This is a genomic window from Desulfitobacterium hafniense DCB-2 (assembly GCF_000021925.1).
Lineage (GTDB): Bacteria > Bacillota > Desulfitobacteriia > Desulfitobacteriales > Desulfitobacteriaceae > Desulfitobacterium > Desulfitobacterium hafniense.
The window spans coordinates 791,544-1,022,229 of the sequence record NC_011830.1 but is presented as its reverse complement, the minus strand read 5'-3'; the positions used below and the strand labels follow the sequence as shown (position 1 = coordinate 1,022,229).

Here is a 230,686-nt window from a genome sequence, read left to right as displayed (position 1 = left end):
TCAGCGAAAACAGCTTCCCACATGTTTGCCACGCCAAACATGCCCAGCCCAATAAAACCAAGTTTGATAACCAATGCGAAGCCAATGTTCTGCCAGATCACCTTTTTGGTAAACTGTGCAATATCCATTGCACTGACCAATTTACCTGGCCGGTCTTCCATCAGAACCACATCCGCCGCTTCGATAGCCGCATCAGAGCCCAAACCACCCATCGCTACTCCAATATCGGCCCGGCTTAAGACCGGCGCGTCATTAATCCCATCCCCAACAAAGACAACTTTCCCTTTCCCCTTAAGCTTCTGTTGGTAATGCTCAAGCCAGGTGACCTTATCTTCCGGAAGCAAATCGCCATGATATTCCCGGATTCCTAACTGTTCAGCCACAGCTTCGGCAACGCTGCGCTGATCCCCGGTGAGCATAACTGTGGTAATCCCCCTCTGATTTAACTGAGCCACCACTTCTTTAGCCCCTTCTTTGGACCGGTCGGAAATCATCAGAACTCCTGCATATTCGCCATCCACCCCAATATAGACTTGAGTCCCCACTTCACTCATTTCCAGCTCAGGAACGGCTATGGAATTCTCAAGCAGGAGGTCCTTTTTACCCACTAATACCACTTTACCTTTGAATTCTGAGCGAATTCCCTTGCCGCTGATTTCTTCATAATGAGTGAGCGAAACAGAATCAATCTCTTTACCCCATTTATCCCGAATAGATTTGGCAATGGGATGGCTGGAATGAACTTCAGCTGCAGCAGCAATTTCCAGCAGCTGCGCTTCCGTGTAATGCCCGCTTGTTTCTATTTTATTAACTTCAAATACCCCTTGGGTTAAAGTTCCCGTCTTATCGAAGATTACTGTTTTTACTGAGGTCAAAGCTTCTAAATAATTGGCCCCTTTAACCAGAATGCCATGACGGGAAGCCCCGCCGATTCCTCCAAAATAACCGAGAGGTACAGAAATCACCAAAGCACAAGGGCAGGAGATGACGAGAATCGTCATGGCCCGATAGAGCCATTCCCGAAAATCCCCTCCCATAAAGAGAGGCGGAATCAAGGCAATCCCTAATGCTATGATCACCACGGCCGGCGTGTAGTACCGGGCAAAAGTCGTGATGAACTTTTCTGTTTTGGCCTTCCGGGCGCTGGCGTTCTCCACCAGATCAAGGATCTTCTGAACTGAAGAATCGGCAAACTCCCGGGTCACACGAACGGTGAGCACCCCCGAGGTATTGATGATTCCTGCCAGAACCGAATCCCCGACTTTGACTGACCGCGGGACGGATTCACCCGTCAAAGCCGATGTATCCACATAAGAAGACCCATGGACAATTTCCCCATCCAACGGAACCTTCTCCCCGGGACGAATCAGAATCAGCTGCCCTATATGAACATCATCCGGATCCACCCTTTTCGTCTCTAATCCATTGACCAGATTGGCATAATCCGGACGAATATTAAGCACCGCTTGGATGGAACGCCTTGAGCGGTTGACTGCCCGATCTTCAAAGTATTCTCCCACAGCGTAGAAGAGCATAACCCCTACCGCCTCCGGAAGTTCATGAATGGCAATGGCCCCCAGGGTGGCGATACTCATCAGAAAATTTTCATCGAAAACCGAACCGCGCATAATATTTCGGAACGCTTTGGCCAAGACTTCATACCCGACCAAACCATAAGCCAATAGAAAAACAAGGTATTCAAGGACCTCCAGGGAGGTATTATGCCAACGCGAGCCAAAAATCAGCCCAATTACCAGAAAAATACCCGCTATGAAAATTTTTAACAGCTTTTGCTTCGTTTCCTTTGCTTCCTCTTCCGCATCGTGAATACTGTTCTTTACGGCCTTTTTCTCCACGGGCATAAGTTTTACCCCTGGTTCTATTCTCTCGATAATCTCCTGGGCTTTGCTCATCATCCCAGGGGGCAGTAAAACTGTTTTCATGGCATAGTTGATTGTTGTTTCCCCTATACCTGCTGTTGCACTGAGCGCCTGCTCCATTTTAGCCGAGCAGTTAGGACAAAACTCCCCTTCAATCCGATATTGAACCTTTTCCGGAGCGTTCACAGCTCCCTTCTCTTTCACTGCCACAAGCTTAACTCCGGGTTCGATTTTCTCAATGATGGCTTGAGCCCGGCCCATCGTCCCAGGGGGTAAGAAAACCGTTTTCATGGCATAATTGATGCTCGTCTCCCCGATTCCCTCCGTTGCACTTAATGCCCTTTCCATTTTAGCTGAACAATTGGCACAAAACTCGCCTTCAATGCAATATTTCACCCGCTCTTGTGATTGACTACGACTGCTGTCAGGCATTCTCTTTCCCTCCAAACCTTGCTTAATGCTTCTTCATATAATGATTTCTCTTAATTGTTCATTTACACATATGAATATCTGTTCATATATAGAATATCAAATCCACTCTCTTACTTCAAGATAGTATCTTAAATTAATTTTATTTACCTACCCTGCACTGAAGCTTTTCCAGCTACAAAATCAACGGCGGCGGATGCCATGCCCTCCAGCCTGGCCACATCCCTTTCGATTTTAGCAGCGCAATTGCCGCAGCAAAGCCCTTCCAGAATAAACTCTTTTTTGATTGCCGCTTCCATAGTTCATTCCTCTTTCATAATTCAATTAATTGAACAGTTGCTCTATCGTTCAACCATCAAGGCAAACTAACCCCAACCCAGTTACCATAGATATAATGCTCAGCAATGCAACTCTCCGCCCATTTACTTTTCGCAAATATGAAGAAGCCCCTGATCAAAGATGGTCTTAACGTGATCATCCGCAAGGGAGTAGTAAACAACCTTCCCGGATTTACGGTAGTTGACCAGCTTTGACTGTTTCAGCACTCTAAGTTGATGTGAGATTGAGGATTTGGTCATGCCCAAAAGCACGGCAATATCGCAAACACACATCTCGGCACGGAATAAAGCGCAGAGAATTTTCACCCGTGTCGAATCGCCAAACACCTTGAATAAATCCGCAAGATCGATCAGGTTATCTTCATCAGGCATATGCTCCCTGACATCTGCAACCACATCCTCGTGGATTGTATTACAATCACATCTGTCAAAATCAGCGGTATAGGCGCACATAAAACATTCACCTCCAGATTGAACGATTGAGCCATTGTTCAATCAAAAGTATAAACTTAATGTATTGACATGTCAATCATATCTTACTGCAAGCAGCAATTTGCTCAAATGTTGCAGCGCTGCATCATTTGCACTAACCCTAAAACTCGAGAACAGCAAATTTTATGCAGATTTTACCTTTCCACGATTTTCCTTTAACATAACGGCCCTATACTTATAGGTGTACTACAATAAGTTTGGGAGGTAAGTTATGTTTAAGAATTTCAAAATGTCCAAGCGCTTCCTGGCATCATCGCTCTGTCTGGTCATGGCCTTATCTCTGGCCACAGGTGCCGTACTCGATAGCAGGCCGGCATCAGTAGTGGCAGCACAGCCTGCCGCAACAGCCAAAGCCGAAGTAACAGAAAAGACCCCCAAGTATATCTTTATGTTCATCGGGGATGGCATGGCAGCCGTACAAGTGAACTCAGCTCAAATTTACGGCGGAACCAATAAACATAATCAAATGGCTTTAGACAAAATGAACTTCCAGGATTTTGAGGCCGTTGGTTATCAAACCACTCAGGACGCCACATCCTTTGCACCGGACTCTGCATCCACAGCAACTTCCCTTTCCTCAGGATTTAAGACCTGGAGCGGAACCATTGGCCTAAAACCGGTGGGAAGTAAATCCGGAAACAAACCGGAAAATGTGGAAGGTACGATTCCCAAAACCATTGCCGAAAGACTTAAGGCCGAAAAAGGAATGAAGATCGGCATCATATCCACCGTAACCATCAACCATGCCACACCGGCAGCTTACTATGCCCATGTCGCTTCCCGAAACGACTATTATGACATCGCTCTGCAAATGGCAAACTCCGGCTTCGATTTCTTTGGCGGCGGAACCATCAGCCAGCCTACAGGAAAAGACAAAGATCAAAAAGATGCTTATGACGTTATGAAAGAAAAGGGCTACAAAATAGCTAAGACAAAAGAAGATATCCTGGCCCTTAACAGCCAATCAGGAAAAGCCTATGCAGTGACTCCGGTTACTCAGGACAGCGGCGCTATGCCCTATGCCATAGATAATAAAGATGGCGATTTAACTCTGGCTGATTTCGTAAAAAAAGGCATCGATGTTCTTGACAACGACAAAGGATTCTTCATGATGGCCGAATCAGGCAAGATTGACTGGGCAGGTCATGCTAATGATGCCAAAGCCAATATTGGTGATGTGATCGCCTTTGAAGAAGCTATCCAAGTCGCCATCGACTTTGCTGCCAAGCACCCTGAAGAGACCCTGATCATCGTTACCGGCGATCATGAAACAGGCGGCATGACCATCGGACAGGCAACAACCGGTTATGATACAGCTTTTCATATTTTAGAAAGCCAAAAGATATCTTATGTAGCCTTTGACGCTTTAATCAATAAGATGAAAGCAGACAATCCGTCCCTAAAATTTGACGACGTTATGCCCGTTATCACGGAAAGCTTCGGTCTTGTTAACAAAACCAAAAATGATATAAGCCGCCCCGGTGAGCCCAGCTATATGACCTTAGAATTATCTGATCGGGAAGTAGCTAAGCTAAAAAAGGCCTTTATGGAAACCATGAAAGACAAACCTACCGACAGCGAAGAAAATGATCTATTATACGGCGGTTATAATCCACTTTCCGTAACCTTAACTCATATTCTTAATAACAAAGCAGGTATCGGCTGGACCTCCTATTCCCACACAGGCGTACCGGTTCCAGTCTATGCAACAGGTGCCAGTGCCGAGCTGTTTAATGGTGCCTATGAAAATACCGCTGTGTACGACAAATTAGTCAAGGCTACAAATCTTAACTAGTCGTAACTTCAATAGATATCTAAATAAAGGAGTGTCGCAAAGCTACTTTTTAACATAGTCTGCGATGCTCCTTTTTCATTCCCGGATCGTCAATCCATTGCCAATTTGGGCGCAAAGGAAAGGAGCGCGACTTAAAGAAGATGCTTCAGAATATTAACAGAAAAGAATTGGTTTTTACTATTGTCATTTTAATAGCGATAGCGATTCTCACCTTATTGCCTACGGGATTTCAGAAACAAGAATACCACTTTACCGAAGGGGTTCGAGCCAAAGTCATTTCTGTCAATAATATAGGGGTACATAGTTCCGGGATTTATAACATAGGTGATCAAAGCGCCTTAATTGAAATAGAAACCGGCTCCCACAAAGGCGAACAGGTTCAGGCCAATAATATGCTCACCGGCAGCCTCTCCGTGGACAAAATATTTCAAGCAGGAGACAAGGCCTGGGTTCTGCTTGGATTTGATGAAGATAACAAGATCAACTTTGCCAATATGATCGATCACTACCGTATCGATAAGGAGATCCTTTTAATCGGAACCTTTGCCCTGGTTATCATCATATTTTCCGGATTTACCGGAGTTCGCACCTTGCTTTCCTTTACTTTTACACTATTATGTATCTGGAAGATTTTGATACCGGCAATGCTTTACGGCTATAATCCACTCATAGTTGCCCTCCTTGTGGGAAATGTACTTACTGTTGTTACCCTGCTCTCGGTAGCAGGATTCACCAGAAAAGCCTATGCCTCTATTATCAGTGCTGTTACTTGTTCCATTGCAACCTGCCTTCTGGCCATTCTCTTTGGCAGTCTATTTAATATCCACGGCGCGGTAATGGAAGGAGCCGAATCACTGCTGTATGCCGGATTCATGGATCTTGATTTAACTTTAGTTTTTCAAGGAGGAATTTATCTTGCCTGTTCAGGTGCCGTACTCGATTTAGCAATCGACATTTCATCGGCTCTGGAAGAGATTATCCATAATAATCCCCATGTAACCAAGACGGCCCTTATGAAATCAGGACTTAACATCGGAAAATCCGTAGTCGGCGGCCAAACTACTACTCTGCTGCTGGCCTATATGGGAAGCTACATCACAGTGATGATGGTCTTTATGGCTCAAGGCACACCACTTATGAACATCCTTAATTCAAAGCCCATTGCAGCAGAAATATTGCACACCTTTGTCGGCTGTATCGGACTGGTCCTGGTATCCCCATTAACATCACTTATCTGCGGCCTTATCTACGATTGGGATAATAACACCGCCCAAAATCAGGGATGAGACAAGACCCCACGGGGAAGAGAGTTCAAATTGTGCACCAGTGCATGATTTGAACCACCATTCATTTCTTAAAAGCGGCTTTGCTCACTTCGCAATCGAAAAGAAGGCCACCAATACATCCACAAAGATGTATCAGTGGCCTTTTCCATGCTTCTTCCACGATAAAATCAGAAGTATTTATACCTGAACCAACCCATTACAGCTTACAGTTTAAACAACATGTCTGCATAGCTGGGCAAAGGCCAGTATTCCTCATCCACCAGCTCCTCCAATTGATCCACAGCTGCCCGGAGAGTATTCATAGCGGTGAATACTTCATCCCGATAAAACACGCCTTGCTCAAAAACGTCACCCATAGCCAGAGCTTCATTAGTCTTCCCTTCCAGTGCTTGCAGACTTTCATCCACTGCCACCATCACTGAAGAGACTTGGTTCAAAAGTCTTTCCTGGACAGAGACAAGAGCCCCGGAAACCGCTTTCACCGCCGCAATCCCAGTCGCCAGGTTTTGAATCATTTTCAAACCCGCGGGCATAATTTGCCGCTTAACCATATAAAGCATTGTTTGTGCTTCAATATTAATGATTTTATTGTATTGCTCAAGGAGAATTTCATACCGGGAATGGAGTTCCGTTCCGCTGAGAACACCATGCTTTTCAAAGAGTGCCACCGCTTTTTCCGTGACCCAGGCTGGAATAGCATCCACAGTGGAACGGATATTGGGCAATCCCCGGCGCTCCGCCTCCTCCACCCATTCACCCGAATAGTTATTGCCATCGAAAACGATACGGGAATGCTTCACTGCGATCTCTTTAAGCAGCTTCCTCAAATCGGCATTGAAATCTTCCGCTTGCTCCAGCCGGTCCGCCATTTGACAAAGAGCTTCCGCCACAATGGAGTTCAGAACAATATTAGGCCCAGCGATGGAGAGCGACGAAGGAACCATCCGGAATTCGAATTTATTGCCGGTAAAGGCGAAAGGAGACGTCCGGTTCCGGTCGGTGGAATCCTTCCTCAAAACAGGTAAAGTGGGGACCCCAATATTCATGCGGCTTTCTGCTATAGAATGAGTCAGGCCGCCATTTTGCAATTGAGCTAAAATATCGCTTAGCTGGTCCCCTAAGAAGACAGAGATAATAGCCGGCGGCGCTTCATTGGCACCCAGGCGATGGTCATTGCCCGGATTGGCAGCAGAAGCCCGCAGCAAATCCGCGTGCTCATCCACGGCCTTCAGCACAGCGCAAAGGAAGGTGAGGAATTGAGCGTTTTCATGGGGTGTGCGTCCCGGATCCAAGAGATTCTTCCCGGAATTGGTTCCCAAGGCCCAGTTATTATGCTTACCGGAGCCATTGACACCGGCGAAGGGCTTTTCATGAAGAAGACACACTAAGCCATGGCGGTTGGCCACCTTCTTTAAGATATCCATGATCAATTGATTGTGATCCGTCGCCACATTGGTCACGCTGAAAATAGGCGCGATTTCATACTGTCCGGGAGCCACTTCCTTATGCTGAGTCTTGGCAGCGATGCCCAGCTTCCAGGCTTCCACATTCACATCATGCATGAACGCCGATACCCGCTCATTGATACTGCCAAAGTATTGATCCTCCATCTCCTGACCCTTGGGAGACTTCGCCCCAAAGAGGGTGCGGCCTGTAAGAACCAGGTCCATTCTTTTTTCGTAATAGGCTTTGTCGATCAGGAAGTACTCCTGCTCAGGTCCTACCGTGCTGGAGATACGGGTGGTTTCCTCATCTCCAAAAAGTCTGAGAATCCGCACCGCTTGCTTGGACAGCGCCTCCATGGAACGGAGCAAGGGGGTTTTATTGTCTAAAGCTTCACCTGTATAAGCACAGAAAGCGGTGGGAATGCACAGCACGATATTGGTCCCTTCTTCTCTTAAGAAGGCCGGTGATGTACAATCCCAGGCTGTATAACCACGGGCTTCAAAGGTAGAACGAATTCCGCCATTGGGGAAGGAAGAGGCATCCGGCTCGCCTTTAATGAGTTCCTTTCCGGAAAACTCCATAATCACCCGTCCATCGTTGGTCGGAGCAATAAAAGAGTCATGTTTTTCAGCAGTTAAACCTGTCAAGGGCTGGAACCAGTGGGTGTAGTGGGTCGCCCCCTTTTCAATAGCCCAATCCTTCATAGCACTGGCCACCACTTCAGCAACGCTGGGCTCCAGTGGCAGTCCATTGTCAATGGTGTTTTTTAAAGATTTGTAAATGTTTTTAGGAAGTCTTTCCCGCATCACGTTGTCGTTAAACACATTCATTCCGAAGATCTTCATTGCCCTTTTCCCCTTTCAAATACAGCAAATAAAAAAAGCGCCCTAAGAAATGTACCCTTGTACATTCCTTATGAGCGCCTTTGCTCTTCATTTATAAAATTTCTGCATTAAAAGTAACATAAAACGAGCGGTTATTTCAACAGGTTTTTGTGATGTATACAATATTTATGCCATCCATTCCGTACTGAAAGGGAGTCATCCTTCTATTCAATGACCTTATAGATAATTTCCTCAAGCTTCAGCCGGGGCCGCATACCGGGGCTTTGATCCGGAAAGCCCACCGGCATCAGCACAGTCACAATGAGATGTTCCGGCAAATCCAGAATCTTGCTGATCTCTCTGGCCTTCATTAATTGTACCCAGCAAGTGCCTAAGCCAAGGGATACGGCACGCAGGGCAATATGCTCGGTGGCAATGGCCACATTCAGCATGGCATGGGGCTTATACCCCTGCAACGTCTCAGCGTCCATTGGCTTATCCGCATTAGGATAGTTGGCAACCTCATCTTCCCCAAACACTCCCGCATCCACTAATTCCTGAAGCCTCCTGCGGGTATTGGTGGCATAGGTTGAAAGATCGGCACAGCATACCAAAAGCACCGGGGCTTCACTCAAAAACTTCTTATGAAAAGCAGCTCCTTGAATCTTCTCCTTAACCTCCTGATTCTTAACCACGATAAAACGCCAAGGCTGCTGATTGGTTCCTGAAGGTGCTAAACGGGCGGCCTCCAGCAATTCCCTCAGCATCTCCTCAGGCACAGGGTCCGGCTTGAATTTACGGATACTGTGCCTCTCCAGCATGGCAGTTTTTACATCCATTGTCTTACCCCTTCCGGGCTTAAGCCCTTATCTTCTTATTCTATAGTCCAATCCTCCGGATTATAGCCCTCCTTGCCCTTATACCGGTCAAAAAGATAATTGCGGAAACGGACATATTCATTAAAATCACACTGAATGCCCTCTTTACCCAGTTCCTCCACCATCTTCTCCAGATCAGGCGGACAGCCCCATAAGGTAATAGCTTGGTTGATATTGGGGTTATTTTTGTTCAAATGACAAGCACATTTGCCAAAAAGAATAGTGGTATTAAATCCCGCCGAGGCCAATTGCTGTTTGCCACTGACCAATTCGATGCGATTGAAAGGCTCTCCCTTAAAGGCTGAGGCAAGGAGAATCAGCATGGGATTAAATTGCACGGAACACCCTGTACATAGGCTGCTGTCATACTTCCGTATCGCCAAGCCGGTTATGCCCCGCTTTTCAAAACCGGCCGGACCGGTATTATCCTCACTCCACTCGAAATCATAGTCGATACGCCCCCGGTACCCTTCAATACTCTCACCTTTAACCTCATAGTCCGACAGCTCCAGGCTATAGCCATGCTTCTCAGCATAAAAGGCCAGATGCGGTACCTCTTGGGCTCCATAACCAAGCACAGCCGCCCCCACCAGATCGCAGGCCAAGGGATCCCTGGAGGCCAGCAAGAGCCCTTTGGGATACGCCTTTCCAGTAGGTCCCGGTCCTTTTTCAAGGGTGTAAAGACCGTCAATAATAGTCAAAGCCACAGGAAGCTTCTCAATGATGCGGGGAAAGGTCAGATTCAGTTCCTCCTGATCCAGACCGTGACAGAATTGCTTAGAACGGCGGCTCAGGCACCCCTTTAGGTTTTTGATTCCCAGAGACACCTTGGCTTGATTATGGGTTTTCAAAACGGGGATATTGATAATTTTGTCCACCGCCAAAGCTTCTTGAGCGATATCCAGTTTAAAACCATCTCCATAATCGGTGGTGATAAAAGGCTCCGCATTAAAATCAACCAATCTGACCCCATACCTATCCCGGAGTTTACCATATCCCAAGGCCTCATAGATGGCGTCTCCCTGAGGCTTTGGCCCCGGAAGAGAGCCCTCACCGATGATTAGATTTTCAAATCCTCTTTCCACAAGGATCTGAACCAGAGCTTGCATTACAGTGCTGGTGGTCACGACCCCATAAGGAGGAAATGGATAGTCAAAATCCCAACTGACAATATTGGGTTTCAGCAAAATTTTGTCATCGACCTGCAGCCCGGCCAATCCGTCGCACAGATCGAGAGCCTGGCCAAGGGATTCATACACCTCAGATACTTTGACCAAGGAAACCGAAGCTTTACTCATGGGACGCCCCTCCGTAAGTATAGAATCCCTTACCGCTTTTCTTGCCCCATTCCCCTTGAGTCATCTTCCCTTTAGCCACCCGTTCCGGCAGATATGACCGGGCAAAGGCTTCCGCCTTGCCCAGCATAACCTGGCTAATATCCGTACAGGCCACTTGGTAACCGGCCAGAGCACAGCTTAAAGCAATCTGGTGTCCCATATTTCCGGCCCCGACCACACCTATCTTTTTAATATCTTCCAGCCTCACAATCCAACCTCCTCACCTGAGCCTTCCGGATGACTAACTCATTTCTTTATCCCGGTCTTCAATTCCATATTTCCGCAGTTTATCATAAAAAGCCCGCCGTGAAATCCCTAAAGCCTTCATGGCCTGGGTGCGGTTATTGTTGTAATTGCCCAAAGCTGAAACAATCAGTTCCTTTTCCAGACGAGAAGTGATTTCCTTCATGTTATAAGGATTTTCCATCGGCACCCGCTCCCTATCACTAATAAGTTCCTGGTTCAGCCCAGCCCCCTTTGTGACGTTTCTAAAAATGGATACCGCACCGACAATGCGCTCATCATGATAAAGCGGAAAGGTATTGCTTACCACTTCAATGTTCAAGGATTCCACATATTCCCTGCCTTGGCTGGGCATCCCTGTCTTTAAACAATTGATAGTAGACGAATTGGGTTCGATCCTATCGAGCCTTCGGCCCAAAACCTTTGTCGCAGGGACTCCCAGCCTTCTGGCATAGACCTCATTGACATACACAATCGTGGTATCCGTATCAATAACGAGAACCACATCATGAATATTGTCCAAGATTTTAAATAGGAGTTCACGATTCCATTGCGGAATAACGGGTGTCGTGATGGCATGAATAACTCTACTCATTTTATCCTCCCCATTTTCTGTCTCTTGTGTATACATTATAGAGGGATAGAAAAAAGAAGTAAAGAATTTAACTAAATATCATGAATATTCTGAATAAAAAGAAAGAGCCCGAAAGCTCTTCCCTGACTCCATAGAGGAATCTCATCTATTTACTCATTTCCAGCATTCTATCCAGTGCCACAATGGCCTCTTTGGCGATCTCGGGCTTCACGGTGATCTGATTCACCACATTACCCTGCGCCAGGTTCTCCAGAGCCCAAAGCAGGTGAGGTTGACTGATGCGGCTCATCATCACACAGAGACAAGTATTCTCATTAAGACTGACTATCTTTTTATCCGGGTTCTCCTTGGCCAGTCGGCTGACAAGATTAATCTCCGTTCCCACGGCCCAGATGCTTCCTTCCGGAGCGCCTGTGATTTGGCGGATAATAAAGTCTGTGGAACCGTCCAAATCCGCCTTTTCCACCACAACATGGCTGCATTCCGGGTGCACAATCACCGTAACACCGGGATATTTTACCCGGACATAATCCACATGGGCCGGCGTGAATCTCTGATGAACTCCGCAATAGCCATCCCAAAGGATAATCTTCGGTGCAGCCTCCGGCAGCTCCATCTCCCATTCCTCCCGCTGCCATAAGAACATGTCCTTCTCCTCCAGACCCAGATGCATCGCTGAATTGCGCCCAAGATGCTCATCAGGCAGGAAAAGAATGCGCTTGCCCTGGCTGAACAGAGTTTTAAGAATTTTCATGGCATTGGAGGAGGTGCAGGTCAGGCCTCCATGGCGTCCGCAAAAAGCTTTAACCTCTGCCGAGGAATTGACGTAGGTCACAGGAACGAACTCTTCATCATACTGAGCGACGAGCTGTTCCCAGCACCGCTCAACATCTTCGATATCTGCCATATCAGCCATCGGACACCCTGCTCCCAGATCAGGCAAAATCACCTTCTGCTCCGGAACTGTCAGGATATCAGCCGTCTCCGCCATAAAGTGGACACCGCAGAAAACGATGTATTCCGCTTCGGCCTGAGCCGCCAATTGAGAGAGTCTCAAGGAGTCCCCCCGGTAATCGGCATAACGGACAACCTCGTCCCGTTGATAATGATGGCCCAATATGAGCAGCCGGGAACCCAGATCTTCTTTCACCTTCCGTATCCGCCGATCCATCTCTTCTTCGCTAAGGCTAAGATACTCTGCTGGCAGAGGCTGTTGCATGGTGTACATTTCTTGCTCCTCCATAAAAACACGTTTTTTCGCGATAAATTTATTTCAGTTTAACCAAACAGCCATTATTCTGTCAACTTAATTCACCTTCATCTTTTTTACCGAGGATATTCCTTCTTTTAAATATGACTTTAAAGGTAGTCCCCTGATCTCCCGTGTCAAACGTCAGTTCAGCATTGTGACGATGAGCTATGCCCATGGAGATCGCAATTCCCAATCCTGTTCCGCTCTCTTTGGTTGTAAAAAACGGTGTCCCAATCTTATCCCGGATCTCCTCAGGAATACCGCACCCTTGATCTTTGACAGCCAAAACCACATTATTTCTATCCTCGTAAGTCTGTATAATGACACACCCACCCTGTGGAGTGACCTCCAGAGCATTGCGGACAAAGTTCAAGAGCAGTTGGCGTATTTCATTTTCATTAAGCCATAGGCTGGGTAACGGATTTAAGTTTAATATGAGATCTTTATTGCCGTTATTGGCATCAGCCTGAATCATCGGGAAGATTCTATAGATAATCTGATTGATATCCTGTTCCTGAGTGCTGCCCATATTGTCTTTCGCCAAAGATAAAAACTCGGAGATAATAGTATTGGCACGATCAATTTCCGAAATCATTAGGTCGTTGTACTCTTTTTCATCAGGATCCGTAACCTTAATGCCGCGCAACTGCAGGAAGCCCTTAACGGTAGTGAGGGGATTTCTTATCTCATGGCTGATTCCGGCGGCCATTTGGCCAACCAGGTTAAGCCTTTCCAGTCGCGCCATTTCATGCTGCTGTTGCCTTTGTTCTGTTATATCCCTGAAGAAGACCGTAATCCCTTCTTCAAAAGGATAAATACTGGTATGGAAAATTCTCTCCGAGGTCATCATTCCATCCGCTTCGAAATAGGCAGGTTCAGCAGTAAGGAAAACTTCCGCAATATATTGATACGTTACTGTATTAGAGAAACTAGGAAAAATTTCGAGTATATTTTTCATTTTCAATTCTTCATCAGATTTATCAAAATACTTCTTCGCTACATCATTGTAGAAAAGGAGTCGCCACTCTCTATCTATAGAAAATAAGCCATCGGAGATCCCCTCCATGATTTGGGTAAATCGCCGCTGTGAAGCCTCAAGCTCTTCATTAATAGCACTCAGCTCTTGAGTATACCCCTTAATCTTGTCTAAAACTGGCTCGAGTTCTGGCAGCCCATGGGAGTTCCACGACAGATTGGTTTCAGGATGAACGATGGATTCCGAGAATTCTTCCAACTGATGTTGGATCTCCTTCATAAACTTTTGAATGAGGATGATAATAATCCCTATGGATAAAAACAATAAACTAAAAGAGATGCTATACCCCGTAAAAGGACCAAGTTCAAATTCGGATTTTGTGGCATAAGCCCACACATACCCCTTTAAGCCTTTTTCCAGTTGTACCGGAACGCTTACCAAGGTTATATGATCGTAATTGAGAACCTTTATTTCTGAGGCACCATGAAGGTCAACCAGGATCGTCTCTACAGACTCTATTTGCTTTCCCTCAGAAACCATCCAGCCAAACTCCAAATCATAAAAAGCTACGGAGTAGGGGCGTTTCTCCTGCAACAAAGGTTTTACCACTTTGTCAAGTTTCACCATTTGCTGAGTTCTGGGCAGAATATTTACATCATCTTGGCAGGAAGGAATCAAATGCAGGTTTGAATCAATAGTCTGCTTTACATCAAGAGCAATAGTCAATAAGTCATATTCCAGTTTCACAGACTCTTTTTCCCAAAAGGTCTTTCCAAAAAACAACATCAATACCATGGTTATCATAAATATGCTAATTGTTATGCTGAATAAGGTCGATTGAATAATTGACTTTTTTAGAAAAACTTTCTTCATCTTTCCCTCCCACTCTTAAGAAAGCCGGGTTATAAAACCCAGCTTCTTAAGTGGAACTACATTATTTCTGTAATGATTTCGGTGTCTTGGGCTGATAGGCGTACCAACCACAAGCAAATACTGAAGAAGCACTAGCAAGTACCATTAGTGATGTCGCGAGAGCTGTGAAGATAGTTTTTTTCACCTTATCCACCTCCTCGGCGATTGAATACAGGCAGCAAAGTAAGGGATTGATAAAGTACCCCAAGACACATGCTGACAATTAACAATGGTTCCGATGATACTTTGTAAATTATTAAAGCTACGATTATCAAAACAATAGACAGCATTTTTAAGTTATTTCTTAGTCTTTTAGAATGTATGGGTTTACTATCACTATCAACCGGTGCAAGAATAATAACTATCAAAAAGGAACTAGCTAAACTTATCCAAAGTAAATAATCGTAGTTCAATTGGTATTTTATTAAGGTTTGAGCCAAAAACCCAAGAAGGGTATATACAATCGCCCCAAAAATCAAACACTTTGTAGGCGTGTTAAAATGAGCACCTCCAGAAACCTTACGTAACGCAACCCCAAACAGTGCCGCGATAAGTGCAGGTTTCAAGGCATTGGCAATAAATGCAAAAAGAATTAATAAAAGAGTCCCTATTACGGCGAGTAGTGATGTCTCAATAGAGTAAGCAATAATCTCTTTCTTATCTTCGTTATAGTCTAAATCCTTAGTGATTATGTTTGTTAGGTTATTGCTCATTTTATTAAGGCTAATCATGTACTACCCTCTTTCGCCGAATCAAAAATGCAGTAATAAATAGCAAAATAACCTGTGGTTCAGTAAACAATATTCTGCCAATGGAATCATCAAACATAGCTTCAACGGGAATATTTAAGACAACTATGAACAGATTAATAGATATGAATTCAAACACAATCAAAAACATGTAGCTCACTAAAGAAGCAAATAATGAAACACTTACATCCTTCTTACTCCTCAAGGTTAAGAAAAGAAACACTAAGACCACAAGAACAATTGTATGAGTCCCAAAAGGTAAGTTACATAGCCTCAAGAAGTAAGCTGTTAAAGCTAAAAGAGTGCCCATTGGTATAAGTTCTTTCCACCTGAACGGAATCCCCGCTATAGCATAGGCTAAAGTAACGATCCCAATTTCTTCAGGAATCCCCTGAAATAGCAATACAATTAAAGGAATGTCTATGATAACTCACCTACTTCTATTCTGACAAATACTTCGACTATTTCCATGATAAAGAACTTTTATTTTCATAAATTTTCTACATAACTCTTTGAAACTCCTTCTTCGTTCACATAATTAAAAAAATTTTAGCCAAATTTATACTCAATCCTCGCGAATGCTTCAAATTTCAAATCATTTCTCTATAAACCTTGCGACTAAAGTCCCAATGAGAAGGGACCAAATGGGGGCACTGATATTCAACAGGGTGATATTGGACAAGGCGATAACAAAAGTCAGCGCAGCACTTAGTTTCATTTTCGGGTTTGAAAATCCGGTGGATAAGCTATTCCCAAACACCCCCAGCAGAGCAAAGCCCACCAGCAGAGAAGTGAAAGATTTGGGCAATACTTGAATCAACGGCACCAGCTTCCAGGCGAAGAGGCCGAAGAAGAGGATAATAACTCCCGAGACCACCGCCCCCATGTAGCGCTTTTCCTTGGGGCCTGCTTCAGGATCAGCACAGATAGCCGACATCATACCTGCCACATTAGCTGATTGTCCGCCAAAAAAGCTGGTAAGGACTGAGAAAATGCCGCTCAAGGAAATAATCTTATTAATAGGGGGGCGATAGTCGTTTTGTTCTAAAGCTCCTAAGCCTACGGCAGCATCATTACTGAGAATAAGCAAGGCCAAAGGGATCGATACGGATAGAAAGCTTAGTGGATTAAAGGTGGGCATCTGAAGAGCAGGCATAACCGGCGAAGAACCCAAGACCGCACCTTCCAAGGGCTGAGTCAGGAATAAAAGCACAGTCCCCATCGCAATACCTGCGACCATAGGCGGAATCTTGGTTTTCCATTTGCTGAAAATCAAAAAGACAGCAAGAGCCACTCCCCCGATTAGGGGAAGCTCCGTCATCGAGTTAACAAAGTTCACCATATACCGGGTAATCATGCCGGCCAGCATGACCGCTATAATCTCCTTCGGTACATACTCAAGAAGCTTGGAAAAGATTCCAAACACGCCAACTGCTAACATTAAAAGAGCCGAGATGATATAGGCGCCGATCATCTCCGAATAAGAAAAATGGGCGGTGACCGTGGCTAGAAAAGCCACTCCGGTAATGGAGTGGGCACCTACTATGGGCATTTTATAATACCAGGGGATAAGAATACTGTAAATCCCCCCGACCACATAACAGGAAAACATCCAGAGTATGGTCTGGGACGTTGTAAAGTTACCATTAGCGGCCGCTTCAAGTATGATGGCCGGTGGACCGGTTACAGCAAGCAATGCCGATACGATGCCCGCCGCGAAGTTCCGAAGGTTTAAATCCCTTAAACCGGCTTTATTAGTTCTGCTCATGCTTGTCCCCATCATAACTGCCTCTCTTTGATACCTTCTGCTTATATATTTCACAGCTATTAAACCTGATAGAACCTATTATAGCCCCATATTAAGCCAATGCTCAAGAATAATCCTTCAGGTTTCCCATAATTGCCTATACCAGAGTACAGAAAATGGCCGAACCCTAGTCCGGCCATCCCCAAAACAGCTTTTAGCCTATTCGGCAAGTTTAATCCTAATTGCTTCATGCTCATTAAGCTTCATAGGATGGGTATAGTATCCAACCTTTTTCACCTTGGCGATGTCTTCTTCACTGACATCTTTAAAAGTAAGGGTAATAGTGATTTTCCCTGTTTCCCGGTCATAACTGTCATCATAAAAAGCCGTAAAGCTCAAATTATCACCATTCTCATCCAACAGCCTCAGATCCGGATTACTGATCCCGACTGCCCCCTCTTGGCGGAAAGTAGCCACCGCTTTTTCAGAGGTCAGCTCCAGATCCTCCATCACATAGCCGCCCAATTCGCTCTCCGGCATAAAAATCGGATAACTCCCGATTTCCGCACTCATCAGTTGGGGGGCCGGCAGTCCATCGTCTTCATCCCCCGTAACGATCGGAATAAGGGTCAGTTCCTTCATATCCGTTTTGCCCCCGATAAACTCAAAGTTGTTGGTGACTTTTATGAAGAAATTGCCTCCATAGGTAGCCGTAGGAATGACCGTCAGATACCGGCCCTGCTCATCCCGAAGAGCAAACTGAGAAAAGGTATTTTCTGCTCTTTCACTAAGCACAATTTGGTTGCCAAAGGGAGAGATAGACACCTTTTCAACAGTAATATCATGCTTATATTCCCCATTCCAGCCTGTGCTCACCTTAGCCCTCAGCTTGGGAGTAACCGTTAAGCTTTCCACGGCAACACTGCTCTTGTCCACACTTAAAGGAATATGCCAACGCCCTTCCTTGCCAAAGATCTCATCGGCGTAAATCTCCAGGTTCACCGTATCCTCTAACGTCCCCACCACAGCAAAACGCTGCATACCTATTAAGGTATAAGGATCTTCCAGATAAGCATCGATCTCATTTTGGGCAGGAGGTTCAATATAACGCCCATCCTCCTTAAACCAGAAATGGGGGGCGGTCCAATTGATACGCCACTGCTCTATAGTCTCCTCATCGCCCAAGAGCCGGATAGGCTTTTCACTCTTAACTGTATAGAACACGTTAATATAGTTATCATCCACCGCCAGATTATCCACAGTGACCTTAATCCCCTGATCACTGACAGAGACCCCCATTTGGCTGTTATACTGCTCATAAACCGCTTGCTTGGAGATATATTTGAAATCCCGCGGAGCATTAAAATAGCCGATAACACCGCTGGTCATCTCACCGACAAAAGGAGAAGCAGCCACCGACATCGAAGCAAATACGATAAAGCCTGCCGCAACCAGAAGAATTTTCTTAGGTATCCTTCTCATTCTCTGGGTCTTCTCCGGCAAATTAGCCATAATCGAATCCATCCTTTCCGCAAATCCTGGGGGAACATTAATCGGCTCACCCTTGGCCTGATTTTTTAGGAACTGGTCAAAGTTGCGATGTTCCATTTATTCCATACCCCCTTCATTGACTAACAGCACTTTTAATTTTTGTCTTGCCCTGGCCAACCGTGACTTTACAGTGCCTGTGGGCAAACCTAAAGTTTTACCGATATCCCTGATGCTCATATCCTCATAGTAAAAAAGTACGGTTATCGTGCGAAACTCATCTTCAAGTTTCTCCACGGCAGCCCACAACTCCCCTGATTCCCGCATCACGCTTTCAGCGCTCTCTTCAGGAACCTCCAGTTCTTCCAAATACATGACTTTCTTACGCCTATTGGCTAAGGAATAGGCTTCATTAACGACAATCTTCATAATCCAGGGCTTGAAACTGGCAAAGGAGCGAAGCTCGCTCAAATTCCGATAAGCCTTCAGAATCGCTTCACCGGTTACATCCTCGGCATCTGTATCATTGTGAACGATACTCTTCGCTAATCGAAACATATTTAATTGGTAATCATGTATGTAGGTGCAAAATCTCTCCTTATCCTCATGGGTTGTCGCCCTGCTGCGGTTGAAGATGGTGTTCGTAAACATATGGGGTACCCCCTCGGTTTCCACCCGTTCCAAATCTTTGTCACCTCGGTATGGTTTATTTGTCCAGACACCTGATAGATGATTATGTGCAGGAAAAGGTTCCCGTCTTAAAAAAACTTTTTTAAAAATGGCGATCATCAAAACTTTATGGGCTGTATTGTGTATTAATAAGTGAGATAAAACATAGAAGGATGATCCGAGCTTTGGATGCTTCAGATACAACCCTCCTGAAAGTTTATAGAAAAAATAAAAACCAAGGGTTGGAGCTTCTCTACGATCGGTATAAGAAATATATCTACACGATTGCCTACCATTATACCGGAAACAAGGAAGATGCTCTCGATTTAACCCAAGAGGTTTTTCTGTCCATCTTTAGGTCCTTGGATCGTTTCGATGACAGCTTTTCTATGCTCCCCTGGATTAAACGGATTACGGTCAATAAGTGCCTCAATTATCTCCGAGATAAAAAGGACATCCTATCCTTAAATCAAACCAATGAAAGCGGTCAGGAAATCCAGGAACTGCTTCCTTCCAGCAATCAGACCGAGGAAGCAACTTTATATCTGGATACAAAAGAGACCCTGACCAAAGCCATTCACGCCCTTCCTGCCGAGGAACGTATGGCTCTCATCTTAAGGCATATGAAGGGTATGAAATATGAAGAAATCGCTAAGATTATGGGAGTTCCTCTAGGAACAGTCAAGACCTATTTACATAGAGGGCGCAAAAGCCTTAAGACATCTTTAAGCAAAGACGGATTATGGGAGAGATAAATGATGACTTGTAGATTGGATAAACTACTCCTTCAGGATCTGCTGGACGGTACCATAGATCCCCTGGAAAAGCTCTTGGTGGATGAACACCTTAAGAACTGCCCGGAATGCCGGAAAGAGCTCAACGAGCTGAAACTTCTTTTCTGGGATCTTAACGATAAATCTATCTACGAAATCGAGCTTCCCCATGAACTGGATCAGCAACTGGATCAGCTTAAAGACCTCCTCCTTGAGCAAGTCTCCGAGCCTTCTCCTCAGAGCACTTTCACGACCCTAATGGAGATTCAGCGTAAAAATATAAAGTCAGCAAGCAAATTCCTCGACTACGTACCCGGTGTCAAAACCGGCAACCACCTGGCTAAAGAAGGTTTAAAAGCTACTCCCTCAGTCCTTAAATTAGTGTCAAAAGGTCTGCTCAAGAGCACCAAATTACTCAAAGCTAAATAACAGACTTTGGAGGTGATTTATTGTTCTTATCCATACTTGGCTTCCTGTTGCAAATCCTTGGTTATCTTCTCTTGGCTGTCCTTCTTCTATGTCTGATCCTAATCATCGTGCCTTACCACTATCGTGTAGCCGGAGAGAAATATGAACAGAGCCTATTAGAAGGCTCTATTATCTGGCTCTTCGGAGGAATAAAGATTGATTTTAGCCGTACTTTTCCCGGAAGGTTTAGAGTCCATCTTACTGTTTTGGGATGGTTCAGGCATTCCTTTGCGCCCCCAACACCTCCCGGCAAGCCAAAGCAAGGAAGCCTCCCTCCTCCCGGGAAGTCAGAGGAACACAAACATAGCAAAGAAAAGAAGAAATCTTCCTTTAAGGAATTTTTAAAGCCGGACATCCTTAAGGAGGCGCTAACAACCCTGGTCAAGCTGCTTAAACATTTTCAGCCTCATACTCTATCTGTTTCAGCCAAAATAGGCTTCAGTGATCCGATGATGACCGGCTTGCTTTACGGGCTGCTCAGTCAGTTTCATTTCCTGATTCATCGACATGGTGTTCATGTGCAGCCGGTGTTCGATGAAGAGTGTCTTGAAGGGCAATTTTTAATTGGCGGCAGAGTATGGATTCCCGCTCTTCTCCTGATGATGGCAGGGTTCCTGCTCTCTAAACCAGTTAGAAGTATCTATATCCCCAAAATCTTCAAAAAACCAAGGAAATCTAAAGGAGGTCCTCAATATGTCAATTAACACCAAAGAAAACATCGATGCGATTTTTGAAAAATTGGAAAGCTTTCTCAAGTCCAAAACGGTGATCGGCGAACCGATTAAAATCGGCGAGACCACGATTATTCCTTTTATCGACATCACTTTCGGCCTGGGCACAGGCGGCGGCGGTGGCAAAGATGAGAAAGGCAACGACGGCACCGGCAGCGGCGCCGGCGCAGGGGCTAAAATCAGTGCCACAGCTGTCCTCGTCATCAAAGGCGATCAAGTCGAGCTCCTTCCCATCAAGAAAGCCGGCGGCTTAGAAAAACTTCTGGATATGGTTCCGGAAATTGTCGATAAGGTAAAAGAACAAAAGGAAGATGATGATTAAGCTTTAACCACTTGAAAACAATTTAAAGCAACATTCTGTCAAACCAAACGCGGCCCGATGGCCGCGTTTTTTCATTTACGACCAACATATAGCCCATTAAATCCTCCATAAGCATCTAACGTTATGGAGCTTAACCTACTTAGGCGATTCCGGGGTCCACTTCACTTAAGAGTCCACTTTACCCTCTTTACTTAAGAGATTCACTTTACACAGAAGAAAGAATATTATATACTATATATAAATTAACTCGGTAAAATATTTTATACAGTAATCTTATTTATCAAGTTAAACAATCTCAGATTTTATTCTATCTGATGAAAAATAAGGGGGCTATGATGAATAAAGATACTACTTTAAGCCGGCGGGAGCGAAAAAAAGAGGAGACAAAGCAGAGCATCCTCAGGACAGCCATTCATTTTTTTCAAACTCAAGGTTATGATGCTACGACAATGGAGCAAATTGCTGAAGCCGTGGATCTTTCAAAAGTGACACTCTATAATTATTTCCCTTCTAAAGAACTTATTGTGGCTGAGTTCTTCCAAAGCATGAGCCACCAGTTTGTGGATCAGGTTTTGGACATGCTGGCTAAACTATCAACTACCCGCTCCAAAATTTATGAGTATTTTCGCGGCCAGTTTGAATGGAACCGCCAATACCGCGAACTCCTTCAGGTCTACTTTGTTCATCAGTTTCAATCCATGTTACAACCCGAAGCTTATCAGAACAGCGGTATGGATCAGGTCCTTGCCCAAATCATTGGCTACGGCCAGGAAGCTGGTGAGATCCGTCGGGATCTCCCGACAGAATACCTGGCCAAGCATCTTGAGATTATGTATGTCATGGAATTTATGGTCTGGATTTTAGAGGGTGATTCCTGGAATCCTGATCAGCATCTTGGAGCAATGGTTGATCTATTCATGAATGGCGCTGAAAATAAACGCTGAAAATAAAGCGAAATGAGGTAACAGCTAATGAAAGTACTATTGATCCAGCCTCCCAGCAGCACAGCCTTTATGGATAAAGTGTATATGTATGAGCCTCTCGGATTGGAATACCTTGGGGCAGGTTTGCAAGAAGATGGTCATGAGGTACTTCTCCTCGACGCCCGTCTGGAGCCGGATTTTGAAAAGGCCTTTCACTCCTTTCAACCGGACATCGTGGGCATAACAGGATATACCAACCATTTAAACATTGTTAAAGCCATTGCCGCCCGCTTTAAGGAGATCAATCTGGATGTGTTTATCATCGTAGGCGGTCATCACGCTACTGTAAAACCTGCAGACTATAACGACCAGGCTATCGACTTAATCGTGATAGGAGAAGGGGTCTTTACCCTGCGCCAGATTCTGAAGCACAAAGAATCTCGGCTTCCCTTCGAGGATATACCGGGCTTGGCCATACCGGGAGCAGTCATGAAATTTACAGCGGAGCGCCCCTATACGCCTCTGGATGATCTGCCCTTCCCCGACCGTTCCTTAACCGCCCGTTACCGCAGTCATTATTTCAGTGACTGGATGAAGCCCATCGCCTCGATCCGGACTTCTTTGGGATGTTTTGGACGGTGCAATTTTTGCGCCCTCTGGTCAATCACCAACGGAAAATATCTACAACGAAGTCCGGAACGAATCGTTGCCGAGCTGCAAGGGATTCAAGAAGAAATCGTGTTTTTCTGCGATGACGAATCCATGTGTGACACACGCAGAATGGATCAACTAGCCGACCTAATCCAGGAAGCAGGCATACGCAAGAAGTATTTCCTCTATGGGCGGGTAGATACCATTGTGAAACATCCTGAACTATTTGCCAAGTGGAAAAACATCGGCTTAATCCAAGTCTTCGTCGGCTTTGAGAGCTTTTCCGATGAGCGCTTGCAAGGCCTTAATAAAAACATCACAGTGGCCCAACAGGAAGAAGCGGTAAAGATTCTTAATGACCTTAACATCGATATCTATGCTTCTTTTGTCATCGATCCTTCCTTTACCCGCCCAGAATTCGCTCAGCTGATTGCTTATACACGCAAACTCAATATTGCTTATGCCGCCCTCTCCGTCCTTACCCCTTTACCGGGAACAGCACTTTACGAGCAGAACAAGGACCGGCTTCTCACTCATGATCCCAAATTCTTTGACTTTATGCATACGGTATTGCCCACTGCTCTGCCACTTCAACAGTTTTACAGTGAATATGCCCGCACCCTTATGAAGGCTACTCCGATTCCCCGTTATTTCAGGTTCATTGCCAAGTTTGACCGCCAAAGAAGATTGTCTACCATGAAGGAACTCTATGGAGTCGTAGGCGATGTGCGAAAAGGGTATCAATGGCATCAAGCAAAAGAATCTTAAGCGGTCATATAAGCGCCTCACTTCTTGTCGAACAATACCATATAATAACCCATAGAGCCATGGAAGTGAGGTGACCGACATGACGATCTCCCGGGAAAAACTTCATGACTTAATTGACCAAATACCCGATGATCGCTTATCTTATCTAGACGATGTGCTTGATTGGATTTTAAGAAGCGAATTACATGCTGTCCAGAGGGTAAAAACAGATATGAGCACCCCGGCCCAAGAAAGAAAAACCGCTGCCACATTAGACGATATCTTCAGGGATCAGGATGTGTAATATTGGTACCGATACTAATTCAAAGCGTCCTCTCTTCGCCATAACGGCGGGGTGAGGACGCTTACGCTCTATCTCCCCAAAGCGGAATGAAATGTTTCTTACAACACCCCAAGGAGTCTCATACCGGTCAGGAAAACGACCAGGACCAGGGTAGCCAGGATAACATAAGGCCCATTCCAGCCGATACCCACTTGCAGAGGGGATTCGCCAACGATGCTGGATACTGCTATGACGTTGGCCGCTGAAGGTGAGATGGAGGTTCCCATAGCCCAGCTGATAGCAAGCACAAGAGCAAGGTAAGTGGGAGAAACCCCATAAGCCGCTGCTTTTATTGTTCCGCCAAAGATGGTCACTGTAGCAATGGGGTGCACTCCTAAAGCTGCCAAGCAGAGTGTGGACCCAATAATCACAAGCGTCAAAAGCAGCCCATTATGTCCCACCAGATAGGATAAAATCTGCGGGACATAGTCTCCTAAATGGGAATAGTTGATACTATTGGCCAATAATCCCGCGCCGACAAACAGAATCATCTCATTTTTAATGGAGGGGAGCCGGTTATGAAAATAATCTCCTTTAAACTCCCGGAAAAATACAGGAAGACGTTTGATCAGGATCAGCCATATCATCGGATAGATCAAAGCCAGAACCGAGACTACGATTATAGCTGAAATTCCGCTAACCCAGGAAATAACCCCTATTCCTATAATTAAGACGATGGAAAAAGCGCCTAATTCAATAAGTTTTCTCAGGTCAAAGTCTCCCCCTAAGGGCACGTCCTCTACAGGGCAGGACCTTTCTTGTTTTTTCTTTTGCTTTTCTTCAAAAACCGTCATCACGAAACCGACCGCACCGACAATAATTCCGCAGGAAATTGCTAAAGGGAAAAAAGCCAACCAGGTGGACCCTGTTAATTGAACCACTAAGGCAACCGCCGCAGTGGTCGGAGCCCAAATAATACATGTACTGAAACCTCGGCTGATTGCCGAGCTTAAAAGTTTATGATCGGAACTGCGGCTGCTGTTGCGGCAGACCTGATAAACCAGAGGAACAACCGCCAGACTGACTAATACTCCTATAAAAGCCGATAAAAAACTGACCAGTAAATAGTAACGGCTATTGGAATTTACATGACGTTCAAAAAGACTCTGAAGGGCTGGGGTATATCCTCCATGTTGAATGGGAATTCCCATAAGGGGCACCATAATGAACATCACAACGAGAAAAAGATTATCCTGCAGAGCTTGCCGCCAGACACTCAAAGGAGCATCAAAATAAAGCAGTAAAGCAATACTAACAGCAAAGGACAGGTAGCCGATGATCTTCGAGGAACCCGTAACCGCTGTGAAGCCAAGAAGAATGACAATAATCATCAGAACTATAATGAGATCTTCCAAAGCCTGAGATCGCATAAGCAAATTCCCCAAATAAGTCACTGCCAGACCAAAGGTCAGAAGGCTGCGAATGCGAGTAAGTGCTTTGCCGGTAATATTCTTGAGTTCCATCTTTATTTCTCTCCAAGTTTCTATACTGTTTTTGCTAAGAGCAGTTTTCCTATACTTAATATAGACATGTTCAAAAAAGACTTCAACCAATTAATGTATACATTTGATATCCCTATGCACCTTCTTATTTTTCATCCGGATATCATATATAATATTAAGTGTTCACCTGAGTGCCGTATAATCTGAGCTTCTCTGTCAATAAGAATTTACTTGACTAATTTCTACTGACAACTCATAATGTATATAAAGTTGTCTGCAAACAGTTTCTTGCCTTCGGCAGGCTGTATAGCTTAATAATAAGCCTACCATACCAAAAAATATAAGATAAAAACGAATAAGAGGAGTTGTTGCTATGGAAAATACTGACCTTAAAAACTTTGAAGAAAGTATGCTGGACGGACTCAGTGAACTCACCATTAAGAAAGGTCCCATTAACCCGGAACTTTACCACAAGTATGAAGTCAAGCGCGGACTTCGTGATTTAGATGGTAGAGGTGTGTTGGTGGGCTTAACCGAGATCGGTGAAGTTCATTCCTATATTATCGATGAAGGGGAAATGGTCCCCGTACCTGGCCGGCTTATTTATCGCGGCTATGATATTACCGATCTTGCCCGGGGCTTTATGGAAGATAACCGCTTTGGATTTGAGGAGACAGCTTATCTTCTTCTCTTTGGCAGGTTGCCGAACAGGCAGGAGCTCATTGATTTTCACAATCTGCTCGACATCTATCAAAAACTCCCTGATAATTTTGCCCGGGATATGATTCTCAACGTACCCAGTAAAGACATTATGAACGGGATGGCCCGCAGTGTCTTAGGCTTCTATTGCTATGACACCAATCCTGATGATACTTCCATAAGAAATGTACTTAAGCAATGCATCCGCCTGATTGCCGCCTTCCCTGCCCTTGCTGTTTATTGTTATCAAGCCTATACCCATTATCATGGGAACAAAAGCTTGGTTATTCACAGCCCTCAACCTGAATTGAGCCTGGCTGAAAATATTCTTTATATGCTGCGCCCTAACCATAAATATACAGAGCTGGAAGCCAGGCTTCTGGATCTGGCCTTGGTTCTTCATGCGGAACATGGCGGAGGAAATAACTCCTCTTTTGTTACCCATGTGGTCACCTCCACCGGAACGGATACTTATTCAGCCGTAGCAGCGGCCTTAGGCTCTTTACGTGGTCCAAAACATGGCGGCGCCAACCATAAAGTCATTCAGATGTTCCAGGATATCAAAGAAAAAATCTCCGATTGGCAGGATGAAGACGAACTCAGCGCTTACCTTGACAAAATTCTTCTTAAGGATGCCTTTGATCGCTCCGGACTGATCTATGGAATCGGCCATGCCGTCTACTCCATCTCCGATCCAAGAGCCGTTGTCCTGAAACACTACGCCTCAAAGCTTGCCGCTGAAAAGGGCCTGGATAACGAATTTAATCTTTATGCTAAAGTGGAAGAACTGGCACCCAAGGTCATCGCTAAACACACGAAGATTTATAAAGGAGTCAGTGCCAATGTCGACTTCTATTCAGGGTTCGTCTATCAGATGCTCAATCTGCCTTTAGAAATGTTCACTCCTATTTTTGCTCTCTCCCGCATCGCCGGTTGGAGTGCTCACCGGATCGAAGAAATCGTCAATGGCGGCAAAATCATTCGCCCCGCCTATAAGAGCGTGGTGCCCCGTCAAAAATACGTTCCTCTTAATAAAAGATAACACCATCAAGTCTTAAAGAAAACCCGGCTTCGCCCGAAGACACTGTCTTCGCACTTGTTTGCCTTGAACCCATGCTTGATGAGGCGAAGTCGCTGGTTGCCCTTATACTTTTTGATAGTGTAATAAAAGCCTTTCGGCCTTTAGGATAGAATTATATGGGCTTCTCTCAATTTAAAGGGAGCTGTTACATTGCGAACTATTTTGTTCACAGTGCAACAGCTCCCTTTTTGCCTCATCTTCACTTTGGTTCTTTCACTTTAGCTTGACAACGATAAAACTTGTTGTCTTCGCCTTCGCACTCTTGCTTCACTGAACTTAATGAAAATGCACTGCAGGAAGGTGAGATCGACAAAGAAACAGCCATGGCTGAGGCTGCTTCTTTGCTTAACTATTTAGGAGGAATTGTACCTATCTTATTTGCCCTCTTGGGCAAGTAAGCTGGTTAAATTCAGAGCAACCTGCTCTGGATCGACCTTCCTTTTTGCCACACCGCTCTCCATGGCCGCTTTGGCTACAGCTGCGGCTACAGCAGGTGCCACCCGCTTGTCGAAGGCTTTCGGAATGATATACTCTGCACTGAGCTCCTCAGGGCTGACAATGGAAGCAATTGCTTCCGCAGCGGCAATTTTCATTGGCCCATTGATTTCTCTCGCTTCAACATCAAAGGTCCCACGGAAAATTCCGGGGAAAGAGAGAATATTGTTAATTTGGTTGGGGTAGTCGGAACGGCCTGTTCCTATTACAGCTGCCCCCGCCTCTTTTGCTTCTTCAGGCATGATTTCAGGAACCGGATTAGCCTGAGCAAAGACAATCGCATCTTTGGCCATGGTGCGAATCATTTCCTGAGTCACCGTATTGCCTACAGAGATGCCGATAAATACGTCGGCGCCTTTCAAAGCTTCCCCAAGGCTGCCTTTAACCATGGCGGGATTGGTCCTTAAAGCGATTTCCTCTTTATACTTATTCATCCCTTCGGCACGACCCTTATAAATCGTCCCCTTGGTATCACACATGATGACATTTTGAAGACCGCAATCCATCAGCAGCTTAACAATAGCCATGCCGGCTGCACCGGCTCCGCTGGTTACGATCTTGACATCTTTCAGCTCCTTGTTGACTATTTTCAAGGCATTAAACATCGCGGCCAGGGTCACAACAGCTGTACCATGCTGATCATCATGGAATACCGGGCCATCATAGACTGCTTTCAGCTTTTCCTCAATCTCAAAGCACTCAGGAGCTTTAATATCCTCCAGATTGATCCCTCCAAAGGTAGGCTCCAGTAATTTGACCACTTCAACAATCTTGTCAATATTCTTTGTATCTAAGCAAATGGGGAAAGAGTCTACCCCAGCAAAATTTTTGAACAAAAGGGATTTCCCTTCCATAACAGGCATGGCTGCACGTGCACCTATATCGCCAAGACCAAGGACTGCTGTCCCATTGGACACGACTGCCACACAATTAGCCCGGTTCGTGTAGGTATTCACCAATTCAGGATCTTGGGCAATCTCCATACAAGGTTCAGCTACCCCCGGTGAATAGGCTAAACTCAAATCATTATAATCACGGCAGGGAACTTTAAGCGCAATCTTGATTTTACCGCGATGATCAGCATGAAGTTTTAGGGCATTCTCCCTTAAAGACATTTCAACCACTTCCTTTATCCATTAATCCTAAAAATTATTCCTGTATGCTTATCCCCAGCTTGGCATCAATCTCAGCCTGATTTGCAAGAATGTCGAGAGCATTGCTATACACAGGAGTATCCACCAGCTTATCCTTATAAACGATTGCTGCTTTCCCCTTAGCAATAGCTTCTTCCTCGAAAACTTTCTTAATCTCTCCGGCCCATTGTACATCCTCCGGATCAGGAGCATAAAGACGGTTAGCAGCCTCCACAAGGCTGGGGTGAACAATCATCCGGCCTTTATACCCCAACTGGCGTCCTTCGGCTATGTTATGCACATAGCCTTCTTTATCGGTGTAATTAAGAAATGGTGCATCAAGGGCTATAACACCGGCAGCACGAGCCGCAACGGCCACATAACCCCGGGCAAACTGCTGCTCTTTGGCTTCAGGGGTCAGTTTAACCTGCATATCGCGGGTATAATCTACAGCTCCAAAAATGGCTGCCGCAACACGAGGGCTGGCGGCACAAGACTCATAGGCGTTGATGACCCCTATGGCTGTCTCAATAAGCAGGCAGATCTTGATGCTGCCTACGGCCAAACCATTCTTCCGTTCCAATTCTTCAAGCCTCCACGCCAGACGTTGTACATCGCCGGCACCGGCAACCTTGGTCAGATTGATTCCTGTCAGGCCTTCACATACTGCGGCTTCCAGGTCATCATCAGTCATATTCGTTTCCCAGGCATTCACCCGAACCCATACCTCGGCTCCTTGAGAGCCTGCATGCTTAATATTCACGCGCACCATTCGGCGTGCTCTAGATTTTTCCAACGGTGGCACCAAGTCCTCCAGATCCAAAATAAGTGCATCTGCTCCATAGGTTAAGGCCTCATCCAGAGCCTCCTTATCATTTCCCGCGACAAACAGCACTGATCTCATAATAGCCATTTTCTTTCCCCCTTCTAAATCAGAGCTTTCATACTCCTATTGTGCCTTCATTGTAGATACCCTGTTCCCTTAAGTAAAATACCTATTCTGAATACAGTATATTTAGGAGCTGAATAAGCTCTGATTTTTCCCATGTTCATATTACATGTTCATATTACTCCTCTGCGCAATTTCTTCATTTTGCTTATTCGTTTGCTGATTCACTCTCTTTATTCTCTCTTTGAATACGCAATATTCTAAATGGCTATTTTACTCCCTCAGGAAAACTCTTTATTCTAAGGATGAATCACAAGTTTTTTGTAAAGACATCTGGACTAAGGCTTAAGGAGGTTGCCTTATGAATGAATCCTTTCGTAAATATATGAAAGTAGGCCTCGTTCATTTTATGGCTTATCCCAGCACCAGCAAAGGGGAAGGGCCTATCCTGGAAACCCTGAGAAGAATTGCCATGGATGAGTACTTTGAAGTAGTCGAAATGACCTGGATCAAAGACCCCGCCGTTCGAAAAAAAGCCAGGCAGATTATTGAGACCTCCCACATGGAGTTCTCGTATGCGGGAATGCCCCGGCTCCTGCCCACCAAGCAGAACATCAACTCCCTCAACGAGGAAGAAAGATTGCAAGCCCTGGCCAACGTAAAGGAAGGTATTGATGAAGCCTATGAAATGGGCGCCAAGGATTTCGCCTTCCTCAGCGGAAAATATGAAGAACCCCGGAAGGAGGAGGCCTATCAGGCACTGATCCGTTCTACCAAAGAAATATGTGCCTACGCCAAATCCAAGGGGGATATGAAGATTGCTATTGAAGTATTTGACTATGATGTTGACAAATGCTCTTTGATTGGGCCTGTGGCACTCACCCAACGATATGCTAAGGAAATTCGCCGGGAATACGACAACTTCGGCTTAATGGTGGACTTAAGCCACCTGCCCCAACTCCGGGAAACACCGGCTGAATCCCTGATCCCTGTAAAAGACTATATTATCCATGCTCACATGGGCAATACACTTGTCAAAGACAAACTCTCACCCGTCTACGGCGATGAACACCCGCGATTTGGCTTCCCCGGGAGCGAAAATGATGTGGCTGAACTTGTGGAATACCTCCGCGTCCTTCTGGACATTGGCTTTCTTAACAAAGAAAATCGGCCCATTGTCAGCCTGGAGGTCAAACCCTATGAGGACGAGGACCCCGAATTGGTGATCGCTAATGCCAAGAGAGTACTAAATCTAGCTTGGGATCAGGTATAAGTTCTCAATACAATCGTTCCTTAGCTTAAGCCTAAAAAGTAGAGTTTATGTTCAACTGACGAACTTAAACTCTACTTCTCTTTTGTTTTATCACAAAACAATTTATGCAAGAAATACCTCTGCCCTATCTCTCCCAAAAAACAGCACCAAAGTACAATAAGCAGGATGGTCACTAGAGATGAAACCCCCGACGTAAGTGGAGAAAAGAATTCTGCAGCCATCTTGTGACAAGCAACCGTATACACCTGGAATGAAAAAATATATATCCCCCATTCCGCTCCGATTGGCATTTTCTTCTGATTCTGATAGCACCATCGGATAAAGGTAAAGCCAACAATCCAAACCCCAAATCCCCAGAAGAAGCAAGTCAGAAGCTTCAAGGGTTGTGCACTATCCAATAAACCCATAAAGAACAGGCTCTGAGCCAGATCAAGAATTGTACAGATAGTCACTCCTACAGCACCAAGTATAAAAACAAAAAAAATATTGATCTCAGTAAAGGTGAGCGACCGCTGAGCAATTCTGATAACAACGAGTACACTGATCAAGTGAAACCACAGGAGCCCAACTATGAATAACAAAATGTTTATTCCTAATAGCAGCCATATCCACTTCAAATTAAGAACAATCGCCCTTGTCAAGCAGGCATTGCCAATAAGCTGAACACTCATATATAACATGGGTACCAGGAACCAAGTCCGTCTACTCTCTTTATTCACGTCTTTATTTATCTCTTCTCTTATTTCTTCTCTTTTTGCCCTCTTGGAAAGCACTGAAAGTAGACATTAGCATATACATAACCCTTTCAGGAGTGCCGGAATTTTACTAAGTCTGGAAGATATCAGAAATTTGCCTTATACTTAAAAGGTATCCAATCTCAAGAATCTACTCTTCAGACTCTTCACACTTCTATTTCCCATTTTAATTATCCAATCTGAAGATGTGAAATACTCGTTGCGAATACGATATATTCAGACAACGAATAAATACAAAGGTGGATGGATAAATGGAAATACGGCATTTAGAATATTTCATCGAGGTTGCACGTCACAAAAGTTTCAGCGTCGCAGCTGAGGTAACCCATACCTCCCAGCCCTCAATCAGTAAAGCCATCAAGGATCTGGAGACAGAGCTGGGAAAAGCACTGTTCTATCGCAGTACCAAATATGTAAAACTGACCGACGCCGGGGAACTCGTTCTTGAGCAAGCACAACAAATTGTGGCAGCCTTTAGAAATATCAACACTCAGTTAGAAGGCTTGGCCCAACTGCAAACAGGAAAGATCCACATCGGACTCCCTCCTATTACTGCCGTCACCACCTTCTCCCATATGCTCGGTGCTTTTAAAAGCGAGTATCCTAGGATTCAAGTTCAGCTTTTCGAATATGGCCCTAAAAAGATTGAAGCCTCTCTTGAAGATGGTTTGCTGGACTTCGGCATTTTTACACCGGAAGATCCGGAACTCTTTGAATGGATTTGGTTCGAGCAAGACCCCCTTAGCGTCATTATGCACCCTAATCATCCTTTGGCTCTGAGGGAATGTATCGATTACAAAGACTTTGCCGGAGAACAACTGATTCTATACAACAGCGACTATAAGCTCCATGATATTATTATTGCTGGATGCAAAAAGGCCGGTATTAATCCAGAAATCGCCTTTGCAACCTCCCAGCGTGAATTAATGACCCAGATGGTGGCCGCTAAGCTTGGTCTGGCCCTTTTGCCTACGAAGATCTGCCAGGTTCTTAACTCTGAAACCATCATTTACCGACCCTTTTCAGACTCGAACTTATGCCTGCAACTGGCTTTGGTTTGGAAGAAAGGACGCTATCTTCCCCATGCCGCTCATGAATTATTGACCTTTTTAAAAGAAAAGCACTTTCTTTAATGTATTGGTGATTCACCCATTCACCCTACCTTTTCTTAATCACAATAAAAGTACGGGAGCAAGGTACAATAAACCTTTGTCCCGTACTTTTATTGTAATTAGCTGATAAAGATAAGGAACCAACGCTTTATTTTAAAGGAAAGGCTGATTGACCATAATCAGTCTTACAGGCCGATGGACATTTTTCTCTTTGCGAATTCTCCTGAATAGGAGTTCCAACGAAAAATTTACCGCTGACCGCACCACGAACTGTGTTCGCAAATGTATACACCCAAAGAAGCGCAAGGAGAACCGTCAGAAACGCTGTATAACCTGAAGCAAGTGGAGTAATGAATACCACAGCAATTTTTTGACTGCATATAGTGTAGGCTGCCAAGGGGAAGATATAGGCCCACCAGCCCATACTAAAGGGAATCCCGCCGCCTTTACGGAGCTGATATACACTGATAATTGCAATAATGCCTACGATCCAAATACCGAACCCCCATATGACCGCAGCAATAAGGTTGGCCAGATCCGTGGAAGCTAAAAGTCCCAGCTCTTGAGCATTCTTTGAAGCATCAATAATCGCGCTGACCGCCAGCCCTACTGCACTGAGAAAAATTCCGAAAGAGGGTATGGTCTCTGCAGGGGGAAGTGGATGATTGGCCAAACGGACGAAGACAATAGCGCTCATAAAGATAAAAAGAAAAAAGCCGATCCCGAATAAGGCTGTATTGATAAGGAGAACGGATACACTCCAGGAAGGATGAAGTTTCATGGTAAGCTCCAGCACAGGATTGCCAATCAGGGAAACGGCCATATTGGCTATAGGAGCCATAATCCAAGAAAAATTAACCATCTCCGGCTTGGGTGTCTCTTCCGCCCGCATCATTCTAAAGGTGGTGTAAAAGGTAAAGAAAGTAACCCCGATAATAGCAATGATCCAAAAGGTGAACATCAAGGAATAGGTCAGGGTCTCACTAAGATACTTGCTCCAGATGAGATAGATATTGGTTCCCAAAATTGCCGTACCTACAGGCATGGTCACAAAAAAGTTTCCTGCCAAAGGATGATTCAGATCACGGTAAGCGTAAGGGAAATACTTAAACCAACGGAGCACCCAGGGTACAAGCACACAAAAATAGAGCAGACCTACTAAAGCAGCTAATATTATACTGAAAAGATGTCCCAACGGAAATGAATCCTGCCATAGAAAAAGTATATTGGCCAGACCTCCTGTACCCATGATTACTGCAAACCAGGCAGGAGCTAAATATTTAATCGGATGACGTTCAAGCACTTAAGCGCTCCCCCTTTTCGAAACAGCGTTTCACTAAAATAGTCATGCATTTATTAGACCATAAAACCACTCTTAGTACAAGACTCAAGATACCTAAATAAGGTCTGCTAAGCTAAAGAGAAAGTCCAGGCAGATTTAATTCCGCCTGAACTCTCAGGGGTAGCAGCTTTTAGCATTATCCTTCCACTACATTATCCATGTTCACCTTGAAAAACTCGCCCTTCTTCATCTCAATATGCCCTGATGCGTAGGGTTCCCCTTCCATGGTAAGGTAGATTTCCGAAGCCCCATAATAATTGCCTAATGTATTGACAATACTTTGCAGGATCATTCCTTCATATCCTGCGCCTGCATTCATTTCGGTGACAAAATTCTTAGTAAAGTCCACATAGACCCGGCCATCCTGATTAAGATAAAGGCTCTTGATTTTGACATTCTCGCCAATGAGTTTGCCATGATTGGCCGCCTGCTTTTTAAACTCATCTTCAAAGATCTGTTTGGTAATATCGTTGGTCTTAAAGGATAAAGGAATATTTGTAGTATGAATTTTTCCGTCATCGATATTGGGATAATAGATCTTGACTTGTTGTACCAAAGGTGTGTTCTTTTCTAATTTGCTTAAGGTGGAAGTCACTTCATAGCCGTCGGAGCCTTTATACACCGTTTTCACCAGCCCTACACCGGGAGCATAGTAGTCCATAATTGTATTATCCTTACCCTCTGTCGTCACTTCTATCACTTTGTAGGCTCCGGCAGGAGTTGAAAGGTCCATATCCACATTAGTGATGGTGCGCTTACGGTTATCTGCCAAGGTCCATGATGTACCTTTAGTTAAGGGCTCTTTCAGAAGAACTTCCCCATTGCTGTTAAGTTTGGAGCTCTGGGTCAGATCCTCCCGGTAATAGGTTTCTCCTTGGGCTAAAAGCTGTATCATCTGACCGGCGTTGAGCCCCAGCACGCGAACTGTCTCTGTCCCTCCGTTGTTCGTCCTCAACTGCACCTTGTCTCCTTTGAAGTAATCCACATAGGTGGTAAAGGAGGCATATTCATTGCCCTGTCCTTCATACACGTATTTGGTGTTCTCCTGATAAGCAAGGCAATTCGCGAGCATATCCTCTTGTGCCGGCTGTTCACTGTTATTTGGCGGTTCATTAGGGGGATTGTTCTGATTGGTACCACACCCTCCTAAGAAGATCAGCGATAAGAGAACAGAAAATACTCCCATCATTAAGGTGCGCTTTTTCATGATTGCAACCTCCTTGTTTATGCCCATTATTGTATCATCTTAACATGGGACTCATCTCATTCTAATACTCCTCTTATTATAACCATGCAGTTGAGCTTTGACTATCTTTACTCTATTTTCATATCTAGTGGATTCTTACATCGGTTCCTCCATATATCAATAGACTTAAATCAGCGTGCAAATCTGATACATAGAATCAAAACGGCATAACTGCGATGATAATATAAAATAAAAAGGGCATTGGAAAGTCCAAAGCCTTTTCAATGCCCTGCCCATCTTCATATAATTTTGCTGATTTCCTTTATCTACCCATTATCTATCCATCTGGTTTATTTTTTGAGAGTGGACATCACCGTATGAGTGGTTCCATTGATGACAGAAACTGTTCCGCTCCCCTGGTTGGTGACATAGATTCGATTGGACTTAGAATCCACCCGAATCTCCGCAGGTGAAGCTCCTACAAGCACCGTAGCGATTACAGTATTCGTGCTTCCATCGATTACTGTGACTGTGTTGCTTCCATGATTAGAGACGTAAACCCGACCGGTAAGAGGGTTGATGCCCATTCCCTGAGGATTGATACCTACAGGAATGGTCATGATAGGTGCCCGGGTCGATTTATCCAGGACGTCCACGGAATTTCTTTCCGGATGGATAGCATAGAGCTGATTTTCCGTGGCTTTTTTTCCCTGTTCATGAATTTGCCCTGAAGATATAGGATCAACCGGGCGTACGGGATAAATTGCGGTCATTGTTCCTGAGACGTTTTTTCCCCAGACTTTTAATTTCACATCTTGCGAAGTGATCATGAAGCGAAATTCCAGAGCATCAAACTGGGCATAGTGTTGGGTGTCCTTGACCACACCGGAAGCTAAAGTAATGGAATCAACCACATACTCTACTTTATTACTTCCCTGCAGATAATAGCCCCAGATTTGAATCACTGCCGGTAGGTGGCCGGTATTGCGATACCTTACAGAAAGTGTTGCGGTCTGTTTTTGCCCCGCCACAGTCGGATTCTCAATGACTCCTGTCGTCAATATCGCCATAGTCTATCCCCCTAACCATTCAGGGAAAAGCTCTCTTGCTCTCTGCTGAACGATACGAATACATTCATTATCAGGATGAAGGCTCATATTTTCTCCATGCCACCGATAGGCTATGAGCGGCTCTCGGATATAGCCGGCGGGGAAATGACGAAGAAAACGGAACCACAATTCATAGTCATGGGCCTGAGGCAACCCTTCATCAAAATATCCTACCCGTTCAAGAGCAGTGCGCCTCATCATAACAGATGAACCATTGATAAAGCATCCCCTGAGCAAATTAACTACCAGTTCTTGACGTGCGGGATAAAACTCTGAGTCTGCTGCATACTTTTTCAGCCCATTTTCATCAATAACAATAAAACTTGTATAGCAAAAACCCACCTGCGGATTAGCTTCCATCAATTGAACCTGTTTCTCCAGCTTCCCCTTTAAAAACATGTCATCAGCGCTCAGCCAGCAGATATATTCACCTGTAGCCCGCTGGAGTCCATGGTTAAGGGCATTGGGTGTCCCGCCATTGGACTTATAAATATAATTAATTCGACTTTGATAAGGCTGAAGACGTTGGGCTGTATCATCTGTGGATCCATCATCAATAACAATGATTTCTAAACTAGGATACTTTTGTCGAAGGACACTTTCCACAGCCCAGGTCACATAGCGAGCGTGATTATAGGTGGGGATAACCACACTCACTTTGGGCATGGACATTTAGCGTCCCTCCCCATAGATTTTCTTCATCCATTCTACCGTAATGGGAATGCCTTCTTCCAACAGCATCTTCGGATTGTGGCCCAAATCTCTTACAGCTTTCTGAATATCCGGCCGCTTACTCACTGTATTGTGCTTGTCTTCAGGAAGATATCTGATCAATCCCGGATCTCCCTGAGTATATTTGAGCACCAGATCACTGAGTTCTCTGACGCTGCGATACTCTGTCCCCCCGATATTATAGACTTCACCAGGTTTAAAGTTATTACCCACATTGGCAATGGTCGGAATAAGATTATCCACATACATAAATACACGATGATACCCTTCATAGACATCATAGGGTATTCCTTTAAGAGCACGATAGACGAAGAGGCAGACTACACTGCGGTAGGGGTGGTAATATTCCCCTGGCCCATAAGCATTAAAAAGCCGCAGCCGAACGATCGGAGTTTCGTATCTCTTTTCAAAATTAATGATTTGCACTTCATTTGCCCATTTTGTTAAAGCGTAGTCATTATGCTGAATGATAGTTTTTTGCTGAGGGAGATCTTCTGTTAATAGAGGCTCCTGAGCTTCACCATAGATTTCAGAAGAACTGGTAAAGATGAGTTTAAAGCCCTTTTTCAATTGCCATTCCAATATATTACGTGTTCCAATCACGTTGGTTTCCCAAAGGGTATCATAATAATGCTCACCATTAATGCGACCAAACTCTGCAGCTAAATGATAGACATAATCGTAATCCTGTTCAAATACCCGTTCTAATTGCCGGTATTTGGCAATATCTGCTCTGAAATATTTTTCCTCAGCATCATGCTGTAGGTCCACTTCCCATACTTCATGTCCCCGTTTCCTAAGTTCCTCTACCAAACGGGTACCCAGAGTTCCTTTACTCCCTGTAACCAAAACCTTTGCCATTCTCACTGCTCCTCTTTTCACTTATTTCAAGGCCTTTTCCCGCTCCAGGACAATCCAACCCTGGAGGTCTGCCTCGTCAAACTTTTCCACGGTTTTAAAGCCGGCGGCTTCCAGTTCTTCGGGCGTGAACAGAGGATCCACTACCCATACGGTATTCCCCGCCTCTTCCAAGGCCCGGACCAGATCCACTCCACGGCTATGCTTAAGATCTTTAACTCCTGCTTTATAGCTTAAGCCTTTAATTAGGACATTTTGATGGGTGCCTACCTGCTGCAGAATTCTGTCCCGATATTCCTGGTCCGCTATTGCCGCTCCCTCAAGCAAAGGCGAAGGGCAGACTTTCCGAAGAAAGCGCATATCTTTAGGCAGACATTCCCCGCCGATACCCCAATCAGTCCCGAGGAGTTCTACATTGCTTTTGCTATTGACTGCTTTTCTCAATTCTGCAAAGTCCATTCCCTGATCTTTACAATACTGATAGAGCTCCTGGGCAAAGGCTACATCCACATAGCGCTTAACATTTTCGACCACTTTAGATAGTTCGGCAATCCGAACATCCTCTACTTCCACAAGCTGCGGTACCAAAGGTTCATAGAACTGTCTCCCCTTATCCCGGCAGGCCTGGGTGAAAGCACCCATGACTCTTGGTGTATCGCAGACTGTCTCATCGACCCCAAACATGACCCGATGAGGCACATGAATTAAATAAACATCCTGTCCGCAGCGATAACCTTTCCCTTCCAGATACTTGCGGACAAGTTCCATGGTCCCTGGCGGTAAAGTGGATTCAATGGAAATTAACGCTCCAGGACAAATGATCATTTCTCCTAAAGCAGCGAAGAGATTTTCGCCTTGGTCACCAGTGGACGGTGCCAACAACCAGATATCGATGCCCGTCAATGCCCGATAATCTGTGGTCACTCGATAACCCTGACTGCGTAAATCATTGACCCGGCCGGCATCAATATCCACTCCAACTACGGAATTCGGGTATTTCTTATTGATATACGAAAAGAGATTAAAACCTATATTACCTAATCCTACGACAGCAATTTTCATATTTAGTCATCCTTCCCCTAAAGGTCATATTACATGTTATGGAATTACGTCTCTTCTTGACACTGTTTTTGCCACCTCGTCAACTCTTATGACATACACTAAAGGGTGAAGGAGGATTGAACTATGAAATTGGTTATTCCTGTATTGAGTTTGGAAACCGGGGGAACCCGTTTTATCTATCAAATTGCCAACGAAATGGCAGCTAAAGGGCATCACGTGGAAATAGTTCTGCCGGAACACGCTGTAGTGGCCTGGCCTCTTCGAACCCAGATCACCCGGGTCAGGGAGCTGACACCAGCCACTATCCCTGCCGGCGATTTTATTCTGCCTAATTTCTGGCCAACGGTCTTCCCCGCCTGGGGGGCCCAAAAGGGCCGGGTAGTTCGCCTTAGCCTCGGCTTTGAACCCCTATGGGTCAAGGAAAAGGAAAACGCCTTAGCCACCTACCATATTGATGCTCCCATCCTTTCTATATCCCAGTGGCATCGGCAGATTATTCGCCAGGAAACCGGCCGGGACAGCACCATCATACCAGGCGGTGTCGATCTTAGTCTTTTCCACCCCCATCCCAAAAAATCCCTTATGGCCAACACGGGACCTACCATTGCCTATATCCTTCGTTCCAAAGAGCACGGCTACACTTGGAAAGGGAGCGATGATTTTTGGGAAGCCATCCGGATCACTGCCCAAAGCTTTCCCCACTTTACCCTCCAGATAGTAGCACCGGAAGGGGCGGCTTATCCATCCCCTGTCCCCTACCAGCCAATCGTGGCGACGACAGATGCGGAGTTGGCACTTTTCTATGCTCAGGCGGATATTTTTGTTTCCACCTCCTATTTTGAAGCTTTTGCCATGCCCCCACTGGAAGCCATGGCTTGTGGTACTGCCGTGGTTACCACAGACAATGGTGGAAATCGTGACTATGCAAAAAATGGGGAGAACTGCCTTGTCGTTCCCCCCAGCGATATTCAGCAGCTCTCCCAGTCCTTGCTTCATCTCCTGACTCAAGCACAGGAGCGTCAGCGTCTGGCCCAAGCCGGACAGCATACTGCCCAGGCCTGGACTTGGCGACACTCTGCGGATCGCCTGGAGCAATTTCTCTTTCAGCTTAGCCGTAATTAATGAGGGGACTTAACGGAGCTCTTTCCATGCCAATAAGGCATCCATGGGCTTAGCATCCTTCCCGTAAGACTCTACAAAGGCCAGGTTGCTCTGGTCATGAAACTGATTGAAAACTATAACCTGATAGCCCCTCTGGGTAAAATCTTCTATTTCCCAACCGGAGCGATGCTCTTGAAAGCTTTCCCCACCTAAACCGTAGTGATCCTCCGCTTTTTGTTTAAAGAAGCCCCGAGGGGTAAAGACAATGACTCTTTTCACGGCAATTCTTTCCGCCTGCGCCAGAACTTCATACCCTACACCCTTCTCCATGTGTTCAATCACATCGATCATGGAGACACAATCAACGGATTTGGCTAGAAAGATTTCCCCAATGCGCTGGGCCTCATATTTTATGGGTAAAAAGGAGGTAGCCAACCTGGCTTTCTCAAGATAGGGTCCATGTGCGTCTACACCAATCTTAATGGGGCAAGGAAAATCCTTCAGAGTTGCACCTACTCCGCAGCCAATATCTAATACGGATTGAGCATCTTTCATGAGCTCCTTTATCATTCCTAAAAAATTTTTGTGGTGAACAATTTTTACTGACATTCCAAAACATCCTTCCCTTGCTTTTTTCCGTTACCTTGTTGTCAACAATGCTCGCTGGTTGCAATAAACTGCAACGATGGCTGGTCTACTTGTCTATAGAGCTTACTTTATATGGTATTCACTTAGAATCAATCTGCCCCAAATTTCTCCCTTCGTCTTTATCACTTAAAATAAGGAGGACCTAAGATGAAAATAATTTTACCGGTAATGAGCCTTGAGATGGGCGGAGGAGCTCGTTTCCTGTATCATCTGGCTAATGCCCTCACGGATAAAGGACATGATGTTGAAGTTATCATGCCCAGTAAAGGGGCCCAGGTCTGGCCCCTGCGTGCGAAATTAACCCGTGTGCCTGAATTAAGTCCGGCCAATATTCCCTATGGCGATTTTATCCTACCCAACTTTTATACCACCGTTGGAGCGGCATGGGCTTCTCAAAAAGGAAAGGTTGTTCGCCTAAGTCTTGGTTATGAACCTCTCTGGGTTCCTGACACAGAATCAGCCAAACAAAGCTATCTCATTGATGCGCCGATCTTAAGTATCTCCCAATGGCATCGTCAGCTGATCCTCCAAGAAACCGGCAGGAACAGCACCGTCATTTCCTGTGGTGTGGATCACCATCTTTTCCGCCCTTGTCCCAAGCGCTCTTCCCAGACAGGTCGTAAAAATATTTTTTATATCCTGCGCAATCCTGCTTTAGGGTATATCTGGAAAGGAGGAGAGGATTTTTTCAATGCCCTCTCACTTTTGAAGGGTCTTGATTTTGAGGTTACTGTAACCCTTACTGAAGCGACGCAGCTTACAGGTTCATTCCCCTGCCGTACTGTCTATGCTGCCAGCGACCAAGAAATGGCCGCTCTCTACGGCGAAGCCGATCTTTTTGTCTACAATTCTTATTTTGAAGCCTTCGGTTTACCTCCCCTTGAAGCCATGGCCTGCGGGACAGCAGTCATCACCACAGACTGTGGGGGAAGCCGGGATTATGCTCATAATGGCGAAAACTGCCTGGTTGTTCCCCCCAGTGACATTAATCAGCTTCAACAAGCACTTCATCTGCTTCTAACCCAAGATGGAGAACGTCAACGTTTGGCTTCTGCGGGGTTTGCCTTTGCCCAAGCTTGGACCTGGCAACGGACTGCTGATCAGGTGGAGGCCTTTTTGTTGAGTCTTTAGGCTGATAGTTTTGACCCTAAGGGGCTGCCCCACAGGCCGGCCCCTTTTTTATGGGATAGGTTAGTTTAAGATACGAAAAAGGAGCATCGCCGGCTACTTTAAGTAGCCCAGCGATGCCCCCCTGGAGCTTAATAGTGACCCATTCTTCCCTATCCCTTCAAGCCTAATACTCCCTCTAAATATTTTTTATTATGAAGAATTTGGGGGTTGTCCGGACGATAATCTCTGGCGATTTCGTTGTGCTTGTAGGCAAGCTCGTGCATGCCCAGCCGATCATAGCAAACACAAAGCTGCAGATGAGGTAAATAGGTCCAACAGGCTTCACTCTTAGGTCCCCAACTGTTCGTCGGCTTTTCAAGTTCTGACGCAAGTTTATACCAGAAAATTGCCTGCTGGTATTTCCCTGCATTCAAGTGATTAAAACCAATTCGGCAGCAGAATTCTGCTCTGGGGGTATCATAATCAAAAGATTTATAGAGGTAGGCTTGGGCATTGGCCGAATCTCCCAGTAGTTTATAGATATCGGCTAGTTTTCCGCAAGCGGATATATTATCTTCTACCCATCCCTTCTCCGTATTAAGGAATTTTTCATAATACTCGACAGCCTTTTCATATTGCTTATGGTCATAAAGTTCGTTGGCAAAATAATAAAGATCTCTTGGCGAAAATTCTTCACCTTGTTCCAAACGCTTTTCATAAATGCGCAAATTGCGCTCAGAATCATGTTCCTCAGATTTATGAGCTATAGCAATATCACTATTCATAATGTTGCCACTGACCTCTAGATACTCATGAACTGCCCCTTTCCAGCGAAAATTCTTGCCTCGCCGAACTAACCGGTTCCTTCTCAGCGTGAATGTTGGATTTTCTGATGAGTCAAAAGCCAGCAGGTAATGCATATTTACCACATCAATGGAAGGGTTCAAATTTTTTTTTAAATTATGAAATTTAAGACGGTCCGACTCTAAGATAACATCATCTGCATCCAACCAGAGAAGATATTCTTTTGTCCCAAGGCTAAAGGCATAATTCCGGGCTGCCGCGAAATCATCGATCCAAGCAAAGTCGAAAATTTTATCCGTGTACCTGGCCACAATTTCCTTAGTGCGGTCTGTAGAACCTGTGTCCACAATAATGATTTCGTCGGCAATATCGCATACAGAATCTAAACAGCGCGCAATTGTCTTTTCCTCATTACGCACGATCATGCACAAGCTGATAGAAATAGGGTTTTCAAGCATATTTCTCCTCCCCTAACGATACAATCCTCTTTTAGATAAAAAGGGAATCCGCTTATTGGATTCCCTTTTCTACCACTGTCAGCGTCTTAGTCAAGTTTAAGCAGGCTCAATTGAGCTCCGGCTGCTGATGCGAAAAAGCATAACTATCTGATTTTATTCTATGCCAAGGCCCGCGCTGACATATCCCGCAACCGTTCCTCCTGCTACAAGTCCGCCTCCAGTAGCGCTGACCACGAGGAGCAGTCGCGTTTGCCCGGTGACCGGGATGCTCAGACCCGTCGCAATTCCATTAAAGGTATCCCCAACGGCGATCGGACCGGTAATTGTAATGTCGACCACAGCTCCTGGCACGGGGCTGAAAACATCATCCGGAGACGGTGAGCTGTACAGCTGAACGGTGTAGGTCAAAGGGGCAAGCAACGCCAGCGCAGCTGTTGCACTGAGATATGCGGCCAGTGACGTGATCACGCCGTCCCGTGGCATGGAAAATGCATAATTGGTCTGGCCGCTGAGATCAATAGTGGCACCCAGAACCGTCAACGCTTGGGCGGAGGACCCGAATCCGATCAATCCAGGCAGACCTACGAGTCCACCCGCAAGAGTGGTGACTGCCAGGGGATCTCCTGATGAGAACGGAATAACGGCTCCGCCGCCAGTAGCCCCGGTTGCTCCGGTCTCACCTGTGGCTCCGGTTGCTCCTGTAGCTCCCGTTGCACCGGTGGCTCCTGTGTCTCCCGTGGCTCCCGTTGCTCCGGTGGCTCCTGTGTCTCCTGTGTCTCCTGTGGCTCCCGTTGCACCGGTGGCTCCTGTGTCTCCTGTAGCTCCCGTTGCACCGGTGGCTCCTGTGTCTCCTGTAGCTCCCGTTGCACCGGTGGCTCCTGTGTCTCCTGTGGCTCCCGTTGCACCGGTGGCTCCTGTGTCTCCCGTGGCTCCCGTTGCACCGGTGGCTCCTGTGTCTCCTGTAGCTCCCGTTGCACCGGTGGCTCCTGTGTCTCCCGTTACACCGGTGGCTCCTGTATCTCCTGTGGCTCCCGTTGCACCGGTGGCTCCTGTATCTCCCGTGGCTCCCGTTGCTCCGGTTGCACCGGTGGCTCCCGTGGCTCCCGTTGCTCCTGTATCTCCCGTGGCTCCCGTTGCGCCGGTGGCCCCTGTGTCTCCCGTGGCTCCCGTTGCTCCGGTTGCACCGGTGGCTCCCGTGGCTCCCGTTGCTCCCGTTGCACCGGTGGCCCCCGTGGCTCCCGTTGCTCCCGTTGCACCGGTGGCTCCTGTGGCTCCTGTGTCTCCTGTGGCTCCCGTTGCACCGGTGGCTCCTGTGGCTCCTGTGTCTCCTGTGGCTCCCGTTGCACCGGTGGCTCCTGTGGCTCCTGTGTCTCCTGTGGCTCCCGTTGCACCGGTGGCTCCTGTGGCTCCTGTGTCTCCTGTGGCTCCCGTTGCACCGGTGGCTCCTGTGGCTCCTGTGTCTCCTGTGGCTCCCGTTGCACCGGTGGCTCCGGTTGGTCCTATTACCGGTTCCAGTGAATCCAACTCAGCCGGGAGTACCCGATGAGCATCCACCAAATTTCCTTCAGCATCCTTACCCCAAACTGATATGACTACCGTTTCGGAGCTTGTGGAGAATACAAATTCGAAGGCATCTAAATCAGCAAAATACTCCCTAAGCACAACCTCACCGGGAATAATGCTAAGCTCTTCTAAAACATATACCTCTTTGAAGAGGCCATTGAGATAATAGCCTATTATTTCAACCATCTCTACTGAATCACCATCATTGGTAATTCTAATGGCTACCGATACTGAGGGGCGCACCCCATTAACCGGAAAATTGTCTATCAAACCGGTGGTTAACTCTGCCATCCCAACATCTCCTTACTTTTTTCAAATATCCAATTCATCTAGTTCTTGAGCGACGACTCTATGCGCCGTCTGCAAATTTCCCTCCGCATCTTTCCCCCATAGGGTCGCATTGACACCCTGGGAACTGACAATGAATTGGAACTCAATTCCGTCAAAGTCTGCGAAATAGTTCCTTAACACAACTTCTGCCGGTCCAATGTTGAACAACTCTTCCACATACAATATTTTCGTGTTACCACTCAGGTAATAACCTCTCAGCAGCACCGATTCTAAAGTATCAACATTGTTCGTGACCAAAACAGAAAGGGAGGAACTTGGCCGAACTCCGAAAACAGGAGTATTATCGATCAAACCCGTCGTTAAAAAAGCCATGTTACACCTCCTTAATTTAACTTCACTCTATCTTATGGCTCTTGTCCTTTATGGGTTACCTTTTTTGGAAAAAAATGTTTATAATTTTAATTCTGGTATGCTGAGCATAACGAAGTAATCCTCAATACCTTTGAGAAAAAGGAACTCCTGCTCTTTTTAGAACTTAAACTTCTCCAATTGCTCTTTGGCTTTTTCTAAATCGCCTAGGGTTCCGATATCAAACCAAAGATCCTGGCTCTCATAGCTGCTGACCTTCGCTCCATTTTGGATAAGGCACTGAACCAAATTGGGCATGTCATATTTTTCATTGTCCGGGATATAAGAAAGGATATCTTTATTGATCACATAGATTCCCATGCTAGCCCAGTAATTAAGAGTTGGCTTCTCCGCATAAGCAATAACCTGGCCATCTTGAATTTCCAGAACACCAAAAGAAGAGTGAGTGGTCTTTTTCTGGACAGCAACGGTCATATCTGCCTGTACTGCCCTATGGTGCTCATAGAGGGCACGAAAATCCAAAGTGGTTAACTCATCTCCATTGACGACTACAAAATTATCCTGCAAACCCTCGACTCCTTTTAACGGGCCTGCTGTTCCTAAAGGCTCAGACTCTACTGAGTAACGAATAGTCAGCCCGAATTCACTGCCGTCCTGAAAATAGGTCTTTAATAGATCTGAAAGATAACCTAAGCACATAATTACTTCATCTGTTCCAGCTTTTTTAAGCTGCTCAATTAAGATAGCTGCTATGGGCTTATCCCCTATAGGAAAAAGGGGTTTGGGTAAAATCCGGCTATAAGGATCCAGCCGGGATCCTCTTCCGCCAGCTAATATTATGGTTTGCATCGCATCCCCTTCTTCGTTGCTAGATTTGGTATTTTCCTATCTGAAAACGATCCAGATTTTTTTCGATCCAGGCCATGGTTTTTAGAATTCCTTCTGTCAAGGAAACCTGGGGTTCCCAATCCATAATTTCTTTAGCTAAGCGGCTATCAGCTAAGAGTCGGTTGACTTCACTTTTGCTCGGACGAACCCTCTCCTGGTCAATGACCAGCTTAGCAGAGCTTTGGGTTGTTTCAAGGATAATTTGGGCAAGCTCACCGATCGAGATTTCCTGACCAGAGCCCACATTAATAACTTTACCCACTGTCTTCGGCGAAAGAGCAGCCGCCATAAATCCTGCCACGGTATCGGATACAAAGGTAAAATCCCGTTTGGCTTCAAGATTACCAAGCTTAATCTCTGAACTTGCCAGAGCCTGAGTAATTAACGTGGGGATAATTGCCCGAGCTGATTGTCTCGGCCCGTAACAGTTAAAAGGACGAATCGTGGCCACAGGAAGATTATAGGAAGCGTAAAAGCTTTCCGCTAATTTATCCGCCCCGATCTTGCTGGCAGAATAGGGAGACTGCCCTTGGAGAGGATGATTCTCATCAATGGGTACATATTGAGCGGAACCATACACTTCACTGGTAGAGGTACTTACAACCCGGCTTACCTCATGATCACGCCCTGCTATAAGAATATTAAAGGTACCAAAAATATTAGTCTCAACCACTTCACGTGGGTTTTTATAGGAGTAAGGAATACCCACTAAAGCCGCTAAGTGAAAAACCACATCATTTCCTTTGACAGCCCGATCGATCACATCAGCATCACGCAAATCCCCAGCAATGATTTCAATTTGATTAAGGAGTGAAGGCTCCAGATCTTCCAGATTTCCTCGCCCATCACGGGAATTATAACGTATAAATACACGAACATCGGCTCCTGCTTTGACTAAAGCCTCAGTTAAATGGCTGCCGATAAAGCCACCTGCACCTGTAACTAAAACTTTTTTACCTTTCCACATTAGGCCATTCTCCCTTCTACCGTATCTCTACATCTTATGTCTATTCACGAATATCTGACACTTTTTGCATGCTCAGCTATTGGCAAGAAGGACATTTCTAAGTAAGAAAAAGAGCAACACCCGAAATCTTCAGATGTCACTCTTTTTGTTACTTAAGCTTCACTATTTTCCTGTTTCCCGCCTCAATATTCCTTTGCACTTCCGGAGCAAGGGGCTCTTGAGTCCGAATCATCGCTGTAAGGAGCCCCGCCCGCTCGGGGTACCCGATTAGAACATAGCCTTTCAGATAATTTCCTTTCCATATCAGTGATTGATAGGTAGATGCCTTTGCCAAAGGCTTCGACCAGCTCTCCTGACCTTCTGTTACTTTCCAAGGAAGAGCATTTTCAATGTCCTTCTTATGCGCGAGGGGGGTAATGACTCCCCCTGAGATAATCCTTAAACCGAAGAAATCCACTGAATTCATCCCCATAGAACCCTTATAGATGGTTTTTCTACCGGCCATATTCAAAGCAGCGACTCTCCCCTGTTCCGTGGCATTAGGCCAAACGGCATTGATACGTGGACATTCCCGAAGAAAGTCCCAGGTTTCTGCCACATCCCCTGCTGCGTACACATGGGGGAGATTGGTTTCCAAATACTCGTTGACCAGGATACCATGGTTTATTTTAAGACCTGAGTTAAGAAATGGCTCAACATTAGGCTGAACTCCCTTGCCTATGATTACTAAATTCGTATCAATTATCCTGCCACATTTAAGTTCAACCGCTTCTACATGCTCTTTTCCTTTAATGGCAGCTACATCCGAATTGAGGCTGATATGGATACCATGATCTTTAAGATGTTCCTCCAACCTTTCAGCTGCCGATGAATTGAGCATTTGGGATAGGATATATCCTGAGGAAACTATCACATGGACTTCCATCCCTTGCTTTCGTAAGGCGTAGGCTGATTTTAAACTCACTAATCCGCCTCCGATAATAACAGCCTTTCGTCCTTTTTTAATGAACTTTTGGATAGCTTTGGCATTTTCCAGATGACGCAGGGTAAATACTTCAGGCAAGGCGGCTCCGGCAATATCCAGGCTGACTGCTGAAGCTCCGGTGGCTATCAGACATCGATCATAGTCGAAGACTTCACCGGAAGCCGTACTAACCCTTTGCCCCTCCGGATCAAGTCCTGTTACCCTGACCCTATAATGGGTATTAAGATTCAATCGCGCCAGTTCCTCGGTCGTACGCAGAAAGAGCTGTTCTTCTCTGATATCTCCGGCTAAGTAATAAGTGGTCAGACACCGGGAGTAGGGAGGATAGTGATCTGCCGTTAGGACTGTTATTTTCCCCTGAGAATCAACCTTTCGCAGCCCTTCTGCAGCAAAAAGCCCAGCGGCACTGTTACCGATGATGATATAGTTCATAAGTTTTTCCTCCCCAAGGCTTATTGATCCAAGCCCAATGCCTGCCGTTTCTTCCGAATATCCTCAATAAGCCCCAGAGCAGCTTTTTGAGGTTCTGTTTCTACATAGAATTTCCCACCGATAACTTCTGTAAGACCTACAGTGAGGAGTTCTGTCACCTGCTTGCTGCCCAGGACAGGAGGTATAACGCCCAAATGAGTAGTTATTCCCATGGCCACAGCCCAAGTCCCGATGCTGAGAGCCTTTTCATGCTGGGGTTCAGGGGCGCTGGCTGCCACAGGCAAAGCGGCCGAGTCCACACCGAGATAATTAGCTAGTGCTGTGACTAAATCACCGATGCGGGAATTATCCACACAACTCCCCATGTGCAACACCGGGGGAAGTGGAGCACCAAGACCAGCAGCCTCTCCAATGGCCCTGAGAACAGCTTTGAGGGTATTTCCGGCATATCTTTCGGTCCCCTCGGAGTTCATCATCCCTGCTTTAGCCAAAGCATGGGCGGAGCAGCCGGTCGCCACGACAAGGACATTGTTCTTCAAAAGTTCTTTGACCATCTCCACATGAAAGATATCCTGAGTCACCTTGACATTATTACAGCCTACTGTAGCCACGACACCAACGATATTGCCGTTAACAATATTATCCGCTAATGGCTTTAAAGGTTGAACGGGGTCCAGCTTGCCCAAAGCGCCTGCAATGGCTTCCACGCTAAAGCCGGCAATTATCTTTGCCCGATAATCAGGTATATGAACCTTGTTGGGATCCCGGCGGGCATACGCCCCAATGGCCTTCCTAACGATCTCCTGAGCTGCTTCATCGGCTTTTTCCAGAGCAAAAGGAACATGAGTGGCTCCAGGAATCTTCACAATCGGCATAGTGGTGATCAATTCCGTATGATAACAAGAGGAGATTTGGCTCAAGGAGGGCATAATGCATTGGACATCGACGACCATGGCATCCACTGCCCCGGTGACAATAGCCAATTCTTGAGCAAGGTAATTCGTAGCCAAAGGAACTCCTTGACGCATGAGAACTTCATTGCCTGTGCAGCAGATTCCAGCCACCTGGACTCCTTTGGCTCCCACTGCCTCTGCTTCAGGAGAAAGAGTCTTCGCCCACTGGACAATTTTTTCGGAAAGAAGGGGAACATGGCCATGAACGATCAGGTTTACATAATCCTCTTTAAGTACTCCTAAATTGGCTTCGGTCACCACAGGAGCCGGTGTTCCGAATAAAATATCCTGCATATCTGTTGCCAGCTTTAGGCCGGCGTAGCCATCCACCAATCCCTGCTTAGCCGTCGCTAAAAGAAGGTTTACCGGATCTGCATCCATTCCCATAGTGGTCTGATGCATGGCCTCCCGAATTTCCCGATCCGGATTCCGGGGTATGATCCCTAAAGACTCCCATACCTCGAGACGTTGTTTTGGTGCATGGGCACTCACCCATTTCATAGGACGATTATGATGGTTTCCCATATCTCCATAGGCTACACGAACCACTTCCAAAGCTAACGCATCAGGTTCTTTACCTTCACTATCTATTCCTAATCCTGACGCGACCGCCTTCAACTTTCCGGCATCTGCTATAGGATAATCGATTTTGCCTTGGGCCGCCAGCTCTAGAGCTTCTACGGCATCATAAGCATGATCCACATGGGCTGCAGCCCCGGCAGCCACCTGGCGAAGCAAGTTCCGAGCCACGATCACATCAGCTGTAGCGCCGCAAATTCCTTTATCCGGGCCTTGCCCAAAGGGATCGATCCGGCAAGGTCCTTGAATACAGTGACGGCAGCAGACTCCTAAACTTCCAAATCCGCACTGAGGTTGTTGTTTATCATAGCGATCCCAAACGGTTTCAATTCCATCCTTATGGGCCTTTTTTATGAGATCCTGGGCCGCCGGATCAATGCTGCGTACATTAAGCATGGTTACCAACCTCCTTAAGATGGTTCATCCAAGACTTCCGTATTTCCCTTGCGTATCCATCCACTTCCACAAATTGCAGGGCCTTCGTCGGACATGCCGAAACACAAGCCGGTTCATAGGCTAACTCCCGACAACGATCGCATTTTACAACCTGATGGTCAGGCCCTTCCGTAATAACCCCGAAGGGACAGACCATAACACACATCCAACAACCGACACATTTTTCCGGCTTAACCTGTACTAAACCGGTCGTAGAATCAATCCTCATGGCCCCAGCCATACATCCATAAACACAAGGTGTGTCTGAACATTGCCGGCATTGCAGGGGCATAATCACTTCCCCATCCGTCTCCACAAAGACTCTTTTTAGTGGGCGTTCAGACTCAAAGATTGCTGCAAACAATTGCTTGGATTGGGAATGAGCCACAGCACAGGCCAATTCACAGCTTTTACATCCCAGACAATGCTCTGTGCGTACCAGTAATTGTTTCACGTTATCCCTCCTTACCTAAAAATACACAAGCTAATTCTGACAACTCTATACTATTACAATATTCAGATAATTACCGTCAGCTTGGCGACATTAAATCGAAACATATGAATATTTTATTTATACCGCTTGCGGCAGATTAGGGAAGCAAATGCAAATACAAAAGGTACTGAAACAGTACCTTTTAATCTAAGCCCCTTCATTATGAATATTCATGACTGATCTTCTCCCATAGTCGCTCAGGCAGTAATAGCACCACATATCCCCGGTGCAAAGCCACGATCCCCTGCTGCTCCCAATGGCGTAAGATTTCATTGATCGTCTGGCGTGTACTTCCGCTAAGAGATGCCAGTTCCTCATGGGTAAGGTAAATAGCATTATCATTCTTACCCTGCATGGTACGCCGAAAAACACGCGCCAGACGGGAGGAGGTCTCACGAAAAGCTAAATCAACAATCAAATCATTGGTTAGGCGAAGAATTTTACCCAGAAGGCGGACCAAATGCCGGGCCAGTTCCGGACATTCATCCATCATAGCTTTAAAGTCAGCCATACTGACATATAGAACTTCTGTTTTTTCGATGGCTGTTGCCAACGCTAAGGAATGTTCGCTATAGACCTCCCCTGCCGAAAGAATCGCAATAGCAAATTCCTTACCATCTTCTGATGTATAAGCAATTTTTACCTTGCCAGAAAGAACAAAGAAAATTACATCCGAACAGGAAGAGGGGAAAACTAATCTTTGCCTCTTTGCGAAGCTCATCCTACTGAAATTTCTTTTCCAGGTCTGGAGAAAAGCAGGAGGTAATCCGTGAAAAAAAGCAAATCGATCAAGATCTGGTATTGTTTTAGGGTTGGACATTGGCTCCACATCCCTTCTACAGGTGTACCAAAGACATGATTTCATACAAGATTTCTAGGAAATTTTAAAAAGTCCTTTAAAATAAAACACCCAAGCTCTACTTTTCATAGAGCTTGGGTAGTAAATCCTATTAGCTTAATAACTTAATGATCTGTCTCTTGTACCCCATAAAAGCATCAGATATCCGGAATTCTTCTCCCCGGGGCCGCAGGGTATCGATAATAATCTCATGGGCGAGCCTTCCTGGGGGCCCGGTCATAATGTACACCCGGTCGGAAAGCAGGATGGCTTCATCGATATCATGGGTAATGAATAAAGCAGACATGTCGATTCGGCCCATGAGATCCAAATACCAGCGATGCATGGAGCTCTTAGTAATGGCATCCAGGGCGGAAAAAGGTTCGTCAAAGAGAGCTACATCGCGAGAGAACATATAGGTTCTGAGCAAGGCCGCTCTTTGCCGCATTCCTCCGGAAAGCTGGGCGGGGTACTTCTTCTCGGCCCCTTCCAACCCGAACTCCTTGAAATGGCTGAAGGCCTCTTCACGGGCTTGGCTCTTCTTTACTCCCCGAATGAAAAGAGGGAGGGCCACATTATCCAACACAGTCAAATGAGGCTGCATCAAGTCCTTTTGCTGCATATAGCTTACTTTACCGGCCTGACCCGTAATATCCTGAGCGTTGAGAAGCACTCGTCCTGAATCAGGGGTAAGGACACCGGCGATAACATTAAAAAGAGTGCTTTTGCCGATGCCGCTTACTCCCAGGAGGCTTACCAGCTCCTTTTCACCGAGCCTGATATTGATGTCTTTAATCGTTAATTCTCCCGCAAAACCCTTTGAGATATTTTGCGTCTCAAGCTTTATCTTATCCATCTTACTGCGGTAGGTAGGCATTGGTAAAACCTTGTCCTGGTTCAATCCTTTTGGAGATCAATTGATTATCTGCCATCCAAGCATAAAAATTATCCCAACGGGCCTGATCGATGAATCCCCACCGCTCTGCTTCAGCCTTATATTCCCTGGCCAAATACTTTTGGCTGGCTTTTATAAGCTCCTGATCCAATTCCGGGGCATGTTTGACCAGAATTTCAGCGGCTTCTTCGGGATGTGCTATAGCGTATTCATACCCTTTGGCTACAGCAGCTAAAAATGATTTGGCTGTGTCCTGGTTTTTTTCCAAATACAGAGGACTGGCAGCTATGACCGGGGTATAAAAGTCTAAGACAGGGTCAATATCTTTGAACGCAAAATAATTGGTATCCAGGCCTTTCACCTCTGTTGCCACGCCATCCCATCCATAATACACCCAAATAGCGTCCACATCGGTTTTCAAAGCCGAGATCACATCTGTTACTGTATTAGGAATCATTCTGATAGCCTCATATTTACCGCCGTCTTTCTCGATGACTTGTTTAATAATGGCTTTTTCCACAGGAGAATCCCAAGTGGCATAGACCTTGTTCTCCATATCCTTCGGTCTGGTAATGTTATCTTCCTTCAAGGAGATAATTCCCGAAGTATTATGCTGCAAAATAGTCCCTACGGCTACCATATCCAGGGGACTGTCTGAGGTAAGAGCAGCTGCAAGTTCCTCCTGGAAGGTTACACAAAATTCAGCTTTTCCGGCAGCTACCAATGGTAGTGCTCCCCCTTCAGGTGGCTGTACAATATCCACCTCTAAACCTGATTCTTGGAAATAGCCTAATTCTTTAGCCACATAGACGCCGGTGTGATTAGTATTCGGTGTCCAGTCCAGGACAAAGGTGACTTTCTTATTTTCTTGTGCACCTTGCTGTTCATTCCCAGTGTTGATCGTATTGTTCTGAACACCACACCCCGCTAATCCTAAAACCACAAAGACGCTCATAAGAATTGCTATGCATCGCTTTTTCATATCTCAACATTCTCCTTAAACACTATTCGGCCCTCAGCCTTCATTTTGCTGTTCCCCGGTCTGTGCCCAGGGCATAGCTTTTCGTTCCAAAAGCTCCACACATTTCATAAGCACTAAGCTCAATATGATGATCAAAAAAATCACCGCGAACATTTTATCAAAAGAATAGGATTTTCTGACCCGGGTCATATACACGCCAAGACCACTGTTTCCTCCCAGCCATTCAGCAATAACTGCGCCGACAATAGAATAGGACACCGAGATACGTAAACCTGAGAAAAAGCCGGGCAGAGCATTAGGCAGCTTAATATACCGGTAGATCTGCCACTTTTTAGCCCCCATAGCTCGCATGAGATTCATAGCGTCTTGATCCGACGATTTAAATCCACCTAAAAGAGCAATGGTCATAGGGAAAAAACAGGTCAGAACAACAAGCGTAATCTTCGGCGCCATATCATAGCCCAGCCATAACACCAACAAAGGGGCTATGGCTACCGTGGGAATAGTCTGAGTAATTACCAGGATAGGATGGAAGGCTTTATAAAGAGCATCGAAACGATCCATCAAAAGCGCAATCCAAAAAGCCAAAAGAATACTAAGAGCTAATCCTATGAAAGCCTCCGTCAAGGTGATCTGGGCGTGCTTCATAAGCTCAGGAAAAGAACCTGCTAAAGCCCGAATCACATCCCCAGGGGATGGTAGCATGAATTTTGGCACCATTTCAAGAAGAGTCACCAGATACCAGAAGATAAGCAAGATCAGAAGTACAGCCGTTGGGTAAAGCTTATTGGTGATGCTTTGTAACCTTTTCATCAATGGTCCAAATCCCGCCTTCCGGCTTATAGCTAATTTTTACATAGGACATGACACTGGGTGCCCCTTCTTCAATGCAGATTAGCTGGCAGTGTTTAACCATTTCCATAAGTTGATCGTATTCCCCTTCAACAGTCGTTTCAAAAGGACCTACGTAGACATTAAGACCTGAGGATTTTAAATATTCAATGACCTTGTCCACCACACGGATCACTTCTTGTCCTTCCACAGCCGGTAATACTTGAATAGCTACACTTGCATTAATCATTTCTTTTTCTCCTTCTTTCCTCTTCATTTTACACTTGAGGAGGGTAATGCATAATAAAAAACCTTCTGCAATCAGAAGGTTTTCCCAAACAATTCAGGACATGGAGCCAGAAGCTCATGTATCCTAAGTCCCTCCGCTAGCATTACCTAGATCAGGTCAATGGGTCGGAAACACTCGTTTCCCTCTCAGCCGTTTTCCAGCTCCCCAATACTATTCTCTTTTTTGCATCATAGCACCTTAATCTTAAGGTGTCAAGAAGGTCAAGCTTGCAATGAGTTATTACCAACGTCGTGTACTGCCTCCGCCACCGCCGGAACCCCCACCGCCTCCGAATCCTCCTCCGCCTCCGCCACCGCGGCCACCTCTCATGAGCATGCCGATAATCATGCCGAAGATAAAGCCGTTAAAATAACGGTGGTCAATATAAAATAGGAAAACGATACCGAAAAAGGCTAGAATTTTAACCCCAAGAGGCAGGGAAGCAAAAGTATCGGTTCCATCTCCATAATCAGACGAAGTAGACAAAGCCTTAGGAGAGTCAATATTCATCACAACTTGATACTCTTTAGCAACTTCCTGAACAAAGGCTCGATAACCATTTAAGATGCCTTGGTTATAATCTCCTTCTTGAAAATAGGGAATCATGTATTCATCTTGAATTTGGCCGGTTTTAGCATCGGGAAGAGCCCCTTCCAAGCCATAACCCACCTCTATCCTGGCCTCCCCCTCCGTAGGGGATACTAAGATCAGTAACCCGTTGTTTAGCTTTTTATCACCGATCCCCCATTCTCTCAAGATGGATAGAGCATATTCTTCCGGCCCATATCCTTTCAGATCGTTGACTGTAACCACTACGATCTGTGCCTTGGTCCTTTTCTCCAATTCCGCCGAGTTTTGGACAATAATTCTCTCAGTGTTTGAGTCGAGAACATTGGCTTCATCCAGCACAAAAAAATCACGGGTGGGCTGCGGGATCGAAGGGGTAGTCGCCTGCAAAGGAAAAGCTAAAGTAAGGAAGAACAGTACCAATCCGGCAAGCAGGAGTTTCCTCTTCATGGGCTTCATTCCCTTCATTCTAACCTATTTGATATTGTCGTCTGAATAGGTTGTTACTTGGAAAAGTCCACGGTAGGAGCCTCATATGCGCTCGCATCAGCCTTAAAATACTCTCTCTCGTCAAAACCAAGAATCCCCGCATAAAGATTAGTGGGAAAATGTTTTATCTTCGTATTATAGGATTGAACCTCATTATTATAGTCCATGCGTGCTGTGGCAATGCGGTTTTCCGTTCCTGCCAATTCATCCTGCAACGCCCGGAAATTAGCGTCAGCCTTTAACTGAGGATAACTTTCAGAGATAGCCAGCAATCGGCTCAAGGCACTGCTTAGCGCTGCGTCCGCCTCAGCAGCTTCTCCCACACTACCTGCCCCGATCAGTCGGGATCTGGCGTCAGCTACATCCGTAAACACTTCACTTTCATGTTCAGCATATCCTTTGACGGTATTGACCAGATTCGGAATGAGATCCGCTCGGCGCTGAAGCTGGTTCTCGACCTGACTCCAGCTGCTGTCCACAGTCTCCGAAAGAGTCACTAAGTTATTATAACCAGACCCCAGGATCATAGCCAGAATGATAATTATCCCTACGGGAATCAGCCACTTTTTCATAACGCTTCCTCCATTCATATTTCTTTCCTTACTATCTATTGTTATACCATTTCTTAAGTTGATTCAGCTTTTCAGATCAAATCTAACCTATAATAGTCCTGGCTGAAAAATACAGAAGCACAATCACACCCAAGATGATACGGTACCAGCCAAAGATCTTAAAGTCATTCTTTTTGATATATCCCATTAGAAACTTAATGGAGATTACGGATACTATAAAGGCCACTACCATTCCTATTAATAGAATCATCAACTCCGGACCTGTAAAGTTGAAACCAAACTTCAAAAGCTTAAGTGCACTGGCCCCAAACATAACGGGGATAGCGAGAAAAAACGTAAATTCAGCCGCTACGGTTCGGGATACTCCCAGCAAAAGTCCTCCTACAATAGTAGCACCAGAACGGGAAGTTCCGGGGAATATGGCGGCAATCAATTGAAATATTCCGATCATGAACGCCGTGGTGTAAGTAATTTGTGATAAGTGATTGACCCGAGGCCTTTTCCCCTTATTGTAATTCTCAATAACAATAAAGAGAATTCCAAATATAATCAGCATAACGGCAACGGTTTGATAGTTATAAAAAAGAGCGTTAAACACGTCGTCCCACAATAGACCGATAACACCGGCCGGAATACAGGACACAATGATTTTGAACCACATTTCTATGGTTTCCTGCTTGACGGAAACCCCTCTATCGAATGTAAAGGGATTGAGTTTCTTCCAATACAAAAGCACAACAGCCAAAATAGCTCCCAGCTGAATGACCACGAAAAACATTTCCATAAAAGCCGCGGACATGTTCAGCTTAATAAACTCATCCACCAATATCATATGTCCCGTGCTACTGATGGGCAGCCATTCTGTAATCCCTTCTACAATACCTAGTAAAATCGCTTTAAAAATCTCTACTAATGCCATAATTCCTCCTGATTACATTTTCTATAGATTTAATTACATCACGCCCATTATACCAATTCGGTTTATGAATGGATAGCCGCATTCCCCCTTCATTCTTCGACACATGACGCTATCCATATAGTATTATACCTGATTATGTCTAGCCTAACCTTAGGGATTATATAAGTATTTATTAACTTTTTCTTAATTCCTCATCAAACCTATTAAAAAGATTACCTCCCAGAATAGAGTTATATCTATCCTGGGAGGTAATCAGCCGATTGCCCAAAGAAACTTTTTAAGATTATTCGAGACCAATCATGACTGAACTTGCTTTGATAACGGCAATTGCGTCATCACCTACTTTTAATCCCAAGGATTCTGCTGAACCAGAAGTTATACTCGCTGTAATTGACTGACCATTAATATCCAGAACCACTTCCGTTGACACGGGGCCCTTTTTAACCTCCGTAATTTTGCCTTTTAATTGATTTCTAGCCGATAATTTCATTAGATAATTCCTCCTTGTTTACTATTTAAATTAGTATGCACACTCTCAATCATTTCAAACAAAATTCCGACTCCATCCACAGATAGTTATGCGCTCTAGTTCACATCTTCCTCTACCTTCTCCAGCCTTTCATCAAGTAGATAAGGGTTTGCCAGGTACTTCTTGACTAATTTAAAGGAATTGGAGTAGTAGAGTCCGTCACAAATCCGCTCGTCCAAAACATAGCCGATCTCACAGCATTTTTTGACCACTACCTGATCCTCTTCAACTACGGGTAATTTTTTGCTCTTCCCTAAGGCGACAAAAATCCCTGTCGTACCAAAATCGTAGAGATGATGGTAGATAAAATCCAGATTGATGGATTTGAGATAGGTAAAGAAAAGAGATGTGTGAAAAGGACTGGCTTCAATAATCTTTTTCGGCAGTAAATTATGCCGATCCATCCACTTTAGCGTCCCTACTAAAAGCTTCACTTGACTATTAGGTAAGGCCATAATACGTTGAGCAATAGTATCCACCTCATTGGCAGCTCCTGCCGCACAACCTTCCTCTATGGTCTGATCGACGATTTTGACAATCTCTTCGATGCTTTCCAGACCTGAAAAGAGGAATTTAACTGTTGTCTCTTCACCGTCATCCTTTAAGAGGCGCTTAATGGCCATAGAGATGCGGATATCATATCGGGTATAGATTTTATTATTCATGATAAAACGGTTCAGCTGTGGGCGTTGAGCGAGAACACGCACATAGACTGCAATAAATAGGTGCAAGTAGTTGAGCCTAATCCCTTGATCTTTCTTTTCTTTGATATACTGATCAATTTTATCAACAGCAACGACTTGTTTATAAAAATTTTGGGCATCATTCCGCTTGGTCATAATGTGGGGAATAATCCTTACAAAAGGGCTTAAAGACTTGAGAAGCCGCCCGTCACTCCGTCGCATCCAAATCTCCCCTTTTGCTTCTTAATTCCTTTCAATAAATTTCTCTAAGGATCAGATAATCCCTTCTTTTTATATTAACTTAATGCAAAATTTTCCTATTTATTTGTAGTCAATAAAATTTGTCCGGTTAAAACCTTAGGAAAGTCCGATCTCTTCTTTAAGAAAATTTATAATTACTTATGACAGTGAAAAAGAAGTTTGATAGTTTAACTTTTTTATGGGATGATATAAAATAAGGTAAAATAGACAAGCTTAATCGAGGGAGTGATACATATGACAAAAATCTTGGTACCTGTAGACGGCTCACCGAATTCGGACAAAGCCATTCACTATGCTCTTACTCTAGCACGTTGCAAAGACGACCTTCTTATCTTTTTAAACGTTCAGCCCAATTATAACACACCCAATATAAAACGCTTTGCCACCCAAGAACAGATTAAGGTAATGCAGGAAGAAACCAGTAAGGAAGTTCTCGATCACTCTCTGGAAATCGCTAAAGATTCCATCGCGCCCATCCGCACGCTCCTACGCACAGGGGACCCTGGTCGGGAAATTTGTAAAGAAGCCCAAGAAAGTGTTGTAGACAGTATTGTTATGGGATACCGGGGACTCGGTGCCGTTAAGAGAGCCATTCTGGGAAGCGTAGCTACCCATGTTCTTCATGAAACAAGCTGCCCTGTGACCATAGTTCCTTAGAGGATGGTGTAATGAATAATAACCCCTGGTTTGCTATCGTTAACCCAGCTTCGGCTAACGGACAAACTCGAAAAATCTGGCCCAAAATTTACAAGCGCCTCCTTGATCAGGGCGTTAATCTTGAATTTGCTTACACCACGGGACCAGGGGATGCCACCAATCTCACCCGGCAGGCCATGCATAGTTATACGCAAATTCTTGCTGTCGGTGGCGATGGCACTCTAAATGAGGTTGTGAACGGATTTTTTGCCGATCAAAAACCTATTAATCCTGAAGCAAGTCTTGCTGTTCTTTCCCATGGAACCGGGGGAGATTTTCTACGCACCCTCGATCAAAAACGAGGGCTCCCCTCTTTGCTGGAAGTTCTGCACCGACAAAAAATTGTCCCCATTGATTGCGGGCTAGTTCAATATCAAGACGCTACCGGTCAGTTGTACACTCGTTATTTTCTCAACGTAGCGGATGTGGGTTTGGGAGGAATGGCGGTTAGCCGAGTTAACCAGCACAGCAAATTCCTCGGTGGAAAACTATCTTTCCTCCTTGGGGGCATCATGACCATTTTGACCTATAAAAATAAAAACATGAAATGTGTCATTGATGGAAAAATCGTGGTCAATGGACCAGCCAACAGTATCTGGATTGGCAATGGACGCTTTGTAGGAGGAGGAATGATGATTGCTCCTCATGCAGAGCTTGACGATGGTCTTTTTGATGTCGTTGTTCTCGGTAACCTCTCTATGTTCCAACTCTTGCGCCATTTGCCCAAAATTTATCAAGGCCACCATCTTGAGGTTCCGGATGTTACAGTCCATCGTGGTAAAGAAGTCTCCATTATCTCTAATCCTTCGGCTTACTTGGAGCTGGATGGGGAACATCCCGGATTTACACCCGTCCATTTTTCCCTAATACCACAAGGGATTCGCTTATGGACATAACTATGATGGTACACCCCATAGGGTGTGCCATCTTTTATAAATAAACTGAAGAGGTGTTAAAGATGTCGTTATCCATCAATGAAAGAGAAAAGATGATAAAAACCTGTGAAGAAATTATCGCTCGTTGTGATAAACCCTTTGTTTGGGAAGACGATGGGATCTATGAATCAGAGCGAGCCAAAAGTCCTTTTAATCTTTTTTTGCCCCAAGAACAAATAGTTCAGGAACTCAGTGCGCTGTTTGAAACCTTTTGTGGTACTCCCTATATCTACGATCAAATAAAAGCAGTCTGCCACTTGGAAGCCGAATGGTATGAGTATGGCACTTATGGCCTGGATCGCGACTTCACTCGGGTCTTAAGCCGTTACTCTCTAAAACCGGAATATGTAGAACAGGTAAAAGCACATTTTACAAAGAGGCTCAAAGAGTTGCTTCAAGAGCAGTCCGCCCTTTTAAAAGGTAAGGGGTTCCTTCTCAATAAAGATGGGGTGCATTTTTCTTGCAGGGTGGTTGTTCCCGGCGGGAAAATGAATGCCCAGCAATCCAAAAGAGTAAGCGAAATCTGTACACAGTATGGAAGCGGGTATTTTTACCTCACCCAAAGAGAAAATATCGAAATCCCTGGTATTCTATTAGATAACCTGAACGAGGTATCTCAATCTCTTGCTGAAGTCGGTTTGAGCATCGGTTCTACAGGACCCAGGCCAAGACCCATAACAACTTGTAAAGGGGCTGTGTGCAAATTCAGTCTTTATGACACCGAGGGCTACACCAGTCAACTCAATGAAAAAATTTATAAAGGTTATTATGATGTGACCCTGCCCGGTAAGCTTAGAATTATTACCAGTGGCTGTTTTAATAACTGTTCCATGCCTCATGTGGGCTGCATTGGCATCATTGGCAAGAAAAAAGACCAAGTCGCCATCAGTCTTGGAGGGATGGCCGCACGCAAGCAATTTTTAGGCCAGGAAATCCAAGGTCTTTATACTTTAGATGAGGCTACCGGGATCATTGAAAAAGCGATTCAATACTACAAGGAGCATGGCAATAAGGGCGAACGCTTTGCTCAAATGATTGAGCGTTTGGGCTTTGAAACTGTAGAGAAAGCCTTAATTGGCTAAGACGACCCGTTAAAGATAATTTCTCCGATAAATTGAGAATGTAGGGAATACCCTTGCGTAAGAACACAGGGTCATTCCCTACATTTGTCTTATATAACTGGAACATTCTAATTACTTTGCCCTAATCATGATATAATAATGTTAAAGCAAAGGAGGACAAGTCGTATGCAGATTGGACAGAATCTTAAAGATAAGATTATGGCGAAGTTTAATCATTATCAGGAAGAATCCAAAAAGACCCTCCAAAATATCAACCTTACCCAGGACAAACTCAATGCTGCGTTTATGAAAGCAGAGAAACTCAACATCAATACAGGGCCCATCCATAAAGTTTACCAGGATATCCTTATCCTGATTCAAGTTGTCAAAGCTTATATCAGCAAAGATTATCAAGAGATCCCCGCCGGCTCCATTATCGCTATCTTAGCTGCCTTGATCTATTTCTTATCCCCTATTGATATTCTTTTTGATTACCTTCCAGGAGTTGGCTATGTAGACGACATGTTTGTCCTCGGCTTGGTCTTAAAACAGGTGGACTCTGACTTGCAAAAGTTTAGTCTGTGGAAGCAAAGCAAAGATCCCGCGGAATCCTGATTCATTAATGGCTTTATGTACTGTCTTTTTTCTTTTTGGCCGGTGTCCGTGCCAACAGAGATGCTACATCGGCCTCGAAAGACGAAATCCATACCTTTTGGGTTTTATCAAAGAAAATTTTAAGGGTCTTTTTTAAATGGGATTTGGTCAAGGGATCCAAGGTTTTATAACTCTTAATCATATCATTAGCCAAGGTCAGCTTTTTCTGGGACAGATCGCTAACTGTCGTGGCCCCGGTGGCCTGAAAAATATCAAATAAAGCATCCACGAACTCCGCTCTCTGCTCCATGGATAATTGGTTAAGCCAAAGCCTTACAGTCTTGTTAAAATTCTTACTCCCTTTGGTTAAATTCTTTTCATAGACGAAATGGCTGCCTCTTACTTCCCAGAAGAAAGGGTTGTGCTGCATAACGCTCAGACCATTGCTGTTGACTGTAATATACTCTTCTCCATGCTCAAGGAGCATCCCTACCACGGAGGATTTAGGAACAAAGGTATGAATCCGGTCGAGGATCCTCTGATATCCTTCTCGTTCGAGGACATGAGTCAAAAAGCCCGGGCCGTCATTGTTATATACTCCAATGATTCGCCCTTGAACCTCAGGTTCCATGGCTGCTGCAGAATAGACCGCCAGATTTCCGCCTTTGGAATGGCCACCCAAATAAAGCTTGCCCTGATATTTCCCCACGACTTTTTCTACATAGGAAATTGCATCTCTTTGGGCCTTTACTTCATCCCTAAAACTCATCTGAAAATCCTCTTTCCATCCGGCCAAGGTATCGTCCGTACCCCGAAAGGCAATATAATGTTCCCCTTGGCTGATGGAAAAGACCATCGCGGAAAATTGGTTACAAATCTCATGATCCACAAGATTTACATAACTGGACAGCTGAATTTCTTTAAAACGAGTTGCCAGCGAGGTTTTAACCAGCAGTTTGGGTATCTCCCGAAAGAAAGGGTTGATACTATTCTGGAGTTTCTGATGAGCAAGGCCTTTGAAGTATTTTTCCCCTGCTTTCGTCAAGGATATGGAATCCCTTGAGGCCTCCGATGGGAGGATACCATCGAATTCAAGGTAAGCCAAAATCGAAAAGATTAAATTATCTACTTGATTAAATCCATCCTGAGCAAAGCTTAAGTCCCCTCGCCAATCAAGATAATCGAATATATTTTGCATAGGACACCTTTTCTTCTTCACTTCTTGAATAGAATACAGTCTCTGCTTAGTATGTCTTATTTTTGAATTTTATGCTGACCTATTCTTCTATCTTATTTTTCTTTCCCGATTAATATCTTTCCAACCTTCTTGATACCTTCTGCCTACACTGTTAATGCTTTCCACCAATGCCGCCATCAAGCGGTGAAACCCTTGAGGATTTTGAGCTGGGACACGATAATGCTTATTAATCTCAATCTGGACAGCTGGAATTCCCAGTTCTCTGGCCGCAAAATTGGCTATCGTATTTGGGCTGGATGCAGCAAAATAATCGGAGGAAATTTTTGAGAACCCACAATTCCGAAAGTTCTGGGCCAGGATTTCATCGGTATGCATTTTTTCAAGAAGGTTCCTCCTATTGTTCGTTCCAAAATCCACATCAAAGTCCCTGTCTCGGGCTGCTCCGTGAATATCCAGCAGGAGCTTGATCTTGCCTTGCCTGCATAACTGAGCAAGTTTCTCTTTATAGATGCAAGGACTATCCACGTTCGGATCCCCACCATAAAGCTTAGTCACTGCAATGGCATGACAACCGGTTAACTTATTCAGAAGGTAGACAATGGAGCCGGTATACTCGTCGGACATTTTGATCTTCTTTTGGCGAAAATGACGAACCGCATGGGGAGCCGAGACCAGAATGGGAATATCCCCTGCCGCGTGCCAGAACGGCTCCTCTTGCTTGGGATTCACTCGTTTATCGGTTTTGTAGAAATAGATTCTCTCAATGCTGACTGCTTCTTCATTGAGACGGGTCCTTGTATATTCATTGATAAGTTGTTGATGCATCTGGCTCATGGTTTTCCCACCTTGCTCCCAAACATAAAATCGGAGAGATCACTCTCCGATTAATACTACCTCAACTCCAAACAAAATGCCATCTTAGTCTTTTTCCCGCCCCTTATCCTCCTTTATATTAAGCACTGCAAATCCTATTAAATAAAGGAAAAGCGGCATAAACAAACCAATGGATTGATAACTTGAGTAGATATACAGATTATATAAAGCATGAATCGTGACTGCTACAGTATAAAGACCAAACAGCAGTGGCCAAATTATGCCGTTTAATTGCCTTGCTATACTGAGCCCAAAGCCAACAATACCTGTGGTCGTCCCATGGATAAGGCAGGTTGTGACACTACGAGTAATAATAAAAGGAACCGGTGATCCACTTTCATGCATGTGTCCTAAGAGGTATACATAATTTTCTTGAATAGAAAATCCAATCCCGGCCGCAATCCCAAAATAAACAATGGGTATTTTCTTTTCCGATTTGAATAGAAAATACCCAAGTGGTAATGCCTTTGTAAATTCTTCAATAATCGGAGCCCAAGTAGTGGAAAGTTGCTGAGTATTAATCTGAAAATGCCGGACCAAAGCATTATTCAAGGTCAGGGAAATCGCAAAAGCAATAAGACCCCAGGTAAAAAACAGTATCAGCAGCCTTTGTTCGCCTTTTAGGATAATCGCCAGAAAAAATAGGGGGATAATGGTCCCTACAAAAATAGCCTCACCCATCGGACATCTCCTCTACTTTCATAAAGCCGTAAGCTGTTAAGGAAAGGGCTGCTGGGAATAAAGCATCTGTAGAAAGTGTACATGTATCCGGTATCAAACAGACACATATTATAAATATCATATCACTTAAGCATAGCAAACAAAGACCCGCTATAAACAGCCGGTACCGGATAATAGGGAAAATAGGCTGAGCTTTCCATAGGGTGTACACTATAGCTAGTGTTAAGACCAGGTTATCTATATTGATCAGTAGATTACTGGATCCTGCCAGAGCCAGGAAAATAGGAATTACTAGTAATCCTAGGGGCCATAGATTCCAATACTTTATCTCAATGGTATATTGAGGTATCCCTCTTGTGATTGTATGGATTACCCCAATCAGAAAGAAATAAGTGCCTATAAAACCCAGATCTGCAATGGATGGATAGGGGAGTGATGAACCGTTAAGAAATATAACAGAGAACCAGTAAAGCTGTCCCAAAGTCCAACTTAATACAGCCAAAGCGACTCCCAATACTAAATAGCGCTGGCAGCTGAATCGAGCATAACAGATCACAAGCATGCCGATAGCTAATCCAGAAAAAAACTGTATTCCATTGGCTACCGCATTTAACTTCGCATAAGGAAAATCGATGAAAAGCAAAATATAAAATAGAGCTGCCCAAACAAACGAAAGAATACAGACAGCCTTAACAGTTAATGCCAAGATTTCTTTTCGTTTTAACATTCCTTGGATGACTTGATCCCATGTAATCATGAAAATCCCCTACCTTGAGAGCCATATTACTACATTATCAACTTCATTTACATTCAAGAGTTGTATATACTTTATATACATTATGACATATTTCACGAGCAAATGTTATATAATTCACAGATTTTTAAAATAATTTTTTGAGATTATATAATATAAAATTCTTATGGCAAGGATTATATATTCATATTAAAACAAAAACCACCCTCCTCATTAGGAAGGTGGCCATACACCACTAGTTAAGATGTCAACTGTTCAATCTAAATCTTGACTAGACTATAAATCTTGCTTCAATGAATGAGACTTGATAAAAATAGATTAGATGTTTACAGCAATACTTTGGCAAGTCAGCGTTGCGCTCCGCGCAACGATATGATTCATAACCTTAAGAACCGTCACTGGAGATTTTGTTAACTTTACGATACGATATTCCCTCGATGTTTTACCAAAGGATGCCTCAAGAACGGTTAGAATCTGGTCTTTCAAAACAGAGAATTTTTTCGACCCACTGATGTTGTGTTGGTCAAGCTTGCCAAGCTTCTTGATCTCTCCATGAAGAATCTGAAAATCACTTTGAAAACTCATTGGAAACCTCTTTCTTTTTTAAATACAAAATTTACACACAAGGAGTATTGTAGCAGGAATGGATAATGCTGTCAATAAGGTTCAGCAAATTTAAATTGCATTTTTTACATAACTTTTTTATTTTTTTCTTGACAAATATTATATAACAGGATAATATTTTTATAAATTATATACAAATATTTTAAAACCGTTGATTGAGAGTAGTAGGATAAGTTCTCAGGTTCAGAGAGCTGCAGAGGGTGGAATTGCAGTACAGGTAGACTTATCACGAATGGACTCATGAGGGTGATGCAGAAATTACCTTGATAAATCATGAAAGACGAGTATCATGGTAAAAGTATGCTAGCCGGGAACTTCACCCGTTATCCATGAAGCGTATATGATAGTATACGAAGTAAGTGGCGTATTTACGCAATGCAGGTGGTATCGCAGAGATGGAAGTCTTTGTCCTATAAGGGGACAAAGGCTTTTTTAATTTTCTTTTTCGGGATAGAAAGCTTCAATCAAAATGAAGTTTTTAATACTTTCACTAAACAAACGAAAGGAATGAATCCACATGACGAAAACACCTTACAAAATCTATCTCTCCGAAGAGGAAATGCCGAAAAGCTGGTACAACTTGAAGGCTGTAATGAAGGAACTCCCCCCTCCTATGCTTCACCCTGGAACGCTGAAGCCCTGCACCATCGAAGATCTGCAACCTGTGTTTTGTGATGAGTTAATCGAACAGGAATTAAACACCAAAGATCTTTATATTGAGATCCCTGAAGATATACGGGACTTCTATAAGATGTACCGTCCTTCACCCCTGGTCAGAGCTTATTGCCTGGAAAAGCTGCTGGATACTCCCGCGGAGATCTACTATAAATTTGAAGGAACCAATACCTCCGGCTCCCACAAACTCAACTCAGCTGCCGCCCAGGTCTACTATGCTAAAAAACAAGGTTTAACTTCCCTTACTACAGAAACCGGCGCTGGGCAATGGGGTACGGCCCTATCCATGGCCTGTGCCTATTATCAAATTGATCTCACCGTCTATATGGTGAAGATCTCCTCTGAACAGAAGCCCTATCGCAAGGCTGTGATTGAGACTTATGGTGGTAAGGTCATCCCCTCTCCCTCCGACACCACAGAAATCGGAAAAAAAATCCTCGCCGAAAATCCCGGCACCGGCGGCTCCCTGGGATGCGCTATCTCCGAAGCCATCGAAGTAGCTCTAAAATCTGAGAATTGCCGCTATGTCCTGGGCAGTGTCCTTGATCATGTGGTTCTCCACCAAACAGTGATCGGTGAAGAGACCAAGATTGCCTGCGAAAAGTACGGTATTCAGCCCGATATTATGATCGGCTGCGTAGGAGGCGGCTCCAACTATGCCGGCCTGATTGCCCCCTTCTTCGGAGATAAACTCCAAGGAAAAAATAACATTACCTTTATCGGTGTAGAGCCTGCCTCTTGTCCATCTTTAACCCGGGGTAAATATGCCTATGATTTTGGCGATACAGGAAAAACCACTCCACTTCTTAAAATGTATACTTTGGGCTCAGGATTCATTCCCTCCCCTAACCATTCCGGTGGTCTTCGCTACCACGGCATGAGCGGCATAGTATCCAAGCTCTATCATGATGGCCTTATGGAAGCCCGGGCGGTTGAGCAATCTAAGATCTTCGATGCTGCTACTCTCTTTGCCCGCAGTGAAGGAATTCTCCCTGCCCCTGAATCCTCCCACGCGCTGCGGGTAGCCATCGATGAAGCCCTAAAATGCAAAGAGACCGGAGAGAAGAAAACCATTCTTTTCGGGCTTTCCGGCACCGGATACTTTGATCTGTCCGCTTATATGAATTATAACGCGGGCACCATGACCGACTTTATCCCTACGGATGAAGACTTAGAAAAGAGCTTTGCTACTTTGCCTAAAGTAGACTAAAACTGAAAGCCTATTTCCCTCATAAAAAACCAAGTGGTAGAGTATGGATATCCGTTCCGGGAAATCCTCTCTACCACTTAGTTGTAGTCTTTACAATTTATCTTTTGCTATAGCTGTCCTGCTAAAGTTGCTTTATCCTTGCTGCATTCCATATCTTTAACTTTCTCGCCTTTGTCCAATACCACAACGGCAGGGGCATTGATTACACCATATTTCTCAGCGAGGCTTTTCTTAGTTGCCATATCAACTTTCACCAATGTGTACTCTTCGCTATGTTCTTTGTGAAGTTCTTCCACTAGTGAAGAGTACTCCAGACTTTGAGTGTCGGCTGCATTAAAGAATACCAGTAAGACCTTCTTCTCACTATTCAGGATGTTCTTTTGGAAAGCCTCAAGTTCTTCAATATAGCGTTCTGCAGCGACAGCAGCAGTGGCTCCATCTCCCGCTGCGGAAACGACTTGCCTAAGATATTTGATTCGGTTATCACCAACGGCATAGACCCCGGAAAGATTCGTCTCCATCAAATCATTGACGGAAATATAGCCACGGTGATCCATTTCTATACCACTATCTTTTAGAAATTCAGTGGCCGGAATCATACCTACGAAGAAAAATACACCCTGGCAGGGGAGGATTGATGAAGTGCCTGTCTTTAAATTCTTCACTTTTACCCCCTCCACATTTTCATCACCTAAAACTGCCTCTAAAGTGGAATTCCAAACAAAATCCATCTTCTCACTTTGAAAGGCTTTTTCAGCACTGACCTTATTGCAATCCAAGACTCCTTTATCATGAAGGACAATGACCGTGACCTTACGAGCGAACTTGGTGATAAACATTCCTTCTTCAATGGCTTGGTCTCCACTACCTACCACAACCACATCTTCTCCCTCGAAGAACTCGGCATCGCATGTAGCACAATACGCAACCCCATTACCACGTAATTCTTTTTCACCGGGGATATTAAGGAGTCTGGGCTGAGTTCCCACAGCAACAATGACTGCCTTACCATAGACTTCTTTTTTCTTTTTGGTCATGATTTTTTTGAGATCTTGGGAAAGATCTGCGCTTACTACCTCATCTTTAAGAAACTCTACGCCAAAACTCTTAGCATGTCTTTTGAAATCTTCCATGAGCTCTGGACCGCTGGTATTAACATATCCCGGGTAGTTTACGATCTCACGGGTATTATCTGCCATTCCACCGATGGTTCCTTTATTGATAATCAGTGTCTTCAGCTTTGCCCTTCCTCCATAGATTCCCGCCGTAAGCCCGGCAGGACCTCCGCCAATTATGATCAAATCATAGTAGTTATCCACGTCTAAACCCTCTCTCTTTTCCAGTCAGGCATCTGTCACATGATAGGTTTCTCTCCAGCCTTATCCCAAGATTTCAGAAATCTTTGCTTGAACTTGCTCTTCCTCCACTTCTCCGGCAAACTTTCCACAGTACTCGCCTTCATTAAAGAAAAGAATTTGAGGAACTCCTCTAAGGGAGAAGGTTTGATACAATTCCTTATTATCTTCTACATCAACATAATAGAATCCGAATTCACCCTCATAGTTTGGTGCTAGTTCTTCGAGAACAGGTACGACTTCCTTACAAACATGACAACTCTTTCTGGAGAAAATCACGAGGCATCTTTCTCCATTATCATAAATCTTTTCTTCAAAACTTTTGGAATCCAATTTTGTTAATGACATGTTTATAATCCTCCAAATTTAATTTACTTTTATATCCCTTTTCATCCTGTGATAATCCCCTCAATCACGATTTTAATAACTTATGCTGAACATGACAAGCACCAATAACTTGCAACTTTCACAACTTTTTGTTGTACCCAAGATAACCTATCTATAACGCAAATTACTATCATCTATAGAAAAATATAAAGATGCCTAACCTTACTTTAGCTGAGGGCGTCATGCTATAATGTACACAAGCACAACTATGTCACTATTACCCCTGTAGGAGGTGCTCCTATGAGAATTGACCATTTAAAGTACATCACCGTCGTCGCTGAGACAGGTTCCATTAGCCATGCCGCTGAACGATTATATATTACCCAGCAAGGATTAAGTCAAGCCATCCGGCAGATGGAACGAGAGCTGGGAGTTTCTTTACTTAATCGAACTGGCAATAAAATTCATCTTACTCAGGTTGGAAAAAGGATTGTTGAGAAAGCCAAAGAGCTTTTAGTTACCTATGATGAACTTACTGATATTGCCAAAACAACAGGAGACAACTTTTTTCATACAAAAAGCTCCAAGCGAATCACTTTACTTACAACGCCCTTCTTATCCGGCACCTTGTTACCAGATATGATATGTCGATTCTCCCAAAAACATCCAAACGCCAATTTTGTGATTAATGAAAAGCTTCCTCAAGAGATCATTGAAGAGATCTGTGAAGACCGAAATGCTATTGGTTTATTCAGCGGTTTAAGCGATCGATTAAATCACAAAGATTTTTCCAATGCCAATTTGACGTTTCAGCCCTTCTTTGAATGTGAGCAGTTGATCTGTGTCACAAAATCTTCGCCATTAGCCAATCGAAAATCCGTGAAACCTTCAGAATTGGCTAAGTATCCTCTTGCTTTATATGATGTGGGACAAAATGCATCCCAACTTAGTGAATTACTCAAACCTTTCGGAGAGGTTAAAGTAATGTTAAGAACCGGCAACTCAAAGCTTTACCGGGAGACTATTGCCAGCGGCTTAGCTATTGGTTTCTCCAACAGCTTTGCGGAATACTTCGAAAAAAGAAACTCGGTAGTCACCATACCCATCGAGAATACCCCTAAGTTTATTCTCGGCTGGGTTTACTGCAAAGACACGCCACGCAACGAAATGCAAAGCGAATTTATCGACCAGCTTATCCAATACGTGAATCGTATTAGGGTCAGTGCGTGAAGCAATCTGCTTAGATATCGATAATGAGCAAAGACCGATTAAGAGTAATTTCTAATCGGTCTTTTGAGTTGAGATGGTAACTATCGCTCACTCTCTGGTGCCTAAGAAGGGAGCTTTATATTTACGATGTTTTTTTGGGTTCGGGGAACGCTCGATGGACTCTTTAAAGGAACTTGCATTCTTGTCCATTCTTTTCCCATCAGAAAAAGTTTCATCTGTCAGAAGAGTATTTTCCATCGATAAGCTCTTTAATCCAAAACTCCGATAGCAGGCGGGCACTTGCATGCTCATACCTCTCATCCTTTCTCTTTTCCGACTCCTAATACCAGTCTATGCTCTTACCATAATCACAAGTCCATTTTAAATAAGAACTTGAAGTATAGCCAACATTGTTCTTTTTCGACAGCTACAAGAAACTTTTGTACTCGTTGTCTTACAATTAGCTGGTGCGGGTAAAATTCTGTTATAATTTTCCACTAATAGTTGAAACACTTCTGGACACATTATTATGGGAGGTGTAATTATGCAAAACCAAAATCAAAACTCTAGCTCAGACGTTCAAAGAGTAAAGCAAGAGATCCAAAGCGATTTACAGTCTGCTGCTCAAAGCCAAACCGGTTCCGCCGGTACCAGCAGCCAGAGCACGCAGTCCAGCAGCCAAGGTATGCAATCCAGCACCATGAGCTCTTCCTTAAACACTCAATCTGAAGTGCAAAAAGTTAAACAAGAGATTCAGCAGGATTTGCATTCCTAATCTAATCAATCGAAAGAACATTTCCATTCTTAAAAGCCCAAAACCCTGGATGACTAAAGACGTCTTCAGGGTTTGCTTATGCCCTTATTATGTCGAAAAGTTTTTCCAAATTTTTAGTAATTATCTTATTGACACAGACACTCGTGAAATAGTATACTAATCTCAAGGTATCCCCTAACCCTAGGGGGGTATAAGGGACTTAGGCTATTAAGTAAGCATCATCCAATATAACGTTTATGTCGGATATTTCAATAAAGGAGTGTTCCTATGGCAGCAAGTGAAAAAGAAGACATCCTTATGCGTTTAAGAACTATAAGAGGACACATCAGCGGTATCGAAAAAATGATAGAGGAGGAAAAAGAGTGCGCAGATATCCTTGTGCAGGTTTCAGCAGTTACTAGCTCTATGAACAAAGTCAAGAACATGCTAAATAGACATTTCGTTGATCATTGCCTGGATAAGGTAATAACCGAAGAAAAAGATCTTAAATCGGAAGTATCTAAGATTTTGGACAACATTCTAAAGTTTAACGAATAATTGGAATGGGGGCGGTTCAATGAAAAGAGTACTCATTCTAGGGGCTGGTACAGCCGGTACAATGATGGCCAACCACCTTCAGCGCAAGCTGGATAAAAAAGATTGGGCTATTACCATAGTGGACCAATATGAAAAGCACTATTATCAGCCAGGTTTTCTCTTTATCCCCTTTGAAATTTATTCGGAAAAGGATGTGATAAAAAAGATAAGTGACTTTATTCCCAAGGGCGTGGAATATATTAAGTCTCCAATCGAATTAATTGAGGCAGAAAAAAATCAAGTATTGTTATCTAGTGGCTGGGTCCTTCCTTATGACTTACTGATTATCGCCACAGGTTGCGAGATAGTCCCCGAAGAAGTTGACGGTGTCATGGATGGCTGGCGAAAAGATATCTTTGATTTTTACACCCTAGAGGGCGCACTGGCGCTTAGGGATAAGTTTAGAGATTGGCCTGGAGGAAGGTTGGTTGTTCACATTAGTGAAATACCGATTAAATGCCCTGTTGCCCCTTTAGAGTTTGCCTTTTTATCCGATTGGTTCTTTGCCGAAAAGCGTAAAATTCGCAACAAAGTGGAACTTATTTATGTTACTCCTTTAGATAGTGCCTTCACGAAGCAAAAATGTTCAGATGTCCTCGGCCACTTGTTCCCCCAGAAAAATATTCAATTGATTAATAATTTCAGTATTCCCCGTGTAGATGCCAAAAACAAGAAACTCATTTCGGTGGATGGCAAGGAAGTGGATTATGAACTTCTGGTTACAGTACCAGTGAATATGGGCAGTCCTTTGATTGAGCGCTCAGGCCTGGGCGATGAATTGAATTTTGTTCCCACCCATATGCATACCCTGCAATCTAAGAAACACGAAAATATCTTTGTCATTGGGGATGCTTCCGACCTCCCTGCCTCCAAGGCCGGCTCTGTCGCCCATTTCCAAGCGGAGATCTTAACTGAGAACATCTTAAACTATATTGCTGACAAACCCTTAACCGCCCACTTTGATGGGCATGCCAACTGTTTTATTGAATCCGGCTATGACAAAGCCTTTTTAATAGATTTCAATTATGAACTTGAACCCGTTGAAGGTACCTTTCCTCTGCCTGGAATTGGCCCCTTCTCCCTTCTTAAGGAAACAAAGGTCAATCACCTGGGTAAGCTGGCTTTTAAAGCAATTTACTGGAACATGCTTTTAAGAGGTATCCCCATCCCCACAGTTCCCCCCGAAATGAAAACCAGAGGCAAGAAGCTGGATGGTCTCTATCAGCCTTAAAACAAAGGAGGAATTTAGATGCAAAAGGTTATTGCAGGTTATACCGTCGATGTGACCCAAGAGGGGTATTTGGTAAACCAATCCCAATGGAACAAGGATATTGCCTCTGAAATTGCTAAAGAGCTGGGGATTGAAGACCTCACCCCTGGACACTGGAAGGTTATCGAATTCCTACAAAAGGACTTTGCTGAGACTGGAAAAATTCCAACCATCCGTCGAGTAAACAAAGTAGGTAATATTGGAACTCAGGAGCTCTACGCACTTTTCCCAGAGGGTCCCCTCCTTAAAGCGACAAAAATTGGCGGATTAAGTAAACCCGTTAGTTGTGTTTAGAGAGGAGAATGAGCATGGCCGATGAAGAGAAAATCAAAAAGGTCTCCATTATTATTTCCAAGAGTTCCTTGGAAGGAGTCTATCCTGGATTAATTATGGCAAACGGAGCACGAATGATAGGAATTGAGGCCAACCTTTTCTTTACTTTTTTCGGTTTGAACGCCATCACAAAGAACAAGATGGATTCTATTAAAGTTGCTACAGTGGGGAATCCCGCCATGGGCATTCCCTCCCTTATCGGAATCTTGCCCGGAATGTCTGCCATGGCCACTTCTATGATGAAGAAACAAATGGAGGAATTGGATATTCCACCAATTCCAGAATTCATTGAGATGATCTCTGATGCCGGTGGAAAACTCTATGCCTGTTTAGCTACTGTAGAGATGTTTAAGCTAAAGAAGGAAGATTTCTGCGATCAATTGGACAGTATCCTTACCGTAGGGGATTTTTATAATCTTTCTGCCGGTGGGCAGATCATATTTACTTAAATCATTAAAAAGAGGCACAAGTCTTTCCCTCAGGAAAGTGTGCCTCTTTTTAATTTCAACGATCTTATTCTTTACCTAATTGTTCCGCCAATATTTCTTTATCCAAGCTGCATTCCAATTCCTTAATCTTCTCGCCTTTATCCAGCATCACAACGGCGGGAACATTGGTTACGCCATATTTTTCAGCAAGGCTTTTCTTCGTCGCCATATCTACTTTAACTAATTTGTACATATCACTATGTTCCTGAATCAGTTCTTCCATCACAACTGTAAATTCCAAACTTGCCGTATTGGCAGCATTAAAGAATGCCAGCAAGACCTTTTTCTCGCTATGGAGGATGTTCTTTTGGAATGCTTCCAGTTCCTCGATATATCGCTCAGCGGCCACAGCAGCTGTAGCACCATCGCCTGCAGCTGAGACCACTTGCCTGAGGTACTTTACTCGGTTATCTCCCACCGCATAGATGCCAGGGAGGTTCGTTTCCATCAGGTCGTTAACGGGAATATAGCCTCGACGATCCATTTCTATTCCACTATTCTGGAGGAATTCAGTAGCCGGGATCATCCCTACAAAGAAGAACACCCCTTGACATGGAAGTAGGGAAGAGCCGCCAGTCTTTAGGTTTTTAACCTGAACCCCCTCCACATTCTCCTCTCCCAGGACAGCTTCCAGAGTAGAGTTCCAGACAAATTCCATCTTCTCATTTTGGAAAGCTTTTTCAGCACTAACCTTATTGCAATCCAGGATCCCCTCATCATGAAGAACAATAACTGTAACCTTACGAGCAAATTTAGTAATGAACATACCTTCTTCAATAGCCTGGTCACCGCTACCTACTACAACCACGTCTTCATCCTGGAAGAATTCCGCATCACAGGTGGCACAGTAAGCGACACCACTGCCTCTCAGTTCCTTTTCACCGGGAATATTGAGAAGCCTTGGTTGAGTTCCTGCCGCGATGATTACAGCTTTTCCATAGAATTCTTTTTTCTTTTTTGTCGTAACTTTTTTAAGATCCTGGGAAAGCTCGGTGCTCACTACTTCATCTTTTAAAAATTCCACGCCAAAACTTTCAGCATGCTTTTTAAAATCACTCATAAGATCCGGACCACTGGTATGAATATAGCCAGGATAATTTACAATCTCGCGAGTGGTATCCACCATACCTCCAATGGTTCCCTTATTGATGATCAAGGTTCTGAGTTTTGCTCTTCCCCCATAAATTCCTGCTGCAAGTCCAGCCGGACCTCCTCCAATGATAATTAAGTCGTATGAGTTGCTCATCTTTTACTAAATTCTCCTCTCCAATAATTGCATCAAATAGTATTTGATTATTTAGACCAAATCCACCAGATTTTCTTGAATCTTTTCTACGACTTGAGCTTGATTAAACTCACCACTGAGTTTACCTTGGTATTCTCCATCCTTAAAAAAGAGTACCTGCGGAATTTCGTCTAATTTAAAACAGTTAATGACTTCTTTGTTCTCATCAATGTTCACATAGTAAAAACCAAATTGGCCTTTGTACTTAGGCTGCAATTCTTCCAACACAGGAGCCATTTCTTCACAGACAGGGCAATTGTTCCTGTAAAAAAAAATTAAGCACCCTTCCCCAATGTCATAAATTAACTCTTCTAAACCGCACCCATCCAACTGAATCAACGACATTTCCAATCCCCCTTCAATCATCTTAGATTAATAAGTTTTTTTAAACTCAAAGTGAGCTGACTCATTATTGGCCAACTCATCATCATTTGTATAACTGTGCACTAATCTAGGTCCATATTGATTTCACAATTTTTTCACATTTAATTATACGCTAAGTTTTTCACATTATCAATTGATAATCTTAAGTTAGTTTAAGTATTTTAGCATCGACAGTTTTTTATGCTTTATCGTTTTAACAGCTTGACGATCTGTTCATGATAGAAAAGCAGAATTGCCGGTATTAATAAAAAGAGTATCCTACCCATAATCGTATTGGCGAAAAGAATCAATGCTCCCAACCAGCGATTTCTTCCGCTATACACTCCGTGAATGTTCTCTCGAGAAATGGTCTTCTTCATGGCTCCGATCTGAGACATGGGTGGGTAATTATCAATGTCCACCACCAGTCTGTCACCGTGGATTTCGGCGACTCTTTCTATATAAAGCACATTATTCTCTTTAAACAAAACGATTTGTTCTAACTCCACAGGGTATTGTGGATCGATCCTTTGAAAATAGGTCAAATCATTTACCATGATCTCCGGCTCCATAGTATTGGATTGAAAAATAAAAGGGATCACCCCACGGATACTTACTTCTTGACCTGTAGAAGAAGCATTGATGACAATAATAAATACATTAATAGCTAAAGCAACGCCAATAAAAGCCGCCAACAATACCGTAACCACTTTATGGATAAGCTTACGCTCCACGATCTGCTTTCCACCGATGGCAACAAGCTCTTTCTTCTCCGTTTTTGAATTCATAAGAATCAGTGAAACATCTGGTGGCAGCAGGCTTAAGTCTTCAGATAGATTATAATATCGGGCAAGATTACCCGCTCGAAAGAGGCAAACCAACCCACAAATAATGACCACAACAATCCAAAGAGGAAAATAAAGAGAAGTATTCATGTCAAAGAGATTAAAAATATTCTGCATCGCTATTCTATTACTTATGACATCATAGTGTCCCAGGACTATTTTTAGCAAGAGAATAAGAAAAGCTGACACTCCAATCCAGTACCGGGCATTGATGATAGTTCTGGCATAAAGAGAAAAAACCATGGACAGTATAGTGAGCATTACTAAGTCTGTAAATCCTACTAGGTACAGAGATGGAAGATAGGCAAAAATGAAGGGAAACTTTAAGAGGGCTGTGAGCAATATAATAGCTGCAAAGCCCAAAGTATAGACAAACAAGGCAGTATATCCCAAAGCCAAAAGCTTAGAAAAAAACATCCTTGCCGGATTATAGCCCATATGGATCATTAAATACCAGGAGTTTTTTCTGATTTCAGAAAAGAAAAGGGTATCATAGTAGATGATGTAATACCCTGCGGACAAGAAATAAGCAAGATGAATATAGATATACAACGTGGAGAAATAACTGGGCTGCATAATCTCAGGGACTACATCTGAGAGAACGCTTTCCTGCAATGTCTGAAAAACAAAATAGAAGGCAAAAGAGATCAGCCCCAGAAAAAGCGCAAAGGCGATTTTCCGGTTGGTGCTGATCTTATTTTCTGTATAGGCTTGGCGAAGCTCCTTCTTTAAAAAGCTATTCCGATAAATCATACTGCCTCATAAGCTCCTCTAAGGCATATTCTACTGTCTTGCCATTCTTCTCCATGGATTGAGGGATATATCCCGATTCAATAATTTTCTTATATATCATTTCTGGATCACTGGGTAAAGAAGCTTCCCTCTTAATTAATAAGCGATTATCTTCTGCAATTACCTGATGATTGGAGAGAATCCCCCGCAGTGCTTCCTTTGTTCCCTTGAGGTCCTCATCCTTAATGATTATTTCCACGTTGTCATATTGATAACGAAAATCCTCAACAAGACCTTGATGGATTAAGCGTCCCTCCGCCAATACAGCTATATGGGTGCAAGCCTTTTCAATCAGAGTACAGATAGGAGTAGCTACAATTAATGTTTTCTCTTGTTCTTTGATGAAATCAGCTATATCAGCAATAGCCTCTATAAGGATTGAGTCAAACTCATATTCGGGAAGGTTAAAAACAATCATCTGGGCATCTGAGTAAGCCGCTGCAACTAAGGTAACCACCGCCTTCTCTTCTCGAGTAAGCAGGCCGATGGACGTAAGGGAAAGATGCCCTAAGCCAACCTTGATGATCAACTCAAAAATCTGCTCCTGTCTTTCCACAACGTCTATCTTCCATTTTGCAGTGGCAAGCATGAGAAATTCCAGTACATTCATAGTGTTATAGAGCATGTCCGAGTTGCCAATATAGAATATATGCTTTAAAATCACTCGTTTTAGCCTCATCATACCCCGCTCTATCAGGACACAGCGCCCGCTTTCGTAGGGTCTAATGTTGGCCATGATCTCCAGCAAGAGCTTAATTTCAAAACCAGATGTCCCTATGATTCCCCATATTTCCGCCTTGTTGATTTGGAGGTTAATATCCTTCAATACTCGCTGTGGGCTCTCACCTTCCCGTAATAAATATTCAGCAGATGAGAGATTTTCCATCAGGACGACTCTTTGTAACATAGCTGAATTCACCATAGGCTTTTAGCCTCCAATAGCACATAATGCTAAATCCTCATAATAAAGGTAGTCTCGCCAAAAATACCCCAATTACCCGCTCTGGAGTAAGTGCTTCCTGATCAGTGGCGTTGTTGGGATTATCGCCTTTGGTCAGATAGCGTATATTCCCCTCTCCTTCCTCGATCACTTCAATGATGCGATGGGTCACTATAGCACCTGATCGAGTTCGAAAGGTTACGATATCACTTTCCTCCAACCTATCTGGTTCTCCAGGTCTGCGAGAAATAATAACTGTGCCTACCTTCAAGGTTGGTTCCATACTTCCTGATTCAATCACAAACAAATAATAACCGAAAATATTGGGAATCTCTCCTCTGTTCTTGGCCATATTAATGGACACCAAAGAAAAGAGTAAAACTATAACCACAGCACCAAAAAGGATCCCGCTGACAACTTTCAGAAGACCGTTTCTGCGTCCCCATCTGCTTTGTATAAGCTTTTTGGGACTATGTAGATCAGTCTTCTTCTGTTTTTCAACCTGGATCTTTTTGCGCATGTCTTCTATTTGCTGCCGACTTGTGTATTTTGTGGAGGACATTTTCTCGTCCTTTCCTTCTTTCTCTGATTACTATTATATCCCAGCAGCTTTTTTCAATGCCTCTACGAACTTTATGCAGTTTGTATTTTTCGTTTATTATTTCAATATTTGCGCATTATAGGAAGAGCAGGAATAGTTTAGGCAGGTTATGCAAAATGTTTCAATATATAAAAAAACAACTCCAGGGCATGAAGTTGATGCATCTGAATACTATTGATGGCGAAAAGGATATCTATGAATATTCCACCACCCCTCTTTCACCTGACATGTATAAGAACCTCGAAGAAATTAAAACCATTCTCGGATCAAGCTATGACATAGCTTTTCGCGAATTCGATTTCGGTCCTCAGGGAAGAATCAGAGGTACTCTTGTCTTCTTAATAAGTATGATCGATAAAACATTCCTGAACGAGAGTATAATAAAACCCCTAATGTTTGATGACCGGCTCATTGAAAAAGAGGAAGAACCTGAGCTTCTTAATATCGATTACATTAAAACAACAATGCTTTCCATGGATGAGGTTCATACAGCTGCCACGATAAATGAAGTCATTGAGAATTGCTTGAAAGGATATGCGGTCTTGGTCATCTCCGGTTTAAATGAATCCATTGTCATTAGAGCCTATGGAGGTGAGACCCGAAGCCTCGATGAACCCAAGACTGAAACCGTTGTTCGAGGCCCTCGCTTAGGGTTTACAGAAAGTTTACTTACGAATACCTCCCTGTTAAGACGATATGTTCGAACCCCCAATCTTACCTTTGAAACCACAATAATAGGCAGAGAAACCAAAACCGTCGTTTGCATAGCTTACATTAAGGGAATAGCCAATCCCTCACTCATCGAAGAGATCAAACGCAGGCTTGATCGGATTAATACTGATGCCATTCTGGAGTCAGGCTATATCGAACAATTTATTGAAGATGCGCCCTTTTCAATCTTTTCTACAGTAGGCAACAGCGAGAGACCCGATGCTGTCGCAGCAAAAATCTTAGAAGGCCGTGCCGCCCTTTTGATCAATGGCACTCCTTTCGTGTTGACTGTTCCCGTACTTTTCATTGAAAGTTTTTCGAGTACGGAAGACTATTATTCCCGCCCCTACTTTGTAGGTATCGTGCGAATGATCCGTTTTCTATCTTATTTTATTTCTGTCTTTGGGCCGGCAATTTTCGTCGCCCTGAGCACCTTTCATCAAGAATTAATTCCTACTCCCCTGCTGTTTACCATGGCTGCTGCTGAGGAAGATGTTCCCTTTCCAGCCGTTATTGAAGCCCTAACGATGGGAGCTGTCTTCGAAATTCTTAGAGAAGCTGGAATTCGACTGCCCCGCCCTGTGGGTCAAGCCGTCAGTATCGTTGGTGCCTTGGTACTCGGCGAATCCGCTGTCCAAGCCGGACTTGTCAGTCAACCTATGGTTATCGTCATATCATTAACAGCAGTTGCCAGCTTTACCGTTCCTGCTCAGACAGATTCAGGAGCCGTCTTGAGACTAATTATGGTTCTTCTTGCAGGAGCCATGGGTGGTTTTGGAATCATGATAGGATTTATCGGAGTTATGATCCACCTGGCATCATTGAGATCCTTCGGTACTCCTTTTTTTTCTCCCTTTGCCCCGCTCACCCCTATAGATTTGAAAGATACCATTGTTCGGTTCCCTTTATGGGCAATGCTCACCCGTCCCCGTTTGATTGGCTGGAACGATCCCCAAAGACAAGCCTTTAGATTAAAACCAACACCCCCCTCCAAAAACAGGAACCCCCGGAATAAACCAGATCAATAGTTTACGTGCAATAATGATCGATGGAGTAAGATATCTATGAAAAGCCGGAAGTATTTAATCGTTATCTTTTTGATGTGCACACCGTTAATTTTAAATATAACAGGATGTTGGAATCAACGAGAATTAAATTCTTTAGCCATCGTCATGGGTTTAGGAATAGATAAGGCCCAGGAGCCGAATCAAATCCAGGTCACAGCCCAGATCGCCAATCCAAAAGCGCTCAAGTCGTCTTCCTTAGGCGGGCCAGACAGTCAAGCTTTTTGGAATATCCAAAACACCGGCGACACCCTTTTCTCCATCCTGCGGGACTTTACCCATGAATCTAATCGCAAACTCTATTTTCCTCATATTCAAGTGCTGATTCTCGGGCGAGACTATGCCGAGGAAGGCATCCAGAAAGAACTCGACTTTTTTGCCCGGGATCATGAAACCAGATTGAATATTTGGCTCGTTGTCTCAGAAGGTAATGCTAGGGATGTTTTGAATATTAAGCCTGTAATAGACAGGATTCCAGCAATCAATATTTCTAAATTGCTTGATGATCAAGACCCAAACTCTCAAACCAGTACAAGCCAGCTCAATGACTTTCTTTCTGATCTAATCAGCCCAACCACTGCGCCGACCGCCCCTCTTGTTGAAATTATCCGTAAAGGAGGCAACGAGTCCCTTCAGGTTAAAGGAACAGCTGTTTTCAAAGGCGATAAACTCGTTGGGGAATTAAATAAGTACGAAACCCGCGGACTATTATGGGCAAGAGATGAAGTAAAGAGTGGCATTATCGATGTGGAGTGTCCCGAGTGCGGCAGTAAAGTCAGCCTGGAAATTATTGATTCCAAGACTAAGGTCAGTGCGGAGATAGTGGATAACCAGGTGATTATGAAGGTTTATATTCAGGAGAAAGGTGCATTAGCAGCTCAGTATTGCGCTGAAAACCTAAGAACAAAAGAAAAGGTGGCAGCTATTGAGCGAAATAAGGCCGCAGCTATTCAAGATGAAGTTCTGGCAGCATTCAAAAAGGCTCAGGAACTCAATGCGGACATCTTCGGCTTTGGTGAAGTCGTACGCAAAAAGCACCTCAAGGAGTGGAAAAATATGCAGGAGCACTGGGATGAAATTTTTCCAGAGATTATTGTCGAAGTCACTGTGGACGCCAGCATCGAACGTTCGGGCAGGATACATTATCCTCCCGTAACAGATAAGGAGTAGATAATTTTGATAAAGCTTGAGAAGGAAATTATTTCGAGTTCACAGCTCAACTTTTTGGTCATCGGTTTTGTCACAGGGGGCCTCGTAACAGTGCCCTATTCCACACAAATCATTAACCAAGATAATTGGCTTGCCGTCATTATCGGATTCATTCTTAGTCTGCCTATGGTTTTAATCTATATCTGGCTTGCTCAGAAATTCCCGCAAAACAACTTGCTGGAGATTCATGATCTTGTCTACGGCCCTTTGATCGGTAAGTTAATCTCCGCAGCCTACATCGTCTTTATCTTTAACCTTCTCATCTATAATCTGGTTTATGTGGGAGATTTTTTGCTAACGTACCTTCTTCCTGAAACTCCTATGTGGATTGTTCTGCTCATGTTCACTTTTGTATGTGCTTGGGCCGTAAGACTAGGCTTGGAGGTTATTGCTCGAGTTAATCCACTCTTTGTTGTAATTACTTTGTTTATTACTTTTTCAACTATGACTTTACTTATTCCGGAGATGGATTTCTCAAACCTTATTCCCCTTTTTGACACACCCATGCTTGATTTTATCCAAGGCGTTCACATCATGATTACCATTCCATACCTGGAAATCGTCATTTTCTTGTTCTTCCTGCCCAGTGTCAATAATAAAAAACAAATTAAACACTCTATCCTATTTGGCTTTTGTTTTGGATCACTTTTCTTGCTTTTGCCTATCATTCGCAATACCACGGTGCTGGGTTCTTTAGTGGGCATCCTGACTTCCCCTTCTTATGAGAGTATTCGCTTAATCGATATCGGCAATTATCTTACCCGGTTAGAAGTCCTGTATGCTATTACTTTGATTATTATGCTGTTTATCAAGAGCAGTCTCTTTTATTATGTGACGGTTCTAGGCATAGCTCAGCTCCTCCGCTTGCGCTCTTATCTCCCTCTAGTAGTCCCCTTAGGAATTATCGGCATTTGTTTAAGCTTAATTGTTCATGAATCTTCTCTATTAAATATTGATACCACTGTGGATGTATGGCCTTTCTTTGCTCTTCCCTTTGAAGTCTTCCTTCCTATCCTCACATTATTGCTAGCTAAAGTTCGAAAATTACCCAAACACACATAGGGGGGATAAAGGGTGAGTATTCTGCTCTTGGTCATAGTTTTTTTAGGGGTGGTATTATTCGAATTACCGGAATTGATCCAAAAAAGATATTGGCGGGAACTTATTACAGTTACCTTTCTCCTGTCGATTGGTTTTATTCTATCCTTACTGCTGGCTATGGGTATTGAAGTCCCCAATCCCAGCAACGCTTTAGTCTATATCTTTAAAGAAGTATTACATTTAAGCTATCCTTAATGAAAGAGCAGAAAGCGGAAACACTAGTTTAAACTAACGCTTCCGCTTCCAGAATCTATCGCTTATTTGCCTGTGAAACCCATTTTCTTTTTAAACTTACTTCCGTAAAGCAGATTACTTTTGGGTACCCGTTACAGAGACTTGAATAGCTGTTCCGTAGCCTGTTCCTGCATAGTTAATATCTACGTTATTATCGCTTGGCCAATTAACGGATACGGTATAGACCTTTTCCTGCCCCTGGGCACTAAGAACAAACTCGTCATTAAGTTCCACTTTACCTAAAGAATTTACAGTACCGACCACATCTCCCTTAGAATTCTCCACGGTAAATACCAGAGGCGCAATGACCTTTTTGCCGTCAGCCGCCACAACATCTACATCAATATCTAAATCCATAGCTGTTTCACTGACTACAGCACCTTCAAAGTTTTTGACGCTAAACTGCCAGCTCATGGTTTCCGAAGGGGCAATCTTGACATTTTCAACGAAGGTATCTGTACCCCCCTCAGTCAGGATAAACTCCTTAGCCACTGTACTGCCTTGAGCCAAAGCATCAATGTCTGTAGTATACATAGCCAAAGTTCCGGAAATGATGGATGTGGATACCACTAAAGCTAGCGCAACTATGCTTAGAACCTTTTTCATTCGTTATTACCTCCATGATGTTATGCTTTATTTTTAATATGGCGTGATACTTATTCCGAAACTGGATACGCTATTATAATTGGAAAGAGTGCTCACCATTAGGGAACCAAGAACCATAACCATTAGTGCAAAAATCAAAATAACCTTTGCCCTCATATCCCCTCCTCCTTCGATTCATTAAGGCTGGTGCATAACATTAACGTTGGTGATAAGGCTTGTGTTGCTACCACCAACACCAATATTCCGAAGGGTTTCCGTACCCATTCCACTGGCCAAACCTCCAAAAGACACACTTTGCCCAGGTAAAATGTTATCCATAGACACATTGTTATAGGCTGGGTTTTCAAATCGATAGATTCCTTCATCAGAACGGGATATTAGCTTGGCATTCCAGGCATTATTCAATCGATCGTTTTGGAGAAGGAAGGTTATATACCAATCTTCAATGGATACAGAGGAATTGTTGGTAATGGTAATTTTGTATTGATATTGATACTCTCCGCTTTGCCCGTTCTGCCAAGGAGTGGTGGTTTCATAAAGCACACTTACCTGACCTTCAGGAGTTTCCGGGTTTGGGTTGCTGTCCAAGGGCACTTGGGAAGCCTGGGCATTCACTATGATACTGGTGCCAAACTCTTTTCCGGCATAATCCTTATCCGATTTACCTCCATCGGGCCAAGCGATCTCTACTAAAATATTTCGCTCTTGACCTGTTTCCGAAAGTGGAAAGGCACCAAGCAGGTCAAATGTCCCTACCCCTGTCATCTGGTTAAGAATAGCCCCCGTCCCATCTTTCACGGTTACTGTAAGGGGATCAATAGCCTTTTTGCCAGGAGAGGCAAATACATCAAAAGTAAGCTTATAGTACATATCGGTCTCAGTGACCACATGTCTTTCATAGTTTTTCACTTTAAATTGCCATTGAAGAGTCTCCGAAGGCGCTATTTTCAAGCCCTCTTGAAAGGTATCCGTTCCTTCGCCGACGAAAATAAACTCCTTGGCAACCACATTGCCTCCAGCCAGGTTGTCGATAGCCACAGTATAAGACGCAAGGGTCCCTGCCGTAATCGAGCTCACCATTGCTAAAATCAACGCTAATAAAAGGATAACCCTTTTCACCCGACCTCACCTCCATAACATGGTGATTCTCCCCTTGATGAAACATATATGCTCATTCAGAACCGGATTTGAATCGGGTCAAAATTTAGAATTACTATAAGCAGATTAACATGATTCGTGAGCCAAGATCTACATGTACATTATGGAAATATCACAGCTCCATGACGCATTTGTTTCTTTCTTCATTTTTAGCTTTATATAAAGGAATTCCAGCCCTTTTTATTATTGAACCCAGATTATCCCCTGGGACTATTATATTGTTTATCAATGCATAATTTGTCTTATATCAATGCTTGGGTAGGCATATGCATGTATTAGCAGCATAAAAAACGGTTGATTTTATTTCAATTATTAAAGGTTTGCTTGCGAATCTGAACCACCTTCTTTATTATTATAAGGGATAGCTATTGAATCAGGAGAACAATGAACATTATATGCCATCAATACTTTGCCTGGAGGTTTTTACATGATACTCGATAAAGATTCTTATGTTATTTTTGATGGAGCAATGGGCACCATGCTGCAAAAGTACGACCTAGCCCCCGGTCAGCCCCCGGAAGTATTGAATATAACGAGACCGGAGGTCATTGAAGAAGTCCATAGGAAATACATCAAGGCCGGTAGTAACATTATCACTACCAATACTTTTGGAGCTATTGAAACAAAATTAAATGGAACTGGATATAGCGTAGAAGAAGTTGTCCAATCAGCTATTGCCATTGCCCGCAGAGCGGCTGGTAAGAATTTGGTTGCTTTAGATGTGGGACCAACCGGTGAACTAATTGAGCCTTTAGGGGATTTATCTTTCGAAGAGGTATACGACTTATACGCTTGCCAAATTAAAGCAGCAGCCTTAACAGGAAATGTCGATCTGGTATTAATCGAGACATTTTTTGATCTAACGGAAGCGCACGCAGCCATTAGAGCAGCTAAAGATCATTCCTCCCTACCAGTTATTTGCACATTTACCTTTCAACAAAAAGGAAGAACTTTAATGGGCAAGGATATCAAGACAGTGGTTACTTCACTGGAGGAATATGGTGTTGATGCTGTTGGCGTCAATTGTTCTTTAGGTCCTGGCGAGATGCTGTCCATCGTGGAAACCATGGTATCTTCCACCCAGTTACCTATTTTAGTTCAGCCCAACGCTGGTTTGCCGAAATTGATCGGTGACCGAACTGTCTATGATGTGGAGCCTGAGGAATTCGCCCGATATATCCAGGTTATGGCCAATCTAGGCGTGAAGTGGTTTGGCGGATGCTGTGGGACGACTCCTGAGTTTATTAGTGCCATAAAGGAATCGTTGGGTTTAAAACATAATTAGCCTTTTTGTATAATCGCAGTTCCTGTTACCCAGATCAAAGCGTAGCATATGGGTCCATTTTCATAATGATGGTATTCGTCTGGTTGCTTAAAATTGATGACGCTTAACGCTTCGTACTTACTATAGTTAAATAAGCCCGTGATGCTATCGGATTTCTCCCTGTTAGCGCCACGGTTTTTTTATTTCTATTATCATACTATTTGACGCCATCATTAATATACGTTACAATTAACCTATGTTATTTCAAACGAGGTGCATTTTTATGTCAATTGATCATGCAATACTAGGTATTCTGAGCTGGCAGCCATCTACAGGATATGAACTAAAAAAGATCTTTGAGGAATCCTCTTTCATGTACTGGTCCGGTAATAATAATCAAATTTATAAAGCTCTTATTAAAATGCAAGAAGAGGAGCTCGTTACCAATGAAGTGATCCATCAGGAAAGCTCTCCTTCAAAAAAAGTGTATACCATAACCGAAGAAGGTCTGAAAAAACTCAAAACATGGGTACTGCACTCACCTGAAGTACCTGAGATAAAAAAAACTTTTTTAGTGCAGCTTGCCTGGTCAGACATATTAAATGACCAGGAAATAAATGAATCTCTCTCAAGCTATGAAAATGAACTCAAACTGCACTTAGCTCTGCAGCAGGAGAAAGCCAGACGTTCTCTTCACTCACCTAATCGAACCTCTAGAGAAAGCTTAATTTGGGAGATGATTTCGGAGAACATCATTTCAACTTATAGTCACGAATTAAATTGGGTTCAAGAAACCCGTCGGAAATTGCATGAACATCAACTTATTGAGGAGAAAGAGAAAATGAATTATCAAATTAGAGAAACAGAAAACAAAAAATACATCGAATTGATTTCGATTGAGAACCGATTAAATACAGAGAACGATACTCTTGACCTTATCTCTTTATGTTGGGAGCATGAGTTGAGCAGGCTTATGCTCCACTATACAACCTTATCCGAAGACTTCTTCGATCTTAAAACCGGAGTAGCAGGCGGTATTATTCAAAAGTTCAGTAACTATGGCATAAAAATTGTCCTTATTGTTCCCCAAGAGACCATGCAGAAGGGCCGATTTAGAGAAATGACCGCGGAAACCAATAAAGGTAACCACTTTAGAATGTATGAGAGTAAAGAAGAAGCCGAAGCATGGCTTCTGGAATAGCCAGAAAGCATATAGAAACCCGTGGCATTAACCGGATCACTGCCGATTCTGCCACGGGTTCCATTTTGAACATTTAGACTATATCTTAATTATTTTGAGATACTGCGAACCTTAATTATTTACTAATTGGACTGGAAATAAAGTTCCTGATCATCAGAGGGAGCGTAATAATACCCCTCTTTTTTATCAACACGGATGCCGTCCAGTTTATCCCGAAGATTTCCACATTGGATACCTACTATATCTTTAAGCTCATCTATCCATGATGGAGAAATAGGATTCATTAGGACCAGATTGATGCAGGCAAAGATTGGTTTAGCCTGATTTGTCAATTTCTTTAGACTACCCAGGACTGCCCAAATTTCAATTGAATCATCTTCCTGACTACTTGCAATGAAGTGCAGTCTGTTTACTTGCTCAATAAATTCAGGAAGGATCCATATTTTTGAGGATATGTCAATGAAAACACGGACCTTTTGCTCAAATTTCCTTTCATTTTGAACGGCCCAGGTAGCTAAACACTCCAAAAAAGTAATAATTCTTGGAGCATAATCACAAGCACAATAGTAAATACCTGGCTTGCTAGGATTAGTAACCCAAGAAATATCTGAATCATACGGATTTATAATTGTAACGGGGTTTTGATAAGAATCATGCCACATTCTTTTCTCCGAGTCTGTAAGAACAATATTGATTGAATTCTCTTTGACATATTCTCTGTCCTGAAGGATAGACCATATTAATTTTGTCTTTCCAGATCCTGCTTCACCCAGAATAAGATGACTACCGGAGAAAAACTTTTCAAAAGGTTTCACATTCTGCTCCATTGGCATTACTTCCTTTCAAAATAATAATGTGCAAATCCCATTTCAAGAAGTTAGGAGAAAAGAGAATTATTTAATTACTTTGTATATTATATTAATTCTACATCAATTCTAATTAACCTCTACATTTTTTAGAAAAAATACGAATCGTTAGGAATTCTTTATTTTTTCCTTAGCTACATGATTGGTAACCATTCCATACAAAGTATGTACTTTCTTGAAGATATTTAAAGAGAAGCCCAGGACCAAGCGACGAAAAACGGCGCCATTCCTGGGCTTTTATCAATAGCATCAAAAAAATTATTCGACTGTTACACTTTTAGCCAGATTCCTCGGTTTATCCACGTCACAGCCTCTGGCCACGGAAACATAGTAAGCCAGGAGCTGCATTGGAATCACAGTGAGAATAGGAGCCAGTTCGCCGATGGTTTCGGGCAGGTAGATTACACGATCCACTGACTTGTCCAGATCCTTATTGCTTTTGAAGGTGATACCGATGACTCGGGCATCACGGGCTCTGACCTCAATAATATTAGATAAAGTCTTTTCGTAGACATCCATTTGAGTAGCCAAGGCAATGACAGGGGTCTTGTCGGTGATTAAAGCCAGAGTGCCATGCTTGAGTTCTCCGGCAGCATAGGCTTCCGCATGAATATATGAGATTTCTTTAAGCTTTAGAGCACCTTCCATAGCCACATTCCAATCCAGGCCGCGGCCGATGAAGAAAGCATCTTCTACCTCAACAAAGGACTGGGCTAAGTCTTTAATATGCTCAGACTCGTCAAGGATCTCCTGGGCTTGAGCAGGGAGCCTGCGCAGGGCAGTGATGATCTTCCGGATCTTTTCGGTTGCCAGGGTACCGCGGGTTTGAGCCAAATAAAGCCCCAGAAGGACCACCCCTTCTAATTGGGTAGTATAGGCTTTAGTGGAGGCTACGGCGATTTCCGGGCCGGCCCAGGTGTAGATTACATCATGGGCTTCACGAGCTACAGAACTTCCTACTACATTAGTAATGGCAACTATGCGGGCACCGTTTCTCTTGGCCTCCCGGAGGGCTGCCAAAGTATCGGCAGTTTCACCAGATTGGCTGATAACCACGACTAAAGTATGCTCATCTACCAGGGGAGAACGATAGCGGAATTCTGAAGCGATGTCCACTTCTACTGGGAGACGAACCCAACGTTCAATGAGAGTTTTGCCTACTAAACCCGCATGCCAAGCTGTACCGCAGGCCACGATAAAGACTTTCCTGAAACTTCTCAGTTGTTCCGCAGTCAGGTCCACTTCATTAAGAACGACTTTGTCATCTTCTAAGCGGCTGATCAAAGTATCTCGAAGAGCGCGAGGCTGTTCGTAAATTTCTTTAAGCATGAAATGATCATAGCCGGCCTTTTCAGCCGCTACGGCATCCCATTTCACTTCATAAAGCTGTTTTTCTTTTTCTTTTCCTTCAAAATCCGTAACCTCTACCCCATTTTTAGTGAGAATAACCATCTCTCCATCTTCAATGATATAGGTTTTGCGGGTGTAGTTGAGGATAGCAGGAATATCACTGGCTACGAAGAATTCCTCTTCTCCTAATCCCACAACCATGGGACTATCTTTACGGGCTGCCACAAGAATATCCGGATCCTGACGGCTCATCACCAGAATAGCGAAGGAACCTTTGAGCTTGTTGAGCACTTCACGTACTGTTGCGACTAAGTCTCCCTTATAGAAATATTCCACTAAATGGGGCAATACCTCTGTATCTGTTTCTGAAACGAAGGTATGACCTTGTTCGACCAGCCATTCCTTCAACTCGATATAGTTCTCGATGATCCCATTATGAACTACGGCAAATTTTGCTTCAGTATCCAAATGGGGATGTGCATTGAGATCAGAGGGGCGGCCATGGGTCGCCCACCGGGTATGTCCGATACCGATACAGGTCTGAGAAAAATCTGTTCCCAGCTTTTCTTCCAAAACAGCTAATTTGCCTACAGCCTTGCAGGTCGTAATAGCATCCTGCTCAAGGACTGCTACTCCGGCTGAATCATACCCGCGATATTCAAGCTTCTTTAATCCATCCAATAGAACAGGAATAGCCGGGCGTTTACCAATATATCCAACGATACCACACATAGTCTCTTTTCTCCTCTCAATTCTGCTTCACATGCATGCATACGCAAGGAAGTCTCTATAGATAATACCAAATAAAAAACCGCTCTCCGAGCGGTTCAAAGTTTTCTGGCTATATGAACAAAGAGATCATCTAAAAAAGAGCAGACTACTCCCGTTCCTTGAGGCTTACCTTTTGTCCCGCAAATTACTTCACGGTTTTGTAATAAGCTTACGGTGTCAAGACACCGGGAGAGCATCCGCCGAGTCTTTCGATAACTCTCCTCCTCGTCAACCCTAATCGATATTCGAGTTCGTAACTCGATTACGGTCCAGGCGCTGTATAAACTTGCCAGTTCTTAACCACACAGATTTTCTTTGTTATACTCATCCACCTTGCTCTTACTTTTATCTTACACATCTCCCCTATCAAGGATGTTCATGTACGCTCCACAATTAGATAGAGGTACATGAACATTATACGTTTTCTTTGAAAAATATCTACAGTAAATATTTTCTTTTGGTTAAATTTAACCAAAATTCTTTAAAGCTCTTCTCGCTTAATAATATCCACCACGGACTGAGCCAGACCCATGAGCTGCTCATGATCCTGGCCTTCTACCATAACACGAACCAAGGACTCAGTTCCGGAAGAGCGTACGAGGACCCGTCCCCTTTCTCCCAGGAAACGCTTAACTTCCTCCACCTTTTGGAAAACATAAGGGTTTTCCATAGCTTTCTTCTTATCCTTGACTCGGACATTAATCAGTACCTGAGGTAGACGCTGCATTTTGGCCGCCAACTTCGAAATAGGTTTTCCTTGCTCTTTAAGCACTGCTAAGAGCTGCAAAGCTGTAAGCAAGCCATCCCCGGTGGTGTTATGATCCAGGAAGATAATATGCCCGGATTGTTCCCCCCCTAGCCTCGCTCCTGTTTTGAGGAGCTCTTCCATGACATAACGATCTCCTACCTGGGTTTCATAAACTCTAATTCCAGCTTCTTTTAAAGCGATATGCAAACCCAGATTACTCATGACAGTAACTACGACAGAATCTTCCATCAGCTGCCCTTTGGCTTTAAGTGCTAAAGCGCAGATAACCATGATGAAATCCCCATCGACGATTTCTCCGTTTTCATCTACAGCTATTAAACGATCCGCATCACCGTCATTAGCCAACCCCAAATCGGCCTTATGCTCGATTACAGCTTGTTGAAGTACCTCCGGGTGGGTAGAGCCGCAACCTGCATTGATATTGATTCCATCAGGGGTAACAGATAGAGGAATCACCTCCACTCCCAGCTCCCGAAGAACTTGGGGCCCCACGTGAGACGCGGCACCATTGGAGCCATCATAAACCACCTTAATTCCGGCAAGGGAGCCCACCGTCCCTTTCAAAAAATCCATATACCGGCGCTGAGCATCTTGGATCTCTATCACCCGCCCTATTTCACTGCCAACGGGGATTGCCCAGGGTTTTTCATGACTATGGACAAGATCTTCAATCTCTTCCTCTACCGCGTCAGGCAGCTTGTAACCTGTGGAGGAAAAAAACTTTATTCCATTATCTTGAACCGGGTTATGAGATGCTGAGATGACGACTCCAGCACTGGCTTTTAAGGTTCGTGTTAAGTAGGCAATCCCTGGAGTGGGTAAAACCCCTACTCTTAATACATCAGCTCCCACAGAGCATATCCCGGCAATTAAAGCCGCTTCCAACATATCCCCGGAGATCCGGGTATCTTTGCCGATTACAATGCGTGGATGGGGGTGTTCCTTGCTCAACACATAGGCACCGGCTTGACCTAAACGAAAGGCTAAATCGGGTGTCAACTCCTTATTGGCCACACCCCGTACCCCATCCGTTCCAAACAATTTACCCAAATAAACTACCCCTTCCATAATACTACTAGGTTATGGGCATACTGGATTACTAAGGCAAAGCATTGCCGTCATTATCATCTTATTCCTCAATAATAGACTCTAAAACATAAATATATCTGATTCTCTTTTGTAATATTTCACAAAAAGGTTCATTCAATCTGCAGGGTTATACTGAGCCATGATTCCCTCGGCGCTGCGGATTCCATCCACGGCTGCGCTCATGATCCCACCGGCGTAACCCGCCCCTTCACCGGCGGGAAAAAGCCCTTGGATATGCAAGGCTTCTCCCATCTTATCCCGGGTGATACGCACGGGAGCACTGGTTCGGGTTTCGATTCCTGTCAGGGTCCCCATTTCGCCGGCAAAGCCCTGAATTTTCCGTTCAAAGGAAAGCAGCGCTCTATCCAGTACATCGCCCACGGCTTGTGGTAAAACCCGGTGGAGCTCAACAGGCTGAATACCCGGAGTATAGCTGGCAGGCAAAGGAAAATCTCCTGTGACCCGCTTTGCTAAGAAGTCCCGGACACTTTGGGCCGGAGCCTTATAATCACGATCACCGGCTAAGAACGCCTGGTGCTCCCAATATTCTTGAAACTCAACTCCGGCTAAAGGATGCTCCCTTTGAAAATCGCCTTTTCCTACAGTCACTACCAAGGCGCTATTGGCTATCCCGGTATCCCGTCGATATTCGCTCATACCATTGGTTACCAACCGCTCCAGGTCTGAAGCGGCGGCCACCACTTTGCCGCCGGGGCACATGCAAAAAGCATAGGCCCCTCGCCCGGTTGTTGTGTCCTGGTACGTCAGCTGATAATCGGCAGGGCCTAGTTTGGGGTGGAATTCCACTCCATATTGGCTGGTGTTAATGAGCTTCTGGGGATGCTCAATCCGAAGTCCAATGGCAAATGCCTTCTGTTCCAAGTGAACTCCTTGTGCCAGCAATAGGCGATAGGTTTCCCGGGCGCTGTGCCCGATAGCCAAGATCACTGCCTCTGCTGGAACGACTTCCTGGTGATTGACTTCAACGCCGACAAGCTTTCCGTTTTGATGGCGTAAACCTGTGAGTTTAGCGCGAAAACGCACCTCTCCACCCAGGGATTGGATTTTCTCCCGAAGCCTCTGGGTTACAATTTTTAAAATATCCGTTCCAATATGAGCCTTGGCCAGGAAAAGTATTTCCGAAGGAGCCCCTTGTTCTACAAAGGTCTCCAATACTTCCGTAATGCGAGGATCCGCTATGCGGGTGGTTAGTTTTCCATCAGAGAAAGTTCCTGCTCCCCCTTCTCCAAATTGAACATTACTTTCGGTATCCAGCTGACCTGTTCTCCAAAAATTCTCCACTTTTAAGCTTCGAGTCTCCACATCATCCCCCTGCTCAAGAACCAGTGGCGCATAGCCGCCTTTGGCTAAGGTCAGAGCAGCAAAATATCCTGCTGGTCCAGCCCCAACCACGATAGGACGATGCTTTAAGCTTTTCTCGGGCTTCATAAAAGGCCTTGGCATAATCTGGGGTTCAGGCTTGAGATCTGCTACTCGATGCAAAACGCGATTCACTTCTTTATACGGAATATCCAGAGAAAATCCGAGGGTATAGGAAAAAAGTAATTGAGGCTTCTTGCGGGCATCCACTGAACGGCGCAAAATCCGCAGGTTGGAGATGCTCTGCTGGGAAACTTTAAGCTTACGGGCTATCATCAGAGGAAGCTGCCGCTCATCCTCTTCTACTGGCACCCGCAAATTTGTCCATATGAGGTTCAATGGGTATACCTCCACTTACTTAGGGTACATCTCTTCTTTACAGACTACTGAGGTACCTTACACTACCGGCTGGTTACCAGAGTTATTCGAATTGCCTGGATTTCCCGGGTTACCTGGGGTTCCCGGATTATCCGGTTCTTTAGGGGGATCTTCTTTGGCCTTTAGTGTATAGGTAACATCCGGGATGGAAACCATCTCAATACCAGCGGGCAACTGCCAGTAGATCTTAACGGTATGCTCCCCTACCGCCTTACCGGTCGCATCGATCCAGAGAGAAATCTGCTCTTTTGTTAAGTTATTGAGAATTTCCGGGTAAGCCCTAATCGTCACACTGACTTCAGGAAGCGGTTTCTCAAGGACTAAATCCTCAGGAAGATTCCTAAGCACAATGGGAAGATCATAGAGGGTTTTATCCTGAACGGCACTGCCCATTTCCACAATGACTGAGAAAGTAGTTCTGGACCCATAATTTAAGCCTTCAGGTAAGCTCACCTTGTCCGAAGATATTTCATAAGTTTTCGTCTCAGACAGTCCGTTGATATTCACAGAACCAATAGATAAGGCACTGAACTGTGCAAGGGCTTCAGGTTCACCATAGACCTGAACTCCGCTGGGAATTACCTGAATGGAGCGTACTTCTTTTCCTTCGGCGGGTGTTCCTGTGGTTGTTGCGTTAAGTGGAACCATTTTACTTTCCAACTCTTTTGCCACAATGGGGACAATGATATCAACACTGGTAGGGCTTGAAGTAATAGTCTCCACACTGGGGTCAGGTCCAAAGATAGCTAACCCATTTTTGTCACGGAACAAGAGGGGGCGGGATACTTGTAAGGTTTCGCTGGCTCCGGCCGCACTAAGCTCCACTAGAACTTTATCCACTTCACCTAAAAGGCTGCTGGGTCCTCTGACATTGACCACACTGGGCTTAACGATTGTCTCCCCGACTTTTTTGCCGTTAACAGGTGCTCCTGAAACCTCCACCGTCACTGGGAGCATTCTTTCTTCTACTGTATCCAGTTGTAAGGTGACCACCCGAGGAGAGATTTCGACGATCTTAATATTAGGAATGGGCTCAACCTTTACTTCATAGTCATGTTCACCAGGCTCGCTGCCGCTGAGATCCACATAAGCAAAAAGCTCATTGACATTGATGCTGGGGTTATACCCCTCCGTTTTAACCCTCACCGAGGGCAGCTTGGTCATAATCATGGAGTTGGCGGGCGTATTCTTAGCGATCAAGGAGAGGGTTAAGGTCGGATCCCGATCCAGGGTCTGGCTGTTTCCTTGGCTGGTTACCCAAAGCCAAAAAAGAATAGCCAAGACCAAACTAATGGTTTTATATCCTAAGTTCCGTTGTAACATCTCTTTCATACTCATGACCTCCAAAAGGGTACATAACTCTTGGTCGTGGTATCCACTTGAAGCTCGCGGCACAATAATTCTTTCAGGCTTTTTTCATCAAGGAAACGTGTCAATACCCCATCGATTGCTACGGATATAGCTCCTGTCTCTTCAGATACGACGATAACTACCGAATCGGATACTTCCGTGAGCCCTATGGCCGCCCGATGGCGTGTTCCCAGTTCCTTTTGAATAGCATTGCTTTCGGAAAGGGGTAAAAAGCACCCTGCCGCCGCGACACGATCGCTGCGAATGATTACTGCTCCATCATGAAGAGGAGTATTAGGAATGAACACATTAAGTAAGAATTCTGAAGAAACCACACCATCGATTTTGATGCCTGTCTCTACATAGTTTTGCAAGCCTGTGGTCCTCTCCATAACCATTAGTGCCCCGATCCGGTTTTTAGAAAGAACTTGAGCACATCGCACCAATTCATCGATTACCTGAACCATGGCCTCATTGCCCACAGTTTGGGGATGGCGCATGAAGAATTTACCACGGCCGATTTGCTCCAGAGCCCGGCGTAACTCCGGTTGAAAAACAACCGGCAAGGCGATAAAGAACATGGACCAGAGTCGATCCAACAGCCAATTGATAGTGGATAATTTCAGGAACTGAGCAATATTGGACAAAATAAGCAGCACAAGGATTCCTTTAAGAAGCTGAACAGCACGAGTTCCCTTAATCAGCATCAAGAGCTGATAAAGAACAATGGCCACGACCGCAATATCCAGTATTGTTCGCCAATCAAAAGATGATTGTAGTTGTGAAAGCAACTGACTCACGGTCTACCTCCTCTGCTTTTCTTGTTCCTCCATACAATTCTGCATAGAGGGGCTGAATCCCTTGCTCGTCCCAGGAATTTATTTTACACTTTAATAGGAGTAAATTAAAGGATAGTATAGCACACTTCACCTTAATAATTTATTAATTTTTTTCTAACTGAGTTAGTTTCATAACTCGAAACCCTTAATATTTCAGCTTTTTTTGACAAATTAAAAAGGAGTACCTCCCCAACATCTCGAAATTGTAGTCGTCCAAAACCAAACACCGAGAGGTAGGAAAGGAGTACTCCCTGATGTTTAATATTCGCCAAGAACGTCTATTTTCCTTGGAGGAAATACTAGAAACTTCTCCAAGAGAATCATATGCTCTAATTCTTGGGCCTTTGGACATTAACCCTTTACTTGAGGCGGTTTCAAAAAAGGCAATCTTCGGAGCTCCAACTCAACTAAACTACACCGCTATGATCTACTCTTTGATCATTCGAGTCATTGAAAGAATCCCTACAATTAAGGACTTGCGTAAGCGTTTGAAAAACAGCCTGGAATTTCGTTTCGACTGTGGATTTACGCTTGCTGACTCGGTTCCTAGCGAAGCATCTTATTGCCGAATGATCAAAAAGATAGATGACTCCTCTGTTTTGGCTAACTCTCAGGATGATTTGGTGCTTCAGGCATTTAAAGAAGGGTTTATTGATCCAGAATGTGTTGTGGCAATAGATGCTACTCATATCGAAGCGAGAGATCGCAAGCCTGAAAAAAAGCAAGAAGAAACTCCGGTTGAAAAGACTCCTAAAAAGCGTGGACGGAAGCCCAAATCAGAAAGAGAGGCATGGCTTAAGGAACAAGAGGAGCTAGAAAAGAATCGCCCCATATTTGAGAAGAAGATTGAAGATCAACTTTCCTGCACCTTCACAGAATTAGCACAACACATTCCTCTTGATCCTCAATGGGGGATTAAAAAGAATTCAGAAGGAAAAAACGTGTTCTGGTATGGCTTCAAAGGGCACCTCCTTGTTGATTGTAAGGGTCAGTACGTTTTAAGTTCTTTACTATCTTCAGGGAACATAAATGATGGGAAAATGGCTATTCCTTTGCTTAAAGCGCTGAGTGAAAAACATCCTTACTTGAACCCCTCCTATATCCTCGCAGATGCTGGATATGACTATATCCCCATATACCAGCAAGCGAGATGTATAGGAGCACGGGCACTCATTGATTACAATAAGCGAAACGAGCAACTTCCAGAAGACAATGATAAATATTTTCGTCCAATATGCCAGAAGGGTTATTCGTACCGCTACGATAGCCATGATCCGCGTTATGATACTTTGAAATACACTCGACCCAAGGAATGCCAGGAGTGTCCCCTCAAAGATAGTGATACCTGCCAAAAGGTATTTAAGATTAAGACTTTGTCAGATCCCAGAAAGTACACAGTACCAGCTAGGGGAAGCGACCGTTACTTTGAGCTTTACAAACAACGAACCGCTGTAGAGCGAGTCAATGCGTATCTAAAGGAGTATTTCCAGCTCAACAATATCCGTCATCGCGGAAAAAGTGCCCAAGTAGATTTTCAGTTTTCAATCCTTGCTTATACCCTCTGCAAATTAGCAGTTGACCGACTAAACAAGTCCATGAGAATTGCCGCTTAATTTTTAAAAACGTATGCTCCGAAATTCTGTTAGTCTATTCTATTTTCAGACTAACATTATGAAATTAACTCAACTCAAAAACTAATACTACTTCAAAACTCTGGGAGGTTTTAAATCATGGAAATCAAAGATTGGCAAAAGCAAGTGGATGACTGGATTACTCAATTCGAGGAAGGATATTGGCAGCCCTCATCCATGATGCTCCGTCTGACCGAAGAAGTAGGGGAACTGGCCCGGGAAGTCAACCACCGTTATGGTGAAAAACCGAAGAAGCCTGATGAACCCGAAGGAGATCTGGCTTTGGAAATGGCCGATATCCTCTTTATTATCATTTCTATGGCAAACTCCCTTAACATCGATTTAGAGGAGGCCTTTGCCCGGATGATGGAAAAATATCGCGTCCGTGACAGCAACCGCTGGACACGAAAAGAACAAGAATAGTGTTCCCCAATGGGAGTTATTTAAATAGCCTTCGCGCCAATCCCGGCTTACTAATCTCAACTGCCTGGTGGGGACAAAGCTCTTGACAACAGAAACAGCGAATGCAGGCCTCGAGATCGATCTCGGGCCTTTTTTGATCGTTTAATCTCAATGCCTGTGGCGGGCAATTCTTTACACAATCTGCACATCCCACACATTGGTCATGGTTAAAAAGAGGCTTAGGACGAACCTGATTCAGAATAAATCGCCTTGCTCCCGATGGTAGAGGTACACGGTCGATGAAGTTTACGGACATAGATTTAGGGACCACAAAATTCTGAATACGCCATAAGGATCGAGGCTCCCCCACTAAGCTTACTTCTTCAATGCGACTGACAAAGCCCCTCTCCCTGGCAGCCATGATGGTGGGGACATTCTCAGGTTTTAGACCGATTAAATGAGTGGCCGCTACATCCAAAGCGAAAGGGTTCTCACTCATGAGAAGTGCTCCCACTGCCCTTGGCTGACCTGCTGAGGGGCCATCTCCCTCCATTCCCACAATCCCGTCCATGATGCTGACAGCAGGTTTAACCCAAGTGGCTATGTCCACGAGAAGATCCGCAAACTGCATGACCTCCGGCATTTTAAAATGATATTCCGCTTTAAGCAGTCCCGGAATGACTCCAAAGAGATTTTTCACCGCTCCTGTAAAAGTCATCATAGCATGTGTTTTCAACTTTGATAAAGAAATGATCACATCAGCATCCCAGACGCTTTTGGTAATCGTTAGGCTCTTGACCAGCTTTCCATCAGGATGGGTAACCACTTCCTGACCCACATTAAAATTGAGCTCTGCTCCTGTTCGTTCTGCTACTTCTTTAAGCCCACAGCGTGCGTAAATGCCCTGAAGGGCACCTACCGTATAGGGTCCCCCGGGGCTGTCGCCGATAATGGGAATTCCCCCCACTTCTTGAACCAGACGAACAACTGCCTCCACCACAGAGGGATGGGTGGTGACTGCTTCTTCGGGACGTTTTTTCATAAGTAAATTCACTTTAAGGAAGACTTTTTGACCCGGCTTCACAAAAGCCTCCATACCTCCCAATTCCTGCAATCCGCTTCTTAAGAACTCTTCTACCCCGGAAGTGTATTCAGGGCAGTATTTTAAGACGACTTTGGAGCCCATCAGCTCACAACCTCTCACTGAGAATTATTTTTTGGATCTATGAAACAGGCCCCTTCAAATAGGCTGTTATGAATCGTATTTAAAGATGAATAAGATAAAGCTATTATACCTTTTTTGTGCGAATTTAGGAAATTTCCATCGATAACCTTGTCATCCAAAAACAACCTAACAACTCCAGGCTCAGAAAAAAGTTGGTAAGATGTTCTAGTAGGTTTTTACAGTTTTGAATGGTATACTCAATTTGTCCTGAAAGGGACAATCTAATATAGCACTTTAAGCTGAAACAGGTTAGTTTGTGAAACTATTTGGAGGTATGTTATGAAAAAGACGAAAAAATTTACTATTGGCGTATCCTTAGCCGTTTTGTTAACAGTGGCCGCAGCCCCTGTCCAAGCAGCGCTTAAGGTGAGCAATTCTTATTCTTCAAGTGGCTCTAACGGTTCTATCATTTCACTCCGTTCCTATACACCTTGGGTGAACAACCTCACAGCCACCACACCGAGTAACCCTGGAACTCCTTCGAATCATAGTTCCAGCGATTCCACCCAAAACGGTTCTACGCTTGTAAACACTACTAAAGGGTATGGCAGCGTCATTTCCTTGAAGAATTTTAAATTTACTGCTAAGGAGGCTGAAAAGCCTACTAATACAGTCCCTGTACAAACCCAGCCGGCACCAAGTCAACCAGCACCAACCCAATCCGTTCCGGCCCAACCGGCTCCGACCCAACCGACCACCCCTTCAACTAATGGAACCACCACACTCGGTACCCAAGAACAAGCTATGATTAACGAGATCAATAAAGAAAGAGCAGCAGCTGGCCTCTCTCCTTTGCAGGTGGATCTTCGCTTGGTGGACGTAGCTCAGATGAAAGCCCTGGATATGAAAACCAACAGTTACTTCAGCCATACTTCTCCCACCTATGGTTCTCCCTTTGATATGCTGAAGAACGCAGGTATTCAATACCGCTCCGCAGGAGAAAATATTGCCCGCAATATGTCAGTGGATGCAGCTATGGCGGCTTTCATGAGCAGTGACGGTCATCGCAAAAACATCTTAAATCCTGCTTATACCCATATTGGAGTAGGTGTGGTCAGCAGCAACTCCGGGAACTACTACGTTCAGATCTTTGCTCAGCTGTAACGAGTAAACGAAATCCACAACTTAAATTCCCCTCGAAATTAGTAAAGGCGTGACCTCATGGTTACGCCTTCTTTATTTCTTACATAGTCTATAGTAGAAATAGTTTAAAGCCAGGAATAAAAGAACTGTCACCCTGTATCAAAGGAGGTGAAAAAATGCCGACCATAATTTACCCACGGACTTTACCTTGGAGCTGGATGGTTCAGCGCCCTCAACAGCTCATGCGGGAACTTTCTTACTTAGGGTATACCATCTTTTACGAGGATCGCGGGGCTTTTCCTCAGCCCCAGGTTAAAAAGCTCTGGGATTCCTTCTATCTCTGTCAAGGAATCTCTCCCATGACGTTAGCCCATCCCAGACCCCGCATTCTTTGGCTGACCTTCCCCCAGCATCTCTATCTCATTGATACCTACCGACCGGATGCGGTGGTTTTCGATTGCTCCGATGAAGCCAAGGAGGAGTTCGCTGCCTGGGGGCCCTACATAAAGCCCTTACTCGCTCAAACTAAGCTGGTCTTTGCTTCCTCCCAGAGTCTTTACGATCAATTGGCACCACAACATCCTGAGGTAACCCTGCTGCGCAACGGGGTGGATTTTGCTCATTTCTGCACCCCCCAAAAGCGGCCTCTTGATTTACCGACAGGGCAGCCCATTATTGGCTACAGCGGAGCTATCGCTCCTTGGCTGGATTGGGATCTGCTGAAAAGAGTTATTGAACAGCATCCGAATTTTCATTTTGTTTTTCTTGGTGCTTTAGTAATGCTTAAGGGCTTTCCTCTAGAAAGCCCCAATGTAAGCTATCTCGGCTTAAAATCCTATGACAGCCTGCCCGGTTATCTCCACGGCTTTAATGTCAGCCTCATTCCCTTTAAGCTGACTCCTATGACTATGGGCTGTAATCCCATTAAGCTGTATGAATATGCAGCCGCCGGTTTACCTACTGTAGCCACTCCTTTGCCTGAGCTTATAGGTGCCCAAAAAGTTATCCAGAGCCTCAGTACCGGGGACTCTGAGCAACGTCGGGAAGATTGCTGTCCTGGCCTTAACCTGGCCGCCACTGCGGAAGACTTCTCCCAAAGTATTAGGGAGATCTTGCTTAAGAGTGTGGATCAAGAAGCTTTACAGGCCTTCGCCTTGCAAAACACTTGGCAAAAGCGGGCCGTAGAAATTCATAATAAAATCCTTAAGCAAGGGCTCTACACAGGCTAATCCTGTAACACTTAGGGTGAAACTTGAATAGAATACCCCGAAAATACAAAAAAGGAGGGAAAACAACTCATGGCTGACCTCTATCCATATGACCCCTATCGCGAAAGAGTATGCATAATTGTCGAGAAAGTCTTTTTTAGTTGCCAACAGAGAGAGTGTTTTCCAAACTTCCCAATTGACCTGCCAGATTGTGGCGGTCCGTGCACCTTTGTGGACATTACTTTCCAAAATGGGGTCATCCTTCCCGAGAGCATCGTCATTACCCCTATTCCCAGCCGTCCAAATTTTGCCCGGGCTCAGTTCACCGTGCGCGTCTGCTTCACTGCTACTGTAAGAAATGCCGCCGGGCAACTCCTCACCGTTCCAGGCTGTCTGCCTGACATCTTCAAGGACATCGTGATTTACTATCCGCCTACCCGTTCGGAGTTCGATTTCAACCTCAGAGTTGAAACTCGCAGCGAGATTCTGGTTCCCGCCATCATTTCCGGAGACGATTTAATTGTCACAGTAGGGGTTTTCGTTATCGCGAAGCTAACCGGATTTGTGCAGCTGGCTATTGATGCCTTTGGGTATTGCCCGGAACCACCATTCTGCGAAGAATTCCCCACCGAGGAACCTTGTATCGACTTCCTGAATCCAAATCTCACCCCATTCCCTACGGATTTCTTCCCCCCACAACTTCCCAGCCCTGTTCCCGGTCCAATGTATGTAAATCTCACCTAAACTTACACCCTTATCAACTGTTCTTAACGTCTAAAAAAGCTAGGGCTGTCATTAGGCAGCCCTAGTCCAACATCACAGGAGGTGTGCCTATTGCCCGCATATACTTCCTCATCCCAATCCTTCCTTTTACTTAATGAAAACATTTCCTACTTATTGGAGATACACAATGATGGGCTAACTTTATCTTCTTCCAATGGTCACCCATTATTTGAGTTAAAGGAATCCGTCCTGCTTGCTCAAGGGATTCTTGATGATGCCCAACAAATCCATCTTGCTTACATAAAAGTTTCCGGTGAGTTTTGTTACTCAGTCATTCTGGCTGACGGGCATCACCAAACCATGTCTCTGGGTAAATTGGATATCCGGACCCAGCGTTTTGATCGCCTGCTCCTCTTTCCAGCGGGCAAGGTAATTCATATCTTTTATGCCAGCTCTCATTATGGGCTGCCTGATGTTTGGCGCATCACCCACCTTTTCTGGAATGGTCAGACCTGGAAATCCGCCTTTCTGGGGGAAGTGGTCCATCCTCGCTATCCCTTATATCATGTACTCATGGATTCCCGTTCTAATCTTCACGTCCTCATGATGACCTTCCTGGGAAAACGCTCCGTTCTGTTGTCCAGCATGTTTAACGGTACCTTCTATCTCTGGTCTAAACGCCAGGAGGTTCTTACTATCCCCCGTGAAGTAGTAGATATGACGGCGGTTATTACCGCTCAGGATGAAGGACATCTTTTCTGGGCAGCCAAACAACCGGCCAGCGATCGCTTTGAAATCGGTCACGGAGTCCAAGGAAAAATAAATGACTTTAAAAGTACCTGGCGAATTGAGGCCTCACCGGCAACTAATCTTGAAGGCCCCTGGAGAGGCTTAGGAGTTATTGAATCCCAGGGTATGTTTAATCTGTTAGTAAATATCAATCAAGCTGTACTGTTTCAGGTTCAAGATAGAAGCTGGAAGCCCGTTCTGGCTCATTCCGGCGACTTTTTCTCCCTGCACATTGCGCAAAAAACTGAAGGAATAACTACTTATTCTCATTGGTTGGGCATAACAGGTCAAGAGGCTCCCCTATTCGCCCAGGAACTATCTCTGGTTAGAACCCCCCCTCTCAATGATTCCTCTCAGATTTCTGTTCATCAAACTAACGATCAATTCACTGCACCCCATATCCTTCCCCCGGATACCCTACAACATGTTGAAAAGGACAGTAGCGTACAGGCTGCTTTCCATGAAAAGACCCTTCCTGAAACCGAGGCTGAGAGGACCGCTACTCAGGCTATCTCTGAACAAAGCGATTCCGTGGCTTGCACCGCCCAAGCCCCCCTCCCTGTCTCCACCGGGCAGATCAGTCCCCAGGAAACATCTGATGATAGCGCTACTTCTCATCATTTAAGCCTTATCTTCAGCGATTTGAAAGAAAGTACCACACACATCACCAGTAATCTGGAATGCTTAAGCGAAAAGGTGGATTTTCTTCCCGAGGTACTGGAGCTCCTCAAAGAGCTTAAAAGCAAAAACGATCAAACCTTAAACGCTCTGCAACAGCTGGAGACCCAAGTCCACCACATGCAAACTCTAAAAGAAGCGGCTGTAAAGAAAGGATTTTGGCAGCGATGGTTAACCTAAACAGCCTTATGAAATACGGGGATGTACTGAAGCAATATCCCCAGTTGAAACCTCACTTTCGCAGACTGGGTATTCCTGTCTCCGGCTGCGGCATCTACTACTTGCTGGACATGACTTTGGAACAACTGGCCCAGCGCTATCATCTAACTGCTGAAACCTTGCTCAAAGCCTTGCAAAGGGGATATTAGTGTGAAAGTTCTTTTTCAAGTCCGTCAGGATTATCGCAAAAACCCAGCGGGAGACACTGTCCAGCTTCTGGCCACAGCTCAAGCTTTAAAAAACCTTGGGGTACAGGTCTTTTTATCCCTTAACCCCAAGGTCCAGCTTGAAGAATATGACTTGGTTCATATTTTTAATGCTACCCGGGTAGTGGATGCCGCCATGTATTTTGAAAATGCTAAAAATCAAAGTAAGCCCATTGTGGTATCCCCTATATATTGGAACATGAATCATTACTTAAAAAAAGTTGAAATGAACTCGGTGGCTTTAGAGCAATGGGAATCCTATCAGCCTTGGCGTAGTCAATTGCTGCAGGATTGCGATCTGCTCCTTCCCAACGGTCAAGCGGAAATGGAGGAGATTCAAAGGGATTTCCAGGTCACAACACCCTTTAAGGTCATTCCCAATGGATTTCCCCAAGAGTATCTTGGCATTGATGGAACTTACTTCCGAGAGCAGTGTCCGGGACTTCCGGAAAAATTCGTTCTCTCGGTGGCTCGTATTTCCTCCCGCAAAAACCAAAAGTGGCTGGCCCAATGCTGTCAGGAGCTAAGTCTTACTCTTGTTCTGGCAGGTCCCATTAATGAACCGAAGTACTTTGAGGAAGTACAAGTTTATCCCAATGTAATTTATTTGGGCACCATACAGGGACGGCTTCTGGCTTCCGCTTATGCCGCCGCTAAGGTTCATGCCATGCCCAGTTGGTTTGAAACACCGGGGTTATCCAGCTTAGAGGCAGGAGCATGTGGTGCTGTGGTCCTTTCCACGGACCAAGGGTGTACTGAGGAGTATTTTCAAGATATGGCCGTCTATATGGATCCCTTTGAAGAAAAGAGTCTGACCCCAGCCTTGGAAAAGGCCCTGACCTTCTCGCCAGAGCCTTTGACGAAACATATTCAAAAACATTACTCTTGGTCCAGGATTGGGGAAATGACCTTAGCAGCCTATAAACATGTGTTGGTGGGTTCCGCTCATAAATAATCCATGAGGATTAAATCATATGAATAATGAAGTAGAAAGACGAGACGTAAGGATGGAAGTCTCGTCTTTTATAATTTTTCGTGTAAAATGCTGATTTGCTTTCTCTCCAGCTTACACCTTTCCGGTCCGAATAAAATCCAGCACTTTTTGGCAAGTTCCATAACGATCAGTTCCAGAAATCAAAATAGCTCTATCCACCGGTTTAGTATTTCCACCCACCACATATATCTTTTTGGCTGAATCCAGGTACCCATTACTCAAGCGATCCAAGTAAAGAATGGGGGCCTGGAGATAATCCGCCAGGTATCCTGCTGCTCTCTCATCCGCTCCTCTACTTACCAAGATTAGATGCTCCACTTTGCCATCTCCCCCTATATTGATTTTCTGTAGTCCATCGATTTCTCCCTCCAAGGCCATGATCATGTCTTCCCAGGTATAACCATAGCTTTTCAGATAATCGATAGGGTCCGTGTGATTGGTTTCTCCATAGGTAAGAGATATATCCCGATGAGAGAAGACATTGTGTGTCGTCCATCCGTAGCGGACACAGGCGTCAGCTACCAACCAAAGGGTTCGTTTCCAGACTTCCTGGAACTTTTGCGGATCATGTCCCTGGGGTTCGCTCATTTCCACGGACAGAAAACGATGGTTGGCCGTATACCCAGCATGCCAGGCCACTTCGTTTTCTGGAATAGCGTGAATGAGCTCAAGCCAATCCACGAAATAATGAGCGGAAGCAGCCCGGTGCTGACTGTTGAAATAGTTAAATTCATTTTGGGCTGTAGCCCCAGGTGTCGCTGTGGAGTGAATCACGAAACCCTGAGGCTGCAGAGGCTCTTGAGGTCGATTATTGACTAGGATTTGCTCTTTCACTTCGTATCCCGTAATAATCCCTCCTTTTCTTGTAATCTATCCTTCGTTTATTCTATGCTCCAAGATACCTTATGGTACTTTTCTCTGCTTGGCATTGAAGAGATGAAAAAAGTCATGAGCAAAATTAGCACCTTTGCCGACCACTAAACCGGTGATGATGACTCCCACATACCCATTTTTAGTCTGAATTCCAATTAAGCTTAGGGCATCGATTTGGGTTTCATAGGCAAGAAGGATCCCTATGCCCAAGCTGATCAATTCTAAAGTAAAGGGGCGAATTTTATCAGGTAGAAAAGGAATCGTGCTGACAACTGTCTTAAAAAGGTCTACAATCTTCTCGACCACGACGGCTAAAAGCACAACTATACTTAAGGCATCCATCGCTACTTCCCCCTTGAAGCCGTGATATCTTTCCCCTTTAACTATATTCCAGCTTTTTCTGTTAGGTTCATATTCTTGGAGGAATTTCCCACAACAAAAGACGGCTTATCGCCGTCTTCATTTTTTCAGACTTCTTACTGTGACAGTCCTTTATGCTCCTTACGTTCCGAGGTTAATTGATTCAGACGTTCCTCAGTAGTCTTCAAAACATTTTCAAGAAGAGGCAGATCCTCACGGGAGAAGACTTCCTCTTCATCAGCCCTAATTCTTTCGATGGTTTTTTCTACAGGGACGACGCGGAATTGCTGCCTGCCTCCCTTAGTGTAGCTGTGAGAATAGGTAGGGATTAGCTCGACTCCCTTTAATGCCGTGGTTTGGGATATCAGAGTATCCGAGATCCCTTTTGAGGCAGAGCTCTCCAACTTGCCGGGTTGAATCACTTTCTCAATGTTGAACTTTAAGTGAAGGATAACACCGCTGTTGCGCTCCTGACCTCTTTGATCCCCGATAAAGTTCCCGATGGAATAAGCCACAAATTTCTCTTTGCCATCAATATTGAAGTATTCCACCGGTTGAATTACGTGAGGGTGGCTCCCTATGATAGCATCGGCACCCGCTGCCAAAAATTCTCGGGCGAGAGTCCGTTGTTCGTTCGTGGGCTCTGTACTGTATTCCACTCCCCAATGAAGTACAAGGATTAGCAGATCCACTTGAGTGCGCAATTGACGAATATCTTGAAGAATCTGCTCTTTTTCCAGCATGTTAATAAAATACTGATGTTCAGAAGGGAGGCTTAAGCCGTTAGTTCCATAGGTGTAGGCTAGGTAGCCCACCTTGACGCCGCGGATATCCTTAATGAGATAGCCGGAATCCCCCGGATTTTTACGAACACCTAAAACGTCCAGCCCTGCTTTTTCGAGCACCTCTACGGTTCTGACCGCCCCCCGGTATCCTCGATCAAGGATATGATTATTGGCTGTGATCACCCCATCCACTCCATAGTCTTTCAGGTGGTCAGCGATCGCATCTGGACTATTGAATAACGGATATCCGGTATAGCCTCCCTCCGAACCGGCAAGTGCCGCCTCCAGGTTGGTGGTACAATAATCCCCTTCCTCCATCAGCTCTCCTACCGCTCCAAAGAAATTAAAAGCGTAAGAGCCATCCGGTTGACTCCCTGACCAAATCAGAGTGTTGTGCATGAGTATATCTCCCAAAGCGGTCAGGGTAATTGTCTCCTTTTGGTCTATGAGTTCAGGTTCAGGTAAAGGAGTCGGCACCGGTTCATTTGGCCCCGTTTGCTCAGTCGCTCCGATAGGAATCGATTGACCCTGGCAGCCTGTTAAGACCGATGATAGAGAGATAAGTAGGAAGAGTAAAAGTAGGGAGGGAAAATAAGTTCTCGGAAAGGGATATTTTATCATGGGAACCTCCACATCGAAGTAATTTCTTTTTCGTTATTTAGGACTATCTTTGTGAACAGCTTTTCTAAATATTCGCTTCATCTTCTCTTAAGTCCTTCTACACTTTGGTTCCCAGCTATTTTTTTATAATTTATGGAAAAACATCATATTTGAAATTCAAGTTCCTCTGGATTAACCCTGGTGATCATCACCTTGTCCACCCGAACATGGTCCATATCCACAACCTCAAGCCGCAAATGGCCGACTATTATACTATCTTTTTCTTTGGGTATATCTCCGATCTTATCGGTGATGTAGCCTCCAAGAGTGTGGTAGCTGTTTCCTGTATGGGGCATGGCTTTTTCTTCAATATCGAAATACCGTTTGAAGGTATCGAGGGCTACCAATCCATCAGCCAACCAGGAGTGTTCATCCTTCTCGATGATTTCCGGAGGGGTTTGTTCTCCTCTTAAGGGCATATCCCCCACGATATTTTCCATGATATCATGAAGAGTTACGAAACCTTCAATCCCTCCATATTCATCAATCACTATAGCTTCGTGGTGCCCCGCCTCTTGGAAGGTCTTCAGGGCTTGAAAGACCTTCATGGATTCAGGATGAATCAGTGTATCCTTAATGCAGTCATTAATTGCAAAGTCTACCCCGGATACCAGCTTGGCAAAAACATCCTTGGTATGAACCACCCCTTGGAAATTGTCCAGGCTCCCTTTACCTACAGGAAATTTCGTATGGGGGCTTTCGTTCATCTTGCTAATAATGTCGACAAAGGTATCCTCGATATCGATCCAAGCCAACTGGGTACGCGGGGTGAGGATATCAGCCAGGCGTTTGTCTCCTAAATAAAAAATCTGCTCCACCATATCCTGCTCAATCTCTTCTACTACACCACTGTAAACCCCTTGCTCGATAAGCGACGTGATCTCTTCCTCTGTTACTTCTGGATCGGTACTGGGTTTGATACGCAAAACTTTTAAAACCAATTCCGTAGATTTACTTAAAAACCAGATAAGGGGGCGCCCCGCCTTGGCAAAGTAATACATAGGTTTGGCTACCCGGCAGGCAACTTTTTCCGGGTTGCCCATGCCAATTCGCTTGGGAGCAAGTTCACCGATAATCAAAGATAAATAGGTGGATAATCCCACCACGAGAATAAAGCTGAACTGATAGCTTATAGGTGCTAATACCGGAATAGTCTCTATATACTTAGCCAGTTGTCCCGCAATAGTCGCTCCGCCAAAGGCCCCGGTAATAACCCCAATGAGAGTGATGCCGATCTGTATGGTGGAAAGAAGCTGATTAGGGTTCTCCGCCAGCATTAAAGCATAGGCTGCCCGGGAGTCCCCTTTGTCCTTAAGATTGGCCAGCCGATTCTTTTTCGAAGTCACAATAGCAATTTCCGTCATAGCAAAAAGACCGTTGGCCATGATGAGTATTAATACGATCATAATAGAGATCCATAAACTATCCAAATCTATCGTCCTCATTTCCTGTAAAAATGCCTATGCGTTTAATCTTCTTAACACTATTTTTTCTTCATGAAATAATTCTATCCTTGTTTATCAGGCAAATTGCAATCGGCAATTGATTATTGACGCTGCCAGCATTTATGGATATTATAGATACATATAGTCTATGATTAGGAGGTAATTTTTTGTGAAATATTCGAGGGCGACGGATTATGCTCTTCATACAATCTTGTTTCTTGCCAGAAATGGCTCGGAAAAGAAATTGGGGGTTCAGGAATTAGCTGAAAAACAAAATGTTTCCCCTACCTACTTGTCAAAGATACTTAATAAGCTGGTTAAGGAAGGGATGATTCATTCTTCACCAGGAGTTAACGGCGGGTATTCCTTAGGTCCCCATTGGGAGAAGATCTCTTTTTTTGATATTATCCAAGCTATAGAGGGAAAAACTTCCTTATTTGACTGTTGCCTGAACTCGAACCCTGAATGCTCCATAAAAAAAGTCATGCTTGCAGCTGAGAAAAATATGGAAGAGGAACTAAGAACTAAAAAAATATCAGAGCTTGTCTAAGCTCTGGTGGAAGAGGGGTTATTTTTATGGCTATGACAATAAAACAGCCTATTCAAAAACAGTCTATTCAATATTCTAAGATCGGTGTGTTATCCCTGGCCCACATGCTCAATGATCTCTATAGCAACTTTCTGCCCCAGATGCTTCCCTTTCTCATTATTTTACATCCGGACTTTACGGCAACCCAAGCAGCAATTCTTGTATCTTCCTTTACCATCTCTTCTTCCTTGGTGCAACCTTTTATCGGCTATTATCTGGATCGCCGCGGCAAACGCTGGTTTGTTTATGTAGGAACTTTGTGGATGGCCATCATGCTCAGCTTGACAGGAGTTGTTCATGAGAATTATATCCTTCTGGTCACCTTGGCTACTCTGGCCGGCCTTGGTACGGCAGCCTTTCATCCTCAAGCCTCCACCATGGTCAACATTCTAAGCGGAGACTATAAAGCGGTTTTGCTTTCGGCGTTTATCGCCTTTGGTAATTTTGGTTTTGCTCTCGGCCCCCTGCTCTTGGTGCCCTTATTCGAGGCCCATGGTTTGCAGGGAACTCTCTACATGGTGATTCCTGGTGTGATGGTATCCTTGCTCCTCCTCTTTTTCTCTCCCCGGGTCAATGTATCTCCCTCAACCCCCCCTGAGTTTTCCGCTCTGATGGCATCCCTGAAAACTGCTGCGAGGGAACTGAGCACTATCGTCGGAGTCATCGCCGTACGTTCTTTAGCTTATACAGGAATGCTCACTATGCTTCCCCTGTATTTTAAATCCCAGAACCTATCCAATATTGCGGCCAGCCACCTGGTAACCATTATGCTGGCTGCTGGAGCGGCGGGGGGAATTATCGGCGGTTTTATCTCTGATAGATTCGGACGGAAGCCGTTGATCGTGGGGTCCCTCCTTCTGGCTACGCCTTTGTTCTTTGCTTTCCTCTACACAGAGGGAACCTTGAGCACTCTCTTTCTCGCTTTAGCCGGGGCTTCTCTGCTCTCAAGCTTCTCTGTGACTGTGGTCGCAGCTCAGGAGGTTATTCCCAATAATAAGGCCATGGCAGCAGGTTTAACTTTGGGTTTCGCCGGAGGAGTCGGGGGCCTTGCAGTGGTTCTGATTGGCCGTATCGCCGATCTTTGGGGGCTTCAAATGGCTATTTCCGCTCTCTTTGTCCTGCCTTTCGTCGCCGGTCTGCTGGCACTGTTTATGAAAAGCCGTCCTGCAGCACGGGTGCAGCGAGGTGCTTAGATCTCCATTTAAAAATAGGATCGGCGCTGGGTATTACCTTTTTGTTTCTCCAGTGATTTTTCATAAACCCATTTTTGTAGCCCACCCGTTGATGCCATAGCAAGTTCGGCCAATTCATCGGCCTTTTTATAATCTTGTTCTCTAAAAGCCGCTTCTGCTTCAAGTGCATAGTGCAAGTGCTTATGCTTAATCCGGACTTTATAAGTTTCGAACTCCTCAAGGTTCCCATGGAGCAGGGCAATTAAAGCCAGATTATGATAGCGGATATTGCTGTTTTTAATCTCTTGAGCGGTTGCTTCGGCTTCTCTCAAGAGATTTTTTTCTATTTGCAATGTGGCTGTGAGAGCGATCTTAGCTTGCTTGTAGAAAGAACTGAGCCTTTCCAGCTGAATCTCCGCTTCTTGATAATCTTTCTCCACTAAAGAAATCAACAAGGCGTAATAAGGATGGTCTCTCTTCCGCTGAACATATCTACCCACTAAGTTCATATTCTTCGTATAAACAGCAATGTAGAGATAGAAAGTCACACCGCTAATTACCAAAATCACATAGAGATAAAGCAATAGCGGTATTATATCGATGTCTAAGCCTACATAGTTTTTCAGGATAGCTATGACGATTCCGAGAACTACTCCCATTAAAATAACGGCTGAATAGTGTCTCACCTTTTTATTCATTATACTAAACTCACTTTCAGTTAGTTCCAGGAGACTGGCTCAAGTATAAGGTTCTTGCCAAGATCTATCTATCATGGTAAAGCAACAAATCACCAGGTGTATTAGGTTATAAATACAGCGAAAGCCACCTGTCAAGGGTGGCTTTCTGCGTAAAAAACCTTTGACTAAGATCTTTACTGGCCGCTATTGACATCAATAAAAGGGACTGCTCCACCGGTAACATTGGGAAGTTTGCCATCCCATTTTTCAATAGCTTTAATCTTAGCTTCAATTTCCCTTAGTTGTACCAGTTCAGGAGTAACTTCTTGCTTTTGAAGCCGTAGAGATTCCGCTTCAGCTTTTGCTTGTTCTACTTTTTGCTTGGCCTCGATTTCAATTCTTTGCAGATCAAGATTAGCCTTTAAAGCTTGCTGCTCAGCAATTTGCTTTTGTTCAATCGCATTGTTGAACTCCTGACTAAATTTGAATTCAGTGATATTTATTTCGTCCAGAACCATATAGTAAGTCGCTAGTTTTGAAGCAAGAGTCTCTTTAATCTTGGCACTAACTTCTGAACGTTTGGAGATCAACTCTTCAGCCGTATATTGAGCCGTTATTGCTTTCACCGCTTCACCGATAGCCGGATCAACAATTCGTTCTCCATAAGATAATCCGACATTCTGATAAAGCTTATTCACTTGAATAGGGTCAAGGTGAAAGTTAACCGCAACGGTAGTCGTAACGATTTGTAAGTCTTTTGAAGCGGCCGTTTGCTCGGATTGAGATTTCTGGACTCGTACCTCCATCGGGACAACGCTTTGAACAAAGGGAATTTTAAAATGCAACCCTTCTGTTAAGACGATGGGACGGACAGCCCCTAATTGCAGAACAATACCTCTTTGGCCCGCATTCACGATGACAAAGGCATCCAGTGCCAAGATAACAAGAAGTACAATCACAAGCCCAAAGGTAATGAAGCTTTTGCTCATTTTCATTTTGGGTACCATATTGACAACTTTTTCAGAATCCAATTCATGTCCTCCTTTTTAATTTAATTGTGAAGCAGATGCTTCCTCTTAACTATACCTTATAGTAATAAGAAAAATCTATAATTACTTGCTCAAGAAAAGGATAATTACAACAAAAGACCACTCCCTAAAACAAATGAGTCAGCCTTTATCAAGCAGAATTCATAGGTTTCAGAAAATGATCTTCATTCTTAAAATATAACTGGAGCCGATGGCAGGACTCGAACCTGTAACCTGCTGATTACAAATCAGCTGCTCTACCAATTGAGCTACATCGGCTTGTCTAGCGACAAAATTTATAATAGCATAAGGCTGGAAGTTTTTCAACACCAAAATCTATAAAATTTATTACCATTTCTTGTTACTTGTTTACTTGTTTTCAGCTGCTTATTAAACCTCCTTGTAAGATAGATATTGGGTTAAGTTAAAAAACCTACCCGAACGTTCTTTGAAAACCTAATCCTTATTGTTCAGATGAATGAGCTGACACTCTACGTAACCAATATCGCTAAACCTCTGGTATAATCATTTCTTGGTCAGAGAGATAGATGTGCGTACCTCCTGGATCCCTCTTTGAGGCTTATCCGTGAAAAAGCGTGTCACTCCACAAGAATGATTCGATGTTTAGCTGGTTGGGTCACGGATTTCGTGTTACCCGTTTCAAATGCAAGGGTGTTGGCATTCTTTTTTAGTGGATGCTCTGACTCATCTGTTGGAAAGGTTGTGTTAATTTGTCCCAGTTTCTTCATGACTTTGTTGTTGGAATCGATGTTTCTTCTGAATTCTCTGTCGTTGCTATGCTCGCTCCCTCTGGGGAACTCATCCGCAAACCTTTTCGGATTGATCATAATCCCGCTGGCTTTCATAAACTGCTCGATATCCTAAAAAAGGAAGAAGAGCGGTTACAACGAAAGCCCATCTACTTCGTAGAATCTACGGGTATCTTTCATTTACCACTCTTCTTCTTCTTGAGGTCGAATAACCTTAAGGGTTTTGTGCTGAACCCCTTGAGTGTTCATTCTACCAAAAATTTCGACTTAAGAAAAGTGAAAAATGATAGTAAGGATGCCGAAGCGATTGCTAGACTGGCTAAATACCAAGATGTGAAGGTTTCTCTGGTTCCTGAGCCCCAAATTCTGGCTCTACGCATGATGACTCGGGAGTATTATGCTCTGTCGGATACCCTCACCGAGATGAAGAACAGACTATCCACGGACCTCTATCTTCTGTTCCCGGGATTCCTTGATGTGTTCTCTGGGGCCTTTGGCAAAACAGCTTTAGCCATTCTGAAAGATTTCCCTTCACCACGGGCCATTCTAGCCGCTGATACCGATTCACTGACTTCTCTTATCTCGAAAACCAGTCGTAAGGGGACCGCTTGGGCAACAAAGAAGGTGAACCAACTCAAAGACTGTGCCCAGCTTGCTTCCTCCATGCCTCATGAGTTCTCTTGGCTGGATGCTAAGATCAAAGTCCATATCGACGGGATCGAAAGCATGCAGGCCAGTTTAGACGGGGTTGTAACGCAAATACAAGCGATGATTGACTCTGAGCTCTTTCCTGCCGATGCTAAGCGTCATATTGAGCTTCTTGATGGTATACCTGGTATTGGCTTTCTGACAGCAGCTACGCTGATTGCAGAAATCGGAGACTTTAGGCTTTTCAACTCGGCTAAGGCCTTGACAGCTTTCTTTGGGCTGGATCCATCCGTCAATCAGTCTGGAAAATTCCAGGGTGACCGAAATAAAATCTCGAAACGCGGCACACGGATCGGGAGAAGAATTCTGTTTACCATCGCTATGGCCTCCATTCGTACAACACGTAAGGGGGATGAGATCAATCCGGTTCTGCGAGAATTCTACGCGGCAAAATGCGTGAACAAGAAGAAAAAGGTAGCTCTCGTAGCCGTAATGCATAAACTTCTCCACTACATCTTTGCTGTTCTTCGTGACCAGAAACCCTTTGAAATCAGGCAACCTGAGGATCATCAATCCTGGAGAAATACTAAGCTCAGACAAGCACCTGCTGCTTAAACATCTCTTTGTTGCATGATTGTAAGTTTGCCCGTGTCAAGGGTGATGCGAGGGATACCGAGGCCCTCAGGCCGAGGATATGCTCGCCATCATCCCATTGACACGGAACAACACCTAGAAGCTTGAAGACGGCAAAGTCTCTAATGCCCCAAAGTATTACTCCATATTAAAGAGAGTTTGCCTGGCAAGCGCCGAGCGTTTCGTTCCCCCCATAGTAAATACCTCGATTTGGTCATTGTTCGGATTTTTCAATGACTTGGTTTCTTATACCCATTTTTCTTGGACCTTGGAACTAAACTTTTTTTACATTACACCTTGACTTTAATTAGCTGGTCTTTAGTATGGCCCATCTTTTGCCTCAAGTTTACATCTGTGAAGTTTTTGCTTAAAGAAAAAATCTCAGATGATTTCCCAAAGCAGGTTAGGGGCATACTAATTTTGATTAAAGGGAGGGCACATGATGAGCAATCTAACCTATGAAGAAATATTCGGCCGTTTGGTCAAAGCATCTTATCAGGGAAAGCTTCAAGAGGAGATCGATTCTCTGGAATCCTCCGGAGATGAGCACACCAGGCAGTATGTCCAGTATGCTCTGGGCAAGGGGGATCCGGATAGAGTCGTCTTTCAGGTTAAGTCCTGCAATAAGAGGTGCTCAGAAGAGGACCATAGTTGCGAAGCCTCCTGCCTCTTCAATGCAGTAGTCCGGGATATGGAAGGGAATGTGGTCATCCAAGATCGGAACTGCACTCACTGCGGAGAATGTATCGAGACTTGCTCTTTAGACAGCTTAGTAGATAAAAAAGAATTCATCCCTCTGGTGGAAATTCTCCAGTCCAAGGAGATTCCCGTCTTTGCCATGGTAGCTCCGGCGATTATCGGACAATTTGGCGGTGATGTGACCATGGGCCAGCTTCGAGCCGCACTGAAGCATCTCGGTTTTTATGGAATGATTGAGGTAGCACTTTTCGCCGATGTACTGAGCTTAAAGGAGGCCCTGGAATTTGACAAGCATGTTCAAACGGATAAGGACTTTGTCCTCACCAGCTGTTGCTGCCCCATCTGGGTGGGGATGGTAAAGAGGGTCTATGATACCCTGGTTCCCCATATCTCCCCCTCAGTATCTCCTATGGTAGCTTGTGGGAGGGGAATTAAACGCCTGCACCCCGACGCCAAAACGGTCTTTATCGGTCCATGTATTGCTAAAAAAGCTGAAGCTAAGGAACCGGATATCCGGGATGCGGTAGATGCAGTGCTAACTTTTCACGAACTCAAGCAAATCTTTGAAGCCACGGATATTGAGCCCTCGGAGATGGAGGATATACCCAGTGAGCACTCTTCTACCAGCGGTAGAATCTATGCCCGCACCGGCGGAGTCTCCAAATCCATCTCTGATACCTTAAACCGTATCCGTCCAGATAAGCCGGTAAAGATCAAATCCATTCAAGCTAATGGCATTAAAGAGTGCAAGGCCCTCCTCAATGATATTATGAATAACGAGATTAAAGCCAATTTCTACGAAGGCATGGGCTGCCCCGGAGGCTGCGTAGGGGGCCCCAAGGCTATAGTGGATGTAGATAGAGGTACTGAGTTCGTAAACAAATATGGTGCAGAAGCAGACGCCCTTACACCCGCAGATAATCAGCATGTATTGGAGCTGCTTAAGCAGTTGGGCATTGATAGCGTGGAAGAGCTTCTGGGAGGAGAGTCTGCGGCAATTTTCCAACGGGATTTTTAAAGTAAATTTGCTAATGGAGGCTGATACCATGGATACACAACAGCAAGCGATGGCTAAACAAGCCTCGGTAATTGAGTTAAAACCTAATACAATAAGCCTAAGCCCTGAAAAGGATATAGGCCTGGAGAAGGGCATAAATCCGGGAAAGGAAACCACAAGAAACAAGAAGATGACCCTGCTCATATTCAGCGGCGAATACGATAAGGCCCTGGCCGGCTTGATTCTGGCTAACTCAGGGCGGGAAATGGGTATGGATGTGACCATGTTTTTTGCCTTTTGGGGGCTTTGCCTAGTGCGGGATCCCGAGAAAATGACCTTGGAAGATAAATCTCTCTATGAACAGATGTTCGGCATGATTACTCCTAAAGGAATCGAGGATTTGCCTCTTTCCCGTATGAACATGGCCGGCTTGGGAAAAGCCATGCTCAAAGAGATGATGGAAGATGACGATACGCCCCCCCTTACCGCCTTTCTCAATGGAGCAAGAAAAAAGGGAGTAAAATTCTACGGTTGTAAGCTCTCTGTGGATGTGATGGGTTTTAAAAAAGAGGAATTACTGCCGGAAGTTCAAATTATGACTGCTGCGGATTTTCTTCAAGAAGCTATGGAATCCCAGATACAGCTATTTATATAAAAATAACCTTCAGGCTAAACAAGAGGCTGCTGACTTTACAATGTCAACAGCCTTCTGCATACTCTGGAATCATCCGACAGAATGAAAAAGAAATCCCGCAATTTCTTGCAGGATAAGGATTCAACTGGAGCCGATGGTCGGAATCGAACCGACGACCTGCTCATTACGAGTGAGCTGCTCTACCTCTGAGCCACATCGGCACTTTTAACGAATGTAATTCTACCTGATTTCTTTCTCGAAGTCAACAGAAATAGCTTGTTTCTGTTGCTGTTACTTAAGTTACTTATTCTCAATTATGCCCATTAGAATTGAATTAATTGAGAAAATTCGTATATTTTAGTGTCTATATTTGTTGAAAACATTGACTTTACGCATGTCCCGTGTTACTTTTTTGTAAGAGTCAGGAAAATAAAGCAATCAAGTTCATAAAAAATGCGGTCGCTTTATCTTCTAGGCTTGCGCAATGAAGAATCCCCAGACGTGGGGATTCTTTTCATTTTCACGAGAGCATGGAAGACCTCGCTGAACGAAGAAATACTCCGGAATCTTACAGACTCAGATCTCGATAGCGCTACTAAATAGGCCAAAAAAATAAGACCCTGCCAGTTATGACAGGGGAAGAAAAAATATATCTTCAAAGGAGGCTAAAAGGAAAAGGTATGGTTATATAATAACCAATAAAAGTGAGCAATGTGTTGCGAGAGTGTGAAAGATTTGTGAAAACTTATAGAAAGTTATTGAAGATATATCAATTAATTTCCTATTCTCAGGGACCGAAAGAACCTGAGGCGTGAGCCGGCAATTCTCCCTAGGACATCAAGAAAAATGTCGATTTCCTCCTTGGTGTTGTAAAGTGCTAAACTTACTCTGACCATTCCAGGATGGGGTAAGGAAGGATTAGCTATATGGCGTTCCATCTCCTGCCTCGAGATATGCAAAAGTCGCTGTACATATGGTTGAGCACAGAAACAGCCATTACGTACAGAAATTCCCCCTTCCTTGGCCAAGTACTCGGCTACATCTTCGTGAAATAGGCCTTCCACATTGAAGGAGATTACTCCGATTCTCTGGGAAAGCTGCTGCTGATTAAGAGGTATTCCACCGTAAAAGGTTATACCTTCCATCCAACGCAATCGCTCATAGGCATATCCTAATAAGCCTTCTTCGTGCTGCAGCACCTTTTTCATCCCTATTGCACTCAGAGTCCGTATGGCAGCGACAAGGGCCACTACCCCCATAAGGTTGGGAGTCCCAGCTTCCTCTTTAGCTGGAGCATCGTACCAAAGTACACGATCCGGTGTTACCATCTGAGCTGTCCCCCCGCCCTGATAGTCCGGAGCTCCCTGGTCAAAAAAGGCACGAGGACCAATTAATACTCCGGTGCCGAAAGGGGCATACATTTTATGGGCTGAGAAGGCCAAAAAATCAATATGCTCTATGGAATGGGATGGGCGCATATCCACAGACGCATGGGGAACTAGTTGTGCGCCATCCACACAAATTCTTGCCCCATACCGGTGGGAGAGCTCGGCAATCTTATGAATCGGGTTCCGATGGCCAGTAACGTTGGACGCTCCTGTAACCGTCACAAGCTTGACTGCGCCCTGGTAGCGCTCCAGCTTGGCTCTAAGGTCATCCATGCGCAGGCGCCCCTGCTCATCAATCTCTATGTAGTCCACGTCGAATCTTTCGCGCCAAGGAAGAAGATTGGAATGATGCTCCATCCACGTGGTCAGAATGACCTCTTTTTTGTTTTTATTCTGGAAACGATTGGCCAGTTTATTAAGTGCCTCTGTAGTATTCTTTACAAAAATGACCGTATCTGACCGAGGGTCCCCTCCAACAAACCTAAGGACCTCAGTTCTGGCCTGTTCATAAATTTGAGAAGACACAACAGATTTATAGCCCGCTCCCCGATGAACGGAGCCATATAAAGGGGCAAAACGATTGATCTCCTCCAATACAGAGAGAAACGGCGGAGTCGTAGCCCCATTATCAAAATTTATTCCCGGGACTGAACCTCCTGCAGCTAGAGGAACTTGGGTATCCAGTCCAAGGAAAAGATGACCATAATTCGTAGGTTGTGTCCATGGGAAAAAGCGAAAGTTCATCCTTTAACCTCCTATATCAGTGATTCTGTTGCTGCGTTTCTATCACTTTGCATTATATGAACGATGCAATAATGTGGTCATTGTCCAATGGAATAAGGCCAAAAAAGAAGAAAAACTAAGCCTTTCTTATGTTCTTGCCTGATTTGCGGTACTATTTTCCTATCTATGAACAAATTGTTCCTTGATATTCGACACATTCCATGGTATTTTGTCATAGTCAGGAAAAATGCCGCGTTTGCCTGATGTTGCGTAATAAATTCCTGGACGCAGGAATTTATAACCAGTCTACTTCGTTACCCAAACGAAAAAGGGAGTGCTTCTGAACTACTTTTAACTGTAGCTAAGAGCGCTCCCTTTCTCGTTACTTTCTAATCTTTTAAAACCCAGTGAAGTTCTCAACAACTTAATCTTGTACCCATTCTACCTCTGTATAAGATAAAATAATACATATGATAAAAAATTATTGAGCACTATTGAGGTTTATTATGCGTTTAGAACAATTACAGCATATTATAGAAGTTTATAATAAAAAATCAATCTCAGAGGCTGCTAGAACCTTTCTAATAAGCCAGCCGCAGCTTAGTCATTCTATTAAACAACTTGAGATTGAATTGGGTTATAAAATCTTTCGCCGCAGCAATACCAACACTATCTTTACAAGTCAAGGTAAGGAAGTCCTGGCTTTGGCTCAGGAGCTGATTAATTATGTCGAAGAAGTCAAAACTTATGCCAGAGGAACTTCTGTATTATATGGGAATATAAGTTTAGCTCTCGGCCCAGCTGTTTTTAATGCCTTTGCCTCTCCCTTGATAACCTACGTACATCAACACTACCCCAATGTAAATCTTGCGATTACCGAAGACTGCGCTAAAGACGTCATCCGTAAGGTAGAAGAAGGGGACAGTATGCTGGGTATTACAGGCTGGCCTAAGGTACAAGAGCATACCCAACTTAAGCTGTTAGATAGTAAAAACATCGCTTATGAAAGAGTTCTGGACACCACCTTTAATGTGATCGTTGGCAATAAGCATCCTTTAGCACAAAAAAAACGCGTGAGCTTATCTGATCTTCAAGAAGTGACGTTTGTCGATTATTATGGGATGAATGAAGCTTTTCTGCGAATGTCCGGCATTGCCCCCAAAAACAATCAATCTCTTTTCGTCTATGACCGGGAAATGCTAAAGTTTATTCTCTCTAACAATAGAGGAGTGGCCATCTTTCCCTCGGTTTTTGCCCTCAATGATATCTATTTTAAACAGGGCCTGCTCCAATTACGGCCTATCGACGATATCCCTGACAATATTAATGCATTTATGTACCTTATCTATTTCAAAAATGAGCCCTTATCGTCTTTATTAGAGCAATTCATTAAGGTCATTAAAGAAATCATCCAAAAAACCAGTCAGTAATACTAAATCCATCTGGAGGCCTTCTATGCGCTTAGAACAGTTTAAGCAAATCCTTAAAATTGAAGAACATCAATCCTTTTCAAAGGCCGCAAAAGCCCTGTTCATCAGCCAGCCTTCTTTTAGCATCTCTATTAACAATTTTGAAGAGGAGCTTGGGTTTAAGCTATTTGAACGCAATAATAAAAGAGTTGTGCCCACTGAACAGGGAAAGGAAATCCTCTCCTTGGCTAAAAAAATTCTAGACGTCGAAGAGAAGATTAAAGGGATTATGGACGGCAATGATGTCTTAATCCGAAATCTTCATATAGCTGTTCCTGCTGCCCTTGCCAATGCTGTTTTTTCACAAATCCTGATTGATTTCCGGGAACTTTATCCTAGTGTCAATCTACATATTCAAGAAGCCCGCTTTTACGAAATTATCGACATGATGGAAAAAGGAGTCTACTCCCTCGGGGTGATATCCAGCCCTAAAAGCCAGGAACAAGAACTCTTGAGGAAGCTCACAGGCAAAGGTATTGCTTGTGAGATCATTCCAGGAGCAGATAATTTAAATATGACTCTTTTTATCAGCAGCCGCAATCCTTTAGCCTGCCAGGAATCGGTCTGCCTAACAGATTTTAAAAACCTTATATCCATTTCCTATAAAGACAACTTTACCATTGCTTTAAAAGAAATGGACGATATCCACAAACACGTATTTGCTTCATCTAATCAACTTTCTCCCTCAAATAAGGAAATAATTGTTCAAGATATCGAACTTGTAAAAATGCTCATCAGTGAAAATTTAGGATATGCAGTTTTCCCGAAGATTTTTGCCATGAATAATTTATATGTAAAAAAAGGCCTGATACAAGCACTTCCTATTCGGGAGTTCCATGAACCCCACAGTTTTTGTATTCTTTATTTCAGCAAAGAGCCTCTCTCCCTTATTGAAAAAGAATTGTTGATTCATGTACGACAATCCCTTAAAAACATTATTATAAATCAGTAGATCATTTTGCCTATAATCCCCAATCATCAGTGCTCTGTATAAACACAAGAAGCTTATCTTGTGTTTATATTATTTTTCACATATTCTTCATAATAAAACCTATATTATACAAACCCATTGCTCCTCTTTAAAATAGAAAGTGATTACAATCACATTTTAATACAGGAGGTTGATACCATGGCAGTTAAACAAACTGAAGACTCCTTAACACCACATCCACTGGTCACCCCCCAACCCGGAATGGACAAAGAACTTATTAAGGTCTTATTCTTTTTTGTGATTGCAGGGTTAGGATGGATTCTACCGGCACCGGCCCCTATTACCCCTATTGGTATGAAAGTATTTTTCGTGTTCATAGCAACAGTATACGGCTGGACTATATCTGAAAAAGTTTGGCCGAGCCTATTTGCCTGCTTAGCGTTCCCTCTTACAGGGGTAGCGACTATGAAAGAATTTGTGGCCATGGGCTGGGGCAGCGATGTCTTTTATTTCATGGTACTTGCCTTTGTATTAGTTAAATTCTTGGAAGAAGCAGGTGTAAGCCAATTCCTGGCTTCTTGGCTCATGAGCCGCAAAGCGCTCCAAGGACATCCTTGGCGTCTGATTTTTATGATCTTGTTCACAGCTTATCTTGTCTGCAGCTTAGTCAATATCTTTATCGGTATGCTCCTAGTATGGCAGATCGTCTATACCATGACCGATACCATTAGGCAAAAACCTTACGATAAATTTCCAACCTTAATGGTCTTTGGAATCGCTGTAATGGGAGGACTGAGCCTTTGTGCCATGCCTTGGGGTGGCAATGCTATCGTGAACCTCGGGGTATATGCCAACCTTATGGGTGAGCCAGGAAACATGATACGCTATATGGCGTTTAGCTTGCCTGTGGGAATAATCTCCATATTCGCCTACCTTCTTCTCTGTAAATATGTTTTCAAACTCGATATCACATCATTAAAAAAATTAACCAGTGACTTAATTAACCCTGAGGATTTAAAAGTAACCCCAATCAAAAAAATCGCTCTGGTTTCTTTAGGAGCTTTCATTGTTCTATTATTGTTACCAAGTATCTTGCCAAAGGGAAATGCTTTTGCTAATCTGCTGAACCATATGGGCGTAGTGGGCGTTATTGTACTGGTCTTTGGCGTACTCTCCCTGATAAAAAGCAACGGCCAGAATATTTTTAACTTCGCAGCGCTGGCGACTAAAGGCGTACCTTGGAACATGGTGGCCATGGTTCTTGTCATCTTAGCCATTGGCGGTTGTCTGATGAACCCCAAAACAGGTGTCAATGAATTCCTCCAGCTCAACGTGGCTCCCATACTTACCAGCTTATCCCCACTCATGTTCGTTGTGGTTATTACCCTTATTACCGTTGTCCTCACCAACTTCATGATTAACATGGTTGTGGTTGCCCTTTTCTTGCCCGTGGTCATCAGCATGTCCGGTACTTTAGGCATCAATCCTGAACAGGTTTCTTATTTAGTTATGGTCGCCAGCAGCTTTGCCATCCTAACCCCGGCCGCCTCTGCTGCCTCCGCGATCTTATTTCCTAATGCTAAGTGGATTCGCCCTAAAGACATCTACCAATATGGATTCCCCACTATAATTGTGATTACTGCTATAGCAATTATATGGAGCTACCTATCAGGCTTGTTTTTGTACTAATTTCAATAAATAAAATGTCCTTTAAGTTTTCCTTATTCGGACTTATCTTCATGAGTTTTAACTCTTATTAAGGCTCGTGAAGTAAGAATCAAATAAATTTAATCTTAGGAGGTCTTAGTATGGGTCATCCAAGCGTACATCCAACAGGAGTCACTATCTACAATCCGGAAAAATGTTTTAATGGCTACACCATCTTTCCTGCCAACGAGCATGGGGCAACCTTAATCGATATGAATGGCGGCGTGGTCAGCTTCTGGAAAGATTTCCAGGGTTTCCCCAACAAGCTGTTAAAAGGCGGCTATATCATGGGCAGCCTTGGAGAAAGAAATGTTCTATGCGGTTATCAGGATCAAATCGATCTGGTCCAAATCGATTGGGACGGCAATATAGTCTGGAAATTTGATAAACATGAATTTATCGAAGATCCCGATGAAGAGCCCCAGTGGATGGCAAGACAGCATCATGATTACCAGAGAGAAGGCAATCCGGTGGGCTATTATGTACCTGGCATGGAGTGTAAAGTAGACAGCGGGAACACTCTCATCCTTACTCATCGCAATTGCTATAATAAAAAAATGACCGACAAGAGACTTCATGACGACACCATCATCGAAGTGGACTGGGAAGGAAATATTGTCTGGGAATGGAAATGTCATGAACACTTTGATGAATACGGTTTCACCAATGGAGCCAAAAACGCCTTATACAGAGATCCTAATATGACCCCGGCAGGTGCCGACTGGATGCACATTAACTCCATCAGCGTCCTCGGGCCCAATAGGTGGTATGATGCGGGAGATGAGCGCTTCCATCCGGACAACATCATTTTTGATGGCCGAGAAACCAATATTTTAGCCATTATTTCCAAAGAAACCGGAAAAATCGTTTGGAAGCTGGGTCCAAACTATGATGAAAATGAGGCCACAAAGAAAATTGGCGTCATCATTGGTCAGCACCATGTTCACATGATTCCGCAAGGTCTCCCTGGGGAAGGAAATATCTTAATCTTTGATAACGGCGGTTGGGCAGGCTATGATAATCCAAACCAATTTAGTTCTACGGGCAATAAAGCGGTTCGCCGTGATTTCTCCCGCGTCCTGGAGATCGATCCCACCACCATGGAAATCGTATGGCAGTTTTCACCTGCTGAGATGGGACATGGGATGCCCTTCCATGCTTCCCATTTCTATAGCCCCTTCATCAGCAGCGCCCAACGGCTGCCTAACGGCAACACCCTCATCACCGAGGGCTCTGATGGACGTTTGCTGGAAGTAACCAGTGAGCACGAACTGGTCTGGGAATACATCTCACCCTATTGGGGAAAACAAATGCCTATTAATATGATTTACCGTGCTTATCGTTATCCCTATGATTATGTCCCTCAATTGGAGAAGCCTGAGGAGGTTGCCATTGAGCGCATGGATAATACCACATTCAAACTCCCCGGCGCTAAAGGCAATGAGCCTCAAAGAGTCATTGAAGTTGCCGGTACTAAAGGCTATGGCGAATCCGTCGGTTTCTGCGTTCAAAAAGATGAGTAATTAAACATTAAAAAGACCGCTGTTCAAGGGACTTAAGTTCATTGGACAGCGGTTTTTAATTCATAACTATTTGCATGCACTGCTCTACCTAGACGGATTTTTTTACATATTCTGGGGAGAATAATTTATTAAGGAGGGTTATGCCGTGCTTAATCGTCGAGAATTTCTTAAGCTGGTGGTCAAAGGCGCAATTCTGGGCAACTTCATCAGCTTAGTAACCCCCGAACTGGAAAAAGCCCTCGCACAAGGAGAAATCAATAAACTTCCCATTATTATGGTGGAGACAGGAACCTGTACCGGTGACAGCATTTCTTTGGATAATATCTGGTCACCCACTCTATCCGATATATTTACCAACATTACTGAATGGCGTTATGACTGGACCATGATGCAATCACAAGGGGAGCTGGCCTACGACGTCTTGTTGGAGATCGAAAAAAATCAAGCTCATGAGTTTGTTCTTCTTGTTCAAGGTTCTATGATTCGCCGGGACGGAGGTCATTATAATTACGCCGGATTGGAAAACGGTCAACTGATCACCGGTCTGGATCTGGTGCGCAGACTGGGGTTAAAAGCCAAATACGTAGTGGCTGTTGGCCATTGCGCTACCTATGGGGGACCCGTCGCCGGTTACCCTAATCCTACACAGTCTACCGGTGTACAAAATATTTTGCCCGAGCGCCGGGTGATCAATGTCTCCGGCTGCCCCGCCCATCCGGATTGGATCATGGGAACTCTCCTTCACTTAGCTCTTTATGGTGAGCCTGAATTGGAGAAATTCGGCCGGCCGAAAATGTTTTTTGGGGAGACTATTCATAATAATTGTCCCCGTCGCCGCTACTACGACCAGGGCATATTTGCCACAGATATCGGTCAGAAAGAATGCCTTTACCGGGTAGGCTGTAAAGGACCGGTCACCTATGCGGATTGTCCGATCCGTCGCTGGAACGATCATTATAATTGGCCTATAGGGTGCAATTCCCCCTGTATCGGCTGTACCGAGCCCGGTTATCCTGACCTTATGGAACCCTTTACCGCCCATTTTCCCGATATCCCTTTTCCAGGAGGAAGCCGGGCGGCAACGGATCGAATCGGCAGGGGGGTCTTGGGATTAGCCACTCTAGGAATCGGTGGTTATTTTTTATCTTCCTTTTACAAGGGCCGCCTTCATCGCAATTTCATCAGGTCCACCATCAAAGAAAAGAAGAAAAAGATTAAGGTAAAAAAGGTTAAATTCTGTCATCAATATCGCCCGAAGAAACCAAAGGAGTGAGCTTGCTGGAAAAGAAAGTTATCTTTCCATTTACTCGCATTCATAATCCAATGTTAGTGGAAGCTTATCTGGAAAACGGAGTTATACAAGAAGCTTTTATTTCGGATACCCTTTACCGAGGCTTTGAGCAGATTCTCGAAGGGCGCCCTGCTTTTGATATGCCTTATTACACTCAGCGCATCTGTGGCATATGTTCCTCCGTTCATGCTGTAGCGGCAGCTTTTGCTGTAGAACAAGCACTTGGCATGACTGTTCCCTCCAATGGATTGATCCAACGCAATCTTATTATGGGCAGTGATTTCCTGCAGAATCATATTCGGCATTTCTATCTCATGAGTATGCCGGATTATTTTAAAGGACCTGACATTCCTCCTTTTACACCTCATTTAGAGGGCGATATCCGATTTAATACTGAAGAAAACCAACGCATGACGGAGCATTATTTTCAAGCTGTGGAGATTTCCCGGGATGCTCATGCCGCCTTCGGTGTATTCGGAGGAAAGGCTCCCCATGGGCACGGAATTGTACCCGGTGGATGCACCATGCATGTGGATGCCGATAAAATCAATCGCTATCGCGGCTATTTGATCAAAATTCTCGAATTTATCAATAATGTTATGATACCCGATATAGAGCTCCTGGTAAAACGCTACCCGGAGTATGTCCACCTGGGAAAAGGCAATGGTAGCTTTCTCTCAGTGGGAGGCTTCACCCAACCGGATGGCGGTACCTTATTTCCTCACGGGATTGTGCTCGAAGATAAACACCAGCCCTTTGATGACCGGTTAATCCTGGAGGAGGTGACAACATCCTGGTATAAACCAACTCCCCCCGCTCACCCTTGGCAGGGAATAACCGAGCCGGACAAGAGTCAACCTCAAGGCTATACCTGGGTTAAGGCTCCCCGCTACCAGGGGCATGCCCTGGAAGTAGGCCCCTTAGCCCGGGCCGTGATAGCCAAGGAAAAAATTATCGGCTATGGCACTCTTGGCCGTCATTGGTCTCGGGTCATGGAAACCAAGAAGATTGCCGAAGCGGCCATGATCTGGCTGGAGCGCCTGGTTCCTGGAGCAGAGACTTTAAATACCAAAGTCCAGCAAGAATCAGGCATGGGTATAGGCTATGTGGAGGCCATGCGAGGGACTTTAGGTCATTGGGTAAAAATCGAAAAAGGACGGGTTAAGCATTATCAAATCATAACACCATCGACTTGGAACTTTAGTTCGCGGGATGAAGCCGGTAACTGCAGTGTAGGAGAATTATCCATTCGCGGCCTCACCATCAAGCATCCGGAATTAAAAGAAGCCGGAAGAGTGATTCGCTCCTTCGACCCTTGCTTTTCCTGCAGTGTGCATCTCATTGACGGAGAACAACTCCGCACTTTAGATATCCGGGTCTGACTATTATAAAAGACTTAAAAAATCGCAAGAACCTAAAAAACTGACTTTACACACAAACGTGAATGGTTCTCGTGGGGTGCGGAGGTGAAATCGTGAAATACAATAAAAAAAACCAAGGTTCCCAACCCCAGCTCAAAATCCGCAAGCCGGTCGTGAAAGAATTAAATAAAGATCAATTAATTAATCATATTGAGATGAGACAACCTGCCTCAGTCCGCTTTTTCCATTGGGGATTTGCCTTTTCTCTTATTGCAATTATTCTTACCGGTTTAATCCTTCATCAGCCCCTCCCCTTTCTGGCGCTGCCCTATAGCAAAGTCTTCGTGATGCATGTGGGCTTTGGCTGGCTTGCCTCGGCCTTTTTCATCTTTCGTTTAGTGGATATGCTTATGCACAAGGATAAAACACTCCTTCTCTCTTGGCAGGATATAAAGAACCTTCCTAAAGTTTTTGCCTATTATTTTTATCTCCGTTCGGATCTTCCTCCTTATGGGCAGTATAATTCAGGGCAAAAAGTGATTTTCACCAGCTGGTTTCTGCTTTTTCCTTTTCTGGTCTTCATCTCCCTAGCCTCCTACTGGGCGGGAGAACGTCTGGATTGGGTTATAAAGCTCTTAGGGGGTATTCAAGTCCTGCGCATAATTAAATATTTTGGAGCTATTTACTTTGCTTCCACCATTCTTCTCCACATTTACCTGGGCCTCACAGAAAATCTTAGCAAACTCCAGTCCATGGTTACGGGGTATGAACAGAAGAACTGTGAAAAAAGCCCCGCATATCAAAGACCAGATTATCATACTAAACGATAGCGAGGCAGGCTGAGCCGTTGAGGCAAACAAAAAAAGTTCCTTACTTAAGGGAACTTTTTTTATCCTTATTTTAATCTATCTTATACTGTACTTAATTCCAGCCTTGTAAGACTGTTCTTAAAATCTTCCCTGAACGGGTCATAGGAAGTTTTTCTTTGATTTTAACATCGATGGTGCACCGAAGGGAAAAATGTTCCCGAACATAGTGAACAACCTCTTGAGTAAAGCGCTCATAGTCCGCATCACTGCCCAGGCCATCTTCCAGTGCCAAATATACGCTTAAAATCTGACACTGTGTAAGATCATCGGACTTAGCCACCACACCAGCTTCTAGAACCCGCGGAAAATCCATTAAAACAGATTCCAACTGATAGTAGCTGATGGTACTCGTTCCCGAACGGAATCCATCCATGAATACTCCGTCCCACATATCTCTTTCTTTTGCTAAAGCGATCTCTGCTCCACCCATTCTAACCCCTCCTCTAAAGACGGTTCCGTTCACTTTAAGGTCTTTTTATTTATTATAGACTGTCATTTCATTTTCCTCTATAATTCTCTCCGAATTGTCTGAATTTTTATGCGAGCGGTTTGTATTCTTCCGCGAAATGCTTGTGAAGCCCAGTATAAGCCACTTTAGGGGTTGAACGCCTTCTCAATTCATCCATAACCGCCTAAAAATTTCCGAGTATAAAATGATACATTTTACCTCACTATTGGGTATAATGGAGTGTAGAGTTCGAAACTGAAAGGGAAGATGCATCTTGCCGTTACATATTCATTTTGTTGGAATCAAAGGAACAGGAATGAGTGCTTTGGCTCAAGTTACCGCTCATATTGAAGGAGCCCATATTACGGGCTCAGATGTTCCGGAGCGCTTCTTTACTGATGCGGTTCTGGAGCGTGCTCATATTCCTGTTCTTAACTTTTCCGCTGCCAATGTTGAAAAGGCTGATATTGTTGTAGCCTCAGCTGCTTATGGTGAAAATCATGAAGAAATCGCCCGGGCGCGGGAATTAAATATTCCTGTCTATTCCTATCCACAATTCTTGGGCAGGCTCATGTCCAAAAAACGGGGTATTGCCGTCGCCGGTACCCATGGTAAAACGACTACCACAGCCATGATTGGGCTGGCTCTCCTTCAATCGGGAATTGACCCTACCATTGTGGTGGGCAGTGATGTTCCCAGCATCGGCGGAAATGCCTATTCTGGTCAAGGCGATTTCTTTCTGGCCGAATCCTGTGAATACCGTCGTCATTTTCTGAATTATTCTCCAGAATACTTGATTATTACGAATATCGAGTTTGATCATCCGGATTATTTCAAGGATTTAGATGATGTGGTGTGTGCTTTTTCGGAAATCGCCCAGAAGATACCACCCCACGGCAGGATTTTCATCTGGCATGAAGACCCTCAAAGAAAAGCCATTCAAGCTCAATCACCGATCATAACCTTCGGGTTGAATGAGGAAGCCGATGTCTATGCTACCAATATTCAGTTCCATGATGAAGGAAGCACTATGACCATCGTCGCTCATGGAACTGTACTGGGAGAATTCCATCTCCATGTCAGTGGCAAGCATAATATTCTCAATGCCTTGGCGAGCATCGCCCTGTGTTTGGAAATCGGCGTTCCTACGGAAAAAGTACTGGAGTCATTAAGCCATTTTAATGGCACCAAACGCCGCTTCGAACATATTGGACAGAATGCCGGAGCCCTTATCGTCGATGACTATGCTCACCATCCCACGGAAATCCGCTCAACCCTTGAAGGTGCAAGACTCTCCTTCCCTGACCGCCGTATTCGGGCCGTATTCCAGCCCCATACCTTTAGCCGCACAGAAAAGCTCCTCCAAGAGTTCTCCCAATCCTTCCAGGCTGCTGATGAAGTGGTCATCGCCGAAATTTTCGCTTCCGCCCGGGAAACAAATCTCAATACCATTTCAGCTTCCTCTCTGGCGGATTTAATCAGCCAGCAGGGAGTCAATGCCCGTTATATCCACTCCCTTGAAGAAATTCAAACTTATCTTGCCCAGACCCTTTCCCCCGGGGATCTGGTTCTGACCCTGGGTGCAGGGGATATCTATAAGGTGGGGCAAAGTTTAGTGTGCTGAACAAGTAGGCCGATAGGCCAACTCTATGACTATTCTATTGGGTTGAGATTGTTTTAGATTCCTTAGCCTTGAATCACAGTATTTGCTGTATTTCAGGGCTTTCTTACATTGCCTCCGCCGCAAATCAGAGCAAACTTTTCGTAGTCTGGGCTTACTATGGTATACTATAAATTAAAAGCTGATAGATAAGACCTTCACTGGTGAAGGAGGGGTAACATGGCTCAGGCCACTCGTGCAGAACGGGAAAAGAAGACCGTCAAGGTTATGATCATGCTCTATTGTAAAGACAACCATAAGCCCATTGGCGACCTGTGTGCAGAATGCCAGGAACTCTTGACTTATTCCCAGAAGCGGGCAGAGCATTGCAGGTTTGGAGAAGATAAGCCGGTCTGCGGTGATTGCACCGTACATTGTTATAAAAAGGATATGCGGGAAAGGATTCGCACTGTTATGCGTTACGCAGGCCCCCGAATGATCCTCCATCATCCGTTGATGACTATACAGCATGTTATTGATAAAAGGCATAAGCCGCAGATTGGAGAAGATAGGATTGGCTGACAGGTTCGAAAAACTAAGGAATGGCCCCATATAGAGGCCATTCCTTTTTACATAGTGACAGATCTCGAATAAGGTGCTCTTCTTCCGATCTCCCTCACTATTTCCTGCCAATCCTGGCAACGGATAATTCCTGAGGACAGTTCTCCTTGGTTATAGCTGGCGTCCAAGAGAAGCACAGGTACTCCTGCTTCAGAGATTGCCTGGGCATTCCCCAGAAAATCCTCGAGGAATATCTCCAGCTGCCATTGCAGTACATAATCCACTTTGCTTTGGAAGCCTGTAAAGAGGATCTGTTCATGGGGTATCTTGTGCTTTTTCAGCCAACGAAGAGTATGGACTTCCTCATCCAGGGATCGGGCGGTAACATAGACCACTTCATGACCCTGGCGGAGGAGCCTTTCAATGCCTTCCTTAGCCCCGGCTACCGGGTCGGGAATATCGAACAAGGTGGCCACATTATCTTCGAAGTACTTCCCCATTTCCTCCCAAGACACACCAAAATCCAAATGCATATCATAATTTTTCAGTTCTAAGATATTGGTCCCAAAGTGCCGGTTCAGCTTTCCGAGCCAAGCTTTATAGCTGTCGGAAACTACCCCGTCGATGTCTACACCTATTCGCAAAGGACTGTCCTCTCCTTTAAATTATTCTTAGCGCATTAATTCTTCTAATTCCAGAGGCTCTACCCGGCGTCCGTCTTTATAGGCCCGCATATTTCCTCCGGAAATCTCATCGATTAAAGCAATTTGCTTATCATCACCGATTCTGCCGAACTCAAATTTGATGTCATAAAGTTCCATACCTTTTTGTGCTAACTCTTCCTTTACGATTCCCGCAATCTTCTGAGTTAGTTCTTTCAACACTTTATATTCGTCTTGAGACAAAATTCCCAGCATATCTAAAGCGTCTTCAGTAATGGGGGGATCATTTCTATCATCATCTTTCAGGGTCACTTCCACAAAAGCATCTAAAGGTTGTCCATCCTGAGCATATTTCCCGTAGCGGCGCAGAAAACTTCCCACTGCCCGATAACGGCAAATGACCTCCAAGCCTTGTCCGAAAGGAGTGGCTTTTTTTACTTTCATGGTGCCCGCTTCCAGGTCGGCATCGATATAATGGGTTGGGATGCCCAGAGCGTTAATTTTCTCAAAAAAATACTTGGTCAGCCGCAGGCCTGCTTTTCCTGCTCCTTCGATTTGCAGCCCTACAGTGTTGGCACCCGGATCGAAGACCCCATTTTCCCCAGTGACATCATCCTTGAACTTCAGCAAGCAGTTGCCGTCTTCTAAGGCATAGACATCTTTTGTTTTTCCCGTATAAACCAATTCCATCTGTTTCTACCTCTTTCTTTTATTGCTTTATATTTTTGCATGCTTAGTTAGGGCATTTTATATTTTATAGCATACCATTTTTACCCAGCGAAGGCTAAGAAATGACACGCCCTATAATTTGGGCAGCTTAGGCAGTTCCAAGGCTGGGGGGAGCTGTCTTTTATGCTCACTCTGCTGATGCATTTTTTCAATCTTCTCTTGCCTCTCTTCAGGTACCCCTTCTCCAAGAAGATAGCGATCGATCAGGTCGTAGGTAATGCCCATTTCCTGTTCATCAGTTTGCCCTTCCCACAATCCAGCTGTGGGAACCCGATTCACTATTTTTTCCGGAAGCCCTAGCTGGGCGGCCCAGGCTCGTACTTCAGCCTTGGTCAGAGAGGCAATCGGGAGAATATCCACTCCCCCATCCCCATATTTAGTAAAATAACCTGTATAGGCCTCAGGAGCATTGTCTGTCCCCACCACAAGATAATTAAGGGAGTTAGCTACGGTGTATAAGGTGGACATACGCAGGCGTGCCTTAAGGTTTCCTTGGCTTAATTGCTCCTCGAAGGTATATTCTTGAGCGGTGAGAGCCTTCTTGACCGAAGCCAGGATGCCCTGGTGAGCTTGAGTCAAATCGATTTCAACGGCCTTGAGAGATAATGCCTCTGTCGCAAGCCATGCATCTTCTCTGTCCATAGGATTGGACCCCGCCGGTAGTATGACTCCGATGGAATTGTGGGGAAAAGCCCGTTTACATAACCCCGCCACCACTGCGGAATCTACCCCGCCTGAGACACCGATCACCAGCCCTTGGGCACGAGCTTCTTGGACACGCTCCCGGAGCCATTCTACAGCCCGGTTAATTCGTATTTCTAATTCCTCAGCACTCCACATAGTTTTTCCTCCTTGTAAGATATTCCTTGAAGCGGTTCACTATGAACCGCTTTTTGAACAAATCATTTGGATAATCTTTTAGTCTGCTCTTCCTCTATCTTAGTACTGATTTCCAGGAGCAGGGACTGCCTTAGCTCGAAGAGCTTCGGCGATAAGTCCACGATATAGCGGTGTGGGTTAACCAGACGTTTCACTTCATCCCATAAGGTCTCACATTCGTGCTGGGCGTAGGTCTGGATATCTTTGAGATAGGGCAGTTCATAGACTCGCCTGCCCCCCCGGAAAACCGGCCTCAGGAGCTCCCGGGTCTTAAAATCAGTGAGGGTTTTGCGCTTCCATGTCTCAATAGGGTCGAAGATGGTTAAGGGTTCTTCAAAATGCTCATCCTCTAAGGCAATTAAATCCGCCATGGCTTTTCCGCGCCGATCGTAAAAGCGCACGATCTTCTTAATACCAGGGTTGGTTATCTTGGAGATATTCTCCGAGACTTTAAGGCGGGGCTCAAAGACCCCCTTCTGGCCTTCGGCCGAGAGCTTGTAGACTCCGCCTAAAGCCGGGGTATCCTTGGAGGTAATTAAGTGAGTGCCTACCCCCCAGGAATCGATAGCCGCCCCTTGAGCGCGAATAGCTGAGATGGTATGCTCATCCAAATCATTGGAGGCCACAATTCGTGCATGTTCAAGGCCTGCTTGATCCAACATTTTGCGGGCTTCCCGGGAAAGATACGTTAAATCGCCGCTATCAATGCGGATGCCTAAAAAGCGATGTCCTTCCGCCTCCAGCTCCAGCCCTACCTTGATGGCGTTGGGGACTCCGGATTTAAGCACATTATAAGTATCAACTAAAAGCAGGCATTGATCCGGGAAGGTTCTGGCATAGGCCCGGAAAGCTTCCAGCTCGTCAGGAAAGCACTGAATCCAACTATGGGCTTGAGTTCCCGATAGGGGGATGCCATAGCGTTTTCCAGCCAGCACATTGGAAGTAAATTGGCACCCTCCGATAAAGGCCGCTCGCGAACCTAATATCCCGGCATCAGGTCCCTGGGCCCGTCTTAAACCAAATTCCATGACACTTCCTCCACCGGCAGCAGCTACTACCCGGGAGGCTTTCGTGGCAATAAGCGTCTCAAAGTTTATTATATTAAGGAGCGCTGTCTCGATAAGCTGAGCTTCAAGGATCCGGCCTTTCACCCGCACCAACGGTTCATAGGGAAAAACCACAGTCCCCTCAGGAACGGCATCTATATCGCCATGGAATCGGAAATCCTTCAATAGATTAAGAAACCCCTCATCGAATATGTTTAATCCCCTGAGATAAGCCATGTCCTCTGAAGAAAACCGCAAATTTTCAATATACTCCACGACCTGCTCCAGGCCCGCAGCTATAACATAACCGCCCCCACTGGGGATTTTGCGAAAATAAAGATCAAAGACCGCTTCCTTATTTTCATAACCATTTTGGTAATAGCCTTGCATCATCGTGAGTTGATATAAATCAGTTAACAGAGCAACATCCTGCACTTAAGCAGCCCTCCTCTTTCCTGGTAGGACATATTTACACACATTTGTTCTCATTTTATCCCCACAAAGGAAGAATCTATCCCAATTTATCCCCGTGAACCTGTGACTTATTCTGTAGTTATCCACAAAGTTATCCACACTATGCACAGAGTTTTTTAAAGTTCTCTTTACAAATAAGCTTGTGCCCCTTGATTTTCAGGATCTCTTGCTTTTAATTTATACCCCGTATAGGTATTATTCAAGCTTATCCACAGGTTTTTCCACTTATCCACATTATCCACCTGTAAATTGTTCCAAAATATGCTCCGTCCAGAGAATAGCTTGAGCCACGCTTTCGGGAGAAGGACCGCCGGGAATATGGCGTTGACGGACACAGTACTCAATGCCGATGCTTTCAAAAAGATCTTCAGCAAATACGTCCGAATGCTCCTGGAACTCCTTTAAAGTGAGATCTTCCAGGCCACAGCCCCGTTTAGAACAGTAAAGGACCAGCTTGCCCACGATTTCATGGGCTTCTCTGAAGGGAACATTTTTCTTGGCCAGATAATCCGCTAAATCCGTGGCGTTGGTGAAGCCACCCTTGGCACCTTCAGCCATAGCTTTTTTATTGACCTTCATGGTGCGGAGCATGGGCTCTACCACAAGGAGAGATTTCTGGATGGTATCCACCGCATCAAAAACCTGTTCCTTATCTTCCTGCATGTCCTTATTATAAGCTAAAGGAAGCCCTTTCATTACGGTAAGCAAAGCGACTAGATCACCATAGACACGGCCCGTCTTGCCACGGACTAATTCGGCCACATCGGGGTTCTTCTTTTGGGGCATAATGCTGGAGCCGGTGGAGTAACCGTCATCCATAATCACAAATTGAAACTCTCCCGTGGACCAAAGAACCAATTCCTCGCAAAGCCGGCTGAGATGCATCATTAAGATGGAAGCCGCACTGAGGAATTCCAAAGCAAAATCCCGGTCACTCACCCCATCGAGGGAATTCCAGGTGATGCCGTCAAAACCCAGCTCTTGGGCCACCATCTCCCGCTCTAAGGGAAAGGTGGTTCCCGCTAAAGCTCCGGAGCCTAAAGGGGATACATTAAGCCGTTGGCGAGTATCCTTTAGCCGGCCTAAGTCACGGAGAAACATTTGCGCATAGGCCATCATATGGTGGGCAAAGGAAATAGGTTGGGCCTTTTGCAGGTGGGTATAGCCCGGCATATAGGTCTCCTGATGCTCTTTGGCAAGGTCCAAAACGGTCCGTAGAAGAGCAATCAGCAGCTCCTGGGTATGGTCAATTTCTTCCCGCAGAAACAGACGCAGATCCAGGGCTACCTGATCATTGCGGCTGCGTCCCGTATGAACTTTCTTCCCTACGGTCCCTACCCGCTCCGTGAGCAGTTTCTCTACATTCATATGAATGTCTTCGGCCCCGATCTCGAATTGGATTTTTCCCTCCCGAATGTCGGTTAAAATGCCTTTAAGTCCTTCAATGATTTGCTGTGCTTCTGCCGAGGTCAGGACCCCGATCTCTCCCAGCATCCGCGCATGGGCGATGCTCCCTTGAATATCCTGCTTGTACAACCGTTGGTCAAAGGAGATTGAGGAATGAAAATCCTCCACTAAGGCATCTGTTGATTTTTCAAAACGACCACCCCAAAGTTTCATCTATGCTTCATCCTTTCCTGTAAAAAACTTTCATGTAAGAAAAGCGCCCCGAGGGCGCTTTCTCTCTCTTATCTGCTTATCCACACAGTGGATAAGCCAACTTACCTTATCTCAACCCTGATTTCTTTTCCATTAACGCTCTTACTTTAAGAGGAAGACCGAAGAGATTGATGAAACCTTCAGCATCCTTTTGGTTATAGACCCCATCCCGTCCGAAGGTAGCAAATTCTTCACTATAGAGGGAGTAGGGGGATTTCACACCGGCTAAGCTGCAATTGCCTTTATAAAGCTTCAGGCGTACCGTTCCGGTGACATTTTTCTGGGTAACATCCACGAAGGCATCCAGGGCTTCCCGCAAAGGAGAATGCCAAACGCCGTCGTAAACCAATTCAGCGTATTTCAGGGCGATTTGCTCCTTATAATGAAGGGTCAAACGATCCAAGGTCAAATGTTCCAGGGCTTGATGAGCTGTATAGAGAATGGTACCACCGGGAGTCTCATAAACCCCCCGGGATTTCATTCCTACTAAGCGGTTTTCCACCATGTCCACAATGCCAATGCCGTGTTTGCCGCCAACCTCATTGAGAGTCTCCAAAAGCTGAACAGGACCTAACTTTTCTCCGTTTAAAGAAACAGGAATACCTTGTTCAAAATCCAGTTCCAGGTACTCGGCTTCGTCGGGAGCATCTTCCGGTGAAACCCCAAGGAGATAGAGATCCTTTTTGGGCTCATTCCAAGGATCTTCTAAATCGCCTCCTTCATGGCTGAGATGCCAGACATTGCGGTCCATACTGTAAGGGCGATCTTTCGTTACAGGGACAGGAATTCCCCTCTCAACAGCATAGTCAATAGCATCTTCCCGGGACTTGATATCCCAAATCCGCCAAGGAGCTATGATCTCCAGATCAGGATTTAAGGCTTTGACAGCCAGCTCAAAGCGAACCTGGTCGTTTCCTTTTCCCGTGGCACCGTGAGCAATGGCCACAGCTCCCTCTTTTGCCGCAATCTCTACTAAACGTTGGGCAATCAGGGGACGGGCAAAGGAGGTTCCCAAAAGATATTTGCCTTCATAGACAGCTCCGGCTTTTAGGGTGGGGTAGATGAAATCAGTAACGAATTCTTCTTGCAGATCTTCGATATATAATTTACTGGCTCCGCTCTTAATCGCTTTTTCGTGGAGAGGCTCCAGCTCTTCTCCTTGTCCCAGGTCAGCGGCCATAGCAATGACTTCATAGCCATAATTCTCTTTCAGCCAAGGGATGATGATCGAGGTATCTAATCCTCCGGAATACGCAAGCACTACCTTTTTCATAGGGATAACTTCCTTTCTTAACATGTCATCTATAGTTTAGTACATGAACTAAAATAGCTCCTTCACAAAAGACTGACTGAAGTCACTTTAAACTTTAACTCTATTAATTTCTTGATAAAACCCAAAATTCCTGCCTCTTATATCAATAAAGCCATGATTGCTTTATGAGCGTGGAGTCGATTTTCAGCCTCATCAAAGACTACGGATTGAGGTCCTTCAAGAACCTCTTCCGTGATTTCTTCTCCCCGGTGAGCCGGAAGACAATGCATGACGATGGCATTGGCTTGAGCCCTCTCCATGGTCTCTCTGTCGATCCGGTAGCTTTGGAAGGCTTTCATACGGATTGCGGCCTCTTCTTCCTGCCCCATGCTGGCCCAGACATCGGTGTAGAGCACATCGGCTCCCTCGGCTGCCGCAAGAGGATCCTCCACCCATTCCACCAGGCCGCCGTACTGTTTAGCTTGTGCCTGTGCTTGAGCTACCACTTGGGCATCGGGCTTATATCCGGCAGGAGTGGCTATGACCACATGCATTCCCATTTTACCGGCAAACATCAAAGAATGGGCCATATTGTTCCCATCTCCAATATAGGTCAGCTTTAAACCTTCCAGACAGTGCTTATGTTCCTGGATAGTCAGCAGATCCGCCAGCACTTGGGTAGGATGAAGAAAATCACTTAACCCATTGATGACGGGTATATCAGCATACTTAGCCAGCTCAATTACATCCTGATGGCTATGGGTTCTGATCATAATTCCATCCACCATCCGGGATAAGACACGAGCGGTATCTTTTATAGGTTCCCCACGTCCAATTTGAATATCCCGGTTGCTCAAAAATAAAGCATGCCCTCCTAACTGAAGCATGCCGGCTTCAAACGCAACCCGGGTCCGTGTGGATGACTTAGTGAAAATCATGGCCAACGACTTGCCTTGGAGGATGGGATGGGGAGTCCCCCCTTTTTTTTCCTCTTTCAGCTCTTTAGCTACCTTGAGCATATAAAGAATTTCATCGGGTGTAAAATCCTGGAGACAGATAAAATCCCGACCTGTGAAGTGCTCTTTATGGAGAACCGGCATATGCATCTCCCTTTCCAGAAGAATTTGTTCTTATTTTAATATGAATTATTATACTAATTAATGCATAACAATACAATCTTCTTTTTGTTTTATTTTTAATTTATACCAGCTTAAATTTTTCCAGCTTCTTTATCTCAGTATAAGGAGATTCCGAATCACATAAGGTAATCTAAAGTTTCGAAAATGACTATTCAAAAGGTGATCCCCCATGTAATATTATTATAGAACTGAAAGGTGGGATACATAGTGACCTGGACCGACCGCATGAAAAAAACTATTGAAACTTTCAAGAGAATGGCCCTCCCTCTCTTTGGCTTTTTTATTCTTTTGGCCTTAGTAGAATTCATTATCACCGTTATTTCCCTTAGTGCAACCTTTTTGCCTTTTTTCGATATGAATGGCTTGAACCCTTCCTTTTCCCCGGCCCCCTATATGAATCCCAATATCCCGGTTCCCCCGGGATATGAATACGGTCCATCCCTGGACTATGCTTTTGGCTGGGAAGAATTAGCACCTTTTATGAGCATGCTGCCGGGATTATTAGGCGGCATAGCCATCCTTATGGTATTGAGCATACTGATAGGCAGTGTTTTTTTTACAGGAATTTTTCACCTTACCAAAAAAGCTTACACTGAAAAAGCACAGTTTCGGGACATTAAGCTGAAGGGGCTGCCCCGGGTCTTAGGCTGGTATGCCATAGTGACTTTGATCAGCAGTGTTGCGATCGGTGTGGGAATCTTCTTGGCAATGAGGTTTGAGTCCCCTTATTCCCTGGCCATGTTTGGCTTGATTTATATTCTTGTCCTTATGGCTGTAGGCCTCTTTGTGGCTCCGTGGATCACCGCGGCCCCCTACTATATGTTGAATCATAACAGCTTTGCTTTTGGGCAAGCTTTTAAAGAGAGTTGGCACTTCTACCGCCGCCATATGGGACCCTTATGGGGAGCATTTTTTACCCTATTGGGTATCCAGCTGTTAGTCAATGCCATCTATCGCGGCTCCCCCGACATTGGTTTCATCCTCACTTTGCTTACTACTCCCTTCCTAACGGTTCTGCCTATTGTCTGGGTATTGACTCTTGAAGAAGAAGATCAGCCCCCGCTTATCGCCACTATTTACTCTCCCAGCCCGGGCCAGGCGAGCCATGACCCAGGAATGGGTGCCCCCGCTGAGCCGTCTTCTCCTTCTCCAACCGATTCACCCCATACACCCTGGAACACTTCTTCCGAATCTGTTGCGAAAGATTCTTATGGCTCTGCATCGACAACTCCCCTCTATACTCCGCCGGAAAATCCCTATTCAGCACCTGAATCTCCCTACCATTCCCCTTCCGTACCTTCCTATGAAGGTACTTCTTCCGAAGAGTCGGAGAGGGAATCTGTAAACTTCTGCCCTACCTGCGGCAAAAAGGTGCGGGAAGGCGCCAGCTATTGTTCTCAATGTGGGACGAAGCTTTAACACTCCAGATTCGTTGCCTTGCATCAAAAGAGGCCGTTGTTCACTAAATGTTAGCGTTCAGTGAACAACGGCCTTTTCCATTGACCGATCTGAAACATTTTAATCCCATTTTGACTTGTGGGATGTGCATGCATTTTATAGATTCTGCCGCCTGGTTATGTTATTATCAACGTGATAAAATTCCCAAATAACTTGTTCAATATGAAAGGGGTTAGCACTTGTCTGATCGAAACCAAGGGTATCTTCTTATTATTTTATCGGCTGTTTTTTATTCTACTCTGGGCATCCTTGGAAAGTACATTTATAATACCGGCATAGAGATGAGTTTGGTCATAGTGCTTCGCCTCTTTGCCACTGTCATTTTGTTGGGGCTTTTTCTTTTAATCACCCACAAAGAGCCTTTACTGACGTTTTCCCGGGCGGTACTTTTTCAGGGGATATTTTTTATAGCTACCGCCATCACTTTCTTTCTGGCGGTTAAATACTTATCGGCTGGTCTGGCAACTGTTATTCTGTTCGCGCACCCGGCACTGGTAGCCGTCCTGGCTGTTATCTTTTACCACGAAGAGATCGGTGCTGCACAGATCGTTGGGCTGATTCTGGCACTGCTTGGTCTATTTTTTATTTCCGGGCTGTGTATTGAAAGCAGCACGGCTTTATCTCCTCTGGGACTTATTCTGTCGGTTTTGTCAGCTGTTGCCTACGGCATTTATGCTCTATTGGGGCAGAGAGTAGTAAAAACAGATGGGATTTGGACCATTACCTTCACGATTTCCTTAATGGGTCTGGTGATTTCGGCCCTTATTTTTCCGCATAATCTTCCTGCCTTACTTTCCATCACACCGTATCAGTTATTCTTAGGCTTCGCCATGGCCTTCCTGGGTACAATCCTGCCAGTGGTTCTCTTTCTAAAAGGAGTGCAGAAAATCGGTTCATCGGTTGGTACCCTGATCAGCATAATCGAAATTCCCTTTGCATTGATTTTGGCCTATCTGCTGCTGGGTGAAGTTCTGACCCCAATGCAAGTAGTAGGAACCCTTCTGATTCTTATTGCCACCACTATGGCCGTCGCCGTCAAGAACCAGAAGGAAAACAATGAACGAAATTAATACTCTAAATGATATTCCTTAAGCTTCTTATAAAGCGTTGATTTACCCAGTTCAATCAGACCGGGACGGCCTTTTCGTTCCGCACCGGTAAAAGCCCCGCCCTCATAACCGAATAGTTCGCTTTCAATGAGGTTTCGCGGCATAGCGGAACAGTTAATTGAAATAAAAGGGCCTTCGGGGCATGAGGCATTATGAATCGCCTGAGCAAATAACTCTTTCCCAGTCCCGCTTTCTCCATGAATCAGGACATTGGCATAAAGCTTCGAATACTGCCTGGCAATTCCTACAGTTTTCAGGAACAGCGGATCCTTTCCCTGGATATCCTCAAATGAATATGTTGCACTGGCTCCGCGCCAATCGTTGACGAGTTTCTTAAGATTTTCGATCCTGGAGAGATGAATAACAATACCATTTAGCTTGTCATTGATATTGCATGTGTCTTATTCCCACCTTCTCCTGAATATTAAAAAGCACGACAATGGCTCAATCCATTATCGTGCTTTTTAACATGTTCCAAGACAACGTTATTTAAGACCCTTTCGCAACGCAAACCCCAGGTGGCAACAGTCTATCCAAACGAATTTAGCTTTTCAAGGCCGCTGGATCCAATTTATCTTTCATCCTCTGCCGACACACCCAGTATGGTCAGCTGGTTCAGCGGGCGGACACATCCCTTGAACTGCCTTTTTTCGCAACTATCGCTTCAGCCAGAACAAAGGCAGCCATGAGCAAACTGGCGATCATCGCTACTAAAAAAGAATCTCTGCCGATCTGAAGCCCAAAGAGCTTCCTGACTCCGTCATAAACATAGGGCTGGACAAAGCCGCCAATATTCATGGCGCTGACGCCGATGGAAATGGCTAAGGCTACTAAAGGAGGTGGGACCGTGACAGAAAGCTTTACCCAGTAAGAAGGCACCAGGACCCCCATAGCCAGACCGATGAGCGTCGTTGCCACAAAAAACTGGGCAAGGGTATAAGAGGTGTAGCCTATACCAAAGCCAACTCCGAAGAGGAGGAAAAGCAAGGTAAAGGTATAATCCTTTAACACTCTCATGACCTTCCCAGCGAAGAAACCTCCGATGAGACCACCGACGGTCATAAGGGTTAGGGCTACGCCAATAGAGGAAGCATCGGCAATCTTTTCCCCATCGAGCATCACCGCCGCATTGTTGGTGAGAATAAATAAAATCATTTGAAAAGCAAACAAAGCGATGAAAGAAGGATAAACCTTACCAGGCATTTTTAACTTTTCACCTTGAGGAGCTGTTTTTCGTTGGGGTTCCGGAAGGGTAAAATGGACGGCCAGGAAGATGATAACTCCGAGCAGATAGGCGTAAAAAGCATAATTCCAGCCAAAGGAGCCAAGAAATCCCCCAGCCATCTGATACATAATACCGCCGATGCTGGTAAAAGCCGATTGGAATCCCATCATTGTCTGTCTCTCGTGTCCGTCAAAGAAATCGGAGATCAAATCCGCTGCCATAGGCATCAGAAAACCAAGTCCGACTCCCAACAGACAGCGCATAGCCAAAATCAGGGTAAAATGGGTCATGAAGGCCGGCAAAAATCCGCCCAGGACAAAACAAAGGGATGCAAAAGCTAAAAGAGCTTTCTTGGGAAAGTATTGGGTCAATTTTCCGTAAATCGGTGCAAAGAACACTATGAACAATGAGGGCAGACCGGAAATCAGCATGACTGTAGTGGGATCAATATCAGGAAAAGCTTTCATGATATCGGCTAATACTGGATTGGTGACCATCGCACCCATCCCCATAGCACTCACAGCGAGCACCCCAAATTTTAACTTACCTTTACTCATAATAAACCTCCTGCATTAGTGCTTGGAAACTATATTCTTTAGAGGTAAACTAAGGGTAACTCTGGTTTTCGAACGCTACCCTTTGCGCATAAATAGCCCTTCAATAATTCTCCTTCTTATTCTCTTCGACCTATGGAAGATTATCTGTTTTTTTGCAGATTAAACTGTGCATAGTGCATAGTATAACGGATTGAAATAGGAGGCATAGATATGAAAACCTCTTCTCTTCATGAACAGACCTCATTATCTACAAGGTTATTGAAGACATTGTGTTCGGACTCATCTCTTCAATCTCTTGTCGCTATCGGTTATGAACTGCTTCAGAACCCCTTTTCCATTATGGACTTGCGTGCCAATGTCCTGGCTATAACGGGGGAATCCCCCGTAGAGGATGATCCTGTATGGAATGAGACCGTCCATACTGAAGGCAACTCTCTTCAAACCTTTTCTTACTATGTGGACAATAAACTGATCGAAAAAATTGCTGAAAGTGATTATCCTTTTTTCTGGTCAGATGCCTACTCTAAATATCCCCGCATCATAGGGAAAATTATGATTGATGGCAAGCATATCGCTCACATCATTATCTGCGCCCATCAGAGGGATTTTAAGGAAGGAGATCTGGATGTGGCCTCCCTGCTGTGCCAAGCGGTATCCATAGAACTGCAAAAAAACAAATACGTCATCTATTCCCGGGAGCTATCCCACGAAGCCTTTCTCTACGATTTACTGGAAGGAACACCCAAAAACTTAAAACATATGGATGAACAGCTGAAACAACTCAGCTCGACGCTGAAAGGCATTCTCTGCGTTATAACCATTGACATCAGCAATTGGGACAGGACCACCTCCACCCTTCCTTATCTGAAGGATGAATTGGAGCTGCATTTAAGCCAAGCTAAAGGAGTTATTCATAACCGTAAAATTGTTCTGATTGCCAGCTTTGAGAATGCGAAACATTTCTTTGCAACAGAGCTGGAGGGGTTAAGGCAATTTATCTTGGCTTATAACCTGGAAGCAGGCATCAGCCGTCCTTTTTACAATCTTAAAGAGCTGCGTTACTTTTATCTGGAATCCATAGAGGCTCTTAAAATAGGCAAGCTTATCCATACCGACCGCTCTATTTTCCAATACGAGGATTATGTCATTTTTCACCTGATTATTAATTTTACGAGGGATAATGAGGATCTCTACAGTCTCTATAAACTCATCCACCCCGGCATCATAAAGCTTCTGGATTACGATAAACAAAATAAAAGCGAGTATGCCTACAGCCTTTATACCTATATTTTCAATTTCAAAAACACCACCTCTTCAGCGGCCTCGCTGAATATTCATCGCAATTCTTTTTTTAACCGTATGGAAAAAATCGAAAAGCTGACGAATATGGATTTGAATCATAGTGACACCTTGCATTATCTCTACTTTTCCTTTAAGATTCTGGAGCTTCTGAACATCTCAATGCCCCGAATATAGTCTCTGGCGAATCCTTTCACGTAAACATGTTGCTGAGAAATGAGCTTTACACCTATGTCTGAGTGTTTGTATACTAGACTCAGTGTAGCTTTATTCAGTGCAGCGTTGCATTGCATTCGTAACAAAGAGTTATGCTATAGCAATCAGACCTGATAAGGAGGACTTGTAATGATTAGAAAAACTATTGATGAAACAGTCCATAACGCTCGGGGCGGTGAAGGAAGTGTGGTATTCTCCCACATCCTGACTAAAGAAGAACTGATGGGACACGCCAATGTCTACGCCAAAGTCACGGTAAAACCCCATAGCAGCATCGGCTATCACCAGCATGTCGGCAACACTGAACCGTATTACATTCTTTCCGGAAAAGGAATCTTCACTGATAGCGACGGAACACGCAGTGAAGTCGGCCCTGGAGATGTATGCGTTATCAAAGTAGGGGAAAGCCACGGCTTGCAAAATAATACTGATGAGGATCTCGTTATGATGGCACTCATCATCAATGAAGGTTAAAAGTGAAAAATGGGGACAGGTACCGTGATTCAAATTAAGTTGAATCATGGTACCTGTCTCCTCTTTTTATGTCCCCTCTTTTTACCCTCTTTATTTCAATAAATCTTTATGGTCAAGGTGCCTCCCTCTACCCATGTCCGCAGGACAAGGGGTTCCTTGGTAGTGTTTTTGAATCTAAAATCCAGTACAGCATAGAATACGGTGGCATCTTGCCCTGGAGGCACATAACCAACCGGCAGAGAATGATGATGCCTTTCCACGATTTCTAAGTGGGCCTGATTGGCGGCATTGAAGAGGGTGGATGAAACCTGGCATATGCCCCCGCCAATACCTGGTATGAAACGATTCCCTTCAATAACCACAGCTTCCTTATACCCTGCTGCCATGGTCCTCTCCCCCACTGTCTCGTTGAAGGAGAAGATTTCACCCGGTGCTAAGCGGGCACCATCGATGGCTTCGGCAGCCAAACGAATATTTTCCGTACGGTTCACTTCATTGACGTTAAAGCGGGTGGAAAATTCGGCCAGGGGCAGGGGTTCACTCACTTTAAGATTCAATTTGACGGGCTTTTCATATCCCTCTACCCTTCCTTCCAGTACCTTTACTCCCATAGTCTGAGTATTGATGATGGGCTCATCCCATCGGACGGGTAAACTCACTATATCGCTATTATAAAGATGTGCTGGAACCGTTGCCGGTAAGAAATATTCTTTTCCTTGTGCCACTGTGGCTTCAATCTCAGGTATTGCGTGAATGTCCAGGGCTCTCACCGACCCTGAGAGCAAGCTTGCGGCGCTTTTTAAGATCTCATCAGGTACTGCACCTTCGCCTCCAAAAGTAACAAGGTCCGGCTTGATCTCGTGTAGAGAGAGGGTTTCCAGGTACTGAGCTGCGGCTTTTGGCAGGGTAGGGGTTGAAGGATCGATAAAGACAATGGGAGCTCCCTTTTGAGCGGCTACCACACTGCCCGATAAGGCATCCGCAAAATTATAGCCTGTGGTAAGGTATAAAGCCGACGGATTGGGAGCAAAGGTCTTCGCTATAACCATGTTAGTATCAAAACGGGATAACCCTGTTAACCGCTCCACCTGGACCTGCGGCAGTAGTTGATGAATCTCAGAGATAATATGGTCGGAAATGGCCCCTGTTCCCCCTGTGATATAGATCTTTTCCGGTCTCTCTTTCAGAAGGAATTCCCTGAGCTCAGGAGACAGCCCAACCGGAGGAGATAATAAAACGGGCCAGCCTTGATTGGCCGCAAAGCTGGAGATGCTTAAGGCATCGGCATACTGTTCCCCGGAAGATATGACTACTGTAGAGTAAGTAGTTTCCTTGAGAGCGGCGGCGATTTGATAAGAGGTGTCATATCTATCCTCACCGGCAATTCGAACTACCTTAGAAAATCCAAGATCGATGAATTCTCTCTCAAACTCACTGGCGATAGTACCTTCTCCGCCTATGATATATATAGTTTCTTGGGGGTCTAGGTTCTGTGCAACATAGTCGAAAGCATCCTGAGAGGTCTCGACTTTAGTATCCACTAAAATTATCGGGGCCTTCATTTCATAGGCCAGCACACTGGCCGATAAGGCATCGGCATAACCGTTTCCAGTGGCGATCACCACATTTTTTACTTTTTCCGGAGAACTTTCCGGAGGATCATCGGAGCTGTTTTCAGGGCTATTGGCCAGGATTATTTGTTCACGATAATACTCAGAGATGATCTTGGCTGTCTCATATCGAGTCTCCCCATAGAGCCTGTATTGATTTATTTGAAGATTTGCCGTCAATTCAGGAAAATCTCCTGCCTGAGGATCTGGCGAGGCAATGGCTGGAGTATTCATCGAGATACAATAGGAAAGGATAACTACAGCAGCAATTTTTTTGCTCTTCTTCATGGACCCCACTCCTTCAGTATGCATCCCGAATATTATCTCATAGTGAAGAAGTGAAGCCTGTCGAAGAGGGTATTCTGTGCTCAGACTTATTTACTTACATTCTGTCTTAAATTCCCTAATGAACACCTTTGGCAGAGATTCATAGCTCAGCCTGGGATCGCCCAAGCCTTTACTGCCTTATCGTATATCTGCATCCTATGCCGGACTATCTGTACTAGATTTTCAGACTATCTGTACTAATTTCATGATAGTTTTAAGTATTTTTTTATTCTCATTCCTGAAACTGTTTACATTTTTCTATAACAGTGATATCATAATACTATCGCATTAATCTCAATCCAATTTTACTCTTAAAGGGAGGCTATCCATTATGAAAGAAAAAAAAGCCTGGGTACTCAATGGTTATCTTGCTGTGGTTGTCGTTTTGGCTTCGCTCATCGGCGGCACAGCCCTGCTCATTCAAACACAGTTTACCCTGGGAATCGCCCTTATCCTCATAGGTGTGATTCTGTCCAGCGGTATCGTTGTCATCCAGCCCAATAAATCCCATGTGATTACCTTTTTCGGCAGCTATATTGGGACCATACGTGAACCTGGTCTTTGGCTCACCATTCCCCTTTCCACACGTAAATCTGTTTCCTTACGGGTCCGCAATTTCAACAGCAAGACTTTAAAGGTCAATGATGTGGAAGGAAACCCTATCGAAATCGCCGCCGTGATCGTCTTCCGTGTTGTGGATACCGCCAAAGCAATCTTTGATGTAGATAGGTACGAGCAATTCGTAGAGATCCAAAGCGAAACCGCTCTCCGTCATGTAACCAGCCGTTACCCCTATGACAACTTCGAAAAGGACGGCTATTCTTTGCGGGGTCATTCCGAAGAAGTGGCCAGAGAACTCTCTCTGGAACTTCAGGAACGCCTCAAAGTGGCTGGAGTAGAAGTTATGGAAGCCCGCCTGACCCATTTAGCTTATTCGACTGAAATCGCCGGTGCCATGCTCCAACGTCAACAGGCCAATGCCATTCTGGATGCCCGTCAAATTATCGTTGAAGGCGCCATGGGTATGGTCCAGATGGCTGTGGAACGCCTAGAAACGAATAATGTCGTCCAGCTTGATGAGGAGCGCAAAGCCGCCATGATCAATAATCTGCTGGTGGCCATCGTATCTGACCGCTCCGCTCAGCCTGTCATTAATACAGGTACCCTCTACTAATTTAGAATAATCCTGACAGGTGTTGATGAGTATGTCCAAGAAACAATTCGCTTTAAGGTTAGATCCCAAACTATATACGGCTCTGGAAAAATGGGCAGCCGATGAGTTTCGAAGCGTCAACTCTCATATTGAGTTCCTGCTTCGAGAAGCTACCCGCAAGTCGGGACGCCTTAATAAGGGCGGGGAAACACCTGGTGAAGGAGGAGATTATATAGATGTTAACCCTCATGGAAGAAGTTCTTCTCATTTCTCTGAATGAAGAAAAGGGTAACTTCTCTTTTACGGCCAGCACCTTCATCGATTACTGTCTTACCGGTGCCATCCTTATGGAGTTAGAGCATCTCCAGCGGATCCGGGTGAGTAACAAGACTGTGGAAGTCCTCGATGCCAGACCCCTTAATAACCAGCGTCTGGAACTCGCCCTTCATCAGATGGATTCCAGCAAACGACATCGTCCCCCCGAACATTGGGTTGCCAAGCTTCGCAGCACCCTCAAGGGCTTACGAAAAAGTCTTCTGGAGGAGATGGCGGATAAGGCTCTCTTGCGGGAGGAAGATCAGCAGGGCTTTCTCTTCTTTACTTCCACCCGTTATCCTGTCCGGGATGAACGGGCAAGGAAGGATATATTGGATCGGATCCACCGGGTGCTTTTGCGAGGGGAAAACCCGGACCGCAAAACGGCTAAGCTCATCGGCTTGCTCTACGCCAGTGGAATTCTCCCCTACCTGGTGGATAAGGGAGAGCGGAAAGAGGCCAAAAAAAGAGCTAAAGACATTACTAAAGATGATATCCTGGCTAATGCCGTGAAAAAAGCCGTTCAGTCTACCTCCACCAATCCTGCCTTCTACTAAGTCCGATGAAATCATGGATGAATCATGGGGACAGGTCCCTTGATTCACACCTCCATATGAACAATCAATAATCGAGTTGAAATCGGTTTTCCTCAGCAAATAAGCCAGGGGGCGTTCACCACACATGAACGCCCCCTGGCTTATTTGCTTATTAACTTTGCACCCAAGTGGCCCCAATTTCCTGCAGGGCGATCTTCTCCATTTTCCCCGCCATGGCCTGATTAAAACGCTGAATGGGTTCCTCCATGGGCTCCTGGGAAAGTTTAAAGGTCCCCCAGTGCATGGGCAGAATTTTTTTCGCTCCCATTTCCTCGGCCATCTGAATGGCTTGCTCCGGAGTGGCATGACGGGCTTCGAAGGATTTAGGCGAATAGGCGGCAATACCCATGATTGCCAACTCAATCTCCATTTCCCGCAATTGTTGCTGGAATTTTTCCGTATAGCCCGTATCGGCACCTATGAAAAGATTGACACCATTTTTGGAAAGAAGGATGGAGTTAGCTTCCATCTCCTTGTTCCAAGGAAGGCGTGCTCCCCAATGCTCCCCCTCTATGGCTTTGACCTTAAGTCCCCCCGGATATTCTTTTTCGTCACCCCAATGCATCTCATCGATAGTTTTATAATTCAGCCCCTCCCAAAGGGAGCGGGTTCCCTTGGCTGTAACAACTGCAGTATCCGGTGACTGCATGCTCCTAAGGCTGGGGTAGTCAAAATGATCTGTGTGGGCATGGGAGCAAATGACCAGATCTACCTTGCCTATCTGTTCTGCCGTTAAGGGGCAGGCCACATAGCGCTTCATACCGATAGTATAATTGCCTAAAGGAGTCAAACCGATCCTTTCGTAAAAAGCTGGATCGATGAGAATTTTTGTGCCATAAAAGTTTATTAACTCAACTTTCGCAGCGCGAAAATCTGTTCAAACTCAGTCTACTACTGGATTAGGCTAAAAATATTTTGTTCATTGACAGAAAAACACCTTTCGAATTGGTAAAATGGAAGTGACCAAACAACCATAATTTCCAAAACAGAAAGGTGCGTATCTCCATGTTACAACACAACTCTCTGCCTGAACAGCATCAAAATCAGCTTTCTTTAATTTTTTCTTCCCTTAAGCTTAGTCAGCTGCTTCGAGCCGCTGGGATCCGCAAGTCCTATGGGGTTTCAAGCTTCGTTGTCTTCCAAATCATTTTCCAACTCGTTTTTCAAGGTCGAAATCTGTTTCGGCTGTTAGAAGGAAGCCGGGCAGAATCTCTTCCAGGTAAAGATGTTGTTTATCGGTTTCTCAATGACTCTCGGTATAACTGGAGGCGTTTTTACCAGTTACTCAGCCTCAAGATGGTCGGACGCTTTGAAAAGCTCACCTCTGCGCAGCGTATCCGTGTTTTTATCGTAGATGATTCTGTAATGGAGCGCGAACGAAGCAAGAAAGTTGAACTCTTAGCCCGAGTGTTTGACCATGTTTCGGGCCGCTTTGTTCGCGGTTACACCTTACTAACCTTGGGCTGGTCTGACGGGTTCAGCTTCGCACCCCTTGATTTTACATTGATGAGTTCTGCAAAAGCTAAAAATCGTCTTTGTGAAATGAGAGAGGACTTAGACAAACGCTCCGTAGGCTATAAGCGTCGCCTGGAAGCGATGAGCCCTAAACCGGACACCGTGGTTCAAATGCTTGAACGAGCTCTCAAAGCCGGATTCTCAGCGGATTACGTCCTAATGGATAGTTGGTTTACCCATGCTCCACTTTTGCAAAAGCTAAGGGATAAGGAGCTTCACGTTATTGGAATGGTTAAAGAACTTAAGCAGCGTTATCTCTTTGAAGGAAAATCACTCAGTTTACGAGAGCTCTACGCGAGAGTCCCAAAGAACCCGAAAGCAGAAATACTGGGTTCAGTGCGTGTTCATACCCCTTCAGGCTTAGCTTTAAAAGTTGTTTTCGTCCAGAATCGAAACAACCGAAGAGAGTGGTTAGCGATCTTAACCACCGATCTTTCCTTAGAAACTACTGAAGTCGTAAGAATTTACGGGATGCGTTGGAGTATCGAAACGTTTTTCAAAATGGCCAAATCGCATTTGAAGCTAGGAACTGAATTTCAGGGCCGATCCTTCGATATGATGGTTAGTCACACAACCATAGTCTTTACCCGTTACCTCATCCTGGAGTGGGAACGAAGAGAAAACAATGATGAACGCTCTCTTGGGGGACTCTTTTATCTTTTTGCTGATGAGGTTATGGATTTAGACTTGAAAACAGCACTACGTCAGTTAATGACGTTTGTTCTTAATCTACTACCCAATAAACCAGAGAATAACGAATCACTCAGTCAATTACAAAAGTGGATTGCTGCATTACCCAGTTATATCAAGGCTCTATTCCCTCAACTGGGGTGCGAAAGTTGAGTTATTAAAAAGCCGGCATGGCCTAGCCAAGCCACTGTCAGCTCTTCATTCTTCCACTTGGCCGGCGTGGGAATCTGGGTTGGCTTCTTCATTTTTTCGGTATTGTCGTTATCATTGTTATATCCTACATGGGAGGCCAAAGCTAACCCTCCTACTGCTGCAATTCCCAAGGTAATGAATTTCCTGCGGCTAATGCCAGTCTTTGATGTTTCCATTATGCTCTACCTCAAAAACTTTACTAAGGGAATTATACAATAGGTTTAACGTTGTAACAAATATCTAGCCAAGAGGAATATAAGACTATCTCTTAGATAAACTAATCATTAATTAAACACCGAGGAGGGTGATCATGAACTTCGCAGATAAATTTAACGAGGACAAGAAGAAGGCAGAAGAAAACCAAAAGCATCAGGGAAAAGGCAATCCTGGCCACAAGTTGCCTAATAAACAGCATAGCACCAATAAATGAGTTCTTGATTCCATGAAAAGGGAGCACATCGCCATGATGTGCTCCCTTTATACTTCCTTACTATGATAAAGATATTTTTAAGCCTTTTGGGCGGCATCCAGTCCGGCCAGGTATCCGAAGATAACTCCACCGGCCACAGGATTTCCGGGGCCATGATAGGTGATTCCGGGGCCGCCTAATCCTGCCGCATTGCCGGCAGCATAGAGACCGGGAATGACATTGCCATGGACATCGATAACCTGTGCTTTAGCATTAATCCGTGCTCCGCCACAAGTTCCGCAATTGCCCGAATGAATCTGGATGCCATAGTAAGGACCTTTGGCCAAGGGGGCCAGGGTGCAGGCGGGATTCTCGGGATCTGCCTGGGCCATAGCGTAGTCACCGGAGACAAGCCGGTCGAAATAGCTTTCGCCACGATGGAAATGGGGATCTATGGGAGGAGTCTGGGAAGCATATTTATTGAATTCAGCTACAGTAGCTTCCAAACCTTGGGCATCGATACCCAGTTTTTGAGCCAGTTCTGCCAAAGTATCTGCCTTGGTGATATAATCAGGAACATTATCTCCTTTAGCACCGGCGATACCGTACTTGCCCCATTGAACTGAGTCGGCGATGACAAAGGCCGGTAAGTTCCGCCAACGGTTCTCTCCAAAAGTATCTCTTTCATAGAAAGGATAAGCGGAAGTATCATAGTCGCAAGCTTCATTCATAAAACGCTTGCCCTCTTTATTAACAACGATGGTGCCGGGTTTCCCTCTCCAGAGGAACCAATCGCCAATAATCGTTTTCCAGGTGCTCTTCTTGTAATCTTTGGCGTTTTGACGATAGTTGGCCACTTCGTCCTCCCAGCCGGGGAGCAAATAAACCATTAACCCCCAGGATTCGTTCATATTGCGCAGATCGGCGCCGGCCTCCATAGCCATTCTTAAGCCGTCACCGCAGCCATAGATTCCGCCGCCGCTGCCGGGATTAAAGACCACAGATGCATCCACCGGACCTCTTTGGTAGGTTTTGAGCAAGCTTTTATCCCATTCAAAACCACCTGTAGCCAGAACGACTCCTTTATTGGCTTTAACACGGATTTCTTTGCTGTCCTGGTAGGCGATGACACCGGTGATCTTACCGGAATCATCCTTAATGAGCCTTTTGGCATGAGTATTCAGGGCAAATTTTACCCCTTTAGCAAGAGCGTAATCATAAAGAGCAGCCATTAAGGCTTCCCCGGAACCTTTGCCATTGTAAGACGGACTGATACTGCGACCCAGTCTCTTTCCTCCCGGCCATTCCGGGTGATAATCAGGATAACCAAACTTGAATTCTATATTCAATTTGCTCATAAGAAACTCAACAATTTGGGGACCATTTTCCAGGTAGGCATCGATAAGTTCTTCATCAACCTGGCCGTCGTTGCCTTTCATAATATATTGACGGCCCTCTTCAATAGAATCCGGGATTCCTTCTTTTTTCTGCATAGGATTGGCAGGCACCCATAAGGCACCGCCAGACACCCGAGTCGTTCCTCCTGGAATAGGTAAAGATTCCAAAACCAATACCGAGGCTCCGGCCTCTGCTGCGGAAACAGCAGCTCCGCCGCCGGCACAACCAAATCCTACTACGACAACATCCGCTTCAGCATCCCAGTTTTCTGAGGCAGACGGTGTCTGGGGCGCAGCTGCCTGAGTGCTGCATCCTGTTAAAAGACCTGCCCCCGCTGCGACTGCCGTAGCTAACCCGCCAATCATAAACTTACGACGGCTTACATTTAAACTATCGCTCATTAAAGAGTCACTCCCTCATTACCATTACGCTTATTTTTGAAATGCCTCATCATATTTGCTTTCGATTTTTGCCGGGGGTTGAGCTTGAACCCAAGACCAAAGATCATCCCAAGCCGCTGCCGGGGCGATGGTCAGATTGCCGGTCATTGTACTCTGATATTGAGTAAGAATAGGGTTTTCTTCCGTTTTACCTTCGCCCTTTGTTCCCTCATTCTCACTTGTGCCATCGGGATGGATCTCGCCGCCCTTACCATCCCCTTTACGTCCGTCTTCATGGCAAGGCGTGCAGGTAACCTGATCCTCACTCATGGAGACAAAAGCATTGGTTTCCGTCGTTGTGCTGACAGTCACAACCAAAGCAAGTGCCAGCAGTAAAAATACTCGTTTAGCCCACTTTATACCCTTTTCCAAATTTTCTCACCTCCTTCTTGAGTGCACTTTCACATCAAAAGCGCCTACTTCCTCCTTGCTCTATGCCTATGACCATTATATATTAAGCCTGTTTGCAGACGCGCAAACAGGCTTAATATCATTGTTATTATAGTTAAGTGAGCATAGCCCTTGCTATATGAGGAATCGAAGATATTTTGAGTACATATAAGGTAGAGTATCGATAAGGATAGAGTAGAGTAAAAATTTACATAAGGTAGAGTTTGCTCAAGAAAACGTCGTTACAAACCATTGCTTAATTTTTAGAGCTCCTTGGAAGTCGGGAGTTCTTGACCCAACTGCAGCGGATTGCACAGTAAAACAAAAAAACCGGCTAATTATGCTGTTTATTCTATTGCCTTGATTCAATTAAGACAGGCCGACAGTTTCAACGCCGGCCTGCCTTGCTTTCATTTATCTCTTCTGATCTTTTTCCTAACTTGAATTAGTAGGTCTTTTAGCGAACTTTTTTCAGTTTATTTTTCAAATTCGAATAAAGAAAAAACAATTCCCTAGCGTCACCTGGCTCAGCTTAGGCTTTCGTTGCTGCATCCGTTCCTGCCAGATATCCAAAGATAACTCCGCCTGCAATAGGATTGCCTGGGCCATGATAAGTGATTCCGGGACCGCCTAGTCCTGCTACATTGCCGGCAGCATAAAGATTAGGAATGACATTGCCATGGACATCAATAACCTGGGCTTTGCCATTAATCCGCGCCCCACCACAAGTCCCGCAGTTAGCGGAATGGATCTGAATGCCATAATAGGGACCTTTGGTTAAGGGGGCCAAGGTGCAGGCAGGGTTTTCAGGATCGGCCTGTGCCATAGCATAATCACCGGAAGCAAAGCGATCGAAATAGCTTTCTCCCCGATGGAAAAGAGGATCCTTAGGAGGCTTCTGAGAAGCATATTTATTGAATTCAGCTACAGTAGCTTCCAAACCCTTGGCATCGATACCGAGCTTTTGAGCCAGCTCCGCAAGAGTATCTGCTTTGGTGATATAATCAGGAACATTATCCCCTTTAGCACCGGCGATACCATACTTGCTCCATTGCACCGAATCGGCAATGACAAAAGCCGGTAAATTGCGCCAACGATTCTCCCCGTAAGTATCTCTTTCATAGAAAGGATAGGCCGAAGTATCATAGTCGCAGGCCTCGTTCATAAAACGTTTGCCGTCCTTATTAACAATGATGGTGCCGGGCTTTCCTCTCCAGAGGAACCAATCCCCCATAATGGTTTTCCAGGTGCTTTTTTTGTAATCTTTGGCATTTTGACGATAGTTGGCTACTTCCTCTTCCCAGCCGGGGAGCAAATAGACCATTACCCCCCAGGATTCGTTCATATTGCGAAGATCGGCACCGGCTTCCATAGCCATCCTTAAGCCGTCACCGCAACTGTAGATTCCGCCGCCGCTGCCAGGATTAAAGACCACCGATGCCTCCACCGGACCCCTTTGATAAGTTTTGAGCAAAGTCTTATCCCATTCAAATCCGCCAGTAGCCAGCACGACCCCTTTATTGGCTTTAACGCGCATCTCTTTACCGTCTTGGTAAGCGATAACTCCGATGACTTTTCCGGAATCGTCTTTGATAAGCTTTTTGGCATGAGTATTCAGGGAAAATTTTACCCCTTTAGCAACAGTGTAATCGTAAAGAGCGGCCATCAGAGCTTCCCCGGACCCTTTGCCATTATAAGCTGGACTGAGGCTGCGACCCAGCCTTTTCCCTCCCGGCCACTCGGGATGATAATCGGGATAACCAAATTTAAACTCAACTTGTAATTTATTCATAAGAAATTCGACGACTTTCGGCCCATTTTCCAGATAGACATTGATAAGCTCTTCTTCAACTTGGCCATCATTGCCCTTTTGCATATATTGGCGGCCTTCTTCGATAGAATCCTTAATGCCTTCCTTCTTCTGCAGAGGGTTGGCGGGCACCCATAGAGCCCCCCCCGATACCCGGGTAGTTCCTCCCGGAATAGGAAGAGACTCCAATACCAGCACAGAGGCCCCGGCTTCTGCTGCGGAAACAGCGGCTCCACCGCCGGCACAACCAAACCCTATGACGACCACATCGGACTCAGCATCCCAATTTCCTGCAGCGTCCGGTTCCTGAGGTGCCGGTGACTGAGTCGTGCATCCTGTTAAAAGGCCTGCTCCCGCTACTACTGCAGTAGCTAACCCGCCGATCATAAATTTACGGCGACTTACGTTTAAGCTATCACTCATTAAAGAGTCACCCCTCATTTTCATTGCGATTATTTTCGAAATACCTCATCATTTGCTTTCGGCTTTCACCGGTGGCTGAGCCTGAACCCAAGTCCAGAGATCATCCCAAGGTGCTGCCGGAGCAATGACCAGGTTCCCCATCATCGTGGTTTGATATTTGGCAAGAATGTCCTGCTTATCTCCTTTTTTGTCTTCTCCTTTAGCCTCTTCATTATCGAGAGATCCATCCGGATGGATCTCTCCTCCTTTACCATCCCCTTTACGGCCATCTTCATGGCAGGGGGTACAGGTGACCTGATCCTCACTCATGGAAACAAAGGCATTAGTTTCCGTCGTCGTACTCACAATCACGACGACCGCCAGCGCGAACAACAAAAACGCCCGTTTAGCCCATAGTATTCCTTTTTCCATTCTTCTCACCTCCTCCTGATGGTACATTCACAAAAACAAAAGTTTCTTTATCTTTCTACAGAAACCATGAATATTATACATAAGCCTGCCCACAATCATGTGAACAGGCCTGGCATCAAAATCTTCAGTTTAATTAGAAGAGCATAAACCTTGATCTATGAGGGATAGAAAGCATTTCAAGTACAGATAAGTTAGAGTTCTGTTAGTGATAAGGTAGAGTGGTGATTCACATAGGGTAGAGCTCACTTAGGAAGATGCTGTGATTTTTAACCATTGCTGAATTTTCCGGGCTGTTTTAAAATCGGGGACTCTCCGGCCTGACTCCAGCTTGGAAATTGTCGTCTGAGCAATACCAATGTCTTCCGCGGCCTGCATCTGGGTCAGTTTTTTTCGCAGGCGTTCCTTCTTCAATTGTTCTCCAAGGCTGCATAAGGACGTTCTTTCGGATTTGGGTGGTCTGCCTGGCTTTGTTGGTGATTTAATCTTGGCATATTGATCGATTATAGCCTGAGGAGGTTCTATCACCAATTTTAGCTCCAGCCAATCCCGTCCGTTCCTGTAAATCCGATCATATTGCCAGCCAGCGATAACCTCTTTATCTCTAAGGGTATCCATCATCTTCTCAAACCGTTCGATCGTTTTGGCCGAGCGTGACTTTTGATATTGAAGGTGTATGGCATCGAGCAAGGTCGTTATGCCGATCGGTTCCAAATAATCTCCCCGGGATTGGCGGCTCCGCCAGAGCCAGGAGAAATAGCGGGCTGCCCGCTTTTCATAGGCATGACGGTAAGGATCCATCTCTAAAACCCGTTTGGAAAGGATGGCTGTCTGCCGCTTCCCCTTCTGCAAATCCTGAACTAAAGGATTACCCGGCCTTACCTCCCATATGTAATCACCTTTGTTTCCTTCCCTTTGCAAATCATGGCTTTTAGAAATGATAAAGGCTTTTTCTTCTAACCCAAAAGAGCTTTCCCCGTTAGGACTAGGACTAATCCAGAGTCGATCCAATAAATCCATATGGGCGGAGATCCGTTCCCGCCATTCGGATTTATAGCCACCTCTTTGCCCCTGACCATTTTTCTGCTTGCGCAGTCCGCGGAGAGCCAGAATATCATCTGCGTGAATAGTAATTCTCTCTTGAAGGGGTGTGAATCTCTTGAGCCAGAGGTGGCATATTGAGTCCATCAAATCAACGGTCTCATCATTCACCTCTTTCATTATCTTTTCGGACGGTTCGATACAGAAATTATGCTCCCTTTTTAGAATCACCCTGCCGCTGGAGCTGCCGCTGGGAGTCTCCAGACTTGCACTAAGACAGCTCCCATCGTCATGAGTAGTAAATTCCTGTGCTGCCACCGCTTTTCGCAGCTGATGATACATCGCCATGCTAAACGTAGTGAGATAAGAGGCTTTCTCTTTAAGCATCTTCGGTCGAAGTATCCCCTGCCCTCCTGCAGCCGGTGCATTTAACCCTAAAAATTCTTCATAAAAAACCAAATTGTACCGGGAAGAATCAGGATACTCTTTTTGCAGGGATTGCATATAGAGATGAGCAAAATTCTTGGCATAAATATTAAAAAGACTGTTAAACCGCTCAGGATTGGCATAACAAAGAGTTTTAGAGTAGACCTTCGACCAGGTCCGCTCCGACATACAAGACATTGTCCTCATATCAAATTCCTGGGACATAGCCTCCATAGTCCAGATTACAGAGTGATTCCAATACCATCTCACTGCATCCTCCCATACATTTCCCTGATCGAGACGATCCACCACAAGTCTTCGCAAATGGCTATCTACCCGTTCGCTTACATCCGGGCTGAGGTTTAGATCACGAATATTTCCACAATCGTCGGTACAATAAATAACATGAGCCTTATGGAGAGATTTCTTGTCCATTTCCTCCAGATGTTGGGCTATGCTGTTCAGATAAGAATTTAAGAGTGCGGACTTAAGGTGGGAGGCGATCATGTCCGGGACTTGAGAAAAGCGTATCCCCGCCGTCCAGCTCCTTAAATTACTTGGGTTCAAGGCATATTGGGCTTTCTCCAGCCACTCCTGGTTCAATTCCTGTCTACCCAAAGACATGCTGTCAGCATTGGCTAACTCTTTCATAATCTCTCTCCTCCTATGGCCTGGGTCTTTAACTTTATTCTTTAGCCCTATTTCGTAATTAATCCGAAACCGTAAGGGGCTTACCTCTCCCCGAAAATTCACAGCTCCCACTTCCCTGATTATCTGCTCAAGATACCCTTTCAACCACAGCGACCATATTGTGCACAGTATCAGTCATTTCCTCGATCTTCTCTTTTCTGTCATTGACAATCCATAGAATCAGTGTCTCCACACATAATCCCACACTGGCTTTTTGCAGAAAAGGAGATACTCCTTTATTGGTCATCATAGGGGAAAAGACTTCAAGAATGTGGCAGCTTATTGTTTCTCTTAGAAACTCTGTTTTATTGGCCTGAACCAAAGTATAGATAAGCTCGCTGTGGCCTGTGTAATATTGATAAAACCTCCGCAGGTAAACTTTCTTATCATCTTTATCATCCAAGTGAGCATTGCCATGATTAAAAGGCCGAAGGTAATCCCGAAGGACATCCATAGGCTGTGTATAGTATCGATAAAAAGTCGAACGGGCTACTCCGGCTTTTAGTACCAGTTCTTTCACCGTGATGTCATCCACGTCTTTTTCTCTCATCAATCTCATTATAGCAGTATACAGACAATCCTGGGCAAAGCTCTTCTTCGGCATGGGACATTTACCCCCTTTTTGTCTCGTTTAGGCGGCAACATATTGAATGACTTGAGTCAGAATGTTAATTTAAGATCAATAACCTGTGATAATAATAACAAATTACTCCATTCATGGAAAGGGGGCTGATTCAAGAATTGTATATTCTCAGTGAGTGATCACTTCAACCAGAGAGTCACTAAGAGGAATTGTTCGTTTATAATCTCTTTATACTTGTGCTAATGAAGTAGAAATAAGGGGTGAATAGTTACATGACAACATCAAATAGTTCAAAAGGAATTTCTCGTAAAGATTTTATCAAGGGTGCTGCTTTTGGCATCGCCGGTATAGCAACCATAGGATTAAGCGGTTGCTCCACCGATGCCGCCAAGACTAACTCACCTGCTCCGACACCGGCAGAGGGCATAGCTTGGGATCATGAGACGGATGTGGTGGTGGTAGGCTTGGGGGGGTCAGGAGGAGCAGCAGCCTGGGAAGCAGGGAATGCGGGTTCTGAGGTCATCATCCTTGAATTGGCTAAAACAGCAGGCGGCAGCACCAATATCTGCGGAGGCCTGGTCACCATCGGGGGCGGCAACGCTCTGCAGAAGGCAGCCGGTTTTGAAGACAGTCCGGAGAACTTCTACAACTATTTAACGGCGGCCTTAGGTACGGGGACCGATGAGGAGCAGTGCCGGACTTTTGCTGAGCAAAGCCCGGATATGTTCACCTGGCTTACAGAAAAAATCGGTGTAAAGTTCAATCCCGGTGTCAACCCCCTCTGGCCAGAAACTCCCAATCCTACCGCCGGTTTAACCTGTACAGGGGATGAGTACCATATGGATTATGCCGCTGTGAGCAAAGCCGTACACCGCACGGGCTGGGTAGACAGCGAAGCCCGTCCAGGAGGGAGAGACGGCTCTGGATTCTTCCAGCCATTGTTGCGTGCTGTGGAAGCTCTGCCTAAGGTCAAAATTATGTACGAAACAGCGGGAGAGCAATTGATCTATGATCATGATCAGAAGCGGGTTCTTGGTATTAAAGCTAAACAAGGGGATAAGCTCCTCTCCATCAAAGCTCGCAAAGCTGTCATTCTTACCGCCGGCGGCTTTGCCAAGAACGAAGATATGGTGAGAACCTACTGCCCGGCCTTCAGCGGGGTGCTGGCTCTTGGAACCGCTGGGGATAACGGCGTAGGTATCAAAATGGGGCAAGCTTTGGGGGCAGCTTTGCAAAATATGCACATGGCTTTTTCCACCAGCACAGTCTATGCTTATATCACTCAGGAAGGATGTGCGGGGGGACCTCTTTCCCAGGGCATTATCGTCAATCAGTTCGGCTCCCGTTTTGTGGCTGAAGATCATTATCATTCTTGGATAGCAGAATATATGCTTCAGAACCATAAGCCCGGAAAGCATCTTCCCAGTTATCTCATTTTCGATGCCAAAATGCACGACACTTTGCCGGACAAATCCAAAGAAAGTCTGGAAAAGGCCAAGGTCATCAAAGCTAATAATATTGAAGAGCTGGCTAAAGCACTGGGTACTTCTGAAGGCGTGTTGGAAAACACCGTCCAATTCTATAATTTTAAAGCGACCGAAGGCAAGGATCCTTTGCTTAATAAACGAAGTCAATTCATTAAACCGATTACTACCGCTCCCTTCTATGCTCTGGAAATCATCCCTACGAGCATGTTCACCGCAGGCGGATTACGGATCAACGCCAAAGCCCAGGTTCTTTCCGCTGAGACCGGCGCACCTATAGCCGGACTCTACTCTGCCGGACGGAATGCCGCCAATGTTATCGCCCAACAATATGGCGGCAGCGGCACCAGCGTAGCTACCTGCTTTGTCTTTGGCCGAATTGCCGGACAAAATGCCGCGGCTGAAACTGCCGTTTAACTCCGCTTATATTATCACGTAAATCATTAAGTAAACTCAAAAGGAAAGTCTCCATTTATTGCCCCGGATGGGTAATCTATGGACTCTCCTTTTGCTATAGTTTATCCCTCGCCTTACTCTACCAGCACTCAGCAAAAATTTGATCGAGTATGGTGATGGCCTCATCTATTTCCTGATAGGAAACATTGAGAGGGGGTAAAAATCTTAAGGCTTTTCCTCCCACAAAGTTAATCAGCAGGCCTTTTTCTCTGGCTCCTTCCACAATCTCCGCTCCCAGACGGTCAAGAGGCCAGCCCAGGATAAAACCCTGTCCCCGGATTTCTGTGCCGGTTTGGTATTTGTCCGCCAGCTTTTGCAGCTCCTGCTTAAAATACTGAGCCCGTTTTTGAACATCTTCCAGGAATCCTTCTTCGGTGAGCACATCCATTACCGCACAGCCTACAGCTGTAGCCAGAGGGTTTCCTCCGAAGGTTGAGGCATGATCCCCGGGCTTAAAGGTGGAGGCAACTTTTTCCTTAGCCAGCATAACTCCGATGGGCACTCCACCCCCTAAAGCTTTGGCTAAGGTCATAATGTCCGGGACTACATTGCTCCATTCATAGGCAAAAAGCTTGCCGGTTCGCCCTAATCCCACCTGGATTTCGTCAAAGATAAGAAGTGCCCCGTAATCATCGCAAAGCTTGCGGGCTTTGGCTAAGAATTCCACTTCCAAGGGGAATACCCCGCCTTCCCCCTGAATAGGCTCCAGCATGACAGCAGCCACTTTAGGATTCATTTTCTCTTCCAGCTGCGCCAGGTCATTGATGGGCACATAAGTGAATCCTTCCGGCAAAGGCGCATACCCTTTTTGGTATTTGGTCTGCCCGGTAGCGGTCAAGGTGGCTAAAGTCCGACCATGGAAGGAATTGACCAGAGTCAGGATTTCATATTTATCCTCGCTGTAATGCTCTTTAGCGTATTTCCGAGCTATTTTTATAGCTGCTTCATTGGCTTCCGCGCCGCTGTTGCAGAAAAAAACCTGATCGGCAAAGGAATGCTCCACTAATTTTTCCGCCAGGGCGATTTGGTTAGGAATCCAATAGAGGTTGGAAGTATGCAAAATCTCCTCAGCCTGCTTTTGGATGGCCTCCACCACCGCCGGATGGCTATGCCCCAGGGAGCTGACCGCCAAGCCTGTGACAAAATCCAAATACTGCTTGCCCTCGATATCCCAGACAGTGGTGCCCTTTCCCTTGACAATGGCCATAGGCAGACGGCCGTAAGTATTCATCACTACCTCCTGACCCCGCTGGATCATGGTATGGGTTTTCTCGCACATAGTTGCCTCCCCCTTCTAAAAAGCACTTTTGATCTTAAGCATTAAACATGGTGCCGATTCCGCCGTCTGTAAAGAGTTCCAAGAGAATGGCGTGAGGGATTCGCCCATCAAGGATATGAACACTTCCCACGCCTCCTTGCAGAGCTGCCCGGGCACATTCTACTTTGGGAATCATGCCGCCGCTAATCACACCCAAATCGATCAGCCCTGAGATCTCATCTTCCTTGATCACGGAAAGCAGGGAATCTTTATCCTCTACATCTCTGAGAACTCCAGGCACATCGGTAAGCAGCAGGAATTTATCGGCTTTCAAGGCTTTGGCAATTTCCCCTGCGGCTGTATCGGCGTTGATATTATAGGATTCTCCATCCTCACCGCCGGCCACCGGTGAGATAACTGGAATATAGCCTTGCTCCACAAGAGAGGTAACTATTTCCGGACGGATCTGCTCGATCTCACCTACAAAGCCCAAATCCACATCCTCCAGTTCCCCTTGGGAATTCTGAAACTGCATGGGCTTCTTAACCGCCTGGAGCAGCTGGGCATCTTTTCCCGACAGCCCTACGGCTCTGCCGCCGAAACGGTTGAGCAAGGAAATGATTTCTGTGTTGAGCTTTCCCACCAGGACCATGGAGGCGATTTCCATAGTCTCTTTATCAGTGACCCTCAGCCCCCGCACAAAATGGCTTTCTTTTCCGACCCTGGTCAACATTGAATTGATCTCAGGACCTCCCCCATGAACCACCACCGGGCGAATCCCGACGGAGTGCAGGAGAAGAATATCCAGCATGACTTTTTCCTTGAGGTCCTGCTCCAACATAGCATGACCGCCATATTTGATCACCACTGTTTTGCCGGCGAATTTCTGAATATAGGGCAGTGCCTCAATGAGCACTCTGGCTTTATCCAAGCCTTTATCCAGAGGAGTCATTCCATATCCCCTTTCTTAAGGTCGGAAGGCAGGGGCCGGAGAGCAAGAATCCCTCTTTGACCAGAACCTTGAGACCTTGATATTTCTTATTCGGCCTTCGCTCAAGTCCGATAATCTCCATTAATGGTGACATAATCATGGGTCAGGTCACATCCCCAGGCTGTGGCTTGGGCTTGCCCTTCCTGAAGAAGGAGCTTGATGAGCACATCCTTCCTGCTGAGGACCTTCTTGGCTTCCTCTTCAGAGAAATGAACCCCCTGACCTTCCTTAGCCACCAAAACATGGCCCAGGTAGATCTCTACTTGGTTAGGATTGAATTCTGCTCCGGAGTAGCCGGCGGCGGCAAGGATTCTTCCCCAGTTGGCGTCCTCTCCGTAAAGGGCTATCTTCACAAGACTGGAGCCGCAAATGCTTTTGGCAATCTTACGGGCGTCCTCCACTGCGGCCGCCCCAAGGACCTGAACTTCCAGGAATTTGGTCGCCCCTTCTCCATCCCGGGCAATGTCCTGAGCCAACTTCTGGCACACAGCCCAAAACATCCGGCGAAACTCCGCCCACTCTTCGGGATTTAAGGTAATCCCCGACTTTCCGTTGGCCAGAACCAATACCATGTCGTTGGTGCTGGTATCTCCATCCACGGTCACCATATTAAAGCTGTCTTCCACCGCTTCTCTTAAGAGCTCTTGCAGCTCAGAGGCCGGTATGGCAGCATCCGTGGTGATAAAGCCCAGCATGGTGCCCATATTGGGATGAATCATCCCGGAGCCTTTAGCCATTGCCCCCAGACGGATTACACCATTCTCTGTGGACAATTCACAGGCTGCCTCTTTGACCGCGGTGTCGGTGGTCATGATAGCCAACGCTGCCTGATGGGAATTCTGCGTCATTTCCTCTGGGGAAATTTTCTCAGCGATCTCCAAAGAAGCCTTCTCGATCCCCCTGGTAACACTCTCTACAGGCAATTCCACACCGATAACCCCGGTGGAGGCCACAAGCACGTCTTCAGGGGCAATTCCCAGCACCTCGGCGGTCTTCACAGCCATAGCCCAAGCGGCCTCATCCCCCGGTTTTCCCACACAGGCATTGGCGTTGCCGCTGTTAGCCACCATAGCCCGAGCTATACCATTCTCCAAATGTTTTTTGGTCAGAATTAGTGGATGGGCTTTCACCTTATTGCGGGTAAACACTCCCGCAGCTTGAGCCGGCACCTCGGAATAAACCAAAGCCACATCGTATTTATCCGGATATTTAATCTCCGCCTTGACTCCCGTCGCCCGGAATCCCCGAGGAGCAGCAATTCCTCCCTCAATCCAGGACCATTTATCCATTTAACTCACACCCTTTATTTTTGATAGATCCAATATTATTTAGTAGAGCCAAACTGCCTGAAAAGGCTTATTTATGGCCAAAGCCCTCTCATTTTAAGCCCCATATTCTCCGGCAGTCCACAGATCAGATTCATATTCTGAATAGCCTGCCCTGAAGCGCCTTTGACCAAATTATCCAGCGCCGAGACCAGGATAGCCCGCCCGGTTCGCGGATCTATTTTAAGCTGGAGAAAACTATGATTGCTTCCTAAAGCGAACTTTGTCTGGGGCCAGATTCCCTCCGGAAGGATATGGACGAACTCCTCTTCCTCATACTGCTCCTGCCAGCAGGCTTTAAGGTCAGCCTCTGTAACGCCGGGCGTAACCTGAGCGTAGATGGTGGCAAGGATTCCCCGAATCATCGGCACAAGATGAGGGGTAAAATTAACCAGGAGCTCTGCTCCGGCAGCCTCCGATAATTGCTGCTCTATTTCCGGGGTATGGCGGTGACTGGCTACCCCATAGGCTTTAAAATTCTCATTGACTTCACTGAAATGGTTTCCTAAAGCAACGCCCCGCCCGGCTCCGGAAACTCCGGATTTGGCATCGATGATCAGTCCATCTTTTTGCAGCAGCCCCTTCCGCAGCAGTGGGGCCAAAGCCAATAGGGTGGCTGTGGGATAGCAGCCGGGGTTGGCTACGAGAGTTTTTCCGGCAATCTTATCCCGATATAATTCCGGAAGCCCATAGACGGCTTCAGGCAGCAGCTCTTGAGCGGGGTGCTGAACTTTGTACCAGGCTTCATAAACTGCTCCATCTTTAAGACGAAAATCTGCTCCCAAATCGATGACTTTGATCCCCCGGCTCAGCCATTGGGCAGTTCGGCCTGCGGTAAGACCATGAGGAAGGGCGCAGAATAAAACGTCCAAATCCGGCACCTGTTCATCATCCAGTTTCCCTGTTCCTAACCCTGACTCTGCATCCAGGCTGGCACTTAGCCCTGAAAACTGTGGGAACATCTCCCCATAGACTGCTCCGCTATTACTGGATGAGCCTAAGTAGGCTAATTCTATTTCAGGGTGATTTTGGAGTAAACGCACCAGCTCTTGGCCTGTATACCCTGTGGCTCCGATAATTCCTACTTTCACACCGATACCTCCTCTATGATTATTTAATAATTATACGTATATATGCATAATAATTCAATCACTTTTTGGAAATCTTTTTACTTCTTTTCACCTTTCTTTGCTCATGCTTAACCCTATCTTCACTTACTGTTGCCGTGCCATTATTCTACTTTGTAGATTCTCTCAGAGTTGTGCTATCATAGTATGGAATCAATACCTTAATTCAAATCTGTTGGAATTCATAAAGCAGCTAATCATAGGTCTAATATGAGTTGGCCGCTTCTAAATAGGAGGAAACCAAGTGAATTCAGCTATTGGGGAGGTCATGGAGGTCTGTCTTCTGGCCGGTAAAATCATGCTGCAAAGCGGGGCGGAGATCTATCGCATCGAAGATACGATGAACCGTATTGCCCGTACCTGTGCAGTTCCTGAGGCTCACAGCTATGTTACGCCCACAGGGCTTTTCCTATCCCTGCAGGGTCAGGAGCGGAATCAGGAACAAACGAAGTTCCTAAGAATCTATGAACGTCAAATTGATCTGAATAAAATCGTCAGTGTCAATGAAATCTCCCGTAAATTAAGTGAAAAAGAGCTTACCCTTCAGCAGGCCCATGAGGCGCTTTTGGCTATCGAAAAATCCGGCTTCCTTTACCCCTTCTGGCTGCAGCTTATCGCGGCCGCTCTGGCCAGCGGCTTTTTCAGTCTGACCTTTGGGGGAACCATGATTGACTTCCTGCCCTCGGTAGCAGCTGGAGGGCTGGGCTTTTTACTTTATGCCCAAGCGAACCGCCGCATTGCTGTAAAATTCTTTTCCGAAATCTTTGCTGCTTTCACCATCGGCTTTATTGCTTATTTTTTCTATTATCTCGGTATCGATATTCAGATCGACAAAGTCATTATCGGCTCGGTTATGCCTTTAGTACCCGGTGTGCTGATCACCAATGCTGTTCGTGATCTGATGGCCGGGGACCTTATCGCCGGACTTGCCCGCGGAACTGAGGCTTTCTTAACAGCCTTTGCCATCGGTACCGGAATAGCCGTGGTTTTAGCTGTACTTATGTAGGAGGAGTGACACTATGAGTTGGACTGCACTTTACGCAAGTTTTTTTGCCACTATGGCTTTTGGCATTTTGTTTAATGTCCCCCGCAAAAGCCTGTTCACCGGCGGCCTGGTAGGAATGCTGGGTTGGGCTGTCTTTGTGACGCTTACCGTGAATCTGGAGATAAATACTATAACCGCTACTTTGTTTGCCGCTTTTAGTGTCGCTACAGTCAGCCAAATTCTTGCCCGGCGCTACAAAATGCCGGTCACAGTATTTAGTATCGCCGGAATCATTCCCCTGGTTCCCGGGGGTATGGCCTATGCTACCATTCGGCAATTTATTGAGAACAATTACACGGAAGGTGTTCGTTTAGGCTCCATCACCCTTCTCATGGCCGGTTCCATTGCCTTTGGCTTGATTTTTTCCGGTGTTATTACGGAAACCTTTAGTCGGAAGAAGGGGGTTCCCAAGCCAAATTTGCCTGGTCGGTGATCTTGGAGCATTAGTACGAAGCCTACCATTTTCACCAATTGAATGACGGTTGATGTTTGAGAACATTCTTTGTGAAATGTCCAAATATCAACCGTCTTGTTTCATGCTGAAAAGATTGTTCTGGTACTGCAGATAAAATTTCCTTAATCTTTGTAACGCTTTCGGGTTTCAAAAGTTATCTATATGAGGGGGTGAAGAAGATAGACTTAGAGGCTCTGTACCGGCGCTACTTCAAAGAAACTTTTTTATTCCTGAAAAGTCTTTCCTCCTCAGAAGAAGTTGCAGAGGAAATTACCCAGGAGACCTTCTTCAAGGTCATAAAAGCTATCGACACATTTGATGGTTCGAAAGACATCCGGGCATGGATTTTTGCCATAGCACGAAATACATATTACACCCACTATAAAAAAAGCAAGGCCATCATCACTGAACCCTTCATCGAAGATGTCCCGGATCACGGAATTGAAGTGTCGGTGCAGATCATGAATGAGGATACAGCCTTTGTGATCCATCAGATTCTGCATGATATGGATGAACCCTACAAAGAGGTCTTCTCTCTTCGGGTTTTTGGTGAACTGCCTTTTGAGAAGATCGGGCTGATATTCAATAAAAATGCCAGCTGGGCAAGAGTAACCTTTTATCGTGCGAAGAACAAACTATTGAAAACTCTGGAGGGATTGGATGAAGAGAGTTAGTTGCAATATTATCAGAGACATACTGCCCCTTTATATCGAAAATGTTGTAAGTACGGATACAAAAACACTGATTGAGGAACATGTGTCGGAATGCGAAGACTGCAGCGATGAACTGAAAAGAATGCAGGCACCCATCAAATTAGCGGCAGATACCGATGCTACAAACCTGAAGAGAATCAAAAAGACATGGCATCTTAAGAAGCTTTGGGTTGCCATTATAACGACCGCTGCGGTAACGATTTTATTTATGGCCGGTCTTTATCTTTACCAGCTTGAACTGCCGGTAAAGTATTCAGAAACCCAAATCTGGACTGAAGAAGTGACCATGCAGGGAGGACTTAAATCTTTTCAAGTAACTATTAGGGGGCGGAATATTGAAATGGTTGAAGCATCCTCTCCGGCTTTCAATGAAAAAGACAATGCTGCCCATCATTATAGAATCTTTCGGACAACATTTCTCAGAAACCTTTTTGACTCCGGTGATCGTTCAGTTGCGGTAGGTGTTCCGGAATATTGGCATGAGATTGATAACTTTGAAAGCGACATCGTCATTGAGTTTGCAGATAAGACTATCTTATATAGAAATGGAGAGCCGGTGGAGATATAATGAATTTTAGAACATGGTATGATGTGACATAAAATTTATCTGACGAGAACAAACCAGCACAGGATATTGACAGGAGCATTTATGCAGATTAATCGATTGTTTGAAATCATCTACATACTTCTGGAAAACCGGACTATAACTGCAGCGGAGCTGGCGGAACGCTTTGAGGTTTCGGCCAGAACCATTTATCGTGATGTGGAAATCCTGGCTCAGGGGGGTATGCCCATCTATATGAGCAAAGGCAAGGGGGGCGGCATTTCCCTGCTGCCGGATTTTATCCTCAACAAGGCAGTTCTCACCGAAGAGGAGAAAAGCGAAATTCTCTCCTCTCTGCAAGCCTTCAACGCCGTCAATCTTTCCAAAAGTGAAACGGCCCTGAGCAAGCTCACCAGTATGCTGGGTGCCAAGAATACCGACTGGATCGAGGTTGACTTTTCATCCTGGGGGCATTTTGAAAATGATAGGGCGTATTTCGAGAACATCAAAACCGCAATCATTGAAAAGAAAATAATTACCTTCATGTACGCCAGCGGAAAAGCGGAAAAACTGCTCCGTGAGGTCCTGCCGCTGAAACTTGTCTTCAAGGGTGCGGCCTGGTATCTTTACGGCTACTGCACCCTGCGCAGGGATTACCGTTTTTTCAAGCTGAGGAGAATAACGGAACTGGCAGTAACCGACACCGGTTTTGAGATGAAAACGCCGGAAACTATCTTTGCCGGACAAAAGCTTGACACAGGTACTTACCTCAAAGCCAAACTGCTTATCTCGAAAACAATGGCTTTCCGTGTCTATGACGAAATCAGCAGCTATGAGATCGACGAAAAGGGCGACTTTGTCTGCCGGCTTTATCTGCCGGACATCGCCACCCTATGCACTTATGCGGCTTCCTTCGGAGAGCACTGTATCATTCTTTCCCCTGAACAAGCCGTTGCTGAAATGAAGCGCCGGTTGCAGAATTCCTTGAAAAACTATTCTTAATATGACACACTGTTGTCATATTAGTCGGACTATACTGTGATTACCCTATAAACTATATGGAAAGAGGTAATCACTATGAACTATGAAATCGTCACCCTTCCAGAGAAAATCGTTGTCGGTGTAACGGCGCGGACTTCACACACCGATCCCCAATGCCAGCAAGTCATCGGCGGCTTATGGCAGAAATTTATGGGGGAGGGAATTTGGGTGTCCATTCAGAACCAGGCGAATCCCTATTGCCTAGGGCTGTATTCCGGCTATGACGAAACTTCCTATGACGTCACCGTAGGGGCCGAAGTGACGAAAAACGGCAATCCCGAACTGACTGAAAAAATCATTCCCGCCGGCAGCTACGCCTTATTCCGGATCAAGGGCGACGTTGTCAAAGACGTAGCAGAGGCATGGGATAAAATCTGGACGCTGCCCCTGGAGAGAAGCTTTACCGGTGATTTTGAAGAGTACCTGAGCAATGAAAACGGCGTGGCGGAGATCAAAATCTATATTGCATTAAAATAAAATCGATATTAAATGGGAATATTGCACGGGAATAAGGTAAGGAGTTGGACTTGTGGCTGTCTGGAATCCATGGCGGGGCTGTCACCGCTACAGTGAGGGCTGTAAATTCTGTTATATCCATAAAGGGGATATGAAAAGAGGGATGGACACCAACCTGATTGTGAAGTCCGCCAAATTCAACGCCCCTGTGGCTGTGAACAAACAGGGCCATTACATCATGAAATCCGGACAGCTTGTTTATTGCTGTTTTTCAACCGACTTCCTCCTTGAGGATGCGGATCCCTGGCGTGATGAATGCTGGAGCATGATGAAAGAGCGCCCGGATCTGCATTTTCTTTTTCTCACCAAGAGGATTGAGCGCTTTTCCCAATGCCTTCCTGGTGACTGGGGTGAGGGGTATGAGAATGTCACGGTGGGCTGTACGGTGGAAAACCAGCACACCGCAGATGAGCGCCTGGAAATCTTCTCAAAATTGCCCATTAAGCACAAAAATATCGCCCTTCAGCCCATGCTTGAGGCGATAGATATTGAAAAGTATTTAGAGGGTATTGAGTTAGTGGTCGTGGGCGGGGAATATGATCGCAATGCCCGGCCTTTTGATTATGAATGGGCCCTGGCGGTCAGAGAGCAGTGTATACGGCATCAGGTCAGCTTCTCTTTCCGTCAGTGCGGGACCAACTTTATCCAGAACGGAAAACTGCGCAGGCTTAATTACGGCATGCTGTTCAAGTGTGCCCGAGAGAGCAATATAGACTATCAGGCAGGAAGGGAGTAAAATTATGCTGGAATTACCCGAAGTCCTCACTCTGGTCAGGCAGCTGAATGAAAGCGTGAAAAACCGGCGTATCCTGAAAGTATGGCCCCCCACAAAGGCACATAAATTCTGCTGGTATAGCGGCGAACCGGAAGAGTATGACAAAGCGCTTGCCGGCAGCAGGATTGCCGGAGCCGAGGGATTCGGAACCTTCGCAGAACTGATTTTTGACAACGACCGGAAGCTGTGCGTCAACGACGGGGTGAATCTCCGTCTTATGCCGGCCGGTAAAGTTCCGGAAAATTATCAGTTGATGATGGAGCTGGACGACGGGCAGGCTCTGGTCTTTACGGTGGCCATGTACGGCGGAATCTTTGCCCACGACGGCAGTTATGACAATCTATATTACCTGGCCAGCAGGAACTCTATCTCCCCCTTTGCCCAGGATTTCCCCGCTTATTACCTCCGTCTCTTTTCAGAAAGCAAACCAACCCTCAGCGCTAAGGCCTTTCTGGCCACGGAGCAACGTTTTCCCGGCATCGGCAACGGCACGCTGCAGGATATTCTTTTTGAAGCGGGCATCCATCCGAAACGCAAAATAGGCACCCTGGAGCAATGGGAACGGGATAAGCTGCTTCAGGCGGTTATCGAAGTGCTGAATGAAATGGCAAAGCTTGGCGGCCGTGACACGGAAAAAGATTTGTTCGGAGTTTCCGGGGGATACAAGACAAAGATGTCAAAGAATACAGCAGGAACGGACTGTGGTCAATGCGGCGGGACAATCCTTAAGGAAAACTACCTGGGGGGCTCAGTGTATTTCTGCCCGGAATGTCAGCCCCAGGATTTGGCTGATCAGAACCTGGTCAGATGATTTGAGGGGTGTCACACTTAGCCGGTGAGGAGCATATCCTTCAATTCCCTCAAGAGGGCTCGTCAGATTCGAATCCGGATTCGAATCTTAGTTTCACCCCAAGAAACGGGGGCGTCGCAAAACTATTTTGCAATGGCCCCGAATAGCAAAGAGGCCGGCTTGTTTACACAAATCGGCCTCTTTGTTTATCGAGATATAGCTTATTATAGCCCGATGACAAAATCAGATTTCTCCATAACTATGGAACAACCGGCCTAGCTGACTTCGATGGCCACCTTGCTCCCCCCCAGCCCGGCTTGAGCAGGTGTGACCATGAGCTTGACAGGCACCCTGTTCTTGATCGAATCCACATGGCTGATGATGCCCACGGATAACCGGTCATGGTGGAGCCTTTCCAAGGAGTCCATCACCACTTCCAGGAGGTTGTCATCCAGGGTTCCGAAGCCCTCATCCAAAAAGAATAACTCTAAGGGGGCTGTTCCTTTAAGCTGAATTTGGGCGGACAGGGCTAACGCCAAAGATAAGGAAGCCAGAAAGGTTTCCCCTCCGGATAAGGTCGTGGCATCCCGTTGGGCACCGCCGTTCTTATAATCCCGGATCAGGAATTTTCCGTTCTGGTCCACTTCCAGACCATAGTTGCCCCCGGTAATCTCTCTGAGCCGTTTACCGGCTTCCATGGAGACGTATTTCAGTTGGTGGGCCGCCACAAATTCAACGAATCGCTTCCCTCTGAATAATTTCTCCAGATCCCGCAAAAGGCCCAGCTGCCGTTCCAACTCTGCCTGACTCTTCAGGAGGTCTTTTTTCTTCACCAAATTCTCCTTCATAGTCTTGACATGAGTCTCGATCTCGATCTTGCTCTCCTCCAGCCCTTTGCAGAGGATTTCTTTTTCTTCCTTGTGCCTTTGCAGCTGCTCCCATCGTTCAGCGGTCAAGCTCCGCCCTCCAAGTTTCTTTTGCAAATTCCCAATGGCGCCAAAGATCTGAGTCAGGGAATCCTGATAGTCCTTGACCTGCTTTTTGAGTTTCTCTATCTCATCTCTGCTCAGCAGGTGACTTTTCGCTTCTTCAATATTCTCGATCTGTTCCTCCTGTAAAACCTTATCCAGGGACTCTTTATCCTTTTGACTTCTTTCCGCCAGACCTTGCCGGCTGGTGTGTGCTGATTGCAGACGGACATAGCACTCGTTGTACTGTTTTTCCGTCTCGTTTTTCCTTGTTTCGGCCTGGGCATAGATCTGCTCGATCCGGGTTATTTGGCTGAGGACTTCCTTTTGATAGGTCTCTATATTCTCCACCTCACCCACTTTGGCTTTTATGGCAGTATGCTTGTCTTGTATGCTGCTCTCCTTCTCTTTGAGGGTTCCCAGGCTTTCCTTCAAAGATTCTGTCAGGGCGGACAATTCCGTGCTGAGAAATTCTTTTCTAGCCTGAGCTTTTTTTAAAGTATCTCTTAAGCCTTTCAACTCACTCTCCAGTCCGGCCTTCTCTTTTTCCTTGGCGGCAATCTCCTGGTGCTCCTGCTTAAGGTCCTGGATATTCAGTTCAGCCCTAAGAGCGGTTAGCTCCTGCTCATAAGCTTCGTATTTAGCCTTTGCCAGTTCGAGATTCTTTCCCCTGCTCTCCAGTTGGGCCTTTGTTTCCGCTTTAATGGTGTTTTGCTCATTAAGCTTTATAGCCAGCTGGTTTTTCTCTTGAGTCAGCCGGTTGATTTCTGCTTCCAATTCTCCTTTTTGCTTCGTATAGCGGGATATCCCGTCCCTTAATGTCTCAAATTCCTTCTGCATCGCCTCAGGGTCATAGGCTTTGTACGCTTCTCCCAAGGCGGCAGTTTTTTCTCTACAATCTTTCACGGTGCTTTCCAGGGTTTTGATCTGTTCCTGGGCCTGAATCATTTCCTGGTACAGACTTTGCTCATGCTCCTTCTTTTCCCTTAAAGCAGCTTGGATCTCTTCAAGCTTTTCAGTACCAACAGCAGCATTCCCATGATCAGGCTGATGGTGAGTTGATCCGCACACCGGGCAAGCTTCTCCCTCAACCAAGGCCACACGCAAAGCATAGGCCAGGTTTTCTCTTTCAATTTTCTTCAGAGCGCTCTCCAGCTCAGTGATTTTCTGTGTCAATTGAGCTTTTTGCTGTTGGGCAGTGTCCAGCTTGGGCAAAAGATCTCGAATACCCGCTTCGCTACGACTGATGGCGGCAGAATACTCGTGATGCCTGGCCCATTGCTCCTTGACTTGATTGAGCTTTTCCTGCAAGGTAACCAGGGTCTCCGAGTCTCCCGGGCAGGTTTCCTCTAAATTCTGCAGGGTTAAAGCAAATCCTTGGAGTATCTCCGTCTTGGCCTCCAGCTCTTGTGAAAATTTCAGTCCCTTTTCCTGAGCCTCTTGAAGCTTCTCATCAATGATTTTGACTTCTGAGCCTAAGCTGACCACCTGTTGCCCGGCTTCTTCCCAACGGCTGAAGGTAAGGAGGGCTTCATTGATTTTCTGCTTAAACTCCTGGTCGATGGTTAAAGCTTCCACCTTTTGCTCTTTCTCCTGAATATCAGCATTGACCTTGGCAATAAACTCTTCACCCTTGTGGACTCGGCCCTGCTTCTCCTCCCGTTCTTGTTCCAGCCGGCCAATGTTCTCTTGAAGAGACTTTTTTTCCTGGATGAGGCTCTCCAGCTTCTTTTTCTCCAGGATAGCGTCGGCAGCACTCTGCTCACGCAGCCTTAAAGCGGGGAGCACCTTGTCTTTTTGAGCTCCTGCTTGTTCCCATTGCGCCTCTGCTTCTTTTTTCTGCAAAGATAAAGCTGCAGTGTCCCCCTCTAATTGGGCTACTTGGACCTGAGTTGTGGCGATCTTCCCCAGGGTATCTTCATATTGATCCAGATAAGGTTTAACCCTTAGGGACCGTTCACCGAGAGTCGCTTGGATTTCACTTTCTTTAATCACAGCTTCTGTTTTTTCAAGTTCAGTTTTTTGAACTTCCTGCCGGTTTAATTCCTCCTGCAGCTCCCATACTTCTTTCCCGTTGTGAAAATCCTCGGCCGCCTTTTTTAATTCGGCCTGGAACTGAACCAGCCGCTCTTCAAGGGAGCTTAATTCCTTGTTCTTTGCTTCAAGAAGCTCTTCACTGCACTCTTCATAGGATTTGAGCTGACCTGCCAGGACATTGGCCTTATCCAGCTCCTGCCTGATTCTTGCTCCTAGGCGGGAGGACAGTTCATCGCCGTATCGTTGCAAATTAAACAATCTCTCCAGCATTTCTCTGCGGTCTCTTCCCTCCAGCCTCAGAAACTCGCTGAATTTCCCCTGGGGCAGAACCACGGTGCGGGTGAAATCCTCAAGGGTCAAGCCGATGATTTCCTCGCTCTTTTTGGTAACCTCCCTGACCTGTTCCTCCAAAACCGTCTCTCCTCCTGCAGTTATAAGAAGAATTTTGGCTGAATGGGTACGCACATTGCCTGACTTTTTATCTCTGCGAAACTCCCGATCCACCCGGTAAGTTTTGGTGTCCTTCTCGGCAATCTGGAATTCGTAGCTGACCTGCAACGATTCGCAGTTGGTGTTCATATAATTGGTGCTTCCCCGGGCCACTGCGCCATAAAGAGCCAGAGTCATTCCGTCCAGGATAGTGGATTTGCCGCTGCCGGTGGGTCCGAAAATACCGAATAAGCCTCTGCTGGTAAGCTGGGAAAAATCGATTTCCTGGGTATCGATAAAGCTGTTCAGCCCTTTGATCTTAAGCTTAATGGGTCTCATGGCTTTCTTCTCCCTCCTGCTCCTGAATAATGGATAACAGCAACTCCACAATCTCCTGCTGAGGTTCTACCGTTCTTTCTTTGCGATAAAATTCTTTAAAGATATCCTCAAATTTCTGCTCGGCAAAGCTGTTCAGGGTGCATTCCTCACTTTCCCTTCCAGGCAAAACCGGCACTATCTCCAGGATGTCTTTCTTGGTGCTTTTCATGAGTTTGAGCTCATCTTCCCGAATGTAGCGATCCGTATTGACTTCTAAGTACACCCAACACTCCCTGTCTTTGTTTTCTTCACATTTCTGGAGAGCCGCCTCGATGCTCCCGCACTTCCAGACTTCAATCGGTTTATACACTTTAAAATCCACCTCTTCAAGAGCGTACTCTTGTTGGGGCCTCAAATCGACAATGAAACATTTCTTAGCGAAATGGATCTCCTTTTTGCTGTAATGAATGGGGGAGCCTGCATAGCGTGCTCTTTTGTCCGTACCCGGAACGATTTGCGGCTTATGTATATGACCTAGAGCAATATATTGAGCTGCCTTGGGAAAGCAGCTGCCGTCCACGATAAAGCTTCCCCCTAATTGAATGCTTCGCTCTGAGCCTGATTCTTCGCTTCCTGCGGCAAAAAGATGGGACACTACCATATTGATTGTATCTTCCCGAAATTTTTCACTGAGGCTATCCAGGAGCATTTTGATTTTATCCCCATAAATTTTGAGCCGTTCCTCTTCTTCATCCATGGCATCATATAAGACTTCGTTGAGTCTTTTTTCACTGGGGTAAGGGAGGGTAAGGATCACGGCTTTTTCCCCGTTGATCTCAAGTTCCACAAAGCCTTCACCCGAATTGATCACCTGATGCCTGCCATACTCCCCTTGAGCCACAATCGTCTTAGGTGTTCCCACCATAATAATTCCATGATCCCTGGCTAAAGGCCCTGCAGCCACCAAGCGTTCCGGGTTGTCATGGTTTCCGGCGATGACTAAGGTGAGCCGCTCTCCATTGGCGGATAATTTCTTCAAGGTATCATAAAACATTTTCTCCGCTTTAGCCGGAGGATTGGGGCTGTCATACACATCTCCGGCGATCATGACCAAATCCACCTGTTTCGCCTCGACGATCTCAATAAAATCCTTCAGAAAAAGCTCCTGCTCCTCCATCCGGCTCAAACCCTCTAAATTCTTGCCTAAATGCCAATCTGAAGTATGTAGAATCCTCACATTCCCCACCCTTTCTCTCTATGGAGCCGGTAAATATCTTTTTGAGGAGCCGCACAATCCGGCTGCCTCAACTTTATGTGCTAAACCCATTATAGCTTATAGTCAGGACAAAATACTGACTAAAATCATGGTAAGTGTAAAAGAAAAAGCCGCTGCTTCAATCCCAAAGCAACGACTCCTATGGCGCGGAGCATTATCGCTGTTTCCCGGAGGGCCGGGGATTCAATTCCCGCTTGGCAAGATTTAACAGCTTCGGGGAGCTTAAAATATCCCAGCCGGTAAGGGCTAAGGCTTGAATAGCCAGCAAAAGCAGGCGCTCTCCCGGAGCGGAAAGGCAGGCCTGAGCAAAATCCCGTGTATGGGGTATGTTCATCCCTCCCCCAAGGGTTAAGTAAGGATGAATAGCCGGGACAATCCGGCTGACATTTCCCATATCCACAGAACCCATGGCCGATTGGGGAGGAGAAATGTTGCGAACGCCTAATTCCCGAAGATTGGTTTCAAAAGCCCCGGCCAGGGCACGATTGCTTTGCATTTCATCATACGAGTTTTCAAACATGTTCCAAGTGACTTTGGCTGAGACCGCGGACGCAGCCTCTTGGGCACAGCGTATTACCTGGTTGCGAATGATATTCAACACCTTCCTCTGGCGTGCCCGCAGATAAAACCGTGCCACAGCCCGTTCCGGTATCACATTGGGTGAGGTGCCGCCCTCTGTGATAATTCCATTAATATAAGCATCTTGAGGAAGATTATCCTTCAACCGGTTTGTCCGATTGAAAAAATCGATCAGGGCTTCTAAGGCATTCACGCCATAATAAGCAGCTGCCACAGCGTGGGCCGCTTTTCCTAAAAAAACGAACTCCAAGGCATCTAAGGCCAACGAGGAGATGATCGTAGCATTCTGACTCCCCGGGTGGAACATAAGGGCCGCATCCACCCCTTCAAATGCCCCTTCATTCACTAGAATGACCTTACCGCCGCTGGTTTCCTCTGCCGGGCTTCCCACAACCCAGATCTCACCGGGCAGTTCAAGGCTTTTGCTCAAAGCAATGGCTGCTCCCACACTGGCCGCCCCGATCAAATTATGCCCGCAGCCATGACCAATTCCCGGTAAAGCATCATACTCCGCTAAAAAAGCAAGTCGGGGACCAGGCTTATACCCTGAAAAGCGGGCGATAAATGCCGTATCCAAACCGGCGGCCGGCTGTTGAATTTCAAAGCCATGGCTTTTAAGCAGTTGGGTTAAGGTCTCCACCGCAAAATATTCCTGATACCCGAGCTCCGGACGCTCGCCAATCAGGCGTGCTGCCTCCCATGCTTCTTTCCAGACGATACAAGCCTGATCTCTAAAGAACATCTTAAGGGCGTCCATTAAAACAACTCCCTCTCTTTAGGAATTCCCGTCGATTGTTGTGCTATTGAGTTTATCTCGTATTCCTTCAAAGAGGACCCATGAAAACAAGATACCCATCACAGCCAAACCATATTGCTGCCATAGGAACTGATATCCTATTTTTAGGTTGGAGAGAATGGCCAGTGTATCGAGAAACCAATCCCACCTATTCTGGAGCCAGGCCAGCATAGGAATATTGGCGGTAAGCCACAGGACAAAGGTATTTAACCCGCCGCCAAGCCAAGGTCCCAAAAACCAGTTGATGAGAAAGAGACTTAAAGAAAGGACAAATAGCCCGCTTAAAAAAATGGTCCCCCATTTTCTGCGTTGCCTAACTAAGCGCTTTGCCTGAAAATCCACCGGAGCAGCAAGAATCTGTTCTATAATTCTCGCCTGCATTTCTTGCAAAGGCTCTTGCGCTATGGGCTTATCCTGAAATACCGACTTAAGCAGATCATCCATTTCCTTCATGACCATTCCTCCCTTCCATGATTTGGCGGAGTTTTTCTTTACCTCGATGGAGGTGCGTCTTGACTGAACTGATCGGAATATTTAAAACTGTGCTTATCTCTTCATAGCTTAGCTCCTGTTGGTAACGCAGATAGAGTGCTTGCCGGTAATGCTCGGGCAATTCTTCCAGGATCGCCCTGACGTCCAAGGCCTGCTCTTTGGCCAAATAGGCTTCCTCCGGTCCCATCTGCCGGTCCACCAGGCTCTCATCGATACTCAAAGGAATTTCCCGCTTTCTCTTGCGCATAAGATCGATGGCCTTATTTCTGGCAATGGCATAGAGCCAGGCCCGAAAAGTATATTTATCCGAGTAGCGCCAAAGATTCCCATAAGCTGCTAAAAAAGCTTCCTGGGCACAATCAAATACTTCATCCTCAGCGCCCAGTATTCCGCGTAAAAAATGAATTAAGGGTTCTTGATAGCGCTGGACCAGCAATCCGTATTGCTCATGCCTTCCCTTAAGAACCTGCTGAATTAATTCAGCATCTTCCATAATGGCGAGCAGCTCCTATCTCTTTCTTCTACCTCTCATCATGGTTACGTTTCAACACCTAAAAAAGTTTCGTTATTATCATTTTAAGCCGTATTCATGAATTCTGCAATTCAACTTTTGGCTAGAATTCTTTATTATATTTAAACTTTTTGTCACGGATAAATTTTTTGTCCAAAAGCCGAGCTTATGAGACCCACTGCTAATTCCGCGGTCTTATTCTGCGCATCCAAAATGGGGTTGACCTCTACCACATCCATGCTCAACAGGCATCGGCAATCAGCGACCATCTCCATAGCCAAATGAGCTTCCCGATAGGTCATCCCACCCTGAACCGGGGTTCCCACACCAGGGGCTTCACTGGGGTCCAATACATCCAGGTCAAAGCTGATATGGACTCCGTGGGTACCTCGATTGGCGATTTCCAGCCCTTGCCGAACCACCGCCTCCATACCCAAGCGGTCAATATCGCTCATGGTAAACACTGTAATCCCGGATTGGCGGATCATAGCCCGCTCTTCATCGTCAAAATCCCGGGCCCCGATAATCACGGTGTTTTCTTCCTTGATCTTCCGGGCGGCTCCGCCAATACTGGTTAACTCCTTAACGCCAATACCATTGGCCACAGCTAAGGGCATGCCATGAATATTGCCGCTGGAGGTGGTTTCCATGGAATTATAATCCCCATGGGTATCAAACCAAATAACGCCAAACTGCTTGCCGCTGGCGGCACACCCCGCTAAGGAGCCTATTCCCAAGCTGTGATCCCCCCCGATAATTAAGGGAATGACCTCCTCCTTAATGGCTTGAGCCACCAGGGGATAGAGCTTTTGATTGACCTCTGAAATCTCAGGAAGATATTTGAGCAGAGGATCTTTAATTTCCCGGGTCTCGGCGATCGGTACATCGATATTACCCACATCCTCCACTTCCCAGCCCAGCTTTTTTAAGCGCTCATGAAGACCCGCATAGCGAATAGCACTGGGACCCATATCCACCCCTCTCCGATCCGCTCCTAAGTCGATAGGCACTCCTATGATGCGCACCTTTCTTCTTTCCATTGATAACCCCTTCTTTCGATTTTAAGATTGTAAACCTTGTGCTCCTCAGGTTTGCTTTATATTTTGTTTTTTATGGTATGAGTCTCTTATTAAGCTTTTCAAGGAAAAGAAATTTATATACAAAAAAAGCAATAGGAGGTCATTAGGGAGGCGCTAAACTTTTTTGATTCCTTTCAGAATATAACCTAATCCGAGTCCTAAGAAAGCACCTATTGTAGGCAAATGGAAACAGCAGACTTTAAAAATCTGCTGCTATTTTCTAAAATGTTTAATTGGACTTAAGGGATGAGCTGCTTCAGAATCTCTTCCATATCCATGCCTTGGATTAGCTCAAAACTTCCCGCTTGAAAACGGCCGGCCAGATTCTTTTGCTTAACTAAATCCAGGAATTCGTCTTTCGAAGATATCCATCCTTCGTCAAGCAGAAGGCCGGCAATTCTATCTGCCGTAGATCCTGAGGGAATAACAAAGGTTTGCGAGGGCTGGGGGTTCTGTATAGGGTTTTCTCCCGTCTCATCAGGCTTTACCGGATTTTCGGGAAGCTCAGGGTTGTTGTTCCCCTCCCTGTTCTCATCTTCACCTGGATCAGGAACCTCACCCCGGCTTTCGCTGCCCGGTGTGTTGCCGCCGGGACCGGTCTGCTCCGGCGGTGAACTCCCGGCAAAGTTAATGCTCACAGGGGGAATCACCATGGCCAGAAGAGCACTGAGTATCAGTCCTGAAGCCAACCCTAATATATAGGAGCGGGATAGCTTCATGCTTTCAGCCCCTTTCCCTTAAGGGCTGTACGCAGAACCATATTGACTGCATCCCGGCTGATGGCTAAATGACCGGCAATTTCCGCTACAGACCAGCCTTGCTGGTCAAGCTCCAAAACCCATTGATACTTTTCGGGGAGCATTGGAGAAAGGGGCTCCACTTCAGTGTACCGGTCAAGAGGTTCCAGGGGAGAATCGCTCAAAGTATTGCCATTATCATAGAGACGATGATAATGATTGGTCCCCTGACTTGAGTTCAGAGGATTGGCAGAGAGATAAGGCTGGGGTTTCATCTGAGGCTGGGGCTGAGCAAAAGTGTTCACAGCTGAAGAGGTCAATTGATTAATATTAATCTTCTGGGCATTAACCTCGGTACGGAGATCCGCTTGAACGTTCTCATTGCGGAACAGTCTCAACTCATGGTCTCCTAATTGAGTTTCAACTTCACGAAGACCTTTTTGAACTTTGCTGATCTCCTTTTTTACTCCGGCTAATCCTTGAAGGATGGTGAGTATTTCCGGGCTGGTTTTGCCGGAAGTATTCCCCATTCTCATCGCCCAAACAAGACAAAGCACCCCTAATATAAACAAAAGGACGGGTAAAAAAGTCATGCGGTATTCCCTCCTATTTTTTCGCAGACCAAAGCGTAGAGTACATTATTCGGGACAATACCCAACATTTCCTTCTTTTTCAGCAAATCCAGTTCTTATGCCTTCATTGGGAGCAGCATTTGTAAAAGTCAATTGGCTATAGAATGTTATACAAATATGTAATATAATGTTAGTGATATTAAAATTAAGGAGAGTTGGAGATATGTTCCGTAAATTTATGCGAAGGTCCTTTACCCTTACTTTAATATTTCTATTAATGTGCTCTACTTATGTTTCAGCCGTGCCGTTATTACCCTGGTTGCCAGAGCCCTTGGTTCACTCTACTCAAATTATTGAAGACCGGTTAGAAATGACCGGCCCAACCACCGGCATTTTTCACTACAAACTTTTCGATAAAAATGGCAAGGACATAACCAGTGAATTTCCGGTTTCTGATTTATTTGTGGAAGCCAAAACTTCAAGCGGCTGGAATACTTTAGGAGTCGCCAAAGCAAGCTTGGACCCTCAAACAGGAACCTGTACATTGACTTATAACTTTTCCGAAGCGGACAAATATATTTATATTAATATCTCGCCCAGATACAGCAGAGGAGCTTATGAAAGATTAATTGTCGGCAATTCTGATGAAGAATCCCTGAAAAGAGTTGATGAACTTCACATTCTTACTGATAGCTTAACGAGTTCCGGAGCCAATACCGCCACTTTTCGCTACAATATCATCAATTTCATCGACGATATTACCCCTAAAATTCCTGCCTCTCAGATCGAAGCCTTTTCAGCCCCAGGTTCCGAGATCACCCTTGACCCTGACACAGGTACCGGCACCATTGCTTTTGATACCTTAGATACAGATCAGCTTATCCAAACCACTCTAAGAGATAAACTCACGGGAGTTACCGCCGTTTTAAACACTTTTGGACTAAAGCCGGTTCCAGCTTCGCAAGTAACAACCCCTTCGGCAATATCCAGAGTTGATTTCGTTTCAAGTGATCTGGTAAAAACCGAGACGGGTACAGCAACTTTCCAATATAAACTGTTGGATCATTATTATACAAATATCACCAAAACCATTCCCTCGGAACAGCTGAAGGCAACAGCTGTCATTAATTCTACCCATGCTGATGTAAGCCTGGATCCAGAAACCGGTACCGGTACCATAACTTATGATTTCTCTGATAATGATGAGCAAGTTCTGGTTACTTTGGCTCACCAAAAAGGAATGGAAATCTCAGCGCTGTTAAACCTTCATTCGCCATCAGGGTATGAAGCAAGCGACACTGAAAACAACACTGATGAGGATCTTGACATCGCTCAAATATCTTTTTTACCCACTGGTAAATTATCCCCTAATATCACTACTTATTTGCAATACCGAATACTTAATAAAGAAGGTAAAGATATAACGCCAAAAATTCCTGCTTTAGAGTTGTATGCAAGCTCATCTGTCAATTCAATGATCGATTTAAAGCCATCAGACAGGGATTTTAAGATAACCTATAATGTACACGACTCAGATAAAACGATTCTTGTTTCCTTGGAAGACAAAGCCACCGGTGTAAAGACAGCCATCAATATCGGCGATATGCCTCCAGAACCTGGATCAGAAGATACTTCCATTGATAACACAGCCCTGACCTTTAAGGATCCCGTTTTGGAAAAAGCAGTCAGGGAGCTTATCTATAAGCCAACAGCAGAGATTTATAAAAATGATGTTAAAAACATCTTAAACTTATTCATCGGCAAAGGCTGTGAAGATTTATCCGGAATAGAAAACTTAACCGGTCTGGCCTCTCTTACCATCCATTCCGATCAACTTGGTGATCTATCGCCTTTAAAAGAGCTGCCAAAATTAAGAAGCCTTAACTATCAGGGTACCCTAAATGACTTAAAATCTTTAGAACAGCTGACACATTTAACTCTTCTTGAGATTGGCTCTGCAACACTTGGTAACTATGATTTATCCTCAATACAACAAGCTTTACCCAATTGCTACATTATACATTAAATAATAATACACTAATTAAAATAGTCCTCGGGGTGGCCCCGAGGACTATTTGTTTGGAACTATGCAAAGACCGGATCAAGGTCGTTCATTCACCTTAATTTATATCCACGATGGGGATTCCCTCCTTTTGCAGTTTACGGCAATATTCGGAGAGACCTTGGTAGATGGCTACGCTCAGTTGATGTTGGTAGTCTGTTTCATTTAATTTCTGCTCTTCCTGAGGATTGGACAGGAAACCGACTTCCACAGTCACTGCGGCTTGGGGTGCCTTCTTGAGAATAAACAACTCCTGGTCGGCTTTGGCCACCCGCTTGGTTCCGGTCAGTTTATTGAGTTCCGTTTGTATGGCCTCAGCCAGAAGTTTTCCCTCCGGTAAACCCTCATGATAAAAAACTTGGGGGCCGGTTAAGGAGTGGTTGGGGGAGCTGTTCACATGAATACTTAAGTAGACATCGGCCTCGAAATCTTTAGCCAGCTGGATTCGTTGTGCCAGGTCCTCCCTTTTTCTTCTGGCAAGGCCTTCAGAAGTTCCCAGATCCACGTCGGCTTCCCGAACCATGACTGGCTTACCCCCCGATTGTTGAACAAGGAGTTGCAGATGCTTGGAAATATTTAAGGTAATATCCTTTTCCAGGCTGACTTTGCCTACAGCCCCCGGGTCAACGCCGCCGTGCCCGGCGTCGATAAGGACAACCTGATTACCGATGGTCCAACTCCAGATTTCTTCGTCCTTTTGGTTATACTTCCATACTAAGCTGCCTGTCACAATAAGCACCAGCGCGAACAGCGCCGCTACCATCCAACCTCTATTCCATCGTCTGCGATAGTTGAGCCCATCCCTTCTCATTCTCCTCATGGCTCTTCTCCCTTCCCATGCCTTGGGCCGGATGTTATCCGCCCTTTAAAAAACTTATGGAGAAGAGGCTTGGCATTATTCCTTGATAGAGGCATTCCTTAAAGAATTTTCAAATCATCCAGGGTTGTTTCCAGCTAAAAGAGCATTCGGACGAAAAGACAACTTTTCCTTACCTTTTGAGTTGTAAGTTGCTTTACCCTTAAATTGCGGGAACTCCCGGGCTTTGACTTCCCCCTGGTAAAACTATAGAGTTAATAGTATTAGGGCCTTGGTTGCCCTTATGCTTAGAAAGTGTTTATACTTTCTGACAACGTAGCAAACGACTCTGCGGGCGGCGCAGAGTACAAGAATGGAGGGTCAAACAAATGAGCGAAACTGCAATTCAGGCTGTCGAAAGGAAAGAAAAACCCAAGGAAGTCCGAAGCAAAGGTTTTGTGCCGGGGGTAATCTACGGCAAAGGTATGGACTCCATCAGTGTGAAATTCGATGAGAAGAGGCTTAACAAGGCCCTGCAGGGCCGTTCTCAAAAAGCTAAAATCTCTGTGCAGGTTGCCGGCGAAACCAAGCAGTGCTTCGTCGGAGAAATTCAAAAGGATATTACTTCAGGAAAGACCATTCATATCTCTATGCAAGTGGTGGAAGATGATCAGGTTGTGAAGATGAAAGTTCCGATTACCTTCGGCGGCAGTGAAGCACTCAGTGAAAGAAAATTGATCGTACTGCCCTATTTTTCTGAATTGGAGCTGACAGGTCCCAGTGCCGATATTCCGGAATATGTGGCTGTCGATGTTGCGGATAAATCTTTAGGAGATAAAATTACTGTAGCAGACTTTATGGTCAGCCCTTCAGTAAGCGTACTGGATGATCCGGAAAAAATCATCGCGGCGATTACCGGCGCAAGATAGTATAAAAGAAACTATGCAAAAACCAGGCCTGAGGCCTGGTTTTTTGATTCATCGATTTACTTCCCCAGGTGGTTTACCTTCCCCGGAAGCGGCTTAAAAAGTTTTGCAGGCGGGGGCTCTGGGGGTTATGGAAGATCTCCCGGGGCGGTCCTTCCTCGATAATGTGTCCTTCATCAAAGAAGACTACCCGGTCCGCCACATCCTTAGCGAAATCCATCTCGTGGGTGATGAGGAGCATCGCCATCTCCCCTTCCTGGGCAATTTCCTTGATAACCTCCAGCACTTCACCCACCAATTCCGGATCCAAAGCCGAGGTCGGCTCATCAAAGAGCATGATTTTGGGACGCATGACCAGAGCCCTGGCGATAGCCACCCGTTGTTTCTGCCCGCCGGACAGTTGGGCGGGATAGCCATGAAGCTTATCACCCAGTCCCACTTTCTCCAGCATAACAATGGCCTGGGCCTCAGCATCATCTTTGGTCATCCCCAGCACGTGGATGGGAGCGGCTGTCACATTGCCCAAAATAGTCATATGAGGAAAAAGGTTAAAATGCTGAAAGACCATACCAATCTTGTTGCGAATTTTATGAAGATGCTTTTCATTGGCTTTAACCATTTTTCCCTTGACCCTTTGCTGCCACAAGGACTCCCCATCCACTTGGATGGCTCCGGAAGTAGGCTCTTCCAAAGTCATGAGCAGCCTGGCCATTGTCGTTTTTCCTGAGCCGCTGGGTCCGATTAAGGCCACTTTCTCTCCTGGCGCAATATCCAAGTCAATCCCTTTTAAGACCTGCAAGTCTCCATACGCTTTGGAGATTTTTTCGTAGTGCACTACAGGTTGTTTTACTTTTTTTCCGGCCACGGTCTGCTGATTTTTCGTTTCATCCGGTGTATTTTTTAACAGTTTCAATTGAGCACTCATCCTATTCCTCCTTAGCGAACGCTTTTCGTCATCCTCATTTCCAAACGGCGGATCATTACCGAGCAGGGATAACTCAACAATAAGAACAAAAATCCTACAATAGTGAACCCTTCCAGATAACGGAAGGAATGGGAGCCGATAATCTTGGCTGTCTGCAAGATTTCCACCAAGGTAATGGCCGAAAGGAGAGGGGTTTCTTTAAACATGGTGATCAAATAGTTACCCATCACCGGTATGACCGGCGGTACCGCTTGAGGAATGATAATCTTGGACCATACTTGCCAGGGGCTGAAGTTGAGAGCTTTCGCTGCTTCCCATTGTCCCTGGGGTACCGCTTCGATTCCCGAGCGATAGACTTCGGAGAGATAGGTGCTGTAATGAATCCCTAAACCCATGATCCCGGCAGTGAGGGGGCTTAAAGACAGTCCGGCCTGGGGCAGCACATAGAAAATAAAATAGAGCTGAACCAGCAAAGGCGTGCTGCGGATAAACTCCACAAAGCCTTTTGAGCCGTAAGCGATAGGTTTCAGGGAGGAGCGACTGCCGATGGTGAGGAACATCCCTAAAAACAAGGCCAGAAAGAATCCGGCAAAAGTAGCGGTCACGGTAATCTTCAGTGCTGCAAATATCTCCGGGAAGATTTTAATGGCAAAATCCCAATTCCACATCTTAGTACCTCCCTACGGTCAGCCTGTTTTCTATCCAGCGGATCCCCCGTGTTAAAGGCCAGGCAATCAGGAAGTAGATCACAAGCAGCAAGCTGTAAATTAAAGTCGTCTCCATAGTGGAAGCATTGAGCACGGATGCCTGATAGGTCAAGTCGGCTAAAGTGATTAGGGAGACCAGGGAGGTGCTTTTCAGCAGCTCAATCTGAAGATTGCCAAACCCCGGCAGCATCATGACAAAAGCCTGGGGCAGGATAATGCGCCGCATACGCTGCCAGGGGCTGAAATTCAAGGCAATCCCCGCCTCCGTCTGCCCTTTGGGCACAGCCAGGATGGCACTGCGCACCACCTCGGAACCATAGGCCCCGCAGTTCAGGCCTAGGGTCAAGACACCGGCTGTCAAGGGAGGCAAGCTGATACCTAAAATAGGCAGGGCAAAATAGATCCAGAAGAGCTGAACAAGCAGAGAAGTTCCCCGGAAGGCTTCGACATAAACCGCCGCCAGAAAGCGGAGCGGCGGATATTTGGACAAGCGCCCGAACCCAGCCAGGAAAGCCAGCACCAAAGCGAGAAGAGTGGCCAAAAGCGTGATGATGAGAGTTATTTCCAGCCCTTTTAACAAGGCCGGTAAGAGGTCTAAAATAGCCAAGGTCCTCACTTCCTACTTAATAATGTCTTCCACAGTCGTGTCTCCCGGAAGCTCCTGCTCTGTAAAACCAAAGGATTCGAGGATCTTCAGCAGCTCACCGGATTCTTTCAGCTTCTGCAATTCAGCATTGAAAGCTTCCCGGAAATCACTGTCTTCATGACGGAAGGCAGTTGCTCCATAACCTCTGACACTTTCGCCGTCAATCACCGGCTGAGTGAAATCCATGACCCGCTCCAGATTGGGGTCATTAGCAGTATCCAAAGTAGCCTGAATCGAAGGACCGGTAGCGGTAATCACATCTGTCCGCCCGGCTTGCAAAGCTGCCAAAGCCGCCGGCATATCCGGAACAGTCACGATTCTGTCTTTAGGGACACCGCTGGCCACAAGGTAGTCATACTCAATGGCTCCTCCGGGTACAGCGACTTTAGCCGTCCCATGCTTGGCGATATCTTCATAGCTATGCAGGTCGAGAGGATTGCCCTTCTTGACGGCAATGGCTTCCCCAATGCTGTATTCGGGATTGGCGAAGGACACCTGTTCGGCCCGTTCAGGAGTGATAAACATTCCGGCGGTAACCATGTCAAAACGTTTGGCCTGGAGGCCGGGTATTAAAGAGGCAAACTCCGTAAGCTCCCCCTGCATGTCATTGATTCCCAGCTCTTTTAGGACGGCCCGGGCGATTTCTACAGCTTCACCAGTGAGCTTTCCATCGGCAGTTTTGTAAGCATAGGGCTTCTCATTAGCAAAACCAACGGTGACGGAACCTTTTTCCTTGGCCTTCTCTAATGTACTCATCCCGTCTCCACCTTTGGTCTCGGTGGTGCCGCAGCCTCCCAAGGCAAAAACACTAAAGGCCAGCACCCCCACCAGCAGAGTCTTGAGCAGTGGTAACTTTTTCATTCAAACGTCCTCCTTTTTTCTCCACTGAAATCCGCAAAAAGGCATAGAAAAAGGGCCTGAACAGGCCCAAGAAGAAGCAGCGCATAACATTGGCTATTGATTTAGCATAAAAACACTAAAACGGTTCACACGCTTACGAGGTTAGCTGCCGGGTTCGGAATGATACCTTTCCGTCATTTTAAGGAGTTTGCTCTCCTTAACAATGATTCACCCCCAATATGGTTCCCCCGTTTTCCTTTTTGGGAAATTCAGCCTTGACTGCAAACAGCTTGCAATCTGACAACTCTTATTTTGTTATAAGTTGTTACAACTTTATGTTAACATCTAAGTTGTCAGATTGCAATAAAAAATTTTCTTGCATCTTGACTTTTTAAGTATTCAGCCATCGCTTCAAGGCGAATTTATTGACCTCTCTGTTCATATCGGCAAGACTGGTGGTCAGAGGAATCTCCTTGGGACAGGCCCGCACGCAGTTTTGGGCGTTGCCGCAGTCGGTGATCCCTCCATCACCCATGAGGGCGGATAGACGAATATGCTTATGCATAGCTCCTGAAGGGTGGGTGTTAAAGAGACGGGCCTGGGAAACGGCGGCCGGTCCAATGAACCGGGAACGGGAATTGACTTGGGGGCAGGATTCCATGCAGCACCCACAGGTCATGCACTTGGAAAGCTCATAGGCCCATACTCGATCCACTTCAGCCATACGGGGTCCGGGACCCAGATCGTAGGTTCCGTCAATGTCGATCCAGGCATGAACCCTCTTTAAATTCTCGAACATAATGGTTCGATCCACCATAAGATCCCGGAGGATGGGGAATTTCCGGAGAGGCTCCAGGACAATAGGCTGCTCCAATTGATCCACTAAGGCTGAGCAGGCCTGCCTGGCTTGACCGTTGATATTCATGGTGCAGGCACCACAGACCTCTTCAAGACAGTTGCATTCCCAAACCACGGGATTGGTCTTTTTGCCTTGGACATTGACAGGATTTTTTTGAATCTCCATCAAGCAGGAAATAATATTCATCTTGGGACTATAATCCACCGCGAACTCTTCCCAAAAAGCAGGTTGGTCCGGGGCATTTTGGCGACGGATTTTTAAACGGACACTTTTTTGCCCTGACATGATGATCCCCCCTATTTCTCTACATCATAGCGCCGCGGTCTGGGCGTGATCAGTGATACATCCACCGCTTCATAGCTGAACTGCGGGCCCTCGGGTGTGTAGGTGGCGATGGTGGTCTTCAGCCAGTTCGCATCATCCCGCTCCGGATAGTCGGGCTTATAATGGGCCCCCCGGCTTTCATTGCGGTTAAGGGCCCCCAAGGTAATGACGCGGGCCAGCTCCAGCATATTCCAAAGCTGCCGGATAAAGAGTGCCGTCTGGTTGCTCCACTGGACATCATCAATGAGCTGGATCTTCTGCCAACGCTGCATAAGCTCCTGGATCTTCTGGTCCGTTCCGGCCAGTTTGTCATTATAGCGGATGACAGTGACATTTTGGGTCATGACATCACCCAGCTCTTTATAAATATGGTAGGGATTCTCCTCACCCTTCATGGTGAGAATCCTGTTCCAGAGCTCCTCCTGGGCCCTTCGTTCACGAACAAAGACTTCTTCCTCCCCGCTGGAGGTTTCCGATTTATTTTTCTTGATGTACTCCAGGGACTTAGGGCCGGCGATCATACCGCCATAAATAGCTGAGAGCAGGGAATTGGCCCCTAAGCGATTGGCCCCATGGTATTGATATTCACATTCCCCGGCAGCAAACAGACCGGGGATATTGGTCATTTGATCATAATCCACCCACATTCCGCCCATGGAATAGTGAACTGCGGGGAAAATCCGCATGGGAACCTTCTTGGGATCATCCCCCACGAATTTCTCATAGATCTCAAGAATTCCTCCTAATTTGATCTGAAGTTCATGGGAATCTTTATGGGAAAGATCCAGATAAACCATGTTCTCACCGTTGACACCCAGACCCAAATCAAAGACCACATGGTAGATGGCCCGGGTGGCAATATCCCGGGGGACCAGGTTCCCGTAGGCCGGATACATCTCCTCCAGAAAATACCAGGGTTTACCCTCTTTATAGGTCCAGACCCGTCCGCCTTCGCCACGGGCCGACTCGGACATAAGCCGCAGCTTATCCTCCCCCGGAATGGCCGTAGGATGAATCTGGATAAACTCACCGTTGGCGTATTTGACCCCTTGCTGGTAGAGAGCCGAGGCCACGGAGCCTGTGTTAATGGTGGAATTGGTGCTCTTGCCGAAGATCATGCCGCATCCCCCGGCGGCCACGATGACAGCAGCGGCGGGAAAGCTTTGGATCTCCATATTATAGAGGTTTTGGGCGACAATTCCCTTGCAGACCCCTTCATCAATAACAGCAGAGAGCATCTCCCAGCCTTCGTATTTCCTGACTAACCCGGCCGCTTCAAAACGGCGGACCTGCTCATCCAGGGCATAGAGAAGCTGCTGACCTGTGGTGGCTCCGGCAAAGGCTGTACGGTGATGCTTGGTCCCGCCGAAACGCCGGAAATCCAAAAACCCTTCCGCTGTCCGGTTAAACATAACTCCCATACGATCCATAAGATGGATAACACCCGGCGCGGCATCACACATGGCCTTCACAGGGGGCTGGTTGGCCAGAAAGTCCCCTCCATAGACCGAATCATCGAAATGCTCCCAAGGTGAATCCCCTTCACCTTTTGTGTTGACCGCTCCGTTGATTCCCCCCTGAGCACATACGGAATGGGAGCGTTTCACCGGTACCAAGGAGAATAAATCCACCGGTGTTCCTTCCTCAGCTATCTTAATGGCAGCCATCAGACCCGCCAGTCCTCCGCCTACCACGATTACCTTACTCATCCTCTTCACCTCTCACCTTTATTCATTATGGGAATCGATCATAGGAAACTTTTCTTTTACATAAAAGCGGTCAGATCATAAAGTCCAATAGCCGTCAGGAGAACAAAGACCGCCAAGCATGCATAAGTCCAGATCTGCTGCGCCCTGGGACCTACGGTGATTCCCCAGGTTATGGCAAAGGCCCAGAGGCCGTTGGTGAAGTGGAAAATGGCCAGAACAACCCCGATCACATAAAAAATAAGCCCCCAGGGATTAGCAACCGCGCTTTGCATCCCGGCAAAACTGGCTTCCCCAAAGCGAAGGGCAAAAACATGAACGGCTACGAAAATCACGGTATAGATACCGGAGATCCGCTGAATAATATAGAACCAGTTCCGAGGATATTGATAACGCAGGACATTGCTTTGACCGGTGTAAACCACCCAGCTGCCGTAAACAGCATGAAAAATAATCGGAACAAAGATAATGATCATCTCAATCAGAAAAATTCCCGGAACACTCTGCATGGTCTGGATGACTTTGTCGTATTGCCCCGGTCCCAAACGGGCCGAGAGATTTAAAAACAAATGAAATGTCAGGAAGATACCGATGGGCAATAGCCCTAAGAGAGAATGGACGCGTCGAATCAGGAAATGGTAAGAACCCGACTCTGCTCTCCTCAAACCTACCTCATTGCTCATGCTCTAACCTCTTTTCTCCTCAATAATTTATCTCCCCAAATTCTGATGGATAACTCTTCACCTCCCGCAAAGTCTTATGAGCAAAACTAATATCTGGTCACAATTTTAAGCAGTACTTTCCCCCCTGTTTTATGGCTCCCAGTCCCTCACCATTTTTGGATGGTTGATTCCCACGGGACGGATTATTTAAGGAGCTGGTACTAATTTCAATGGGTTTGAATTAATCTTAATACGGAGAAGGGGGTACGTCAATACAATTATTGTAATATTCCAAATTTTTTAACTATTGAACCCCCTGTCTTTGACGGTTTCACCAGGCTTGATGCCCAGTTCCGAGGTTCCATACTAAACATGAGGTAAATCCAGGGCTTTCGCTGCATACCTTATCCTAGCTTTAATCAGGTAACTTTTCCAGAAAAAAGCCCAAGGTTTGCATCCCTTGGGCCCAGAGCCGCCATCAGCAGCTGTATAAAAAAATAATTTTATCAGGTTAGTTGCTCCGCAATTCGTTTTCCCGCATCCGTAAGGGTGATCGCACCAAGCTCTATTTCTGCGGTATCGCCAAGAAAGCCCGGGCGCTTCTTCCCTTCCTCAACGGTATCTTTGAAATAGGCAAACAAGGCGGCCTCCGTATAGGGCTTATAGTCATAATCAGTCAGCCTCAGGTCATAATCCAGCGAGATCAGCCCTTTTTCTTTCAGCCCTTTTAAAGCTGCACCTTTTTCTTTCACGATTTCTATACCGTCACTGGGATCATTCATATAGACCGGAGCAAGCATCTCGAACCGGACTTCTTTTTCCGAGCTGCTGCTGAGAATGTAGCGGCTGACCGGCAGGCAGCCCTGTTGCGCCAGTGCCTGTATAAATACTGTTTCCTGAGGGTCGAGGACCAGCGGCTTGTGGGAACAACAACAGGCTGTTTCCTTCTCTGCAGTCTGGCTGCTGCAGCCGCAACCATCAGAGCTGCAGCCATGGGTATGGATATGCCCGTGGTGTCTATGGGCGGATTTCGTTACCTGATCATTATTATTCATAAATAAACGTTTCTCCTGTTCTTTCTGTACTCATTGTTTTCTTGTTTTATTCTCATCTTATTAAAGATTGATCTTTATTGCAAGAAGTCCCCGGCCTATAACCAGGGACTTTCGTTAATATCTGATGTATCCGGCGGTGCCAGGCTATGCTTCGGCCAAGGTTTTCCCCAGTTTCCGGCATTGTTCCATCCCATCGTTATCCGGTTCCAACTGCAGAATCAATCCATCCCCCGCTAAATTGGCACCGGCTTTTTTCATCCGCTCTTCCCAGTCCCGCATCCATTCTCCGTCACCCCAGTCATAAGAGCCGAAAAGGACAACTGGCACAGCGGACAGATTTTCTTGCTCTAATGAGCAAACGAATGGTTCCATTTCATCTTCTTCCAAAACCTCGGACCCCATGGCCGGGCAGCCCAGTGCCACCCCATCTGCAGACAGAACATCGGTGACAGATGCCTCACCGACCGGGATAATCCGGACTTCCGCTTCTGCAGCCCGGGCACCTTCGGCCACTCCTGCAGCCATTTTCTCTGTGTTGCCTGTTCCACTCCAATAGATGACGACAATTTTCTTCATGCAGTATGATCTCCTCTTCTTAATATAGTGTCGCTTCGTTATTGATATTGATTATTGATATTGATTATCAATATCATATCAATTCCTCTTTTATTTTGTCAAGGTTAATTAATGTATTTGAAGCAGGTTTTTCCTAAGCCTTTTATTCAGCATTCGGAAAATCCTTCAGGGTCAATAGCCTTATTCTCAAAGATGGTTATGTCAAAATTAAACATCGTTTAGTTCTCTGGTAAAATAAGGGGAATATTTTTGCTCATTGTAGCTTTTTGATTAATCAAGTAAAGGGAGACTCCCCAAGAACTTATGCTTTCTGATTAATAAGAAAACCAAGGCTACAGCCTCGGTCCTTTATTGTCCTCTAACATCTAAAATCTTAAATTCGTAACCATGAAGTTCTTTATAATACTCTAAATATATCTGTCCCCCACATTTCTTGTCGCTAGATTGTGTTGTGATGGTAGGATCTCCATCATCCATAGCATCAATTTTTCTTACCACCTTCGACAGGATTACTCAGTTCCGCTCTATGATCAATCCCTCGGCACCGATCACCAATACGGCAATCGAGACAGCATTTCTTAAAGCGGTACAGGTAACCTCCACCGGATCGATAATTCCGGCCTCAAGCATATCGACGCAGCGGTCTTCTGCCGCATTATATCCCCAGTTCTCAGGCAATTCTCTGACCTTATCCAGAATAACATCCCCGTTGTGCCCGGCATTATACGCAATCTGCCGCAGCGGCTCTTCCAGGGCCTGCTGCATAATCCGCAGACCGGCTTCTTCCTCCGGCTCCTCCGGTTTTATTTGGATTAGGGACTCACAGGCCCTTAGCAAGGCCATTCCCCCGCCCGGGACAATGCCTTCCTTTATCGCTGCTTGAACCGCGTTGACGGCATCATCGATCCGGTCCTTTTTCTCCTTTAATTCCAGCATCGTCGGCGCCCCGACTTTAAGCGAGGCTATGCCCCCCTGGAGCCAGCCCAGCCTTTCCTGAAGCTTTTCCTTTTTCCAGCCCGGCAAGCGGGATGCGAATTCTTGACACGCTTCCGCGGCCCGGGCGGCAATTCTTGCCTTGTCACCTGAACCGCCCATGATCGTGGTCCTGTTGTTATCCACCATAATCTGCTTAGCCCGCCCCAGATGCTCTTCCCGAACGTCCTCCAGCTGCAGGCCGCTGTCTGCGGAGATGACGGCCGCCCCGGTGATCACGGCAATATCCTGCAAATACTCCCGGCGTCTTTCTCCGTAGCCTGGGGTTTGAATCGCCACCACATTCATGGTCCTCTTCTTTTTGTTCGTCAGCAGGAGAGCAAGGATATCTATTGAAATGTCCTCGGCGATGATCACCAAAGGCTTTTTCGCCTTGACCGCCACTTCCAGGACTTCAAAGATCTCATAGATATAGCTTATTTTATGATCTGTAACCATGATATAAGGATCTTCCAAGACTTCGGTCTTATTATCCCAGGAGCTGACCACTTTGGGAGTAAAGCAGCCTTTATCGAAACGGATTCCTTCCAGGACTTCGAAGAATGTGGTCTGAGTCTTTCCCTCTTCCACTCTTATGATCCCGTTAAACCCAACCCTTTGCACGGCAGCGGCGATCAGGTTTCCGATCTCCTCATCTCCGGACGCCACAGTCGCCACCCGGGCTACCTCGGCTGGACTGACAATTCTGACGGCCTTTGCTTTAAGGGCTGCGTCGACGATCTCCGCCCCTTTTTCCAGCCCTTTAATCAGGGAAGTCTGATTAACCCCTGCCGCAACAGCTTTCATTCCTTCCCGGACCAGGGCCTGGGCCAGCACAATCGCCGTCGTGGTTCCATCCCCGACTCTGTCGTTGGTTTTTTCCGACACCTCTTTGACTATACTGCACCCCAGGTTTTGGAATGGGTCGGCCAGAGCGATATTTTTGGCGATACTCACTCCATCGTTGGTTATCCTGGGCATGCCCCTATGAGGACCCAAAACCACATTTCTCCCTCGTGGGCCTAAGGTTATTTTAACACAGGAAGCCAGCTGCTCGATTCCTGTGCTTAATGCTCTGCGCGCTTCCTCACCGGAAAGCATGATTGTGCTCATACTCATTCTCCCTTAACTCAGCATCAGGAATTCCAGGCCTCCAAGATCACCAGCAAAGCAAACAGGGTGATTAAACCATAAAAAATCAGCAGTGAAACAGACCCTTTGTCTAATTTGCCGGCCTTTTTTCCCTTATGACTGATCACTTTATTTTCCATGCTTAACACCCACCGCTTTCTTTGTGTTGATAAGGGGACCTAACTTGTTTTTCACTTTACGGGAAAGCCCTGCGGCTTTGTCAAGAATTGTACCCACCGGACAAAAAACATGACACCAAAACCGGCGGATGAAGAAGCTGGAGAGCAGGATGACAAAGAGCAAATACCACTGGTAGCTCGAACCATTTAACCCAAAAATCGTGCCAAAGGGTTCGAAGCTGGATACTGAAGGATTAAGGGCCAGAAAAGCCAGGAAAAGCACCAGGAATAAGATGACTTCTTTACCTAAACGAATCCACTTCATATATTTTCCCAGGGCAAGATTGATTCTGCTTATTTTATGAGCGGTTTCCTGCAGACCGCAGAAAGGGCAGACATAAGTGCAGTATAAATTTTTGCCGGTAACTATAGCCGGCGCGAAAGCACCGATCAGAACGATGTACCACAAAAGGTTTTCGCCGGGTACCGGAAAATACCCCAAAAACAAGGCACTGATCTGCCCCATGGATAAGGATCTGTTAAGCCAGAATCCTAAAATCACCACACTGAGCAGCAAAAACGGAAATCTGTATTTCGCCAGCTGTTTAAATCTAGGCATACAATAGGATAAGAGGAAAAGCAGGGCAATCACCATTTCCTGTATGCCGATACTCCACTTCACTTCGGCTTTCCTGGGCGTAATCTTTAACTCCGCCTGGGCAATGGTGTGAGCCACACTTTGGACACTTGAGGCTATGGCACGGGTGGAGAGGGTTGCCCCGGACACCCCGTCAACATCATAATTAAAGGTCAATGCATCTCCGGCCTGCTTTTTATCGAACTGACGGAAAAATCCGGCCTTAGTGATCTTGTGGATATAAGAAGGGGTTTCCTTATGTTCCAAGATGACGATAGCCTTAACCGCTCCCTCAGCTGAAAGAACCGTACCTACAAGCAGGGGACCGCCATAACCGATATTGCTCTCTATGCCCAGATAGGCGCTGACTGAGCCGTCCTGCCCGATTGCTTTGGCCGTCCGGTCATTGATCGGTTCAAATCCGGCCGCGTCGGCAACCAGCTCCCGGTAGTATCCCTGAACCAGATCGGCATCCATTTTATCGGCATGCTTAGCGTATACCCCTGTCACGATCAGCATGATCACTGCAATGAGTGTTATATAGTTTCTCATGTCTCATCTAACCTTTCCGGAAAACGAATTCTGCCCTTGGCACTAAAGGGGCTAAGCGGCAAGTATAAAACTCACCGCTTAAGCACTGGATGTTTACTTCATGACATACTTTTCGGGCCACTCCAGCCACCATTTGTACTTTTCGATGGTCTCTGTACCATAACCGAAGATATCGTCAATGGATTTGAGGAAGGTTGAAGCCGTTTCCCCTTTGCTGCCGACCCAGACCCCTGCCTTATGGAACCAGGAATCTTCCTTGGAATTCCATGGGCAGACTTTCATACAGGTGCCGCAGGAGGACCCTTCCTCATTGGTTGTCCGGAACTCCGTGCATTTCCTGAAATCGCTGTTCCAGCGCAGATAGCCGTTATACTCAATCGGATCTTCATCAAAGGAAATCGCTTCGTTGGGGCAATTATCGGCACATTTTTTGCAAACCCGGCAAAAATCCAGCAGCCCAAAATCAAGGGGCTGATCAGGGGCGAGAGGCAGATCCGTCGTGACGGCAGCCACTTTATGGCGGAATCCCAAGCGGGGATGGATGGCACTGTCTCCGGTACGTGACAATTCTCCCAGACCTGCCGCCATGATGCAGACGGGCATGATGGCTTCGTAGTTTTTGGCATGATGGGCTCTGGCATTATAGCCGAGAGTTCTGATATATTTGGCCAGAATGACGGCAATGCAGCCGCTGGTAAAGTAACTTTTCATGGACATCGCTCCGCTGATACCGTCGTATCCCGTGGATGCCCACATCGTCTCGATGCCCTGGTCGATCATCACCACGATCACATTAGGATAAATCTTGGTGACCGGGGTAACACATTCTTCTACGGGTTTGGTCATAAGGCCCACCGTATCGGCAACATGATGAGTGTAATAGCCGTATTCCGGCATCTTGCCGATCCCTACTTCATCCGCCCGTAAGAAGTAGCAGCAGTCTCTGATATGCTGAGACATTTGCTCCGGATCCGGAATAGGAGTCTTCGTCGCCTCGGGAGCACCATCTACCACATCCTCCGGAGCGATAAGGTTGCGCGCCCAGCTGATGGAGCCGCCAAAAGGATCTTTAGCGATAAACTGAAAGAAACCTTTTTGAGGCTCGGGACCGTACAGACCTCTGACCGCCTGCATAAAGCCGGCATCCGCTTCAGATGTCATTTTTACCTTGGTCAAAATTTTGGTAGTACCCAGCCACTGATCGTTATTCTCCACAAAGCGGACTTTTGCTCCTGCAAAGTCATGGACCGGGCGAAGTTTGGAGCGTATTTTACCGGAGCCCGGGACATAATTCAAGGTTTCAGCAGCATTGGCCACCTTGGCCGGAGCCTTGATCGCTCCGATGACTCCCATGGTCGTCGCTGCAGCCCCAACTTTCAGAAAGCTTCTGCGGCTCATGCCGCTCTGCTGTCTTTTTTGATTGTTTTCCATTCTTTTCTCCCCTTAAGCTTCCACTGTGTTTCTACTCTCTGTTTTTTTCAGGTTAATAAAACCTAAGAGACGGGCTAAGATAAAACCCAGTACCACGGATATCCCTAAAAACACAAATACGGCGGTACTTGTGGCCTTAACATGGCCGGCCTTGGCATTGAGATAGATATAAGAAATCCCCATCCAGGTAATACCGTACCAAAGGACAAATAAAGCCCAATTAAGCACGGTTTTCCACAGTTCGGCCTTTTGGGCCCGCGGTTTAATAAAGAGAATAGCTGCCAGGAATAATACTCCCGCTATAAAAACTAAAAATGTACCCATAACTTTTTCACCTCCCTTTAGCAAGATAATAAAAAAGTAGTATGGGTATATTGTAATAAGGATCACATACGCAAGTATTAATGTGTATTAACTTTACCTGAATTTCTCAACCTTTCCTTCCGTAGTCAGCATAATGGACACAATGCCCAGAGCATTGCGCAGAGCCGTCATGGCGACCTTGGCCGGATCGACGATTCCCGCCGCGGCCCAATCCACGAACTTTCCGGACAGAGCGTCATAGCCCAGTTCATTGCCCAGGGTCTTCGTCATCTCCACGATCTTTTTGCCATTGCCCCCTGAATTGCTCACAATCTGCTGCAAAGGAGCTTCCAGAGCCTTTTGGACCAGCTTGATTCCCGCCTTTTCATAGTCCGTGGCTGACTGAACTTGCTCTAAAGCCTGAGCCGCCCTGATCAAGACCGTGCCCCCTCCGGGCACAATACCGCTTTCAACCGCTGCTTTGGCGGCGTGCACAGCATCAACCACCCGGTCCTTAAGCTCCTTCAGGGCGATTTGGGTAGCGGCACCGACGCGAATCACCGCAATTCCTCCGGCCAGAGCGGAGATGCGCTGCTGTAGTTGGGCTCCCTCTTCAGGATTAGTGGTTTGCTTGAGGATAACTTTCAATTGCCTTACTTGTTCCTGAATGCTTTCAGGTGTTCCTGCTCCGCCTAAAACAGTGGTCTTATGACGGGTCACGATAGCTTTCCGGGATGTACCCAGCATGGGCTTTTCGATTGTTGCCAGGATCATGCCCAAGGATTTGGCAACCACCGTTCCACCGGTGACGATGGCCAGATCTTCCATAATATCCTGACGATAGTCCCCCTGGCCTGGCGTCTTAATGACGACCACCTTTTCCCGGTTGGCTTTATTATGTGCGATCAGCATTCCCAAAACATCCCGGGTCATGTTCCCGGCAATTATTAAAAGGGGGCGCTTCTCCCAGGCACACCAATTCAAGATCCGTTTTACTTCAGAGATCTCCTGCAGGATATGATCGGTGATTAAAATATAGGGGTTTTCCAGCTGTCCAGTCATTTCCTCACTCTCATCCAGGAAATAAGCGGACATATACCCGCTGTTCAGTTCCAAGCCCTCGGTCACTTCAACATAAGTATGGCGTTCGATGGATTCTTCCACGGTAATCGTGCCATCCGGTCCCACCCTGGCCATGGCCCGAGCGATCAGCTCTCCAACCGGAACGCTCTTCGCGGATATGGCAGCTACCTGACCGACCCCTACGGGGGCAGTCACCGGAATACTCAGTCTCTGGATTTCGGCTATGGCATAGTCGGCGGCTTTTTCGAGTCCTTTTTTGAACTGCATCGGATCCAAACCGGCTTCCACAAGGGAAAGTCCTTCCTTAGCCAGGGCCTGGGCCAGAACAATAGAGGTCGTGGTCCCATCCCCTACCAAATCATTGGTCCGGGCGGCTGCTTCCTTACAAAGCTTAGCTCCCAGATTTTCCTGAGAGTCCGGCAGATTGATGGAATTGGCAACGGTTACCCCATCCCTGGTGATCAGGGGATACCCCCATCTCCGTTCAATGACAATGTTTTTCCCCCAGGGTCCGAGGGTTAGCTTGACCATATCCGCAACCTGATCCACACCGGACACCAATGCTCTGCGTACACTCATTGCCTTATCTCCACAACAATGCCGTCTTTCACAATGATCTCTGCTTTAACTGCCCTATTTAAGTCATCACCGACTTGCAAATCATAAGGCCCTTCAACAGAACCCATGACCACTTCCTCCCCGACGGCCAGTTCTTCCAGAGCATCCATATTCATTCTGAGTTGATCCCGCCGGATGTGAAAATCAGCAGCTTCGGCATCGAATTTTTGGCGGATCCTGTCCAACTGAGCTCCCTCCGCTCCTTTCAGGGAAAACTCCGTCAGGTTTTTTTTCTTGTTCTCTTCAAACTCCAGCTGCTCATTGTTCAAAGCCACTAACTGTTCCCGCAATTCCCGCCGGCTGGTTTCTTTACCCTGTTCAGTGACAATTTGTTTTAAAATGATCTCCCGGAAAATGGTGATGCTCGACAATTTCAATTCCTCCTGTATCTGTCCATGATAGGTTCCCTTAAATTCTAATACATAAAAAGAAGCTGATTTTTAGAGTGCACTAACTTGGAGATATTTTTTGAAGCAGGCTCCTAGTAATACGATGTTTGTTCAGAGAGATGCTTAAGCTCTCCAAGGTTGTAAACGATGATTTTATTCTTTTTCTTATCTAAAATATTTTCCCTTTTCAGACAGGCCAGAACTCTGGATACTGTGACATGATGAACACCGGTAATCTCCCCAATACTCTTCTGGGACAGAGGCATTGTAATTTCATAAGTATCGCCAACCCGCTTTCCCTGAGAGGAACAGAGCTCGTAAAATAACCTCAAGATTCTGATCGTCGGGTTATAGGTATTCATCTCTGCAACCTGTCGCGCATAATAAGCCACTTTGGTAAGGTAGTTTTTAAAGATTTCAAATATCATATCTTCATCGGTGCGAAAAACAGTTCTAAGGCTCTTTTCAGAAAACCAGCATGTCCTTGTCGGTTCCATAGCTGTGGCATAAATGTTATTCCCCGTAGGATATAATTTTCCGATCAGGGAATTGCCGCCGGCATAATAGAGAAGCTTTTCACTTCCATCTTCAAAAATGATATCTAATTTGATCTTTCCTTCCACCAAAAAAATCATACTGGTGATTTCTTCACCAGGCATGATGACGGCACTGCCTTTGGCAAAATCCCTGATCAGCCCCATCTGTGTATAATTGCGCAGTTTTTCTATGGGGAAAAAATTATCCGGAATAATTGCTCCACAAAAATCCTTGCCCAAACCTTCAACAGACACTTTTAGCCATCCCCTTTTCTATCTCTAAAATCAAATGCTTTTATTTTGCAGACAGTAACTTCACGTTTCACTTTGTGATATTGACTATACCGTTAAACTTATTGCACATTAACATTTCGGAGCATAAAGACTGCTATAATCTCAGTTAGAACGCCAGACAAACTCTTATCTTGTGAAAGGATGAACTTTGCCATGCACAAATTTCTCATGGGTCCCTATAAGGAACTGAACCTCAAACCACTCCCTGAATTTACTGAAGATGATTTGAACCGGGCTGTTATTGAATCCACCTTAAAACTATTAAATGAATGGTCTAAAAAGAATAAGCCCGCCGAGTTCGGGGATGAGGTGATCATAACCCTTAATCCCGTGTGTGACGGCATCTTTGTACCTGAGCTGGCCAACTCAAACTTTAAATATACGGTAGGAGATCCCTCTATGCTGGAACAATTTAAACAAGTCATTCACTGCAAAGCGGGAGATCCTTTTAAAATGGACATCCTCTTTCCTGAAAGCGCCCCTTTGCAGCGGATCAGGGGTAAAACCGTGACCTTTGACGCCGAGGTTTTAGAGGTCATCAATCATAGCCGGCAACTGGAATTTTCCGACGAAATTGCCAAACAGATTGACCCTAGGGTCTCCGGTATGGAAGAGCTTAAGAACAATCTGCGCAGTATTATCACCGCGAACTGGAGCCAGGTCATTGCTGAAAATAAGCTGGAGCTGATTTTCGAAACAATCCTCGCCCAATCTGAGTACGAATTTGATGAAGAAGAATTTCAAAAAGCCTATGCAGATACCCTGGCGGAGACCCGTCAGCGTATGATATCCTCAGAAAATCTAACCATGATGTCCTCCCTTCTGTCTGAGGATGATGAGTATTTTTATGAAGATTGCCGGCTCCTTACTCAGAAAACCATCTTACGCCAATTAGTTTTAGATGAAATCGCCCGTCTGGAAGCTATCGGCGTCACCCCTGACGAGATTCAGGAAGAGAAAAAACGTCATACCCCATTCCCTGACGAAGAAGCTATCGGCCAACATCTCATCGAGAAAAAAGTCGCCAGACTGCTTTTGGAATGGAATTATAAAAATGGCCAGACTCCCGGCTCGTTTAGTATACACTAAATAAATTCTCCGATTCTTAATCCGTACTAACAAATGCATCTTTTCCTGGGCTCCCGGAATTCATTTGTTCTCGGCGCAGCATGGCGGTTTGGTCAGTGTTTTATGAAGGAACAGCCCAGTCCTTGATGCTGTCATACCAATCCTGGCCGGTGTTGTAGAGCATATCGTCAAAGGATGCACCCTTGGCCATCATAATATCCCGGCAGGCGGCGGCCATGATGTGACCCTCCAGTCCCCTCTGCCCGCCTTGGGCAAAGAGGTCAAAGCAATACTCCAGGGTATAGCTGCCATAGTAGACCAGAGTGCGGTACTCAAGGGGATGAGCATCTATATAGGCTCCGGGATTGGACATATGAGCCGGGGAGGAACAGATGGTCTCGATCAGTCCGGCGATCTCGCCGCCAACATCCACCTGGCCGTGGGCTATGGCCTGCTCATAACAGGCCATGGCGTGAGCCTGGATATATTTTTGCGTGTCCAGAGCGCCTCCGGCGATCTTCTCCGGAAACTTTTCACGGATGGAAGGCCCATAACCGGCGCCGTTCTGAGGCGTCCAGTATTCCATCAGCCTGTAGGTATTCTTGTCTTCTACTTCAAAAGTAAGGGCAACCGGCATGTGGCTGCCTCCCGTTTCAGAGAGTCCACCTCCACGGTATCCAAACTCCATATAAAGGGCCATAGCATATACCGTGACCGTGCCGATGCCTGTCACCGACTCCCCAGTCTCAGTAGCCAAAGTAGTGTGGGCTTGAGCGGAAAAATCTCCTCCTGTATACTCACTCCTATTATGCTGGAGAATCGCAGCGGAGACAGCCTTTTCCAGAGGGTCCTGCTCCTTCGCCATAGGCTCCGCCTCTGTGGTGCCGGCAGCCCTATCATCCTGGGGCTTCACCTGGCCGGCCTGCCCATTGGCATCAGGCTCAACCACCTTATCCAAATGAAACAGCCAGCGGACGCGGGGATTTCCGGGATGATCATAACCGTGAGCCAAGAGGACATGGCCGTTTTTTTGCTCCATCACCAGGATAAGGGTCTGGTTTTCATCCTTAAGATCCGCCCGGTAGATGGTTTTCACTTTGTCCAGATTTTCGTGGGCTTTGTTGTTGAGCGGATCAAAGAGTCCGTACTGCTCCTGACGGCTGAGGGGGTATTCATAGAGACTGCCCAGCATGACCCAGTCCTGATCGGAAATCTCCCTGCGAAACAGCACGTAGTCGGAAGAAATGTTGTACTCAGGGGCGGTGTCCCTTGTGTAACCAAAAGAATACTGAGGGGCACTGTAGAGAATCTCATCCACACGGTAGACAGCAGCGGTGAAGTTCTCCCCGGCTTTGGGATTGGCCATCATCCCCATACCCAGAATGAACACAGCCAAAAAAGCGAACAGCAGGACCCGGAAGCCAGGCTTTTTATAGTTGAGCACATTCATAATCCTCCCTCTGGTATCTCCTTCACCAAAAGCCAGGGGGGTGCCGCCCACAATAGGTCTGCCCGTGGCCAGGGAAAGGAGGGATGAGGAATAGTCCTTTTTCACCTCATGACCCAGCTTCCTGATCACTGCCTCGTCGCAGGACATTTCCATATCTCTGCCGGAAAGGAAAAAAGCCGCCCACACCAGGGGATTGAACCAATGGATGCAAAGCACAAAAAAGCTCAGGATCTTGACCACATGATCAAACCGGCGGATATGGGTCTGCTCATGGAGCAGGATATACTCCTTCTCTGCGCCGGAAAGGGAGGCAGGCAAGTAAATCCGGGGACGAAGCACCCCCATGACAAAGGGGGTATCCAGGCCGGCACAGAGGTAGATGTTCTCCTTATCATGGACGGCGTCCTTCAGCCGCCTTTTTAAACTCAGCAGTGAAAAAACGCTGTAGAGCAAAAGAACGGCAATACCCATTATCCACAGCAAGGATCCCAAAAAGACCCAGATCTGCAAAGGATTAACGCTGGCATAAGGCGTCGCTCCGGGCAGGGACGAGCTGACGACCCGATCCACCGCAGTGATCCCTGTCTGAATCTGAGGTACGGCGGCATAAACAATGCGGTGCGGAATCGGTTCAGGGTTCACCGGCAGCAGACTTAAGGCACTCTCGAAAGAAAAAGGGCAAACCAGGCGAAACAGCACCACGCTCCAAAGGGCGTAGGAAAAAACCTTCGGTGCCCTTCTGAGCAGGAACCGCATGAGCACTACACACAGGATGACAGCGCTTCCAGTAATACTCATATTAAGTACCTTTAAGAATAGTTCCTCCTGCATGGTTATTCCTCCTTATGCTGGTCAATGAGCTGCTGCAGCTCATTAATTTCTTTGGCGCTTAACTTGTTTCTACGGGTGAATGCCGCAAAAAACCGGGGCAGAGAACCGCCGAAGGTTTCACTCAAAAACTGCTCTCCCTGTGCCGCTGTGAAGTCCTCCCTGCTCATCAGAGCTATGACCCGGCCTTTTTGATTTTCAAATATCCCCCGGTCGCAGAGCCGCTTGAGCATGGTATAGGTGGTGGACTTCTTCCAGCTCAGTTCCTTTTCGCACAGCTTGACAAGCTCCCCGGAGGGAATCGGGGCATGATGCCAAATCAGGTCGGCAAATTTTTGCTCCATTTCCCCAAGTTTATATTGTTCCATAGACTGATCCTCCTTTGCCAACGGTCGAATATCATTAGACTAGGCAAAGTCTAACACGATTAGACCTTCAAGTCAATGTGTTATCTATGGGGTTAACTGACTTGACGTACGATCATAAAACAAAAACCCCAACCATGCTTGGTTGAGGCAACCATTCTTCAAAGTACAGGTTTTGGCTGAACTATTCTATAGAGCGAGATTATATCCAGTATAGGCAATAGGTATTATATGTACAGATTGGTTTTCTTTTATAATTAAGAAAAGCACAAGGTTTTATCTATCGAAAAGCCTATTTCAGACTAGTTGGAGGATAAAAAATAATGAAAAATGGTTATGTACTCATTGTATTAGCAGCTTTAGGCTTTGCGGCCTTACCCATATTCATAAAATATGGGTATAATGTAGGTTTAACTACAGAGGTCATGTTGTTTTTGCGGTTTTTAATCGCCAGTGTCCTACTGAGTTTTATAATGCTCGTAAACAAAAAAGGACTCCATATGAATAAATCTGATCTGCCTAAACTAGTCGTTCAAGGGTTAGTGTTTTTTGGAAGTTCCTATTGCTATACACTGGCTATAAAGCATATGTCTGCCTCAGTTACAAATATATTGCTTTATACATACCCATTAATGGTTGTGCTTATGGCCACCATGATTTTTAAAGAAAAAGTATCGCTGGTTAAGGCGTTAACGTTACTCCTTTCGTTTTTAGGTTGCTTAATGGTTATAGATGTCATACATACATCTACGCATCAAATCAGTATGTTAGGTATTTTATATGGTATCGGATCAGCGATATTTTATGCAATATATAATATAAACGGGCAGTATCTTTCTAAAACCCTGGAACCGGTGACTATTTCAACCTATACATCGGTTGTTTGCTTATTTGCTACAATGGTAATTTATCCACCGGTTAATATATTCGCGGGTCATTCATTCCAGGCTATGTGGATAGTTGGTCTTGGAACAGCTATATTAAGTACAATCATACCTCTTTTTTGCTATCAAAAAGGGGTATCTCTATTAGGAGCAAGCCAAGCTTCAATTTTAAGCAACATCGAACCCGTCATAGCAACAGTCTTGGCTTTTTTAATTTTAGGAGAAACACTATCAGTCATACAATTATCCGGTGCATTTCTTATTATTTTGGGAGGATTGCTGCTTAAATTAGATAAGGGTAAACAACCAGGCACTCTGAACAGCTAAGTGTAAATTTCGCATTGTTTACTTATCTCCATAGCCGTCTTAGCCGCGGCATGGTCCGCTAAAAAACAGATAGTTCGGTATACAAAATAATTGAACTGATGATAAAACCCCAAACATATATATTCTTCATAAGCTTAACCCAATTTAACTCACAATGGTGGTCCTTGTATTTAGCAAGGGAGTAAAATATGCCAATGAAGCTCGCAACGAATAAACATAGTACAAAGAGCACTGACATAAAATATACATAAACCGCTCCCTGGCCATCCTTGAAGGCCTGAAAAACTTTAAATACAATAACCCCTAAGCAGATGATCACTCCCCAGGCATAACCGTTCAAAGGTTTATATTTTTCTATACACGTATCTGCAGGGATATCAGTCTCTACGGTATAAAAGCCGGCGGGCAGTGATTCAGCCTCTGTTTCATAATTCAGCAGTGAGTCGCAAAAATCACACTTGCCGACAGAATGGGCGACTAAATTCTTGGCCCCGCAACCGGGGCATTCAATTGCTTTCGGTTCTCTAGTCAGGTTTTGTCTGGTCCGTCCTTGATATTCCGGCCTTTCCTTTCCATAATAGTTGATATGCTTCCTGCGTGTTTCTATCCATGCCATACTCAATATAAAACACATAAGAATCAAAAATATAAGTAGGCCTATATCATCCTCTTTCACTCTGCACCCCCCGCTTTTCTAAACCTACACCAGCATAGATAAATACCTTCATTAAAATAATCTTATCAGGCTTCCTGCCATTGTAAAGCAGAAAAAAAATCCCCAAACCACACTGGTTTGAGGATTTTTGTACTTCGCGATTAACGCTTGGAGAATTGGGGAGCTTTACGGGCTTTCTTCAAGCCGTATTTACGACGCTCTTTCATACGTGGGTCACGGGTGAGGAACCCTGCACGCTTGAGAGCTGGACGCAAGCTGGGATCTGCTTTCAGAAGTGCACGGGCAATTCCGAGGCGGAGAGCTCCGGCCTGTCCTGTAGTACCGCCGCCATGAGCGAGAGCAACTACATCATATTTGCCAGCAGTATCGGTTACCCCGAACGGTTGTTGAACGATCATTTCCAGAGTTTTCTTGCCGAAGTACTCAGCAAGCTCTCTCTTGTTGATTGTAACTTTTCCTTCTCCAGGAATTAAACGTACACGAGCCACCGCGTTTTTACGGCGTCCGGTACCTTGGTATTGTAATTGTGCAGCCATGTTTTACTTCCTCCTTCCCGTTTATTGAATGGTCCAAACTTCGGGTTGTTGCGCTTGATGCGGATGATTTTCGTCACGATATACTTTCAGCTTCGTATACATCTGGGCACCCAGCTTGTTATGAGGAAGCATTCCTTTTACGGCATGCTCAACAGCTCTTTCAGGCATGTTTTGCATCAGCTTTCTGTAAGGGGTTTCTTTCAAACCACCAGGATAGCCGGAGTGACGGCGATACATTTTTTGATCCAATTTATTACCGGTCAAAACAACTTTTTCTGCATTAATGATGATCACATGATCTCCTGTGTCAACATTAGGAGTAAAAGTTGGTTTATGTTTACCTCTAAGGATGCGAGCAGCTTCAGTAGCTAAACGACCCAAAGGAAGGCCTGCAGCGTCAATGACATACCATTTACGCTCCACCGCATTCGCTTTCGCAAAGAACGTGGACATAAGTTTCCCTCCATCAATTATCCGTATTTCAGTCCGATCTGCTTCGTGGGGCTCAGGCACTGGCAGTTATGCAGCTTTATGGGGCTCAGGCATAAATAACAGCATAAAGACTCATATTGGTATTTTATAAAACGTGTCAGTAAATGTCAAGAAGATCAAAAGAAATAGATGAAATAAATGCAAGTTCTCTTACTCATCTTCATCCTTTCCTTTCTTAATATCGAAAAGTTTGACTATTGTATTCTCTTTTTCATCACTCATGAAATCATCTTCCCCCTGCTCCAGGGCTTCCTGAAGCAAATCAATCGCATCGGCGACTTTAGCCGCCAATTGAAAATACATCTTCATATAGTCGGGCATGGTAAAGCACTCCTTTGCACCATCAGTGTTATACCACAATAATAACCAGAAAAAAGGCGTTTTGTTAGTGATATTTAACTAATAAGGCGAAAGAAGTTGTAATGGAGCGGATTATTGAATTTTTTTGCATACGCTAAAAAATTGCTTGTGAATTTCTGATACACTATAGACAAGTATCGACAGTACTGAACTGTACCTTATGGAGGGTAAATATCCGATGCATAAACTGATCAAGTTGGGACCATACAAAGGGCTGGTTCTTCCCTCCCCTGTACTCTTTACGGAAGATGATCTGGAGCTGGGGGTCAGCGAAGCGGTGAAGAAAATGGCTAACCAATGGGGGAAGGTTCACCTACCCGCCGCTTACGGAGATGAAGTCGTCATCAACCTACGTGCCGAATCCGATAGGCTGTTCGTTCCTGAGCTATCCAAAGCCAATTATACTTTCACCCTGGGGGATCCTTCGATCTACAAAGAATTCGATCAGCTGATTGGTCTCAAAGCCGGCGATGATTGGCAGCTGGTGCTTGAGCTTCCTTCCGGTTTTCCCGTGGAACGACTGCGGGGCAAAATCGTCACGTTTTATATCATCCTTTTGGAAGTTATTCGCAAGCGCCCGCTGGAGCTTACCGATGAAATCGCCTGTCAGATCGATCCCAAAGCCGGCAGTCTGGAGCAACTGAAAAGCAGGTTGAAAGAAGTTATCTCCGAAAACTGGCTGCAGTCTATTGCCGAAGCAAGGATGAAGGCGATTCTAAACGCTATTTTCTCCACATCTGTCTGTGAATTGGATCAGCAAGAGCTTAAAGAGGTCTCTGACCGGATTTTTGCCGAAAAGCAAAAACAACTCTTCACCTCAGACAATCCACAGATGCTGGAGGCATTGCTCTCGGGAGATAACCGCTCCCTGCACCGGGAAAGCCTGCTCCTTGCCGAAGAGATCATCGTGGAAGATCTTATTCTTAAGGAAATTGCCCGGATCGAAAAAATTCAGGTTGAACCCAGTGAATTCCGGGAAGCCAGGGAAAAGTTTCTGGAATCCGCGGGGAACGAACAGAGCTTTCGTTTGATCTTTCCCACAGACGATGCTCTTCAACAGCATTTATTGCAGGAAAAAGTACTGGACTGTCTCTGGGAGTGGAACAACGAAACGGGCTTGCCTGACACTTCATTTTGAACCGGCGGAATTTTGAGCCAACGACTATCCTCCCGATATGCCAAAAGCAAGATGATCACGCTTATATCCTGATACGCAGCGTGATCATCTTGCTTTTGGCGAGTCTTCCTATTTTTTTAAGATAACAGTGCAACAAGATTTTTCAATCTATCGACCTGGTGACAACGGCCTTAAAAAAGCGTCAAAAACGTAATATAAGAGAAAATCATTTCCTGACTCATATCCCAGCTCATTCCCATAGCCGGATCTTTTTCAGCCAGCTCAGGATGCTCTTTGACTATCTCACTCCAAGGAATCAACAATTGTTGTTTTTCCATGCCCATACCTCCCTTAAGGAATTTTAGTTTTAACCCTCTTTAAGCGGGCCGATTTTGTTTTTGCGATAAGCATTGGCAAAATTCCGGCAATGCTTATCCCGGCCCAGCAAGGCCTCTGTGGCTAGAAGCGCGGCGAGGAGATCCCTGTTCAATGGATCCAGGATAGCGGAGTCCATCCCGGCAAACATAGCCAGAGTCAGGAAGTTCTGATTGACTACTTTCCGCAAAGGCATCCCGAAGGAAATATTACTGAGGCCCGAAGTAACATTGATCATGGGATAATTGGCCTTGATCTGCCGTGTGGCCTCCGCAAATTTCAACAAAGCCCCATTATCTGCCGACAAAGCAATAACCAGTGGGTCAATATGAATTCTCTCTTGGGCGATATCATAGCTTTGGGCTTTTTCCACCAGAGCCTGAGCGATCTCAACCCGGCTCTGAACATCTTGGGGAATTCCTGAATTATCACAGGTCAGGGCAATGACCTGCCAGGATGTTCCCTGAATCAGCGGAAAAATCACCTCGCATTTATCGCCCTCCAGGGAAACAGAATTGATGAGCCCCGGTCTTTTGGCATAAAGGAGTACTTGCTGAATGGCTCTGGGATTAGGACTGTCAATGCATAATGGTGTATCGGTGGCTTCCTGAACGATATCCATCAGCCATTGAAGCGTTTCCACTTCCAGCTCCGGTGAAGTGCTGGCGCAAACATCGATATAATCTGCTCCGGCTTCGCTTTGCCTAAGGGCAAGATCACGGATAAGCTTTTCATCCTTTGCTTCGATAGCCTTTTTGACACTGGGAATCGTGCCATTGATTTTTTCACCGATAATGATCAAGATCGTTTACTCCTCTCAGCTGTAGATACCGTATTCCATAACAAATTTGTTTATAGCGATAATATTTTCGGCTTTGGCATCTTTAGGTGAGATGACTTCTTTATCCGTACCAAAAATATAGCCGCCGCCGGGAGCCAAAGCATCCACCAGCTCTTTAGCTTTAGCGATGCATTCTTCTTTTGTTCCATACTGCAGCAAGGTCGTAGGGAAAAGGCCGATCAGGCAAAGAGTATTGCCCAGTTTCTGCTTCAGTTCTTTCGGTTCACCATGTTCGAACCAGCCCATGGTTTTTTTTGCTGGCAGCTCCTGAAGATGATCGTAATAGCGTGACCAGTCCCCTTCATAGAAGGGGATCACATAGATATCATGGGCAGCAAAAAACTCCATAACCTTCTTGAAGGATGGCCAATAGTATTTATTAAAATCCTTTGTATTTAACATAGTAGGAAGATGTAAAGGCATCATCAGGACTTTGGGATTCGGCCTCGGCGGCGCCATATGAACCTGACCCATACCGAACCGCATGACCAGCGGCGTAAGTGCCTCAACAGCCTCAGCCAGTTCTTCCGGGCGGCGGCGGATGTCCATGAATACACCTTTAATACCCCGGAAAAAGTCGGCAATCCAATCCAGAGGATGAAGAATAACGCCGTCAAACAGCAAGGGCATTTTGCATTGCTGGGCAAGTGCAGCTTTGATAGCCCCCTTTTTGCCGCCATACATGCCGAATTGCATGGCACCTTTGGTCAAGGCTAAATCTCTGACCGGCGAATCCTGAGCCAGCTCCCTATATTTACGCGGCAGAATCTTGTCCACAAAAAAACGGAAGGGATCCCCGCTGAATTCGCGATACTCGTCTTCTTTCATAATATTGGCGGATTGGTCGGAATATTGGACGATATTGCTTTCGCTCAGATAATGAAACGCTTTGCTCCCCAGAGCCTGATAAACACTGCCCGGTCTGTTGAAGACCTGATGAGTCATATCCATCGGGATATCCCCGGCCACCTTCAGCATGGCCTTGCCGCATTTATCGGTGTCCCAGTTGGTCTCGGAATCGGTGTATCCTGCATAATAGGCGCTCCAGGTTCCATAAGTCCCCAATACCGGAACCCGGTCGGCCTGTTCCAGCCTTAAGGTTTTGAAAACACGCTCCACACGCTCCTGATAGAGGTTTCCGACTTCACTCATTTGATCAGCCCACCCATCTTTGACATATTTTTACGCCATCAGCGGCATTCGTGGAAAAATCATCGGCACCAACACGTTGGCATACGTTCTCATTGACAGGCACTCCACCGATAATGACCTTGAGATCGTTTCTAAGACCTTCAGCTTTTAAAGCATCAACGGTTTCTCTCATACTGTCCAGAGCCAAGGTCAGTACTCCGCTCAGACCGACGATTTCAGGATTAACCTCTTTCACCTTATCCACAATGATCTTTACTGGTACATCAATGCCCAGGTCAAAGACTTCAAACCCGCTGGCCTCGGCCATGGTTCTGAAAATATTTTTGCCGATATCATGAAGGTCTCCTTCCACAGTGGCCAGTACGATCTTAGCTCTCTTTTCCAAGGCATCTCCCGATAGAGCCGGTTTGAGCTTATCCATCGCCGCCTGCAAAATTTCTCCCGCGAAAATCAAATCCCCAATGAAATACTCGCCTGAATCAAAGCGTTCACCCACTTTAGTCATTCCTTGCTGAAAGGCTTTAATCAATTCTTGAGCAGCATCGGCATCCGCCTTGGCCATAACTTTGTCCACCACTTCGTTAATGGCCCCCTCATCCAAATCAGACATGGCTTGGGCCGAGGCATTTAAATCAATCACTTCAAGTCATCCTCCCTATATTTTTTATTAAGCTTGTGTATACAAGTATAGCAAGTTTCTTGACAAAGGAATTTAGTGCATGCTAAGGAGGAACTACTATTTTTTAAATATTTAAACCATTTGAACTATAAAGAAAACCAGGTCCAAGCCTGGTTTTAAAAACAGAAAACAATCCGATGCTCTGCTGTTCTGCTATTGACCGCGGATAACCACGCCTCCTGTGCCGATCACCAGAGTGGCAATGGAAACCGCACTTCTCAGCGCGGCACAGGTCACCTGGACCGGGTCGCTGATCCCACTCTCCAGCATGTCGACAAACCGGTTCTCAGCCGCATGATAGCCATGACCTTGAGGCAGTTCCTCAATGGTTTCCAACACGGCATCAGGATCGCCCCCAGCATTGATGACAATCCGGCGCAGCGGAGCTTCCAAAGCCTTGTAAAGAATGTGCAGCCCTGCTTCGCTCTCTTTTTCTTTGCACCCAAGCTTGGACAGTGACCGTCTTGCTTCCAGCAAAGCGGTTCCACCCCCCGGTACAATCCCTTCGCTGACGGCCACCCGTACGGAGTTCACCGCATCCTCCAGCCGGTCTTTTTGCTCCTGAAGCTCCAGCCGGGTAGGCGCTCCGGTGTAAACCACGGCTACACCGCCCTGCAGCCAGCCCAGCCGTTCCGCCAGCTTGCCCCTGCGCCACCCCGGCAACCGCCCCTCATATTCCCGGCGGACCTGGCTGCAGCGCAGGCTGATTTGCCGGGGGTCGCCCATTCCGCCGATGATTGTGGTGCTGTTATTGTCAGCCAGAATCTTCCCGGCCCGGCCCAAATGCTCTTCTGTCACTTCTTCCAAAATGATTCCGTTTTCTTCACCGATCACCGTACCGCCAGTCAGTATGGCAATGTCCTGCAGATATTCCTTGCGGCGTTCCCCGGAGCCCGGAGACTGAACGGCGACGGCGTTCATGGTTCCCTTTTGCTTATTGGCCAGCAGCAAGGCCAGCAAGTCTATGCCAATATCTTCGGCAATGAGCAGCAGTGGCTTCTCATATTTAACAGTCAGCTGCAGCACGGCAAAAATTTCATCGGCGGTGCTGAGCCGCCCATCCACAATCAGGATAAAAGCATCCGTCAGGGCTTCCGATTTCCGCTCCCAGGATTTTACGATTTTCGGGGTGAAGCAGCCTTTATTAAAGGAAATGCCGTGTTTAATTTCCAAATAGGGCTGCAGCCCTTTCCCTTCCTCAATGGTGATGATGCCCTGAAAACCAACCTTACCCACCGCCTCGGCCAGCAGTTTTCCAAGAGCCGGATCGCCGGAGGAAATGGCGCCCACCTGAGCTACCTGCTCAAGTTCTGTCACTTTGACAGCCTGCACCCGCACGGCCTCAACCACCGCTGCGGCTCCCCGCTCCAGACCCTTAATCAGGCAGACCGGATTAAGTCCGGCAGCGATCTGCTTCATCCCTTCTTCAATCATGGCCTGGGCCAAAACGACAGCAGTGGTCGTCCCGTCTCCGGCCAGATCATTGGTCTTCTCCGCAGCTTCCCGGATAATCTGACAGCCGAGATTATGAAACCGGTTCGGAACTGAGATGATTCCCGCGATGCTGGCCCCGTCATTGGTAATTTTCGGCCGTCCCACCAGCGGCTCCAGAACCACGTTCCTGCCCTTGGGGCCCAGGGTGATTCTGACACAGTCGGCAACGCTGTTTATTCCTTCGATAAGTGCCTGTCTGGCTTTCTCTCCGCATAAAGAAACCCTTTCCATGATGCATTCCTTCCTCTTCAGCTTATTGCCAGGGTCCAGTTTTCAAAGATGACAAGTCCGATCAATATAAGAGTCAAAACATAAGCAACTCCCGGCAAGATCGTTGACAGTTCAGCCTTCACCTTTCAACTCCACCTTTCCCGCTTTTTTCCGACCAGCAGCTCCGATAACTTCTTTGATTTTCCGTCCCAGCTGGGCGGCCTTATCCAGGAACGTACCCACAGGACAAAGGGCCACACACCAGAAACGGCGGTAAAGAAAGCTGGTCACCAAAATAATAAAGAGCAGATACCATTGATAGCTCGTGCCGTTCCAGCCAAACATCGTTCCAAAGGGCTCGAAGCTGGAGAAAGAGGGATTGGCGAATAAAAACGCCAGCAGCAGAGTCAGAAACAAAATGATTTCTTTGCCGGCGCGGAGCCAGCGGCCGTACTTGCCCAGAGGCAGATTCATTCTGCTCAGAAGATGGGTCCCTTCCTGAACGCCGCAGAAGGGACAGACGTAGGTGCAGTAGAGATTTTTCCCGCTGAACAGAGCCGGCAGCAAGGCCCCGGCCAAGATCAAGTACCAGATCAGGTTTTCCCGGGGTGACGGGAAGTATCCCATAAACAAGGCACTGATATGACCCATGGATAAAGAACGGTTAAGCCAGAAGCCCAGAACAACCACGCTCAGACCCAAAAAGAGCAAACGGTATTTCCTCAGTTTAGGAAAGCGGGGCATGAGAATGGACAGCACCACAAGAGCAGTTACCGCGATTTCCTTAATCCCAACCTGCCAGGGAATTTTAGCGTCTTGAGGTGTCTGGTTCAGTTCGGCCTTCACAATCGTATGGGCAGCTTCCTGTACCGATTTGGCGATAGCCCGGGTCGATAGGGTGGCCCCGGAAATCAGCTCAATATCATAGCCCCCTGTCAGGGCATCATTGCCTTTTTTTCCTTCATACTGGCGAAAGTACCCGGCTTTAGTGATCTTATTGATGTAGGCCGGCGTTTCCTTATGTTCGAGAATCTCCACCCCCTGCAATGAGCCCTCCTGATTCAGGATGGTTCCTACCATTATGGGCCCGCCATAACCAACATTGCTGCTGACACCAAGATAGGCCAGTACCGCCCCATCACTTCCCACTGCTTTGGCTGTTCTGTCATTAATAGCTTCATAGCTGGCTGCCTCCGGCATCAACTGCCGATAATAGTCCTGAACTAAAGCAGCATCCATCTGATTGGCAAAATGCCCGTAAAGATAAGCCGCTGCCAGGGCTGCAATCAAGATAAAAGGTAAAAATCGTTTCATCCTACAGACCTTCCTTCGTATTTTCCGAGAATATGCGATTATTTTCCGTCCATTTAAATCATCGTGCTGAAATCCGGCGCCTCAAAAATATAATGCATGGGCTCCTTCTCCAGCAGGGCTTCCGTTGTCAGCAGCAGCGAAGCAATGCCCACGGCTTTAGTAAGTGCGGTAAGGACTACTTTAACCGGATCGGTAATGCCCTCTTGCCAGAGATCGGTGAACCGGCCGGTCAGAGCATCATAGCCCCAGCCATATTCCTGCTGGCCTGCCATCCTGACAATTTTCGCGCCATTTCCCCCCCCATTCTCCGCGATCTGCTGCAGAGGAGCGGCTAAGGCCCGCTGCACCAGGCGTACCCCGGCCTCTTCATCCTGAGAAGCCAATTGAACCGTATCAAGGGTTTTGGCCGCCTGGAGCAAGCTTGTTCCCCCGCCCGGCACGACTCCGTTCTCCGCAGCCGCTCTGGCAGCTTTCAGAGCATCATTGAGCCGGTCTTTCTTTTCCCGCAAGGCCATTTGGGTATCGGCACCGATCTGAATAATGGCTGCACCGCCACTGAGCGCGGCAATTCGTTCCTGCAGCCTTTCTTTTTCCTCCCCGGCGGAGGTTTGAGCCTGCAAAACCATCAAGCGTTTGGTCTGCCGGACAATCCCGGCTTTATCACCGGCCCCGCCTACCACCAGAGTTTTATCACGGCTGACAACGACTCCGGCAGCCTGTCCAAGCATGCTTTTCGCCATAGTCTCCAGGGTGAGTCCTGTATGGGGGGCAATGACCCTTCCCCCTGTGACCACAGCAAGATCATCCAGATACCCCAGCCGGTCCATTCCGGTTCCGGGAGCCCGTACCGCCACGACCCTAGCCGTTCCGGAAGCACGATGATTGACAAGCATCCCTAAGGCATCTCCGGTAACATGGCCGGCAACGATCAACAGAGGCCGCTTCTCCCAGTCACATGCCCTGAGAATGGACTGAATCTGTTCCAGGTTCCTGATGATCTGATCCGTTGCTAAAATATAGGGATTCTCCATCCGAATCGTCGGTGGCTGGTCCTTGTCCACAAAATAAGGTGAGAGATAGCCGCACTTTAATTCCAGCCCCTCCCTGAATTCCAGATACGTCTGACGTCCTATGCTCTCACGCAGGGTGATATTGCCCAGGGGGCCTGCCTTTTCCATGGCTTGAGCAATGAGCGCACCTAAGGCCGAATCCTTCGCGGCAGTTGCCGCAGTTTGCTCAAGCCGCTCCATGGTTGCCGGATAGCTCTGCCGGGTAATCTCCGCACAAACCAGCCGGACCGCCCGCTCCATCCCTTGCCTCAGCCGGGCCGGCTCGACCCCCGCTTCAATCAGCTGCAGCCCCCCTTGCAGCATAGCCTGCAGCAAAACGATGGCAGTGGTTGTCCCGTCCCCCGTTAATTCATCGGTTTGCCTGGCCACCTCCTTACACAGGCGTGCTCCCATATTTTCCTTCCGGTCGGGAAGATGCACGTGTTTGGCCACCGTTGCTCCGTCTTTGGTGATCAGGGGATACCCCACCTTTTGTTCAATGACAATATTTTGCCCTTGGGGTCCCATAGTCCGCCGCACCAGTTCCGCCACCTGGGTGACACCCCGCACCAAGGCTTGTCTTGCTTCCGCATGATAGGTGATCCCGGGTTGAGCCTTCCCCTCCATCATCGGATCTCCACCACAATGTCGTCCTTGAGGATGATTTCCGCATGCATTGCCTGCGCCACAGGCTCCCCGACCCTCAGTTCATAAGGGCCTTCAATCGAATTAATGATAACCTCTTCCCCATCCTTCAGTTCATCTACAGCGATCATCTCCATCCGAATCTGATCACGCTGTGTCTGATATTGAGCCCGGGTCATCTCCCATTGTCTGCGGATTTGCTGAAGATGAGCCTCTTCCGCTCCCTTCAGGGAAAACTCGGTAAGGGTCCGGTTCTTATTCTCTTCCAGCTCAGCCAGTTCTTTCTCCAAAGCCGTCAGTTGTTCATTCAGTTGCTGCTGGGCTTTCGTTTTTGAACCTTCGGTCACAATCTGCTTCAAAGTAATCTCCCTAAAAATAGATATGGATTGCACTAAGTTCCCTCCTCAAACTTTCTTACCTTTATTTTAACGGTCTTCTCATCTTCATTTCTTTAGGCTATGCTAAAAAATTTTATCTTTTTCTATCCCTCCACCCGGATAAAGAAAACCCGGCTTCGCCGTGCCTTTTAATCACGCATCTAAAAAAGGCGAAGCCGCTGGTTGCCCTTATACTGGAGGAAAGTATGCAACGAAGTTATACTTTCTGAAAGTGTAAAAAAAGCCGCCGGCAAATCACTTTGTCGGCGGCCCAAGCTGATTGAGAATCAGCCCTTCTATGTTCTATCCAAATCATGATCTTAATATTCGATAATCTCATTGATCAAGCTTTTCAGCCTTTCCAGGTCGTAGACGACCATTTTATCTTTGCCTTTTTTGACAATTCCTTGTCTATCCAGCATCTGAAATAATTTGCAGACCGTGACATAGTGGGTGCCGGTGATTTCTCCGATGGTCTTCTGGGTCAGGCTGAAATTAATTTCATAGTGATCGCCCACCTGTTCTCCTTCATTGATACATAAATTATAGAGCAGGCGGAAGACCCTGCTGGAGGGCCGGTAGAAGTTGAGGTCCCGAGCCTGGCCCATAAAATAATAGACCTTGGTGAGAAGATTCTGCAGGATATCAAAAATGACTTTTTCATCTTCGCGGAAAATGGTCAGAATCTGTTCTACTTTAAAAAAGCTGACCGTGCTGTTTTTAACAGCATGAATCTGTATTTCGTGATACTCGCCGAGAAAGGTGGACAGCCCGATAGAACCTTCTCCTATATGAAAAAGAAACTTCTGATGTCCGTCATCCGCTCCCATACTTACGGCCAGGCAGCCCTGCTGTACATAGATAATCTCATCGAATTCCATTCCCTGAGCAAGAATAATAGTCCCCTTGGCATAAGTACGGGTGCGGGCAAGGTGCAAAAACTGTTCCAGCTTCTCAACACGATGGAACATCTCAGGAATGAGCGGATCTTGAATGATTCTCTTTACACCGTCATCCATTGCTTTTCCCTCCTTAAAATAGCGTGGACAATCATTAATTATCGGGAGTTTTGCATATGCTAAGGCCTCCGGATCAGGCTTATGGTAACATGAAGGTAGGATATCCGCAATTATCGAGAAAATACCGGATTAGGCAAGATCAAGGGCTCTCTTCAGGTAAGCCCGATAAGCGGTAAGAATCATTTCTTACCGCTTATTTTTATAAACCCGCAAAGTTTGAGACCGGCTATCTTATAAATGCTTGGGAAGGGTGTATCTTTCCGGCCATTCCAGCCACCATTTATATTTTTCAATGATTTCATCCCCATAGCCAAACATATCGTCAATCTGCTTAAGCAGCCGGGAGGAGGTTTCGCCTTTGCTGCCGATCCAAATGCCGGCTGAATGGAACCAGGACTCTTCCTTGGAATTCCAAGGACACACCTTCATACAACGTCCGCAGGAGGACCCTTCACTGTTGGTCAGACGGAATTCGGCGCATTTCTTCATGTCACTGTTCCAGCGCAGATAGCCATTGTATTCCACCATATCAGTATCATGAGTTATGGCTTCAGACGGGCAATTGTCCGCGCATTTCTTGCATACCCGGCAGAAATCCTGCAATCCAAAGTCAATGGGTTTATCGGGGAGAAGGGGTAAATCCGTGGTAACTGCGGCTACTTTGTGGCGGTAGCCCAGGCGCGGATGAACCGTGCAATCCCCGGTCCGGGACAATTCTCCCAGGCCCGCCGCTATGGTGACCGGGGGCATCGCAGCAGCATAGTTGGCAAAATGGTGCGCTCTGGCATTATAGCCCAGATTGCGGATATACTGGGCAAGAATGACGGAAATGACGGCTGTGGCATGATAGCCGCGCATGGACTGGGCGGAACTTATCCCATCATAGCCGGTAGATGCCAGCATAGTTTCCAGATGCTGGTCAACCATCACAACAATGACATAGGGAAGCTTCTCCGTTACCGGAGTGGAATGGGAAATATCGTCTCTGATCAGTTCTTCATGGGAAAAAGGCGCCTTGTGGGAATAGTAGGCATATTCCGGCATTTTGCCGATTCCTACTTCATCGGCCCGCAGAAAGTAAGCCGTATCCTTGATATTCTGGGACATCTGTTCCGGGTCAGGTATGGGCAGTTTCTCCTGGTTCGGGGTTCCTCCCACTATATTTTCTGCCGAAACGTAATTGGAGAAAATACCCAGCGCTCCATCGAAAGGATGCTTCATGACAAAATTATAATGGTACATGGCAACCTGTGCTTCAGAAGAAAGCTTGCCGCGCAAAGCCAGGTTAAAGCCCTGCTCCGCTTCATGGGTACGGTTTACTGTACCGACAATCTGGCTTGTCCCCAGCCACTGATCATTATTTTCCACAAAGCGCACACTGGCACCGCCATAATCCACTTTGGGATGAAGCTTCGAGCGGGCACCGTTAACTGAACCGGATGAACCTGTGCTTGCCACCGCCTCGGCGGCACTTACCGGCAGAGTTCTCATCGCCCCGACCATTCCAGCGGTCAGTGCCGAAGCAACTCCGGCTTTGAGAAATTTGCGACGGTTCATCTGAAATTTCTGTTCCTGCGGTTTGTTCTGACGATCCGATGATCTAAACATCTGTTTCACCTCTTTAAACTTCTAAACCGGTATTTTTTCTCTGTTCCCCGATAAAGCCCAGCAGCCGTGCCAAAACGACGGCGAGAACCACCGATAATCCCAGGAACAGAAAAATTGCCGTACTTGTCGCTTTGACATGGCCTACACTGGAGTTAATGTAAATAAAAGAGATTCCCATGCCGGTGATGGCAAACCAAAGAACGTACAGAGCCCAATTCAGGACGGTCTTCCAGTTCCGGTCCTGCTTGACCCGGGGTTTAATAAACATGATACCGGCTAAAAACACAATCCCGGACAAAAACACTAAAAAAGTCCCCATTTTTGTTCACCTCCTTAGAGAAAATATTAACATGCCGAAAACAGAAACTCATTTAGCATACATTAAGTCTTAGGAACTATTGCCTAAAGATTTTATCGATTCATCAAAATATCCCAACCTTAATTGAGTATTCTCCATAAATTAGGGGCCATTTTGTTAAAGAAAAACCATGAGCAGGATCTGCTCATGATTTTCCATCCAATTCTTTATCCCAATTTTTATTGTCCGGGCACTCTGATTTTGTAAAGCTCCGGCCATTCCAGCCACCATTTATAGCGGGTTACTTCCTCTGTACCGTAGCCGAACATATCGTCAATAGACTTCAGCAGTGAGGAAGCGGCTTCTCCTTTACTGCCGATCCAAATTCCTGCGTCGTGGAACCAGGAAGCTTCTTTGGAGTTCCACGGGCATACCTTGACACAGCGGCCGCAGTTGACCCCTTCTTCGTTGCCGGTCCGGAATTCGGCGCACTTCTTGGCATCGGTGTTCCAACGCAGGTAGCCGTTGAATGCCACCGGATCCTTATCCTGAGTGATGGCCTCTGCCGGACAATTCTCCGCACATTTCATGCACACCCGGCAGAAATCCAGCATACCGAAATCAATGGGTTTATCCGGAACCAAAGGCAAGTCCGTAGTCACAGCGGCCACCTTATTGCGAAAGCCCATCCGGGGATGAGCCACACAGTCACCGGTCCGGGTCAGTTCACCCATTCCGGCGGCAATCAGACAGGGCCCCATCACCGCTTCATAATTGCCGAAATGATGGGCCCTGGCCTGGTAACCCAGATTGCGGATATATTGAGCGATGACGACGGAAATATTGGCTGTAGCATGATAACTGCGGAAGGATTGTTCCAGGGAAATACCGTCATACCCTGTAGACGCCATATAGGTCTCCAGATGCTGTTCGACTGCCACACAAATTACATAAGGCAGGGACTCGGTAACGGGAACATTTTCGTAAGGGGTCTCCAAGGAGACGATCCCGGCAGCATATGCGCCCTCCGGTGGATTCATGACCGATTTGTAGTAACCATAAGGCGGCATTTTGCCGATACCCACTTCATCCGCTCTCAGATAATAAGCCAGATCCTTCATATGCTGGGACATTTGTTCCGGGTCCGGGATCGGCAATTTTTCAGGCTTAGGGGTGCCGCCGACGATTTCCGGCTTACTGATTTCCTGAGTGGGAAGCATCAAGGCATCCCCCAAGGGATAGCGGATGGCCTGGGAGACAAAGCCGTACTTAGATTTCTCGCCGAGAAGGCCGCGGATGGCCAGGGGAAATCCGCCGTCGTCTTCATTGGTCTTTTCAATGTTCCCGACGATTTGAGTCGTCCCCAGCCACTGGTCATTATGCTCGACAAAACGAACGGAAGCTCCGCCGTAATCCACTTTGGGCTTTAACTTGGACCACTGGCCTTTAGGCACCGGGGTATAGTGCATTTCATGAATATAGGAATTCCGGTAACCCAGATCGATCACCGCTTTGGCCGCTTTAGGCGGACCGACAATTGCCCCCATCACTCCCATGGCCGCAGCCACGGCTCCGGTTTTCAGAAAGCCCCGGCGGCTGATCCTGGGCTGCCGGTGGGCCGCCGGACCACGGGCATGGTTATCCTTGGAGTTGTGATTATATCCCTCATTTTGCTCGTCGCGATTTTTATCCAGAACTCCTGACATCGGTTCTCCTCCTTTAATTCAGCGGCTCGTATTTTTAAGTTTGTTGGGTTTCACCGGAGCTCTTCCCGGTCTTGATGTTAATCAGTCCCAGAATACGGGCCAGAATAATCGCCAGGACTATGGAAATACCGCCGAACAGAAAAATTGCGGTGCTGGTGGCTTTTACATGTCCTACACCGGCATTGAGATAGACAAAAGAAACACCGATGCAGGTCATAAAGAACCAAAAGCCATAAAGAGCCCAGATCAGGACGTTTTTCCATACTTTGTCCATCCTGACCTTCGGTTTAACAAAAAGAATTCCGGCTAAAAAGAGCATTCCGGCTACAAAAATCAAAAATGTACTCATCCCTTTCACCTCCGATCTTTTTGGTAATTTGCCTGCCTAGTTATATTGTAGTTTTTCTCACAAAACTGATTTTAGTCTAGGTTAAATGTTGCCCTTCTTTTTTTAAAAAATTTAAGGGCGGCTTAACCGCCACCCTTTTGGTTTTCAGAATCTCAATTCCTCTTCCTCAATTAAAGCTCTCAACCTCGGTAAATCATAGACTATGATCTTGTTCGCTTGTTTCTGCAGGATGTTTTCTTCTTTTAGGTAGCGGAATAATCTGCTGATCGTCACGAAGTGCACACCGGTTATTTCGGAAATCGCTTTTTGAGTGATGCGTTGATCGATCACATAGCCCTGGGGGCATTCCTTCCCCTGAGCACGGCACAGTTCGTAAAGCAGGCGCAGCACCCGGGCCGAAGGTCTGTAAAGCACCAACTCCTTGGCTTCCCGCATAAAATAGGTACATTTCGATGCATAGCAGGTGATGAACTCAATCAGCAGTTCTCTGTCCTCCTGGAGCACGCGCAGCAACGGTTCATTCTCAAAAAAGCAAACTGTGCTGTCTTCCTCAGCCACCACATGAACAAAGCATTCCTCAATGGCAAACAAACGGTCGGCAAATGTAAAGGGATCGACGTAAAACATAAACTTCTGCCTGCCATCCTCATTCAGGAAACTGACTCCCAGTTTCCCGGCCAGCACAAAAATGACCTTATTAACAACCTCTCCGGGTAAAACAACGGAATCTCCTTTGCAATAATTGCGAATAACACCCAGCTGAGTGTAAGCGCGCAATTTTAGAACCGGATAAAAATGACCGGGTAAAATGCAGTAGTGATTGCTTATTACCCTTTCCATATGCTTTAGCCCCCAAAAAGATTTTGTTTCGAGTTAATTTTAACTGTTTTGCCAGGATCTTTATTTAGTCTGGACTAAATTCGTCGGATATACTGAACCAAGGTATGAGAATGATAAAGTGCGGTTCCATGGCCTGGAAACGCACTTTATCTGCACTGTTCGTATTCCCCTTACTCTTCCTTATCAGGCGCTGTTAACTATCAAATATCTTGCCGGGGTTAAAGCGGTTTTGCGGGTCAAAGCTTCTCTTGATTTTCCGGAAAGCTTCCATGGCTTCGGGCTTAAACTGCTTATCAAGATGCTTTCTCTTGGCAATTCCGACTCCCTGCTCCCCGGTGATTGTCCCGCTGAAACTGAGGGCCATTTCACAGAGCGCCTGCTCAGCCGCGTGAACCCGCTCAACTTCTTCCTTATTCCGTTGATCATAAAGAATGAACGGATGAAAGTTCCCGTCACCGGCATGGGCCAATACGCCAATCTTCACATTAAGATCCTTGGCAATTTTTTTGATTCCCGCAAACGCTTGTGAGAAATTACTCCGGGGAACTGCAATATCATTAATACTATAGGACGGTGTTATGCTGGCAATCGATCCGAAACCAACCTTGCGGGGAGTCAAAATTTGCTCAACTTCACCCATAGACCTGGCAATCTTAAAGTCTCTCGCCTTGGCTTTCCTGGTGATTTCACCAATAATCCTGACTTGCTCATTCATATCTTCCGGATAGCCGTCAATCTCAATAATGAGGGCAGCTCCGGCGTCACGGGGAATCCCGGTGGGACAGAAGTCCTCCGTCGTATTGATAAAGAAATTGTCCAGCATTTCCAGCGTTGCCGGGGCAATTCCGGCCGCAAAAATACCGTCAACCGTCTGGGCAGCATCTTCAACTTTGTCGTAAACAGCCAGCATCATTCTCCTGGCCATGGGGAGGGGCAAAACACGGAGGATAATCTTCGTGACCAAGCCCAAGGTTCCTTCCGAACCATTGAGAATCCGGGTTAGATCATAACCGGGCTCACTTTTAAAGTTACGTCCCCCCGTGTTAATGACTTTACCATTGGGGAGAACAACTTCTACACCCAGAATATAATCCCGGGTCACTCCATATTTAAAACACCGGGCTCCGCCTGAGCTTTCCGCGAGATTTCCTCCCAACGTTGCAACCTTAGCGGAAGACGGGTCCGGGGGATAATAGAAGCCTCTCTTTTCCAGTTCCAGCTGCAGGTCAAAGTTGACAACTCCCGGTTGAACCACCGTAACAAAATTCTCTGTGTCAATCTCCAGGATCTTATTCATCCGAGTAAAGCTGATCACCACTGATTCTTCCGCAGGAATGGTTCCACCGATCACATTCGTCCCCGCACCTCTGGGAATTACTTTAATATTGTGCTCGTTTAAGTATTTGACGAGCTCAACTACTTGTTCCGTGGTTTGCGGCGAAACGACGCCTAACGGGTCCCCGGATAATAAGGTGCAAAAACCATAAGTGTAGGGGAACAGGTCCGCTTTGCCTGTAACGAAGTTCTTCTCCCCCACTATTTCTTTCAAGCGCTTGATAACCGTTTGCGATAACATGTGCAGCCCTCCTTCTTTATCAATCAAGCCTGCAGGCTTACCCCTGGACTAAGAATCCCTTTGGGGTCGAATTGGTTGCGCAGCTCATTTAAGAGCGCCGTGGTATCCGCCCACATTTCAGCGTCATTTTGAGCTTGACATATCAGCTTTTGGCCAAGGAATCCTGTGATATTGCCACCCAGAGATAACGCCATTTTATTGACTTGAGCGGCCAAAGCCATCTTGTCCGCATTCTCCGGCAGCAGCAACCGGGCGAAGCCCAATAAGCCTTCGATGACAACACCCGGATAGGCTCCCAGGTCCCCGATGATTCCTTCCAATTGCGTAAGAGCCTGGGGCATTTTCATGGGACCTACCGCAAACTCCAGAACCTGCCCGGGTTGGTTATAGAGAGTCTGCCGAACCTTAAGCCACGCGTTGATCACGTTCTCATAGCCGCCCGCATCGTCAATGATTTGGACATCCGTTCCGCCGCCCAACGTAAGCATTGCCGCGATTTCTTTGGCAAGATTAGTCCCCGACTCGACAAAGCCCTCCAGGTCAATCAGCGCCAGATGCCCTGCACCCGGTAAAACTTCTTTGGTCAGACTTTCACTAATGAGGTTCATGCGGTCCGGGTGGATATGACGCTTAATCAACGTATTCAATGCAGCATTTGCTTTGTGAATTGAAGCAAAGCGGGCAATAACTGCCTTTTTCGCCAGAGGAGCCGCTAAAAGTCTCACCAGAAGCTTAGTGAAAATCCCCAAGGTTCCCTGGCTGGCCACTGCGAGATGGATGAAATCCAAACCAGACACGTTCTTAATGCATTTGTTGCCGATATTCAAAACTTCTCCTGTAGGAAGAACCATCTCAAAACCCAGCAGGTAGGTCCGGGTCGGACCATAATTAAAGGACTTGGAGTCGGAGTCCCCAATGGCGAAACAACCGCCAAGGGAGCTCGTATCTACTGCACAGGGCTCCGGTGGGAAGTTGAATCCGGCTTCCCCTATGTGTTTAAGAAACTCTTGATGGCTCATCCCCGGTTCAACCACAGCCACCATGTTTTCATGGTCGATCTCAAGAATTCGATTCATCCGATTCATGATTAATGCGATACCGCCGTCTAAAGCTTTCGTATCCGCCACCTGACCCGCTGCAGAAATTTTAATATTGTGGCTGTTTGCCAGTTTAACGATACCTGCTACCTCGGCAGTATTCCCCGGGCAGACAACCGCTGCCGGTTTACCATTTCCTTTCAGGTATTGGGCCATCTGCCCAGGGTTGTTAATAACATATTGGTCGCCGACAATCCCTTTCAGCCGGCTTATGATTGCATTGCTCATGACTACCCGCCCTTTCCTTAGCCTTCGTATGCTTTTGCCAGCAGATCGGCAACATGCATAACTTTTTGGTTCTGGCCCGCCATATTGATACCGCCCTGGATCCGCATCATGCAGGCCGGACAGCTGGTGGCGACAATTTCCACGCCGCTGTCCTTGACATTTTGGGTCTTCTGGCGGGTAATATCGGTGGACATTTCATGATAGAACGCCTGGACCAAACCGGAAGCTCCACAGCAGCGGCTTGCTTCGTTCATTTCGATATACTCTACTTTGGGCAAGCTTTTCAGCAGCTGGCGAGGTTGTTGGGTCACTTTAATGCCGCGCACCATATGACATGGATCGTGATAGGTTACTTTCACTGGAAGCGAATTATGAAGCTTGGATTGGTCAATCCCGATCTTGGCAACAAATTGTGAGAATTCCAGAACCTTAGCGCTGAATTGCTGAGCTTTAGGCAAATAATTCGGTTCATCCGCAAACAGCTTGGGATAATCCTCTTTCAGCATGGCTACACAAGTGGCGCAGGCAACTACGATAGTATCGACGTCTTTAGCAAGGAAACTGTCAATGGTTTTGCGGGCATTGACCTTTGCTGTCTCGAAATCGCCATAGACATATTGGGGAAGCCCGCAACAGACCTGGCCCTTGGGAATAACCACTTCACAGTCGTTTTTGGTTAGAACTTTAACAACCGACTGAGCCGTTTGGTCTAAGGAGTAATTCAAGAAGCAGCCGACGTAAAAGGCAACTTTATGCTTGGGGTTCTGAACCGTGATTTTTTCCGGGACCTGTTCCAGGAACGGCACCTTAGCCACATTCATGCCTTTGATATCGACACCGCGGAAGTAATCCACACCATCAATTCTTCTCAGAACATTTTTACCCATGCCGCCGAAGAGTTTGAATGCCCGTTCCAATTTTTTAGGGTTAGCCAATGTTTTCAAGGCAAATGATTTAACAAAAGGATGAATGCCTTTTCTGAGCTTAAAATCACGGCGTGCTGCCAGAACAAGTTCATTCCCTTTGACCCTGCTTGGACATGCGACAGCACATTCCCCGCAAAGCAGGCAGCTCATAATCGCATCCTCATAGTTTTCGTCAGGCTCAAGCTTACCCTCGGCCACTGCCTTAATCAGTTGGATTCTTCCCCGGGTAACCTTGGTCTCCGCACCATCCACCTTGTAAGTTTTGCAAGCTGTCTGACAGATACCACATTTGCTGCACATGCTCAGCATTCCATAAACGTCTGCCAAAACTCCCATTGAAAATCCCTCCTTTTGATTGCATTACAATTCACATAGATGTTTATTGTTCCGGTTCAAACCCTTCATATTAAGGACATAACAAAGAAAATCAATTGTTATGTCCTTTTACGATAACTATAATCTATTAAAGATAAAAACGCCGTTGTATTTACAACAAGGTGGAGGAGTGTGAAAGATTTATTGATCGCTTTAATTCAAGTATCCTTATTTAATTTTTAAGACTGCCATTGAGCACTTACTAGGCAAATAAAAGGGATCGGGTACTAATCTGCTTGTTTTTCCAGACTGTATTGTATTATATTAAAAGCAAATATTATGTAATTCTTGCAACATAAGGAGGAGAGTATGAACGATCTATTGCCGTTTTTAGCTCAGGTATCCTTATTTAAAGGGATTGAGACGGAAGAATTACCTAAAATGCTGAACCGTTTGAATGCCCGCAAAGTCAGCTATAAAAAAAACGATGTTATCCTGCGGGAAGGACAATCAGTTCATTCTGTCGGAATCATGCTGTCCGGCAAAGTCAAGGTTGTGAAGGAAGACTTCAAAGGAAACACAAACGTCATGACATTTATTGAGCCAGGTGCAATGTTTGCGGAAGCCTATGCCTGCACCCAGACAGCAAATCTGCCCTTCACAGTTCTCAGCGTGATGGAAACCAAGATACTATGGATAGACTATCGGAAAATCATTTCTACCTGCACATCCGCTTGTGAGTCTCACGAAAAGTTGATCGAAAACATGATGAAAGCTCTGGCCTCCAAAAGCATTCTGCTCAATCAGAAAATTGAACACATCTCCAAGCGCACGACTCAAGAGAAGTTACTTACCTATCTGTTTGACCAGTCAAAGAAGTCAGGGTCCAATGAATTTGAAATTCCGTTTAGCCGCCAGGAGCTGGCCGATTACTTATGTGTTGATCGCAGTGCCATGTCGAACGAATTATGCAAGCTTCAGCGGGAAGGTGTCCTGAACTTCCACTTGAATCATTTTAAACTTTCCAAATCGAGCTCTGAAGCCCAGCTATAACAAAAAGCAGGTAAGAGGCTATAATACTCCTATCTTTCGGCAGCCCCTTTAGGAGATCTTATTGCATAAAGCAGGGTGCAAGCCGTCAGCACAAAGAAGATAACAGCGGCTATTAACATCTTAAAACCGCTTGTGTTGTTTCCAAATGCGGAAGCGCTAAATGTCATAATGAACGGAGAAAGGA

Annotated in this window: 219 protein-coding genes, 2 tRNA genes, 3 pseudogenes and 2 riboswitches (2 of these 226 only partly in view); of the genes and pseudogenes, 77 read left to right on the top strand and 147 right to left on the bottom strand. The window is 45.7% G+C overall.

The window, feature by feature from the left end; all coding sequences use genetic code 11:
• The 3 genes from DHAF_RS04665 to DHAF_RS04655 form a co-directional block, all read right to left on the bottom strand.
• Positions 1-2,312, bottom strand: the 5' portion of a protein-coding gene (locus DHAF_RS04665) for a heavy metal translocating P-type ATPase (protein ID WP_015943103.1). 91 nt of this gene lie to the left of the window's left edge; the window shows 2,312 of its 2,403 coding nt (coding positions 1-2,312); its start codon is at positions 2,310-2,312; its stop codon lies off the left edge, out of view.
• Positions 2,313-2,455: 143 nt separating this feature from the next.
• Entirely contained in the window at positions 2,456-2,608 is a 153-nt protein-coding gene (locus DHAF_RS04660; RefSeq protein ID WP_005807903.1) for a heavy-metal-associated domain-containing protein, read from the bottom strand.
• A 123-nt stretch (positions 2,609-2,731) separates the two neighbouring features.
• Positions 2,732-3,100: an ArsR/SmtB family transcription factor gene (locus tag DHAF_RS04655; protein WP_005807902.1), complete on the bottom strand. Its 369-nt coding sequence runs from the start codon at positions 3,098-3,100 to the stop codon at positions 2,732-2,734.
• Positions 3,101-3,350: 250 nt separating this feature from the next.
• On the opposite strand from DHAF_RS04655, the gene DHAF_RS04650 reads away from it, so the two are divergent.
• Together DHAF_RS04650 and DHAF_RS04645 are read left to right on the top strand one after the other, a co-directional pair.
• Positions 3,351-4,934, top strand: a complete 1,584-nt coding sequence (locus DHAF_RS04650) for an alkaline phosphatase (RefSeq protein ID WP_015943102.1) — start codon at positions 3,351-3,353, stop codon at positions 4,932-4,934.
• Positions 4,935-5,074: 140 nt separating this feature from the next.
• Complete coding sequence (locus DHAF_RS04645) at positions 5,075-6,220, top strand: YibE/F family protein (protein ID WP_015943101.1); 1,146 nt, start codon at positions 5,075-5,077, stop codon at positions 6,218-6,220.
• A 203-nt stretch (positions 6,221-6,423) separates the two neighbouring features.
• Here the strand turns inward: DHAF_RS04645 and DHAF_RS04640 are convergent, their stop codons facing one another.
• The 12 genes and pseudogenes from DHAF_RS04640 to DHAF_RS04585 form a co-directional block, all read right to left on the bottom strand.
• The gene (locus DHAF_RS04640) at positions 6,424-8,511 is read right to left on the bottom strand and encodes a glutamine synthetase III family protein (RefSeq protein ID WP_015943100.1); all 2,088 of its coding nucleotides are present in this window, start codon (positions 8,509-8,511) and stop codon (positions 6,424-6,426) included.
• Positions 8,512-8,714: 203 nt separating this feature from the next.
• Positions 8,715-9,329 (bottom strand): nitroreductase family protein, encoded by a 615-nt coding sequence (locus DHAF_RS04635; protein ID WP_015943099.1) that lies wholly within the window; start codon positions 9,327-9,329, stop codon positions 8,715-8,717.
• Between the two features lie 35 nt (positions 9,330-9,364).
• A complete protein-coding gene (locus DHAF_RS04630; protein WP_005807892.1) occupies positions 9,365-10,666 on the bottom strand; it encodes a DUF362 domain-containing protein in 1,302 nt (433 codons plus the stop codon).
• Between the two features lie 55 nt (positions 10,667-10,721).
• Positions 10,722-10,913: pseudogene (locus DHAF_RS04625) on the bottom strand (3-hydroxyacyl-CoA dehydrogenase NAD-binding domain-containing protein); the annotation flags it as partial.
• A 33-nt stretch (positions 10,914-10,946) separates the two neighbouring features.
• Positions 10,947-11,543, bottom strand: a complete 597-nt coding sequence (locus DHAF_RS04620; protein WP_015943097.1) for a helix-turn-helix domain-containing protein — start codon at positions 11,541-11,543, stop codon at positions 10,947-10,949.
• Positions 11,544-11,688: 145 nt separating this feature from the next.
• Positions 11,689-12,771, bottom strand: a complete 1,083-nt coding sequence (gene nadA, locus DHAF_RS04615) for a quinolinate synthase NadA (protein ID WP_015943096.1) — start codon at positions 12,769-12,771, stop codon at positions 11,689-11,691.
• Positions 12,772-12,844: 73 nt separating this feature from the next.
• The gene (locus DHAF_RS04610; protein WP_015943095.1) at positions 12,845-14,644 is read right to left on the bottom strand and encodes a two-component system sensor histidine kinase NtrB; all 1,800 of its coding nucleotides are present in this window, start codon (positions 14,642-14,644) and stop codon (positions 12,845-12,847) included.
• A gap of 61 nt (positions 14,645-14,705) precedes the next feature.
• A complete protein-coding gene (locus DHAF_RS24920; protein WP_018214162.1) occupies positions 14,706-14,828 on the bottom strand; it encodes a cyclic lactone autoinducer peptide in 123 nt (40 codons plus the stop codon).
• Between the two features lies 1 nt (position 14,829).
• A complete protein-coding gene (locus DHAF_RS04605) occupies positions 14,830-15,414 on the bottom strand; it encodes an accessory gene regulator ArgB-like protein (protein WP_015943094.1) in 585 nt (194 codons plus the stop codon).
• A 613-nt stretch (positions 15,415-16,027) separates the two neighbouring features.
• The gene (locus tag DHAF_RS04595) at positions 16,028-17,215 is read right to left on the bottom strand and encodes a benzoate/H(+) symporter BenE family transporter (RefSeq protein ID WP_015943093.1); all 1,188 of its coding nucleotides are present in this window, start codon (positions 17,213-17,215) and stop codon (positions 16,028-16,030) included.
• Between the two features lie 183 nt (positions 17,216-17,398).
• Positions 17,399-18,787, bottom strand: a complete 1,389-nt coding sequence (locus tag DHAF_RS04590) for a DUF4179 domain-containing protein (RefSeq protein WP_015943092.1) — start codon at positions 18,785-18,787, stop codon at positions 17,399-17,401.
• Positions 18,788-19,318: an RNA polymerase sigma factor gene (locus tag DHAF_RS04585; RefSeq protein ID WP_041271918.1), complete on the bottom strand. Its 531-nt coding sequence runs from the start codon at positions 19,316-19,318 to the stop codon at positions 18,788-18,790.
• A gap of 203 nt (positions 19,319-19,521) precedes the next feature.
• Between DHAF_RS04585 and DHAF_RS04580 the strand changes: the two genes are divergently transcribed.
• The 7 genes from DHAF_RS04580 (at position 19,522) to DHAF_RS04550 (ending at position 24,255) form a co-directional block, all read left to right on the top strand.
• The gene (locus DHAF_RS04580; protein ID WP_015943090.1) at positions 19,522-20,091 is read left to right on the top strand and encodes an RNA polymerase sigma factor; all 570 of its coding nucleotides are present in this window, start codon (positions 19,522-19,524) and stop codon (positions 20,089-20,091) included.
• Entirely contained in the window at positions 20,092-20,538 is a 447-nt protein-coding gene (locus tag DHAF_RS04575) for a zf-HC2 domain-containing protein (RefSeq protein WP_015943089.1), read from the top strand. It abuts the gene before it with no gap.
• A 20-nt stretch (positions 20,539-20,558) separates the two neighbouring features.
• Complete coding sequence (locus tag DHAF_RS04570) at positions 20,559-21,281, top strand: DUF2953 domain-containing protein (protein WP_015943088.1); 723 nt, start codon at positions 20,559-20,561, stop codon at positions 21,279-21,281.
• On the top strand, positions 21,271-21,630 hold the full coding sequence (locus DHAF_RS04565) for a GerW family sporulation protein (RefSeq protein WP_005807867.1): 360 nt from the start codon (positions 21,271-21,273) through the stop codon (positions 21,628-21,630). Before DHAF_RS04570 ends, DHAF_RS04565 begins: the two co-directional genes overlap by 11 nt.
• A 314-nt stretch (positions 21,631-21,944) precedes the next feature.
• Positions 21,945-22,574, top strand: coding sequence for a TetR/AcrR family transcriptional regulator (locus DHAF_RS04560; protein WP_018306641.1), 630 nt, complete (start codon positions 21,945-21,947; stop codon positions 22,572-22,574).
• Between the two features lie 27 nt (positions 22,575-22,601).
• The gene (locus DHAF_RS04555) at positions 22,602-23,972 is read left to right on the top strand and encodes a B12-binding domain-containing radical SAM protein (protein WP_015943086.1); all 1,371 of its coding nucleotides are present in this window, start codon (positions 22,602-22,604) and stop codon (positions 23,970-23,972) included.
• Positions 23,973-24,051: 79 nt separating this feature from the next.
• The gene (locus DHAF_RS04550; RefSeq protein WP_005807861.1) at positions 24,052-24,255 is read left to right on the top strand and encodes a hypothetical protein; all 204 of its coding nucleotides are present in this window, start codon (positions 24,052-24,054) and stop codon (positions 24,253-24,255) included.
• A 98-nt stretch (positions 24,256-24,353) separates the two neighbouring features.
• Here the strand turns inward: DHAF_RS04550 and DHAF_RS04545 are convergent, their stop codons facing one another.
• Entirely contained in the window at positions 24,354-25,757 is a 1,404-nt protein-coding gene (locus DHAF_RS04545; RefSeq protein ID WP_015943085.1) for a transporter permease, read from the bottom strand.
• Between the two features lie 352 nt (positions 25,758-26,109).
• Here DHAF_RS04545 and DHAF_RS04540 point away from each other — a divergent pair, with 352 nt between their 5' ends.
• Positions 26,110-27,477, top strand: a complete 1,368-nt coding sequence (locus tag DHAF_RS04540; protein WP_005807856.1) for a citrate/2-methylcitrate synthase — start codon at positions 26,110-26,112, stop codon at positions 27,475-27,477.
• Between the two features lie 413 nt (positions 27,478-27,890).
• On the opposite strand, the gene DHAF_RS04535 is transcribed toward DHAF_RS04540, so the two are convergent.
• Positions 27,891-29,126: an NAD(P)-dependent malic enzyme gene (locus tag DHAF_RS04535; RefSeq protein ID WP_015943084.1), complete on the bottom strand. Its 1,236-nt coding sequence runs from the start codon at positions 29,124-29,126 to the stop codon at positions 27,891-27,893.
• A gap of 34 nt (positions 29,127-29,160) precedes the next feature.
• Positions 29,161-30,057, bottom strand: a complete 897-nt coding sequence (locus tag DHAF_RS04530; protein ID WP_015943083.1) for an HpcH/HpaI aldolase/citrate lyase family protein — start codon at positions 30,055-30,057, stop codon at positions 29,161-29,163.
• Between the two features lie 337 nt (positions 30,058-30,394).
• Between DHAF_RS04530 and DHAF_RS04525 the strand changes: the two genes are divergently transcribed.
• Complete coding sequence (locus DHAF_RS04525; RefSeq protein WP_015943082.1) at positions 30,395-31,306, top strand: sugar phosphate isomerase/epimerase family protein; 912 nt, start codon at positions 30,395-30,397, stop codon at positions 31,304-31,306.
• A gap of 71 nt (positions 31,307-31,377) precedes the next feature.
• On the opposite strand, the gene DHAF_RS04520 is transcribed toward DHAF_RS04525, so the two are convergent.
• Entirely contained in the window at positions 31,378-31,977 is a 600-nt protein-coding gene (locus DHAF_RS04520; RefSeq protein ID WP_242659980.1) for an SLAC1 family transporter, read from the bottom strand.
• Between the two features lie 335 nt (positions 31,978-32,312).
• On the opposite strand from DHAF_RS04520, the gene DHAF_RS04515 reads away from it, so the two are divergent.
• Positions 32,313-33,194: a LysR substrate-binding domain-containing protein gene (locus DHAF_RS04515; protein WP_015943080.1), complete on the top strand. Its 882-nt coding sequence runs from the start codon at positions 32,313-32,315 to the stop codon at positions 33,192-33,194.
• Positions 33,195-33,321: 127 nt separating this feature from the next.
• Here DHAF_RS04515 and DHAF_RS04510 read toward each other — a convergent pair whose 3' ends face one another.
• The 6 genes from DHAF_RS04510 to DHAF_RS04485 all read right to left on the bottom strand — a co-directional run bounded on the left by DHAF_RS04510 (position 33,322) and on the right by DHAF_RS04485 (position 39,462).
• Positions 33,322-34,476: a TDT family transporter gene (locus DHAF_RS04510; protein WP_015943079.1), complete on the bottom strand. Its 1,155-nt coding sequence runs from the start codon at positions 34,474-34,476 to the stop codon at positions 33,322-33,324.
• Positions 34,477-34,651: 175 nt separating this feature from the next.
• Positions 34,652-35,722: a GerMN domain-containing protein gene (locus DHAF_RS04505; RefSeq protein WP_015943078.1), complete on the bottom strand. Its 1,071-nt coding sequence runs from the start codon at positions 35,720-35,722 to the stop codon at positions 34,652-34,654.
• Positions 35,723-36,051: 329 nt separating this feature from the next.
• Complete coding sequence (locus DHAF_RS04500; protein WP_005807849.1) at positions 36,052-36,771, bottom strand: YncE family protein; 720 nt, start codon at positions 36,769-36,771, stop codon at positions 36,052-36,054.
• Positions 36,772-36,774: 3 nt separating this feature from the next.
• On the bottom strand, positions 36,775-37,482 hold the full coding sequence (locus DHAF_RS04495) for a glycosyltransferase (protein ID WP_015943077.1): 708 nt from the start codon (positions 37,480-37,482) through the stop codon (positions 36,775-36,777).
• Positions 37,483-38,403, bottom strand: a complete 921-nt coding sequence (locus DHAF_RS04490; protein ID WP_015943076.1) for an NAD-dependent epimerase/dehydratase family protein — start codon at positions 38,401-38,403, stop codon at positions 37,483-37,485.
• A 21-nt stretch (positions 38,404-38,424) separates the two neighbouring features.
• Entirely contained in the window at positions 38,425-39,462 is a 1,038-nt protein-coding gene (locus tag DHAF_RS04485) for a UDP binding domain-containing protein (RefSeq protein WP_005807844.1), read from the bottom strand.
• A 123-nt stretch (positions 39,463-39,585) separates the two neighbouring features.
• Between DHAF_RS04485 and DHAF_RS04480 the strand changes: the two genes are divergently transcribed.
• Positions 39,586-40,584 (top strand): glycosyltransferase family 4 protein, encoded by a 999-nt coding sequence (locus tag DHAF_RS04480; RefSeq protein WP_015943075.1) that lies wholly within the window; start codon positions 39,586-39,588, stop codon positions 40,582-40,584.
• A 9-nt stretch (positions 40,585-40,593) separates the two neighbouring features.
• Here DHAF_RS04480 and DHAF_RS04475 read toward each other — a convergent pair whose 3' ends face one another.
• Positions 40,594-41,172: a class I SAM-dependent methyltransferase gene (locus DHAF_RS04475; protein ID WP_005807841.1), complete on the bottom strand. Its 579-nt coding sequence runs from the start codon at positions 41,170-41,172 to the stop codon at positions 40,594-40,596.
• 186 nt (positions 41,173-41,358) lie between these two features.
• Between DHAF_RS04475 and DHAF_RS04470 the strand changes: the two genes are divergently transcribed.
• Positions 41,359-42,342 (top strand): glycosyltransferase family 4 protein, encoded by a 984-nt coding sequence (locus DHAF_RS04470; RefSeq protein ID WP_015943074.1) that lies wholly within the window; start codon positions 41,359-41,361, stop codon positions 42,340-42,342.
• A 149-nt stretch (positions 42,343-42,491) separates the two neighbouring features.
• On the opposite strand, the gene DHAF_RS04465 is transcribed toward DHAF_RS04470, so the two are convergent.
• The 18 genes from DHAF_RS04465 to DHAF_RS04380 all read right to left on the bottom strand — a co-directional run bounded on the left by DHAF_RS04465 (position 42,492) and on the right by DHAF_RS04380 (position 59,354).
• Positions 42,492-43,583 (bottom strand): tetratricopeptide repeat-containing glycosyltransferase family 2 protein, encoded by a 1,092-nt coding sequence (locus tag DHAF_RS04465; RefSeq protein ID WP_005807837.1) that lies wholly within the window; start codon positions 43,581-43,583, stop codon positions 42,492-42,494.
• A 153-nt stretch (positions 43,584-43,736) separates the two neighbouring features.
• Positions 43,737-45,437, bottom strand: coding sequence for an exosporium glycoprotein BclB-related protein (locus DHAF_RS04460; RefSeq protein WP_015943073.1), 1,701 nt, complete (start codon positions 45,435-45,437; stop codon positions 43,737-43,739).
• A gap of 21 nt (positions 45,438-45,458) precedes the next feature.
• Positions 45,459-45,809: a hypothetical protein gene (locus DHAF_RS04455; RefSeq protein WP_005808325.1), complete on the bottom strand. Its 351-nt coding sequence runs from the start codon at positions 45,807-45,809 to the stop codon at positions 45,459-45,461.
• Positions 45,810-45,965: 156 nt separating this feature from the next.
• The gene (locus DHAF_RS04450) at positions 45,966-46,655 is read right to left on the bottom strand and encodes a nucleotidyltransferase family protein (RefSeq protein ID WP_005808326.1); all 690 of its coding nucleotides are present in this window, start codon (positions 46,653-46,655) and stop codon (positions 45,966-45,968) included.
• A 19-nt stretch (positions 46,656-46,674) separates the two neighbouring features.
• A complete protein-coding gene (locus DHAF_RS04445; protein ID WP_005808328.1) occupies positions 46,675-47,661 on the bottom strand; it encodes an SDR family NAD(P)-dependent oxidoreductase in 987 nt (328 codons plus the stop codon).
• Between the two features lie 148 nt (positions 47,662-47,809).
• Positions 47,810-49,078: an NAD(P)/FAD-dependent oxidoreductase gene (locus tag DHAF_RS04440; RefSeq protein WP_005808330.1), complete on the bottom strand. Its 1,269-nt coding sequence runs from the start codon at positions 49,076-49,078 to the stop codon at positions 47,810-47,812.
• 20 nt (positions 49,079-49,098) lie between these two features.
• Complete coding sequence (gene cooS, locus DHAF_RS04435; protein WP_015943072.1) at positions 49,099-51,006, bottom strand: anaerobic carbon-monoxide dehydrogenase catalytic subunit; 1,908 nt, start codon at positions 51,004-51,006, stop codon at positions 49,099-49,101.
• Positions 50,999-51,499, bottom strand: coding sequence for a 4Fe-4S dicluster domain-containing protein (locus DHAF_RS04430; protein ID WP_011461828.1), 501 nt, complete (start codon positions 51,497-51,499; stop codon positions 50,999-51,001). The genes cooS and DHAF_RS04430 overlap by 8 nt, the downstream gene beginning before the upstream one ends.
• A gap of 199 nt (positions 51,500-51,698) precedes the next feature.
• The gene (locus tag DHAF_RS04425) at positions 51,699-52,358 is read right to left on the bottom strand and encodes a Crp/Fnr family transcriptional regulator (RefSeq protein ID WP_011461829.1); all 660 of its coding nucleotides are present in this window, start codon (positions 52,356-52,358) and stop codon (positions 51,699-51,701) included.
• A 130-nt stretch (positions 52,359-52,488) separates the two neighbouring features.
• A complete protein-coding gene (locus DHAF_RS04420; RefSeq protein WP_011461830.1) occupies positions 52,489-53,253 on the bottom strand; it encodes an ABC transporter ATP-binding protein in 765 nt (254 codons plus the stop codon).
• Entirely contained in the window at positions 53,234-54,253 is a 1,020-nt protein-coding gene (locus tag DHAF_RS04415) for an ABC transporter substrate-binding protein (protein WP_011461831.1), read from the bottom strand. The genes DHAF_RS04420 and DHAF_RS04415 overlap by 20 nt, the downstream gene beginning before the upstream one ends.
• Before the next feature lie 33 nt (positions 54,254-54,286).
• Positions 54,287-55,069, bottom strand: coding sequence for an ABC transporter permease (locus DHAF_RS04410; protein ID WP_011461832.1), 783 nt, complete (start codon positions 55,067-55,069; stop codon positions 54,287-54,289).
• Positions 55,038-55,334, bottom strand: a complete 297-nt coding sequence (locus tag DHAF_RS04405; protein ID WP_011461833.1) for a thiamine-binding protein — start codon at positions 55,332-55,334, stop codon at positions 55,038-55,040. The genes DHAF_RS04410 and DHAF_RS04405 overlap by 32 nt, the downstream gene beginning before the upstream one ends.
• 110 nt (positions 55,335-55,444) lie before the next feature.
• A riboswitch (TPP riboswitch) is annotated at positions 55,445-55,551 on the bottom strand.
• A gap of 62 nt (positions 55,552-55,613) precedes the next feature.
• Complete coding sequence (locus tag DHAF_RS04400; RefSeq protein ID WP_011461834.1) at positions 55,614-56,408, bottom strand: TPM domain-containing protein; 795 nt, start codon at positions 56,406-56,408, stop codon at positions 55,614-55,616.
• A 35-nt stretch (positions 56,409-56,443) separates the two neighbouring features.
• Positions 56,444-57,001: a LemA family protein gene (locus DHAF_RS04395; RefSeq protein ID WP_015943071.1), complete on the bottom strand. Its 558-nt coding sequence runs from the start codon at positions 56,999-57,001 to the stop codon at positions 56,444-56,446.
• Between the two features lie 82 nt (positions 57,002-57,083).
• Positions 57,084-57,920, bottom strand: a complete 837-nt coding sequence (locus DHAF_RS04390; RefSeq protein ID WP_005808347.1) for an undecaprenyl-diphosphate phosphatase — start codon at positions 57,918-57,920, stop codon at positions 57,084-57,086.
• A 283-nt stretch (positions 57,921-58,203) separates the two neighbouring features.
• Entirely contained in the window at positions 58,204-58,410 is a 207-nt protein-coding gene (locus tag DHAF_RS04385) for a TOBE domain-containing protein (RefSeq protein ID WP_005808351.1), read from the bottom strand.
• Positions 58,411-58,505: 95 nt separating this feature from the next.
• Positions 58,506-59,354 (bottom strand): 2-oxo acid dehydrogenase subunit E2, encoded by an 849-nt coding sequence (locus tag DHAF_RS04380; RefSeq protein ID WP_015943070.1) that lies wholly within the window; start codon positions 59,352-59,354, stop codon positions 58,506-58,508.
• 273 nt (positions 59,355-59,627) lie between these two features.
• Here DHAF_RS04380 and DHAF_RS04375 point away from each other — a divergent pair, with 273 nt between their 5' ends.
• The 4 genes from DHAF_RS04375 (at position 59,628) to DHAF_RS04360 (ending at position 62,700) form a co-directional block, all read left to right on the top strand.
• Positions 59,628-60,050 (top strand): universal stress protein, encoded by a 423-nt coding sequence (locus DHAF_RS04375; RefSeq protein ID WP_015943069.1) that lies wholly within the window; start codon positions 59,628-59,630, stop codon positions 60,048-60,050.
• Positions 60,051-60,061: 11 nt separating this feature from the next.
• Positions 60,062-60,985, top strand: coding sequence for a diacylglycerol/lipid kinase family protein (locus DHAF_RS04370; RefSeq protein WP_005808357.1), 924 nt, complete (start codon positions 60,062-60,064; stop codon positions 60,983-60,985).
• 62 nt (positions 60,986-61,047) lie between these two features.
• The gene (locus DHAF_RS04365) at positions 61,048-62,106 is read left to right on the top strand and encodes a nitrite reductase (protein ID WP_015943068.1); all 1,059 of its coding nucleotides are present in this window, start codon (positions 61,048-61,050) and stop codon (positions 62,104-62,106) included.
• Positions 62,107-62,271: 165 nt separating this feature from the next.
• Positions 62,272-62,700, top strand: a complete 429-nt coding sequence (locus DHAF_RS04360; RefSeq protein ID WP_015943067.1) for a YkvA family protein — start codon at positions 62,272-62,274, stop codon at positions 62,698-62,700.
• Positions 62,701-62,713: 13 nt separating this feature from the next.
• Here the strand turns inward: DHAF_RS04360 and DHAF_RS04355 are convergent, their stop codons facing one another.
• The 5 genes from DHAF_RS04355 to DHAF_RS04335 form a co-directional block, all read right to left on the bottom strand.
• Positions 62,714-63,877: a DUF2974 domain-containing protein gene (locus DHAF_RS04355; RefSeq protein WP_005808364.1), complete on the bottom strand. Its 1,164-nt coding sequence runs from the start codon at positions 63,875-63,877 to the stop codon at positions 62,714-62,716.
• 87 nt (positions 63,878-63,964) lie between these two features.
• Positions 63,965-64,711, bottom strand: a complete 747-nt coding sequence (locus tag DHAF_RS04350) for a hypothetical protein (protein WP_015943066.1) — start codon at positions 64,709-64,711, stop codon at positions 63,965-63,967.
• Positions 64,712-64,795: 84 nt separating this feature from the next.
• Positions 64,796-65,431, bottom strand: coding sequence for a PrsW family glutamic-type intramembrane protease (locus DHAF_RS04345; protein ID WP_011461842.1), 636 nt, complete (start codon positions 65,429-65,431; stop codon positions 64,796-64,798).
• Entirely contained in the window at positions 65,424-66,188 is a 765-nt protein-coding gene (locus DHAF_RS04340) for a hypothetical protein (RefSeq protein ID WP_005808369.1), read from the bottom strand. Before DHAF_RS04340 ends, DHAF_RS04345 begins: the two co-directional genes overlap by 8 nt.
• Before the next feature lie 315 nt (positions 66,189-66,503).
• Entirely contained in the window at positions 66,504-66,770 is a 267-nt protein-coding gene (locus tag DHAF_RS04335) for a hypothetical protein (RefSeq protein WP_011461843.1), read from the bottom strand.
• A 556-nt stretch (positions 66,771-67,326) separates the two neighbouring features.
• On the opposite strand from DHAF_RS04335, the gene DHAF_RS04330 reads away from it, so the two are divergent.
• Positions 67,327-68,694: a TrpB-like pyridoxal phosphate-dependent enzyme gene (locus tag DHAF_RS04330; protein WP_005808375.1), complete on the top strand. Its 1,368-nt coding sequence runs from the start codon at positions 67,327-67,329 to the stop codon at positions 68,692-68,694.
• Between the two features lie 107 nt (positions 68,695-68,801).
• On the opposite strand, the gene DHAF_RS04325 is transcribed toward DHAF_RS04330, so the two are convergent.
• The gene (locus DHAF_RS04325) at positions 68,802-70,013 is read right to left on the bottom strand and encodes an FAD-dependent oxidoreductase (protein ID WP_015943065.1); all 1,212 of its coding nucleotides are present in this window, start codon (positions 70,011-70,013) and stop codon (positions 68,802-68,804) included.
• Positions 70,014-70,073: 60 nt separating this feature from the next.
• Complete coding sequence (locus DHAF_RS04320; RefSeq protein WP_011461845.1) at positions 70,074-70,397, bottom strand: thioredoxin family protein; 324 nt, start codon at positions 70,395-70,397, stop codon at positions 70,074-70,076.
• A gap of 279 nt (positions 70,398-70,676) precedes the next feature.
• On the opposite strand from DHAF_RS04320, the gene DHAF_RS04315 reads away from it, so the two are divergent.
• The 6 genes from DHAF_RS04315 to DHAF_RS04285 all read left to right on the top strand — a co-directional run bounded on the left by DHAF_RS04315 (position 70,677) and on the right by DHAF_RS04285 (position 74,988).
• Positions 70,677-71,606: a LysR family transcriptional regulator gene (locus DHAF_RS04315; RefSeq protein ID WP_005808381.1), complete on the top strand. Its 930-nt coding sequence runs from the start codon at positions 70,677-70,679 to the stop codon at positions 71,604-71,606.
• 523 nt (positions 71,607-72,129) lie between these two features.
• Positions 72,130-72,360, top strand: coding sequence for a hypothetical protein (locus tag DHAF_RS04305; protein WP_015943063.1), 231 nt, complete (start codon positions 72,130-72,132; stop codon positions 72,358-72,360).
• A 267-nt stretch (positions 72,361-72,627) separates the two neighbouring features.
• On the top strand, positions 72,628-72,897 hold the full coding sequence (locus DHAF_RS04300) for a metal-sensitive transcriptional regulator (protein ID WP_011461846.1): 270 nt from the start codon (positions 72,628-72,630) through the stop codon (positions 72,895-72,897).
• 19 nt (positions 72,898-72,916) lie between these two features.
• On the top strand, positions 72,917-74,167 hold the full coding sequence (gene sqr / locus DHAF_RS04295; RefSeq protein WP_011461847.1) for a type III sulfide quinone reductase, selenoprotein subtype: 1,251 nt from the start codon (positions 72,917-72,919) through the stop codon (positions 74,165-74,167).
• Positions 74,168-74,185: 18 nt separating this feature from the next.
• Entirely contained in the window at positions 74,186-74,500 is a 315-nt protein-coding gene (locus DHAF_RS04290) for a TusE/DsrC/DsvC family sulfur relay protein (protein ID WP_005808391.1), read from the top strand.
• A 14-nt stretch (positions 74,501-74,514) separates the two neighbouring features.
• On the top strand, positions 74,515-74,988 hold the full coding sequence (locus tag DHAF_RS04285; protein WP_015943062.1) for a DsrE/DsrF/DrsH-like family protein: 474 nt from the start codon (positions 74,515-74,517) through the stop codon (positions 74,986-74,988).
• 64 nt (positions 74,989-75,052) lie between these two features.
• On the opposite strand, the gene DHAF_RS04280 is transcribed toward DHAF_RS04285, so the two are convergent.
• The 5 genes from DHAF_RS04280 to DHAF_RS04260 all read right to left on the bottom strand — a co-directional run bounded on the left by DHAF_RS04280 (position 75,053) and on the right by DHAF_RS04260 (position 79,814).
• Entirely contained in the window at positions 75,053-76,273 is a 1,221-nt protein-coding gene (locus DHAF_RS04280) for an FAD-dependent oxidoreductase (RefSeq protein ID WP_011461849.1), read from the bottom strand.
• A 51-nt stretch (positions 76,274-76,324) separates the two neighbouring features.
• Complete coding sequence (locus DHAF_RS04275) at positions 76,325-76,657, bottom strand: thioredoxin family protein (protein WP_015943061.1); 333 nt, start codon at positions 76,655-76,657, stop codon at positions 76,325-76,327.
• 224 nt (positions 76,658-76,881) lie between these two features.
• Positions 76,882-78,273 (bottom strand): peptidase S24, encoded by a 1,392-nt coding sequence (locus tag DHAF_RS04270; RefSeq protein ID WP_011461851.1) that lies wholly within the window; start codon positions 78,271-78,273, stop codon positions 76,882-76,884.
• Positions 78,257-79,234, bottom strand: a complete 978-nt coding sequence (locus DHAF_RS04265; RefSeq protein WP_015943060.1) for an ATP-binding cassette domain-containing protein — start codon at positions 79,232-79,234, stop codon at positions 78,257-78,259. Before DHAF_RS04265 ends, DHAF_RS04270 begins: the two co-directional genes overlap by 17 nt.
• A gap of 37 nt (positions 79,235-79,271) precedes the next feature.
• Entirely contained in the window at positions 79,272-79,814 is a 543-nt protein-coding gene (locus DHAF_RS04260) for a signal peptidase I (protein ID WP_005808402.1), read from the bottom strand.
• A gap of 155 nt (positions 79,815-79,969) precedes the next feature.
• Between DHAF_RS04260 and DHAF_RS04255 the strand changes: the two genes are divergently transcribed.
• From DHAF_RS04255 to DHAF_RS04240, 4 genes are read left to right on the top strand one after another with little or no spacing between them, the layout of a single operon-like run.
• A complete protein-coding gene (locus tag DHAF_RS04255; protein ID WP_011461854.1) occupies positions 79,970-81,592 on the top strand; it encodes a spore germination protein in 1,623 nt (540 codons plus the stop codon).
• 36 nt (positions 81,593-81,628) lie between these two features.
• Entirely contained in the window at positions 81,629-82,798 is a 1,170-nt protein-coding gene (locus DHAF_RS04250) for a Ger(x)C family spore germination protein (RefSeq protein ID WP_011461855.1), read from the top strand.
• 6 nt (positions 82,799-82,804) lie between these two features.
• On the top strand, positions 82,805-83,899 hold the full coding sequence (locus DHAF_RS04245) for a GerAB/ArcD/ProY family transporter (RefSeq protein ID WP_011461856.1): 1,095 nt from the start codon (positions 82,805-82,807) through the stop codon (positions 83,897-83,899).
• 12 nt (positions 83,900-83,911) lie between these two features.
• Entirely contained in the window at positions 83,912-84,133 is a 222-nt protein-coding gene (locus DHAF_RS04240; RefSeq protein ID WP_011461857.1) for a hypothetical protein, read from the top strand.
• 114 nt (positions 84,134-84,247) lie between these two features.
• Here DHAF_RS04240 and DHAF_RS04235 read toward each other — a convergent pair whose 3' ends face one another.
• Together DHAF_RS04235 and DHAF_RS04230 are read right to left on the bottom strand one after the other, a co-directional pair.
• Complete coding sequence (locus DHAF_RS04235) at positions 84,248-84,778, bottom strand: hypothetical protein (RefSeq protein WP_011461858.1); 531 nt, start codon at positions 84,776-84,778, stop codon at positions 84,248-84,250.
• Between the two features lie 177 nt (positions 84,779-84,955).
• Positions 84,956-85,897 (bottom strand): cellulose binding domain-containing protein, encoded by a 942-nt coding sequence (locus DHAF_RS04230; RefSeq protein ID WP_011461859.1) that lies wholly within the window; start codon positions 85,895-85,897, stop codon positions 84,956-84,958.
• Positions 85,898-86,363: 466 nt separating this feature from the next.
• Here DHAF_RS04230 and DHAF_RS04225 point away from each other — a divergent pair, with 466 nt between their 5' ends.
• Together DHAF_RS04225 and DHAF_RS04220 are read left to right on the top strand one after the other, a co-directional pair.
• Positions 86,364-87,221 (top strand): homocysteine S-methyltransferase family protein, encoded by an 858-nt coding sequence (locus tag DHAF_RS04225; protein ID WP_015943058.1) that lies wholly within the window; start codon positions 86,364-86,366, stop codon positions 87,219-87,221.
• 262 nt (positions 87,222-87,483) lie between these two features.
• A complete protein-coding gene (locus DHAF_RS04220) occupies positions 87,484-88,401 on the top strand; it encodes a PadR family transcriptional regulator (RefSeq protein ID WP_011461861.1) in 918 nt (305 codons plus the stop codon).
• 122 nt (positions 88,402-88,523) lie between these two features.
• Here the strand turns inward: DHAF_RS04220 and DHAF_RS04215 are convergent, their stop codons facing one another.
• From DHAF_RS04215 to cdaA, 6 genes are all read right to left on the bottom strand, one after another.
• Complete coding sequence (locus DHAF_RS04215; protein ID WP_015943057.1) at positions 88,524-89,228, bottom strand: hypothetical protein; 705 nt, start codon at positions 89,226-89,228, stop codon at positions 88,524-88,526.
• A gap of 297 nt (positions 89,229-89,525) precedes the next feature.
• Positions 89,526-91,349, bottom strand: a complete 1,824-nt coding sequence (gene glmS, locus DHAF_RS04210; RefSeq protein WP_015943056.1) for a glutamine--fructose-6-phosphate transaminase (isomerizing) — start codon at positions 91,347-91,349, stop codon at positions 89,526-89,528.
• Between the two features lie 520 nt (positions 91,350-91,869).
• Positions 91,870-93,207 carry a phosphoglucosamine mutase gene (glmM, locus tag DHAF_RS04205; protein ID WP_011461863.1) on the bottom strand — a complete coding sequence of 446 codons (1,338 nt, stop codon included), beginning with the start codon at positions 93,205-93,207 and terminating at the stop codon, positions 91,870-91,872.
• Between the two features lie 153 nt (positions 93,208-93,360).
• Positions 93,361-94,965, bottom strand: coding sequence for an NAD(P)/FAD-dependent oxidoreductase (locus DHAF_RS04200; protein ID WP_015943055.1), 1,605 nt, complete (start codon positions 94,963-94,965; stop codon positions 93,361-93,363).
• Positions 94,966-95,022: 57 nt separating this feature from the next.
• Positions 95,023-96,336: a CdaR family protein gene (locus tag DHAF_RS04195; RefSeq protein WP_015943054.1), complete on the bottom strand. Its 1,314-nt coding sequence runs from the start codon at positions 96,334-96,336 to the stop codon at positions 95,023-95,025.
• Positions 96,337-96,338: 2 nt separating this feature from the next.
• The gene (gene cdaA, locus DHAF_RS04190) at positions 96,339-97,154 is read right to left on the bottom strand and encodes a diadenylate cyclase CdaA (RefSeq protein ID WP_005808428.1); all 816 of its coding nucleotides are present in this window, start codon (positions 97,152-97,154) and stop codon (positions 96,339-96,341) included.
• A 293-nt stretch (positions 97,155-97,447) separates the two neighbouring features.
• Here cdaA and DHAF_RS04185 point away from each other — a divergent pair, with 293 nt between their 5' ends.
• Both DHAF_RS04185 and DHAF_RS04180 read left to right on the top strand, forming a co-directional pair.
• Complete coding sequence (locus tag DHAF_RS04185; RefSeq protein ID WP_015942731.1) at positions 97,448-98,806, top strand: IS1182-like element ISDha8 family transposase; 1,359 nt, start codon at positions 97,448-97,450, stop codon at positions 98,804-98,806.
• 117 nt (positions 98,807-98,923) lie between these two features.
• Positions 98,924-99,247, top strand: coding sequence for a nucleotide pyrophosphohydrolase (locus DHAF_RS04180; RefSeq protein WP_005808431.1), 324 nt, complete (start codon positions 98,924-98,926; stop codon positions 99,245-99,247).
• 16 nt (positions 99,248-99,263) lie between these two features.
• On the opposite strand, the gene DHAF_RS04175 is transcribed toward DHAF_RS04180, so the two are convergent.
• Positions 99,264-100,412 (bottom strand): DUF362 domain-containing protein, encoded by a 1,149-nt coding sequence (locus DHAF_RS04175; RefSeq protein WP_005808433.1) that lies wholly within the window; start codon positions 100,410-100,412, stop codon positions 99,264-99,266.
• A 318-nt stretch (positions 100,413-100,730) separates the two neighbouring features.
• Here DHAF_RS04175 and DHAF_RS04170 point away from each other — a divergent pair, with 318 nt between their 5' ends.
• The 6 genes from DHAF_RS04170 (at position 100,731) to DHAF_RS04145 (ending at position 106,312) form a co-directional block, all read left to right on the top strand.
• On the top strand, positions 100,731-101,555 hold the full coding sequence (locus DHAF_RS04170) for a CAP domain-containing protein (protein WP_005808436.1): 825 nt from the start codon (positions 100,731-100,733) through the stop codon (positions 101,553-101,555).
• A gap of 155 nt (positions 101,556-101,710) precedes the next feature.
• Positions 101,711-102,763 (top strand): glycosyltransferase family protein, encoded by a 1,053-nt coding sequence (locus DHAF_RS04165; protein WP_011461865.1) that lies wholly within the window; start codon positions 101,711-101,713, stop codon positions 102,761-102,763.
• Positions 102,764-102,973: 210 nt separating this feature from the next.
• Entirely contained in the window at positions 102,974-103,486 is a 513-nt protein-coding gene (locus tag DHAF_RS04160; RefSeq protein WP_242659932.1) for a hypothetical protein, read from the top strand.
• Between the two features lie 81 nt (positions 103,487-103,567).
• Positions 103,568-105,112 (top strand): hypothetical protein, encoded by a 1,545-nt coding sequence (locus DHAF_RS04155; RefSeq protein WP_011461866.1) that lies wholly within the window; start codon positions 103,568-103,570, stop codon positions 105,110-105,112.
• Positions 105,100-105,300 carry a hypothetical protein gene (locus DHAF_RS04150; RefSeq protein WP_005808445.1) on the top strand — a complete coding sequence of 67 codons (201 nt, stop codon included), beginning with the start codon at positions 105,100-105,102 and terminating at the stop codon, positions 105,298-105,300. The genes DHAF_RS04155 and DHAF_RS04150 overlap by 13 nt, the downstream gene beginning before the upstream one ends.
• 1 nt (position 105,301) lies before the next feature.
• On the top strand, positions 105,302-106,312 hold the full coding sequence (locus tag DHAF_RS04145) for a glycosyltransferase family 4 protein (RefSeq protein ID WP_015943052.1): 1,011 nt from the start codon (positions 105,302-105,304) through the stop codon (positions 106,310-106,312).
• Positions 106,313-106,423: 111 nt separating this feature from the next.
• Here DHAF_RS04145 and DHAF_RS04140 read toward each other — a convergent pair whose 3' ends face one another.
• From DHAF_RS04140 to DHAF_RS04125, 4 genes are all read right to left on the bottom strand, one after another.
• Complete coding sequence (locus DHAF_RS04140; protein WP_005808449.1) at positions 106,424-107,185, bottom strand: peptidoglycan recognition protein family protein; 762 nt, start codon at positions 107,183-107,185, stop codon at positions 106,424-106,426.
• Between the two features lie 69 nt (positions 107,186-107,254).
• On the bottom strand, positions 107,255-107,566 hold the full coding sequence (locus DHAF_RS04135) for a hypothetical protein (protein WP_005808452.1): 312 nt from the start codon (positions 107,564-107,566) through the stop codon (positions 107,255-107,257).
• 134 nt (positions 107,567-107,700) lie between these two features.
• On the bottom strand, positions 107,701-108,990 hold the full coding sequence (locus DHAF_RS04130) for a CapA family protein (RefSeq protein ID WP_005808454.1): 1,290 nt from the start codon (positions 108,988-108,990) through the stop codon (positions 107,701-107,703).
• Positions 108,991-109,133: 143 nt separating this feature from the next.
• Complete coding sequence (locus DHAF_RS04125) at positions 109,134-110,459, bottom strand: hemolysin family protein (protein WP_015943051.1); 1,326 nt, start codon at positions 110,457-110,459, stop codon at positions 109,134-109,136.
• Positions 110,460-110,643: 184 nt separating this feature from the next.
• Between DHAF_RS04125 and DHAF_RS04120 the strand changes: the two genes are divergently transcribed.
• Both DHAF_RS04120 and DHAF_RS04115 read left to right on the top strand, forming a co-directional pair.
• A complete protein-coding gene (locus DHAF_RS04120; RefSeq protein ID WP_005808457.1) occupies positions 110,644-111,024 on the top strand; it encodes an RrF2 family transcriptional regulator in 381 nt (126 codons plus the stop codon).
• A 26-nt stretch (positions 111,025-111,050) separates the two neighbouring features.
• Positions 111,051-112,256, top strand: a complete 1,206-nt coding sequence (locus DHAF_RS04115; protein WP_005808460.1) for an MFS transporter — start codon at positions 111,051-111,053, stop codon at positions 112,254-112,256.
• A gap of 8 nt (positions 112,257-112,264) precedes the next feature.
• On the opposite strand, the gene DHAF_RS04110 is transcribed toward DHAF_RS04115, so the two are convergent.
• The 3 genes from DHAF_RS04110 to DHAF_RS04100 all read right to left on the bottom strand — a co-directional run bounded on the left by DHAF_RS04110 (position 112,265) and on the right by DHAF_RS04100 (position 114,219).
• Positions 112,265-112,933 carry a hypothetical protein gene (locus DHAF_RS04110; RefSeq protein WP_005808462.1) on the bottom strand — a complete coding sequence of 223 codons (669 nt, stop codon included), beginning with the start codon at positions 112,931-112,933 and terminating at the stop codon, positions 112,265-112,267.
• A gap of 173 nt (positions 112,934-113,106) precedes the next feature.
• Complete coding sequence (locus DHAF_RS04105) at positions 113,107-113,943, bottom strand: prohibitin family protein (RefSeq protein ID WP_011461868.1); 837 nt, start codon at positions 113,941-113,943, stop codon at positions 113,107-113,109.
• A gap of 200 nt (positions 113,944-114,143) precedes the next feature.
• Positions 114,144-114,219 (bottom strand) — tRNA-Thr (locus DHAF_RS04100).
• Between the two features lie 452 nt (positions 114,220-114,671).
• Between DHAF_RS04100 and DHAF_RS04095 the strand changes: the two genes are divergently transcribed.
• The 3 genes from DHAF_RS04095 (at position 114,672) to DHAF_RS04085 (ending at position 118,342) form a co-directional block, all read left to right on the top strand.
• Positions 114,672-115,973, top strand: coding sequence for an IS110-like element ISDha10 family transposase (locus tag DHAF_RS04095; RefSeq protein ID WP_015942795.1), 1,302 nt, complete (start codon positions 114,672-114,674; stop codon positions 115,971-115,973).
• A gap of 460 nt (positions 115,974-116,433) precedes the next feature.
• Positions 116,434-117,708 carry a [Fe-Fe] hydrogenase large subunit C-terminal domain-containing protein gene (locus DHAF_RS04090; RefSeq protein ID WP_015943050.1) on the top strand — a complete coding sequence of 425 codons (1,275 nt, stop codon included), beginning with the start codon at positions 116,434-116,436 and terminating at the stop codon, positions 117,706-117,708.
• A gap of 169 nt (positions 117,709-117,877) precedes the next feature.
• Positions 117,878-118,342 carry a DsrE/DsrF/DrsH-like family protein gene (locus DHAF_RS04085; protein WP_035213394.1) on the top strand — a complete coding sequence of 155 codons (465 nt, stop codon included), beginning with the start codon at positions 117,878-117,880 and terminating at the stop codon, positions 118,340-118,342.
• A gap of 125 nt (positions 118,343-118,467) precedes the next feature.
• Here the strand turns inward: DHAF_RS04085 and DHAF_RS04080 are convergent.
• Positions 118,468-118,542 (bottom strand) — tRNA-Thr (locus DHAF_RS04080).
• Positions 118,543-119,094: 552 nt separating this feature from the next.
• Entirely contained in the window at positions 119,095-120,453 is a 1,359-nt protein-coding gene (locus DHAF_RS04075) for an aminotransferase class V-fold PLP-dependent enzyme (RefSeq protein ID WP_011459325.1), read from the bottom strand.
• A gap of 485 nt (positions 120,454-120,938) precedes the next feature.
• Between DHAF_RS04075 and DHAF_RS04070 the strand changes: the two genes are divergently transcribed.
• The 7 genes from DHAF_RS04070 to DHAF_RS04040 all read left to right on the top strand — a co-directional run bounded on the left by DHAF_RS04070 (position 120,939) and on the right by DHAF_RS04040 (position 129,544).
• The gene (locus DHAF_RS04070; protein WP_015943048.1) at positions 120,939-121,862 is read left to right on the top strand and encodes a LysR family transcriptional regulator; all 924 of its coding nucleotides are present in this window, start codon (positions 120,939-120,941) and stop codon (positions 121,860-121,862) included.
• A gap of 25 nt (positions 121,863-121,887) precedes the next feature.
• The gene (locus DHAF_RS04065) at positions 121,888-122,853 is read left to right on the top strand and encodes a LysR family transcriptional regulator (protein ID WP_005808597.1); all 966 of its coding nucleotides are present in this window, start codon (positions 121,888-121,890) and stop codon (positions 122,851-122,853) included.
• 177 nt (positions 122,854-123,030) lie between these two features.
• Entirely contained in the window at positions 123,031-124,521 is a 1,491-nt protein-coding gene (locus tag DHAF_RS04060) for an SLC13 family permease (RefSeq protein WP_015943047.1), read from the top strand.
• Between the two features lie 119 nt (positions 124,522-124,640).
• Positions 124,641-126,062, top strand: coding sequence for an aryl-sulfate sulfotransferase (locus tag DHAF_RS04055; protein ID WP_015943046.1), 1,422 nt, complete (start codon positions 124,641-124,643; stop codon positions 126,060-126,062).
• Positions 126,063-126,207: 145 nt separating this feature from the next.
• Positions 126,208-127,335 carry a hydrogenase small subunit gene (locus DHAF_RS04050; RefSeq protein WP_005808601.1) on the top strand — a complete coding sequence of 376 codons (1,128 nt, stop codon included), beginning with the start codon at positions 126,208-126,210 and terminating at the stop codon, positions 127,333-127,335.
• Positions 127,332-128,735, top strand: a complete 1,404-nt coding sequence (locus DHAF_RS04045; protein WP_005808602.1) for a nickel-dependent hydrogenase large subunit — start codon at positions 127,332-127,334, stop codon at positions 128,733-128,735. The genes DHAF_RS04050 and DHAF_RS04045 overlap by 4 nt, the downstream gene beginning before the upstream one ends.
• 62 nt (positions 128,736-128,797) lie before the next feature.
• Positions 128,798-129,544 carry a cytochrome b/b6 domain-containing protein gene (locus DHAF_RS04040; RefSeq protein WP_041271916.1) on the top strand — a complete coding sequence of 249 codons (747 nt, stop codon included), beginning with the start codon at positions 128,798-128,800 and terminating at the stop codon, positions 129,542-129,544.
• Between the two features lie 91 nt (positions 129,545-129,635).
• Here DHAF_RS04040 and DHAF_RS04035 read toward each other — a convergent pair whose 3' ends face one another.
• A complete protein-coding gene (locus DHAF_RS04035) occupies positions 129,636-130,013 on the bottom strand; it encodes an AMP-binding enzyme (RefSeq protein ID WP_015943043.1) in 378 nt (125 codons plus the stop codon).
• 292 nt (positions 130,014-130,305) lie between these two features.
• Between DHAF_RS04035 and murC the strand changes: the two genes are divergently transcribed.
• Together murC and DHAF_RS04025 are read left to right on the top strand one after the other, a co-directional pair.
• The gene (gene murC, locus DHAF_RS04030; protein ID WP_018214193.1) at positions 130,306-131,655 is read left to right on the top strand and encodes a UDP-N-acetylmuramate--L-alanine ligase; all 1,350 of its coding nucleotides are present in this window, start codon (positions 130,306-130,308) and stop codon (positions 131,653-131,655) included.
• A 216-nt stretch (positions 131,656-131,871) separates the two neighbouring features.
• Positions 131,872-132,213 carry a nitrous oxide-stimulated promoter family protein gene (locus DHAF_RS04025; protein ID WP_011459318.1) on the top strand — a complete coding sequence of 114 codons (342 nt, stop codon included), beginning with the start codon at positions 131,872-131,874 and terminating at the stop codon, positions 132,211-132,213.
• Positions 132,214-132,260: 47 nt separating this feature from the next.
• On the opposite strand, the gene DHAF_RS04020 is transcribed toward DHAF_RS04025, so the two are convergent.
• The 7 genes from DHAF_RS04020 to argF form a co-directional block, all read right to left on the bottom strand.
• Positions 132,261-132,836: a 5' nucleotidase, NT5C type gene (locus tag DHAF_RS04020; RefSeq protein ID WP_011459317.1), complete on the bottom strand. Its 576-nt coding sequence runs from the start codon at positions 132,834-132,836 to the stop codon at positions 132,261-132,263.
• A 27-nt stretch (positions 132,837-132,863) separates the two neighbouring features.
• The gene (locus DHAF_RS04015) at positions 132,864-133,544 is read right to left on the bottom strand and encodes a phosphoribosylaminoimidazolesuccinocarboxamide synthase (protein ID WP_005808611.1); all 681 of its coding nucleotides are present in this window, start codon (positions 133,542-133,544) and stop codon (positions 132,864-132,866) included.
• Between the two features lie 111 nt (positions 133,545-133,655).
• Positions 133,656-134,423 carry an NAD(+) synthase gene (gene nadE, locus DHAF_RS04010; RefSeq protein WP_005808614.1) on the bottom strand — a complete coding sequence of 256 codons (768 nt, stop codon included), beginning with the start codon at positions 134,421-134,423 and terminating at the stop codon, positions 133,656-133,658.
• Between the two features lie 62 nt (positions 134,424-134,485).
• Positions 134,486-135,943 (bottom strand): nicotinate phosphoribosyltransferase, encoded by a 1,458-nt coding sequence (locus DHAF_RS04005; protein WP_005808616.1) that lies wholly within the window; start codon positions 135,941-135,943, stop codon positions 134,486-134,488.
• 273 nt (positions 135,944-136,216) lie between these two features.
• Entirely contained in the window at positions 136,217-137,602 is a 1,386-nt protein-coding gene (gene argH / locus DHAF_RS04000) for an argininosuccinate lyase (RefSeq protein WP_005808617.1), read from the bottom strand.
• A gap of 106 nt (positions 137,603-137,708) precedes the next feature.
• A complete protein-coding gene (locus DHAF_RS03995; RefSeq protein ID WP_005808619.1) occupies positions 137,709-138,938 on the bottom strand; it encodes an argininosuccinate synthase in 1,230 nt (409 codons plus the stop codon).
• Positions 138,939-139,051: 113 nt separating this feature from the next.
• Positions 139,052-139,999, bottom strand: a complete 948-nt coding sequence (gene argF, locus DHAF_RS03990) for an ornithine carbamoyltransferase (protein ID WP_005808622.1) — start codon at positions 139,997-139,999, stop codon at positions 139,052-139,054.
• Between the two features lie 258 nt (positions 140,000-140,257).
• On the opposite strand from argF, the gene DHAF_RS03985 reads away from it, so the two are divergent.
• Together DHAF_RS03985 and DHAF_RS03980 are read left to right on the top strand one after the other, a co-directional pair.
• On the top strand, positions 140,258-141,451 hold the full coding sequence (locus DHAF_RS03985; protein WP_420794930.1) for a zinc ribbon domain-containing protein: 1,194 nt from the start codon (positions 140,258-140,260) through the stop codon (positions 141,449-141,451).
• A 218-nt stretch (positions 141,452-141,669) separates the two neighbouring features.
• Positions 141,670-142,560 carry a DMT family transporter gene (locus DHAF_RS03980; RefSeq protein ID WP_015943039.1) on the top strand — a complete coding sequence of 297 codons (891 nt, stop codon included), beginning with the start codon at positions 141,670-141,672 and terminating at the stop codon, positions 142,558-142,560.
• A 29-nt stretch (positions 142,561-142,589) separates the two neighbouring features.
• Here the strand turns inward: DHAF_RS03980 and DHAF_RS26540 are convergent.
• Together DHAF_RS26540 and DHAF_RS03975 are read right to left on the bottom strand one after the other, a co-directional pair.
• A pseudogene (locus DHAF_RS26540) lies at positions 142,590-143,000 on the bottom strand (sigma 54-interacting transcriptional regulator); the annotation flags it as partial.
• 214 nt (positions 143,001-143,214) lie between these two features.
• The gene (locus tag DHAF_RS03975) at positions 143,215-144,381 is read right to left on the bottom strand and encodes an MFS transporter (protein WP_015943038.1); all 1,167 of its coding nucleotides are present in this window, start codon (positions 144,379-144,381) and stop codon (positions 143,215-143,217) included.
• Between the two features lie 210 nt (positions 144,382-144,591).
• Between DHAF_RS03975 and DHAF_RS03970 the strand changes: the two genes are divergently transcribed.
• Positions 144,592-145,857: a PucR family transcriptional regulator gene (locus DHAF_RS03970; protein ID WP_015943037.1), complete on the top strand. Its 1,266-nt coding sequence runs from the start codon at positions 144,592-144,594 to the stop codon at positions 145,855-145,857.
• A 168-nt stretch (positions 145,858-146,025) separates the two neighbouring features.
• A complete protein-coding gene (locus DHAF_RS03965) occupies positions 146,026-146,370 on the top strand; it encodes a cupin domain-containing protein (protein ID WP_015943036.1) in 345 nt (114 codons plus the stop codon).
• A 95-nt stretch (positions 146,371-146,465) separates the two neighbouring features.
• Here the strand turns inward: DHAF_RS03965 and DHAF_RS03960 are convergent, their stop codons facing one another.
• Entirely contained in the window at positions 146,466-148,268 is a 1,803-nt protein-coding gene (locus tag DHAF_RS03960; RefSeq protein ID WP_015943035.1) for a VanW domain-containing protein, read from the bottom strand.
• Between the two features lie 370 nt (positions 148,269-148,638).
• Between DHAF_RS03960 and DHAF_RS03955 the strand changes: the two genes are divergently transcribed.
• From DHAF_RS03955 to DHAF_RS03950, 3 genes are read left to right on the top strand one after another with little or no spacing between them, the layout of a single operon-like run.
• Positions 148,639-149,481 carry an SPFH domain-containing protein gene (locus tag DHAF_RS03955; protein ID WP_015943034.1) on the top strand — a complete coding sequence of 281 codons (843 nt, stop codon included), beginning with the start codon at positions 148,639-148,641 and terminating at the stop codon, positions 149,479-149,481.
• A gap of 25 nt (positions 149,482-149,506) precedes the next feature.
• Positions 149,507-149,740, top strand: a complete 234-nt coding sequence (locus DHAF_RS26305; protein WP_015943033.1) for a type II toxin-antitoxin system antitoxin — start codon at positions 149,507-149,509, stop codon at positions 149,738-149,740.
• Entirely contained in the window at positions 149,697-150,332 is a 636-nt protein-coding gene (locus tag DHAF_RS03950; protein ID WP_015943032.1) for a GOLPH3/VPS74 family protein, read from the top strand. The genes DHAF_RS26305 and DHAF_RS03950 overlap by 44 nt, the downstream gene beginning before the upstream one ends.
• Before the next feature lie 151 nt (positions 150,333-150,483).
• On the opposite strand, the pseudogene DHAF_RS03945 reads toward DHAF_RS03950, so the two are convergent.
• Positions 150,484-151,221: pseudogene (locus tag DHAF_RS03945) on the bottom strand (MBL fold metallo-hydrolase); the annotation flags it as partial.
• A gap of 155 nt (positions 151,222-151,376) precedes the next feature.
• On the opposite strand from DHAF_RS03945, the gene DHAF_RS03940 reads away from it, so the two are divergent.
• Positions 151,377-152,729, top strand: coding sequence for an IS4-like element ISDha5 family transposase (locus DHAF_RS03940; RefSeq protein WP_005808317.1), 1,353 nt, complete (start codon positions 151,377-151,379; stop codon positions 152,727-152,729).
• Here DHAF_RS03940 and DHAF_RS03935 read toward each other — a convergent pair.
• Positions 152,708-152,944: a hypothetical protein gene (locus DHAF_RS03935; RefSeq protein WP_015943030.1), complete on the bottom strand. Its 237-nt coding sequence runs from the start codon at positions 152,942-152,944 to the stop codon at positions 152,708-152,710. The two genes, DHAF_RS03940 and DHAF_RS03935, sit on opposite strands and share 22 nt — an antisense overlap.
• Positions 152,945-153,078: 134 nt before the next feature.
• On the opposite strand from DHAF_RS03935, the gene DHAF_RS03930 reads away from it, so the two are divergent.
• On the top strand, positions 153,079-153,198 hold the full coding sequence (locus DHAF_RS03930; protein ID WP_005808661.1) for a DUF4023 family protein: 120 nt from the start codon (positions 153,079-153,081) through the stop codon (positions 153,196-153,198).
• A gap of 77 nt (positions 153,199-153,275) precedes the next feature.
• Here the strand turns inward: DHAF_RS03930 and DHAF_RS03925 are convergent, their stop codons facing one another.
• The 6 genes from DHAF_RS03925 to DHAF_RS03900 form a co-directional block, all read right to left on the bottom strand.
• Positions 153,276-154,976 carry an FAD-dependent oxidoreductase gene (locus tag DHAF_RS03925; protein WP_015943029.1) on the bottom strand — a complete coding sequence of 567 codons (1,701 nt, stop codon included), beginning with the start codon at positions 154,974-154,976 and terminating at the stop codon, positions 153,276-153,278.
• A gap of 30 nt (positions 154,977-155,006) precedes the next feature.
• Positions 155,007-155,387: a hypothetical protein gene (locus DHAF_RS03920; protein ID WP_015943028.1), complete on the bottom strand. Its 381-nt coding sequence runs from the start codon at positions 155,385-155,387 to the stop codon at positions 155,007-155,009.
• Positions 155,388-155,937: 550 nt separating this feature from the next.
• A complete protein-coding gene (locus DHAF_RS03915; protein WP_015943027.1) occupies positions 155,938-157,638 on the bottom strand; it encodes an FAD-dependent oxidoreductase in 1,701 nt (566 codons plus the stop codon).
• 48 nt (positions 157,639-157,686) lie between these two features.
• Positions 157,687-158,049: a hypothetical protein gene (locus tag DHAF_RS03910; protein ID WP_015943026.1), complete on the bottom strand. Its 363-nt coding sequence runs from the start codon at positions 158,047-158,049 to the stop codon at positions 157,687-157,689.
• Positions 158,050-158,295: 246 nt separating this feature from the next.
• Positions 158,296-160,164 (bottom strand): helix-turn-helix domain-containing protein, encoded by a 1,869-nt coding sequence (locus DHAF_RS03905; RefSeq protein ID WP_015943025.1) that lies wholly within the window; start codon positions 160,162-160,164, stop codon positions 158,296-158,298.
• A 127-nt stretch (positions 160,165-160,291) separates the two neighbouring features.
• Positions 160,292-160,807 (bottom strand): TetR/AcrR family transcriptional regulator, encoded by a 516-nt coding sequence (locus DHAF_RS03900; protein ID WP_015943024.1) that lies wholly within the window; start codon positions 160,805-160,807, stop codon positions 160,292-160,294.
• Positions 160,808-161,058: 251 nt separating this feature from the next.
• Here DHAF_RS03900 and DHAF_RS03895 point away from each other — a divergent pair, with 251 nt between their 5' ends.
• A complete protein-coding gene (locus tag DHAF_RS03895; protein WP_015943023.1) occupies positions 161,059-162,687 on the top strand; it encodes an FAD-dependent oxidoreductase in 1,629 nt (542 codons plus the stop codon).
• Positions 162,688-162,805: 118 nt separating this feature from the next.
• On the opposite strand, the gene DHAF_RS03890 is transcribed toward DHAF_RS03895, so the two are convergent.
• From DHAF_RS03890 to argC, 4 genes are all read right to left on the bottom strand, one after another.
• On the bottom strand, positions 162,806-164,005 hold the full coding sequence (locus DHAF_RS03890) for an aspartate aminotransferase family protein (protein ID WP_015943022.1): 1,200 nt from the start codon (positions 164,003-164,005) through the stop codon (positions 162,806-162,808).
• Between the two features lie 34 nt (positions 164,006-164,039).
• Positions 164,040-164,936 carry an acetylglutamate kinase gene (gene argB / locus DHAF_RS03885; RefSeq protein WP_015943021.1) on the bottom strand — a complete coding sequence of 299 codons (897 nt, stop codon included), beginning with the start codon at positions 164,934-164,936 and terminating at the stop codon, positions 164,040-164,042.
• Positions 164,937-165,037: 101 nt separating this feature from the next.
• A complete protein-coding gene (argJ, locus tag DHAF_RS03880) occupies positions 165,038-166,264 on the bottom strand; it encodes a bifunctional glutamate N-acetyltransferase/amino-acid acetyltransferase ArgJ (RefSeq protein WP_015943020.1) in 1,227 nt (408 codons plus the stop codon).
• 71 nt (positions 166,265-166,335) lie between these two features.
• Positions 166,336-167,391, bottom strand: a complete 1,056-nt coding sequence (argC, locus tag DHAF_RS03875) for an N-acetyl-gamma-glutamyl-phosphate reductase (protein WP_015943019.1) — start codon at positions 167,389-167,391, stop codon at positions 166,336-166,338.
• A gap of 280 nt (positions 167,392-167,671) precedes the next feature.
• On the opposite strand from argC, the gene DHAF_RS03870 reads away from it, so the two are divergent.
• From DHAF_RS03870 to DHAF_RS03835, 8 genes are all read left to right on the top strand, one after another.
• Entirely contained in the window at positions 167,672-168,433 is a 762-nt protein-coding gene (locus tag DHAF_RS03870; protein ID WP_015943018.1) for a threonine/serine exporter family protein, read from the top strand.
• Positions 168,434-168,446: 13 nt separating this feature from the next.
• On the top strand, positions 168,447-168,905 hold the full coding sequence (locus DHAF_RS03865; protein ID WP_015943017.1) for a threonine/serine exporter family protein: 459 nt from the start codon (positions 168,447-168,449) through the stop codon (positions 168,903-168,905).
• 191 nt (positions 168,906-169,096) lie between these two features.
• Entirely contained in the window at positions 169,097-169,600 is a 504-nt protein-coding gene (locus DHAF_RS03860) for an RNA polymerase sigma factor (protein ID WP_015943016.1), read from the top strand.
• Positions 169,587-170,207, top strand: coding sequence for a zf-HC2 domain-containing protein (locus DHAF_RS03855; RefSeq protein WP_015943015.1), 621 nt, complete (start codon positions 169,587-169,589; stop codon positions 170,205-170,207). The genes DHAF_RS03860 and DHAF_RS03855 overlap by 14 nt, the downstream gene beginning before the upstream one ends.
• A gap of 81 nt (positions 170,208-170,288) precedes the next feature.
• On the top strand, positions 170,289-171,185 hold the full coding sequence (locus tag DHAF_RS03850; protein ID WP_015943014.1) for a helix-turn-helix transcriptional regulator: 897 nt from the start codon (positions 170,289-170,291) through the stop codon (positions 171,183-171,185).
• Between the two features lie 75 nt (positions 171,186-171,260).
• Entirely contained in the window at positions 171,261-171,701 is a 441-nt protein-coding gene (locus DHAF_RS03845; protein WP_015943013.1) for a GyrI-like domain-containing protein, read from the top strand.
• Positions 171,702-171,753: 52 nt separating this feature from the next.
• Positions 171,754-172,476: a DUF5131 family protein gene (locus DHAF_RS03840; protein ID WP_015943012.1), complete on the top strand. Its 723-nt coding sequence runs from the start codon at positions 171,754-171,756 to the stop codon at positions 172,474-172,476.
• Between the two features lie 4 nt (positions 172,477-172,480).
• Positions 172,481-173,326, top strand: coding sequence for a DNA-formamidopyrimidine glycosylase family protein (locus tag DHAF_RS03835; RefSeq protein ID WP_015943011.1), 846 nt, complete (start codon positions 172,481-172,483; stop codon positions 173,324-173,326).
• 254 nt (positions 173,327-173,580) lie between these two features.
• Here the strand turns inward: DHAF_RS03835 and DHAF_RS03830 are convergent, their stop codons facing one another.
• From DHAF_RS03830 to DHAF_RS03795, 8 genes are all read right to left on the bottom strand, one after another.
• Positions 173,581-177,078: an AAA family ATPase gene (locus DHAF_RS03830; protein ID WP_015943010.1), complete on the bottom strand. Its 3,498-nt coding sequence runs from the start codon at positions 177,076-177,078 to the stop codon at positions 173,581-173,583.
• Positions 177,065-178,294: an exonuclease SbcCD subunit D gene (locus tag DHAF_RS03825; protein WP_015943009.1), complete on the bottom strand. Its 1,230-nt coding sequence runs from the start codon at positions 178,292-178,294 to the stop codon at positions 177,065-177,067. Before DHAF_RS03825 ends, DHAF_RS03830 begins: the two co-directional genes overlap by 14 nt.
• A gap of 193 nt (positions 178,295-178,487) precedes the next feature.
• Positions 178,488-179,669: an amidohydrolase gene (locus tag DHAF_RS03820; protein ID WP_015943008.1), complete on the bottom strand. Its 1,182-nt coding sequence runs from the start codon at positions 179,667-179,669 to the stop codon at positions 178,488-178,490.
• Between the two features lie 18 nt (positions 179,670-179,687).
• On the bottom strand, positions 179,688-180,161 hold the full coding sequence (locus tag DHAF_RS03815; RefSeq protein ID WP_005808690.1) for a hypothetical protein: 474 nt from the start codon (positions 180,159-180,161) through the stop codon (positions 179,688-179,690).
• Positions 180,145-180,693, bottom strand: a complete 549-nt coding sequence (locus tag DHAF_RS03810) for an RNA polymerase sigma factor (protein ID WP_005808691.1) — start codon at positions 180,691-180,693, stop codon at positions 180,145-180,147. Before DHAF_RS03810 ends, DHAF_RS03815 begins: the two co-directional genes overlap by 17 nt.
• 152 nt (positions 180,694-180,845) lie before the next feature.
• On the bottom strand, positions 180,846-181,751 hold the full coding sequence (gene rocF / locus DHAF_RS03805; RefSeq protein ID WP_005808692.1) for an arginase: 906 nt from the start codon (positions 181,749-181,751) through the stop codon (positions 180,846-180,848).
• 278 nt (positions 181,752-182,029) lie between these two features.
• Positions 182,030-182,509 (bottom strand): MltG/YceG/YrrL family protein, encoded by a 480-nt coding sequence (locus DHAF_RS03800; RefSeq protein WP_015943007.1) that lies wholly within the window; start codon positions 182,507-182,509, stop codon positions 182,030-182,032.
• Positions 182,506-183,120, bottom strand: a complete 615-nt coding sequence (locus DHAF_RS03795; protein WP_015943006.1) for an RNA polymerase sigma factor — start codon at positions 183,118-183,120, stop codon at positions 182,506-182,508. The genes DHAF_RS03800 and DHAF_RS03795 overlap by 4 nt, the downstream gene beginning before the upstream one ends.
• Before the next feature lie 202 nt (positions 183,121-183,322).
• Here DHAF_RS03795 and DHAF_RS03790 point away from each other — a divergent pair, with 202 nt between their 5' ends.
• Complete coding sequence (locus DHAF_RS03790; protein WP_015943005.1) at positions 183,323-185,125, top strand: hypothetical protein; 1,803 nt, start codon at positions 183,323-183,325, stop codon at positions 185,123-185,125.
• Between the two features lie 94 nt (positions 185,126-185,219).
• Here the strand turns inward: DHAF_RS03790 and DHAF_RS03785 are convergent, their stop codons facing one another.
• A complete protein-coding gene (locus tag DHAF_RS03785; RefSeq protein WP_015943004.1) occupies positions 185,220-185,981 on the bottom strand; it encodes an N-acetylmuramoyl-L-alanine amidase in 762 nt (253 codons plus the stop codon).
• A gap of 365 nt (positions 185,982-186,346) precedes the next feature.
• Here DHAF_RS03785 and DHAF_RS03780 point away from each other — a divergent pair, with 365 nt between their 5' ends.
• Positions 186,347-186,886, top strand: coding sequence for a 50S ribosomal protein L25 (locus tag DHAF_RS03780; RefSeq protein WP_005808697.1), 540 nt, complete (start codon positions 186,347-186,349; stop codon positions 186,884-186,886).
• Positions 186,887-186,959: 73 nt separating this feature from the next.
• Here DHAF_RS03780 and ehuA read toward each other — a convergent pair whose 3' ends face one another.
• From ehuA to DHAF_RS03700, 17 genes are all read right to left on the bottom strand, one after another.
• A complete protein-coding gene (ehuA, locus tag DHAF_RS03775; protein WP_005808698.1) occupies positions 186,960-187,808 on the bottom strand; it encodes an ectoine/hydroxyectoine ABC transporter ATP-binding protein EhuA in 849 nt (282 codons plus the stop codon).
• Positions 187,809-187,819: 11 nt separating this feature from the next.
• The gene (gene ehuD / locus DHAF_RS03770; protein WP_015943003.1) at positions 187,820-188,476 is read right to left on the bottom strand and encodes an ectoine/hydroxyectoine ABC transporter permease subunit EhuD; all 657 of its coding nucleotides are present in this window, start codon (positions 188,474-188,476) and stop codon (positions 187,820-187,822) included.
• A gap of 1 nt (position 188,477) precedes the next feature.
• On the bottom strand, positions 188,478-189,131 hold the full coding sequence (gene ehuC / locus DHAF_RS03765) for an ectoine/hydroxyectoine ABC transporter permease subunit EhuC (RefSeq protein ID WP_011459281.1): 654 nt from the start codon (positions 189,129-189,131) through the stop codon (positions 188,478-188,480).
• Between the two features lie 3 nt (positions 189,132-189,134).
• A complete protein-coding gene (ehuB, locus tag DHAF_RS03760) occupies positions 189,135-190,022 on the bottom strand; it encodes an ectoine/hydroxyectoine ABC transporter substrate-binding protein EhuB (RefSeq protein ID WP_005808701.1) in 888 nt (295 codons plus the stop codon).
• A gap of 116 nt (positions 190,023-190,138) precedes the next feature.
• A riboswitch (cyclic di-AMP (ydaO/yuaA leader) is annotated at positions 190,139-190,286 on the bottom strand.
• Positions 190,287-190,392: 106 nt separating this feature from the next.
• Positions 190,393-191,145, bottom strand: a complete 753-nt coding sequence (sdhB, locus tag DHAF_RS03755; protein WP_005808702.1) for a succinate dehydrogenase iron-sulfur subunit — start codon at positions 191,143-191,145, stop codon at positions 190,393-190,395.
• Positions 191,146-191,156: 11 nt separating this feature from the next.
• On the bottom strand, positions 191,157-192,893 hold the full coding sequence (gene sdhA / locus DHAF_RS03750) for a succinate dehydrogenase flavoprotein subunit (RefSeq protein ID WP_015943001.1): 1,737 nt from the start codon (positions 192,891-192,893) through the stop codon (positions 191,157-191,159).
• 56 nt (positions 192,894-192,949) lie between these two features.
• Positions 192,950-193,573, bottom strand: a complete 624-nt coding sequence (locus DHAF_RS03745) for a succinate dehydrogenase cytochrome b558 subunit (protein ID WP_015943000.1) — start codon at positions 193,571-193,573, stop codon at positions 192,950-192,952.
• Between the two features lie 485 nt (positions 193,574-194,058).
• Complete coding sequence (locus tag DHAF_RS03740) at positions 194,059-194,607, bottom strand: hypothetical protein (RefSeq protein WP_015942999.1); 549 nt, start codon at positions 194,605-194,607, stop codon at positions 194,059-194,061.
• Positions 194,608-194,751: 144 nt separating this feature from the next.
• Entirely contained in the window at positions 194,752-195,183 is a 432-nt protein-coding gene (locus DHAF_RS03735; RefSeq protein ID WP_015942998.1) for a flavodoxin, read from the bottom strand.
• A 513-nt stretch (positions 195,184-195,696) separates the two neighbouring features.
• Positions 195,697-197,268: a chaperonin GroEL gene (gene groL, locus DHAF_RS03730; RefSeq protein WP_015942997.1), complete on the bottom strand. Its 1,572-nt coding sequence runs from the start codon at positions 197,266-197,268 to the stop codon at positions 195,697-195,699.
• A 23-nt stretch (positions 197,269-197,291) separates the two neighbouring features.
• Positions 197,292-197,426, bottom strand: coding sequence for a hypothetical protein (locus DHAF_RS26535; protein WP_015942996.1), 135 nt, complete (start codon positions 197,424-197,426; stop codon positions 197,292-197,294).
• Entirely contained in the window at positions 197,416-198,594 is a 1,179-nt protein-coding gene (locus DHAF_RS03725; protein WP_015942995.1) for a 4Fe-4S binding protein, read from the bottom strand. The genes DHAF_RS26535 and DHAF_RS03725 overlap by 11 nt, the downstream gene beginning before the upstream one ends.
• Positions 198,595-198,687: 93 nt before the next feature.
• Entirely contained in the window at positions 198,688-200,025 is a 1,338-nt protein-coding gene (gene cprA, locus DHAF_RS03720) for a 3-chloro-4-hydroxyphenylacetate reductive dehalogenase (RefSeq protein ID WP_015942994.1), read from the bottom strand.
• Between the two features lie 12 nt (positions 200,026-200,037).
• Positions 200,038-200,349 (bottom strand): hypothetical protein, encoded by a 312-nt coding sequence (locus DHAF_RS03715; RefSeq protein WP_015942993.1) that lies wholly within the window; start codon positions 200,347-200,349, stop codon positions 200,038-200,040.
• Positions 200,350-200,442: 93 nt separating this feature from the next.
• On the bottom strand, positions 200,443-201,990 hold the full coding sequence (locus tag DHAF_RS03710) for an Hsp60 family chaperonin (protein ID WP_015942992.1): 1,548 nt from the start codon (positions 201,988-201,990) through the stop codon (positions 200,443-200,445).
• The gene (locus tag DHAF_RS03705; protein WP_015942991.1) at positions 201,987-202,400 is read right to left on the bottom strand and encodes a YlqD family protein; all 414 of its coding nucleotides are present in this window, start codon (positions 202,398-202,400) and stop codon (positions 201,987-201,989) included. The genes DHAF_RS03710 and DHAF_RS03705 overlap by 4 nt, the downstream gene beginning before the upstream one ends.
• Positions 202,401-202,510: 110 nt before the next feature.
• Positions 202,511-203,209 (bottom strand): Crp/Fnr family transcriptional regulator, encoded by a 699-nt coding sequence (locus DHAF_RS03700; RefSeq protein ID WP_015942990.1) that lies wholly within the window; start codon positions 203,207-203,209, stop codon positions 202,511-202,513.
• Between the two features lie 192 nt (positions 203,210-203,401).
• On the opposite strand from DHAF_RS03700, the gene DHAF_RS03695 reads away from it, so the two are divergent.
• Positions 203,402-204,337 (top strand): trigger factor, encoded by a 936-nt coding sequence (locus tag DHAF_RS03695; RefSeq protein ID WP_015942989.1) that lies wholly within the window; start codon positions 203,402-203,404, stop codon positions 204,335-204,337.
• 100 nt (positions 204,338-204,437) lie between these two features.
• Here DHAF_RS03695 and DHAF_RS03690 read toward each other — a convergent pair whose 3' ends face one another.
• Positions 204,438-206,597: a M56 family metallopeptidase gene (locus tag DHAF_RS03690; protein ID WP_015942988.1), complete on the bottom strand. Its 2,160-nt coding sequence runs from the start codon at positions 206,595-206,597 to the stop codon at positions 204,438-204,440.
• 2 nt (positions 206,598-206,599) lie between these two features.
• Positions 206,600-206,962, bottom strand: coding sequence for a BlaI/MecI/CopY family transcriptional regulator (locus tag DHAF_RS03685; RefSeq protein ID WP_015942987.1), 363 nt, complete (start codon positions 206,960-206,962; stop codon positions 206,600-206,602).
• Between the two features lie 320 nt (positions 206,963-207,282).
• Here DHAF_RS03685 and DHAF_RS03680 point away from each other — a divergent pair, with 320 nt between their 5' ends.
• On the top strand, positions 207,283-208,170 hold the full coding sequence (locus DHAF_RS03680) for a DMT family transporter (RefSeq protein WP_015942986.1): 888 nt from the start codon (positions 207,283-207,285) through the stop codon (positions 208,168-208,170).
• Between the two features lie 58 nt (positions 208,171-208,228).
• Here DHAF_RS03680 and DHAF_RS03675 read toward each other — a convergent pair whose 3' ends face one another.
• From DHAF_RS03675 to DHAF_RS26015, 4 genes are all read right to left on the bottom strand, one after another.
• Positions 208,229-208,846, bottom strand: a complete 618-nt coding sequence (locus DHAF_RS03675) for a hypothetical protein (RefSeq protein ID WP_015942985.1) — start codon at positions 208,844-208,846, stop codon at positions 208,229-208,231.
• 140 nt (positions 208,847-208,986) lie between these two features.
• Positions 208,987-209,382, bottom strand: coding sequence for a 30S ribosomal protein S9 (rpsI, locus tag DHAF_RS03670; RefSeq protein WP_005814701.1), 396 nt, complete (start codon positions 209,380-209,382; stop codon positions 208,987-208,989).
• A 21-nt stretch (positions 209,383-209,403) separates the two neighbouring features.
• Positions 209,404-209,835 carry a 50S ribosomal protein L13 gene (gene rplM, locus DHAF_RS03665; RefSeq protein ID WP_015942984.1) on the bottom strand — a complete coding sequence of 144 codons (432 nt, stop codon included), beginning with the start codon at positions 209,833-209,835 and terminating at the stop codon, positions 209,404-209,406.
• A 189-nt stretch (positions 209,836-210,024) separates the two neighbouring features.
• On the bottom strand, positions 210,025-210,195 hold the full coding sequence (locus DHAF_RS26015; protein WP_005814704.1) for a hypothetical protein: 171 nt from the start codon (positions 210,193-210,195) through the stop codon (positions 210,025-210,027).
• A gap of 217 nt (positions 210,196-210,412) precedes the next feature.
• Between DHAF_RS26015 and DHAF_RS03660 the strand changes: the two genes are divergently transcribed.
• Positions 210,413-211,372: a trigger factor gene (locus DHAF_RS03660; RefSeq protein WP_015942983.1), complete on the top strand. Its 960-nt coding sequence runs from the start codon at positions 210,413-210,415 to the stop codon at positions 211,370-211,372.
• Between the two features lie 170 nt (positions 211,373-211,542).
• Here the strand turns inward: DHAF_RS03660 and DHAF_RS26010 are convergent, their stop codons facing one another.
• The 17 genes from DHAF_RS26010 to DHAF_RS03580 all read right to left on the bottom strand — a co-directional run bounded on the left by DHAF_RS26010 (position 211,543) and on the right by DHAF_RS03580 (position 229,470).
• Positions 211,543-211,689 (bottom strand): hypothetical protein, encoded by a 147-nt coding sequence (locus DHAF_RS26010; protein ID WP_015942982.1) that lies wholly within the window; start codon positions 211,687-211,689, stop codon positions 211,543-211,545.
• Positions 211,690-211,718: 29 nt separating this feature from the next.
• A complete protein-coding gene (locus DHAF_RS03655; protein ID WP_015942981.1) occupies positions 211,719-212,528 on the bottom strand; it encodes a methyltetrahydrofolate cobalamin methyltransferase in 810 nt (269 codons plus the stop codon).
• A gap of 15 nt (positions 212,529-212,543) precedes the next feature.
• On the bottom strand, positions 212,544-213,719 hold the full coding sequence (locus tag DHAF_RS03650; protein WP_015942980.1) for a uroporphyrinogen decarboxylase family protein: 1,176 nt from the start codon (positions 213,717-213,719) through the stop codon (positions 212,544-212,546).
• Positions 213,720-213,723: 4 nt separating this feature from the next.
• Entirely contained in the window at positions 213,724-214,359 is a 636-nt protein-coding gene (locus DHAF_RS03645) for a cobalamin B12-binding domain-containing protein (protein WP_015942979.1), read from the bottom strand.
• A gap of 192 nt (positions 214,360-214,551) precedes the next feature.
• Positions 214,552-216,123: an Hsp60 family chaperonin gene (locus tag DHAF_RS03640; RefSeq protein ID WP_015942978.1), complete on the bottom strand. Its 1,572-nt coding sequence runs from the start codon at positions 216,121-216,123 to the stop codon at positions 214,552-214,554.
• Positions 216,124-216,234: 111 nt separating this feature from the next.
• The gene (locus DHAF_RS03635; RefSeq protein WP_015942976.1) at positions 216,235-217,416 is read right to left on the bottom strand and encodes an FMN-binding protein; all 1,182 of its coding nucleotides are present in this window, start codon (positions 217,414-217,416) and stop codon (positions 216,235-216,237) included.
• A gap of 53 nt (positions 217,417-217,469) precedes the next feature.
• A complete protein-coding gene (locus DHAF_RS03630; RefSeq protein WP_015942975.1) occupies positions 217,470-219,095 on the bottom strand; it encodes an Hsp60 family chaperonin in 1,626 nt (541 codons plus the stop codon).
• Positions 219,092-219,502, bottom strand: a complete 411-nt coding sequence (locus DHAF_RS03625; RefSeq protein ID WP_015942974.1) for a YlqD family protein — start codon at positions 219,500-219,502, stop codon at positions 219,092-219,094. Before DHAF_RS03625 ends, DHAF_RS03630 begins: the two co-directional genes overlap by 4 nt.
• Positions 219,503-219,807: 305 nt before the next feature.
• Positions 219,808-220,506 carry a Crp/Fnr family transcriptional regulator gene (locus DHAF_RS03620; RefSeq protein ID WP_015942973.1) on the bottom strand — a complete coding sequence of 233 codons (699 nt, stop codon included), beginning with the start codon at positions 220,504-220,506 and terminating at the stop codon, positions 219,808-219,810.
• A 231-nt stretch (positions 220,507-220,737) separates the two neighbouring features.
• Entirely contained in the window at positions 220,738-222,114 is a 1,377-nt protein-coding gene (locus DHAF_RS03615) for a reductive dehalogenase (protein ID WP_015942972.1), read from the bottom strand.
• Between the two features lie 13 nt (positions 222,115-222,127).
• A complete protein-coding gene (locus DHAF_RS03610; protein WP_015942971.1) occupies positions 222,128-222,433 on the bottom strand; it encodes a hypothetical protein in 306 nt (101 codons plus the stop codon).
• A 218-nt stretch (positions 222,434-222,651) separates the two neighbouring features.
• Positions 222,652-224,118, bottom strand: a complete 1,467-nt coding sequence (locus DHAF_RS03605; RefSeq protein ID WP_015942970.1) for a reductive dehalogenase — start codon at positions 224,116-224,118, stop codon at positions 222,652-222,654.
• 34 nt (positions 224,119-224,152) lie between these two features.
• The gene (locus DHAF_RS03600) at positions 224,153-224,467 is read right to left on the bottom strand and encodes a hypothetical protein (RefSeq protein WP_015942969.1); all 315 of its coding nucleotides are present in this window, start codon (positions 224,465-224,467) and stop codon (positions 224,153-224,155) included.
• 144 nt (positions 224,468-224,611) lie between these two features.
• Positions 224,612-225,307 (bottom strand): Crp/Fnr family transcriptional regulator, encoded by a 696-nt coding sequence (locus DHAF_RS03595; protein ID WP_015942968.1) that lies wholly within the window; start codon positions 225,305-225,307, stop codon positions 224,612-224,614.
• 193 nt (positions 225,308-225,500) lie between these two features.
• On the bottom strand, positions 225,501-226,883 hold the full coding sequence (locus DHAF_RS03590; RefSeq protein WP_015942967.1) for an FAD-binding oxidoreductase: 1,383 nt from the start codon (positions 226,881-226,883) through the stop codon (positions 225,501-225,503).
• A 23-nt stretch (positions 226,884-226,906) separates the two neighbouring features.
• Entirely contained in the window at positions 226,907-228,208 is a 1,302-nt protein-coding gene (locus DHAF_RS03585) for an FAD-binding oxidoreductase (RefSeq protein WP_015942966.1), read from the bottom strand.
• A 17-nt stretch (positions 228,209-228,225) separates the two neighbouring features.
• A complete protein-coding gene (locus DHAF_RS03580; protein WP_015942965.1) occupies positions 228,226-229,470 on the bottom strand; it encodes a (Fe-S)-binding protein in 1,245 nt (414 codons plus the stop codon).
• Positions 229,471-229,818: 348 nt separating this feature from the next.
• Here DHAF_RS03580 and DHAF_RS03575 point away from each other — a divergent pair, with 348 nt between their 5' ends.
• Complete coding sequence (locus DHAF_RS03575; protein WP_015942964.1) at positions 229,819-230,502, top strand: Crp/Fnr family transcriptional regulator; 684 nt, start codon at positions 229,819-229,821, stop codon at positions 230,500-230,502.
• A 29-nt stretch (positions 230,503-230,531) separates the two neighbouring features.
• On the opposite strand, the gene DHAF_RS03570 is transcribed toward DHAF_RS03575, so the two are convergent.
• Positions 230,532-230,686, bottom strand: the 3' end of a protein-coding gene (locus DHAF_RS03570; RefSeq protein ID WP_015942963.1) for an MFS transporter. The gene runs 1,030 nt beyond the window's last position; 155 of the gene's 1,185 nt are visible here — the last part of the coding sequence; its start codon lies off the right edge, out of view — the gene reads right to left on this strand; it ends in the stop codon at positions 230,532-230,534.

Bases quoted from the DNA above. Each gene is read 5' to 3' on its own strand.
- DHAF_RS04660 (WP_005807903.1), bottom strand. From the start codon at position 2,608: ATGGAAGCGGCAATCAAAAAAGAGTTTATTCTGGAAGGGCTTTGCTGC.
- DHAF_RS04655 (WP_005807902.1), bottom strand. From the start codon at position 3,100: ATGTGCGCCTATACCGCTGATTTTGACAGATGTGATTGTAATACAATC.
- DHAF_RS04650 (WP_015943102.1), top strand. From the start codon at position 3,351: ATGTTTAAGAATTTCAAAATGTCCAAGCGCTTCCTGGCATCATCGCTC.
- DHAF_RS04645 (WP_015943101.1), top strand. From the start codon at position 5,075: ATGCTTCAGAATATTAACAGAAAAGAATTGGTTTTTACTATTGTCATT.
- DHAF_RS04640 (WP_015943100.1), bottom strand. From the start codon at position 8,511: ATGAAGATCTTCGGAATGAATGTGTTTAACGACAACGTGATGCGGGAA.
- DHAF_RS04635 (WP_015943099.1), bottom strand. From the start codon at position 9,329: ATGGATGTAAAAACTGCCATGCTGGAGAGGCACAGTATCCGTAAATTC.
- DHAF_RS04630 (WP_005807892.1), bottom strand. From the start codon at position 10,666: ATGAGTAAAGCTTCGGTTTCCTTGGTCAAAGTATCTGAGGTGTATGAA.
- DHAF_RS04620 (WP_015943097.1), bottom strand. From the start codon at position 11,543: ATGAGTAGAGTTATTCATGCCATCACGACACCCGTTATTCCGCAATGG.
- nadA (WP_015943096.1), bottom strand. From the start codon at position 12,771: ATGTACACCATGCAACAGCCTCTGCCAGCAGAGTATCTTAGCCTTAGC.
- DHAF_RS04610 (WP_015943095.1), bottom strand. From the start codon at position 14,644: ATGAAGAAAGTTTTTCTAAAAAAGTCAATTATTCAATCGACCTTATTC.
- DHAF_RS04605 (WP_015943094.1), bottom strand. From the start codon at position 15,414: ATGATTAGCCTTAATAAAATGAGCAATAACCTAACAAACATAATCACT.
- DHAF_RS04595 (WP_015943093.1), bottom strand. From the start codon at position 17,215: ATGATGGGGACAAGCATGAGCAGAACTAATAAAGCCGGTTTAAGGGAT.
- DHAF_RS04590 (WP_015943092.1), bottom strand. From the start codon at position 18,787: ATGGAACATCGCAACTTTGACCAGTTCCTAAAAAATCAGGCCAAGGGT.
- DHAF_RS04585 (WP_041271918.1), bottom strand. From the start codon at position 19,318: ATGTTTACGAACACCATCTTCAACCGCAGCAGGGCGACAACCCATGAG.
- DHAF_RS04575 (WP_015943089.1), top strand. From the start codon at position 20,092: ATGATGACTTGTAGATTGGATAAACTACTCCTTCAGGATCTGCTGGAC.
- DHAF_RS04565 (WP_005807867.1), top strand. From the start codon at position 21,271: ATGTCAATTAACACCAAAGAAAACATCGATGCGATTTTTGAAAAATTG.
- DHAF_RS04560 (WP_018306641.1), top strand. From the start codon at position 21,945: ATGAAAAATAAGGGGGCTATGATGAATAAAGATACTACTTTAAGCCGG.
- DHAF_RS04555 (WP_015943086.1), top strand. From the start codon at position 22,602: ATGAAAGTACTATTGATCCAGCCTCCCAGCAGCACAGCCTTTATGGAT.
- DHAF_RS04550 (WP_005807861.1), top strand. From the start codon at position 24,052: ATGACGATCTCCCGGGAAAAACTTCATGACTTAATTGACCAAATACCC.
- DHAF_RS04545 (WP_015943085.1), bottom strand. From the start codon at position 25,757: ATGGAACTCAAGAATATTACCGGCAAAGCACTTACTCGCATTCGCAGC.
- DHAF_RS04540 (WP_005807856.1), top strand. From the start codon at position 26,110: ATGGAAAATACTGACCTTAAAAACTTTGAAGAAAGTATGCTGGACGGA.
- DHAF_RS04535 (WP_015943084.1), bottom strand. From the start codon at position 29,126: ATGTCTTTAAGGGAGAATGCCCTAAAACTTCATGCTGATCATCGCGGT.
- DHAF_RS04530 (WP_015943083.1), bottom strand. From the start codon at position 30,057: ATGGCTATTATGAGATCAGTGCTGTTTGTCGCGGGAAATGATAAGGAG.
- DHAF_RS04525 (WP_015943082.1), top strand. From the start codon at position 30,395: ATGAATGAATCCTTTCGTAAATATATGAAAGTAGGCCTCGTTCATTTT.
- DHAF_RS04520 (WP_242659980.1), bottom strand. From the start codon at position 31,977: ATGAGTGTTCAGCTTATTGGCAATGCCTGCTTGACAAGGGCGATTGTT.
- DHAF_RS04515 (WP_015943080.1), top strand. From the start codon at position 32,313: ATGGAAATACGGCATTTAGAATATTTCATCGAGGTTGCACGTCACAAA.
- DHAF_RS04505 (WP_015943078.1), bottom strand. From the start codon at position 35,722: ATGAAAAAGCGCACCTTAATGATGGGAGTATTTTCTGTTCTCTTATCG.
- DHAF_RS04500 (WP_005807849.1), bottom strand. From the start codon at position 36,771: ATGGCGATATTGACGACAGGAGTCATTGAGAATCCGACTGTGGCGGGG.
- DHAF_RS04495 (WP_015943077.1), bottom strand. From the start codon at position 37,482: ATGTCCATGCCCAAAGTGAGTGTGGTTATCCCCACCTATAATCACGCT.
- DHAF_RS04490 (WP_015943076.1), bottom strand. From the start codon at position 38,403: ATGGCAAAGGTTTTGGTTACAGGGAGTAAAGGAACTCTGGGTACCCGT.
- DHAF_RS04485 (WP_005807844.1), bottom strand. From the start codon at position 39,462: ATGAAAATTGCTGTCGTAGGATTAGGTAATATAGGTTTTAATCTCTTT.
- DHAF_RS04480 (WP_015943075.1), top strand. From the start codon at position 39,586: ATGAAATTGGTTATTCCTGTATTGAGTTTGGAAACCGGGGGAACCCGT.
- DHAF_RS04475 (WP_005807841.1), bottom strand. From the start codon at position 41,172: ATGTCAGTAAAAATTGTTCACCACAAAAATTTTTTAGGAATGATAAAG.
- DHAF_RS04470 (WP_015943074.1), top strand. From the start codon at position 41,359: ATGAAAATAATTTTACCGGTAATGAGCCTTGAGATGGGCGGAGGAGCT.
- DHAF_RS04465 (WP_005807837.1), bottom strand. From the start codon at position 43,583: ATGCTTGAAAACCCTATTTCTATCAGCTTGTGCATGATCGTGCGTAAT.
- DHAF_RS04460 (WP_015943073.1), bottom strand. From the start codon at position 45,437: ATGGCAGAGTTAACCACCGGTTTGATAGACAATTTTCCGGTTAATGGG.
- DHAF_RS04455 (WP_005808325.1), bottom strand. From the start codon at position 45,809: ATGGCTTTTTTAACGACGGGTTTGATCGATAATACTCCTGTTTTCGGA.
- DHAF_RS04450 (WP_005808326.1), bottom strand. From the start codon at position 46,655: ATGCAAACCATAATATTAGCTGGCGGAAGAGGATCCCGGCTGGATCCT.
- DHAF_RS04445 (WP_005808328.1), bottom strand. From the start codon at position 47,661: ATGTGGAAAGGTAAAAAAGTTTTAGTTACAGGTGCAGGTGGCTTTATC.
- DHAF_RS04440 (WP_005808330.1), bottom strand. From the start codon at position 49,078: ATGAACTATATCATCATCGGTAACAGTGCCGCTGGGCTTTTTGCTGCA.
- cooS (WP_015943072.1), bottom strand. From the start codon at position 51,006: ATGCTTAATGTACGCAGCATTGATCCGGCGGCCCAGGATCTCATAAAA.
- DHAF_RS04425 (WP_011461829.1), bottom strand. From the start codon at position 52,358: ATGTCCAACCCTAAAACAATACCAGATCTTGATCGATTTGCTTTTTTT.
- DHAF_RS04420 (WP_011461830.1), bottom strand. From the start codon at position 53,253: ATGCCTACCTACCGCAGTAAGATGGATAAGATAAAGCTTGAGACGCAA.
- DHAF_RS04415 (WP_011461831.1), bottom strand. From the start codon at position 54,253: ATGAAAAAGCGATGCATAGCAATTCTTATGAGCGTCTTTGTGGTTTTA.
- DHAF_RS04405 (WP_011461833.1), bottom strand. From the start codon at position 55,334: ATGATTAATGCAAGTGTAGCTATTCAAGTATTACCGGCTGTGGAAGGA.
- DHAF_RS04400 (WP_011461834.1), bottom strand. From the start codon at position 56,408: ATGAAGGGAATGAAGCCCATGAAGAGGAAACTCCTGCTTGCCGGATTG.
- DHAF_RS04395 (WP_015943071.1), bottom strand. From the start codon at position 57,001: ATGAAAAAGTGGCTGATTCCCGTAGGGATAATTATCATTCTGGCTATG.
- DHAF_RS04390 (WP_005808347.1), bottom strand. From the start codon at position 57,920: ATGGCATTAGTAGAGATTTTTAAAGCGATTTTACTAGGTATTGTAGAA.
- DHAF_RS04385 (WP_005808351.1), bottom strand. From the start codon at position 58,410: ATGAAATTATCGGCTAGAAATCAATTAAAAGGCAAAATTACGGAGGTT.
- DHAF_RS04380 (WP_015943070.1), bottom strand. From the start codon at position 59,354: ATGCGACGGAGTGACGGGCGGCTTCTCAAGTCTTTAAGCCCTTTTGTA.
- DHAF_RS04375 (WP_015943069.1), top strand. From the start codon at position 59,628: ATGACAAAAATCTTGGTACCTGTAGACGGCTCACCGAATTCGGACAAA.
- DHAF_RS04370 (WP_005808357.1), top strand. From the start codon at position 60,062: ATGAATAATAACCCCTGGTTTGCTATCGTTAACCCAGCTTCGGCTAAC.
- DHAF_RS04365 (WP_015943068.1), top strand. From the start codon at position 61,048: ATGTCGTTATCCATCAATGAAAGAGAAAAGATGATAAAAACCTGTGAA.
- DHAF_RS04360 (WP_015943067.1), top strand. From the start codon at position 62,272: ATGCAGATTGGACAGAATCTTAAAGATAAGATTATGGCGAAGTTTAAT.
- DHAF_RS04355 (WP_005808364.1), bottom strand. From the start codon at position 63,877: ATGCAAAATATATTCGATTATCTTGATTGGCGAGGGGACTTAAGCTTT.
- DHAF_RS04350 (WP_015943066.1), bottom strand. From the start codon at position 64,711: ATGAGCCAGATGCATCAACAACTTATCAATGAATATACAAGGACCCGT.
- DHAF_RS04345 (WP_011461842.1), bottom strand. From the start codon at position 65,431: ATGGGTGAGGCTATTTTTGTAGGGACCATTATCCCCCTATTTTTTCTG.
- DHAF_RS04340 (WP_005808369.1), bottom strand. From the start codon at position 66,188: ATGATTACATGGGATCAAGTCATCCAAGGAATGTTAAAACGAAAAGAA.
- DHAF_RS04335 (WP_011461843.1), bottom strand. From the start codon at position 66,770: ATGAGTTTTCAAAGTGATTTTCAGATTCTTCATGGAGAGATCAAGAAG.
- DHAF_RS04330 (WP_005808375.1), top strand. From the start codon at position 67,327: ATGACGAAAACACCTTACAAAATCTATCTCTCCGAAGAGGAAATGCCG.
- DHAF_RS04320 (WP_011461845.1), bottom strand. From the start codon at position 70,397: ATGTCATTAACAAAATTGGATTCCAAAAGTTTTGAAGAAAAGATTTAT.
- DHAF_RS04315 (WP_005808381.1), top strand. From the start codon at position 70,677: ATGAGAATTGACCATTTAAAGTACATCACCGTCGTCGCTGAGACAGGT.
- DHAF_RS04305 (WP_015943063.1), top strand. From the start codon at position 72,130: ATGCAAAACCAAAATCAAAACTCTAGCTCAGACGTTCAAAGAGTAAAG.
- DHAF_RS04300 (WP_011461846.1), top strand. From the start codon at position 72,628: ATGGCAGCAAGTGAAAAAGAAGACATCCTTATGCGTTTAAGAACTATA.
- sqr (WP_011461847.1), top strand. From the start codon at position 72,917: ATGAAAAGAGTACTCATTCTAGGGGCTGGTACAGCCGGTACAATGATG.
- DHAF_RS04290 (WP_005808391.1), top strand. From the start codon at position 74,186: ATGCAAAAGGTTATTGCAGGTTATACCGTCGATGTGACCCAAGAGGGG.
- DHAF_RS04285 (WP_015943062.1), top strand. From the start codon at position 74,515: ATGGCCGATGAAGAGAAAATCAAAAAGGTCTCCATTATTATTTCCAAG.
- DHAF_RS04280 (WP_011461849.1), bottom strand. From the start codon at position 76,273: ATGAGCAACTCATACGACTTAATTATCATTGGAGGAGGTCCGGCTGGA.
- DHAF_RS04275 (WP_015943061.1), bottom strand. From the start codon at position 76,657: ATGTCGTTGATTCAGTTGGATGGGTGCGGTTTAGAAGAGTTAATTTAT.
- DHAF_RS04270 (WP_011461851.1), bottom strand. From the start codon at position 78,273: ATGATTTATCGGAATAGCTTTTTAAAGAAGGAGCTTCGCCAAGCCTAT.
- DHAF_RS04265 (WP_015943060.1), bottom strand. From the start codon at position 79,234: ATGGTGAATTCAGCTATGTTACAAAGAGTCGTCCTGATGGAAAATCTC.
- DHAF_RS04260 (WP_005808402.1), bottom strand. From the start codon at position 79,814: ATGTCCTCCACAAAATACACAAGTCGGCAGCAAATAGAAGACATGCGC.
- DHAF_RS04255 (WP_011461854.1), top strand. From the start codon at position 79,970: ATGTTTCAATATATAAAAAAACAACTCCAGGGCATGAAGTTGATGCAT.
- DHAF_RS04250 (WP_011461855.1), top strand. From the start codon at position 81,629: ATGAAAAGCCGGAAGTATTTAATCGTTATCTTTTTGATGTGCACACCG.
- DHAF_RS04235 (WP_011461858.1), bottom strand. From the start codon at position 84,778: ATGAAAAAGGTTCTAAGCATAGTTGCGCTAGCTTTAGTGGTATCCACA.
- DHAF_RS04225 (WP_015943058.1), top strand. From the start codon at position 86,364: ATGATACTCGATAAAGATTCTTATGTTATTTTTGATGGAGCAATGGGC.
- DHAF_RS04220 (WP_011461861.1), top strand. From the start codon at position 87,484: ATGTCAATTGATCATGCAATACTAGGTATTCTGAGCTGGCAGCCATCT.
- DHAF_RS04215 (WP_015943057.1), bottom strand. From the start codon at position 89,228: ATGGAGCAGAATGTGAAACCTTTTGAAAAGTTTTTCTCCGGTAGTCAT.
- glmS (WP_015943056.1), bottom strand. From the start codon at position 91,349: ATGTGTGGTATCGTTGGATATATTGGTAAACGCCCGGCTATTCCTGTT.
- DHAF_RS04195 (WP_015943054.1), bottom strand. From the start codon at position 96,336: ATGAAAGAGATGTTACAACGGAACTTAGGATATAAAACCATTAGTTTG.
- DHAF_RS04185 (WP_015942731.1), top strand. From the start codon at position 97,448: ATGTTTAATATTCGCCAAGAACGTCTATTTTCCTTGGAGGAAATACTA.
- DHAF_RS04180 (WP_005808431.1), top strand. From the start codon at position 98,924: ATGGAAATCAAAGATTGGCAAAAGCAAGTGGATGACTGGATTACTCAA.
- DHAF_RS04175 (WP_005808433.1), bottom strand. From the start codon at position 100,412: ATGGGCTCCAAAGTCGTCTTAAAATACTGCCCTGAATACACTTCCGGG.
- DHAF_RS04170 (WP_005808436.1), top strand. From the start codon at position 100,731: ATGAAAAAGACGAAAAAATTTACTATTGGCGTATCCTTAGCCGTTTTG.
- DHAF_RS04165 (WP_011461865.1), top strand. From the start codon at position 101,711: ATGCCGACCATAATTTACCCACGGACTTTACCTTGGAGCTGGATGGTT.
- DHAF_RS04150 (WP_005808445.1), top strand. From the start codon at position 105,100: ATGGTTAACCTAAACAGCCTTATGAAATACGGGGATGTACTGAAGCAA.
- DHAF_RS04135 (WP_005808452.1), bottom strand. From the start codon at position 107,566: ATGGATGCCTTAAGTATAGTTGTGCTTTTAGCCGTCGTGGTCGAGAAG.
- DHAF_RS04130 (WP_005808454.1), bottom strand. From the start codon at position 108,990: ATGATAAAATATCCCTTTCCGAGAACTTATTTTCCCTCCCTACTTTTA.
- DHAF_RS04115 (WP_005808460.1), top strand. From the start codon at position 111,051: ATGGCTATGACAATAAAACAGCCTATTCAAAAACAGTCTATTCAATAT.
- DHAF_RS04110 (WP_005808462.1), bottom strand. From the start codon at position 112,933: ATGAATAAAAAGGTGAGACACTATTCAGCCGTTATTTTAATGGGAGTA.
- DHAF_RS04090 (WP_015943050.1), top strand. From the start codon at position 116,434: ATGAGCAATCTAACCTATGAAGAAATATTCGGCCGTTTGGTCAAAGCA.
- DHAF_RS04085 (WP_035213394.1), top strand. From the start codon at position 117,878: ATGACCCTGCTCATATTCAGCGGCGAATACGATAAGGCCCTGGCCGGC.
- DHAF_RS04075 (WP_011459325.1), bottom strand. From the start codon at position 120,453: ATGAACTTTCGCTTTTTCCCATGGACACAACCTACGAATTATGGTCAT.
- DHAF_RS04070 (WP_015943048.1), top strand. From the start codon at position 120,939: ATGCGTTTAGAACAATTACAGCATATTATAGAAGTTTATAATAAAAAA.
- DHAF_RS04065 (WP_005808597.1), top strand. From the start codon at position 121,888: ATGCGCTTAGAACAGTTTAAGCAAATCCTTAAAATTGAAGAACATCAA.
- DHAF_RS04060 (WP_015943047.1), top strand. From the start codon at position 123,031: ATGGCAGTTAAACAAACTGAAGACTCCTTAACACCACATCCACTGGTC.
- DHAF_RS04055 (WP_015943046.1), top strand. From the start codon at position 124,641: ATGGGTCATCCAAGCGTACATCCAACAGGAGTCACTATCTACAATCCG.
- DHAF_RS04040 (WP_041271916.1), top strand. From the start codon at position 128,798: ATGGTTCTCGTGGGGTGCGGAGGTGAAATCGTGAAATACAATAAAAAA.
- DHAF_RS04035 (WP_015943043.1), bottom strand. From the start codon at position 130,013: ATGGGTGGAGCAGAGATCGCTTTAGCAAAAGAAAGAGATATGTGGGAC.
- DHAF_RS04025 (WP_011459318.1), top strand. From the start codon at position 131,872: ATGGCTCAGGCCACTCGTGCAGAACGGGAAAAGAAGACCGTCAAGGTT.
- DHAF_RS04015 (WP_005808611.1), bottom strand. From the start codon at position 133,544: ATGGAATTGGTTTATACGGGAAAAACAAAAGATGTCTATGCCTTAGAA.
- nadE (WP_005808614.1), bottom strand. From the start codon at position 134,423: ATGTGGAGTGCTGAGGAATTAGAAATACGAATTAACCGGGCTGTAGAA.
- argH (WP_005808617.1), bottom strand. From the start codon at position 137,602: ATGAAACTTTGGGGTGGTCGTTTTGAAAAATCAACAGATGCCTTAGTG.
- DHAF_RS03995 (WP_005808619.1), bottom strand. From the start codon at position 138,938: ATGTTAAGAAAGGAAGTTATCCCTATGAAAAAGGTAGTGCTTGCGTAT.
- argF (WP_005808622.1), bottom strand. From the start codon at position 139,999: ATGCATATGCCGGTTCTCCATAAAGAGCACTTCACAGGTCGGGATTTT.
- DHAF_RS03985 (WP_420794930.1), top strand. From the start codon at position 140,258: ATGAAAAAAACTATTGAAACTTTCAAGAGAATGGCCCTCCCTCTCTTT.
- DHAF_RS03975 (WP_015943038.1), bottom strand. From the start codon at position 144,381: ATGAGTAAAGGTAAGTTAAAATTTGGGGTGCTCGCTGTGAGTGCTATG.
- DHAF_RS03970 (WP_015943037.1), top strand. From the start codon at position 144,592: ATGAAAACCTCTTCTCTTCATGAACAGACCTCATTATCTACAAGGTTA.
- DHAF_RS03965 (WP_015943036.1), top strand. From the start codon at position 146,026: ATGATTAGAAAAACTATTGATGAAACAGTCCATAACGCTCGGGGCGGT.
- DHAF_RS03960 (WP_015943035.1), bottom strand. From the start codon at position 148,268: ATGAAGAAGAGCAAAAAAATTGCTGCTGTAGTTATCCTTTCCTATTGT.
- DHAF_RS03955 (WP_015943034.1), top strand. From the start codon at position 148,639: ATGAAAGAAAAAAAAGCCTGGGTACTCAATGGTTATCTTGCTGTGGTT.
- DHAF_RS26305 (WP_015943033.1), top strand. From the start codon at position 149,507: ATGAGTATGTCCAAGAAACAATTCGCTTTAAGGTTAGATCCCAAACTA.
- DHAF_RS03950 (WP_015943032.1), top strand. From the start codon at position 149,697: ATGTTAACCCTCATGGAAGAAGTTCTTCTCATTTCTCTGAATGAAGAA.
- DHAF_RS03940 (WP_005808317.1), top strand. From the start codon at position 151,377: ATGTTACAACACAACTCTCTGCCTGAACAGCATCAAAATCAGCTTTCT.
- DHAF_RS03935 (WP_015943030.1), bottom strand. From the start codon at position 152,944: ATGGAAACATCAAAGACTGGCATTAGCCGCAGGAAATTCATTACCTTG.
- DHAF_RS03930 (WP_005808661.1), top strand. From the start codon at position 153,079: ATGAACTTCGCAGATAAATTTAACGAGGACAAGAAGAAGGCAGAAGAA.
- DHAF_RS03925 (WP_015943029.1), bottom strand. From the start codon at position 154,976: ATGAGCGATAGTTTAAATGTAAGCCGTCGTAAGTTTATGATTGGCGGG.
- DHAF_RS03915 (WP_015943027.1), bottom strand. From the start codon at position 157,638: ATGAGTGATAGCTTAAACGTAAGTCGCCGTAAATTTATGATCGGCGGG.
- DHAF_RS03910 (WP_015943026.1), bottom strand. From the start codon at position 158,049: ATGGAAAAAGGAATACTATGGGCTAAACGGGCGTTTTTGTTGTTCGCG.
- DHAF_RS03905 (WP_015943025.1), bottom strand. From the start codon at position 160,164: ATGAAAGAGTTAGCCAATGCTGACAGCATGTCTTTGGGTAGACAGGAA.
- DHAF_RS03900 (WP_015943024.1), bottom strand. From the start codon at position 160,807: ATGCCGAAGAAGAGCTTTGCCCAGGATTGTCTGTATACTGCTATAATG.
- DHAF_RS03895 (WP_015943023.1), top strand. From the start codon at position 161,059: ATGACAACATCAAATAGTTCAAAAGGAATTTCTCGTAAAGATTTTATC.
- DHAF_RS03890 (WP_015943022.1), bottom strand. From the start codon at position 164,005: ATGTGCGAGAAAACCCATACCATGATCCAGCGGGGTCAGGAGGTAGTG.
- argB (WP_015943021.1), bottom strand. From the start codon at position 164,936: ATGACTCCTCTGGATAAAGGCTTGGATAAAGCCAGAGTGCTCATTGAG.
- argJ (WP_015943020.1), bottom strand. From the start codon at position 166,264: ATGGATAAATGGTCCTGGATTGAGGGAGGAATTGCTGCTCCTCGGGGA.
- DHAF_RS03865 (WP_015943017.1), top strand. From the start codon at position 168,447: ATGAGTTGGACTGCACTTTACGCAAGTTTTTTTGCCACTATGGCTTTT.
- DHAF_RS03855 (WP_015943015.1), top strand. From the start codon at position 169,587: ATGAAGAGAGTTAGTTGCAATATTATCAGAGACATACTGCCCCTTTAT.
- DHAF_RS03850 (WP_015943014.1), top strand. From the start codon at position 170,289: ATGCAGATTAATCGATTGTTTGAAATCATCTACATACTTCTGGAAAAC.
- DHAF_RS03845 (WP_015943013.1), top strand. From the start codon at position 171,261: ATGAACTATGAAATCGTCACCCTTCCAGAGAAAATCGTTGTCGGTGTA.
- DHAF_RS03835 (WP_015943011.1), top strand. From the start codon at position 172,481: ATGCTGGAATTACCCGAAGTCCTCACTCTGGTCAGGCAGCTGAATGAA.
- DHAF_RS03830 (WP_015943010.1), bottom strand. From the start codon at position 177,078: ATGAGACCCATTAAGCTTAAGATCAAAGGGCTGAACAGCTTTATCGAT.
- DHAF_RS03820 (WP_015943008.1), bottom strand. From the start codon at position 179,669: ATGGACGCCCTTAAGATGTTCTTTAGAGATCAGGCTTGTATCGTCTGG.
- DHAF_RS03815 (WP_005808690.1), bottom strand. From the start codon at position 180,161: ATGAAGGAAATGGATGATCTGCTTAAGTCGGTATTTCAGGATAAGCCC.
- DHAF_RS03810 (WP_005808691.1), bottom strand. From the start codon at position 180,693: ATGGAAGATGCTGAATTAATTCAGCAGGTTCTTAAGGGAAGGCATGAG.
- rocF (WP_005808692.1), bottom strand. From the start codon at position 181,751: ATGGAAAGAAGAAAGGTGCGCATCATAGGAGTGCCTATCGACTTAGGA.
- DHAF_RS03800 (WP_015943007.1), bottom strand. From the start codon at position 182,509: ATGAAGCTATCCCGCTCCTATATATTAGGGTTGGCTTCAGGACTGATA.
- DHAF_RS03795 (WP_015943006.1), bottom strand. From the start codon at position 183,120: ATGACTTTTTTACCCGTCCTTTTGTTTATATTAGGGGTGCTTTGTCTT.
- DHAF_RS03790 (WP_015943005.1), top strand. From the start codon at position 183,323: ATGTTCCGTAAATTTATGCGAAGGTCCTTTACCCTTACTTTAATATTT.
- DHAF_RS03785 (WP_015943004.1), bottom strand. From the start codon at position 185,981: ATGAGGAGAATGAGAAGGGATGGGCTCAACTATCGCAGACGATGGAAT.
- DHAF_RS03780 (WP_005808697.1), top strand. From the start codon at position 186,347: ATGAGCGAAACTGCAATTCAGGCTGTCGAAAGGAAAGAAAAACCCAAG.
- ehuA (WP_005808698.1), bottom strand. From the start codon at position 187,808: ATGAGTGCTCAATTGAAACTGTTAAAAAATACACCGGATGAAACGAAA.
- ehuD (WP_015943003.1), bottom strand. From the start codon at position 188,476: ATGTGGAATTGGGATTTTGCCATTAAAATCTTCCCGGAGATATTTGCA.
- ehuB (WP_005808701.1), bottom strand. From the start codon at position 190,022: ATGAAAAAGTTACCACTGCTCAAGACTCTGCTGGTGGGGGTGCTGGCC.
- sdhB (WP_005808702.1), bottom strand. From the start codon at position 191,145: ATGTCAGGGCAAAAAAGTGTCCGTTTAAAAATCCGTCGCCAAAATGCC.
- sdhA (WP_015943001.1), bottom strand. From the start codon at position 192,893: ATGAGTAAGGTAATCGTGGTAGGCGGAGGACTGGCGGGTCTGATGGCT.
- DHAF_RS03745 (WP_015943000.1), bottom strand. From the start codon at position 193,573: ATGAGCAATGAGGTAGGTTTGAGGAGAGCAGAGTCGGGTTCTTACCAT.
- DHAF_RS03740 (WP_015942999.1), bottom strand. From the start codon at position 194,607: ATGAATAATAATGATCAGGTAACGAAATCCGCCCATAGACACCACGGG.
- DHAF_RS03735 (WP_015942998.1), bottom strand. From the start codon at position 195,183: ATGAAGAAAATTGTCGTCATCTATTGGAGTGGAACAGGCAACACAGAG.
- groL (WP_015942997.1), bottom strand. From the start codon at position 197,268: ATGAGCACAATCATGCTTTCCGGTGAGGAAGCGCGCAGAGCATTAAGC.
- DHAF_RS26535 (WP_015942996.1), bottom strand. From the start codon at position 197,426: ATGGAAAATAAAGTGATCAGTCATAAGGGAAAAAAGGCCGGCAAATTA.
- DHAF_RS03725 (WP_015942995.1), bottom strand. From the start codon at position 198,594: ATGAGAAACTATATAACACTCATTGCAGTGATCATGCTGATCGTGACA.
- cprA (WP_015942994.1), bottom strand. From the start codon at position 200,025: ATGGAAAACAATCAAAAAAGACAGCAGAGCGGCATGAGCCGCAGAAGC.
- DHAF_RS03715 (WP_015942993.1), bottom strand. From the start codon at position 200,349: ATGGGTACATTTTTAGTTTTTATAGCGGGAGTATTATTCCTGGCAGCT.
- DHAF_RS03710 (WP_015942992.1), bottom strand. From the start codon at position 201,990: ATGAGTGTACGCAGAGCATTGGTGTCCGGTGTGGATCAGGTTGCGGAT.
- DHAF_RS03695 (WP_015942989.1), top strand. From the start codon at position 203,402: ATGCACAAATTTCTCATGGGTCCCTATAAGGAACTGAACCTCAAACCA.
- DHAF_RS03690 (WP_015942988.1), bottom strand. From the start codon at position 206,597: ATGCAGGAGGAACTATTCTTAAAGGTACTTAATATGAGTATTACTGGA.
- DHAF_RS03685 (WP_015942987.1), bottom strand. From the start codon at position 206,962: ATGGAACAATATAAACTTGGGGAAATGGAGCAAAAATTTGCCGACCTG.
- DHAF_RS03680 (WP_015942986.1), top strand. From the start codon at position 207,283: ATGAAAAATGGTTATGTACTCATTGTATTAGCAGCTTTAGGCTTTGCG.
- rpsI (WP_005814701.1), bottom strand. From the start codon at position 209,382: ATGGCTGCACAATTACAATACCAAGGTACCGGACGCCGTAAAAACGCG.
- rplM (WP_015942984.1), bottom strand. From the start codon at position 209,835: ATGTCCACGTTCTTTGCGAAAGCGAATGCGGTGGAGCGTAAATGGTAT.
- DHAF_RS26015 (WP_005814704.1), bottom strand. From the start codon at position 210,195: ATGCCCGACTATATGAAGATGTATTTTCAATTGGCGGCTAAAGTCGCC.
- DHAF_RS03660 (WP_015942983.1), top strand. From the start codon at position 210,413: ATGCATAAACTGATCAAGTTGGGACCATACAAAGGGCTGGTTCTTCCC.
- DHAF_RS26010 (WP_015942982.1), bottom strand. From the start codon at position 211,689: ATGGAAAAACAACAATTGTTGATTCCTTGGAGTGAGATAGTCAAAGAG.
- DHAF_RS03650 (WP_015942980.1), bottom strand. From the start codon at position 213,719: ATGAGTGAAGTCGGAAACCTCTATCAGGAGCGTGTGGAGCGTGTTTTC.
- DHAF_RS03640 (WP_015942978.1), bottom strand. From the start codon at position 216,123: ATGGAAAGGGTTTCTTTATGCGGAGAGAAAGCCAGACAGGCACTTATC.
- DHAF_RS03635 (WP_015942976.1), bottom strand. From the start codon at position 217,416: ATGAAACGATTTTTACCTTTTATCTTGATTGCAGCCCTGGCAGCGGCT.
- DHAF_RS03630 (WP_015942975.1), bottom strand. From the start codon at position 219,095: ATGATGGAGGGGAAGGCTCAACCCGGGATCACCTATCATGCGGAAGCA.
- DHAF_RS03620 (WP_015942973.1), bottom strand. From the start codon at position 220,506: ATGGATGACGGTGTAAAGAGAATCATTCAAGATCCGCTCATTCCTGAG.
- DHAF_RS03615 (WP_015942972.1), bottom strand. From the start codon at position 222,114: ATGTTTAGATCATCGGATCGTCAGAACAAACCGCAGGAACAGAAATTT.
- DHAF_RS03610 (WP_015942971.1), bottom strand. From the start codon at position 222,433: ATGGGGACTTTTTTAGTGTTTTTGTCCGGGATTGTGTTTTTAGCCGGT.
- DHAF_RS03605 (WP_015942970.1), bottom strand. From the start codon at position 224,118: ATGTCAGGAGTTCTGGATAAAAATCGCGACGAGCAAAATGAGGGATAT.
- DHAF_RS03600 (WP_015942969.1), bottom strand. From the start codon at position 224,467: ATGAGTACATTTTTGATTTTTGTAGCCGGAATGCTCTTTTTAGCCGGA.
- DHAF_RS03595 (WP_015942968.1), bottom strand. From the start codon at position 225,307: ATGGAAAGGGTAATAAGCAATCACTACTGCATTTTACCCGGTCATTTT.
- DHAF_RS03590 (WP_015942967.1), bottom strand. From the start codon at position 226,883: ATGTTATCGCAAACGGTTATCAAGCGCTTGAAAGAAATAGTGGGGGAG.
- DHAF_RS03585 (WP_015942966.1), bottom strand. From the start codon at position 228,208: ATGAGCAATGCAATCATAAGCCGGCTGAAAGGGATTGTCGGCGACCAA.
- DHAF_RS03580 (WP_015942965.1), bottom strand. From the start codon at position 229,470: ATGGGAGTTTTGGCAGACGTTTATGGAATGCTGAGCATGTGCAGCAAA.
- DHAF_RS03575 (WP_015942964.1), top strand. From the start codon at position 229,819: ATGAACGATCTATTGCCGTTTTTAGCTCAGGTATCCTTATTTAAAGGG.